Origin of the sequence: Humibacter albus DSM 18994 (assembly GCF_000421825.1) — a bacterium.
Taxonomy (GTDB): domain Bacteria; phylum Actinomycetota; class Actinomycetes; order Actinomycetales; family Microbacteriaceae; genus Humibacter; species Humibacter albus.
On sequence record NZ_ATXT01000011.1, the window covers coordinates 571,130 to 740,445 of the forward strand.

General features: G+C 68.8%; 138 protein-coding genes, 2 tRNA genes and 2 pseudogenes (1 of these 142 cut by a window edge). 42 read left to right on the top strand and 100 right to left on the bottom strand.

Going from position 1 to position 169,316, the window contains the following annotated elements; genetic code table 11:
• The 6 genes from pepN to H623_RS0104095 form a co-directional block, all read left to right on the top strand.
• Positions 1 to 577, top strand: partial view of an aminopeptidase N gene (gene pepN, locus H623_RS0104070; RefSeq protein ID WP_022899672.1) — the end only. It extends 2,000 nt beyond the left edge of the window; only the last 577 of its 2,577 coding nucleotides appear in the window; its start codon lies off the left edge, out of view; it ends in the stop codon at positions 575 to 577.
• Between the two features lie 101 nt (positions 578 to 678).
• Complete coding sequence (locus H623_RS0104075) at positions 679 to 1,590, top strand: ABC transporter ATP-binding protein (protein WP_026939893.1); 912 nt, start codon at positions 679 to 681, stop codon at positions 1,588 to 1,590.
• Positions 1,587 to 2,450: an ABC transporter permease gene (locus H623_RS0104080; RefSeq protein ID WP_022899674.1), complete on the top strand. Its 864-nt coding sequence runs from the start codon at positions 1,587 to 1,589 to the stop codon at positions 2,448 to 2,450. Before H623_RS0104075 ends, H623_RS0104080 begins: the two co-directional genes overlap by 4 nt.
• Before the next feature lie 153 nt (positions 2,451 to 2,603).
• Positions 2,604 to 3,824: a mechanosensitive ion channel family protein gene (locus H623_RS17655; protein ID WP_022899675.1), complete on the top strand. Its 1,221-nt coding sequence runs from the start codon at positions 2,604 to 2,606 to the stop codon at positions 3,822 to 3,824.
• An 80-nt stretch (positions 3,825 to 3,904) separates the two neighbouring features.
• Positions 3,905 to 4,342, top strand: coding sequence for a globin (locus tag H623_RS0104090; protein WP_084485625.1), 438 nt, complete (start codon positions 3,905 to 3,907; stop codon positions 4,340 to 4,342).
• 133 nt (positions 4,343 to 4,475) lie between these two features.
• On the top strand, positions 4,476 to 6,155 hold the full coding sequence (locus H623_RS0104095) for an FAD-binding dehydrogenase (RefSeq protein WP_022899677.1): 1,680 nt from the start codon (positions 4,476 to 4,478) through the stop codon (positions 6,153 to 6,155).
• Between the two features lie 46 nt (positions 6,156 to 6,201).
• Here H623_RS0104095 and H623_RS0104100 read toward each other — a convergent pair whose 3' ends face one another.
• Positions 6,202 to 6,891 carry a DUF8185 domain-containing protein gene (locus H623_RS0104100; RefSeq protein WP_022899678.1) on the bottom strand — a complete coding sequence of 230 codons (690 nt, stop codon included), beginning with the start codon at positions 6,889 to 6,891 and terminating at the stop codon, positions 6,202 to 6,204.
• An 87-nt stretch (positions 6,892 to 6,978) separates the two neighbouring features.
• Here H623_RS0104100 and H623_RS0104105 point away from each other — a divergent pair, with 87 nt between their 5' ends.
• The gene (locus H623_RS0104105; protein WP_022899679.1) at positions 6,979 to 7,848 is read left to right on the top strand and encodes an acyl-CoA thioesterase; all 870 of its coding nucleotides are present in this window, start codon (positions 6,979 to 6,981) and stop codon (positions 7,846 to 7,848) included.
• Positions 7,849 to 7,854: 6 nt separating this feature from the next.
• Here H623_RS0104105 and H623_RS0104110 read toward each other — a convergent pair whose 3' ends face one another.
• The 4 genes from H623_RS0104110 to H623_RS20850 form a co-directional block, all read right to left on the bottom strand.
• Positions 7,855 to 8,352 carry an acyl-CoA thioesterase gene (locus H623_RS0104110; RefSeq protein WP_022899680.1) on the bottom strand — a complete coding sequence of 166 codons (498 nt, stop codon included), beginning with the start codon at positions 8,350 to 8,352 and terminating at the stop codon, positions 7,855 to 7,857.
• Positions 8,353 to 8,436: 84 nt separating this feature from the next.
• On the bottom strand, positions 8,437 to 10,119 hold the full coding sequence (gene ettA / locus H623_RS0104115) for an energy-dependent translational throttle protein EttA (RefSeq protein ID WP_022899681.1): 1,683 nt from the start codon (positions 10,117 to 10,119) through the stop codon (positions 8,437 to 8,439).
• A 66-nt stretch (positions 10,120 to 10,185) separates the two neighbouring features.
• Positions 10,186 to 10,638, bottom strand: a complete 453-nt coding sequence (locus H623_RS0104120; protein ID WP_051143076.1) for a DUF6993 domain-containing protein — start codon at positions 10,636 to 10,638, stop codon at positions 10,186 to 10,188.
• A gap of 176 nt (positions 10,639 to 10,814) precedes the next feature.
• Complete coding sequence (locus H623_RS20850) at positions 10,815 to 11,417, bottom strand: single-stranded DNA-binding protein (protein WP_022899683.1); 603 nt, start codon at positions 11,415 to 11,417, stop codon at positions 10,815 to 10,817.
• A gap of 261 nt (positions 11,418 to 11,678) precedes the next feature.
• On the opposite strand from H623_RS20850, the gene H623_RS0104130 reads away from it, so the two are divergent.
• Both H623_RS0104130 and H623_RS17665 read left to right on the top strand, forming a co-directional pair.
• The gene (locus H623_RS0104130; protein WP_022899684.1) at positions 11,679 to 12,686 is read left to right on the top strand and encodes an aldo/keto reductase; all 1,008 of its coding nucleotides are present in this window, start codon (positions 11,679 to 11,681) and stop codon (positions 12,684 to 12,686) included.
• Positions 12,687 to 12,782: 96 nt separating this feature from the next.
• On the top strand, positions 12,783 to 13,547 hold the full coding sequence (locus tag H623_RS17665) for a hypothetical protein (protein ID WP_022899685.1): 765 nt from the start codon (positions 12,783 to 12,785) through the stop codon (positions 13,545 to 13,547).
• Positions 13,548 to 13,634: 87 nt separating this feature from the next.
• On the opposite strand, the gene nadE is transcribed toward H623_RS17665, so the two are convergent.
• The 3 genes from nadE to H623_RS17670 form a co-directional block, all read right to left on the bottom strand.
• A complete protein-coding gene (gene nadE / locus H623_RS0104140; protein WP_022899686.1) occupies positions 13,635 to 14,456 on the bottom strand; it encodes an ammonia-dependent NAD(+) synthetase in 822 nt (273 codons plus the stop codon).
• 71 nt (positions 14,457 to 14,527) lie between these two features.
• Positions 14,528 to 14,962 (bottom strand): nuclear transport factor 2 family protein, encoded by a 435-nt coding sequence (locus H623_RS0104145; protein WP_022899687.1) that lies wholly within the window; start codon positions 14,960 to 14,962, stop codon positions 14,528 to 14,530.
• Positions 14,959 to 15,558, bottom strand: a complete 600-nt coding sequence (locus tag H623_RS17670; RefSeq protein WP_022899688.1) for a YceI family protein — start codon at positions 15,556 to 15,558, stop codon at positions 14,959 to 14,961. Before H623_RS17670 ends, H623_RS0104145 begins: the two co-directional genes overlap by 4 nt.
• A 75-nt stretch (positions 15,559 to 15,633) precedes the next feature.
• Here H623_RS17670 and H623_RS0104155 point away from each other — a divergent pair, with 75 nt between their 5' ends.
• On the top strand, positions 15,634 to 16,530 hold the full coding sequence (locus H623_RS0104155; protein WP_022899689.1) for a sigma-70 family RNA polymerase sigma factor: 897 nt from the start codon (positions 15,634 to 15,636) through the stop codon (positions 16,528 to 16,530).
• 42 nt (positions 16,531 to 16,572) lie between these two features.
• On the opposite strand, the pseudogene H623_RS21355 reads toward H623_RS0104155, so the two are convergent.
• Positions 16,573 to 16,668, bottom strand: a pseudogene (locus H623_RS21355) (RidA family protein); the annotation flags it as partial.
• A 143-nt stretch (positions 16,669 to 16,811) separates the two neighbouring features.
• On the opposite strand from H623_RS21355, the gene H623_RS17675 reads away from it, so the two are divergent.
• Positions 16,812 to 17,663 carry an ASCH domain-containing protein gene (locus H623_RS17675; protein WP_022899690.1) on the top strand — a complete coding sequence of 284 codons (852 nt, stop codon included), beginning with the start codon at positions 16,812 to 16,814 and terminating at the stop codon, positions 17,661 to 17,663.
• Positions 17,664 to 17,773: 110 nt separating this feature from the next.
• Positions 17,774 to 18,229: a hypothetical protein gene (locus H623_RS0104170; RefSeq protein ID WP_157560867.1), complete on the top strand. Its 456-nt coding sequence runs from the start codon at positions 17,774 to 17,776 to the stop codon at positions 18,227 to 18,229.
• Between the two features lie 67 nt (positions 18,230 to 18,296).
• Here the strand turns inward: H623_RS0104170 and H623_RS0104175 are convergent, their stop codons facing one another.
• The 3 genes from H623_RS0104175 to H623_RS22310 form a co-directional block, all read right to left on the bottom strand.
• Positions 18,297 to 19,151, bottom strand: a complete 855-nt coding sequence (locus tag H623_RS0104175) for a PHP domain-containing protein (protein WP_022899692.1) — start codon at positions 19,149 to 19,151, stop codon at positions 18,297 to 18,299.
• Between the two features lie 803 nt (positions 19,152 to 19,954).
• Positions 19,955 to 20,881 (bottom strand): ketopantoate reductase family protein, encoded by a 927-nt coding sequence (locus H623_RS20855; RefSeq protein ID WP_022899694.1) that lies wholly within the window; start codon positions 20,879 to 20,881, stop codon positions 19,955 to 19,957.
• Positions 20,882 to 20,908: 27 nt separating this feature from the next.
• Positions 20,909 to 21,355 (bottom strand): helix-turn-helix transcriptional regulator, encoded by a 447-nt coding sequence (locus H623_RS22310; protein WP_342664575.1) that lies wholly within the window; start codon positions 21,353 to 21,355, stop codon positions 20,909 to 20,911.
• 134 nt (positions 21,356 to 21,489) lie between these two features.
• Here H623_RS22310 and proS point away from each other — a divergent pair, with 134 nt between their 5' ends.
• Positions 21,490 to 22,875, top strand: coding sequence for a proline--tRNA ligase (gene proS / locus H623_RS0104195; protein WP_022899696.1), 1,386 nt, complete (start codon positions 21,490 to 21,492; stop codon positions 22,873 to 22,875).
• 188 nt (positions 22,876 to 23,063) lie between these two features.
• Here proS and H623_RS0104200 read toward each other — a convergent pair.
• Positions 23,064 to 23,139, bottom strand: a tRNA-Arg gene (locus H623_RS0104200).
• Positions 23,140 to 23,171: 32 nt separating this feature from the next.
• Positions 23,172 to 23,432, bottom strand: coding sequence for a thioredoxin domain-containing protein (locus H623_RS0104205; RefSeq protein WP_022899697.1), 261 nt, complete (start codon positions 23,430 to 23,432; stop codon positions 23,172 to 23,174).
• A 104-nt stretch (positions 23,433 to 23,536) separates the two neighbouring features.
• On the opposite strand from H623_RS0104205, the gene orn reads away from it, so the two are divergent.
• The 3 genes from orn to H623_RS0104220 all read left to right on the top strand — a co-directional run bounded on the left by orn (position 23,537) and on the right by H623_RS0104220 (position 24,727).
• A complete protein-coding gene (gene orn / locus H623_RS0104210; RefSeq protein ID WP_022899698.1) occupies positions 23,537 to 24,157 on the top strand; it encodes an oligoribonuclease in 621 nt (206 codons plus the stop codon).
• A gap of 34 nt (positions 24,158 to 24,191) precedes the next feature.
• Positions 24,192 to 24,267 (top strand) — tRNA-His (locus H623_RS0104215).
• A 112-nt stretch (positions 24,268 to 24,379) separates the two neighbouring features.
• Positions 24,380 to 24,727: a metallopeptidase family protein gene (locus H623_RS0104220; RefSeq protein WP_022899699.1), complete on the top strand. Its 348-nt coding sequence runs from the start codon at positions 24,380 to 24,382 to the stop codon at positions 24,725 to 24,727.
• A 49-nt stretch (positions 24,728 to 24,776) separates the two neighbouring features.
• On the opposite strand, the gene H623_RS0104225 is transcribed toward H623_RS0104220, so the two are convergent.
• Genes H623_RS0104225 through H623_RS17690 form a run of 5 tightly spaced genes read right to left on the bottom strand, consistent with a single transcriptional unit; the run spans position 24,777 to position 28,627 of the window.
• Positions 24,777 to 25,037 (bottom strand): hypothetical protein, encoded by a 261-nt coding sequence (locus tag H623_RS0104225; protein WP_022899700.1) that lies wholly within the window; start codon positions 25,035 to 25,037, stop codon positions 24,777 to 24,779.
• Positions 25,034 to 25,642: a nucleoside/nucleotide kinase family protein gene (locus tag H623_RS0104230; protein WP_245558867.1), complete on the bottom strand. Its 609-nt coding sequence runs from the start codon at positions 25,640 to 25,642 to the stop codon at positions 25,034 to 25,036. Before H623_RS0104230 ends, H623_RS0104225 begins: the two co-directional genes overlap by 4 nt.
• Positions 25,629 to 26,426, bottom strand: coding sequence for an energy-coupling factor transporter transmembrane component T family protein (locus H623_RS0104235; protein WP_022899702.1), 798 nt, complete (start codon positions 26,424 to 26,426; stop codon positions 25,629 to 25,631). Before H623_RS0104235 ends, H623_RS0104230 begins: the two co-directional genes overlap by 14 nt.
• A complete protein-coding gene (locus H623_RS17685) occupies positions 26,423 to 27,940 on the bottom strand; it encodes an ABC transporter ATP-binding protein (protein ID WP_051143054.1) in 1,518 nt (505 codons plus the stop codon). The genes H623_RS0104235 and H623_RS17685 overlap by 4 nt, the downstream gene beginning before the upstream one ends.
• A 3-nt stretch (positions 27,941 to 27,943) precedes the next feature.
• Entirely contained in the window at positions 27,944 to 28,627 is a 684-nt protein-coding gene (locus H623_RS17690; RefSeq protein ID WP_022899704.1) for an ECF transporter S component, read from the bottom strand.
• A 253-nt stretch (positions 28,628 to 28,880) separates the two neighbouring features.
• On the opposite strand from H623_RS17690, the gene H623_RS0104250 reads away from it, so the two are divergent.
• Positions 28,881 to 29,108, top strand: a complete 228-nt coding sequence (locus H623_RS0104250) for a hypothetical protein (protein WP_022899705.1) — start codon at positions 28,881 to 28,883, stop codon at positions 29,106 to 29,108.
• Here the strand turns inward: H623_RS0104250 and H623_RS0104255 are convergent.
• Positions 29,080 to 29,421, bottom strand: a complete 342-nt coding sequence (locus H623_RS0104255) for a hypothetical protein (RefSeq protein WP_022899706.1) — start codon at positions 29,419 to 29,421, stop codon at positions 29,080 to 29,082. The two genes, H623_RS0104250 and H623_RS0104255, sit on opposite strands and share 29 nt — an antisense overlap.
• 110 nt (positions 29,422 to 29,531) lie before the next feature.
• On the opposite strand from H623_RS0104255, the gene H623_RS0104260 reads away from it, so the two are divergent.
• The gene (locus tag H623_RS0104260; RefSeq protein WP_022899707.1) at positions 29,532 to 30,452 is read left to right on the top strand and encodes an endonuclease/exonuclease/phosphatase family protein; all 921 of its coding nucleotides are present in this window, start codon (positions 29,532 to 29,534) and stop codon (positions 30,450 to 30,452) included.
• Positions 30,453 to 30,461: 9 nt separating this feature from the next.
• Here H623_RS0104260 and H623_RS0104265 read toward each other — a convergent pair whose 3' ends face one another.
• Complete coding sequence (locus tag H623_RS0104265; protein WP_022899708.1) at positions 30,462 to 31,739, bottom strand: DNA polymerase IV; 1,278 nt, start codon at positions 31,737 to 31,739, stop codon at positions 30,462 to 30,464.
• Between the two features lie 221 nt (positions 31,740 to 31,960).
• On the opposite strand from H623_RS0104265, the gene H623_RS0104270 reads away from it, so the two are divergent.
• Positions 31,961 to 32,965: an aldo/keto reductase family protein gene (locus tag H623_RS0104270; RefSeq protein ID WP_022899709.1), complete on the top strand. Its 1,005-nt coding sequence runs from the start codon at positions 31,961 to 31,963 to the stop codon at positions 32,963 to 32,965.
• 101 nt (positions 32,966 to 33,066) lie between these two features.
• Here the strand turns inward: H623_RS0104270 and H623_RS0104275 are convergent, their stop codons facing one another.
• The 3 genes from H623_RS0104275 to H623_RS20860 form a co-directional block, all read right to left on the bottom strand.
• Complete coding sequence (locus H623_RS0104275) at positions 33,067 to 33,747, bottom strand: hypothetical protein (protein WP_022899710.1); 681 nt, start codon at positions 33,745 to 33,747, stop codon at positions 33,067 to 33,069.
• Between the two features lie 145 nt (positions 33,748 to 33,892).
• The gene (locus H623_RS0104280) at positions 33,893 to 34,243 is read right to left on the bottom strand and encodes a gamma-glutamylcyclotransferase family protein (RefSeq protein WP_026939901.1); all 351 of its coding nucleotides are present in this window, start codon (positions 34,241 to 34,243) and stop codon (positions 33,893 to 33,895) included.
• Positions 34,240 to 34,584, bottom strand: coding sequence for a hypothetical protein (locus H623_RS20860; RefSeq protein ID WP_051143055.1), 345 nt, complete (start codon positions 34,582 to 34,584; stop codon positions 34,240 to 34,242). The genes H623_RS0104280 and H623_RS20860 overlap by 4 nt, the downstream gene beginning before the upstream one ends.
• 135 nt (positions 34,585 to 34,719) lie before the next feature.
• Between H623_RS20860 and H623_RS0104290 the strand changes: the two genes are divergently transcribed.
• The 3 genes from H623_RS0104290 (at position 34,720) to H623_RS0104300 (ending at position 37,872) form a co-directional block, all read left to right on the top strand.
• Positions 34,720 to 35,394, top strand: a complete 675-nt coding sequence (locus tag H623_RS0104290) for an SDR family oxidoreductase (RefSeq protein ID WP_022899712.1) — start codon at positions 34,720 to 34,722, stop codon at positions 35,392 to 35,394.
• 54 nt (positions 35,395 to 35,448) lie between these two features.
• A complete protein-coding gene (locus tag H623_RS0104295; RefSeq protein WP_022899713.1) occupies positions 35,449 to 36,108 on the top strand; it encodes a TIGR03086 family metal-binding protein in 660 nt (219 codons plus the stop codon).
• Positions 36,109 to 36,171: 63 nt separating this feature from the next.
• Positions 36,172 to 37,872, top strand: coding sequence for a long-chain-fatty-acid--CoA ligase (locus H623_RS0104300; RefSeq protein ID WP_022899714.1), 1,701 nt, complete (start codon positions 36,172 to 36,174; stop codon positions 37,870 to 37,872).
• Between the two features lie 91 nt (positions 37,873 to 37,963).
• On the opposite strand, the gene H623_RS0104305 is transcribed toward H623_RS0104300, so the two are convergent.
• The 9 genes from H623_RS0104305 to H623_RS0104345 form a co-directional block, all read right to left on the bottom strand.
• Positions 37,964 to 38,377, bottom strand: coding sequence for a DUF3054 domain-containing protein (locus tag H623_RS0104305; protein ID WP_022899715.1), 414 nt, complete (start codon positions 38,375 to 38,377; stop codon positions 37,964 to 37,966).
• A 93-nt stretch (positions 38,378 to 38,470) separates the two neighbouring features.
• Entirely contained in the window at positions 38,471 to 40,051 is a 1,581-nt protein-coding gene (locus H623_RS0104310; RefSeq protein WP_022899716.1) for a DUF7059 domain-containing protein, read from the bottom strand.
• Positions 40,052 to 40,103: 52 nt separating this feature from the next.
• A complete protein-coding gene (gatB, locus tag H623_RS0104315; protein ID WP_022899717.1) occupies positions 40,104 to 41,600 on the bottom strand; it encodes an Asp-tRNA(Asn)/Glu-tRNA(Gln) amidotransferase subunit GatB in 1,497 nt (498 codons plus the stop codon).
• Positions 41,600 to 43,153 (bottom strand): Asp-tRNA(Asn)/Glu-tRNA(Gln) amidotransferase subunit GatA, encoded by a 1,554-nt coding sequence (gene gatA, locus H623_RS0104320; protein ID WP_022899718.1) that lies wholly within the window; start codon positions 43,151 to 43,153, stop codon positions 41,600 to 41,602. The genes gatB and gatA overlap by 1 nt, the downstream gene beginning before the upstream one ends.
• Positions 43,153 to 43,452, bottom strand: a complete 300-nt coding sequence (gatC, locus tag H623_RS0104325; RefSeq protein ID WP_022899719.1) for an Asp-tRNA(Asn)/Glu-tRNA(Gln) amidotransferase subunit GatC — start codon at positions 43,450 to 43,452, stop codon at positions 43,153 to 43,155. Before gatC ends, gatA begins: the two co-directional genes overlap by 1 nt.
• Before the next feature lie 151 nt (positions 43,453 to 43,603).
• Positions 43,604 to 45,538, bottom strand: coding sequence for an alkaline phosphatase family protein (locus tag H623_RS17705; RefSeq protein WP_022899720.1), 1,935 nt, complete (start codon positions 45,536 to 45,538; stop codon positions 43,604 to 43,606).
• A 28-nt stretch (positions 45,539 to 45,566) separates the two neighbouring features.
• The gene (gene ligA, locus H623_RS17710; protein WP_022899721.1) at positions 45,567 to 48,035 is read right to left on the bottom strand and encodes an NAD-dependent DNA ligase LigA; all 2,469 of its coding nucleotides are present in this window, start codon (positions 48,033 to 48,035) and stop codon (positions 45,567 to 45,569) included.
• Positions 48,036 to 48,126: 91 nt separating this feature from the next.
• Complete coding sequence (gene mnmA / locus H623_RS0104340; RefSeq protein WP_022899722.1) at positions 48,127 to 49,227, bottom strand: tRNA 2-thiouridine(34) synthase MnmA; 1,101 nt, start codon at positions 49,225 to 49,227, stop codon at positions 48,127 to 48,129.
• A gap of 87 nt (positions 49,228 to 49,314) precedes the next feature.
• Positions 49,315 to 50,565: a cysteine desulfurase family protein gene (locus H623_RS0104345; RefSeq protein WP_022899723.1), complete on the bottom strand. Its 1,251-nt coding sequence runs from the start codon at positions 50,563 to 50,565 to the stop codon at positions 49,315 to 49,317.
• A gap of 19 nt (positions 50,566 to 50,584) precedes the next feature.
• Here H623_RS0104345 and glgX point away from each other — a divergent pair, with 19 nt between their 5' ends.
• Entirely contained in the window at positions 50,585 to 52,651 is a 2,067-nt protein-coding gene (gene glgX, locus H623_RS0104350) for a glycogen debranching protein GlgX (protein ID WP_022899724.1), read from the top strand.
• A 77-nt stretch (positions 52,652 to 52,728) separates the two neighbouring features.
• Positions 52,729 to 53,220: a Cys-tRNA(Pro) deacylase gene (gene ybaK / locus H623_RS0104355; protein WP_157560879.1), complete on the top strand. Its 492-nt coding sequence runs from the start codon at positions 52,729 to 52,731 to the stop codon at positions 53,218 to 53,220.
• A 25-nt stretch (positions 53,221 to 53,245) separates the two neighbouring features.
• On the opposite strand, the gene glgP is transcribed toward ybaK, so the two are convergent.
• Positions 53,246 to 55,756, bottom strand: coding sequence for an alpha-glucan family phosphorylase (gene glgP / locus H623_RS0104360; protein ID WP_022899726.1), 2,511 nt, complete (start codon positions 55,754 to 55,756; stop codon positions 53,246 to 53,248).
• Between the two features lie 191 nt (positions 55,757 to 55,947).
• Here glgP and H623_RS22120 point away from each other — a divergent pair, with 191 nt between their 5' ends.
• Together H623_RS22120 and glgB are read left to right on the top strand one after the other, a co-directional pair.
• Entirely contained in the window at positions 55,948 to 57,999 is a 2,052-nt protein-coding gene (locus H623_RS22120; protein WP_022899727.1) for an alpha-1,4-glucan--maltose-1-phosphate maltosyltransferase, read from the top strand.
• A complete protein-coding gene (glgB, locus tag H623_RS0104370) occupies positions 57,999 to 60,224 on the top strand; it encodes a 1,4-alpha-glucan branching protein GlgB (protein ID WP_022899728.1) in 2,226 nt (741 codons plus the stop codon). The genes H623_RS22120 and glgB overlap by 1 nt, the downstream gene beginning before the upstream one ends.
• Positions 60,225 to 60,335: 111 nt before the next feature.
• Here glgB and H623_RS0104375 read toward each other — a convergent pair whose 3' ends face one another.
• Complete coding sequence (locus H623_RS0104375; RefSeq protein ID WP_022899729.1) at positions 60,336 to 61,289, bottom strand: tetratricopeptide repeat protein; 954 nt, start codon at positions 61,287 to 61,289, stop codon at positions 60,336 to 60,338.
• Complete coding sequence (locus H623_RS0104380) at positions 61,289 to 63,190, bottom strand: hypothetical protein (RefSeq protein WP_026939906.1); 1,902 nt, start codon at positions 63,188 to 63,190, stop codon at positions 61,289 to 61,291. The genes H623_RS0104375 and H623_RS0104380 overlap by 1 nt, the downstream gene beginning before the upstream one ends.
• A gap of 392 nt (positions 63,191 to 63,582) precedes the next feature.
• On the opposite strand from H623_RS0104380, the gene H623_RS0104385 reads away from it, so the two are divergent.
• Both H623_RS0104385 and H623_RS0104390 read left to right on the top strand, forming a co-directional pair.
• Entirely contained in the window at positions 63,583 to 65,031 is a 1,449-nt protein-coding gene (locus H623_RS0104385; protein ID WP_022899731.1) for a DivIVA domain-containing protein, read from the top strand.
• A gap of 21 nt (positions 65,032 to 65,052) precedes the next feature.
• Positions 65,053 to 66,099 (top strand): AI-2E family transporter, encoded by a 1,047-nt coding sequence (locus H623_RS0104390; protein ID WP_022899732.1) that lies wholly within the window; start codon positions 65,053 to 65,055, stop codon positions 66,097 to 66,099.
• Between the two features lie 73 nt (positions 66,100 to 66,172).
• On the opposite strand, the gene H623_RS0104395 is transcribed toward H623_RS0104390, so the two are convergent.
• The 10 genes from H623_RS0104395 to H623_RS17715 all read right to left on the bottom strand — a co-directional run bounded on the left by H623_RS0104395 (position 66,173) and on the right by H623_RS17715 (position 75,926).
• Positions 66,173 to 66,472 (bottom strand): hypothetical protein, encoded by a 300-nt coding sequence (locus tag H623_RS0104395; protein WP_022899733.1) that lies wholly within the window; start codon positions 66,470 to 66,472, stop codon positions 66,173 to 66,175.
• Positions 66,473 to 66,537: 65 nt separating this feature from the next.
• On the bottom strand, positions 66,538 to 68,277 hold the full coding sequence (locus tag H623_RS0104400) for a cation:proton antiporter (RefSeq protein ID WP_022899734.1): 1,740 nt from the start codon (positions 68,275 to 68,277) through the stop codon (positions 66,538 to 66,540).
• Between the two features lie 33 nt (positions 68,278 to 68,310).
• Positions 68,311 to 68,934 (bottom strand): aggregation-promoting factor C-terminal-like domain-containing protein, encoded by a 624-nt coding sequence (locus H623_RS22030; protein ID WP_022899735.1) that lies wholly within the window; start codon positions 68,932 to 68,934, stop codon positions 68,311 to 68,313.
• 189 nt (positions 68,935 to 69,123) lie between these two features.
• Complete coding sequence (locus H623_RS0104410) at positions 69,124 to 69,675, bottom strand: DivIVA domain-containing protein (protein WP_022899736.1); 552 nt, start codon at positions 69,673 to 69,675, stop codon at positions 69,124 to 69,126.
• A 105-nt stretch (positions 69,676 to 69,780) separates the two neighbouring features.
• A complete protein-coding gene (locus tag H623_RS0104415) occupies positions 69,781 to 70,794 on the bottom strand; it encodes a phosphatidate cytidylyltransferase (RefSeq protein ID WP_022899737.1) in 1,014 nt (337 codons plus the stop codon).
• A 7-nt stretch (positions 70,795 to 70,801) separates the two neighbouring features.
• On the bottom strand, positions 70,802 to 71,356 hold the full coding sequence (frr, locus tag H623_RS0104420; RefSeq protein WP_022899738.1) for a ribosome recycling factor: 555 nt from the start codon (positions 71,354 to 71,356) through the stop codon (positions 70,802 to 70,804).
• A 71-nt stretch (positions 71,357 to 71,427) separates the two neighbouring features.
• The gene (gene pyrH, locus H623_RS0104425) at positions 71,428 to 72,141 is read right to left on the bottom strand and encodes a UMP kinase (RefSeq protein ID WP_022899739.1); all 714 of its coding nucleotides are present in this window, start codon (positions 72,139 to 72,141) and stop codon (positions 71,428 to 71,430) included.
• Positions 72,142 to 72,312: 171 nt separating this feature from the next.
• Complete coding sequence (gene tsf / locus H623_RS0104430; protein ID WP_022899740.1) at positions 72,313 to 73,140, bottom strand: translation elongation factor Ts; 828 nt, start codon at positions 73,138 to 73,140, stop codon at positions 72,313 to 72,315.
• Between the two features lie 34 nt (positions 73,141 to 73,174).
• Positions 73,175 to 74,143: a 30S ribosomal protein S2 gene (gene rpsB / locus H623_RS0104435; RefSeq protein WP_022899741.1), complete on the bottom strand. Its 969-nt coding sequence runs from the start codon at positions 74,141 to 74,143 to the stop codon at positions 73,175 to 73,177.
• A 295-nt stretch (positions 74,144 to 74,438) separates the two neighbouring features.
• On the bottom strand, positions 74,439 to 75,926 hold the full coding sequence (locus tag H623_RS17715) for a sugar porter family MFS transporter (protein ID WP_022899742.1): 1,488 nt from the start codon (positions 75,924 to 75,926) through the stop codon (positions 74,439 to 74,441).
• A 160-nt stretch (positions 75,927 to 76,086) separates the two neighbouring features.
• On the opposite strand from H623_RS17715, the gene H623_RS17720 reads away from it, so the two are divergent.
• Complete coding sequence (locus tag H623_RS17720) at positions 76,087 to 76,767, top strand: murein hydrolase activator EnvC family protein (RefSeq protein ID WP_022899743.1); 681 nt, start codon at positions 76,087 to 76,089, stop codon at positions 76,765 to 76,767.
• A 140-nt stretch (positions 76,768 to 76,907) separates the two neighbouring features.
• Here H623_RS17720 and H623_RS0104455 read toward each other — a convergent pair whose 3' ends face one another.
• The 13 genes from H623_RS0104455 to nirD form a co-directional block, all read right to left on the bottom strand.
• A complete protein-coding gene (locus H623_RS0104455) occupies positions 76,908 to 77,855 on the bottom strand; it encodes a tyrosine recombinase XerC (RefSeq protein WP_022899745.1) in 948 nt (315 codons plus the stop codon).
• A 127-nt stretch (positions 77,856 to 77,982) separates the two neighbouring features.
• On the bottom strand, positions 77,983 to 79,386 hold the full coding sequence (dprA, locus tag H623_RS17725) for a DNA-processing protein DprA (protein WP_051143057.1): 1,404 nt from the start codon (positions 79,384 to 79,386) through the stop codon (positions 77,983 to 77,985).
• A gap of 2 nt (positions 79,387 to 79,388) precedes the next feature.
• On the bottom strand, positions 79,389 to 80,915 hold the full coding sequence (locus H623_RS0104465) for a YifB family Mg chelatase-like AAA ATPase (RefSeq protein WP_022899747.1): 1,527 nt from the start codon (positions 80,913 to 80,915) through the stop codon (positions 79,389 to 79,391).
• Positions 80,915 to 81,280, bottom strand: a complete 366-nt coding sequence (locus tag H623_RS0104470; protein WP_022899748.1) for a YraN family protein — start codon at positions 81,278 to 81,280, stop codon at positions 80,915 to 80,917. Before H623_RS0104470 ends, H623_RS0104465 begins: the two co-directional genes overlap by 1 nt.
• Before the next feature lie 173 nt (positions 81,281 to 81,453).
• Positions 81,454 to 82,890 (bottom strand): beta-propeller fold lactonase family protein, encoded by a 1,437-nt coding sequence (locus H623_RS20865; protein WP_169514888.1) that lies wholly within the window; start codon positions 82,888 to 82,890, stop codon positions 81,454 to 81,456.
• 242 nt (positions 82,891 to 83,132) lie between these two features.
• Positions 83,133 to 83,456: a DUF2469 domain-containing protein gene (locus H623_RS0104480; protein ID WP_022899750.1), complete on the bottom strand. Its 324-nt coding sequence runs from the start codon at positions 83,454 to 83,456 to the stop codon at positions 83,133 to 83,135.
• Positions 83,457 to 83,469: 13 nt separating this feature from the next.
• A complete protein-coding gene (locus tag H623_RS17735; RefSeq protein WP_022899751.1) occupies positions 83,470 to 84,282 on the bottom strand; it encodes a ribonuclease HII in 813 nt (270 codons plus the stop codon).
• A gap of 9 nt (positions 84,283 to 84,291) precedes the next feature.
• Positions 84,292 to 85,029: a signal peptidase I gene (gene lepB, locus H623_RS0104490; RefSeq protein WP_022899752.1), complete on the bottom strand. Its 738-nt coding sequence runs from the start codon at positions 85,027 to 85,029 to the stop codon at positions 84,292 to 84,294.
• Between the two features lie 164 nt (positions 85,030 to 85,193).
• Positions 85,194 to 85,541: a 50S ribosomal protein L19 gene (rplS, locus tag H623_RS0104495; protein ID WP_022899753.1), complete on the bottom strand. Its 348-nt coding sequence runs from the start codon at positions 85,539 to 85,541 to the stop codon at positions 85,194 to 85,196.
• A 247-nt stretch (positions 85,542 to 85,788) separates the two neighbouring features.
• Complete coding sequence (locus H623_RS17740) at positions 85,789 to 86,313, bottom strand: hypothetical protein (protein ID WP_022899754.1); 525 nt, start codon at positions 86,311 to 86,313, stop codon at positions 85,789 to 85,791.
• Between the two features lie 141 nt (positions 86,314 to 86,454).
• Positions 86,455 to 87,144 (bottom strand): tRNA (guanosine(37)-N1)-methyltransferase TrmD, encoded by a 690-nt coding sequence (gene trmD, locus H623_RS0104505; protein WP_022899755.1) that lies wholly within the window; start codon positions 87,142 to 87,144, stop codon positions 86,455 to 86,457.
• Between the two features lie 67 nt (positions 87,145 to 87,211).
• Positions 87,212 to 89,683, bottom strand: a complete 2,472-nt coding sequence (locus tag H623_RS21890; RefSeq protein WP_022899756.1) for an acyl-CoA dehydrogenase family protein — start codon at positions 89,681 to 89,683, stop codon at positions 87,212 to 87,214.
• Entirely contained in the window at positions 89,680 to 90,138 is a 459-nt protein-coding gene (gene nirD / locus H623_RS0104515) for a nitrite reductase small subunit NirD (protein WP_022899757.1), read from the bottom strand. The genes H623_RS21890 and nirD overlap by 4 nt, the downstream gene beginning before the upstream one ends.
• A gap of 251 nt (positions 90,139 to 90,389) precedes the next feature.
• On the opposite strand from nirD, the gene nirB reads away from it, so the two are divergent.
• The 6 genes from nirB to H623_RS17755 all read left to right on the top strand — a co-directional run bounded on the left by nirB (position 90,390) and on the right by H623_RS17755 (position 100,496).
• Positions 90,390 to 93,080: a nitrite reductase large subunit NirB gene (nirB, locus tag H623_RS17745; RefSeq protein ID WP_022899758.1), complete on the top strand. Its 2,691-nt coding sequence runs from the start codon at positions 90,390 to 90,392 to the stop codon at positions 93,078 to 93,080.
• Positions 93,077 to 93,847, top strand: a complete 771-nt coding sequence (gene cobA / locus H623_RS17750; protein WP_051143058.1) for a uroporphyrinogen-III C-methyltransferase — start codon at positions 93,077 to 93,079, stop codon at positions 93,845 to 93,847. Before nirB ends, cobA begins: the two co-directional genes overlap by 4 nt.
• Before the next feature lie 3 nt (positions 93,848 to 93,850).
• On the top strand, positions 93,851 to 95,002 hold the full coding sequence (locus H623_RS0104530) for a uroporphyrinogen-III synthase (protein ID WP_022899760.1): 1,152 nt from the start codon (positions 93,851 to 93,853) through the stop codon (positions 95,000 to 95,002).
• 278 nt (positions 95,003 to 95,280) lie between these two features.
• Positions 95,281 to 96,726 (top strand): MFS transporter, encoded by a 1,446-nt coding sequence (locus H623_RS0104535; protein ID WP_022899761.1) that lies wholly within the window; start codon positions 95,281 to 95,283, stop codon positions 96,724 to 96,726.
• A complete protein-coding gene (locus tag H623_RS0104540) occupies positions 96,726 to 98,333 on the top strand; it encodes an FAD-dependent oxidoreductase (protein WP_022899762.1) in 1,608 nt (535 codons plus the stop codon). The genes H623_RS0104535 and H623_RS0104540 overlap by 1 nt, the downstream gene beginning before the upstream one ends.
• An 18-nt stretch (positions 98,334 to 98,351) precedes the next feature.
• Positions 98,352 to 100,496: a molybdopterin oxidoreductase family protein gene (locus tag H623_RS17755; RefSeq protein WP_022899763.1), complete on the top strand. Its 2,145-nt coding sequence runs from the start codon at positions 98,352 to 98,354 to the stop codon at positions 100,494 to 100,496.
• Positions 100,497 to 100,924: 428 nt separating this feature from the next.
• On the opposite strand, the gene H623_RS20690 is transcribed toward H623_RS17755, so the two are convergent.
• The 8 genes and pseudogenes from H623_RS20690 to aroA form a co-directional block, all read right to left on the bottom strand.
• On the bottom strand, positions 100,925 to 101,569 hold the full coding sequence (locus H623_RS20690) for a phosphotransferase (RefSeq protein WP_245558868.1): 645 nt from the start codon (positions 101,567 to 101,569) through the stop codon (positions 100,925 to 100,927).
• A 200-nt stretch (positions 101,570 to 101,769) separates the two neighbouring features.
• A pseudogene (gene rimM, locus H623_RS17765) lies at positions 101,770 to 102,366 on the bottom strand (ribosome maturation factor RimM); the annotation flags it as partial.
• Between the two features lie 6 nt (positions 102,367 to 102,372).
• Positions 102,373 to 102,600 carry an RNA-binding protein gene (locus H623_RS0104560; protein ID WP_022899766.1) on the bottom strand — a complete coding sequence of 76 codons (228 nt, stop codon included), beginning with the start codon at positions 102,598 to 102,600 and terminating at the stop codon, positions 102,373 to 102,375.
• 4 nt (positions 102,601 to 102,604) lie between these two features.
• Positions 102,605 to 103,024: a 30S ribosomal protein S16 gene (gene rpsP / locus H623_RS0104565; protein ID WP_022899767.1), complete on the bottom strand. Its 420-nt coding sequence runs from the start codon at positions 103,022 to 103,024 to the stop codon at positions 102,605 to 102,607.
• A gap of 178 nt (positions 103,025 to 103,202) precedes the next feature.
• A complete protein-coding gene (locus H623_RS0104570; RefSeq protein WP_022899768.1) occupies positions 103,203 to 105,332 on the bottom strand; it encodes an FAD-dependent oxidoreductase in 2,130 nt (709 codons plus the stop codon).
• Positions 105,333 to 105,335: 3 nt separating this feature from the next.
• Positions 105,336 to 106,187, bottom strand: coding sequence for an SDR family oxidoreductase (locus tag H623_RS0104575; protein ID WP_022899769.1), 852 nt, complete (start codon positions 106,185 to 106,187; stop codon positions 105,336 to 105,338).
• A gap of 81 nt (positions 106,188 to 106,268) precedes the next feature.
• The gene (locus tag H623_RS0104580; RefSeq protein WP_022899770.1) at positions 106,269 to 107,435 is read right to left on the bottom strand and encodes an acyl-CoA dehydrogenase family protein; all 1,167 of its coding nucleotides are present in this window, start codon (positions 107,433 to 107,435) and stop codon (positions 106,269 to 106,271) included.
• On the bottom strand, positions 107,432 to 110,542 hold the full coding sequence (aroA, locus tag H623_RS0104585; protein WP_211217964.1) for a 3-phosphoshikimate 1-carboxyvinyltransferase: 3,111 nt from the start codon (positions 110,540 to 110,542) through the stop codon (positions 107,432 to 107,434). The genes H623_RS0104580 and aroA overlap by 4 nt, the downstream gene beginning before the upstream one ends.
• A gap of 263 nt (positions 110,543 to 110,805) precedes the next feature.
• Between aroA and H623_RS0104590 the strand changes: the two genes are divergently transcribed.
• Positions 110,806 to 111,939, top strand: a complete 1,134-nt coding sequence (locus H623_RS0104590; protein WP_026939913.1) for a glutamate--cysteine ligase — start codon at positions 110,806 to 110,808, stop codon at positions 111,937 to 111,939.
• 19 nt (positions 111,940 to 111,958) lie between these two features.
• On the opposite strand, the gene ffh is transcribed toward H623_RS0104590, so the two are convergent.
• Genes ffh through smc form a run of 4 tightly spaced genes read right to left on the bottom strand, consistent with a single transcriptional unit; the run spans position 111,959 to position 118,559 of the window.
• Complete coding sequence (gene ffh / locus H623_RS0104595; protein ID WP_022899773.1) at positions 111,959 to 113,521, bottom strand: signal recognition particle protein; 1,563 nt, start codon at positions 113,519 to 113,521, stop codon at positions 111,959 to 111,961.
• Positions 113,522 to 113,574: 53 nt separating this feature from the next.
• Positions 113,575 to 114,075, bottom strand: a complete 501-nt coding sequence (locus tag H623_RS0104600) for a DUF2004 domain-containing protein (RefSeq protein WP_022899774.1) — start codon at positions 114,073 to 114,075, stop codon at positions 113,575 to 113,577.
• Positions 114,076 to 114,080: 5 nt separating this feature from the next.
• Positions 114,081 to 114,953, bottom strand: coding sequence for a signal recognition particle-docking protein FtsY (ftsY, locus tag H623_RS0104605; RefSeq protein ID WP_022899775.1), 873 nt, complete (start codon positions 114,951 to 114,953; stop codon positions 114,081 to 114,083).
• 27 nt (positions 114,954 to 114,980) lie between these two features.
• Positions 114,981 to 118,559: a chromosome segregation protein SMC gene (smc, locus tag H623_RS17770; protein WP_022899776.1), complete on the bottom strand. Its 3,579-nt coding sequence runs from the start codon at positions 118,557 to 118,559 to the stop codon at positions 114,981 to 114,983.
• A 250-nt stretch (positions 118,560 to 118,809) separates the two neighbouring features.
• Here smc and H623_RS0104615 point away from each other — a divergent pair, with 250 nt between their 5' ends.
• Entirely contained in the window at positions 118,810 to 119,874 is a 1,065-nt protein-coding gene (locus H623_RS0104615) for a GNAT family N-acetyltransferase (protein WP_169514889.1), read from the top strand.
• A gap of 414 nt (positions 119,875 to 120,288) precedes the next feature.
• Positions 120,289 to 121,395 carry an NADPH:quinone reductase gene (locus H623_RS17775; RefSeq protein ID WP_022899778.1) on the top strand — a complete coding sequence of 369 codons (1,107 nt, stop codon included), beginning with the start codon at positions 120,289 to 120,291 and terminating at the stop codon, positions 121,393 to 121,395.
• Here H623_RS17775 and mutM read toward each other — a convergent pair.
• From mutM to H623_RS0104665, 9 genes are all read right to left on the bottom strand, one after another.
• Positions 121,331 to 122,332 (bottom strand): bifunctional DNA-formamidopyrimidine glycosylase/DNA-(apurinic or apyrimidinic site) lyase, encoded by a 1,002-nt coding sequence (gene mutM / locus H623_RS0104625; protein ID WP_022899779.1) that lies wholly within the window; start codon positions 122,330 to 122,332, stop codon positions 121,331 to 121,333. The two genes, H623_RS17775 and mutM, sit on opposite strands and share 65 nt — an antisense overlap.
• 8 nt (positions 122,333 to 122,340) lie before the next feature.
• Positions 122,341 to 123,021, bottom strand: a complete 681-nt coding sequence (gene rnc, locus H623_RS0104630) for a ribonuclease III (protein WP_245558889.1) — start codon at positions 123,019 to 123,021, stop codon at positions 122,341 to 122,343.
• 94 nt (positions 123,022 to 123,115) lie between these two features.
• Positions 123,116 to 123,319, bottom strand: coding sequence for a 50S ribosomal protein L32 (rpmF, locus tag H623_RS0104635; RefSeq protein ID WP_022899781.1), 204 nt, complete (start codon positions 123,317 to 123,319; stop codon positions 123,116 to 123,118).
• A gap of 4 nt (positions 123,320 to 123,323) precedes the next feature.
• Complete coding sequence (locus H623_RS0104640) at positions 123,324 to 123,917, bottom strand: YceD family protein (RefSeq protein ID WP_022899782.1); 594 nt, start codon at positions 123,915 to 123,917, stop codon at positions 123,324 to 123,326.
• Between the two features lie 11 nt (positions 123,918 to 123,928).
• Entirely contained in the window at positions 123,929 to 126,205 is a 2,277-nt protein-coding gene (locus H623_RS17780; protein WP_051143059.1) for a transglutaminase TgpA family protein, read from the bottom strand.
• 94 nt (positions 126,206 to 126,299) lie between these two features.
• Positions 126,300 to 127,622, bottom strand: a complete 1,323-nt coding sequence (locus H623_RS0104650; RefSeq protein WP_026939916.1) for a DUF58 domain-containing protein — start codon at positions 127,620 to 127,622, stop codon at positions 126,300 to 126,302.
• A gap of 9 nt (positions 127,623 to 127,631) precedes the next feature.
• Positions 127,632 to 128,663: an AAA family ATPase gene (locus H623_RS0104655; protein ID WP_022899785.1), complete on the bottom strand. Its 1,032-nt coding sequence runs from the start codon at positions 128,661 to 128,663 to the stop codon at positions 127,632 to 127,634.
• Positions 128,660 to 129,142, bottom strand: a complete 483-nt coding sequence (gene coaD, locus H623_RS0104660; protein WP_022899786.1) for a pantetheine-phosphate adenylyltransferase — start codon at positions 129,140 to 129,142, stop codon at positions 128,660 to 128,662. Before coaD ends, H623_RS0104655 begins: the two co-directional genes overlap by 4 nt.
• 148 nt (positions 129,143 to 129,290) lie before the next feature.
• On the bottom strand, positions 129,291 to 131,564 hold the full coding sequence (locus tag H623_RS0104665) for an ATP-dependent DNA helicase RecG (protein WP_084485585.1): 2,274 nt from the start codon (positions 131,562 to 131,564) through the stop codon (positions 129,291 to 129,293).
• Positions 131,565 to 131,686: 122 nt separating this feature from the next.
• On the opposite strand from H623_RS0104665, the gene H623_RS17785 reads away from it, so the two are divergent.
• Positions 131,687 to 132,349 carry an RsmD family RNA methyltransferase gene (locus tag H623_RS17785; RefSeq protein WP_022899788.1) on the top strand — a complete coding sequence of 221 codons (663 nt, stop codon included), beginning with the start codon at positions 131,687 to 131,689 and terminating at the stop codon, positions 132,347 to 132,349.
• On the opposite strand, the gene thiL is transcribed toward H623_RS17785, so the two are convergent.
• Complete coding sequence (thiL, locus tag H623_RS0104675) at positions 132,334 to 133,458, bottom strand: thiamine-phosphate kinase (RefSeq protein ID WP_084485631.1); 1,125 nt, start codon at positions 133,456 to 133,458, stop codon at positions 132,334 to 132,336. The two genes, H623_RS17785 and thiL, sit on opposite strands and share 16 nt — an antisense overlap.
• 115 nt (positions 133,459 to 133,573) lie before the next feature.
• Here thiL and H623_RS0104680 point away from each other — a divergent pair, with 115 nt between their 5' ends.
• Entirely contained in the window at positions 133,574 to 134,080 is a 507-nt protein-coding gene (locus tag H623_RS0104680) for a DUF3515 family protein (RefSeq protein WP_245558870.1), read from the top strand.
• A gap of 139 nt (positions 134,081 to 134,219) precedes the next feature.
• Here the strand turns inward: H623_RS0104680 and H623_RS0104685 are convergent, their stop codons facing one another.
• From H623_RS0104685 to H623_RS0104775, 19 genes are all read right to left on the bottom strand, one after another.
• Positions 134,220 to 135,305 carry a D-alanine--D-alanine ligase family protein gene (locus tag H623_RS0104685; RefSeq protein ID WP_033371133.1) on the bottom strand — a complete coding sequence of 362 codons (1,086 nt, stop codon included), beginning with the start codon at positions 135,303 to 135,305 and terminating at the stop codon, positions 134,220 to 134,222.
• On the bottom strand, positions 135,208 to 136,332 hold the full coding sequence (locus H623_RS0104690) for an NAD(P)H-dependent glycerol-3-phosphate dehydrogenase (protein WP_022899792.1): 1,125 nt from the start codon (positions 136,330 to 136,332) through the stop codon (positions 135,208 to 135,210). Before H623_RS0104690 ends, H623_RS0104685 begins: the two co-directional genes overlap by 98 nt.
• Positions 136,322 to 137,194 carry a lysophospholipid acyltransferase family protein gene (locus H623_RS0104695; RefSeq protein ID WP_425402085.1) on the bottom strand — a complete coding sequence of 291 codons (873 nt, stop codon included), beginning with the start codon at positions 137,192 to 137,194 and terminating at the stop codon, positions 136,322 to 136,324. Before H623_RS0104695 ends, H623_RS0104690 begins: the two co-directional genes overlap by 11 nt.
• A 293-nt stretch (positions 137,195 to 137,487) precedes the next feature.
• The gene (murA, locus tag H623_RS0104700; RefSeq protein WP_022899794.1) at positions 137,488 to 138,858 is read right to left on the bottom strand and encodes a UDP-N-acetylglucosamine 1-carboxyvinyltransferase; all 1,371 of its coding nucleotides are present in this window, start codon (positions 138,856 to 138,858) and stop codon (positions 137,488 to 137,490) included.
• Entirely contained in the window at positions 138,858 to 139,457 is a 600-nt protein-coding gene (leuD, locus tag H623_RS0104705; RefSeq protein WP_022899795.1) for a 3-isopropylmalate dehydratase small subunit, read from the bottom strand. The genes murA and leuD overlap by 1 nt, the downstream gene beginning before the upstream one ends.
• 2 nt (positions 139,458 to 139,459) lie before the next feature.
• Positions 139,460 to 140,965 (bottom strand): 3-isopropylmalate dehydratase large subunit, encoded by a 1,506-nt coding sequence (leuC, locus tag H623_RS0104710; protein WP_022899796.1) that lies wholly within the window; start codon positions 140,963 to 140,965, stop codon positions 139,460 to 139,462.
• 176 nt (positions 140,966 to 141,141) lie between these two features.
• Positions 141,142 to 141,651 (bottom strand): FHA domain-containing protein, encoded by a 510-nt coding sequence (locus tag H623_RS0104715; RefSeq protein WP_026939921.1) that lies wholly within the window; start codon positions 141,649 to 141,651, stop codon positions 141,142 to 141,144.
• Positions 141,652 to 141,659: 8 nt separating this feature from the next.
• The gene (locus tag H623_RS0104720; protein ID WP_022899798.1) at positions 141,660 to 144,035 is read right to left on the bottom strand and encodes a transglutaminase TgpA family protein; all 2,376 of its coding nucleotides are present in this window, start codon (positions 144,033 to 144,035) and stop codon (positions 141,660 to 141,662) included.
• A complete protein-coding gene (locus H623_RS17790; RefSeq protein WP_022899799.1) occupies positions 144,032 to 145,339 on the bottom strand; it encodes a DUF58 domain-containing protein in 1,308 nt (435 codons plus the stop codon). The genes H623_RS0104720 and H623_RS17790 overlap by 4 nt, the downstream gene beginning before the upstream one ends.
• 10 nt (positions 145,340 to 145,349) lie before the next feature.
• Entirely contained in the window at positions 145,350 to 146,318 is a 969-nt protein-coding gene (locus tag H623_RS0104730) for an AAA family ATPase (RefSeq protein WP_022899800.1), read from the bottom strand.
• A 74-nt stretch (positions 146,319 to 146,392) separates the two neighbouring features.
• Positions 146,393 to 151,840 carry an Ig-like domain-containing protein gene (locus H623_RS0104735; RefSeq protein WP_022899801.1) on the bottom strand — a complete coding sequence of 1,816 codons (5,448 nt, stop codon included), beginning with the start codon at positions 151,838 to 151,840 and terminating at the stop codon, positions 146,393 to 146,395.
• A gap of 169 nt (positions 151,841 to 152,009) precedes the next feature.
• Positions 152,010 to 154,346 carry a transglutaminase-like domain-containing protein gene (locus tag H623_RS17795; protein ID WP_022899802.1) on the bottom strand — a complete coding sequence of 779 codons (2,337 nt, stop codon included), beginning with the start codon at positions 154,344 to 154,346 and terminating at the stop codon, positions 152,010 to 152,012.
• On the bottom strand, positions 154,343 to 155,635 hold the full coding sequence (locus H623_RS17800; protein ID WP_051143060.1) for a DUF58 domain-containing protein: 1,293 nt from the start codon (positions 155,633 to 155,635) through the stop codon (positions 154,343 to 154,345). Before H623_RS17800 ends, H623_RS17795 begins: the two co-directional genes overlap by 4 nt.
• Positions 155,636 to 155,705: 70 nt before the next feature.
• Positions 155,706 to 161,027, bottom strand: coding sequence for an Ig-like domain-containing protein (locus H623_RS0104750; protein WP_022899804.1), 5,322 nt, complete (start codon positions 161,025 to 161,027; stop codon positions 155,706 to 155,708).
• A gap of 232 nt (positions 161,028 to 161,259) precedes the next feature.
• Complete coding sequence (locus tag H623_RS0104755; RefSeq protein ID WP_026939922.1) at positions 161,260 to 161,964, bottom strand: hypothetical protein; 705 nt, start codon at positions 161,962 to 161,964, stop codon at positions 161,260 to 161,262.
• Positions 161,961 to 163,718, bottom strand: coding sequence for a protein kinase domain-containing protein (locus H623_RS0104760; protein WP_022899807.1), 1,758 nt, complete (start codon positions 163,716 to 163,718; stop codon positions 161,961 to 161,963). Before H623_RS0104760 ends, H623_RS0104755 begins: the two co-directional genes overlap by 4 nt.
• The gene (locus H623_RS20870; protein ID WP_157560870.1) at positions 163,715 to 165,352 is read right to left on the bottom strand and encodes an FHA domain-containing protein; all 1,638 of its coding nucleotides are present in this window, start codon (positions 165,350 to 165,352) and stop codon (positions 163,715 to 163,717) included. Before H623_RS20870 ends, H623_RS0104760 begins: the two co-directional genes overlap by 4 nt.
• A gap of 168 nt (positions 165,353 to 165,520) precedes the next feature.
• The gene (locus H623_RS0104770; RefSeq protein WP_245558872.1) at positions 165,521 to 166,318 is read right to left on the bottom strand and encodes a PP2C family protein-serine/threonine phosphatase; all 798 of its coding nucleotides are present in this window, start codon (positions 166,316 to 166,318) and stop codon (positions 165,521 to 165,523) included.
• Complete coding sequence (locus H623_RS0104775; protein ID WP_022899810.1) at positions 166,302 to 167,360, bottom strand: TerC/Alx family metal homeostasis membrane protein; 1,059 nt, start codon at positions 167,358 to 167,360, stop codon at positions 166,302 to 166,304. Before H623_RS0104775 ends, H623_RS0104770 begins: the two co-directional genes overlap by 17 nt.
• A gap of 324 nt (positions 167,361 to 167,684) precedes the next feature.
• Here H623_RS0104775 and H623_RS17810 point away from each other — a divergent pair, with 324 nt between their 5' ends.
• Positions 167,685 to 169,022 carry a lipase maturation factor family protein gene (locus H623_RS17810; RefSeq protein WP_022899811.1) on the top strand — a complete coding sequence of 446 codons (1,338 nt, stop codon included), beginning with the start codon at positions 167,685 to 167,687 and terminating at the stop codon, positions 169,020 to 169,022.
• A 22-nt stretch (positions 169,023 to 169,044) separates the two neighbouring features.
• The coding region (locus H623_RS0104785) for a transposase (RefSeq protein ID WP_026939923.1) at positions 169,045 to 169,316 on the top strand (272 nt) is incomplete at its 3' end.

Here is a 169,316-nt window from a genome sequence, read left to right on the forward strand (position 1 = left end):
GACGCCCGAGCAGCTCGACTCGGTCGCCGCGCTCCGCGCCGGCTCCGTCTCGCTCGACGGGCTCACGATCGACACCGACCTCTCGTGGGAGCTGCTCACCTCGCTGGTGGCCGGCGGTCGCGCCGGAACGTCCGAGATCGACGGCGCCCTGTCCGCCGACAACACGGCCACCGGTGCGCAGGCCGCGGCGCAGGCGCGCGCGGCGATCCCGACGGCGGAGGGGAAGGCATCCGCCTGGGCGAGCGTGTTCGACTCCGACCAGCTCCCGAACACCATCGTGCGGATGACCGGGGTCGGCTTCCAGCGTGCCGCCGATGTGACAGTGCTCGAGCCGTACGTCGCGAAGTACTTCGACGCACTGCAGTCGGTGTGGGCCTCGCGCACCTACAAGATCGCGGAGTACCTCGTGGAGGGAATGTTCCCGTTCCCCCTCGCCGATGCGCGCCTCGCCTCGGCGACCCGGGAATGGCTGGACGCGAATCCCGAGCCCGCCGCTCTGCGCCGCCTCGTCACCGAGAACCTCGCCGCGGTGCAGCGCGCCCTGGCAGCCCAGGAGCGAGATCGCGCCCAGGCCTGACCCGCCGAGGCGGCGAGCCAGAACGAATACTCTCGCGGGTGCATCCGTCTCATCCTCTGGACGGATGCACCCGCACCGTCTTCACCCGTAGCGTGGTGGGCATGATCGAAATAGAAGGCCTCACCAAGAGGTACGGCCCCAAGCTCGCCGTCGACGACGTCAGCTTCACCGTACGTCCCGGGATCGTCACCGGGTTCCTCGGACCGAACGGCGCCGGCAAGTCGACGACCATGCGCATGATCATGGGTCTCGACAAGCCCAACGCCGGAAGCGCGCTCGTGGCCGGCAAGCCGTACGCTGCCCACCGCGCTCCGCTGCACGAGGTCGGCGCGCTGCTCGAGGCCAAGGCGGTGCACACCGGCCGCACCGCGTTCAACCACCTGCTCGCGCTCGCGGCGACCCACGGCATCCCGAAGAGCCGGGTCAGCGAGGTCATCGCGATGACCGGCCTCGAGTCGGTGGCGAAGAAGCGCGTCGGGGGTTTCTCGCTCGGCATGGGGCAACGGCTGGGGATCGCGGCCGCACTGCTCGGCGACCCGCACACGCTCATCCTCGACGAGCCTGTCAACGGCCTCGACCCGGAGGGCGTTCGCTGGGTTCGCGAGTTCTGCCGCTACCTGGCCGCCGAGGGCCGCACCGTCTTCATCTCGTCGCACCTGATGAGCGAGATGGCGCAGACGGCTGACCACCTCATCGTTCTCGGGCGAGGCCGAGTGCTCGCGGATGCCCCGATCGCCGACGTCATCGCCGGTGCCACCCGCCGCACCGTACGGGTCCGCTCCCCACGGGCGCCGGAGCTCGCAGCCGCTCTCGCCGGCCCGGATGTCACCGTCACCTCCTTCGATGACGGCGCCCTCGAGGTCGCCGGACTGCAGGCGGCGCAGATCGGCGACGCCGCGGCACTGGCCGGCATCGCGCTGCACGAACTGACTCCCGTCGACGCCTCCCTCGAGGAGGCCTACCTCGAACTCACGCAGGACGAGGTCGAATACCACTCGGAGGTGGCCCGATGACCACGGCGACCGAAACCCGTCCCGCCACGAGCCCGCTCGACGGCGTCCGACTCAGCTTCGGCGGCATCGTCCGCTCCGAGTGGATCAAGCTGCGCAGCCTGCGCTCCACCTTCTGGTGCCTTGCGCTGGTCGTCGTGTTGTCCGTCGGCTTCTCGACACTCGTCGCCGGCGTCTACCACCTCGAGAACGCCTCCGCGATCCCCGCGGAGGGCGCACGTCAGATGCAGGTACTCGCGGCGACAGTCGGCGTCAGCTTCACACAGTTGGTCGCGGCCGTGCTGGGCGTGCTCGTCATCACCGGTGAGTACAGCACGGGCATGATCCGCTCGACGTTCGCCGCCGCCCCCGGCCGTCTCGGTGCGTACTTCGGAAAGCTCCTGGTGCTCGCCGTCGTGGTGTTCGTCGTCTCCGCAGTGTCGCTGGCGCTCTCCGCGCTCGTCTCCACGGCGATCTTCTCCGGGCGGGGCCTGACCACCGACCTCTTCGCCGGCCAGACGCTGTACCCGCTTCTTGGCGCCGCCTGCTACCTGACACTCATCGCTGCGATGGCGTACACCGCCGGCGTCATCATCCGGAACGCGGGCGGCGGCATCGCCACCGTACTCGGGCTGCTGCTCGTGCTCCCCGTGGTGATCAACCTCGCCGGCGCTCTCACACACGCACAGTGGGTCAGCAACCTCGGCCAGTTCCTGCCGTCTTCGGCCGGCGGCCAGCTCTATGCGTTCCAGCCCGAGCACGCGGCGACGGCGGCCTCCGGTGTGATCTCGCTGGATGCGTGGCAGGGCCTGGGCGTGCTCGCCCTGTGGGTCGTCATCCCGGTGATCGTCGGCGCCGTGCTCATCAAGCGGCGCGACGTGTAACGAAGAACCCCGGCGACCGGCGGCGACACCCGCCGGCTGCCGGTGAGCGGATGCCTGCGGGCGGCGAAGGGGACGCCGGCCGCAGGCATCCATCATGTGCGTCCCTAGGCAGCACCCAGGATCGGTCCAGGCCGCTCACTAAACTCGACCACGATGCATTTCACCGCGTTTCCCACTGATTCCGATCTGACGTCGCCCACGTTCTGGGGCCGGATCCTCGGCGTGCTCGTCGCTTCGGGATGGACGCTGGTCAGGGTCGCGGTGATCATCGCGATCGCCATCCTCGTGGCATGGATCATGCGCTTCGTGATCCGTCGGGTCGTGCGTCGGATCGTCTCCGGCGTGAAGAAGAAGCAGAACGTCGACGACACGCAGGCACTCACGGCTTCTCCCATCGCCGCGGTGCGCGTCGTGCAGCGCACCCGCACGCTCGGCACCGTGCTCAGCAACATCGTGAACGTCATCGTGGTCATCATCGCGATCATCTGGATCGTCTCCACGATCAACCCCACCATCCTCAGCTCGTTCGCGCTGCTCACCGCGGCGCTCGGAGCCGGCCTCGGTTTCGGCGCACAGAACATCGTCAAGGATGTGCTCAACGGGCTCTTCATGGTGATCGAGGACCAACTCGGCGTCGGCGATGTCGTCGACCTCGGTCCCGCGACCGGGATCGTCGAGGTGGTCGGCATTCGCGTCACGCAGATCCGGGACGTGAACGGCACGCTCTGGTTCGTGCGCAACGGCGAGATCCTGCGCGTCGGCAACATGTCGCAGGGCTGGGCCCGGGTGGTCACCGATCTCGCCGTCCCCTATGACGCCGATGTCGAAGCGGTGCAGGAGCGCATGCTCAAGGTCGCGACGGAGCTGGCCACCTCGCCGCGCTGGCGCACCCGTTTCGTCGAGAAGCCGGAACTGTGGGGAATCGAGTCCGTCTCCAGCGACGCCGTCGTGCTGCGTGTGGTGATGAAGACGCACACGACCGCGAAGGACGATGTCGCCCGCGAGTTGCGCAAGCGCCTCAAGGATGCTCTCGACGAGATGAACGTGACCCTCCCCTCACTCGCCAGCGTGGTGCTGACCGGGTTCGACGGTGCCGCCAGCATCACCGGGGCCCACCCACCGCGTACCCGCCCCACCCCGGTGGTGACCACGCAGGATCCCAAGAAGGCCAAGCGCAAACGGTCGAAACGCGAGCCGGCCGCGCCGGCGGGGTCGGCGGGATCGGCGACCGAGAGTTCCGCGCCCGCGACCTTGCGGCATCCTCAAGCCATCACGAAGCCGTCCGCCCCCGACGCGAGCACGGCACCGAAGAACCCGTCGCCCGGTGAGCACGGACTGCAGAGCGACCACCACACCGACGAAGGACGATCGTGAGCGACACCCTCTCTCCCGCGGGCTCGGATGACACCGCGGACGACGCCGCACGGACTGCAACACGCGGCACGAGCGATCGAGTGGTTCCGCGCGTCGCCGCGCCCGTTAAGCTACGAAGCTCCGAGAGCGGCGAGTCCGCTACCGGCAACTTCTACGAGCAGATCGGCGGCCACGAGACGTTCCAGCGGCTCGTCGAGCTGTTTTATCGCGGTGTCGCCAACGATCCGGTGCTGCGCCCGATGTATCCGGAACAAGACCTCGGCCCCGCCTCCGACCGGTTGCGCATGTTCCTGGAGCAGTACTGGGGCGGACCGACCACATACAGCGAACGACGCGGGCATCCCCGACTGCGCTTGCGCCATCAGGCGTTCAAGGTGAATCCGGAAGCCCGCGATCGCTGGCTCTCCCACATGCGTGCGGCAATCGACCAGCTGCAGCTGCCGCCGTTGCAGGATGCCACGCTCTGGTCGTACCTGGAGCGCGCGGCCCACGCGCTCGTCAACACCTTCGAGGAGTAGGCCGCCCGCGTTCGCGGCGTGCTACGTCGGCTACTGGTGCTGCGTCGGCCACGGCGTACCGTTTCACGGCTCGCCTCCCGTAGCGCTGTCGGGCGATACTGGTTCGACGCGATCCGATCGAAGGAGACCCCGGATGCCCCCGACACCCCGGCCTGACGCTTCTGTACGCGATGCCGACGCGATCGTCGTCGGTGCGGGGCTCGCCGGGCTCGTCGCGGCCTCCGAGCTGCTGGAGTCAGGCAAGCGGGTGCTGATCCTCGAGCAGGAGCCGCCGCAGTCCCTGGGCGGGCAGGCGTTCTGGTCGTTCGGCGGGCTGTTCCTGGTGGATTCGCCGGAACAGCGACGCATGGGCATCCATGACTCCCTCGAGCTCGCGCGCCAGGACTGGTTCGGCACCGCGGGGTTCGATCGCGACGAGGACGCGTGGCCGCGCCGTTGGGCCGAGGCGTACCTCGAGTTCGCGGCCGGGGAGAAACGCTCCTGGCTGCGCCAGAGGGGCGTGAAACTCTTTCCGATCGTCGGCTGGGCGGAGCGCGGCAGCGGAACGAGCGGCGGACACGGCAACTCGGTGCCGCGGTTTCACATCACGTGGGGCACCGGGCCCGGCATCCTCGAGCCGTTCATCGGCCGAGTCCGCGCGGGCGTCCACGATGGCCAGGCGACCCTCGCCCACCGCCATCGTGTCGACGGTCTGCTGATGGAGGCAGGCGCCGTGGTCGGCGTGCGGGGCAGCATCCTCGCCCCTGACGAGGTGGAACGCGGTGTAGCCAGCAACCGTGATGTGCTCGGCGACTTCGAGTTCCGTTCTCCCGCGGTGGTGATCACCTCGGGCGGTATCGGCGGAAACCACGAGCTCGTGCGCCAGAACTGGCCGGAGCGCCTCGGCACCCCGCCGACGCGCATGCTCGCGGGCGTTCCCGCCCACGTCGACGGGCGCATGATTCCGATCGCCCAGGATGCCGGTGCCCGTGTCATCAACGCGGACCGCATGTGGCACTACACCGAGGGCATCCAGAACTGGTCTCCGGTCTGGCGCAATCATGGCATCCGCATTCTGCCCGGGCCGTCGTCGCTGTGGTTCGATGCGGAGGGCAACCGGCTGCCCGCTCCTCTGTTTCCCGGCTTCGACACACTCGGCACGCTGGAGCACCTGCAGTCGACAGGCCACGACTACTCGTGGTTCGTTCTCACCCAGAAGATCCTCGAGAAGGAGTTCACGCTCTCGGGCAGCGAGCAGAACCCCGACCTGACGGGCAAGGACCTGAAGCTTCTGCTGCAGCGGGTTCGTCCGGGGGCGCCGGGGCCGGTCGAGGCGTTCAAGCAACGCGGCGCGGACTTCGTCGTCGCTTCCACCCTGCCCGAGCTCTTCGCCGGCATGCAGGCGAAGGCCGACGTGCCGTTCGACGAGAAGGCGATCGAGCGCGCGATCATCGAACACGACCGTGAACTCGACAACGGCTTCTCGAAGGATGCCCAACTGAGCGCCATCACGTCCGCCCGGCGGTACCGCGGGGACAAGCTCATCCGGGTCGCCGCGCCGCACAAGTTCCTCGATCCGAAGTCGGGACCTCTGATAGCGGTCAAACTGCATATCCTCACGCGGAAGACGCTCGGCGGCATCGAGACGGACCTGCAGGGGCGGGCACAGAGCGCCGACGGCACACCGGTACTCGGGCTCTACGCCGCGGGCGAGGTGGCGGGATTCGGTGGCGGCGGCGTTCACGGGTACCGATCCCTCGAGGGAACCTTTCTCGGCGGATGCCTGTTCTCCGGCCGCCAGGCAGCTCGCGGCGTGCTCGCCGACATCGACTGACGGACGATCCGGCCCCACGTCGAGCGTGCGGACCGAACGACGCGCCTCAGCCGCGCAACGACCAGGCGGGACGCTTCAGCAGCACGTGCCCGCGACGCGAGGTCAGCCGCGTCCACGGCCCGGTCTCGAAGACGCCGACGGTCTCCTCCGGGTCGGCGAGAAAGCCGAGAGACTCGGCTGCGAACGCGGCGCCGGCCGCGACATATTCCAGTTCGGGAATGGGCCTGCCCCACACCTCTGCCCGGACCCGCAGCACCACGAGTTCGCCGATCTCCCCCGGGATCGCTTCCGCGACTTCGGCGATGCCGTCGGACGCGACGCGGGAAAGCACCGACGCGCTCGTCTCGCCCACGCGGCGCCACCCACCGCGCGGCGGGGTGATCCCCGCCCAGGTGACGGTGCTGACCTGGAGCGGGAGCCGGATCTGGACAGGCCTCGCCTCGTCTGGAGCCTCGCGGCCGGTCTCGGCGGCCCTGGCGAGCCGATCCAGCAGTGACCGGGTCGGAACGACCACATCGAACGACGCCTGGGAGTCGGTGACGAACGTGCGAAGGCCGAGAACGGTCGGAATCCGATCGAGCAGTCCACGGGGATACAGCACCGCGGTGTAGGCGGCCAACACTCCGGATCCTGCAATGAGACGAACCGAGCCGTCTTCGACGCGGCCGGCACGCGACAGATACACCTGGAGATCGGAAACGGCCAGCCCGTCGACCAGGGAGAAGAAGTCATCCATGTGCTGTCTAAACTACCGAATGCGGCCGTCTCAGTGGTCGCGCTGCGCACGCCGCGGCACCGCGCCGATTGACGATCGTGAGACACCATGACAGACCCGCTCGACGGCCTGCTGGCCGCCCTCGACCTCAGCGACACCGGCGCGCGGACCAACGAAGACATCTTCACCGGACCCAGCCAGTGGATGCCGCACGGTCGCGTCTTCGGAGGCCAGGTTCTCGCGCAGTCTCTTGTGGCGGCGATGCGGACGATGCCGGAGGGAAGAGCCGTGCACTCCATGCACGGATACTTCCTGCGACCGGGCGACGTGACGCAGCAGATCACGTTCTCGGTGGACCGCATCCACGACGGCCGGTCGTTCTCGACCCGGCGCACCCAGGCGTATCAGAACGGGCTGCCCATCCTGTCGATGATCGCCTCGTTCCAGGCTCCCGACACCGGGATAGACCACCAGATCGAGATGCCCTCGGATCTTCCGGATCCCGACGATGTTCCGAGTGACGCCTCCCTCTTGGAGGGCCTCGATCACCCGGCGAGCACGTTCTGGCGCACCGCACGGCCCTTCGACCTCCGGCACATCCCGTCGCCGGTATATCTCACCGTCGAGGGCGCGCACGTGGCGCATCAGGCCGTCTGGTTCAAGACACTCCGCGAGCTTCCGGACGATCCCGACCTGCACCGTGCGGCGCTCGCGTACGCGAGCGACTACTCCATCCTGGAGCCCGTGCTGCGCCGGCACGGTTTCACCTGGTCGACGCCGGGTCTGAAGATGGCGAGCCTGGATCACGCCATGTGGTGGCATCGGTTCAGCCGGGTGGACGACTGGCTGCTGTACGTGCAGGAGTCCCCCAGCGCGACCGGCGGCCGCGGTCTTTCCCTCGGCCGGATCTTCAACCGTCAGGGCCTGCTCGTGGCGAATGTGGCGCAGGAGGGCATGTTCCGCCTGCCCGGAATCTGAGAAGCGCTACCGCCCTCGCCGGTGGAACTGGATCGCGGGTTCGACATAGGGCGACCAAGCGGCACGCTCGCGCTCGTTGATGCGCCGCGGCCGGCCGCTCTCCCGATCGACGAGCACGAGTGTCGTCGCCGCACGGGCGTACACCACCTCCGGCTGCACGCCTGCAGGCGAACGCACCTCGTAGCAGAGGTCCATGCTCGCCCCGCCGAGGCCGGACACCCACAGCTGCACGTTCAGAGGCTGCCGCTGGTACGGGATCGGCACCAGGTACTCGATCTCCTGATGCGCCATCAGGCTCAGGGTGTCCGCCCCGGGCCGGCTGTCGAGCACAGCCGTCGAGGCGCCGATCGCCTCGCCAGAATCCACCCGAGCAGCCGCCTCGTCGGGCGCCCACAGCGCCAGGATGCGAGCCTCTTCGAGCAGGCGCAGCATCTCGGCGTTGTTCACGTGCCCGTAGGCATCCAGATCGCTCCAGCGAAGCCGGATCGGAACGTTCAGTCTCATCGTGTCAGTCCCGGGTGTTCGCGCTTCACCCTCGATCCGACTCCATCGGCTCGGCAATGCGAGCAAGCTCTCATTGCTCTCGCCTCAGTCGCGGGTGAGCTTGCGGTAGGCGGAGCGGTGCGGCTTCGCCGCATCGGGGCCGAGGCGCTCGATCTTGTTCTGCTCGTACGCCTCGAAGTTCCCCTCGAACCAGTACCAGTTCGCAGGTTCCTCGTCGGTGCCCTCATACGCCAGGATGTGCGTGGCGATGCGGTCGAGGAACCACCTGTCGTGCGTGATCACCACTGCACAGCCGGGGAACTCCAGCAGGGCGTTCTCGAGGCTGGAGAGCGTCTCGACGTCGAGGTCGTTGGTCGGCTCGTCGAGCAGAAGCAGGTTTCCGCCCTGCTTGAGCGTGAGCGCGAGGTTCAGACGGTTGCGCTCACCGCCGGAGAGCACGCCGGCCTTCTTCTGCTGGTCAGGTCCCTTGAAACCGAATGTCGAGACGTAGGCGCGGCTCGGCACCTCGGTCTTGCCGACCTGGATGTAGTCGAGTCCGTCGGAGACGACCTCCCAGAGCGACTTGTTGGGATCGATACCGCCGCGCGTCTGGTCGACGTACGAGATCTCGACGGTCTCGCCGACCTTCAGGTCTCCTCCGTCGAGCGGTTCGAGACCGACGATCGTCTTGAAGAGTGTGGTCTTGCCGACGCCGTTCGGCCCGATCACGCCGACGATGCCGTTGCGCGGCAGCGTGAAGCTCAGTCCGTCGATGAGCTTGCGGTCGCCGAAGCCCTTCTCAAGGCTCTTCGCCTCGATCACGACCTGGCCCAGGCGCGGCCCCGGCGGAATCTGGATCTCCTCGAAGTCGAGCTTGCGCGTGCGCTCCGCCTCCGCTGCCATCTCCTCATACCGGGCGAGGCGCGCCTTCGACTTCGCCTGTCGACCCTTGACGCCGCTGCGCACCCAGTCGAGCTCGTCCGCGAGGCGCTTGGCGAGCTTCGCATCCTTCTTGCCCTGCACCTGCAGGCGCTCGCGCTTCTTCTCCAGGTAGGTCGAGTAGTTGCCCTCATACGGGTAGAGGTGGCCGCGGTCGACCTCGGCGATCCACTCCGCGACGTGATCGAGGAAGTACCGGTCGTGGGTCACGGCGAGCACGGCACCGTGGTACTTCTGCAAGTGCTGCTCCAACCACAGAACGCTCTCGGCGTCGAGGTGGTTCGTCGGTTCGTCGAGGAGCAGGAGGTCCGGCTTCTGCAGCAACAGTTTGCACAGAGCGACGCGGCGCTTCTCACCACCGGAGAGCACGGAGACCGGAGTGTCGGACGGCGGGCAACGCAGGGCATCCATCGCCTGCTCCAGCTGCGAGTCGAGGTCCCATGCGTCGGCAGCGTCGATCTCCTCCTGCAGAGTTCCCATCTCAGCCAGGAGGGAGTCGAAGTCGGCGTCCGGCTCGGCCATCGCCGCGGAGATCTCGTTGAAACGATCGACCTTGCCCTTGATCGCGCCGAGACCCTCCTGCACGTTCTCGAGGACCGTCTTCGTCTCATCGAGCTCTGGCTCCTGCATCAGGATGCCGACGCTGTATCCCGGGGTCAGCTTCGCCTCGCCGTTGGACGGCTGGTCGATCCCCGCCATGATCTTCAAGATGGTGGACTTACCGGCGCCGTTCGGGCCGACCACACCGATCTTCGCTCCCGGCAGGAACGCCATCGTGACGTCGTCGAGGATGAGCTTGTCGCCCACCGCCTTTCGGGCGCGGACCATCGAGTAGATATATTCGGCCATGCGATCCAGTCTATGGGCGCCGGCGGAGTGGTCTCGGCCATCGGCGAGCGGCCGGGCCGAAGCGGTTCACTTGATCGGGACAGTGTCGCCGATCAGGCATTTTCCGGTGCTAAGCACGGAGGCCACCATGCTGTGATACCCGCCGATGTCCTGGCCGAACTGGCCGATCAGGCATCCGCCGTTGATGAGCACCGAGAACTGCACCGAGCCCGGCTTGAGGTTCACCGTTGTCGTGTCTGCTGTCATCTGCATCGCAGATTTGTCGAACCCGGCCGCCGCGAGTGCGTTGACGAATTGCTCGGCCGACGGCGACGGGTTGGCCGCGATCGTGCTCTCGTTGATGTGGTCGAAGAAACCGCGATTCTGGCTCGCCGTACCCTTCGGGTCGAACGTGGGAACAGGCGTGGGCGTTGACGTCGACGTCGACGTTCCCGTAGCCGTCGCGGCGGACGATGGGGACGGCGCGGGGCTCGCCCCGCTGCACGCCGTGAGACCGCAGCTGACAGCGAAAGCGAGCATGCCGCATGCGAAGCCTACGACCGCGCGTGAACCACGATGTCGCGCGTGATCGTCCACGGGCCGCCTCTCCCCTCCATCGCCACCCGCGATTCGCGCGCAGCGTGAAGAATTCTAGGGGGTGACCGTGCCAGGACGCCGTACGCGCCCGCCAGCACCGCGAACCATCAGCAGACTGATCAGAACGGCGGTTCCGCTCCCGCGAATTCGAGCTCCGTGACGGCCGCCTCGACTTCGTCGGCATCGTCCGCCAGATCTGAGGCGGTGCCGGTCGCACCGGCGCGGGTCCCGTCATCACTGCCGGCTCCCGGAAGCGTCCAGCCGTCGGAGTCCACCGCGGTCGATTCCATTCCCGCCGATGCGGGGCCGCCGACATCCGCCCCGACCCCCGTCGCGGACGGTTCTGCGTGCGAGGCCGCCGACCCCGACGCCGAGCGAACGAACGTGTCGGTACCGAACATCAGATCGTGGCCGATCGCATCGGCGATCAGCTCGACCGTGTGCGTCCTCTGCCCTTCTCGTTCCCACTCGTCGATCCTGAGCTTTCCCGCCACGACCACACGGTCGCCCTTCGTGATGGACTGCGCCGTGTTCTCGGCGAGCCGTCGGAAGGCGACGACGGTGTACCAGTTGGTCTCGCCATACTCGAAGGCGCCGGCCTCTTTGTTGTACTTGCGCTGGCTCGAGCCGAGCCGGAACTGCAACCGGGTCATACCGTTCCGTGTGGTCGTGGTCACCGGCGGCGTACCGACTACTCCGGTGACGAACATGCTGTCGGGCATTTCGGGTTCTCCTTCGGGTTCGAATAGTGAGGTATTCGCTCGTGTGTCGCGCGCCCCGGCGCGTCTTCTGCTTCGACCCACTGTCGCTCTCGGCCGAGCTCGCCGGGCACGGTAAGGCCAATCTGTTCACAACTCGGGCCGCCGGAGAGCCGGGGACGCAGAGACGAGCCCGGATCAGTCCTGCGCGGAGCGGACACCGCGGATCCGAAACTCGGACGACTCCGCCCGGCGCCGCCGGGGGCGGACCAATACGATGCGGGAATGCCTTACGAAGCCGCCGCAGACCGTTATGACTCCATGAACTACCGCCGCACCGGGGACAGCGGCCTCCTGCTTCCCGAGGTCTCGCTAGGGTTCTGGCACAACTTCGGCGATGGCCGCTCCTACGAAACGCAGCGTGCCATCGTGCGCCGGGCTTTCGACCTCGGAGTCACGCACTTCGACCTCGCCAACAACTACGGTCCGCCGCCCGGATCCGCCGAGGTCACGTTCGGCCGCATCCTGAGCGACGATCTTGCACCGCACCGCGACGAGATCATCGTCTCGACGAAGGCGGGCTATCGCATGCACGCCGGCCCCTACGGCGAATGGGGTTCGCGCAAGTACCTTCGCTCGTCGCTGGACGCCTCGCTGCGGCGTCTCGGTCTCGAGTACGTCGACATCTATTACTCGCATCGGCCCGATCCGGCGACCCCGGTCGAGGAGACGATGGGCGCGCTCGCGGATGCGGTGCGTCAAGGCAAAGCCCTCTACGCCGGCATCTCGAACTACAGCCCTGAGCAGACCCGCGCGGCGGCGGCCGCGCTCGCCGCGGAGGGTGTGCCCCTCCTCATCCATCAACCGAGCTACTCCATGTTCAACCGGCACGTCGAGAACGGCCTCTTGGACACGCTCGGCGACCTCGGCGTCGGAGCGATCGTGTTCTCCCCGCTGCAGCAGGGGCTGCTCACCGATCGATATCTGAAGGGGGATGTCCCGAGCGACTCACGCGCGGCGACCAGCGTCTTCCTGCATCCGGAGAACATCACCGACGAGTATCTGGATCGTGCAAGGGCACTCAACGAGATCGCCGCAGGACGGGGACAATCACTCGCCCAGCTCGCGCTCACCTGGGTGCTGCGGCAGAAGCAGGTCACGAGCGCTCTCATCGGTGCGTCGAGCGTCTCGCAACTGGAGCAGAACATCCAGGCCGTGCACGCACCGGCGCTGACCGCCGAGGAGATCGCTGCGATCGAGCCGCTCGCGGTCGACGGGACGGGCCGGAGCTAGCACTCGCGTCGCCGATGAATCGAGCCGGCAGATCGGTTCGACGTCGCCCGGCACGCCTTCGCGGCGTTCACCACTGCGGCCGGTACTGTCGCCGCTATGCAGTGGTGGAATGATTTCTGGGAGTGGCTCACGTCGCAGGACGCCCAGCCGGTGATCTTCGCCGGCGTCGTTCTGCTCGTGGCCATCATCGTCGCCGGTCTGTTGTCGGCATGGATCGCGCGAGGCGCGATCCGCGGTCTGCTCTCGCGCGCCGAGCGCGAGCAGAAGGCCGCCGCCGTCGCAGCCCTCGTGGATGCCGCCGTCGAGGCATCCGTCTGGAACTCGCTGACCCCGGGTGAGCAGGTCCTCTCCGATCGATCCGTCGGCCAGGCCGACATCATGGTGCGCCTGCTGCCGGTCAAGTCCGCAGCGATCGCCGCCGACTGGGCTTCGCACCAGCTGGCCGACCTGAAGCGCAATTCGGCGACCTACGGGTACAGCCTGGAGCCGGCGATCATCGAGTTCCGCGACCGCCTGGTCGAGTGGCAGAACAAGCCGCGTCGCTCACGCCGTCTGTTCCTCGAAGACCTGGAACGCTGGCGCTTCGAACGCACCACCAAGGCGGAGTCGGCGAGCGAGGAGCAGGATGCCTGGGTCGCCCGCCAGCATCACGACCGCTTCACTGCGCCCAAGGCCGCACCTGGCGCTGACGCGACCACGCCGGCGGCCGACACCGCTCCCACGCGCGCCGTGCCGGCCGCGTCCCGATCGGTGAGCGCCGACACGGTGGCACTCGATGCCAAGGACCTGCCCACGCCGAACGCGGGAGAACCGGTTGCCGCGTTCACGGCGCGTCGGGCGACAGGGCTCGAATCGGACTGATCGCCCGACCGCGATCCGAAAGGGTGAAGGGCCGTCGCTTCGCGCGACGGCCCTTCACCTCTTCTTCAGAACTCCGGTTCCTCCGCGTCAACGCCACCAGTCATCGTGCGGCGTCGCCGGCAGGTGCCGCTTGTGCCGCGTCGCGAGGTACTTCGTCTCGATGGCGTCGGCGACGGCATCCGAGACCTCACCGCCTTCCAGGTACGCATCGATGTCTCGGTACGAGATGCCCAGATTGTCCTCGTCGGTCTGGCCCGGGGCATCGTCGAGCAGATCGGCAGTGGGGACCTTCTCATAGAGCCGCTGCGGGGCATCCAACTGCTCGAGCAGCCGACGGCCCTGCCCCTTGGTCAGGCCGGAAAGCGGAGTGAGGTCGGCTCCGCCGTCGCCGAACTTGGTGAAGAACCCCGTCACGGCCTCGGCGGCGTGGTCGGTGCCGACGACGAGCAGTCCGCTCTGTCCGGCGAGCGCGTACTGGGCAACCATGCGCATCCTGGCCTTCACGTTCCCCTTGACGAAGTCGCGGATCGGCTCTCCCGCTGCCCGCTCGAACTCGGTGGTGATTCCGCCCACGCCGGGCTGCACGTTGAACGTCACGACCCTTTGCGGCCGGATGAAGCTGAGCGCGAGCTGGGCGTCGTCCTCGTCCGCCTGCACCGCATAGGGCAGACGCACGGCGACGAACTCGGCGCTCAGTCCGTCCGTCTGCAAGCGCTCTGTCGCGAGTTGGCACAGCCTGCCCGCGAGGGACGAATCCTGTCCTCCGCTGATGCCGAGCACGAAACCGCGCGCGCCAGATGCCCGCGCATAGTCCACGAGGAACCCGACGCGCGCCTCGATCTCTGCGGCCGGATCGATGACGGGTCTCACGTTGAGGTCGCGGATGATCTCCGCCTGAAGTTCGCGCATAGATGGCACCCTATGCCCGCCGTGTTTCCGGCGTGCAACGTCATCGCTCGCCCCCGCTGCCGCGGCCGTCATCATGGCACAGCGACGCCCGTCAACGCGGTCGTGTCGCGATACCTCACCTCGTAGACGCGCTCCACGAACCTCCACCCCTCGCTCGTGCGCCGATAGCGATCGTGGTAGATGGAGTAGTTCAGTTCGGAACCGCCGTCGATGTCGCCGAACTCCACGACGTAGGCACGCCCGCTCGCCGAGTCTTCGTCCACCCTTACGTACCCGGCATGGGTGTTCTGCACGAAGAACGCCCAGCGCGCCTGAAGCTGCTGGGAGGCCGATCGGATCCGTTCCCGGCCCGCGAGCTCGATTCCGGCATCAGGGATGCTGATGACCGCATCGAATGTGAAGAGGCCCGCGAGTCGGTCGAAGTCACGCATCATCACCGCATCGGTGTACTCGGCCTGAAGCGCGGCAATCTCGACGCGATCGGCGATCTCCTGAAGCGTGCTCATCGCACGAACACCGCGTGCACGTCCAGCTCGAACCGCTCGGGGACCGCCCCGAGCACGTTCCAGCGCATTCCGAAGTCGTCGCGGCGGAGCGTTGCGTGCGCATCGACGATGATCCGTCCATTTTCCGCGATCGGTGCGGTGGCCGCCAACGAGACGACCCGGGCGGCGTCGCGGATCGTCAGCTGTCCGATCACCTCCGCCGGATCGCCGGGGCGTGTCTCGCGCAGCTCGAAGCGTGCGACCGGCTCGTGACGGGCATCCAGGAACGACGCCGACCGCAGATGCGCGTCGCGGCGCCGTGAGCCGGTGTCGACGGATGCCGTCCGCACCCTCACCACGCCCGTCACCTCACCGCTCCCCGCCACGGAACCGCTGCCGTCGAAGTCCGTGAACCGCCCGCGCACTGTTGCGAGACCGCCGAGCACCGCACTGGAGAAGCGGATGCTCGAGGCCGAGGGATCGAGCATCCAGTCGCCCTTGACCTGCTCGAGCGGAATCGCACGGGGAAGGCGCGTGCCGGCTCCGTGGATGCCGGTTGCGCCCTCTGGCGCCGGGGTCGAGGCCGAGGAAGTCGTTACGTTGGAACTAGCCCGCATGGTCGCTCTCCTGTCACATCACCCGCGATTCGGGTGTCATCTGAGACGACACGGCAGAAGCGAGGAGTGTGACCGATGGCTGATCCGGAATGGTTGACGACGGCTTTCGAGCGGGACAGACCGCGGCTGCGTGCGGTCGCGTATCGAGTGCTCGGTTCCATGACGGACGCCGATGACGCGGTGCAAGAGGCATGGCTGCGGCTGAGCCGGGCGGGCGCGGACGATGTGGAGAACCTGTCGGCCTGGCTGACCACGATCGTGGCACGCGTGAGCCTCAACATGCTGCGCGCCCGTCGCAGCCGACGCGAGAACCCGCTCGACACGTACGTGCCCGACCCCATGGTGGGTAGCGTGGGAACGACCGGGCCGGAGGACGAGGCAGTGCTTGCCGATTCCATCGGTCTCGCGCTGCAGGTCGTGCTGGACACGCTCAGCCCGGCCGAACGGATCGCCTTCGTTCTGCACGACATGTTCGATGTGCCGTTCGACGACATCGCGCCGATGGTCGAACGTACCCCGGCGGCTGCACGTCAGCTGGCGAGTCGCGCGAGGCGACGCGTGCAGGGCGCTGATCGCGGAACCGCCGGCGCAGGCTTGCGCCGCCAGCGACAGATCGTGGATGCCTTCTTCGCCGCTTCCCGCGCCGGTCGCTTCAACGACCTGGTCGCCTTGCTCTCCCCCGACGTGGTTCTGCGCTCGGACGGCGGCGATCGCCTGCCCGAGGCATCCGTGAACCTGACGGGACCCGCCGGAGTGATCGCTCACGCGAGACGGTTCCACCAGTCGGGCGCGACGCTCGTACCCGCGGTCGTCAACGACGCCGCCGGTGTGCTCGTCTGGCTCGACGGCCGGCTCGGAGCCGTGATGTCATTCGCTTTCGACGACGAACGCGTTGCGGGAATCGAGATACTCGCCGATCCGGGGAGGCTCGAGCGGCTGGCCGCGCGACTGCCGAATCGACCGCATAAGTGAGACCATGCCCGCGGAAGGATCGCGCTGCGCGCGATTGTGCTGTCACGTGGCGACGGCCGCGACCGCTTCGATCTCGACGAGCTGATTCTCGTAGCCGAGCACGGTGACGCCGAGGAGCGTGCTCGGCACCTCATGATCGGCTAAGGCATGCCTGATCATGGGAGCGTTGCGCGAGAACCGGCACAGGCTCGGCAGGGACGTTACGTGAGCCTGTCGCGCCTCTGTACTCGGCTCGCCGGGGCGAGTACCGGATCCTCTACCGCATCATCGACGAGTGCTTCATGATCGAAGTCGTCTCGGTCACCCACCGCCGCGACGGATACCGCGTTCAATCACATCTCCGAGGTGCCGTGCATGCACGGGTATCGGCCGGCGGACGCTCTGTTCCTTCTCCGATCTGGCAGAGTGACTGCGTGCTGTACCCGCCTGAAAAGCGCGTCCTTGATGCTGCGCTGAGCCAGCTGGAGCTGTTGACCGGCGACCCGAACCATACCGTCGCGGCTGCGGCGATGGACACGACTGGCCGCGTCTTCACGGCCGTCAACGACTACCACTTCACCGGTGGTCCGTGCGCCGAGTTGGTCGTGCTCGGAGTCGCCGCGGCGGCAGGAGCGGGACCATTGACCACGATGGTCGCCGTCGGCGATCGAGGCCGCGGCATCATCCCACCATGCGGCCGGTGCCGCCAAGTGCTCCTCGATCAGCAGCCGGGCTGCCAGATCATTGTTCCGAGCCCATCAGGCGATCCTGATCTGGTACCGGTGCGGCGCCTGCTGCCGTACAGCTACAACTTCCCAGACGCGGATCCCGAGCGGTTCATCCGATTCAACCCCCGCTACTACGACAGCGTTGCCACCGGGCAGAAGACTGCTACCACTCGATTCGACGACCCCTGCACACCAGGGCCGGCGTGGTTGGTGTTCGAGTTCGACGACCAATACAAGCGTCTTCGCGGCGTTGTCGACTTCATCGAGACCAAGCGATTCGATGCGATCACGGACGCCGATGCACAGCGTGAAGGTGGTGCTGTCGCCGGCGATCTCAGAAACGGGCTTCGGGACCACTATCCGGATATCCGGGACGACTCCATCGTGGATGTGGTGCACTTCCACGTCGAACCATTCGCGGTCTGACCCTCGTGCAGAACCGTTCGCCTGCGAAAGGATCGCTCACCGGCCAGGACGACCGTGTCTGGGAGTGGCGGAGCCTGTTCGTGCCACCGGGGCTGCGGCAGACTCTGCGTATGGATATTGAAGGGATGCCGGAGAGTGAGCGGCGCGTAATCCTCGACCAGCTCGAGGCTGGGAATTCCGGGGCAGCGAAGCTCGTGGGCGGCCGGCTAGCCGGCCGCGCTACTCCCGACAGACCTGACGTTCCCATCTGGGAGTACCGAAATTACGTGGCCGGCCATCCGGAGGTTGCACTGGAAGAGCTGAGCACGATTCGCTTCCCAATCGTCTTTTACGGAGGCCACGAGTCAACTGTCGGATCGGCAGCCGACTCGCTGGCTCCGGGGCCTGTTCCGCCAACCGTGCCGATCACGCTGGATGACGTCATCGATCTGTGGACGCAACTCCACGCGGCCGGCGTGGTGCAATGGGACTGCGAGCGACGCGCCGTCGAACACGTCCGTCCCCTTGAGGACTATAGAGCGGTGTTGACTCGATGGGGCGTCACCCTGCGCCACTCCACCTCCTGAGCACATCGAAGTGCGGAAGCGGACCAACGCATGGGCACACGCCGGTTGTGGACGCTTGCCAGAATGGTCAGCGAGTCCAGAAGTCCTCTGGACGCGCTCCTGGGCGGAATCCGAACGACTCCACCATCATCATCGCCTCAGGAAAGTGCGCGGCAAGACCATAGGGTCCATGAGTGTCGCTGCCGAAGGTGACTGCTCGGCCGCCTTCTTCGGCCCACCATTGAGGGATCCACGGCCACAGGCGTCGCGTATTCATCTCCAGCGCGCGGCCGGTGTCAGCGAGTGCCCGCATCGCTGCGCGGAACCCTTCCTCGAAGCGTCGCGGGTCAAAGGGCCCATCGCTCCCGGCGGGCCACGAACGCACGGCGTAGTCGATGTGCGTGAAGACCTCGAAAGAATCCGAACCGGCAATCATGCGAGGAATCTCTTCGAGGTATGCCCACATGACCTCATCCGCGGCGCGGTACTTGTACAGAGTGGTCGGCTCGGTGCGATCACCGTGGTCGAAGGGCAACATATGCAGCGACCCGTTGATCCGTTCGAAGTCGCCACCGGCGAAAAGGGCCGCGGCCTTCGAGTCCCATAGATGTGGTTGGCCGAACTCAACGCCCGTAAGAATGCGCAACTGCTGATACTCGTGTCGCAGACGCTCGATGGCTGCCAGGTATCCGTCCGCATCGAACGGAGGAAGAGTGACGTGGCCGGCTCCGTCCATGTACTTCTGCGCCGTATCGCCGATATCGCCATAGTCGGCGCGCCATGAGTCCTCGAGATCGAGATGCTCCGTGAAGATCACGGCCGGGAGTCCGATCTCGATGGCCCGTTCGCAAATGCGCGCCATGGAGCCAACCGACTCGGGGTCCGACCCATAGTCCCAGGACCACTCACTATGAACGTGCGCATCGGCAGTCAGGCTCAACATTCGGCGAGGCTACTACCGCTTCCGCGTCGATCCTGTCACGAGTGCCTTCCTGCCAAATGGCGCTCGTGTGCCTTGGTCGTCTACTCGACCTGGATGCTGGCGCGAGCGTGGACTGCAGCGAATGTCCGCTGTAGCCGACGATGCGGTGGAGCGCGGAACGCCCGGACGGTTGGCGCGCAGTTTCATCGCGAGGAGCGCTTCTTTGGACGCGACCTCAATGATGATGCGGGCGATCGCCGTCCGTAGGCTGGCCGGATGGGATCGGCTGGCAATGCAAGTCCGCAAGGGCAGCACGTGTTCGTTGTGCTCGGCCTGGCAGTAGTGCTTCTCGGACTGCTCCTCGCCGGAGGGTAATTAGTGGCGGCCAACTACAAGGGGGCAACCTTCAAATGCTTGGTCGAGGGCCCCAGTTCTTCATTGGCAGAAGTCTCCGAACGCTCCGATATCGTCACCGGTCATCCCGCACTCTGGCCTCTCGGTCGAGCGTGCGATTGGAAGCGTTCGGACGGTGCTGGAACGATCACGACGTATTCCGGCAGCTGGCCCGGAACCGTCGAGTCGTTGGTGCTACTGGTCGGTGGAGCCGTCCTCACGCTTACCCCGCGGCGCCAGCAACCGAGAACGGTCTGAGCACCCGGCACAGCCGAGCTCCAGGGTGAAACTAGGCCGCAGCGCCATGCGTGCCTCCAGGACGCACCAATATGGGATCCCTGAGCGGGCGTCGTGATGGATTGGATTGCGATCGTGCGCAGTCCTCCGCGGTACGGCGGAAGCAGGGTGGCCGCCAACCCTACGGGGACACCCTAGGTCGGGGCGACACTCCTCGCGTACGGGGATAGCAGCCCGCGTAGCGTGGGCGCCGACGAGGTGCCCATGCGTTGGATGACGTTCGCGCAGAGCAGGCGGAACTCGTCGTGTTCACTGGCGCGGAAGTGCGGCGCCAGTGCGATCGTGCCCACGGGGCCGCGCAGGGCACGCCGCCAATAAGCTGTAGCGAACCAGCGCGGCGTCCACGAGAACAGTATCCGGAGCGCGCTCGGCGTGACACCGACGCCGTGCGCCTGCAGCGCTCCGAAGCCCTCGCGCACCGCCGACGCCACCGAGCGCAGCCGAGAGGCGTTGCCGGCGAGCGCCGCCGCGTCACCGCCGCAACTGAGGATGCCCGCACCCATGCAGGCGATGAGCACCTCGTGGGTCGCGTACCAGCCGGCCATGTCCCGCTCCATCACGGTAGGCAGGCCCGTCGAGGCGAGCAGCCGGCGAACCAGCGCGCCCCGGGGTGCGCCGGCATCGATCGTGGTCGGCTGAGCTGCGATCCCGACGTACTCGACCGTCCCGTCGTCGTGAATCAGGCCTCCGACACCCGGGAACGCCCGCACGGCGCGCTCGGCACCGACACGATCGACAACCTCCGACGCTTCGCCACCAAGGTGCTGCAGAAAGAGCACCGTGGCGTCCGGCGCGGCCTCGAGGAGTTCGAGCACGGCTCGGAGCTGACCGGCGCGAACCGTGACGATGACAAGGTCCGTCTCGGGAAGAGCGGCCGAAGGAGGCAGCAGGTCGACGCGAGGCATCAGCACGCGCTCGCCTGACCGCACGCGTAGCCCGTTGCTCGCCAACTCGGTAAGCCGCCGGCCGCGCGCCAGAACACCGACGTCTTCGCCGGCCGCGGCAAGCTGAGCGGCGTAGATCGATCCGATCACACCCCCGCCCACCACGACGACCCGCATCTGTCCACGGTAGCGCCGCCGGATCTTCTACAACGGTCGAGCCTTTGGAAGGTCCTCTGAGGGGAAGAACAGTTCTTCGATGGGTCTGTCACAGAGACGGGAGACGCGGAACGCCAATGGAAGGGAGGGGTCGTACTTGCCTGTTTCGAGGGCGACGATCGTTTGTCGAGACACCCCGAGTTGTTCACTGAGTACGGCCTGGGCCCATCCCCGCTCCTCGCGTTCCGAGCGGATCAGGTTTTCCATCAGACGACGGGGGTTGCAGAACCCCGCCGTGACCACACGCCCGGCGACGCTCAGGCGCGGAACGCCCGCGGGCGGGACCACGTCCGCCCCAATCCGCGTGATAAGCCCGTCGCTGATCAGGATCGAGACAGGACCCCTGACCGGCTCATCCGGGGCAGGCCAAACCCGCGCATCCGTCACAAGCAAACTGCCTGCGCCACGAACCGCCCCACTCGACCGCGACCCCATATCAGCGAGCGTACCCACGAGACAGGTCGGACCCAGCCCGTACGCAAGCCGATCCCTCTGCGCGCCGAGCAGGGTTGGCTTCCTTATATCGTGGTGCCGTGGCCGAAAGCGGTGGTTCCGGCGTTCTAGCGTCGATGCGTGATGACTTCCCCCGGTGGTATCAGGATGTGCTGGAGAAGGCTCAGCTCGCAGACAACGGGCCGGTGCGCGGCACCATGGTCATCCGACCGTATGCGTTCTCGATCTGGGAGCGGATGCAAGCCGACGTCGACGCGCGCATCAAGCGCACGGGCGCGGAGAACGTGTATCTTCCGTTGTTCATCCCGCAGTCGTACCTCGAACGGGAGGCCGAGCACGTCGAAGGTTTCAGCCCCGAACTCGCCGTGGTGACGCACGCCGGCGGTAAGGAACTGACGGAGCCGGTTGTGGTGCGGCCTACCAGCGAGACGGTGTTCGGCGAGCTGATGGCCAAGTGGGTACAGTCCCATCGTGATCTGCCGATGCTGCTGAACCAGTGGTCGAACGTAGTGCGATGGGAGCTACGCCCGCGCCTGTTCCTGCGTACCAGCGAATTCCTGTGGCAGGAAGGCCACACCGCGCACGCGACGGCGGAGGACGCGGCGGCGTATGCCCGGCGTATCCACCTCGAGGTCTACCGCGACTTCCTGCAGGACATGCTTGCGATCCCGGTGTACGTGGGAGTGAAAAGCCCCCGTGAGCGTTTCGCCGGCGCGATCAACACGATGACGTGCGAGGCGATGATGGGCGACGGGAAGGCGCTTCAGATGGCCACGAGCCACGAACTGGGCCAGAACTTCGCCCGTGCCTTCGGCATCGGCTACACGGACACCTCCGGAGCGGTCCGAACGTGCTGGACGACATCCTGGGGTTCGAGCACCCGCATGATGGGCGGCTTGATCATGTCCCATGGCGACCAGGCGGGACTGCGGGTCCCGCCCCGTATCGCTCCGATCCAAGCTGTCGTCATCGCAGTGAAGGATGATGAGCGCACCGTCGCGGCGGCAGCCACGCTCGTCGATGAGTTGACGCATGCGGGCGTGCGGGCGCGACTTGACGCGCGCAGCACCCCCGGTTTCGGCCGGCGGATCGTCGAGTGGGAACTCAAGGGAGTGCCGCTGCGCATCGAGGTCGGCCCGCGAGATCTGGACGCGCAGCAGGTCACGGTCGCGCGCCGCGACCTGCCCGGAAAGACAACGCTGGTGCTGGATCACGTGAGTACGTCAGCATCCCTACTCCTCGACGAGATGCAGGCGGCGCTGTTCGCGCAAGCGACCCAGCGCCTGAACGAGAACACTACCGACGTCGACACCGTGGCTGATGCGATCACCGCGGCATCCAGTGGCTTCGCGCGGATTCCCTACGCGAGCCTCGGGGAGAGCGGCGAAGACCGACTCGCGTCAAACGCGATCACGGTCCGTTGCCTCCAGACCCCCGACGGCGAGCTTCCATCCGCCGATGCCACAGAGGAGTTGTACGCGATCGTCGGCCGCAGCTACTAAGCGGGTTCGCGCGAAACTGTTGCATTTGCCGGTCTCTCCGGTCGAGACATCGCGAAGTACCTCGGCCACAAGCGCCCGTCGATGACGCAGAACGTCTACATGTCCCGCACTACGCACTCAGCAAGAGCCGCCGGAGTACTGGATTCAAAGTTCGGGGTCAGGAGCCTAAAACGCCCAAGACCTTGAGTTGGTGCCCCCGGCAGGAATCGAACCTGCGACCAAGAGATTAGAAGGCTCCTGCTCTATCCGCTGAGCTACGGGGGCTGAGGCGGACTCCAGGCTACCGTAGCGCGGGTTCAGACGGCTTTGGCGGCCGCGACGATCACTTGTGCGAGCGTCGGAGCACCGGACGCTCGGAACACCTCGGCACCACCGGCGTCGCGCACGATCACGGTCGGAGTCGCCGTGATGTCCTCGGCGACGGCACGATCTTCGTGGCGTACGACGTCGAATTCTGTCACCGTGGCATCCGGAATCAGACGCTCGGCCTGCGCCAAGACGGCCCGAGCGTGCGCGCACGCTCCGCAGAAGGCCGAGGTGTAGAGCTCCAGTTCCACGCGATGGATTCTAGGCTCGTGACCCCGCTCGAGCCGAGCGGGGCGGGGATGCTTCGAGCAGGCATCAGCACGTCCTGTCGGAGGTGCGCCGATAGACTCGCGTCATGCCGAAAGCGAACGATGCCCTGGTCTGGATCGACTGCGAGATGACGGGGCTCGATCTCGCATCCGACGAGCTCGTGGAAATCGCCGTGGTCATCACCGACTTCGACCTCACTCCCCTCGATCCCGGCATCGACATCGTGATCAAGCCCGACCCCAGCGCGCTCGAGAACATGAACGACTTCGTGCGCAACATGCACACCACGAGCGGACTGATCGAGGAGATCCCGAACGGCAAGAGTCTTGCCGAGGCCGAATACGAGGTCATGGAGTACGTGCTGAAGTACGTGCCGGCCGAGCAGAAGGCGCCGCTCGCGGGCAACTCGATCGGCACCGACCGGATGTTCCTCGCCAAGTACATGCCGCGGCTCGATGCTCACCTGCACTACCGCAACGTCGACGTGTCGTCCATCAAGGAGCTCGCCCGCCGCTGGTTCCCCCGCGTCTACTTCCACGCGCCCGCGAAGGACGGCGGCCACCGGGCGCTCGCGGACATCCGGGAATCGATCCGCGAGCTCGACTACTACCGTCGCGCAGTGTTCACCGCCGAACCGGGGCTGACGTCGGAGGAGGTCCAGAAGGCGGCCGACGACGTGGTGTCTGTCTGGGCCCCTCGTATGTAATAAGATTGCAGGGTTGCCCGCTCGCGGGCACATGGTGGGTATAGCTCAGCTGGTAGAGCGCCTGGTTGTGGTCCAGGAGGTCGCGGGTTCAAGCCCCGTTACTCACCCCAGAGAGTGACGCCGAGAATGCTCGCGTGCTCGATCCGAGCGAACAAGGGTTGACGCGCGGTGCGCGGAACGTCCCACCGCGAATCTCCGTCGCCATGGCACGCTGGAGACGTGATGCGCATGGATGCCGACGCCTTCGAACGCCTCGTGATCGACGAGCTCGATGCGCTGCCCGACGACATGGTCGATGGAATCGAGAACGTCGCCTTCCTCGTCGAGGATCGTCCCGCCGACGGTTCGCTCAGCCTGCTCGGCGAGTACGACGGCATCGCGCTCACGGAACGCGACAGGTACGGGTTCGGAGAGATGCCCGACCGCATCGTCGTCTACCGCGAACCGCTGCTGGCGATCTGCGCCGACGAGAACGAACTGCGCCACGAAGTGCACGTCACACTCGTGCACGAGATCGCGCACTACTACGGCATCGGCGAGGCCGAACTGCACGAGCTCGGCTGGGCATGACCGGATCTGACGGGGCACGCCCGTGCGTTGCACGACATCCGACCGCCCGTCAGCGACCGGGCTCGTCCTCCGGGTCGCTCTCGTACGGGTCGCTGTCGGGCGCATCGAAGGAGTAGCGCACGTGCAGTTCGCCCTGGACCTCGCGGCTGTCTTTCACCTTGTACTCGAACTGCGACTCGATGCCGTCGACAGCGGCATACGCGCTGACGGTCTTGTCGAATTCGCCGTGCACGAGAACGCGGCGTTCCGCGTTGCCGGCCAGCGGTCCGTCGATGTATTCGACGATGTACTCGGTTGCGCTCTCGCTCATGGACTCACGGTACCGCGCGCGGCCGCCCCCGGTGCGGCAAGCACTGCGGTGGTGTCGAACACAAGATCTGCCAGCGACACGGGCGACTCCCGGGCGACCAGGCGCCCCCACTGGCGCTGCCACATGTCCCAGTGCGCATCGAACGCACCCCGGTCGCGGTCGAGGGCGCGGCGTTTGCGCACGTCGTCGGCCGCGTTGAGCCAGACGCGCAGGTCGGCGAGCGATGCGCTGGCTCGGGTGAGGCATCCGCAGCCCTCGATCACCAACGGATGCCCCGCACGTGCCACGCGCCTCTCCCCCGCTCTCGAAGCGGCCCAGTCCCACCGGCGCCAGTGGCCGACTCCCGACGACCGCAGCGGCAGCAGCAGATCGCGCACCACCTGGTGCGACGCGGGCTCCAGGCCCGCCCAGCCCGGGTAGAGGTCGTCCATGCGCACCAGCTGCGGTGCAACCCCGGGCCACGCCGCGACGATCGCGTCGGCGAACGTCGACTTGCCCGCGCCGCTCGGCCCGTCGACGAGCACGACCGGCGCCCGGGACTCCGCGAGCGCAGCGCGCACGACCGCCGACGCATCCAGGCGCACCGACCGGCTACGAGACGACAAGGTTCCAGCTTCCCGCCGCGACCGCGGCGGCCACAGCGCACCCGGCGACTCCGGCTCCGATCAGCACCATGACGACTTCCGCGCGGCCGAAGCGCGATGCTCGCGCCCACGTGCGCCTTTGGGAGCCGCCGAATCCCTTGGCCTCCATCGCTGTCGCCAGCTTGCTGCCGCGGCGCAGCGAGAGAACAAGCAGCGCGAACGCCTGCGAGCCCAGGCGGCGCAGCCAGCCGATCGGTCCGCCGCCGTCGCCGATGCCCCGCGCCCGGCGCGCTCGCGCCAGCGCCCGCCAATCGTCGACGAAGAGGCCGACGAGCCTCAGCGCCGCGAGGGCGCCGAGCACGAACCGGGCCGGAAGGTGGACGAGCTGGGCGAGCCCGTCGGCGAGTTCGGTCGGATCAGACGTCGCGAAGAGCACGACGCCGGGAAGGCCGATCGCCAGCACACGAAGACCGATCGCCGCTGCGAGCATCAGCGATCCCTGGGAGACGGTGACGAACCCGAACGACCACAGCACGAAGCCGGCATCGGCCCCGTAGAGGGCGGTCGCGACCGTCGCGGCGACCGCCGCGACCCACACCGGCGCGGTGCGCAGCCAGAACTGTCGTGCGCCGACGCCCGTGAACGGCAGAATCGCCGCCTCGAGTGCGAGCGCCACCGTGGCGGAGACCCAGTCGATGCTCAGCACGAGAGTAAGCGAGACCAGCAACGCGGCGGCGAGCTTGGCGACCGGGTTGACCCTCGCGATGCGACTGCTGCGCAGCCTGCCGGTCAGTACGAGGCTCATCGTGTCGCCTCTGCGATGGTGAGAGCCCCGGGCCGTCGCACCCGCGAGTCACCGAGCTCGAGCACGTCGTCGGCAAGCACGTGCACAAGGGCATCATCGTGCGTGACGGCCATCACCGAGTGACCGGCGGTGAGCAGTTCGTCGAGCAGAGCGGCGAGCTCGCGCCAAGTGCGGGCATCCTGTCCGAAAGTCGGCTCGTCGAGCACGAGCAGGTCCGGTTCGGTGGCGATCGCCGTGGCGACCGACAACCGGCGTTTCTCACCGCCGGAGAGCGTGAACGGGTTGGCTTCGGCCAGCCGCGACAAGCGCAGTCGGGAGAGCAGCTCATCGACGCGTCGCATCGTCCGCGCGCGGTCGGCGCCCGTCGCCAAAGGTCCCACCGCCAGCTCGTCGCGCACCCGCGTGCGCACGAACTGGTGCTCCGGATCCTGGAACACCGTCCCGACGCGCGACACCAGCTGCCGGGACTTCCAGCGCATCGGCTCAGGCCGCAACCCACGGCGGAAGCCGTCCTCCGCGGTGATCGTTCCCCCCACAGGAGGCAGCAGCCCTGCCACGGTGAGCGCGAGCGTGGACTTGCCCGCACCGTTCGGCCCGGTCACGGCGAGGGCACGCCCCCGCTGCAGTGCGAGTTCGATGTCGGATGCCACCGCCTGCGCCGTCCGCGTCCCGAACGGCGTGCGGCCCACGGCCAACGAACGTGCCGAGAGCAGGCACTCCCCTTCGACAGGGGCGGCTCGTGTGCGCTCCGGCGCCGGTCCCGGCACCCAGATGCCCGCCTCGCTCAGCCTGCCGCTCTCTCGAGCAAGCACGGCGTCGGTTCGGCCGTCGGCGAGGACGCCGCCGCCGGCGTCGAGCACGACCACCCGCTGTACCGTCTCGGTCCAGACCGCCACGCGGTGCTCCACGACCACGATGGTGGCGTCGGTGGCCTCGGCCAGGCGCGCGACGGCATCCCGCACCTCGGCCACGCCGGCCGGGTCGAGATTCGCGGTGGGTTCGTCCAGCAGCAGCAGCCTCGGGCGCATGGCGATCGCCCCGGCCAGTGCGAGTCGCTGCTTCTGCCCGCCGGACAGCGATGCGGTGGGAGTATCGAGCGGCACCTGAAGCCCCACGGCTTCCAGCGCGTCGTGCACCCGTTCCCAGATCTCGACCCGCGGAACGCCGGCGTTCTCGCACCCGAAGGCGACGTCGTCGCCGACCCTCGCCATCACGACCTGAGAGTCCGGATCTTGCAGCACGAGGCCGACGTGATCGCGCGCCGCCGAGGGCGGGAGTGCGTCGACGGTCAGAACGCCGGTGGCCTCACCCTCTTCGTCCCCGCCGAGCACTCCCGCGAGCGCGTGCAGCAGCGTCGACTTGCCGGCACCGCTGGCGCCCAGCAGCAGTACCCGCTCTCCCGGCTCGATCGTGAGCTCGAGGTCTCGCACGGCCCACCGGGAGCGTCCGGCGTGACGCCAGCCCCAGCCGCGCGCGTTCACCTGCGCGCCCCCCGGCATCCGTGACGCGGGCATCGGCTATGCCGCGCTTCCGTGGCCGCCGGAGGCGACGGAGGCGACGGAGTCCGCCTCATCACCATCGTCCACAATGCGGGCCCGTCGTCCCGCAGCGAAGCGGTTCAGGGCACCGGTCGCCGCGAGCCCGCGCACCGCGAGCCAGCTCAGGATGCCTGCGATGACGACCCCGGAGATGATCGAGGTGACGAAATAGAGCGACTTCTGGCCGACATCCAGCGCCGCGAGCGAGGTGAATGTGGTGTCCATGACCCCGGTCGACAGCCCGGCGATCGCACCCGAGAGCAGCGCGGCCCCCAGGTTCCAGACGCGGTAGAGCAGGATCGCGAAGGCGATCTCGGCTCCGAGACCCTCGATCGCCGCCCAGATGAAGTTCGTGAAGCCCCATTCGTTGCCGATCAGCATCTCGACCACTCCGGCCACGATCTCGGTGAACAGTGCCGCGCCGGGCTTGCGGACGATCAGGCCGCCCAGTACGCCGGCGAACAGCCAGCCGCCCGAGAGCAGGCCGGAAGCCCCGGGACCGAGGAACGTGAGCGCCGCCGACAGGGGCGTCCACGCGAGGCCCCAGGCCCAGAAGATGACTCCGGAGGCGACGCCGACGACGGCGGCGATGATGATGTCGACGACCCGCCAGCGGTAGATCCGCGGAGCGGGACGTGCAGTGGTGGCGAGGGTTGCGTGCACGATTCGTGCCCTTTCGTTCGTCTCAAACGTGGGCACGGGTGGATGCCCCGCACGGTGCGAAGCGCCCCAGAGAAAGCCTTCCTGCGCTGGCATGATCCAGATCAGGTTCGACGGTCGAAGGTTGGAGAACCTTCCTCTCAGCCCGGCTCACCGGACTCCCGTGTTCGACTCACGAGTATAGGAGGTCTCGCGCACGACGTCACGAGCGGGTGTCCCCCGGGCTTAGGCTTGCTACGAAGACGAGGAGGCGCCGATGGTGATCATGTGGGTGCTGCTCGTCGTCGCTCTGGTGTTCGTCGTACTTCTTCGCCTCATGATCCTGCGTATGCGCCGTTTCGAGCGCATCGCCGCCGAACGGAGAGTGCAGGCGGCACGCGCCGCGGCCGCTCGCGCCGCACGCGAGACCGCCGCTCGTCGTGCCCGGGAGATCCAGGAGCGCGAGCAGCGCGAACTCAGCGCCGGCGACGCTTCAGAGCTCTGAGAACGGCGGCCAGTCCTCGCGTCGTCACGAAGACGAACGGGATGGCGACGGCGAGCATCGCGATCGGGTTCGGTTCGAAACGCACGCCGGTGCGGTCCTTGATATAGGCGCCGACCGGAATGCTCGCGCCGCCGCCACCGCCTCCCGTGCCGGTCGCCGGTTCCTCGGGTCCTGCCCCACCGCCGAATCCGAACCATGCGAGCGCCACCGGGATCACGGTCACGTCGTCGAGCGCGACCGGCTCGCCGTACGCGGTGCGCACGCCGACGGTGGACTTCACGGAATCAGCGAGCTTGAGCACGAAGTCAGCCATACGGCCACGCTACCCGTGGCATCCGTCTGCGGGAAGACATCCGGCTGCGAGAGGCGTCGTCGCGAGCGACGTACACCGGATACACGGGCATGCCACGCCATAATCGTCGGATGCCGAAGAGCCGACGATCGCGATCCGACAACGGGCCGGTCGTCGGCGTGCTCGGCCTGCTCACGGCGGCGGTCCTGCTCGGGCACACGCTGATCCCGGATGCCGGCGGCTACGTCTCCCTGTTCGAGACGTTCCTGCCCTGGTTGTGGGTCGCGATCGCGATGCTGCTCATCGCGGCCCTGGTGGTGCGACGCTCGGCGTTCGCCTGGATCGGCGTCATCGCGGCCGCGACGGTGTGGGCGGTGCTCTTCGTGCCCGCGCTGCTTCCGCGCCACGAGGCGGGCACGGTGTCGTTGCGTGTGGTCAGCGAGAACATCGACGCCGACAACCATGACCCGGCAAGCACCGTGAACTCGCTCCTGAAGCGGGATGCCGATCTCCTCGCCCTGCAAGAGCTCGACTCGGCGTCCACTCCCGTCGCCGAGAAGTTGCTCGCCCCCGACTACCCGTATCGCTACGTCGTCGGAACGATCGGGCTGTGGAGCAAGACGCCGCTGCACGGAGGAGAGCCGCTCTCGCTGGGCCTCGGCTGGAACCGCGCGCTGAGCGTCGACGTGTCGACCGGTGCCGGCGCCGTTCGGGTCTACGAGGTGCACATGGCCTCTGTGCGACCCGGCGAGTATCAGAAGCGTGACACGATGCTCCGCTCTCTCGCCGACGTGCTCGACCACTCGAGCGCGCCACGCCTGCTCGTCGTCGGCGACTTCAACTCGGCGACCACTGACCGCGAGTTCCGCCAGCTCGAGCGCAGCGTGCACGAGGCGCCCACCTCGACATTCGGCTTCGGATACACCTGGCCGTCGGCCTTCCCCTTCGCCCGCGTCGACCACGTGCTCACCCGCGGACTGACCGCAGTCACGAGCACCGTCCTGCCGGCCAACGGCAGCGATCACCGGGCGATCGACGTCGGCCTGCGCTAGACCGTCGCGTCAGTCCGGGTGACCGTCGCGTTCCTGGATCACGCGCGCATTCGCGGTGTCCCCCACCTTGCGCGGCGTCGTGCCGACGAGCGACGCCGTCGTCACTGTACCCGCGCCGAACCGGGCGGCCACTCGGTCGATGGCGTTCTCCGCGTCGCGCCACTCCTCGTCGGGGTCCCAGAGCACCGGCGCGCCCGAGCCGTCGGGCAGCAACTGCTCCGCCCGCACCCCGATGAGCCGCACGGCGTCGCCGGACCGCAGCGTGGCATCCAGCAGACCGGCCGCCTCCTCGTAGAGGCGCTTACCGACATTCGTCGGCTCCGCCAGCGTGCGCGACCTGGCGATCGTGCGGAAGTCTGCATACCGCAGCTTGAGCGCCACCGTGCGGCCGGCCATCCCGTGCGAACGCAGGCGCGCGCCGACCTGCGTCGACAGCCGCAGCAGCTCGCGGCGCAGCAGTGTGACATCTGTCACGTCTGTCTCGAAGGTCTGCTCGTGTCCGATGCTCTTCTCGTGCGACACCGTCTCAACCGGACGCGGATCGATGCCGTTGGCCAGCTCGTGCAACTTGGTGCCGGACGCTTCGCCCACCCAGCCGCGCAGTACGCCCATCGGCACGTCGGCGAGGTCCCCTACCGTGCGCAGCCCGTAGCGATGCAGCGTCTCCTGCATGGCGGGTCCGACGCCCCAGAGCGCGGCGATCGGCAACGGGTGCAGAAATGCGAGGGTCTGCGCGGGCGGAATGACGAGCATCCCGTCGGGCTTGGACCGCGTAGAGGCGAGTTTGGCCATGAACTTCGTGGCCGCGACGCCCACGGAACAGACCAGCCCTGTCTCGGCGAGCACGCGCTGGCGGATGTCCGTGGCGATTCGCGCCGGAGACCCGAGCAGCCGCACCGCACCGGCCACGTCGAGGAACGCCTCGTCGATGCTCACCTGCTCCACCAGCGGCGTGACGTCGTGCAGGATGCCCACCACACGTTTCGAATAGTGCGCGTACTTGTCGAAGTGCGGCTCCAGCACCACCGCCTCCGGGCACAACCGGAGCGCCTGCGCGACCGGCATCGCGCTGCGCACGCCGCGCCGCCGCGCCTCGTACGTGGCACTGGAGACCACGGCGCGACCGGATGCGTGTCCCACGATCGCCGGACGGCCGCGGAGCTCTGGTCGGTCGAGCAGTTCGACCGACGCGTAGAAGGCGTCCATGTCGACGTGCAGCTTCGTGGCACCCGTATCGTCGACGGGGCCCGTGGTGACCTGTCTGTCCCGTCCGTCGCCGCGTCCCACTCCCCCAGTGTCGCATCCGCCTCCGACACGCGCCCTTCCTTCCCACTTGCCTCTCTTCGCCGCTTCCCTGTCGCTCCTCGCCCGATGCCATCCCTGCGAGACTGCGAGTGCATCCCAATGCCGCCGACGAGACAGGTAGACAGGATCGTTCGGATGCACTCGCCTTGGGGCACAGCGCCCTGCGCGCGCGGGCGCGGGGAACTGCCGATAGCGTTGATGCCATGGACTTCAGGTACCTCGGCAACAGCGGACTCAAGATCTCCGAGATCATCTACGGCAACTGGCTCACCCACGGATCTCAGGTGGAGAACGACGCGGCAACGGCATCGGTGCACGCCGCGCTCGACGCGGGCATCACCACCTTCGACACGGCGGACGCCTATGCGAACACGGCGGCGGAGAAGGTGCTCGGCGACGCGCTGAAGGGTCAGCGCCGGCAGTCGCTCGAGATCTTCACCAAGGTGTACTGGCCGACCGGCCCGGCGGGGCACAACGACACCGGCCTCAGCCGCAAGCACATCATGGAGTCGATCGACGGCTCGCTGAGCCGCCTCGGTACCGACTACGTGGACCTCTACCAGGCGCACCGCTACGACCACGAGACGCCGCTGGAAGAGACCATGCAGGCGTTCGCCGACCTCGTACGCGCCGGCAAGGTGCTGTACGTCGGCGTGAGCGAGTGGACCGCCGACCAACTGCGCGCGGGGCACGCGCTCGCGAAGGACCTCGGCTTCCAGCTCATCTCGAACCAGCCGCAGTACTCGATGCTGTGGCGCGTCATCGAGGATCAGGTGGTGCCGACGTCGAAGGAACTGGGCATCTCGCAGATCGTCTGGTCGCCGGTGGCGCAGGGCGTGCTCACCGGCAAATACAAGCCGGGCGCCGAACTGCCCGCCGGCTCGCGTGCCACCGATGAGAAGGGCGGAGCGAGCGCCATCAAGCGTTTCCTGACCGACGATGTTCTGACGGCGGTGCAGAAGCTGCAGCCGATCGCCGACGAGGCGGGGCTCACGCTCGCGCAGCTCGCCGTCGCGTGGGTGCTGCAGAATCCGAACGTGGCAGGCGCCATCGTCGGTGCATCGAGGCCCGAGCAGGTGAAATCCAACGCCGAGGCCGCGGGCGTGAAGCTCGACGACGAGGCGCTCGCCCGTATCGATGAGGTCATCCTGCCCGTCGCGACGACCGACCCGGCGCTCACCGTCTCGCCCGAGACGCGCGTGGCTTGATCGGCTGCTCCTGACCGCTTCGCCTGACGGGTTCGCACGCTTCGCCTGACGGATTCGCCCCGGCCGGCCCATCTGGCCATTCGCCTGATGGGCGGCCTGGGTCAGACGAGCGCCTCCACGATCGGCGTGAACCACGACCGGAATGCCTCGTGATCGTCGCGCAGGCTCCAGCTGACCACCACCGTGTCCGGCCCGACCACCCAGGCGCCGGGCACGGCGAGCGGCAGCACTTCGATGTCGAGACGGAACGATCCCGCCTGCCGGCGCAGGTCGTGCTCGCGGCTGCGCACCACGTCGACGATGTCGGCGGAGTAGTCGGCACGGTGGGCGTCGTCGTCGGCGAGGTACTCCTCCCGGCGCGCGATCGCCCATTCCAGGGCCTCGTCGAATCGATCGATCACGAGGTCCTGAAGGGCCAACTCGCGATCGAACGCCGCGAAGTGCGGGGGCACGAACGAGGTGCTCCAGGATGCCACGGCGTTGGCCTGCACAACGGCGCGCCGCCACCAGCGCGTCCACTCCTCCGCCAGTGCGTCCGGCTCGCCGAAACCGGCGTCAGCGCACGCCGCACGGGGAACTGCGGAGCGGCGGGTCGCCGTCCCCGATCGCGTCGAGAGCATCCCGGACGGGACCGACCGGCGCGAGACGCCGGGAACGACCTCCGGCAGCGCCGGATCGCCCGCGTCGCCGAGGCCGGCGAGATCGCGCAGGCACAACCCGACGAGCAGGTCCAGCGGAGCGTCCTCTGTGACCCGCCATCGGAGAGTGCCCTCGACGAGCATGACCTCATCTTAGATTTCACGCCCGGCGCCGGAACGGGTTGACGACCGAATCACCCGAGGCGTAGCAGGATGCAGTGGAGAACCCACGAATCCGGTCTCCCGGGTCTCAACGGGCGCGCGCGTCAGCCGATAGCTGCGCGTGGCGTCAATCGGCCACACTCGCGGCATCCACGTAAAGCCACGCCGTCTCTCCCGAGGCGAGCTGCACGGCCACGCGCGTGTAGTCATCCACCTCGTACTCGTCGGCGGCGGCAAGCTCATCATCGCTGAGCTCGAGCACCACGCCCGGAACGCGGTCCGCCGTGTCTCCGGTGCGCCGCGCGAACGGGTGCACCGCGCTGCCGCTGACCTCGAGCACGTGGGTGTCGGTGATCGCGACCGAGTCGAGCACGTAACCGACGAGCTCGGCTCGACGCACGGGCATCCGGCGACCGAACGTCGCGTTCTGCACACTCGGCAGCTGGAGCGTTCCGTATGAGAACAGCAGGTGGCTCACCTGGCATCTCCGTCTTCTGCCTCACCGGCGGCGTCCGTTTGGTCGGCGACGGGCGCCGTCATCAGCAGGTACTCGGGCACGTTCGCCCGCTCGACGGGACCGCTGCCGTCGGCGCGGTACTGCGGCTCGTCGAACGCCACGGTCCACACGCGTCCCGAAAGCCGATGCACCTCGAAGGCGCCGTTCGCCACCGTCGACGCACCCGCCACGATCACTCCGGTCGGATCGCCGACCCAGCCCTTCGGACCCTGCCGCTCGTCGTCGACCACGTGCACCTGCACGCCCACGCCGAACCGTTGATCGGATGCCGCCTCCCGCGGCTTGTCCCGTCGCCACCACACGCTCGACATTCTCCCACCGCGGCAAGCAGCTCCCCCCAGTGACAAGACGGCCGCTCGGGCACGCACCGTCGAACAAGTCCCCGGACGGCGGCTGCCTCTTCTGCACTGCGCCGTCAGGGCGAGCATGATGGAGGCATGGCACGCGTGGCGATCATCGGAGCACATGGCAAGGTGGCGCAGCAGCTCATGCGGCTGCTCTACGACGACGGGGACGATTTCATCGGCGTCGTGCGCAACGAGGATCACGCCGACGACATCTATCGCTTCGGCGGCGAAGGCGTGCTGCTCGATATCGAGCAGGCCGAGCCGGATGCACTGGCGCGCGCCATCCACGGCGCCGACGCGGTCGTGTTCGCGGCCGGTGCCGGCCCGAACTCCGGGCCCGCACGCAAGGCGACCGTCGACTACGGCGGCTCCGTGAAGTCGCAGCAGGCCGCCGTCGCGGCCGGGGTCCGGCGATTCATCCAGGTCTCCGCTCGCGGAACGGATGATCCGGTGGCTCCCGGCTCCGACGAGTCATGGACCGCCTACGTCGCCGCGAAACGCGACGCCGACGCCGAGTTGCGCCGCAGCACGCTGGAGTGGACGATCGTGCGCCCCGGCACCCTCACGCTCGACGACGGGACCGGGTTCGTCGAGGCTGCGCCACGCGTCGAACCTGGGACGATCGCCCGCGAAGACGTCGCCCGCGTCGTGATCGCGACGCTGCGCGAGCCGACGAGCATCCACACGCAGTTCGAGGTGGTGGCCGGTTCGACCCCGATCGAGGAGGCCATCGCCTCCGTGGCGACGACGGCTCGCCTCGGCTGACCGACGACGTGACGACGACGACCACGTGACTGCGCGATGACGACGGGTGGGGGAATGAACGAGCACGCTCCGCGGTTCTGGAACACGCACGATGAGGCACTCACGAACGGTGAGGCCGACGACCGCGATCCGAAAGGCCGCCGCATGTCATTCACCGATTGGTTGAGGGTTCAGGAACGCGCCCACGCCGCCTTCGGTGCCCGGGTCGCCCTCGTCGCTCAGTGGGATGCGCCGACGCCGGACGAGGACTGGGACGTGGCGGCGCTGGTACGGCACGTGATCGAGGAGCAGCAGTGGGTGCCGCTGCTGCTGGCGGGCCGCACCGTCGGCGAGGCCCGATCGCGACTCGAGCCCCTGGGCAGCGATCTGCCCGCCGCCTGGGAGCGGTACTCGGCAGCGGCGACGCGGGCATGGGCATCCGTCGACCCCGATGCTCCGGTCAACCTCTCGTACGACACGGTGCCCGCGGCGGCCTACCTGCGCGAGCAGTCGTCCGACGTGATCGTGCACACCTGGGATCTCGCGCGTGCCATCGGCGCAGACGACGCGCTCGGCGACGACCTCGTCGAGGCCGCCTGGACCGTCTTCGCTCCGCAGAAGGACACGCTCGAGGCGAGCGGCCTGTTCGCCTCGCCTCTCCCCATCCCCGAGGACGCACCGCTGCAGTCCCGGCTGCTCGCGCTCACGGGCCGGGACGACCGCATCGCAGCCTGACCGCTCCTTCGCGCCGGGCCAAGGCCGGGGTGGCCCGCACCGGGACGTCCTAGGGTGGATGCCATGAGCAGCGATGCCGAACGTCCCTGGATTTCGAGCTACGCGGAGGGCGTGCCGGCCGACATCGATCCGCCGACGCATTCTCTGCCGCACCTGATCGAGGAGTCGGTGGCCGCGTATGGCGATCACGTCGCACTCGAGTTCTTCGGTCGCACGACGACGTATCGCGAGCTCGGCGCCGCGATCGACCGGGCGGCGGGCGGTCTGAAGAGACTCGGCGTGCAGGCGGGAGACCGCGTCGCACTCGTGCTGCCGAACTGTCCGCAGCACGTGATCGCGTTCTATGCCGTGCTGAGGCTGGGCGCCGTCGTCGTGGAGCACAACCCGCTGTACACGCCGCGCGAGATGCGGCACCAGTTCGAGGACCACGGAGCCAAGCTGGCGATCGCCTGGACCAAGGTGGTCGCATCGCTGCAGGACATGCCCGCCGACATCGGACTGGAGACGATCGTCGCGGTCGACCTGGTGGACGCCATGCCCGCACGTCTGCGGATCGCCCTTCGGCTGCCCGTGAAGAAGGCGCGCGAGTCCCGCGCGCAGTTGCAGGCGAAGGTGCGCGGAGCGGTGCGCTGGGACGAGGTGGTCTCGTCGAAGCGCGTGAAGGCATCCGTTCCCCGCCCCGAGGTCGAGGATCTCGCGCTCATCCAGTACACGAGCGGCACCACGGGCGTACCCAAAGGCGCCATGCTCACGCACGGCAACCTGGTGGCGAACGCGGCACAGGCCCGTGCCTGGGTGCCCGCCGTGCCGCGCGGCACATCCGTCGTCTACGCGGTGCTGCCGCTCTTCCACGCCCACGGGCTCACCTTGTGCCTGACGTTCGCGATGAGCATGGGCGCTCGGCTCGTGCTCTTCCCCAACTTCGACCCGGATACGGTGCTGAACGTCGTGAAGAAGCGTCCCGCCACCTTCCTGCCGGCCGTGCCGCCCATCTACGAGCGCCTCGTGAAGGCGGCGAAGGCGAAGAAGGTCTCGCTGTCGGGCATCGAGATCGCCATCTCTGGTGCGATGAGCCTGCCCGACACGATCGTGGGGCTCTGGGAGAAGGAGACGGGCGGGTACCTCGTGGAGGGGTACGGGCTCACCGAGGCATCTCCGGTGCTCATGGCCAACCCCGTCGGCTCGACGCGCAAGGCGGGAACCGTCGGCCTGCCCATGCCGAGCACTCTGCTGCGCGTCGTCGACCCCGATGACCGTTCACGCACGATGCCGATCGGCGAGCCGGGTGAGCTCGAGGCCCGAGGGCCGCAGATCTTCCGAGGCTACTGGCGCCGGCCGGAGGAGACGGCGGCGGTTCTGGATGCCGACGGCTGGCTTCGCACCGGCGACGTCGTCACGATGGACGAACAGGGCTTCGTACGCATCGTCGACCGCATCAAGGAACTCATCATCACGGGCGGCTTCAACGTCTCGCCGACCGAGGTCGAGGACGAGCTGCGCGCGTATGAGGGCATCGCCGACCTCTCGGTCGTCGGCCTGCCGCACGCCCGTGGAGGCGAGGATGTCGTCGCCGCGGTGATCATGAAGCCCGGTTCCTCGTTCGACGAGGACGCCATCCGGGCGTTCGCGCGTTCGGCGATGACACCGTACAAGGTGCCGCGGCGGGTGTTCGAGGTGGACGAACTCCCCCGCTCGATCGTGGGCAAGGTGCTGCGTCGGCAGGTCGTCGAACTGCTGACGGCCAGGCTCGCCGACGAGTCGTGAGTCTCGTGTTCGATCCGAGGGCCGGCCGGACCGCCTGACGTTCTGACGTCCGCGGCGAGTAGCTACGGGACCAGCCGGCGCGCACGGCGCCTCAGTGGCGTCGGAGCGCACGCACCGCCAACGCGATCGCCCGCCACCCGATCAGGAAGACGGCGAGCACCACGGCCGCGACGACGACGAACGGCGCCGCGATCCCCTGTCCGCTCACCACGCGCAGCGCCATCCCGAGCACGAGCGTGGCCGCCCACACGACCACTCCGGTCGGCCAGAGCGCCATCGGACGACGCCATGCCAGGCAGGCCACCCACCCGATCACCAGCCCGACGGCGAACGGCCAGAACGTCGTGAGCGCCCCGCCGATCACATTCTCTCCGTGACTGCCACGCCCGATGAGTACGAACGCGAGCACGAGCACGACGTCGAGCACGGCCGAGAGAACGACAGCCGCGGTGCCGGCACTCCGAACGGCAGAAGCGGACGACGAGGACGACGCGGAAGAAGACACGATCGCCAGTCTAGGCAGTGTCCAAGATGCCGCGCCGACGGTGGGGTGCTCGGTGGGTGCGCGGTGGCTGCACGGCAGGCGCACCTGCTGAGGTCAGTCCAGGTCGTCGGGATCGAGCACGCCGGTGAAGATCAGTTCGCGCACACGCGGGAGGAGATCGGCGGTGAGGTCCGTGGCGTCCGCACCGAGAAGGTCGGCAAGCGCACCCACGATGACGCCGACCGGCAGATCGCCATCGCACGCTCCGACGAGCCCGGCGAGCCCGGTGTCCATCGCCAGGCGACGCCCGAAGCCGCCGCCCTGCACGAGCGCGAGCACCGTCGGGTCGTCGTCCCCCGGCCAGTAGTGGCGCTCCTCGGTGACATCGGCGGCGGTGCGCAGGCAGGTGAGCCCGAGCTGTTGATCGGTGACGGATGCCAGCCAGCGACCGACACGCAGCCCTCGCTCCAGGTGCGGTCCGAGTCCGCCCTCCGATGCGCCAGAGGACTCCACCGACTCGAACCGCCGCAGCGTCACGTCTCCGTCGGCGGGGCGTCGTAGTGTCAGATATCCGAAGCCGACCGCGCACACGTTCCTGCCGGCGAAGTCGTCGAGCCAGGCATCCATCAGACGTTCGAATTCGGCGCTGCCCGGCCGGGTCCCACCGTCGCGGATCCACGTCTCCGCATACCGCGGCGCATCCTGCAGCTCGCGCTCGACGACCCAGGCGTCGAGCGCGCCGGGTTCCGTCGCGTCACCGAGCCATCCCCGCACGCGATCGAACGCCTCACCGTCGCCGCGGTACTCCCAGTTGCCGAGGAACTGCGCGACGCCCCCCGGTTCGAGGTGTTCGCGCACGCCGCGCACGACGGCCTCGACGATGGCGTCACCCGTGAGGCCGCCATCGCGGTACTCGTACTCGGGAACGCCGGCGACGCGCGGTGTGATGACGAACGGCGGATTCGAGACGATGCGGTCGAAGCGCTCCCCCGCCACCGGTTCGAACAGGCTTCCGAGCCGGAACTCGATGTTGTGCACGCGGTTCAGTGCAGCGTTGAATCGGGCGAACCTCAGCGCCCGAGCCGAGATGTCGGTGGCCACCACCCGGTCGGCGTGACGCGCCGCATGCATCGCCTGGATGCCGCAGCCGGTGCCGAGATCGAGTGCGGTGCCGACGGCAGCCCGCATCATGATCGCACTCAGCGTGTGAGAGGCCCCTCCCACACCGAGCACATGGTCCTCGCGCAGTTCGCGCCCCAACGCGAGTTCACCGAGGTCGGAGCAGATCCACCAGGATCCGGCACCGAGGTCGTCGTCGAACGAGTAGGGGCGAAGGTCGACCAGTGGACGCAGCATCGCCGCCGAGTCGCCCGGGCCCGTTCCCTCGCTCCCGGCCACCAGTCCGAGGCGAACAGCGCCCTGGATTCCGAGCGTGGGCAACGCGGATGCCACGGCCCGCTCGGGCACCGGCAGCCCCAGTACGAATGCGGTCGCCAGCACCGCCAGCGGCTCTCCGCGAGACGCTCCCGGCTCAGCGGCGCGACGCGCGGCGACGCGATGCCCGCGGAAGAGCGCGGCGGCGGCCTCCTCCCCCCACAGAGCGTCGAGCGCCGGCACCGTGAAGTCCGCGCACTCGAGGTCGCGCCGAAGACGTGCGAGCGGTTCCGGGTCGATCTCGAGAGAGTCTGCGGGCATCCCGTCATTGTTCCACTTGCGTCGACGCAGCGACCGCCGATCGCGCCGCACGCTACTGGGCGGCGCGCTCCAGCACGAGCTCGCGCACGCGGGCGGCGTCCGCCTGACCTCTCATCGCCTTCATCACGGCGCCGATGACGGCTCCGGCCGCCTGCACCTTGCCGTCTCGGATCTTCTGCAGCACGTCCGGCTGAGCTGCCAGCGCCTCGTCGATGGCAGCGATCAACGCACCGTCGTCGGAGACCACCTTGAGCCCGCGCGCTTCCACGACCTGGCTCGGCGACCCTTCACCGTCGATCACACCCTCCAGCACCTGACGCGCGAGTCGGTCTGTCAGATCGCCGTTCTCCACGAGCGCGACCAGCTCCGAAACGTGCTTCGGGGACACCAGCTCGCCGGCGGTCGCCCCGCGCGCGTTGGCGACGCGTGAGATCTCGCCGGTCCACCACTTGCGCGCGGCGGCAGGTGACGCGCCCTCGGCCACCGTCGCCTCGACGGCGTCGAGAAGGTCGCCGTTGGCGACATCCTGGAACTCGAGCGCCGTGAATCCCCACGCCTCGCGCAGACGGGCACGTCGCTCGGCCGGCGGCTCCGGGAGTGTGGCGCGCAGCTCCTCGACCCATTCGCGGCTCGGTGCCACCGGGACGAGGTCGGGCTCCGGGAAGTACCGATAGTCGTCGGCATCGGACTTCGGACGCCCCGCGGAGGTGGTGCCGGTGTCCTCGTGCCAGTGCCGGGTCTCCTGCGTGATCGTGCCACCGGCATCCAGGATCGCCGCCTGGCGCTGGATCTCGTACCGCACCGCGCGCTCCACCGAGCGCAGCGAGTTCACGTTCTTCGTCTCGGTGCGGGTGCCGAGCACGTTCGAGCCGCGCGGACGCAGCGACACGTTCGCATCGCAGCGCACGTTGCCCTCCTCCATGCGCGCGTTGGAGACGCCGAGCGCCTTCACCAGCTCGCGGATGTGCGCGACGTACGCTTTGCCGACCTCGGGGGCGTCGGCTTCCGCACCCTCGATCATGCGCGTCACGATCTCGACGAGCGGCACGCCACCGCGGTTGTAGTCCACCAGGGAGTATTCGGCACCCTGGATGCGGCCGGTGGTGCCCAGGTGCGTGAGCTTGCCGGCGTCTTCTTCCATGTGCGCGCGTTCGATGAGCACCGTCACACGACGGCCGCTCTCCAGCTCGACCGTGACCTCGCCGTCGTGCGCGATCGGCTCGTCGTACTGCGATGTCTGGAAGTTCTTCGAGGTGTCCGGGTAGAAGTAGTTCTTGCGCGCGAACCGGGAGCTCTCCGCGATCCCGCAGCCCAGCGCCAGCCCGAGCCGGATGCTCGACTCAACGGCCTGGTGGTTGACCTGCGGCAGTCCCCCGGGCAGGCCGAGGCAGGTGGGGCAGGTATTGGTGTTGGCGCCGGACCCGAACTCGTTCGCGCAGCCGCAGAACATCTTGGTCTTGGTGTTCAGCTCGACGTGCACCTCGAAGCCGAGCACCGGCTCGAACAGCTCGATGGCCCTCTCGTAGTCCATCAGTTCGGCCTTGGCCATCAGACTGCTCCTTCTTCGCTCGCGAACATCTCCGACTGGGCCAGCGACGGCGCCGACTGGAGCAGCGGATGCCCCCACCCGGCTTCGAGCAGCTGCTCGAGCGCCGCACCGACCGTGTAGAGGCGAGCGTCCTCGTGCGCGGGGGCCATGAGCTGCACTCCGACCGGCAGCCCGTCCTCGGGCGCCAGGCCGACCGGGAGCGCCAAGCCGGGCACGCCGGCGAGGTTCGCAGGGATCGTCGTGATGTCGTTGAGGTACATGGCGAGTGGATCGTTCACCTTCTCGCCGATCTTGAAGGCCGTGGTCGGAGCCGCGGGGCTGATCAGTACATCCGCCTGCTCGAACGCGGCAGCGAAATCGCGCTGGATGAGCGTGCGCACCTTCTGCGCGCTGCCATAGTACGCGTCGTAGTAGCCCGCGCTCAGCGCATACGTACCGAGGATGATGCGGCGCTTCACCTCGGCGCCGAACCCGGCATCGCGCGTGGCGGCCATGACCCGTTCGCTGGTGACGGGACCCGATACCGGGTTCACCCGCATCCCGAAGCGCACGGAGTCGAACCGGGCGAGGTTGCTGGAGGCTTCAGCCGGAAGGATGAGGTAGTACGCGGCGACGGCGTACTCGAAGCTGGGTGCGGAGACCTCGACGACCTCGGCGCCCGCCGCGGTGAGCAGCCGGACCGTCTCGTCGAAACGCTGCTTGACGCCGGCCTGGAAGCCTTCCCCGTCGCCCGCGATCTCCTTCACCACGCCGACGCGCAGGCCCTTCAGCGCGTTATCGCGCAGTCCGGCTCGCGCCGCGTCGGCCATGGACGGCCACTCGTGATCGATCGAGGTGGAGTCGCGCGGATCGTGTCCGCCGATCACGTCGTGCAGCAGGCCCGCATCGAGCACGCTGCGCGTGACCGGGCCCACCTGATCGAGCGAACTCGCCAGTGCGATGGCACCGTAGCGGCTCACGCCGCCGTATGTGGGCTTCACACCCACCGAGCCGGTGACCGCAGCGGGCTGGCGGATGGAGCCGCCGGTGTCGCTTCCGAGAGCCAACGGCGCTTCGAACGCGGCCACGGCCGCCGCCGAGCCGCCGCCAGAACCCCCGGGAATGCGCTCCAGGTCCCACGGGTTGTGCGTGGGACCGAACGCGGAGTGCTCGGTGGACGAGCCCATCGCGAACTCGTCCATGTTCGTCTTGCCGAGCGGAATGAGCTCGGCCTCGCGCAGCTTGCGCACCACGGTCGCGTCGTAGGGCGGCACCCAGCCCTCGAGGATCTTCGATCCGGAGGTCGACGGCATGTCCTGCGTGCACAGCACGTCTTTGATGGCCACCGGCACACCGGCGAGCGGGCCGAGCGTCTCTCCGGAGGCGCGGCGGGCATCCACGGCCTTCGCGGTCTCGATCGCACGTTCTGACGCCACATGCAGGAACGCGTGCACATCGGGATCGACGGAGGCGATGCGCTCGAGGTGTGCTCGGGTGGCCTCCTCACTGGAGACCTCGGAGGCGGAGAGCTTCTGCGCCAGGTCGGCGGCAGTGAGCCGGGTGAGGTCGTCCATCATGCCTCCTCACCCAGGATCGGCGCCACGCGGAAGAAGTCGCCCTCCCGCTCCGGCGCGCCGGAGAGCGCCTGCTCCACGGAGAGCCCGGGGACCACCGCGTCGTCGCGGAACACGTTGGTCATCGGGATGGGATGGCTGGTGGCGGGCACGTCGGGCGTGGCCACCTCGCTCACCTTCGCGACCGAGTCGACGATCTGGGCGAGTTCCGCGGTGAGGCTGGTGAGCTCGTCGTCGCTCAGGTCGATGCGGGCAAGGTCGGCCAGATGGCGCACCTGTTCGGCGCTGATGTCGGGCATGCGTCTCCGTTGTTCAGAACTTCGTACGGGATGCCTTCATTCTATTCGTCCGCGAGCAGCGCTCCCCGGGGCCGGACGCCTGCACTCCCGGAAAGGCCGCCGGCGGTGGGAGGGAGATCGCTGCGCGGTGCGCCGAGGACGGGGCGGGAGATCACTCCCCTGACGGCGTCGGAGGCGGGCTCGACGTGGGGGCAGGCGTATCGCCGGGGGTGAGCGGCGTGATCCGCTTCTCGTGTCCGACTCCGAACAGCCCCTGACCCCGCTCGGCGATCAGGTCGTACGCCTCTCGATAGGTGCGCGGCACCTTGGTCTCGTCTCCGCCGTAGTGCGCGATGAGCAGGCCCAGCAATCCGACCCCGGGCGGAGAGAGCGGGCGATCGCCGTCTTGCTCCGGAGCGCTGGCCTCCGGATTCGGCGGCAGCCACTGCGGATGCGTCTGCGGCCACGTGGCAGGCTGGCGCGCCCTCGTCAGTGACACCGCGTTGTCGATGGTCGGCGCGTTCTTGTCACGGTCGGTCAGATGCGGCAGACCGTACTTCTTCGTCAGCGTCGCGATCACCGACGAGTGATGCATGGTCTCGTTGATGATCTGTCCCTTGGCCGTCCACGCGGAGATGGCCAGTGCCGGCACTCGCACGCCGAGCCGGTCGAAGCCGAAGCCCATCTCGGTCTCGCCCATGTTCTTGGACGGCGGTGTTGCCGCGGGCGGCGGAACGTGATCGTAGAGTCCGCCGTGCTCATCGAACGTCACGAACAGCATGGTGTTCATGGCGTTCGAGCCCTTCAGGCTCGCGCTGGTGCGGACGGCCGTGTAGATCTGGTGGAGCAGAGCGTCGCCGGCCCGCACGTCGGAGATCGCACCGCCCGAGATCACCTTGCCGTCGACATCCGTTCGCGTCATCGGCCCGACGGGCGGGTGCATGTCGTTGTGGTCGTACACCAGCCGCGGTTCGATGAACGAGTAGTCGGGCAGTCTGCCGTTCTTCACGTCGTCGTAGAACCGGGTCATGGTGCGGAAGTGGTCGGTCTTCCAGTATTTCTGCAGTGCGGGCGTGTGGATGAAGCCCGTCATGGAGATGAACTGGCGATCGTCGAAGTAGATCGCCCAGGAACGCCCGCCTGCCTGCAGGCGGTTGAAGATCGTCGGCGCGTAGGCGCTCTTGTCGATCCACTTCTTGTAACTCGGCAGCCCGTTCGTGACGAAGCCGTGCGACGTGGACGCGTGGAAGAACGAACGGTTGCAGAACGTCTGAGACGGCACGGCGCAGTGCCAGTTGTCGTAGACAGCGAACTCTCGGGCCAAAGTGGAGAAGACCGGCAGCATCGTCGGATCGAACGCGCCCATGATGTGTCGATACACGTCGAACGCCGGCGCGGAGCCTTTGCGTTCGGTGCGCAGGTGGTCGATGTAGTCGGCCAAGAAGCCGCTCATGTCTGCTTCCGCATCGACGGGCGGAGCGTTGTACGGAGCCTCCATCTCCCAGATCATCCGGTTCGCGTTCTCGGCGGGGTCAAGGGTGCCGAACAGCTGGTGGTTGACGAACGGGTATTCCTCGCCCGGATCGGGATCCGGCTGGCTCATCACGAAGTCGGTGGTGCCGTTGTAGACGTGCGCCGCGATGTCCTGTCCCGTCAGCGGGTCGTGGTTCGTGTCGCGCGCGACGTCGAGGCCGTGGAACTTCTGGCCGCGGGGCGGCTTCTGATCGGCGTAGAGGAACCCGAGGATGTTGTCGAAGGACCGGTTCTCGAACATGACCACCACGAGGTGCTCGAAGCCGGGCTTCGACGGCTCCGGCAGAAGCCCGAGCTCCTTCTCGATCTTCGGATGCACGCTGTCGCGCCCTGCGACAGCACCGACCACGCCGCCGACGACGCCGCCCACCACTCCGCCCGCCGCAGCCCCGGCCGCAACGAGCCCGGCCCCGCGCAGGAACTTGCGCCGCGACGTCGAATCACGTGCAGACCGTTCCGTCGTCTCCTGACCGCTCGACGACTGCCCCGTCGCGTCCGACGCAGCCGTCTCATCGTTGGCTCCGAGCTCACTCGCGGGCTCCGACTTCTGCGGCCTGTGCTCTCCCTCGGCCATTCAGACCTCCCCCTCTGCGCCGTTGTCCTCATTCGAGCGCAGCGGCATCCCCGTCATTCGCAGGCCCGCCGCGCTCGTCAACGACTTCTTCGACCGAGTTCTCCCCGTCGTTGTCGCCCTGGGCGTCTTCGGCGACGCCGCCTTCGTCACCTCCGACCGCCAAGGCGGCCGGCCCGCCCTTCAGAAGCAGTGCGAATTGCGCGGCATCGATGATCCGCAGCCCCAACTGCTCCGCCTTCGTCAGCTTCGTGCCCGCGCCCGGGCCCGCCGCGACGTAGTCCGTCTTCTTCGAGACGCTGGACGCCGCCTTGCCTCCTGCGGCGATGATGGCCTCGATCGCTCCCTCTCGCGTGAATCCCTCCAGGGCTCCGGTCGCCACCACGGACAGACCCGCAAGCGGCCCCGAAGCGTCGCCCGCGTTGCCCGGTCCGGGATGCCCGGGGATGGCGAACGGAACACCCGCAGCACTCCAGTGCTCCACGATCTCGCGATGCCAGTCCTCCTCGAACCAGTCCAACACCGCATCGGCGATGATGCCGCCCACGCCGTCGACCGCGGCGAGCTCGTCTCGGGAAGCCGCGCGGATGGCATCCAACGACCCGAACCAAGACGCCAGCGCGCGCGCCGCGACGGGTCCGACGTGCCGAATGTTCAGCGCCACCAGAAACCGCCAGAGGTCCTTCTCCTTGGCCCTCTCCAGCTCAGCGAGGAGGGTGCTGGCAGCCTCGGAAGCCGTGACCAGCCGATAGTCCTTGCGAATGCCCGCCTTGCGCCGATCCGCCGCGGACATCCCCTCGGCACCCGGCGGATACGTCAACCTGACTTTCTGGAACGGCGCGCGACGCACCGGCAGACCCGTCTTCTCGTCGACCTTCAGCTCACCGGTCTCCACGTCGCGAACCATCACCTGTACGGGCACGATCTGTTCCTCTGTCAGGTCGAAAAGACCCGCCTCGGTCACGAGCGGTGGTTCGGCAGGATGCATCGGCGAGGTCAGAGCGGCGGCGGTCACTTCGCCGAGCGCGTCGATGTCCAGCGCGCCACGAGACCCGATGTGCTCGACGCGGCCGCGCACCTGAGCCGGACACGATCTCGTGTTCGGGCAGCGCAGGTCGATGTCGCCCTCTTTGGCCGGACGCAGTTCTGTGCCGCACTCGGGGCAGTACTTCGGCATGACGAACTCGCGCTCCGTGCCGTCGCGCAGCTCGAGCACGGGACCGAGGACCTCGGGGATGACGTCGCCCGCCTTGCGCAGCACGACGGTGTCTCCGATGAGGACGCCCTTCGCTTTGACGACGTCTTTGTTGTGCAGCGTCGCCTGGCGCACCGTGGAACCGGCGACCTTGGCCGGCTCCATCACCGCGAACGGTGTGGCGCGGCCGGTGCGACCGATCGAGACGACGATGTCGAGCAGCTTCGTGAAGACCTCTTCAGGAGGGTACTTGTACGCGATCGCCCATCGTGGCGCACGGCTCGTGGCGCCGAGCTCGTCGTGCGTCGCGAGATCGTCCACCTTGATGACGACACCGTCGATCTCGTGCTCGAGCGAGTGCCGTCTCTCGCCCATCTCGCCGATGTACGCGGCGACCTCGTCGACGTCGTCGAGCACACGGTTGTGCGGGGACACCGGAAGACCCCAGCTGCGCAGCAACTCATACCCCTGCGACTGGGTCGTCATGGGCGGGTTCTGCCACGCGCCGAGCGTGTGCAAGTACAGCGAAAGCCTGCCCTGGCGCTCCCGCATGAGCTGGAGCTCGTGCTCGCCCTTGTTCTCCCGTCGTTGTCGCAGGCTCCCTGCCGCGGTGTTGCGCGCGTTCGCGAACTCCGGATAGCGGGTCTTGATCTCGTCATCGCTCTTGCCCCTGGCGCGCTGATCCGCTGCGAACTGCTCCTGCAACTGATGCTGCCGCTCGTTGAGGAACTCGAAGTCGACGGTCTTCAGAAACACTTCGCCGCGCACCTCGAAGAACTGCGGCCATCCGGTGCCCTGCAGCCGCTGAGGGATGGCCGGGATCCAGTCCACGTTCTCGGTGATGTCCTCACCCACCGTGCCGTCGCCGCGCGTGGTGGCGGTCTCCAGCACGCCGTCGCGATAGGCGAGGCTGATAGCCAGACCGTCGATCTTCACCTCGGTGAGCCAACGGACGGCGTGACCGGCGGCATCCGCCGTCGCAGCGCTCTCCGTCTTGGCAGCCCAGTCACGCAGTTCCTCGACGCTGAACACGTTGTCGAGGCTCAGCATGCGCTCGGCGTGTCGATGCGGTGGGAACCCGGCGGACGCGACTGCTGCGCCGACCGTCTGCGTCGGGCTGTCCTGGCCCTGCAGCCGCGGGAACTCGTGCTCGATGGCCTCGAGCCGGTGGATGTCCGCGTCGTAATCCGCGTCGCTCGTCAGGCTGCCACCGGCGTAATAGGCCACACGGTTGCGCTCGATGCGCTCGCGCAGCGCCTCCGACTCGGTGCGGGCGGAATCGAAGTCTGCGGGGATGTCCGTCACGTCGCCATCCTAAGAGCGGCCACCGTCATCGAAGCGGCAGCGACGGCCACCTCACCCGGAAGTCGTCCGGCGCCTCCCGGCGACGCCTCGCTCAGGCGGGGACGGCGCTCACCGTGCGGTCGATCGTGCACTGGCCGAGAACGCGGGTTCCGACATAGACGACAGCGCTCTGCCCGGTCGCTACCCCGTTGATCGGCGTCTCGGGACGGATGACGAGTTCCCCGTCACGCAGGACGGCCGTGGCCGGTACGGGATCGGCGTGAGCCCGGATCTGGACCTCGCAGGAGAACGGCGTGGCGGCATCCTTCGGCGGCTGCCCGGCCCAGGTGAGGCGCGAACCGGCGAGCTCGGCGATGTCCAGCGCCTCTTTGGGGCCCACGACGACGGTGTTGTCTTTGGGCCGCACCTCCAGCACGAATCGCGGCCGGCCATCGGGTGCGGGCACCGTGATGCCGAGTCCGCGGCGCTGCCCAATCGTGTACGCCGTCGCGCCCTCGTGGCTGCCGACGACAGCTCCTTCGCGGTCCACGATCCGACCGGGCGCGGACCCCACGTGCTCGGCCAACCAGCCACGGGTGTCGCCGTCCGGGATGAAGCAGATGTCATGCGAGTCGGGCTTCTGCGCCACGGTGAAACCGCGCTCGGCCGCCTCCGCACGCACCTCGGCCTTGGACGGCGTCGCGCCGAGCGGGAACATCGCGTGCGCAAGCTGGTCGGCGGTGAGAACGCCCAGCACGTAGGACTGGTCCTTCGCCCACGCCGCCGCGCGGTGCAACTGACGGTTGCCGTCGGCGTCCGTCACGATGCTCGCGTAGTGGCCGGTGCAGACCGCGTCGAAGCCGAGCGCGAGCGCCTTCTCGAGCAGCGCCGCGAACTTGATCTTCTCGTTGCAGCGCAGGCACGGGTTCGGGGTGCGTCCCGCGGAGTACTCGGCGATGAAGTCGTCCACCACGTCGAGCTTGAAACGCTCGGAGAAGTCCCACACGTAGTACGGGATGCCGATCATGTTCGCCACGCGCTGCGCATCCATCGAGTCCTCGATCGTGCAGCATCCGCGGCTTCCCGTTCGCAGGGTGCCGGGCATGCGGCTCAACGCCAGGTGCACTCCGACCACGTCGTGGCCGGCTTCGACGGCACGCGCCGCCGCCACCGCCGAGTCGACACCACCGCTCATCGCCGCAAGAACACGCATGAGGGCCAGTCTACGAAACGCGCCCTGGGAGCAGGCCTCGACCGTGGTGAGGCTTCCCGCGCACGCGGGTGATCGCCGTCGTGGCTGTCAGGCGCGAAGCCCGAAGGCCGATTCCTGCGTGGCCAGGCCTGCTTTGGATGCCTGAGCGTACGCCGCAGGCAATGCCGCCAGGAACGCGTCGACGTCGGCCTCGCTCGACGTGCGCCCCAACGTGATGCGGAGCGCTCCGCGTGCTTCGTCCTCGGTGCGCCCCATGGCGCGCAGCACGTGCGACGGCTCGGGGATTCCCGCCTGGCACGCGGATCCGGTGGAGACCTCGACTCCTGCCGCATCGAGCAGGAACAGCAGCGAATCTCCCTCGCAGCCGGAGAACGTGAAGTGCGCGTTGGTGGCGAGACGGGCATCGCCAGGCTCGCCCGGCGCCGCCCTTGGCGGCTCGGGGCCGTTCAACACCGCGTCGGGCACGAGTCGCCGCACGCCATCGATCACGCGGTCCCGCAGCACCGTCAGCCGTGCGGACTCCGCGGCCCGATCCGCCTCGGCCGCCGCAGCGGCCACCGCGAACGCCGCCGCCGCCGCCACGTCCTGGGTGCCGCTACGCACCTGCCGCTGCTGTCCGCCGCCGTGCAGCAGCGGCACGATGACGGCGTCGCGCGACAGCACCAGCGCACCGGCGCCGATCGGCCCGCCTATCTTGTGTGCCGAGACGCTCAGTGCTGCCAGTCCCGCACGACCCGTCGACCCCGTCGCGGCCCGGAGTGCGGCGAAGTCGATCGGCAGATGTCCGTAGGCCGAGACCGCATCCAGGTGAACGGGAACCCCCGCCGCCGCGGCGAGTGCGATGATCCGCTGAGCCGGCTGTATCGTCCCGACCTCGTTGTTCGCCCACAGAAAGGTCAGCAGCGCGATCGAGGCGGGCTCGCGCGTCAGCGCCGCCTCGAGCGCGTCCAGGCGCAGGAAGCCACGATCATCAAGCGGCAGCCATTCCACTTCGGCCTCTTCGGAGGCGGCCAACCACTCGACCGTGTCGAGCGTGGCATGGTGTTCGCCCTCCGGCACGAGCACGCGGGTGGCACCCGCCTTGCGGCGCGCCCAGTACAGTCCCTTCACCGCGGCGTTGATCGCCTCGGTGCCTCCGGAGGTGAACACGACTTCGATCCCCTGGCAGCCGAGGGTCGCGGCGACCTGCTCGCGAGCATCCTCGAGCAGTCGCTTGGCGTCTTGACCCGCCGAGTGGATGCTCGCCGGATTGCCGACGCGTGTCAGGGCGCTCGTGTACGCCTCGATCGCCTCCGGCAGGACGGGAGTGGTGGCGGCGTGGTCAAGGTAGACCGGCATAGGAATTACTGTAGGACGCATGCCTGCAGAGGACCCGTTCGCGCTGCTGGGCGTGCATCCCGGTGTGGACGGCGGAAGCATCGGCGTCTATTCGGCGCACGCCGACGAGGTGGAGCTGCTCGTCTTCGACGGCGCGGATGCCCGTTGGCTGGCCGAGCGCATTCCGCTGAACCGCGGAGACGGAGACGTCTGGACCGCGCAGAGCGAGCAGCTGAGGCCCGGCGTGCGGTACAACATCCGGTGCTCGGGGCCCGAAGGGCCCGGGCATCGCTTCGATGCCCGGCGAGTGCTGATCGATCCGTACGCACGCGGTCTCGAGCGGGTCGGAGACCGGGAGTGGCGCTGCGTCGCCCTCGACGGCGCCTTCGACTGGGGAGGAGTCGCCAAGCCACGTGTTCCCCGAGACCACACGGTGATCTACGAGGCGCACGTGAAGGGGCTGACGGCGCTCAACCCCGACATCCCGGAACAGCTGCGGGGCACATATGCCGGGCTGGCGCACCCCGCCACCATCGAGCACCTGCACCGCCTCGGCGTGACGAGCGTCGAGCTTCTCCCGGTGCACGCGTTCATGACTGAGGACCGGCTGCGCCGCCTCGGGCTGACGAACTACTGGGGCTACAACACCCTGAACTTCTTCACGCCGCACGCGCCGTACGCGACGCAAACGGCGCAGGCGGCCGGTGCGGCCGACGTGCTGCGCGAGTTCAAGGGCATGGTGCGGCTGCTGCACGAGGCCGGGATCGAGGTCATCCTCGACGTCGTGTACAACCACACCGCCGAGGGCGGCCCCGGCGGTCCCACGACGAGCCTGCGCGGCATCGACGACGCGACCTACTACCGGCAGAACGACGACGGCTCGTACATCGATACCACCGGCGTGGGCAACACCCTCGACTTCGGCCGACGCGCACCGCGACGGCTCGTCCTCGACTCGTTGGCGTATTGGGCGAATGAGGTGCAGGTCGACGGATTCCGGTTCGACCTCGCCACCGCTCTGGGCCGCGACGAGAACGGCGACTTCAGCAACGATCACTCCCTGCTCACCGCGATCACCGACGATCCCGCCCTGGAGGGTGTCAAACTCATCGCCGAACCGTGGGACATCGGTTCCGACGGGTGGCACACGGGCGGTTTTCCGGACGGCTGGTCGGAGTGGAACGACCGGTTCCGCAACAATGCGCGATCGTTCTGGCTCAGCGACATCGCGGATGCCCGTGCTCACGGTGCGCCCGGCGCCGGCATCGGTTCGTTCGCCACTCGCCTCGCCGGCTCCTCCAACCTGTTCAGTCCGCAGCGCGGTCCGCTCGCCTCGGTGAACTTCATCACCGCTCACGACGGCTTCACGCTCGAGGACCTGGTCTCGTACGACGAGAAGCACAACCTGGGCAACGGCGAGGACAACCGCGACGGCAGCGATGACAACCGGTCGTTCAACCACGGAGCCGAGGGCCCGGCCGACGACGAGGGAATCCGTGCCGCGCGACGCAAGGCGGCCCGCAACCTGATGGCGACGCTCCTGCTCTCGGCCGGCATCCCGATGATCACCGCCGGTGACGAGTACGGGCGCACGCAGTCGGGCAACAACAACGCGTACTGCCATGACGACGAGCTCACCTGGACCCGCTGGGACTGGGACGAGCGGCAACGCGACCGCGCGGCCATCACGACCGAGCTGATCCGGCTGCGCCGAGAGAACCCCGCGCTGCGCCCGGTGCGCTACGGCGAAAGCGGCCGAGTCGTACCGAGCGCGAGCGAGATCGACTGGTACGACGCCGACGGTCAGGTCATGGATGAGCAGGACTGGGACTCCCCGCAGAACCGCACTCTGCAGTATGTGGCTGCTTCCAGCCCGGAGTTCGAGGGACGCAACCGCATTCTGCTCATCGTGCACGGCCTGGAGACCGACATCTCCGTCTCGCTCCCCGAGCACGACGGCGTTGACTGCTACGAACTGCTGTGGGACTCCGCCGACGAGACCGTCGTCACCGGCGCCAGTGAGCATTCCCCCGGCACGAGCGTGGCGATGGGCCCCACCTCGATGAAATTGTTCCGCGCACACGAGCGAGCGGAACGCGACGACTGAACCGTTCGATCACGACGACCGGTCTGCGCTCGCATGACCGGAGCGCGATGACGGGTCGAGCGACCGAGCGGGGAACGATGATGGCGAAGAAGGCCACGGTGGGAACACCGGCCACGCTCGCACTGGCCCGCGCGGGCATCCCGTTCACACCGCACGCCTACGAACACGACCCGGCGGCCGGCTCGTTCGGGCTCGAGGCCGCGGAGGCGCTCGGTGTTCCTCCGGAACGCGTGTTCAAGACTCTGATCGCGCGCGCCGACGCCGTGGTCGTCGTCGGCATCGTTCCGGTCGTCGGCCGCCTCGATCTCAAGGCCTTGGCCGCGGCGGTGGGCGCCAAGCGCGCAGTCCTGGCGGATGCGGCGGTCGCCGAACGCAGAACCGGTTACGTCGTGGGCGGCATCTCGCCGATCGCGCAGAGATCCCGCCTCCGCACGGTATTGGATGCCTCGGCGTGCGACTTCGAGACCGTCTACGTCTCCGGCGGCAGGCGGGGTCTCGACATCGAACTGACCCCGGAAGACCTGATCACGGCGACCGGCGCCACGCTCGCGCGGATCGGCCGCGACTGAGCGTCGTTCCCGGCCGGCGGCGGGCTCACTCGGGGCCGACGACCAGCCCGAGTTCCGCGGGATCGGCCATGGCGGGATTCCGCGGGACGACGCGCACCGTGTAGCCGAACGTGCCGGCAGCCGTCAGCGGCACCACGCCCTCGAATCGGATCGACGGCGCGGGATCGCCGTCCCGCGGCTCGAGCGCGACATACCTCGCGTTCCGGAGCGCACCGTCATCGCACACTCGGCCCACTATCGCTTCGACGGCCACGTCGCCCGGGCCGAGCTCGCCGAGGAGCACGTGCGCGCGCACGCGCAAACCGTCACCCACGCTGGGCAGATCGTCGGGCATGCTGGCGCCGACGTGCGCCACCGAGACACCGTTCCAGGCACCGTGCACGCGCGCCTTCCACCCCGCGAAGTCGCGGGCCGCGGCGAAGTCGTCGGCCGACATCCGCATCGCCGCCCTGTGCGCCGGAACATAGAGATCGTCGACGTATTGCGTCACCATGCGGTCGGCGCTGAGCTGCGGCGACAGGGCCGCCATCGAGTGCCGAACCCGGCGCATCCACTCCGAAGGGATGCCGGCCTCGTCCCTGTCATAGAACCGGGGCGCGATCTCGTTCTCGATCAGGTCGTAGAGCGCGTTCGCCTCCCGGGCGTCCCGCTCCGCCCCGTCGCCGACGGTATCGGCCGAGGGGATCGCCCAGCCGTTCTCGCCGTCGTAGAACTCGGCCCACCAGCCATCGAGGATCGAGAGGTTCAGCGTGCCGTTGAGCGCCGCCTTCATGCCGCTGGTTCCGCACGCCTCGAGCGGTCGCAGCGGGTTGTTCAGCCAGATGTCGCAGCCCGGGTACAGCGTCTGCGCCATGCCGATGTCGTAATCCGGCAGGAACACGAGCCGGCCGCGCACCTCGGGGTGTTCGGTGAAGTCGATCAGCTCCTGAATGAGCCGCTTCCCCTCGTCGTCGGCGGGATGCGCCTTCCCGGCGACCACCAGCTGCACCGGGTGCTCGGGGTCGTTCAGCATGCGGATGAGCCGTTCCCGGTCGTGCAGCATGAGCGTGAGCCGCTTGTACGTGGCGACGCGCCGGGCGAAGCCGATCGTGAGCACGTCGGGATCGAGCACGTTCGCTTTCACGCGGGCACGGGCATCCTGCACCAGGTTCGCGCGCAGTCGGCCGCGCACCCACCACAGCTGTTCGTCGGTGAGTTCGGGCGAGAGCCAGTCCGCGTGCGCCGTGTCGCCCGTGCCGAGAGCCTCCTGCGCGAGCTGCTGCAGCAGCGGATCCGTCCAGGTCGCCGCGTGCACGCCGTTGGTCACGGAGCCGATCGGCACCTCGTCGGCGTCGAATCCTGGCCACAGACCGGCGAACATGGGCCGCGAAACGGCTCCGTGCAGCTTCGACACCCCGTTGGCGCGCTGTGCGAGTCGCAGCCCCATCACCGCCATGTTGAAGACGCCGGGCGTTCCGCCCTCGTAGTCCTCGGCACCGAGGCGCATCACGTCGTCCACGTCCACGCCCGGCACCAGGTCGTGCGGCTCGAAATACCGGCGAACGAGGGATGCCTCGAATCGGTCGATCCCCGCCGCCACCGGTGTGTGCGTGGTGAAGACCGTGCTCGCCCGTACGGCCTCCAGCGCCTGCCGAAGCGTCAGTCCGCCGCGGATCAGCTCGGCGACGCGCTCCAGCCCCTGGAACCCGGCATGCCCTTCGTTCGTGTGGAACACCGTGGGCGACGCCGTGCCCAGCAGCCGCTGTGCCACTCGCAGCGCACGCACCCCGCCGATGCCGAGCAGCAGCTCCTGCCTCAACCGGTGCTCGCCATCGCCGCCGTACAGGCGATCGGTCACCGAACGCAGGCCGTCGTCGTTCTCGGGCACGTCGGCATCGAGGAGCAACAGGCGCACGCGGCCCACCTGCGCCATGCGGATGCGCGCGGTGAGGGTGCGTCCTTCGGGCAGCGCGAGCGAGACGGTCGCCGGTGTGCCGTCCGGATTGCGCAGTAGCGACAGCGCCAGCCCGTCCGGGTCGAAGACCGGATAGCTCTCCTGTTGCCAGCCGGCCGCCGAAAGGGACTGACGGAAGTATCCCGACCTGTAGTACAGCCCGATGCCGAGCAGCGGGACGCCCAGGTCGGAGGCGGACTTCAGGTGATCGCCCGCAAGGATTCCGAGGCCGCCCGAGTATTGCGGCAGAGCCGCGGTGATGCCGAACTCGGGCGAGAAGTACGCGATCGCCTCCGGAGCCTCGGCGAGGCTCTGGTACCAGCGCGGTTCGTCGAGGTAGCGGCGCAGATCCTGAAGCAACGCGTCGGCCCTCGCCACGTAAGCAGGGTCGGCGGCGAGCGCCTCGAGCCGATCCGTCCCGACGGAGCTGAGCAGCGCGAGCGGATCGTGTCCGCTGCGCGTCCACAGCACATCGGAGATCTCGCGGAAGAGCTCGCTGGTCGGCTCGTGCCACGACCAGCGCAGGTTCGAAGCGAGCTCTTGCAGTGCGCTCAGCGCCGCGGGGAGGGCGGGACGAACCGTGAATCGACGTAAGACCTTCACGAGGCGAAACCCTACCCACCGCTCATGACGAACTCATGCACGCGCATCCGAGTGCATGGCAGCTTTGTCGTGACGGGCATTGTCGTGGCGGGCATTGTGGTGGGGGGCATTGTCGAGCGGCATTCTCGAGTACAGGGACGTGCGGTGTCGACCGCTCGTCTTTTCGTCGCGCGGCGCGCTACGGTCGGAGCATGCCGACCACGCCCCGCTCGCCCCGCCGGGGCACCGCCGCGACATCACCTCCGTCGGCCAGGTACGAGCCGGTTCTCGGACGCCTGCCGATCCTCGACCTCAGCCCGCTCGTCGACGGCGGCGCCTGGCCCGCGAAGGCGTTCCGCGGAGAGGTGGTGCCGTTCGCCTGCACCGCCTTCCGCGAAGGGCACGACCCGATCGGTGTCGACCTGGTGCTCACGTCTCCCGACGGCGAGACGGCCCGTCACCGGATGCGCTCGCTCGGCCCTGGAACGGATCGTTGGGGCGTCAGCGCCCGGCTGGACGAGCAGGGCGCGTGGAGCTTTCGCGTGCAGGCCTGGGCCGATGACGTCGCCGCGTGGTGGCATGCCGCCTGCATCAAGGTGCCTGCTGGCATCGATGTGGAGGTGATGCTGACGCTCGGCGCACAGCTGCTCACGAGGGCGGCGGGCGAGCACGCGAACAGCGCCGACGGTGTCCTGCTGTCCACCGCGGCGACGGCGCTCACCGGCGCAAGCGGCACGGCGGTCGACCGGCTGCGGGCGCTTGCCGACGGCGGCGTCATCGACCTCCTGGCCGAGAGCCCTCTGCGCAGTCTGGTGACGTCGTCGGCTTCACGAGAGATTCTCGTCGAACGGGAACGCGCCGGCGTCGGGGCCTGGTACGAGTTCTTCCCACGCTCGGCAGGCGCCGAACGCCGCCGAGACGGCGCGTGGACCTCTGGCACGTTCCGCACCGCGGAAGCACGGCTGCCCGAGATCGCCGCGATGGGTTTCGATGTGGTCTATCTGCCGCCGATCCACCCGATCGGGCGTGCCTACCGCAAAGGCCCGAACAACTCGTTGGATGCCGACGAGCACGATCCCGGATCCCCCTGGGCGATCGGTTCGACCGAGGGCGGCCACGATGCGATCCATCCCGACCTGGGCACGGAGGCCGACTTCAAGCACTTCATCGCCGCCGCCAGGAAGGTGGGGCTGGAGGTCGCGATCGATCTCGCCCTGCAGGCGTCTCCCGATCATCCCTGGGTGCGCGAGCATCCGGAATGGTTCACGACGCTGCCCGACGGCAGTATCGCCTATGCCGAGAACCCGCCCAAGAAGTACCAGGACATCTATCCGATCAACTTCGACAACGATCCGAAGGGCATCCGCGCCGAGGCACTGCGCATCGTGAGGCGATGGATGCGCCTCGGCATCCGCATCTTCCGCGTCGACAACCCGCACACCAAGCCGCTCGACTTCTGGGAGTGGCTCATCCACACCGTGAACGCGAAGCAGCCCGACGTCGTCTTCCTCGCGGAGGCGTTCACCCGCCCGGCGATCATGCAGACGCTCGCGAAGGCGGGTTTCCAGCAGTCGTACACCTACTTCACCTGGCGCAACACGAAGGAGGAGCTCGAGGAGTTCCTCGACCAGATCTCGCACGTGACGGCAGACTTCCTGCGCCCGAACCTGTTCGTGAACACGCCGGACATCCTCACCGAATACCTGCAGTTCGGAGGCAGAGGCGCGTTCAAGATCCGCGCGGCGATCGCCGCGACCGCGGCGCCCAGCTGGGGCGTGTACTCCGGCTTCGAGCTGTACGAGGCGGTGGCCCGCAGCGGCGCCGAGGAGTACGTCGACAACGAGAAGTACGAGTACCGACCGCGCGACTACGCGGCAGCGGAGGCCGCGGGCGACTCACTCGCCCCGTACCTGCGCATGCTCAATCAGACACGGCGCACCCATCCTTCGCTCGGTCAGCTGCGCAATCTGCACCTGCACTCCAGCGAGGACGACGCCGTGCTGGTCTATTCCAAGCACCTGCCGGCGGAGCTCTCGCCGACGGGCGAGAACGACACGGTGCTCGTCGTCGTCAACGTCGATCCGCACTCGGTGCGCGAGACGCTCGTGCACCTCGACCTGACCGCGCTCGGCGTCGCGCCCGACACCGACATCCGGGTGACGGACGCGATCACGGGCGCCTCGTGGACGTGGTCGAGCGTGAACTACGTGCGATTGGATGCCTTCCACGAGCCCGCGCACATCCTCAGCGTGAAGGCGGCATGATGACCGAGACGCACCCCGTGGCGCACTCCGACGGCTCCGCCGCGATCCAGGCGCCCGCGCTCGACGACGAGCTCCTCCTGGCGGTCGCCGAGGGCCGGCACCACGACCCGCACTCGGTGCTCGGCCAGCACCTCGTGGCCGCGGCGGGCGTGGCCGACCGTGTCACGGTCATCCGCACGTTGCGTCCTCTCGCGTCGGCGGTCACCGCCGTGCTGAGCACCGGGGCGCGCGTCTCGCTCGGCCACCTCGCCCACGGCGTCTGGCAAGGCGTGAATGTGCTCGGGCTCCAGGCGTACCGCATCGAGGCGCGCTACGAGGACGGAACGGTGTGGACCGCCGATGATCCGTACCGCTTCTCCCCCACGGTGGGCGAACTGGATCTGCACCTGATCCGCGAGGGCAGGCACGAGCGGCTCTGGGACGTGCTCGGTGCGCACCACGGCGAGCACGGCGAGGTCGTCGGGACGGCGTTCGCAGTGTGGGCGCCGAACGCGACGGCGGTGCGCGTCGCCGGCGATTTCAACGGCTGGAACGGCGTCGGATCGGCCATGCGGTCCATGGGCTCCAGCGGCGTCTGGGAGTTGTTCCTTCCCGCGGTCTCCCCCGGTGCCGTCTACAAGTTCGAGCTGCGGGGCCGAGACGGCCGGTGGCACCTGAAAGCAGACCCCCTCGCACGCTGTGCGGAGGTCCCACCCGCCACGGGTTCCGTCGTCACGGTGAGCGATCACGCCTGGGGCGACGACGAGTGGATGCGCGCACGCGTCTCCCGAGACCCGCACTCCGGTCCGATGAGCGTCTACGAGCTCCATCTCGGCTCGTGGCGTCCCGGACTCGGCTATCGCGAGGCGGCGGATGCGCTCATCGACTACCTGACGCCCCTCGGATACACGCACGTGGAGTTCCTGCCGCTGGCCGAGCATCCGTTCGGTGGTTCCTGGGGTTACCAGGTGACCGGCTACTACGCGCCCACCAGCCGGTTCGGCCGCCCCGACGACCTGCGCTATCTCATCGACCGGCTGCACGGCGCCGGTATCGGCGTGCTGATGGACTGGGTGCCTGGACACTTTCCGAAGGACGAGTGGGCGCTGGCGCGGTTCGACGGCGAACCGCTGTACGAGCATCCGGATCCCCGTCGCGGCGAGCAGAAGGACTGGGGAACACTCGTCTTCGACTTCGGCCGCGCCGAGGTACGCAACTTTCTGGTGGCCAACGCGCTGTACTGGCTCGAGGAGTTCCACGTCGACGGGCTGCGCGTGGATGCCGTCGCATCCATGCTCTACCTCGACTACTCCCGCGCCGATGGGGAGTGGGCTCCGAACGTCCACGGAGGTCGCGAGAACCTCGAGGCGATCGCGTTCCTGCAGGAGGCGAACGCCACCGCGTACAAGCGCAACCCGGGCATCGTGATGATCGCCGAGGAGTCGACGTCGTTCCCGGGGATCACGGCCCCGACGAGCGCGGGCGGGCTCGGGTTCGGGCTGAAGTGGAACATGGGCTGGATGCACGACTCGCTGCAGTACATGCACGAGGACCCTCTTTACCGCTCCTACCACCACGGCGAGATCACGTTCTCGTTCGTCTACGCGTTCAGCGAGCAGTTCCTGCTGCCGATCAGTCACGACGAGGTCGTGCACGGCAAGGGCTCGCTGGTGAACAAGATGCCGGGCGACCACTGGCAGAAGCTCGCCAATACTCGCGCCTACCTGGCGTTCATGTGGGCGCACCCGGGAAAGCAGCTGCTGTTCATGGGCCAGGAGTTCGGCCAGCTCTCGGAATGGAGCGAGGAACGCGGGCTCGACTGGTGGGTACTCGACCAGCCGACGCACCGGGGGCTCTGGGACCTCGTGGCGCGTCTGAACGCCCTCTATCGCACGGAGCCGGCGCTGTGGCGCCACGACCACGACCCGCGCGGATTCCAATGGCTCGACGGCGGCGACGCACAATCCAATGTCGTGGCGTTCGCCCGGATCGGCGACGGGGACCCACTGGTGTGCATCAGCAACTTCGCGGGCGTCCCGCACACCGACTACCGTCTGCCGATGCCGTTCGCCGGTGAGTGGGAGGAACTGCTGAACACCGACGCGGTCGAGTACGGCGGTTCCGGAGCGGGCAACCTCGGCACCGTCACGGCGACGGATGCTCCGTGGGGCGGTCTGCGCGCCTCCGCCGTTCTCACGCTCCCGCCGCTGGGCACGCTCTGGCTTCGCCCCCGTCGGGCGCGCTGAGAAGGCGCGAAGCCGGGCGCGCTCGCCCACCCGAGCGGGCTCCGCCTCGCTCCGCGACCGAGGAGGCCCCTCATTGGGCGCCGCCGCCTAGTAGAGAACGGGCGCCGCGGCCTAGTAGAGCAGCGACGCGAGCCTGCTTCGCGCCGTGATGACGCGCGGGTCCGTGACGCCGACGATCTCGAAGTAGTCCACCAGGCGCGCGCGTATCGCGTCTTTTCCTGCCTGATCGCTGGCGCTGAAGAGGTCGAGCAGCCGCGTGAACGCGTCGTCGACGTGGCCGCCCGAGAGGTCCAGATCCGCGACCGCGAGTGCCGCGGCAGCGTCGTGCGGCGCGGCTGCTGCGGCCTCGCGCAGCGAAGCGGCATCGGCCCCGGCCAGCCGCTCCAGCAGCGTGACCTGAGCCAGACCGGCGACAGCGAGGTCGTCCCGAGGGTCTTGGGCGATGGCCAGCTTGTACTCGGCGATGGCCGTGGCGTAGTCGCCCTTCTCGATCGCCTCGTAGGCCTCTTGGTGGTGGGGCGGAAGAGGTTCGGGTTCCGGCTCCGACGCTTCAGCCTCGTCGTTCCCGTCGGTTCCGTCGGTCGGCTCCACGCTGACGCTTCCGGTCACACCGTTCTGCGCCGCCACCTCGAGTACCTGCTCGAAGACCTCGCGCACCTGCTGCTCGGGGATGGCTCCCACGAACAACGGCGCCGGCCGGCCGCCGATCAGTGCCGCGACCGTGGGGATCGACTGGGCCTGGAACGCCTGCGCGAGCTGCGGGTTGGCATCCACGTCGACCTTCACGAGCACCAGGCGGCCCGAGTAGTCGGCGACGGCGCGTTCCAGGGCAGGCGAGAGCTGCTTGCACGGCCCGCACCATTCCGCCCACAGGTCGACGATGACGGGCACCGTGTTCGACAACTCCAGGAACTGGGCGAAGTTCGCGTCCGTTCCGTCGTAGATCAGACCAGGGAGCGCCTGCGGGGGTGCGTCGCTCGGCGGTTGCGCCTCCGAGGAGCGGTTCGCCAGTGCGGAGAGATCCACGGCACCGCGCAGTGAGGCGGCATCGGGCGTGTTGGTCATCAGAGCTCCTTAGCGCTGAGAAGTGTCTGGGTGAAACCGAGCATGACTATCTTCTGCTTCGAGCCCGCCGGCGGCACGTAGAACAGCAGCTGATAGCCGTACGTGGTCTGGATGCCCTTGGTGCTGTCGGTCACGCCGGTCAGCGCCTGCACGTTGGCGTTGCTGGTCGACACCGTCGCCCCGGCCTCCACCGGCTTCAGGGTCGAGACCTCGCTGATGTCTGTGGCGACGATCGCGCCCGAGTTGTTCGTCGCCATCGCGACGGGCGCGTCATCTCCCGCGCTCGTGCTGAACGTGAGGCTCGCCGTGCTCGGAAGACTCTTGATCTGCTGCGCCTTGTAGTCCGCGCCGACCTGTGGTGCGAGCTTGTCGCTCTTGGAGTCGAAGAGGTCGTAGTACTTGCTCTTCTTGCCGTTCTGCAACACGTCGCCGTAGTAGTCGCCAAGCTTGTTCGGAGCGGCCAGAAGCAGCTTCGAGTCGGGCGGCACGATCGACGTGCCGATGTTCGCCGGGGGAAGGTCGGGCACGTCGGCGTTGGCTTCCAGCGAGATGGCGTACGCGACCTTGTAGTTGTCACGTGGAGTGTTCTGCACCATGACCAGATCCAACGGCGCGGACTTGCTGTCCTTCGGATCGTGCACGACAGCACTGACGACCCGCGGCCAGTCGGCGGTCGCCTCGGGCAGCGCCAGCGAGACGGTGCTGCTGATGCTCGGAGTCGCGGTGGCGTCGGACTTCTTGGTGCGCAACGCGTAATCCCCCGTGCGCGCCTCCAGCGCCGCGGCAGTGAAGCGAGTCGCCGCAAGAGAGGGGCTCAATGAGGCGTCGGCCTTGCCCGCCGTGACCGAGATCGAGGCCACGATGTTGTCGAGCTGCGGTTCGGTGACAGCAGGTGGCGGGGTGTCCTTCCCCTGGCCGGGCAGATCGGTGGCCAACGGGGTCGAGGATGCCGTCGCCGTCGCCGTGCTGCCGGCACCGAACTGGGGCCAATAGCTCGACGAACAGCCGGCCAGCGCAATCGTGCCGGCGAGAACGACGGGCACCGCGACGAAGGACCGGCCGATGGCGCGGCGGCCGCGGGCTGGCGGTTCGACCTCTTGCGTCGGCTTGTAATTACCCGGCTTCGGCGGCTTCGACCCGCGGGGCAGTTTCGGCGGCTTGCCGCCACCCCGGCGCGGTCCGCGCGATCGACGCAGGTGCCGGATGGCCAGGATGTACATGAAGACTCCGAAGGCCGCCAGGACGAGGCCGCCCACGATCAGCGGGCCCGCCCACGGTGTGCGATTGTCCAAGGGCCAGGTGAGGCTGATCTTGTCGGGAGCCGGCTTGGTGCCGTCGCTGGCGATGATGACGCTCACCGTGTCGGGAACGTTCATCTTGGTGACCGTGGCGTCGGAGCCGGTGAACTCCTCGAGCCAGAGGTCGGAGCCCTGAGGATTCGGCCCCGCCTTCTTCTTCGAGTCGCCACTCGTCGACGTCTGCGTCGAAGTCGTTCCGTCAGCATGGGCGGTGACGGTTGGCGCGGGGGTCGCCGTGCCGGTGGAGGTCGACTTCGAGCCGGCGTCCGCCGACGACGTGCCTCGCACGATCTTCGACGAGAGCGAGTTGGTCGCCGCGTTGTAACTCACCTTCGCGTACTTCTCGTGGCCGAGCCAGGCCAGAACATCCGCCGTACGCCCGTAGGCGACGAGCGGCTTGTCGCTGCCGGCGACGGTGAGCGTCTGCTGGCCGGTGCGAGCCCGCAGCACGGCGCCCGAGATGACGATGAACGCGGGATCGCCCTTCACCACGGTGCCGGCGGCCACGTTCGCCGGCGGAATCCAGATGGTGCGCTGCGCGATGCCGAGCGCGATGGTCACGGCCGCCGCGACGAACGCCAGGATGGCGATCAGGAATCGCACGTACTCTCCTTCGCTGTCTCGTCTCGCCTGCATCAACCACGGCGCTCGGTGCGCTCGGCGCGTGAAGCGCGCGCGGCTTCCGGTATCGGGTGACGGCCGGTTCGACGATATTTCAGACCGGCAGAAGCACCACGATACCGAAACAGCCCTGAGAAGCCGCTCCCAGCGGGCTGGATGCCGCATCGGCACCTGGCGAAACCCCGCCCGTGCATCAGTCCGCGCGGCCGCCCCCGGCGCCGAGGTCACCCTCCATTCGGGGCGCGTGCACGACTACACTCAGAGAACCGCCGCGCCGACGCGACGGCTTTTGCGTCGCCTGCCGGCAGCCCCCATCCGGCAGCGTCGAACGCGACTCACCACGCCCCCGAGACCAGCCGGAGAGAAGAAGCCCCGTGGCTACCGAAGAAACAGAGTTCACTCAAGTCTTCCGCGGTTATGACAAAGACGAAGTCGACAAGGCACTGCAGGATCTGCGCCGCGAGCTGATCCAGGCGAACGCACAGAGCGCCGACGCCGCCAAGGAGATCAAGCGTCTCAGTGCCCGCATCGACGAGCTCAACGCCGAGATCGAGGAGGTCGGGAGTCCGACCTTCTCCGGCCTCGGCACCAAGCTCGAGAACACGCTCCGTGTCGCCGAAGAGCAGTCGACACGCATGATCGCGCAGGCGGACATCGACGCGGAGAAGCTGCGCGCGGCCGTCGCCGGCGAGGTCGAGAAGACTCGGCGCACCGCAGAGGAGCAGGCCCAGCGCATCCTCTCCGAAGCGCACGCCCAGGCGGACACCACGCTGCAGGACGCGAACATCGAGGCCAACGAGCTGGTCACCGAGTCGAGGACGCGCGCGGAGACCATGAACCAGGAGGCCCAGCGCGAAGCCGCAGCCGTGCGCAGCTCCGTCGCGACGGAGGTCGCGGAGTTGCGCGCGACCGCGAAGCGCGAGGCCGCGTCCGTGCGGGCCGAGGCCGAACACCAGGCCGCAGAGGTGAAGGCCGCGGCGACGGCGGAGGCGGCGCAGGCGCGGGCCGACGCGGATGGTCTGGCTCGCGAGGTCGAGGAGACGCGTGCCGCCCTCGCACGTGAGGTGGAACAGCGCAAGGCGGAGGTGGAGGCCGAGCTCGCGGACCGGCGCACGGAATTGGAGGCGGAGATCGCGCAGGCGAAGCGCGACCTGGCGGCCGACACCCAGCAGGCCCGCATCGATCTCGCCAATGAGATCGAGCAGGGGCGGGCGTCGCTCGCCCGTGACCTCGAGCAGCGCAAGGCCGAAGCCGAAGCCGAGGCAGACAAGGAGCGCAAGGCCTTCCAGCGCTCGGCGGACAAGGCGCGCAAGGAGCTCGACGAGGAGCTCGCCGGCGTTCGGTCGCAGGTCGCCGCCGAGTCCGAGCGCCTCGCCCACGAGGCGGAGCGCGCTCGCATGGAGCTCGAGGTCGAGCTCAAGGCCCGCCGCGACGAGTCCGAGAAGGAGCACCTGTCCCGGCATCAGGAAGCCGTGGCACAGACGCAGAAGTACCTCGACGACGCGAACGCCGAGCTCGCAGAAGTCACTCGTCGCACGAACGAGGTGCGGTCAGAGGGCGAGGCGATCGAGAAGGAGATGCGGTCAGAGGTCAAGGCCGCGCGCAAGGAGGCCGAGAACTCCGCCCGCGAGATCGTGCGCGCCTCCGAAGAGCGCGCACGGGTCATCATCGATGACGCGGAAGAGCGCACCCGCGTCCTCGTGGCGGACGCGGAAGAGCGCCTGTCGCAGATTAGGATCGAGCGCGAAACCGTCGCCGGCTACTTCGAGAGCCTCCGCGGCGTCCTGCAGCAGGCCGAAGAGGTCTCGGCAGAGAACAGCTGATCCGACCACGCCGAGGGGCCCATGAAGATCCAGAACGCTTTCCGTGTCGGATTGATCGGGACCCTCGGCGTCGGCCTGGGCATCCTGATCCTGTCGGCGATCGTCTCGCTGTCGACGGTGGTCACCTACATCGGTGCCGCCCTCTTCCTCGCACTGGGACTCGAGCCGATCATCGCGTTCCTCGAGCGCCGCAAGCTGCCCCGCTGGTCATCCATCGTGATCGTGCTGGTCGTCATCCTGTCCCTCCTCGGCCTGTTGCTCTGGGCGATCATCCCGATCATCGTCAAACAGGCCTCGAGCCTCGTGGAGAAGATCACCGAATTCGTACAGAACGGCACGTACGAGGACTGGTACGTGGGGCTGCAGAAGCAGTTCCCCGGCATCGACTTCGACAAGACGCTGCAAGACGTGTGGGGCTCCGTGCAGCACTCCGCCGGCGACATCGGGGCCGGCCTCCTCTCGGTCGGCATCGGGATCGTCTCGGGCTTCTTCGGCGTGCTGATCGTGCTGATCCTCACCATCTACTTCACCGCGTCGTTGCCCAACATGAAGCGCACGGCCTACGAGCTGGTCCCGGCGAGCAAGCGTGCGCGCTTCGCCGACATCGCCGAGCAGATCACCGACTCGGTGGGCAAGTACGTGATGGGCCAGGTCGCGCTCGCGCTCTGCAACGGCATTCTGAGCGCCATCTTCCTGACGATCATCGGCGCGCCGTTTCCCCTGCTGCTCGCGGTCATCGCCTTCCTCTTCTCGCTCATCCCGCTCGTCGGCACGCTGACCGGATCCGTCGTCATCGTGCTGCTCACGCTCGTTCTGCTGCCCTCCTCCCCCATCACCGCCCTGATCGCAGCCATCTGGTACGTGATCTACATGCAGGTCGAGGCGTACGTGCTGTCGCCGCGCATCATGAACAGGGCGGTGTCGGTGCCGGGCGCCCTCGTCGTGATCGCCGCGCTGGCCGGGGGATCGTTGCTCGGCCTCCTCGGCGCCCTCATCGCCATCCCGGTGGCCGCTTCCATGCTGTTGATCATCAAACAGGTCGTCGTGCCCCGGCAGAACGAGCTCTGACCGCCGACGGCGGGAACGCGCACACTTCCGTCGCCTACGCGGCTCGCTTACGCGGTGCACTGCGATGGAGCGCTTACACGACGCGCCAGCACCCGGTGTGCCAGTGCCGTCGCGAGGCCAGGTCGGCCGCGTCTCCGAGCACGCCGTCCGCCCGCCACACCACGAGGTGGGCCGTGCCCGGCGCGACGATCCCGCCGCAACCGGGACAACTGTAGTTCTTCACAGCGGAGGCGGCCGAGACCGGCTGCACGTTCCACTGGTGGCCGCGCCGCGTCTCGGTGCGACGCCAGCCCGACATCATTCTGCTCAGGTCGTCCGGCTCGGACTTCTGCTCGCCGCGGCCGCGTCGGCGGGGTCGATTGGAGCGCGGCACCCGCCCAGTCTACAAATCTCGTATTCGAGGGGTGAGCGCGGCACACGCCCTCGTCGCGGTCGTCGTCAGTCGCGGCCCGCGCCCTGATCCAGCCGAGCCTCCTCCTGATCGAGCAGGCTCTCGGCACGATTCAGCACCCTCGAGGGGTAGACGCCCTTCGAACGCGCCTCCAGCAGCGCCTCGCGCTCTGCGTCGATGGTGACCCTGAGCAGCATGCGGTACTGAGCGTGAGGGCCCACCGGCGCCTCTCCCTCGTGCACCGCGGCCTGCTCCCAGGCGGACTCCGCGAGAGCGTTGATCTCGCGGCGCAGTCGCTCGGTCACGGCCTGATCGATCTCGACGCCCTCCGGCAGATCGATCGACGCGCCGTTCAGCGCTTCTTCCGCGGCATCGGCGATCTCGTCGAGAAGCGACGCGAGTTCCCGCAGGTCTGCCGCGGCATCCGTTCCGCGGATCTTCGTCAGGCGGATGACCCAGGGCAGCGTGCCGCCCTGTGCGAGCAGCGTGACGATGGCCACGATGAAGGCGATCAGCACGAGTTGTGCTCGGTATGGAGTGTTCGCCGGAAGCGACTGCGCCGCCGCCAGCGTCACGACCCCGCGCATGCCGGCCCAGGTGAGGACGGCGCCGTCCCGCCACCCCACGTTGTTCTTCTGCAGGTCGATCATGTCGGCATCACGCCGGGCGATGGTGTGCTCGGCACGACGTACCCGCGCACTGGCCCGATGGCCGTCGCCCAGCCTGTCCCTGATCGAGCGGATGCGATCTTGCATCGACGAGAGGCGCTCGCGGCTGTCGTCGGCTCGACCGGCGGCCCGTCTGATGGAGTACAGGACCGGCATGACCACCAGGGCGCGCACCACCAGCAGGACCGCGACGACCAGCAGTCCCATGGCGATCGTGGCGCCCAGCCCTATCTCCGCATGCTGCACAGACTCCCTCACGAGGCTGGTCAGCTCCGCGCCCATCATCAGGAACACTCCGTTCTCGATGATGAACGCGATGACACGCCAGTTCACACGCTCGCTCATGCGCGAGAGCGCGCTCAGCCGCCGAGCCGACTGATGACCGGCGTAGAGCCCGGCGACCACGACCGAAAGCGCGCCAGACGCGCCCAGCGCCTCCGTCGGGATGAACGCGAGGAACGGCACGACGAACGTGACGACGGTCTCGAGGATCGGGTCGGAGAACTTGGAACGCACCCAAACCGTGACGAAGCCGATGATCAGGCCGACGACGACCGCGACCACGACCGAGCGCACGAAGTCTCCCGCCACGCTCCAGAGGCTGACCGAGGTGGCCGTGGCCGCGATCGCGGACTTCAGCAGGACGAGTGCCGTCGCATCGTTGACGAGGCTCTCGCCCTCGAGCAGGGTGACGTCGCGGGCGGGCAGACCGAGCCGTTTCGCCACGGCCGTGGCCGCCACGGCATCGGTCGGGCTCACCACGGCGCCCAGCGCGATCGCCGCGGCCAAATCGAGCTGCGGAAGCAGCGCGTAGAGGATGAAGCCGACGACCACGGCCGAAACGACCACCAGCACCACGGAGAGCATCGTGATGCCGCGCAGGTTGCGCCGGAAGTCCATGAGCGGTACCTGCACTGCAGCTGCGTAGAGCAGAAGCGGCAGCAGCACTTCGAGCACGAGCTCGGGGTTCAGGCCGATGTGCGGCGCGCCGGGAACGAGCGAGTACCCGATCCCGATCACGACAAGAAGGATCGGCGTGGCCACTCCGAGCTTCTTGGAGAACGCGGCGGTCGCGACGAGCACGATGATTCCCGCGATGATGAGAAGCGCGTACTCCATCCCGTCAGCCTAGAGGCGGACAAGAGCGATCGTTCAGTACCAACCTGTCGACTCGGAGTGCGCCCACGCGCCGCACGGGTTCCCGTAGCGACCGTCCACGTAGCCCAGGCCCCAGTTGACCTGCGTCACGAAGCTCGTCGCCCAGTCCGCGCCCGCGGAGGCCATCTTGCTGCCGGGGAGCGCCTGCGGAATGCCATAGGCGCCCGTACTGGAGTTGTAGGCGTAGACGTTCCAGCTGGACTCGCGGTTCCAGAGCGCGACCAGGCAGTTGTACTGATCGTCGCCCATGCCGGCGGCGGCCAGGGCGCTCTTGGCGTACGCCTGGGCGCTGCCCGGATCAGGCGTTCCGGCGGCCGGTGCCCCCGAAGAACCGCTGTCGTCGTCGTCCGTCGTGACGACGGGCGTGACGACCTTCGGCGCTGCTTTCGACGAGAACGTGTCGGCGCTGACATCGACGAGTGCCGCCCGCGCGGACACGTCGTACTTCTGCACCTTCTGGTGGAGGAAGCGCGCATGAGTCGACGCGTATTCCGGCGATGCGGTCGCACCCGAGTAGGGGTCGACGATGTTCACGAGAAAGAATCCGATCGCCGCCATGAACGCGACGGCGACGACGACGGGCCTCGTGACGCGGCGTCGCCGAACAGACGCCTCCACCGCGCTTCGGGCCGGTGTCGGAGGCTCTGCCAGGTGTCGTACTCGCCTACCCACGATCACACCACGATAACGAAGATCGGCACTGCAACCCAAGCCCGCGCGCGGCTTTTCCCGCTGAATTCTGCATCGGATGCCCACAGCCGGTCTGCAAGACGCGTCGGCCGGCATCCATACCGGTGCACGCCACGGTCATCGAACCGCGAGCATGACGTCGACGACGGCGTCGAGGAGCAGATCGACCTGCGCTTCGCGGTAGCCGTGCCGCTGCTGACGGAAGACGGCCGTTCGCACTTCGTCGACCGACATCGGCATGCCGTCGCGAAAGTAGCGCAGCGCACGCTTGGCGAACCGGTCGACCTCGCGCTTGTTGTACCCGATCGTGAAGATGCTCGTACGATCGAACTTCTTGCCCTCGGGGCGTCCGAGACGGTTGAGGATCACCTGCGCCGTCGCGCGGGCCTCCTCGAGCCAGCGCTTGTCGCCCAGCTCCTGGCGGGCACGGGCGCGTTCTCGTGCAGCGAAGGCATCCTCCAGCCGTTCCAAGGCGCCATCGACGGCATCGGCCCGGTACCCCCCGCGGTGCAGCGTGAATCCCGTGCGGCGAATGTCTTCCGCGGTCAGTGGGACGGCGTCGTCACCCTCGTAGGCCCGTCGGGCGAGCTTCAGAAACCGGTCGACCTCCTCGGGGTCGTATCCGCGTTTGCTGCGCTTGACGGTCGGAAAGGTGGCCACGGCGAACATTCTTCCAGAACCGATCATGTGATCCGCCCGGGAATCGCCCGCGCGCCGCCTCCCGTGCTCGAGCGCGGTCCGCCCGAGTCTCACCGAGCCGGTCGGCCGAGCCTGTCAGCCGAACAACGGGGCGAACACCACGTAGAGCACGTAGCCGATCGCCACCGAGGGCAGGATCGAATCCAGCCGGTCCAGGAAGCCCCCGTGCCCCGGGAGCCATGAGCTCATGTCTTTGATGCCGATGTCCCGCTTGATCAGCGACTCGACCAGATCGCCCGCGGTCGCCGCGATCAGGATGAGCGCCCCCATGATGAGGCCGAACCACCACGGGGCGTTCAACATGAACACCGAGAGCACCACACCCGCGATGAGCGCGGCGGCCGCTGCGCCGGCGAAGCCTTCCCAGGTCTTCTTCGGACTGATCGTCGGGGCCATCGGATGCTTGCCGAACGACAGTCCCGCCGCATACGCCCCGGTGTCCACCGCCACCACGAGGATCAACGTGGCCAGAAGCCACCACTGCCCGCCGGGCTCGGCCGCCATCAGAACCGAGAAGCACGCGAGGAACGGGACGTACAGGATGGCGAGTGCCGAGGCCACAAGGTCTCTCAGCAAGGCGCCCCCGCCGACGCGATGGGCCGGGGAGATCGTCTCTGCGGCACGCCAGATCCAGAGCAGCAGCAGACCGGCGATCGCCACCAGCCACTCCCCCGAGGCATGCAGGTAGTAGGCGGCGGGGACGAGCGCGACGGCCACGACGGCCAGTGCCACGCGCGGCACCCGCAGCCCCGCCCTGCGCAGCGCGGTGGCGAACTCGAACGAGGTGAAGCCCGCGATCGCCGCCGCGAACACCATGAAGATCTCTTTGATGAAGATCAGGCTGAACAGCAGCAGGGCGCCGCCGACCAGGCCGATCAGGATCGCGAAGATGAGATTGCGGCCGGTGCGTTGCCGGATCTTCTCGTTCGTGGCATCCAGCTGCGCTCGGGTGGCCTGCACCTGAGCCTGAACCTGGCGCTCGATGTCGGCACGCGTCTCGTGGACGCGACGCGAGAGGGGCGAACGAGACCGCTCATGACGCACGCCATCGTCCGGCGGACCGGATGAGGCGTCGGGCGTCGCAGGCATCGTCGGATCAGACCTCGAGGAGTTCCGCTTCTTTGCGGCCGAGCGCCTCATCGACCTGATCGGTGTGCTTCTTGGTGATGGACTCGAGCTCCTTCTCGGCGCGCGCCACCTCGTCGTCACCCACCTCCGACTTGAGTGCGTCGAGCTCGTCCTTCGCCTTGCGACGGATGTTGCGGATCGAGACCCGCGCGTCCTCCGCCTTCGAGCGCACGATCTTCACGTACTCCCTGCGGCGTTCCTCATTGAGCTCGGGCATGGTCACGCGGATGATCGTGCCGTCGTTGTTCGGTGTCGCGCCCAGATTCGGGGCGGCCACGATGGCCTTCTCGATGTCCTTCAGCGCCGACTTGTCGTACGGCGTGATGACGAGGGTGCGGGCTTCGGGGTTCTGCAACGAGGCGAGTTGCGCCAGCGGGGTGGGCGTTCCGTAGTAATCCACGAGGATGCGCTGGAAGAGTTGAGGGTTCGCGCGCCCGGTGCGCACGGTCGAGAAGTCGTCCTTGGCCACGTCGACGGCCTTGGTCATGCGCTCCGTGGCTGTGGCCAGTGAGTCGGCGATCACGTGTCGCTCCTTTGTCTCGTGTCGAACAGATCAAGCTTAGAGGCCGCGGCCCATCCGGCAGGACGCGGGACTCACGCGCCGACGATCGTGCCGATCTCCCTGCCGAGAATCGCCTCGGTCACGCTGCCGGCCGGCTCGATGCCGAAGATCTGCATGGGCATGCCGTTGTCGCGGCAGAGACTGAGCGCCGTGGCATCGATCGCCTTGAGGTCGCGCACGAGCGCGTCCTGGTAGGTGATGCGGTCCAGTTTCACGGCGTCCGGGTTCTTGCGCGGGTCGTCGCTGTAGAGACCGTCCACGCCGTTCTTGGCCATCAGCACGGCCTGGGCACCGATCTCGAGGGCACGCTGCACGGCGACGGTGTCGGTGGAGAAGTAGGGCAGCCCGGCTCCAGCGCCGAAGATGACCACCCGTCCCTTCTCGAGGTGTCGCTCGGCGCGTCTCGGAATGTAGGGCTCGGCCACCTGAGTCATGCTGATCGCCGACTGGACGCGGGTGGCGGCGCCGGCCTGCTCGAGGAAGTCTTGCAGGGCGAGTGCGTTCATAACGGTGCCGAGCATGCCCATGTAGTCGGCACGACCGCGGTCCATGCCGCGCTGGCTCAGCTCCGCACCGCGGAAGAAGTTGCCCCCGCCGACCACGATCGCAACCTCGACGTCTTCGGCTGCGCGAGCGATCTCGCGGGCGAGCGAGCCGACGACATCCGGATTCACGCCGAGAGCGCCGCCCCCGAAGGCCTCACCGGAAAGCTTGAGAAGGACCCTCCGTCGGGTGGCTTGTGGCATGGGCGAGTCCCTTTCTGATGATGATCGAATCTAAAGCTACCGGTGACCGGCTGTCGACGCGCCGGGAAAGCATCCGTCGCTGTGGGTCGTGTCGAAAGCGGCGGGCACAGAAAAGGCGGGCACAGAAAAGGAGCCCGGACCGACATGCGGTCCGGACTCCTTTTCGCGGCGCTAGGCCCCGACCTTGAAGCGGGCGAAACCGGTGATGGTGAGACCGGCATCCGCCACGACCTTGCCGACGGACTGCTTGTTGTCCTTGGCGTAGTCCTGGTCGAGCAGGGAGACCTGCTTGAAGTACGCTCCCAGGCGACCCTCGATGATCTTCGGCAGCGCGGCCTCGGGCTTGCCCTCGTTGCGCGAGATCTCCTCGACGATGCGGCGCTCGTTCTCGACCTTGTCGGCCGGAACGTCGTCGCGCGTCAGGTACTCGGGATTGGCGAACGAGATGTGCTGTGCGATGCTGCGAGCCGTTTCGGCATCGTCGCCCGAGTAGGCGACCACGACACCGACCTGCGGCGGCAGGTCTTTCGACGTGCGGTGCAGGTAGATGGAGAAGTGCTCGCCGGTGAGGCTGGCGAAGCGACGCAACTCGACCTTCTCGCCGAGGATCGCCGCCTCGTCGTTGATCAGGTCGGCGACGGTCTTGCCCTCGGCGGGGGCGGCGAGCGCCTCGTCGAGCGACGTGGCGCTCGCGGCGACGACCGCGTCTTCCACGCCCGAGGCGAGCGCGATGAACTTGTCGTTCTTCGCGACGAAGTCCGTCTCGCAGTTGAGCTCGAGCAGGTAGGCGCGGTCGCCGGCCTCACGGGCGGCGACCAGACCCTCGCTCGTGGAACGGTCGGCACGCTTCGCGTTGCCCTTCGCACCCTTCAGGCGCAGGATCTCCGTGGCCTTGGCGATGTCGCCGCCGGCCTCTTCGAGCGCCTTCTTGGTGTCGACCATGCCCGTACCGAGCTGCTCGCGCAGCGCCTTGATGTCGGCAATGCTGACATTTGCCATGGTGGTGTGAACTCCTCGATCGAAAAGTGTGGGATTACTCGGCCTCGACGGCGGCGCCCTCGGCGACCTTGTCCGCCTCGACCACCTCGGCTGCCTCGGCGGACGCACCCTCGGCGTCAGCGGCGGACTCGGTGGCCTCGACCTGCTCTGCCGACTCGTCGACGATCTCGGCGGCTTCGGCCTTGCCTTCGGCGAGGTCGGCATCGGCGACCTTGGCGGTCTCCGCGTTGGACTGCACCCCGTCGCCGGCCTCGAGCAACTCGCGCTCCCACTCAGCCAGCGGCTCCGCGCCCTCCGCACCCTCTTCGGGCTTCTGGTGACGCTGGATCAGGCCCTCGGCCGCGGCGTCGGCGACGATGCGCGTGAGAAGGCTCACGGAGCGGATGGCGTCGTCGTTGCCCGGGATCGGGTACTGCACCTCGTCGGGGTCGCAGTTGGTGTCGAGGATGGCGATCACCGGGATGCCCAGCTTGGTCGCCTCGTCGATGGCGAGGTGCTCCTTCTTGGTGTCGACCACCCAGAGCGCGCTCGGGGTCTTGCTGAGGTTGCGGATGCCGCCCAGCGACTTGTGCAGCTTGTCGAGCTCGCGCTTCTTGATCAGCAGTTCCTTCTTGGTGAATCCGCTGGTCGTGCCTTCGAAGTCGAGCTCCTCGAGCTCCTTCATGCGAGCGAGGCGCTTGGAGACGGTCTGGAAGTTGGTCAGAAGACCGCCGAGCCAGCGCTGGTTCACGTAGGGCTGGCCCACGCGGGTCGCCTGCTCGGCGATGGCCTGCTGAGCCTGCTTCTTGGTGCCGACGAACAGGATCGTGCCGCCGTGGGCGACGGTCTCCTTGACGAAGTCGTACGCCTTGTCGATGTACGCGAGCGACTGCTGAAGGTCGATGATGTAGCTGCCGGAGCGCTCCGTGAGGATGAAGCGCTTCATCTTCGGGTTCCAGCGACGCGTCTGGTGTCCGAAGTGCACGCCGCTGTCGAGCAGCTGGCGCATGGTGACGACGGCCATGGCCGTTCTCCTTTTCTGGGCATCGCGCGCACGCACGGTACGACGGATGCCTGGGTCGGTTTTCTCGCGAGAGCCGAATGGCTCCGCGCCTGGCGCTCGACGGGCATCCGCTCCGAACAGGTCGGAGACCAAAGGATGCCCGTGCCGCTGATCTCCGCCGGATCACTCAGACGGAGCCACCGATCCCGTCCGATCACTCGGACTGATCTGCGGCGAACGGGCGCGCGTAGTCATCCCGACAAGCGGGATGCCTGCCCATCATAACAGCCGCGAGCATCCGCCTCGTGTCGTCGCGTCACGCCTCGGCACGTTGACGATGCAGGTGCTCTAGCTTCGACTTGTCTTCCAGCTCGAGGCCTGTCACCTCCGGCAGTGCCGAGAAGACGAACCAGAACGACAGCGCGGCGAAGAGCGCGAATCCGGCGTACACCCAGCCGAGTCCGACCGCCTGGCTCAGAACAGGGAACAGCAGGGTGACCAGGAAGTTGAAGACCCAGTTGAAAGCGGCGGCGATGCCGAGCCCGAGGCCGCGGATCTTGTTCGGGAACACCTCGCCCAGCACGACCCACATCACCGGGCCCCAGGTGGCTGCGAAGAAGATCACGAAGAGGTTGGCGCCGATCAGCGCGATAACACCCCACGGCTGCGGCAGCGTCACGTTCGAGCCCGACACGTGCGCCTGCGAGAACGAGACGGCAGCGAGCACGAGACCGACGAACATGCCGGCCGAGCCCCAGAGCAGCAACGCCTTGCGCCCGACCTTGTCGACGAAGAAGATCGCCACGAACGTGAGCACCACGTTGATCACCGACGTGATCACCGACGTGATGAAGGAGTCGCCCGCGCTGAAGCCGACCGACTTCCACAGCGTCGTCGAATAGTAGAAGATCGCGTTGATGCCGACCAGCTGCTGGAACGCGGCCATGCCGATGCCGACCCACAGGATCGGCTGCAGGCCGAGCGCCTTGCCGCGCAGATCGCGATACCGGGCGCGGCGTTCGCTCTCCAGGCTGTCTTGGATCTCGTCGAGGCGACGGTCGATGTCGATCGCGCCCGTGACGTCGCGCACCACGGCACGCGCATCGTTCTTGCGGCCCTTGCGCAACAGATACTGCGGTGACTCCGGGATCGACAGCGACAGGATGCCGTAGACGACGGCCGGGATGACGCCGACCAGCAGCATCCAACGCCAGGCCGGCAGCCCGAACCAGAGTTCGCGCAGCGCGTTGCCTTCGGATCCGGCGAGCGCCGCATCCGAGAGCAGTGCCAGAAAGATTCCCAGGGTGATGGCGAGCTGCTGCAGAGAGCTCAGCGAACCGCGCAGCTTCGCGGGCGCGATCTCGCCGATGTAGGCCGGCGCGATCACGGACGCGATGCCGATGGCCAGGCCCCCGATGAACCGCCACAGCATGAGGAACCAGTCGGCGAATGCGACTCCGGAAGCGATCGAACTGGCGATGAACAGGATCGCGGCCAGCAGCATGACCGACTTGCGTCCCCAGGCGTCGGCGAGCTGACCGGCGAACCAGGCGCCGACGGCGCACCCGATCAGCGTGATCGCGACGGTGAACCCGATGGCGGCCGAGCCGAGATCGAACGTGTGCTGGATCGAGTCGACAGCGCCGTTGATCACGGAGGTGTCGAACCCGAAGAGGAGTCCGCCGAGAGCCGCCGAGATGGTGACGCCGAGAACCTTCCCCCTGTGCGCCGTGCCCATCGCGGAACCGCGTGCGCCCCCTCCGCCGCTGGTGTCGTTCTGCTCGTCAGATCGCGCGTTCGACATCGACCTCGCCCCCTCAGTCTCACTGCACGCTAACACCGCGGCATCGCACCTGCACCGAGTGCACGCCAACTCGTCCTCCCCAGGCGAGGGAAGGTGACGAGTTATCCACGGCTGTCCGCGACCGGGGCGCCGGGCCGCCGCCGGTCGGCACGATCGACACATGCCGTCACCGCGTCGCCGTCTCATTACCCGAATCCGATCGGCCGTCGCGGTGGCGGCGCTCCTGCTCGCGCTCGCCGGAACCCCCGACCCGGCGAGCGCGAGCCCCTCCGAGTGGTCGAGCGCGAGTTCCGCAGGCATCGCAGACTCGAATGCGAGTTCCGCGGGCTTTGCAGTCCCGAATGCGAGTTCCGCAGGCATCGCAGACGCGAGCGCAAGCGCCTCACCCGACGCACGCCCGCCCGACGACGAGAGCCAGGCCCGCAACGCCACGGCTTCCTGGCCCTGGCCGGTCTCTGGTGCTCGCAGCGTGATCCGCGGTTTCGAGGCGCCCGCCACCCGGTACTCGGCCGGGCACCGGGGTATCGACATCCGGGCCGGCACGGCCGAACGCGTGGCCGCTCCGATAGACGGAACGGTGCGATTCGCAGGTGTCGTCGTCGATCGGGCGACTGTCACCGTCGAGACGGCGGACGGCGTCCTGGTGAGCCTGGAACCCGTGACCACCGAGCTGGTCACGGGCGACGCCGTGACACGGGGTGCGCCGATCGGCACGATATCGACGGGTGGGCACTGCTCGCTGCGGTGTCTCCATCTCGGCGTGCGCGTGCGCGGCGATTACGTCTCGCCGATGCTCTTCTTCGGTGGTGTGCCGCGTGCGGTGCTTCTTCCGATCGAATGATCCCGACCGATCGAATGATCCGTTTCGCCCGAGCGGTCCGTGCCGCCTGGACGATCCGCGCCGCCCGATCGGCATCGCTCGAACGATCCGCGCCGCTGATCCGCGTCGCTCGCGTGGTCGCCCCCGTCTTCTTCGAGGGTTCAGGCGCGCGGATGCGCCCGCTGGTAGCTCTCCTTGAGTCGCTCCGCTGACACGTGCGTGTAGATCTGTGTCGTGCCGAGACTCGCATGGCCGAGCAGTTCCTGCACGGCGCGGAGGTCCGCTCCCCCGTCGAGGAGATGCGTCGCCGCCGTGTGCCGGAGCGTGTGCGGCCCCGAGGGACCAGAGCCGGGAAGGTTCTCGAGCAGACCGGACACGAGACGGTACACGGTTCGCGTGTTGAGTCGGCCTCCGTGTGCGCCGAGGAAGAGGGCGGCATCATCGTCTGAGGATCGCGCTACCACGTTCCCGCGACGGGCGAACAGCGCCGGGCGCGCCATGCGCAGGTAGTCGACCATCGCGTTCAGTGCGGGCACGCCGAACGGCACGACCCGCTCCTTCGCCCCCTTGCCGAGCACACGAGCGGTCAGCCGATCGAGATCGACGTCGTCCACGTCGATGCCGACGAGTTCGGAGACGCGCAGCCCCGACGCGTAGAGCAGCTCGACGACGGCGGCGTCGCGCACCGCGATGGGGTCGCCGGTCGCTGCCCGTTCGGCAAGACCGTCGAGTAGATCGGATGCCTGTTGCACGGTGACCACGCGCGGAAGTCTGCGGTCGGCCTTGGGGGCGCGCAACCGACGACCGGCATCCGTCACCGCCGCCCCGGTGCGCTCGAGCCACGCGGTGAATCCGCGAGCAGCGGCGGCGCGGCGGGCGATGGACGCCTTCGAGAGGTCCGCCTGCTGGGCTGCCCACAGCCAGTCCCGCAGCAGGCCGAGGTCGACAGCAGCGGGATCGGAGACGGCGTGTTCCGCAGCGAAGCTCGCGAGCGCTCGCAGATCGCTGCCGTACGAGCGCAGAGTGGCCACCGAGTAGCCCCGTTCAGACCTCAGGTGCGTCTCGTAGTCGGCGATCGCCCGTTCCCACTGCACGACTCCAGCTTGCATGCCTCCACCGTCGCGGAGCAGGGGCGACACCCGGCGAGTACGGAACCGCAGCCCTCACGATCACCACATGACACCGCGCCCCGACCGCCGTCGACGACGGCCGCGCGGCGCCTCCACGCAGTCATCATCAGCGTCGCCGTGGCACGGCCACCCAGCCTTCGCCGGCTTCGCGCACTCTCCCGTCGATTTCCAGCTCGCCCAGGCCCGCGAGCACGGCGCCGAGGCCGAGTCCGGATAGGGCGGCGACCTCTCCCGGCGTGCGCGCCGTGCGGGTGGTCAGCGCGTCCAACAGCCTCACGGTCTGAGCAGAGTCGCGTGCGGCGACATCCCGATCGTCCCGGAGCTCCGGCACCAGCTGAGGCGCGACGAGCTCTGCGGCCTCTGCCGCATTTGTCACGCAGACGGCGTCGTACTCACGCAGAAGCCGATGGCAGCCCGCCGAGGCGGGAGACGTGATGGGTCCGGGCACGGCGCCGAGCGGTCGCCCCAGCGATGCCGCGTGCCCGGCGGTGTTCAGGGAACCCGACCGGGCGCCCGCCTCCACGACCACCGTCGCGGAGCTGCAGGCCGCGATGAGCCGGTTCCGCTCCAGAAACCTCCATTTCGTGGGTGCCGCACCACAGGGTGGCTCGGAGAGCACGAGGCCTCGATCGACGATCCGGCGCAGCAGTTCGTCGTGCCCGGCCGGGTAGAAACGGTCAACGCCTCCCGCGAGGAACGCGATCGTCACACCGCTCGAAGCGAGCGCCGCCCGATGCGCCATGCCGTCGATGCCGTAGGCGGCGCCCGAGACGACGGCGAGTCCGCGCTCGACGAGGCCGGCCGACAACTCCCCGGCGACGTGTTCGCCGTAGCCGGAGGCCGCGCGTGCCCCCACGAGCGCGACGGAGCGGGAGAGAACTTCGAGCAGATGCGGCGCACCCCGCGCCCACAGCACCACGGGCGCGTGCACACCGAGATCGGCCACGCCGGCGGGCCACGGGTCGCGGAGCCGGCCGCCCGCGTCAGTGCCCTGCCCTGCATCGACGGGCAGGCGTTCTGTTCCGGATGGCGTGCGTTCCGCACCGTGCGATACGCCGGTCGTGCTGGACGTCTGGCCCTCCGTACCGGGCGGCACGAGCATCCGGACCCCGGCCCTGGCGGCCAGCGTCAGCGCTCGTTCGACGTCTCCGGCGCGGAGCCGAGGCTTCCATCGGGAGAAAGCCGTCCGCAGGTCGCCGTCAGCAAGCCCGTCTCCCGGATGGCCGGCGTCGCCTTCACGAGCATCGACGACAGATACCACGTCGGTGCTCTCGCCGCTCGCGGCGCCCGGGGCATCGATCCCGGCTTCACGCAGCACGCGTCGCAGGGCCTCAGCCGCGCCGAACCGCGCGATGAGCGCGCCGGCGTCGCCATCGCCCGGCTCCGTGATCACGGACCAAGCGGCACGGGCGAAGCGGTAAGCGACCTCGCCATCCTCGAGTTCGGTGGTTCCGCTGACCGGTGTGATCAGTGAGCGCAGGTGCGCGGGATCGAGGCCGAAGACATACATGCTCACAGTCCCTTCCGCAGGAAGAGCGCGGCGGACACGTCCTCCGCCGCCGGCCTGTCCCTGCCCGCGAGATCGGCTATCGACCAGGCGACTCGCAACGAGCGGTCGTAGCCGCGCATGGTGATCGCGCCGCGTTCCAGCGCGCGATCCAGAACGGCCGTGGTGCCGGGTGGGAAGGCTCGAGCCTTTTCGCGCAGCCAACTGCCGGGAACCTGCGCATTGATCATCCAAGGCGTACCGGCAAGTCGTGCCGCAGCGGACTCGCGTGCGCCCTGAACACGAGCCCGCGCTTCGGCCGTCGTGAGTCGTTTCGACGTCGAGGCCAAAGCGAGCTGAGCTGCCGTGGTGCGGCGTACACGCAGACGGATGTCGACCCGATCGAGCAGTGGGCCCGAGATCTTGGCCAGGTATCGCATGCGCGACCGCGGGGCGCAGGTGCAGTCCGCGTCGCCCGACTCGTACTGGCCGCACGGGCACGGATTCGCCGCCATCACGAGCTGGAACCGGCCCGGAAACGTCGCGACGGCATTGGCGCGATGAATTCGGATCTCGCCCGACTCGAGCGGCTGTCGAAGCACGTCGAGCACCGACGATGCGAACTCCGGAGCCTCATCGAGGAAGAGCACGCCGTGCGACGCACGCACCGCGGCGCCCGGCCGGATTCGACCGCTGCCCCCGCCCACGATGGCAGCCGCCGTGGCGGTGTGGTGCGGCGCCTCGAACGGTGGACGCGTCACGAGGCCGGCCACCGGGTCGCCGGCGAGCGATCGCACCGACGTCGCCTCGAGCGAGGCGGCGGTGCCGAGATCGGGCAGCAATCCCGGCAATCGCTCGGCCAGCATGGTCTTGCCGGCGCCGGGAGGCCCGACGAAGAAGACGTGGTGTCCACCCGCGGCCGCCACCGTCAGCGCCTCGATGGCTTCCTCGTTGCCTACCACGTCGGCCAGCTCGGCGGCTTCGACGTCGTCGTCCTCTGCGGGCGGAGCCGGCCACGCCTCCACCGGCTCGGGGTCGAGCTCGGCACCGTGCCGGATCGCCGCCTCGCGGAGCGACGACACGGCGAGCACCTCGGCGCCCGGAACGAGCCTCGCCTCATCGGCATTGGCCGAGGGCACCATGACCCGTGGGCTGCCGGCGCGCACCGCACCGATGACGGCGGGCAGAACGCCGGGAGTCGGCCGCAGCCGCCCGTCGAGTCCGAGCTCGCCGATGTGCACCGTCTCGGAGACGGGGCCCGCGGGAACGTCGCCGGCCGCTGCCAGTGCCGACAGGGCGATGGCGAGATCGAAGCCGCTGCCGTGCTTCGGCAAGGCGGCCGGCGAGAGGCTCACGGTGAGCTTGCGCGAGGTGATCGGCAGCCCGGAATTGGACGCCGCGGCACGCACCCGACCGCGGGACTCACCGAGAGCGGCATCCGGCAACCCGATCACCCAGAAGCCGGGTAGCCCAGGCGAGATGTCCGCCTCCACGTCGACCACGCTCGGCGATAGCCCGACGAGGGCGATGGACCTCGTGTGCGCGACAGCCATCAGCAGATCCCGGTCAGGTGCTCGATGACGACGTCGCGGTCCAATGCTCCTGCGGGAGCCAGCACGGCGATCGCGTCGATGCGCAGCTCGCGCACAGCCTCGCCCGTCTCCTGGCACCACTGCGCGGCGAGCCTGCGCAGCCGCGCCGCCTTCTGCGCAGTGATGGCGTCGAACGGATGCCCGTACGCCAACGACGAGCGCGTCTTCACCTCCACGATGGCGACCAGCCCGCTCCGTTCGGCGATCACATCGATCTCACCAAGCGAACATCGCCAATTGCGGGACAGGACCCGATATCCGTGCGCTGTCAGGTAACGCGTCGCGAGTTCTTCGCCCCGGCGTCCCAGTTCGTCTTTGCGTGCCATCCGTTGCCTCCCCCGCCAGCATGGCGAGGAAGCGAGCCGGGCTTGCCCGCGGTGATCCGGAATCGGGGATCGTCAGTGGAAGGCACTCCTGGGGACGGCAAGATGAGGCATTGCTGGCGAAAGACTCGTTCGGCGAGCGGGCCAGCCGCTGAGAGCTCGCCTGCAGCCGCCCTTCAGGAGCGGGAGCACTGTCGAACGCGACGCGAGCGGCGCACCATCGCCAGGCATCCGAGGCCGAGCGCGAGCAGCACCGCGGCAGCAGTCAGAGGCCACGCCGCATCGCTTCCGCTCTCGGCCAGCTCCGCAGCGCCGGTGGACGTCGAGGTTCCCGCGGGCGTCGTACCGCTTGCCGCCGGAGCCGTCACGGTGAGCGTCCCCGCTCCCGACACCGCGTCGCCCCACAGTGTGCTTCTCGCAACGGCGCGCACGAGCATCCCGTTATCGGAACTCCGGGCGACGAACGAATACGTGGTGCTCGTCGCGCCAGCCACGTCGTTCCAGGTCGCGCCCCCGTCGGTGCTGCGCTGCCAGGCGACGGAGTCGGGCGATCCGCTGACGGTCGTGCTGAACGCGGCCGTCGTTCCCGCCTGCACGCTCATCGAGGCCGGAGCGGATGCCGTCGGCAGCATGTAGAGGCCGAGGACGTTGTTCGACTGTCCCGCGACGGCCAGGATCGTTCCATCCGGCGTGACGGCCGAGCCCATCGGTCCGGCAGAATCGACGCTCGGTGTGGCTAGGACGGCGCCGTCGGCCGCATCGATCACGGAGATGCTGCTCGCTCCGGCGTTCGAGACGAAGACGCGGGATCCGTCCGGAGAGAAGGACGCGGTCACCGGGCTCATTCCGACGTCGGCCGACGACACCGCGGTGCATGTCGCCAGGTCGACGAGCGTCACCACCCTCGTCGACAGCTGCACTACGGCGGCCACTGTGCCGGCCGGGTTCACCGCCACGCCCTGCGGCATGCCGCCGACAGTCAGCATTCCCGTCACGGTGCCATCGGCGGAGAGGCAGCCCACGGAGCCGCCGTTCAGGTTCATATTCGTGAACGCCCCGCCATGTCCCCCCATGGCCACGGCGCTGGGTCCCGTGAGCGGCTGCGATCCGGTCGCGGACCACATCGTCTGCGGCGCACCCGATGCGCCGGTGTGGGGATCGATCTCGAGCCGGGTCAGTGTTCCCGTATCGCCCGGGGCACCGAACGTCGTCACCAGCAGATACTTTCCGTCCGATGAGAACGCGACGCCGTTCGGGCTCGAGGAGAACACGGTCTGCGGCCCGACCGCCGTGTTCGTGGTGGCATCGATGAGGGAGATCGTCTTGCTGCCGTAGTCAGCGACGTAGACCCACTTGCCGTCGGGCGAGACGGCGATCGCATAGGGCGTCTGCCTGTCAGGCAAGGTCGCGACAACGCTGTGCGTCGCCAGATCCACCACTGTCACGTTGGCCGAGTCCTCGTTCGCCACGTACGCGGTGCTTCCATCGGGCGAGATCGCGACCGCGACCGGTCCGGTTCCGACCGGGACCTGCGTCGAGGTGGCGGTCGCCGCTTGCGCGGGCATCTCGGCGCCGAGGGCGAGGCCCGTCGACAACGCGACGGCAGCAGACACGGTGAGGGAGACTCGGGAGAGACGGCGCATCTCCCCCACGATGGTGCACTCCGCAGTGTCGAGCGATGCCCCGATCAGGGGGCGACAGATCGGTGCACCGAGCGCCCGTCCGTCCATCTCCCGTTTGGCGGTCGCACCGTCGAACGGGACACGAGCGACGCGCCGTCGTGAGGCATCCGAGGCCGGGCGCGAGAAGCACTGTGGCGGCGTTACGCTTCGGCGACACCGCCCACGGGCATCCGCTACTCGTCGAGTGCGAGCTCCTTGGGGAGCTCGAACTCCTTGCTCGAGAGCTCCTCGATGTTCACGTCTTTGAACGTCAACACGCGCACGGACTTGACGAACCGGTCGGAACGGTAGACGTCCCAGACCCAGACGTCGTGCATCGTGATCTCGAAGTAGAAGTCGTTCGCCGTGTCGCGGCGCACGAACTCCACCTCATTCGCCAGGTAGAACCGGCGCTCGGTCTCGATCACATACTTGAACTGCGAGACGATGTCGCGGTATTCGCGGTACAGCGCCAGCTCGACCTCGCGGTCATAGTCGTCGAATTCGTCTTCGTCCATCGTGCCGAAAAGTCTACGCTGACGCCGCGGCGACGCCGTCCACCGCGACCCCGCCCGTGATCGTCTCGATGTGCGAGTCGGGCTCGTCGAACGCGAACTGCAGAGTCTGCTGCTCCGAGGACGTCTCCGCCTTCAGCCAGGTTCGACGATGCAACGGGCTCGGGCCCAGCCGGCGGATCGCCTCCAGGTGCGCGGCGCTCGCGTAGCCCTTGTTGCTGCTCCAGGAGTATCCGGGGTGTACCGCATCCTGCTGGATCATCAGCGCGTCACGATGGACCTTCGCGATGACGGATGCCGCCGCCACCGACGCGCAGGACATGTCGGCCTTGACCCGGGGCACCACCGGTACGGGCACCGGGAGCGACCGCGTGAGGTAGTCGTGGTTGCCGTCGAGGACGATGGTGCAGGCATCCCAGCCGGCGCCGGATGCCTGCAAAGCGGAGAACGCGCGGGCGCCCGCCATGCTCAGGCAGGCCATGATGCCGTACGCGTCGACCTCCTCGGCCGAGGCGAGTCCGACCGCGTGGTGCCTGACCCAGGTCATGCAGAGCGGAGCGAGCTCCTCGCGCTTCGGCTCCGGGAGGAGCTTCGAGTCGCGCAGGCCCTTCGGCCAGCGTCCGACCCGCGCGTCCACGACGACCATGCCGACGGCCACCGGTCCCGCGAGCGCGCCACGGCCCACCTCGTCGCACCCGATGACGGTGAGACTGCCGGCGGACAACAGCTCGGACTCGAACCGGTAGCTCGGCGTGTTGCGCGCGCGACGCGCGCCCGCCGAGCCCGCGCGGGTCCCGGTCGTGCGTGTGGAAGTGCTTCGTGCTGCCACGAGGGAAGGCTACTTGCTTTCCTCTTCGGCGCCGCGGAACACGTCGGGATAGTTGGAGAGCCAGGTCCAGTGACTGATCGGCCAGCTGATCACGATGGCCCGGCCGACGACATCCTTCTCGGGCACGAAGCCCTTGCCCGGCAGATTCTGGTTCAGAGAGGAGTCCTGCGAGTTGTGGCGGTTGTCGCCCATCACCCACAGCTTGCCCTTGGGCACCGTGACGCTGAAGTGCACCGCAGCGGCCTCGGAGTCGCCAGGAGGAAGCTTGACGTAGGGCTCGTTGAGCGGTGATCCGTTCACGCTCAGCTGGCCTAGGGCGTTGCAGCACGACACCTTGTCGCCGGGGAGCCCGATGACGCGCTTGACCAGGTGGTCGTCGCTGTCCGGCGCGGCAAGGCCGACCAGTGAGAGCGCCCACTCGATGGGGTTCGTATCGGACTTCTCCATGTTCGCTGGCAGCCATCCGCCCGGGTCCGTGAACACGACGACGTCGCCGTGGTGGATCGGCATGAGCTTCGGCTCGAGCTCGTTCACGATGATCAGATCGTTGATCTGCAACGTGTTCTCCATGGAACCCGAGGGAATGTAGAACGACCGGACGACGAACGTCTTGATCAGGAACGAGACGAGAATCGCGACCAGGAAGATGATCACCAGGTCACGGAGGAAGAGTTTGAGGCTGCGCTGCTTGTTCTTCTTCGCGGCCGCCGAACGGTCGGACCTGGTGGGCAGTGATTCGTCTGTCATGTGCCTGCTGTGTTGCGCCAATCGATGAGCCGCCGGGCGTGGAATTTCCCAGGAGGCCGACCGGCGCGCAACGCCCGTTAAACGCCTGAGCTCCCGTCCTGAAGTGTAGAGGATCGGGAGCCCAGAGAATGCCGCGAACACGCGGCGAGGAAGCGGGTGGAGGCCTACGCCTCGCGCTTCTCCTTGATCTTGGCCTTCTTGCCGCGCAGCTCGCGCAGGTAGTAGAGCTTGGCGCGACGCACGTCACCGCGGGTGACGATCTCGATGTGGTCGATGACCGGCGAGTGCACCGGGAAGGTGCGCTCCACGCCGACCTGGAAACTCACCTTGCGCACCGTGAACGTCTCGCGGACGCCCTCACCGCTGCGGGCGATGACCACGCCCTGGAAGACCTGGATACGGGAGCGGTTGCCCTCCGTGATGTTGACGTGCACCTTGACGGTGTCGCCGGGGCGGAAGTCCGGAATGTCGCTGCGCAGTGAGGCAGCATCGACGGCGTCGAGGATATGCATGATGTTTCGCTCTCTGTGCCCGCCACCGGTCGAGCACGGATCAAATGGATGAAAGTTGGGGTGAATGCGTGCCGCTCGCGCGTCCACTCAGCAGAGCGGCGCACCGTGCGTGGCTCCCCGGAGGCAGAGCACGTGCCGCGACACAGCGTTCTATTCTGCCACGAGGCGGGGCGTGCCTCCAAAACGGTGGCGGTCCTCAGGGCGGCGGCCGAGGGCATCCGTTCGCTGCAGCATCAATGGGGCAGCGTCATTGCCCGTTCTCGTGCACGATGATCACGTCGCCGTCGTCGAAGCCAGGCCCCTGCATCCGCTTGGGCGTTCGCGGCGCTGTGTGGTCGGGGTTCTCGCCGGAACCGGCGCCCGCGCGAGGCGCACGACCGGATGCCCGCGCCACCGCACCCGAGACCCGCTCGCGCCACTCCCGCACCAGCTCCAGCGCCGTGAGCCAGAACGTGGCGAGCCCGAGCAGCACGGCCGCCAGGCCGAACCAGATCGCGCCGGGCCCGAAGAACCCGAGTCCGACCACGGCGAGGTGGAAGGCGACGGTGGCCGCGGCATCCGCCCGGTTCATCGCGCCGTGCTCGCGCACGAAGGGACGCGCCCGCGTGAGCCCGGCGAGTACCGCCAGAAGGACGAACAGCACGCCAGAACCGAGGAACGTGAGGAAGAAGCCGCCACCGGAACCGAACACGCCGAAGCCGACCAGCAGCCACAGCGGCAACACGGGGATGGCGAACAACTGCCATCTCGTCAACGCCCTGCGCAGCACCATGCCTGAAGGCTACGCGCGCAGCCGGGACGGCGGCTGGGAAGCGCCGCCGGGTTCGCCAGCGGCGCAGCCGCACACGACAACAAGCAGCGGCGCAGCCGCACGTGACAACGGGCCAGCGGGGGTCGGCGCGAGCGAGTCGCGTCAGTCCTCGTCGAGCAGATCGGGACGCACGCGCCGCGTGCGCTCGACCTGCTGCTGCCGGCGCCAGCGCGCGATCTCGCCGTGGTTGCCGCTGAGCAGCACCGGCGGCACTTCACGTCCCCGCCACACCGGCGGCTTGGTGTAGGTCGGATACTCCAGCAGGCCGTCCTCGTGAGACTCCTCGACCAGGCTCCGCGGGTTGCCGACCACGCCGGGGATGAGCCGCACGATGGCCTCGAGCATGGCCATCACGGCCACCTCTCCCCCGTTGAGCACGTAGTCGCCGAGGCTCACCAGACGCACCCGGGCACGGACGGCGGTGTCGTCGAAGACGCGCTGATCGATGCCCTCATAGCGGCCGCATCCGAATACCAGGTGCCGCTCCTCGCTGAGCTGTCGTGCCAGTGACTGGGTGAAGACCTCGCCGGCCGGAGACGGGAAGATGACGACGGGGTCGTCCGTGCGCTCGAGCGCGGCGTCCAGCGCCTCGCCCCAGGGTTCCGGCTTCATCACCATGCCGGCGCCACCGCCGTACGGCGTGTCGTCGACGGTGCGGTGGCGGTCGTGCGTGTGGTCGCGCAGGTCGCGGACCCGCACGTCGACGATGCCGTTCTGCTTCGCCCTTCCGAGCAGTGAGACATCGAGGGCGTCGAAGATCGCCGGGAAGATCGTCACGATGTCGATGCGCACCCCGCAAGTCTAGGGAGCGCCGCGGCGCCGACCCCCGACGCATCGTGCCACGCCGACGCCCACGCGCTCACACCCGGTCGAGGATGCCCGTCACGTTCGTTCCCGTCGGAAGCGTCCCGTAGAGCGCACCGCGGTCCTCGCCCAGGCGTGCCGAGCAGAAGGCTCCGGAGACGGCGCTTGGTGCGCGCCGCAGAAGCACGCTCGCCTGCAGCGCGAGTGCCAGGTCTTCGGCGAGACGACGCGCGTCGAACGCGATCTCGTCGGGCTCACGCCCCGTTGCCGATGCCAGCCGCGCATCGATCGATCGCAGGAGGGCCGCAAGCCGCCGATCGGCGCCCGCTGCCGACGCGAGCTCGTCCCGCACGGCGGCGACGGAATCCGGCTCCCGCGCGAGGACGCGCAGGATGTCCAGCGCGATCACGTTGCCGCTGCCCTCCCACACCGCCATCACGGGCTGCTCGCGGTAGCGACGGGCGAGCGGGAAGTCCTCGATGTAGCCGTTGCCGCCCAGGCACTCCAGCGCCTCGGAGGCGTGACCGGGTCCGCGCTTGCAGATCCAGTACTTGGCGGCGGCGGTCGCGAGGCGGCGGAACGCGATCTCCGACTCCGAGGCATCCTCGTCGTGCGCGCGGGCGAGGCGCAGGCCGAGTGCCACGGCCGCCTCGGACTCCAGGGCAAGGTCGGCCACGACGTTGCGCATCAGTGGCTGATCGATCAGCGTGCGCCCGAACGCTGCGCGATGGCGAACGTGCCACGCGGCCTCGGCCACGGACTGCCGCATCCCGGCGGCGGTGCCGAGTATGCAGTCCAGCCGCGTGCGGGCGACCATCTCGATGATGGTGCGCACGCCGCGTCCCTCCGCGCCGACGGCGAACCCGACGGTTCCTTCGAACTCGACCTCGCTGGAGGCGTTCGACCGGTTGCCGAGCTTGTTCTTCAACCGCTGGATCCGGAACACGTTGCGCGTCCCGTCGTCGAGAACGCGAGGCACGAGGAAGCAGCCGAGCCCGGCATCCGTCTGCGCGAGCACGAGGAAGGCATCGCTCATCGGGGCTGAGCAGAACCACTTGTGGCCGGTCAGCAGCCAGGCGTCTCCCGCGGGCACGGCGCGTGTCGTGTTCGCGCGCACATCGGAGCCGCCCTGCTTCTCGGTCATCGCCATACCGAACAGAGCGCTGCGCTTTCCTGGCACGAGGCGGCCGTCGTAGTCGCGGCTGAGCAGTCGCGGCATCCATTTCTGCGCCAGTTCGCTCTGCTGCCGCAGCGCGGGGACCACGGCGTGCGTCATGGAGACCGGACACGCGTGCCCAGCCTCGACCTGCGCGAAGAGCATGAACGTCGCCGCACGCGCGACGTTCGCACCCGGCCTCGGCTGCGCCCACGCCGCGGTGTGGGCGCCGTGCGACACGGCCGAGGCGATGATCCGGTGGTACGACTCGTCGTACTCGACCTCGTCGATGCGGATGCCGTGTCTGTCGAACGCGCGCAGCACGGGCTCGTGCGTGTTGGCCAGCTCGGCATCGTGCCGGAACGCCGCGGTGCCGACCAGGTCGCCGACGGCGGTGAGCTCATCGATCGCCCAGGCCGCATCGTTCGCGGCGACCGACTCGACGAGCGCTGGATGCGCGGTGAACTCGTTCAGGTCGACGCGTTCCGGCGCCTGGTTCGTCACCCCGTGCGTGAGGTGCGGTTGCGGCTTCGCCATCGAAACCCGTCCCTTCGTGAACCGCGCCCGGCAGCCACGAGCGGTCTCAGGCGAGCACGGCGGCTCCATCTTCGCGCATGCGCGCGAACTCCGGAACACCCCGCAGCACCCCGGCGGGGCTGCCGTCGCAGGCGGCGGTTTCCGCGCGATCCAGACGATCCAGCACGATGTCGACGAGTTCGTCGGACACCGGTGCGTCGGCACGCACGAGCGGCGCGCTGACGACGGCGGCACCGGCGGCAAGCGCGAGCTCGGCGCCAGATCAGCGAAGTAGCCGGGCGCCAGCAGGTAGGTCGCGACGACCACGCGGCGGCCGGGACGGGCCGCACCGACCGCGCGCACGGCATCCTGCAGGCGCGGGATGGCGGCGGAGATGAAACCGCAGGCCACGTCGCATCCCAACTCGCGTTCGAGGCGGGATGCCATGTCGCGGCAGTCCGTGACGGCGCGCGGATCACTGCTGCCGGCCGCCGCCAGCACGATCGCGTCGCCCGGTGCCCAGCCGGCCTCGCGCAGCCGGTGAGCCAGAAGCTCGCAGAGCCGGGCGTCGGGGCCGAGAGCCGCCGCGAGCACCCAGCGGCCGGTCTCCGCACGCACTGCGTCTCGCATGTCGACGTGCACGTGATAGCCCGCCGAGAGCAGGAGCGGAACGACGATGCCGCCGTTGGCGCGGGCCAGCATGGCCCGCAGGTCGGGCTGCTGCACGTCGACGAAGCCGGAGATGATGCGTCTCGACGGCGCGCGTACGGTGACTGCATCGATGAGGGCGGCGACCGCCCGCCGACCGGCCGGTGATGACGTGCCGTGCGAAACGAGCGCGACGGCGGACGTCACGCGGCGAGCTCGATCTCGACGTATCCGGCGACCACGCGCGTGCGGTAGGTGGTGATAGCCGGGCCCGGACCGCTCAGACACTCCCCTGTGGCGAGGTCGTAGACCTGCTTCAGAAGCGGGGAGGCGACGGTGGGACGTTCGTTCGCGTCGACGACCATGGAACCGACGATGCCGCGCGCCATGACCGGCGCCGACGTCGTCGGATCGACGTGGTCGACCGCATACAGCTCTGTGTCGCCGAGGCGGAACAGGGCGACCCGGCGGTCGGCGAGCAGCGCGACCTCGCCCCAGCCGGGCTCGAGCTCGGCGACGGGGCACACCCGCTGCCACGCGTCGGCGTGCGTGGGGACGGCAGCGCGGTGGGAGGCCGTCGAAGCCGTGTGCACGAACGGGCGGGACGCGCTCCGGCGCGACGCGCTGAGGCCGGATTGGTGACGGTCGATGGACAGTGTCATGGCGCGCTCCTCGCGGTGGTGGCTGGTTCGGCGGTGGCCGATTCAGCGGTGGCTGCTGATCTGTTCGTTCGAGCGTAGGAAGGTCGTGTTACGGCCCGTCGCCGCCGTGTTTCGAGCGCGTGAAGTCCTTCTCACCGCCTGCCCGACCGGCGTGAGGTGCGATGCGTCTGCCGTTCACGATCGGGAAAAGAGACGGAAACAACCCGTTCCTACGCTCGGCACATCGCCGGAGACCACGGAGAGGAACGAGCATGACGCCCGCCCAGGAACACTCGGACGCCGGAGCAAACGGAACGACCGGAACCGGCACGTCGGCAGAGTCGGGCCGCTCGGCCGCAGCCGACAGAGCGACCGCGGCGGACGCCTCACGCCACGTCGTGGTGATCGGCGGCGGCCCTGCAGCCCACCGTCTCGTGGACGCGCTCGTGTCGCGCGAAGAGAAGCACGGCATCCGTCTGACCGTGATCGGCGAGGAGTCGCACCTGCCGTACGACCGCGTGTCGCTCAGCCGCCGGCTCGACGGGCCCGAGGATCTCACGCTGTCGCCGTCGACGGTCTGGGACGACGAGCGCGTACGGCTGCGCTCTGGTGTGCGTGCCGTGTCCGTCGACCGCGAAGCGCGCGTGGTGCGCACCGACGACGGAGATGCCATCGCCTACGACGAGCTGGTGCTCGCGACCGGTTCGAGCGCTCCCGTGCCGGAGATCCGCGGCAGCGAGCACGCTCGCGTCTATCGCACGATCGACGACGTGGATGCCCTCGTGGCCGAGTGTGCCCAGCTACGGGAGAGCCTGGGCCGGCCGGCCCGCGTCATGGTCGCCGGCGGCGGCCTGCTCGGGCTCGAGGCGGCCGGAGGCCTCGCCCGGCTCGGTGTCGAAGCGTCGGTCGTGCACTCCGGCAGCTGGCTCATGTCGGCGCAGCTCGACGAGGGCGCCGGGCAGGCGCTTTCGCGGTTGATCGCACAGCGCGGCATCGCGCTGCACCTCGGCACCAGGCCACAGGAGTTGCTGCTCGACGACGGCCACCTGCACGCCGTGAAGTTCACCAACGGGCAGACCGTGCCGACCGATGTCCTCGTCTTCGCCATCGGCATCCGTGCTCGCGACGAGCTGGCCCGCACGTCGGGGCTTCGGCTCGGCGAGCACGGCGGCGTCGCGATCACGCCGGACTGCCGCACGAGCGACCCGCGCATCTTCGCGATCGGCGAGACGGCCAGCGTGAACGGCCGCTGCATCGGGCTCGTCGCACCGGCGAATGCGATGGCGGAGACGGTCGCCGACCGTCTGCTGGGCGGCCACGCGGAGTTCACCACGATCGACGACGCGACCGCACTCAAGCTCTCCGGCGTCGATGTGGCCAGCTTCGGCGACACGCTCGGGGAAGCCGAGGGCGCCCTGGAGATCGTGTACGCGGATCCGGCGCGCGGTCTGTACCAGAAGGTGGTCGTCACGCAGGATGCGAAGACGCTTCTCGGCGGCGTCTTCGTCGGGGATGCCGCGCCGTACTCTGCGCTGCGCCCCCTGCTGGGTCGCGAGTTGTCCGCCGAACCGTCGGCCTACCTCTCCGTCGGCGGCGAAACACCCGAGAGCGATCTGCCCGACGATGCCATCCTGTGCTCGTGCAACAACGTCACGGCGGGCACCGTGCGCGAGGCCGTGCACACCGGTGGCGACGACGGTGCGGGATGCCACGACCTCGCGTCGCTGAAAGCGTGCACCCGCGCGGGGACGCAGTGCGGCTCCTGTGTGCCGCTCGTGAAGAAGCTGCTCGAGAAGGAACTCAGGGCCGCCGGCGTCGCCGTGTCGAACGCGATGTGCGAGCACTTCCCGATGAGCCGTCAGGAGTTGTTCGACGGCGTGCGCGTGCTCGCCCTGACCTCGTTCGATGAGATCATCGCCCGGTTCGGCACCGGCCGCGGGTGCGACGTGTGCAAGCCGGCCGTGGCCTCCATGCTCGCCAGTCAGCACGGCGACTACATTCTCGACGGTGGCCGCGGCGGGCTGCAGGACACGAACGACCGCGCCCTGGCGAACCTGCAGAAGGACGGTAGCTACTCCGTGGTCCCGCGCATTCCGGGCGGGGAGATCACGCCGCAGAAGCTCGCGGTGATCGCCGCGGTGGCAGAAGAGTTCGGCCTGTACACGAAGATCACCGGCGGACAGCGCATCGACCTGTTCGGCGCACAACTGGACCAGCTGCCCGACATCTGGCGTCGGCTCGTGGACGCCGGCTTCGAGTCGGGCCACGCGTACGGCAAGGCGCTGCGCAACGTGAAGAGCTGCGTCGGCTCCACGTGGTGCCGGTACGGCGTGCAGGACTCTGTCGGCATGGCCATCCGTCTCGAGCTGCGCTACCGCGGACTGCGGGCGCCGCACAAGCTGAAGATCGGCGTCTCCGGATGCGCGCGCGAGTGCGCGGAGGCCCGCGGCAAGGACGTCGGAGTCATCGCCACCTCAGAGGGCTGGAACCTGTACGTCGGCGGCAACGGCGGCCTCCAGCCGGCCCACGCGCAACTGCTGGCGACCGACCTGGACGACGAGACGCTCATCCGCTACATCGACCGGTATCTCGTGTACTACATCCGCACGGCCGACCGCCTTCAGCGCACCGCACGCTGGATCGAGGACATCGACGGCGGTCTCGAGCACGTGCGCGGCGTCGTCGTGGACGACTCGCTCGGCCTGGCCGACGAGCTCGAGGCGACGATGCACCGGCACGTCGACGACTACCAGGACGAGTGGGCCGCGACGCTCGCCGACCCCGACCGGCTGCGCCGTTTCCGCTCGTTCGTCAATGCGCCGGATGCGCCGGACACCGGACTGCCCCGAGTCGTCGAGCGGGGTCAGCTGCGCCCCGCACGCCAGGACGAGTCGGACGGCGTGGTCGGGCTCGGGATGCCGTCCGTGCGACGTTCCGACATCGAGAACGGAGTCGAAGCATGAACGCGATCGGAACGGTGACGCTCGTCGGCGGCGGACCCGGCGACCTCGACCTGATGACGGTAGGAGGCCTGAAGGCGCTCCAGACCGCGGATGTCGTGCTGTACGATCGCCTCGCACCGCACGAGCGTCTGGCCGAGCTCGCTCCGGATGCAGTCCTGATCGACGTGGGTAAGCGTCCTGGCCACCACGCCGTCGAGCAGCGCGAGATCGAGCGGATGCTCGTCGAACACGCCCGCGCCGGATCCCGCGTCGTGCGCCTCAAGGGAGGCGACAGCTACGTGCTCGGTCGCGGCGGCGAGGAGGTGGCCGCGTGCCGAGCGACCGGGATTCCTGTGCGGGTCATCCCCGGCGTGACGAGCGCGACGTCCGTGCCCGCTGCGGCCGGCATCCCGCTCACGCACCGCGGCGTGAGCCGCCTCTTCACGGTCGTCTCCGGTCACGCGCCGCTCACGGACGACGAGCTGCGGCACCTCGCGGGCCTCGGAGGCACCATCGTCGTGCTCATGGGCGTCGGCACCCTGCCGTCGCTCGTCGCAGGGCTCGCGCGCCACGGCATGGCCGGCACGACGCCCGTTGCTGCCGTCGAACGCGGCTTCACGGTTGCACAGCGCACCACCGTCTCCGACCTGCACGGTATCGTGACGGCCGCGGGCGTCGCGGGCGTCACCTCACCCGCCGTCATCGTGATCGGAGAGGTCGTGCGGCTCGCCGTCGACGGGGACGACGCTGACGACCGGCAGCTCGCACGTGCGCAGGAGTTCGCGTAAACCATGACCGAAGACCGGGTCGAGACGACGGAGACCGTTCCGGGCTTCCGCCCCGATCAGCTGCAGGGCTTCCGCATCGGCGTCACGAGCGACCGGCGCAGCGGCGACCTGATCGACGCGTTCGAGCGGCGCGGGGCCCAGGTGATCCATGCACCGACCATCCGCATGGTAAATGCGGATGCCGACGACCCGGTCATCGCGGACACCCGCGCGATGATCGCGGCGTGGCCCGACATCCTGCTGGCGACGACGGCGTACGGCATCCGTCGCTGGTTCGAGGTGTCGGATGCCGCCGGGCTCGGCGAGGACCTCGTGGCCGCTCTGTCGCGGGCCGAGATCCTGGTGCGCGGCCCCAAGGCACGGGGCGGCATCCGCGCGGCCGGACTCGACGACGCGGGCATGAGCGACGAGGAGACCACGGCATCCCTCGTTGATCGCGTGCTCGCGTCGTATCCGCCAGGACTGACGGTGGCGGTGCAGGTGCACGGCCGCATCGACGAGCCGCAGCTGGAACGCCTGCGCATAGCTGGCCACCGCGTGCTCACCGTCGCCCCGTACAGCTGGCGCACGACCGACGGCTCCGACCTCCGCGTGCAGCGGCTGATCGAGGTGGCCTGCTCCGACCAGCTCGACTGCATCACCTTCACCAGTGCCCCGGCCGTCGAAGCGCTGTTCGATGCCGCGGATGCCATGGGCCGCCGCAACGACCTCCTCGACGCGATGACGGACCGCGTGGTGCCCGCCGTCGTCGGTCCTGTCACGGCCGCTCCGCTCCTCGCCGCCGGGCTGAGTCCGCTCCAGCCCGAGCGGTTCCGGATGGGCGCCCTCATCCGACTCGTCTGCGAGCACCTGGAGCGCACGGCGTCCGACGGCCTCCGCACACAGCATGGTCGCGTGCAGCTGCGCGGGGCGGTCGTGCGGATCGGGGATCGCCACGTACCTCTCACGCCGGCTCAGGTGGCCGTGTTCGGGCCGATCTTCCGCGCAAGAGGAGCCGTCGTGTCTCGCGATCAGCTGTCGCGCATCCTCGTCGGCACGGTCGACGACCACGTGCTGGACATGGCGCTCAGCCGGCTGCGCACCGCTCTGGACGCGCCGGGCCTCATCACGACCGTCGTCAAGCGCGGCTACCGCATCGACGTGCTCGACGGCTGAGAGTGGAGATTCCGGATCCTCTGCAATGGTGTGTCGTCGGGCAGCAGCGCCCGCGGGCATCCGGCACGCAGAGATAGCCGATTCCGAGGCGGCATCCGTCTTCCTGGCGCAGACGGCCGGGGTCTGAATCGAGCCGGGTGCCACCACCTCACCGCGTCTCGACGTGGTGGTGGGGACAACGTTCCACCGCGGTTACGAGCGGCGCGATCCTCCGAAACAGCCCCTTCGTACCGTCGAGGCATCCCATTCGATGCGACAGCGCACAGCTGGAGGATGACATGACGGAAACCGTCGACGCCGCACCATCCGCGCACCCGGCGCAGCCCCGATCCGGGTCCGCCGACATCCCGTCGCCGGCCACCGCCGCCGGCGCACCGCTCGCTTTCCGCCCCGGCAGCTGGATCGAGGGCTGGAACCCCGAGGATGCCGCACAGTGGGCCCTTCAGGGCCGCTCGATCGCGCGCCGCAACCTCGGCTGGTCCGTCTTCGCGGAGTTCCTCGGATTCGTGGTCTGGCAGCTCTGGTCGATCGTCGTGGTGCCGCTGCCAGGAGCCGGATTCCACCTCACGACCAGCGAGAGCTTCTGGCTCATCTCCCTGCCCAGCCTGGTCGGCGCGACCCTGCGCATCCCGTACTCGTTCATGGTCCCGCTGATCGGTGGGCGCAACTGGACCATCGTGTCCGCCGCTCTGCTGCTCGTGCCGACCGTCGGACTCGCCCTCGCCGTCGGCAACCCGGCGACGCCGTTCTGGGTGCTGCTCACGGTCGCCGGGCTCGCCGGATTCGGCGGCGGCAACTTCGCCAGCTCCATGTCGAACATCACGTTCTTCTTCCCGCAGCGCGAGAAGGGATGGGCGCTCGGCCTGAACGCCGCAGGCGGCAATCTCGGCGCTGCCGTCGCGCAGCTCGCGGTTCCGGTCGTCGTCGCGCTGACCGCGAGCGCAGGGCTCGGCCTCGGGATCGCCGGATGGATGTGGGTGCCGCTGATCGTCGTGGCGATGGTCGGCACATGGAAGGGCCTGAACAACCTGGCGAACGCGAAGACCGACTTCGCGGCATCCGCCTCCGCTGTCAAGGAGCCGCATCTGTGGCTGCTCGCTCTGCTCTACATCGGAACGTTCGGATCGTTCATCGGCTTCGCCGGCGTCTTCCCGAAGCTCATCGCCGACCAGTTCCCGGCGTTCGCGACGATCCCGATCGGACCCGCAGCGCTCTCGCTGGCGTTCCTCGGCGCTCTGGTCGGATCGCTCGCACGGCCATACGGCGGACGACTCGCGGACCGATTCGGCGGCACGGTGGTCGCTGCGCTCTCCTTCGCCGTGATGGGTGTGATCGCCCTGGCCGTCGTGCTCACCCTGCCGGCCGGATCGTTCTGGCTGTTCCTCGCCTTCTTCCTGGTGCTGTTCGTGGCAAGCGGCATCGGGAACGGTGCGACGTATCGCATGATCCCGACGGTCTTCCTCGTCGCCAGCGGCGCGACGGGACCCGACGACCCGGCCGCCCAGGACGCCCAGCGACGCTCCGCCGCGGCGCTCGGAATCATCTCCGCGATCGGCGCGTACGGAGGGTTCCTCATCCCGCAGGTGCTGAACCTCTCGTTCACCACGACCGGCGGCTACGAGTCCGCCTTCCTCTGGTTCGTCGCCGGGTACGCGGTGCTTCTCGTGCTGACGCTCGCGGTGTACTTCACGCCGCGCGGACGCCTCGCCGGACACCGCATCTGATGCACGTTCTCATCGTGGGGGCCGGACCGGTCGGCGCACGGCTGGCCGAGGGCCTGCTGCCCGCGCTGCGGTCCGGCGCCGTCGAGGTCACCATCGTCGGCGCCGAGCCCGTCCCTGCGTACAACAGGGTCTTAGTGGCCGAACATGCCGTCGGCGGCATGGGTTTCGACGAGATCCTCGTGCACGACGCCGACGAGCTCGCGGATGCCGGTGCCCGCGTCTTCCTCGGAGCGCGGGTGACCGCCGTCGATGCTGCGCGACACGTGGCCTCCGTCGACGACGGCTCGGGGACGGACTCCGAGATCGGCTACGACCGCATCGTGTTCGCGACCGGTGCGCGCGCGAACATCCCCACGCTCGACGGGGTGCCACGCACCGCACGGGACGCGGGATCGCTGCGCCGAACCGACGCCGCGACGATCGGACTCGACGACCGCCTCCCTCGCGGCGTCACAGCCCTCCGGGACCTCGACGACGCCGCCCGCGTCGCCACCGCCGTTCAGGCCCGGCAACGCGTGGTCGTCCTCGGCGCCGGCGTGCTCGGTCTGGAGCTCGCCCTCCTGCTCGCCGCGGCCGGCTGCGAGGTCGTCGTCGTGCACCACGGACCGACCCCGATGCCGAGGAATCTCGACCGCGGCGCCGGACTCACGCTGGCCGCCGCGCTGCGGGCGGCGGGCGTCGGCATCGTGGCGCACTCCAGGGCCGAAGCCGTCGCCGTGCGCCACGATCCGGACACGCGCGAGGCGCACTTCGACGCTCTCGTGACGGCCGACGGCAAGCACGTGCACGGCGGGCTGCTCGTGCTCTCCTGCGGCGTGGGCGCGCGGAGTGAGCTGGCCACGCTCGCGGGGCTGCCGGTGGAGGCGGGCATCCTCGTGGACCGCACGCTCACGTCGTGGACGGATCCGTCGGTGCACGCCATCGGAGACTGCGCGCACGTGGCCGATCCACCCGCCGACGTCCGTGCCTGGGCCCAGGCCGGCGGACGCGTGGGAGGCGGGCCGAGCGGACTCATCGGGCCGGGCTGGCAGCAGGCGGACTGGCTCGCGGCGAGGCTGGCGGCCGAGGCATCCGGGGTCCCGTTCGACCTCGAACCGCCGGACGAGCGCCCGGCGATCGTCATGCTGAAGGGTGAGAGCGTGGACTGCGTCGCCGCCGGCGACGTCACCCCGGAGCCGTGGGACGTGCTCGACGACGGACGACGAGTGGCGCAATGGGCGGATCCCGAGCACGGCGGGTATGTCAAGACGGTGACCAGAGCGGGCGTCCTGACAGGATTCGCGACCGTCGGGATGCCCCGCACCGCCTCCGAGCTGACACTTCTGTTCGAGCGCGGCGCCGAGCTGCCTGCTGATCGCTCGGTCGTGCTGCGCTTCGACGGCGTCGACCACGATCCGTCGGCGGAGTCCTCCGCAATCACGCCGGAGACCACCATCTGCTGGTGCAACGGCGTGAGCGCCGGCCGCATCGGCGAGGCGATCGCGTGCGGCGCGACCACCGTCGTCGATGTCGGCGGGGCGACCCGCGCGGGCACCGGCTGCGGCGGCTGCCGGGAACGCATCCAGGGAATGCTCGACGATCGCTCCCCCGCGGTCATCGGGGTGTGACGCGAGGAGAGGACGACCATGAACATCGCTGACGCGGATCCCGAGGCGTCTGCCCGAGCGGATCCGTCCCGTGCCGAGACGCAGGGCACTCCGACGCACTGTCCGTACTGCGCGCTGCAGTGCGCGATGACCCTCACGCGTCCGAAGGAGCGCGCCGACGGTGCTCCTCTGCTCGACGTCGCCGGCCGCGCGTTCCCGACCAACCGCGGCGGCCTCTGCAAGAAGGGCTGGACCTCAACCGTCGTGCTCGATGCTCCGGGACGACTCACTGCACCGCTGATCCGGGATGCCGACGACGAGTTCGTGGAGACCTCGTGGAACGACGCGCTCGATCTGGTCGCCCTGCGCATCCGGGAGGCGGAGGCGGCGCGCGGGCCGGATGCCGTCGGCGTGTTCGGCGGCGGTGGTCTCACGAACGAGAAGGCCTACCAGCTCGGCAAGTTCGCCCGAGCGGCGCTGCGCACCTCGCGCATCGACTACAACGGACGGTTCTGCATGTCGTCCGCCGCTGCAGCTGCGAACCGGGCCTTCGGGCTCGACCGCGGGCTGCCGTTCCCCGTGACGGATCTCGACACGGCGCGCACCATTCTCATCCTCGGGTCGAACATGGCGGACACGATGCCGCCGTTTCTCGGACATCTGGAGGGTGCCCGTGCCGCGGGCGGGCTCATCGTGGTGGATCCGCGCCGCTCCTCGACAGCACGGCTGACCGACGACGGCGCGGGGACGCACCTCGCACCGGCACCCGGATCCGATCTTGCGCTCCTCCTCGGGCTCGCCCACCTCGCGATCGCCGAACACCTCGTGCACGACGACTACGTCGAAGCGCGCACGACAGGCTTCGCATCTTTCCGCCGCAGTCTCGCCGAGTGGTGGCCGGAGCGCACCCAGGCGGCGACGGGCGTGCCGGCCGAACGCCTGAGGCAGGTGGTGCGGCGGCTCGCGGAGGGCGACGCGTACATCCTCACCGGTCGCGGCGTGGAGCAGCACGCGGACGGCACGGACACGGCGACAGCAGCAATCAACCTCGCCCTGCTGCTCGGGCTTCCCGGCACGACGGGATCGGGATACGGCACCATGACCGGCCAGGGCAACGGTCAGGGTGGGCGCGAGCACGGGCAGAAGGCCGACCAACTGCCCGGATACCGGTCGATCACCGATCCTGCAGCGCGCGACCACGTCGCACGCATCTGGGGCATCGAGCCGGAGGCGATCCCTGGGCCGGGCATCCCGGCCGTCCGGCTGCTGGAGAGCGCGGGATCGGCGGACGGCGTGCGGTGCCTGCTCATCCACGGCTCGAATCCCGTGGTCTCCGCGCCGAACGTCGACGCGGTGCGCACAGCGATCGACCGGCTCGACACGCTCGTGGTCTGCGACGTCGTGATGAGCGAGACCGCGGAGCGAGCGGATGTCGTGCTCCCCGTGACCCAGTGGGCGGAGGAGGACGGAACCATGACGAATCTCGAGGGTCGGGTTCTGCGCCGGCGTCGGACCGTCGATCCTCCGGGCGAGGCGCGGAGCGAACTCTGGATCCTCGCCGAACTCGCCGGACGGCTCGCACCGCAGGTGCACTTCGACGTCGAGGCCGAGAGGGTGTTCACGGAGCTGGGACGCGCATCCGCGGGCGGGAGATCCGACTATTCGGGCATCGACTACGGGATGCTCGACGGCGACGAATCCGTGCACTGGCCGTGTCCTGCCGGCGGCAGCTCCACGCCGAGGCCGTTCGACGTGCGTTTCGCGCATCCCGACGGCCGCGCACGATTCGTGTCGGTGAGGCGCCGCCCGAACCCCGAGACGCCGCGCGGATCCGATCAGCTCTGGCTCGTCACCGGACGACTCCTCGAGCAGTACCAGTCGGGAGCACAGACCCGCCGCGTGCCCGAGCTGGTCGCAGCGCGTCCGCGTGTGGAGCTCGTGCTGCATCCGGCGGCGGCGCATGCGCGTGGCCTCGCCGACGGCGACCTCGCGGTCATCGCGAACGACCGCGGACACCTCACCGCTCCGGTCAAGCTAGACGCCGGCATCCGCATGGACACGGTCTTCCTGCCGTTCCATTTCCCGGAGGCGGACAGCGCCAACCTGCTCACGAGCGATGCCGTCGATCCGGTCTCCGCGATGCCCGAGTTCAAGACGGCGGTCGTCACGGTCGCCCGCGCCTGACGTTCCGCACGCGAGGCTACGTGCCGCCGAGTGCCTGGCCCAGCCGAAAATTCAGCCGGTGTTCCCGACGACGCGTTTCCACGGCGCCCGGTCGACCAGTAGTCTGACGCCCGTGGCTCTCGGCGACGGCGCAGCGATCAAGGCCCGTCGCGGCGAAGGGCGTCGCCTCCTCCCTGGCCGTGCTGATGCTGTGCCAGCCGATGGCGGACGCCCAAGGATACTGGACGGTCCCCGGCACATCCCTCGACGCTGTGGTGTCCTTCCTCACGACTCACGCGCCGCCGGGTCTGCCGCTCGAGGAGTCCACAGGGACGAACGCCGTCGACCGCGCGGCTCTCAGACCAGCGACCTGAGCACGTCGACCTCGGCTCCCGGCATGAACGCGTCGAAACCGTTGTCGACGAGCCACCGGATGGCGAGCAGGCATCTCACCGCCCACCACGCACGGATCGCATCGAGGTCGACGTCGGCGCCGTAGCCCGCCACGACGTCGCCCAGGTGCTCCTCGTGGCCGAGCGTGAGGGTGGCAAGATCGAAGAGAGCGTCGCCGCGACCGCCTCCGACCAGTCGATCACGCCCGTGACCTCGTCCCCCACGACGAAGACGTGCTCGACCTGGAAGTCGCCGTGCATGAAGGCCGGTCTTGATGACCGGAGAGCCTGTTCGGCCAAGCGTCGACTGTCCGCGATCAACTCGGCGGGCAGCATGCCGCGCGCAATGAGCACCGCGCATTCGCCATCGAGCCGCGACGAGACGTCGATCAGGCTCCGTCCCTGCCATGGCGGCAGCGGTGCGTCGTGGAGTGTGCGGGCGGCAGCACCCGCCGCGGCCCATGCTGCAGGGGACGCCGTCGACGGTGCTCCGAGATGGGCGAGCGGCTCACCCCGGAGTGCTGCCATGGCGAGCACGGGCGGGGTGCGCCACAGGATGGTCGGCGTCGGGATCGGTGCGAGACGCATCGCCTCGACTTCGCGGTCCGTCATGCTCCGGTCGGAGTCGACCTTGAGGAACGTGTCACCTACGCGCAGGGTCGCACGTTCGGAGTGCGCGACGACCACAGAGACTGCATCCACGACCGCCATCCTCGCAGGACGGCTGCCGTGGCGTCTCCTCAGTCGGCCGATTCCTCCGTGCCAGCCTGTTTGTCGGGCTCGCCAGGGTTCTCGGATTCGCCAGGGTTCTCGGATTCGCCAGGGTTCTCGGATTCGCCAGGGTTCTTGGATCCGCCAGAATTCTCGGATGCCGTCGCCGTCCTGGATGCCGTCGCCGTCTCGGACGACTCGGCCGCGGAATCCGCCGCGTCGTCGTCGCCCTCCGTCTCGGGGATCTCCTCGAACAGGCCGATCGGAGGCGTCACGGTGACGGTGCCGGCCGCGACGTCCACCTCCGGCACGATCGCGGACACGAACGGCACGAGCACCTCGCCGCTCGCCGTCTTCACCGCGAGCAGGTCCTGCGCCGGCAAGTGGTCGACGCGGGCGATGGTGCCCACCACCGCGCCCTCGCGCAGCACTCGCAGCCCGACGAGCTGATGGTCGTACCAGGCATCGTCCTCGACCGAGTCGTCCTGGTCGACCCAGAGGATCGCCTTGATGAGCGTCTCCGCCTCCGTGCGGTCGTTGACGCCCTCGAAGAATCCCACCGGATGCCCGTTGTACCAACGCAGCTCGGCCAGCGTGAGCGTCTTGCCGTGCCACGGGGAACCGGTGGGCACCTGCAGTGAGAACTCGGCGCCGGGCACGAAGCGGTGCTCGGGATCGTCCGTGTAGAGCTCGAGCTTGATGGCCCCCTTGAGACCGTGGGCCTTGGTCAGTCTGCCGACGCGAAGCTGCTGCTTCGGCGGTTTCGGCTCGTCCTTCTTTCCGCTCACCGCGTGTCAGTCGAGGAGATCGACGCGAACACGGCGGCCGTCGGCGAGCGCACCGACGACGGTGCGCAGGGCCTTCGCCGTGCGACCGGAGCGACCGATCACGCGACCGAGGTCCTCGGGGTTCACGCGAACCTCGAGGACCTCGCCGCGCGGGGACTCCTTCGCCACGACGTGGACGTCGTCGGGGTGGTCGACGATGCCTTCGACCAGGTGCTGCAGAGCGGAGGAGAGCAAGGTGTTACGCCTCGGTGGTCTCGTCGGCGGACTCGGATGCCTCGTCCTTCGGCGCGGCCTTCTCGGCCGGCTTCTCGGTCTTCGGCTTGAGCACCGGCTTCTTCTTCTCGTCGGCGACGAACGCGACCTTCGCCTCGGCCGTCTGGACGGTGCTCACGGCGTTCTTGTCGCCCTTGAACTTGCCCCAGTCGCCGGTCAGCTTGAGGATGGCCAGCACCTGCTCGGTCGGCTGAGCGCCGACGCCGAGCCAGTACTGGGCGCGGTCGGAGTCGACCTCGATGAACGAGGGGTTCTCAGTGGGGTGGTACTTGCCGATCTCCTCGATCACTCGACCGTCGCGCTTGGTGCGCGAGTCGGCGACGACGATGCGGTAGTAGGGGGCGCGGATCTTTCCGAGCCGCTTAAGGCGGATCTTGACAGCCACAATTCTCCGTAGTGTGTTGAATGTTTCGCGCGAACTGACTGCCGGAGGCGTGGGGCACACCCGGCAGGAGGTCTGATGGAGAGTCGCATCACGGTCTGATAGAGGGTCGTCCCGAGTGAACTCGACTGGTCATTCTTGCAGATTCCGCTGGGAGATCGGTAATCGACGCCCTCACCGCTCAGGGCGCGAGACGGCGCGCGGCGACCAGGCCCTCGCTCGTCGCGCGCACGGCATCCACCCGACTCGCGTCGCGCGCTCCGCCGACCACCTCGAAGCGGATGCCCCGCTCGGCCAACTCGCGTCCGAGCGGGTCATGCGCTTCCTGCCCCGCGCACACCACGACGGCATCCGCCGGCAGGAGCTCCACCTGGCCCCCCACGCGCGCGATCTCCACACCCTCCGGCGTGATGCGTCGGTACGTCAGCTCGTTGATCATGCGCACGCCCGCGTCCCGCAGCGCGCCGAGCACGACCCAGCGCGCCGTGATGCCGACTCCCTGGCCGAACTTGCCGGACCGGCGAAGGATCGTGACGTCCGATCCCGGGCGCGCGAGTCGGGACGCGGCCGCCGTCGCATCGCCCGGAGCCGTCGGGTCGCCCGGACGATTCGCCCAGTTGCCGCGCTTCGCCTCGAGCACGTCGGCGGGCCACGGAAGGCCGAAGCGCGGGGCGAACCCCGAGGCCCGCACCCGGGCATCCGCCGGCTCGACGAGCATGGTGGCGACATCGACGCCGATGCCTCCGCCGCCGACGATCACGACCTTGCCGGCCGGCACACCGTGCTGGATGGCGCGCTCGTAGTCGAGCACGTGCGGCAGCTCGGCTCCGGGGATGTCGACGACACGCGGTCGCACGCCCGTGGCGAGCACGACCCCGTCGAAGCCCGCCAGATCGTCGGCGGTCGCCGCCGCACCGAGCTCGAGCCTCGCACCGAGCCGGCTCAGCTCTTCGGATGCCGCGCGCGGCGTGGCCGCGTAGTCCTCCTTGCCCGGGATGCGCGCGGCGAGGGCGAACTGCCCGCCGAGGGCGTCGGCCGCCTCGAACAGTGTGACGTCGTGCCCGCGCCGCGCGAGGTCCAGGGCGGATGCCATTCCCGCCGGTCCACCTCCGACGACCGCGATGCGCGCACGCGATCGAGCCGCGACCAGTGGGAACTGCGACTCGCGTCCGGCGCGCGGGTTCACCAGGCACGAGACGGGCTCGAAGACGAGTGAGCGGTCGATGCACGCCTGATCGCAGCCGATGCACGTGTTCACCAGGGAGAAGGCACCACCCCGCGATCGTTGGATGAGCTGCGGGTCGGCGAGGAACGGCCGTGCCAGTGCGATCGCGTCCACCGTACCGCGTTGCAACACCGTCTCCGCGTCGCGCAGGTCTGTGAAGCGGTTGCTCGCGATCACGGCGGCGTGTTCGCCGGCCTCGCGCAGCGCCGACACGATGCCCTCGGCCGCGGAGAGCCAGGCGCCGTGCGGAACGGCTGCCTGCACCGTCGGCACCCGGGATTCGTGCCACCCGATGCCCACGCTGATGGCGTCGGCACCGATGGTGGCCAGGCGCACCGCGAGCCGCGCGTAGTCGTGCGGCGCCGGAGCTTGGGGCATGAGGTCATCGCCCGAGATGCGCACCGTGACGGGGAGGTCGCCCACGGCGACGCGCACGGCACGCAGCGTCTCGATCGCGAAGCGCGAGCGGCGATCGCCGTCGCCGCCCCACTCGTCTTCGCGCAGGTTCGTCACCGGGGAACAGAACTGGTTGATCAGGTAGCCCTCGGATGCCATCACTTCGACGGCGTCGAAGCCCAGACGCTTCGCCGTCGCGGCCGCGGTGGCGAACTGCTCGATGACCTCCCACGCCTCGTCGCTTCCGAGCGCACGCGGCACCTCGCCGTGCGCAGCACGCCACGGCAGCGCCGAGGGCGCCACGGACCGCGCCGGGGCACCCACGTCGTCCACGAGCCCGTCGAGTACGGCGTAACGACCTGCATGGAAGAGCTGCGCGGCCACCGCACCCCCGGCCTCGTGTGCAGCGCCCACGGCGTACGCGAGGCGCTCCTGCGCTTGAGGATCGCTCAGCACCGCATAGTCGGGCCCGCCTCGCCCCTCCGGCGACACCGCCAGGCCTCCGGTGACGATCAGCGCGGCCCCGCCCTCGATGCGCTCGCGGTAGAACGCGGCGAGGCCCTCTCCCCCGTCGTCGCGCATCTCCAGGCCGGTGTGCATGCTGCCCACCACCACGCGGTGCGGCAGTCGCAGCGTGCCCAGCGACCACGGGGTGAAGGTGCGGGTCAGCGCGGAGGGATCGGCGGGCATCCGTCAGTCGCCGAAGACCGCGGCGCGCAACTCGCCGGAGGTGTCCGCCCAGTACGGCGGGGCCACGACGGTCAGCCCGCCGTCGACGGTGATGGTCTGACCGGTGATGTACCCGGCGTGGGCACCGAGCAGGAACTCGACGGCGGATGCCATGTCGTCCGCCGTTCCCGGACGTCCGAGCGGCACCTTCTCGATCACGGACTGCATGGGCGCCATTCCCGGCACCCGCTCGTAGAAGTACTCGAGCGAGTCGGTGTCGATCAGGCCGCCGTTCACCGCGTTCACGGTGATGTTGCGCGGACCGAATTCCGTCGCCATGAACTTGACGTACGACTCCACCGCCGCCTTCGCCGCACCCAGCGAAGCGTAGGTCGGGAACGCGCGCAGCGATCCGTAGCTCGTGACGGCGACGATGCGCCCACCATTCGTCATCAGGGCGGATGCCCGCTGTGCGCCGAGCACGAACGAGCGCACGTTCATGGCCCAGCTGCGGTCCAGGTGGTGCAGCTTGAGCGCCGAGACCGGCTTGAAGGCGCTCGCCGCCGCGTTGGCGACGAAACCGTCGAGTCGGCCGTACTCGGCCCGCACCTTCTCGAAGAGCGCGTCGATGTCGTCGGGCTCCTCGATGTCGGCCTGCACGGCCAGGCCGCCGCCACCCAGTTCGCGCGCCTCGCGCACCACGTCGTCGGCCAGCTCGGCGTTCTTCTTGTAGTTGACGACCACGTGCTCACCGCGCGATGCCAGCTTCAACGCCAGCACGCGGCCGATGCCGCGTGAGCTGCCGGTGATGAGCGTGACGCGCGGCCTCGCGGCCGTCTCGGCGGAGGCGGCGGATGTCGTCTCGGGTTCCGTCATGAGCGGATGTGCTCCTGTTCTCGTTCGTTCTTCGTTCGTGTTCGGCATGCGGTCCGGCATGCGGCTCCGGGCGGGGCTGTCTCAGACCTGGCCTGTCAGCACGGCGCGGCCGACGACCAGCTTCTGGATCTCGTTCGTGCCCTCCTCGAAGCGCTGCGCACGGGCATCCCGGTACACGCGTTCGATGGGGTTGCGCTTCCAGTAGCCCTGGCCGCCGTGAATCTGCAGCGCCTTGTCGGTCACCCGGGTGAGCATGTCGACGGCGACCATCTTGCTCGCGCTGGAGAGCACGCCCGCCTCCGGGTCGTCGTTCTCATACGCGCGCGCCGCCTCGAGCACGAGGGCCCTGGCGGCCCGGATGTCGGCGTAGTTCTCCGCGAGCAGGAACTGCACGGCCTGGCGCTGGGCGAGCTTCTTGCCGAACGTCTCGCGACGCTGCGCGTACTGCACGGCGAGCTCCTGCGCCCGCTCGGCGAGGCCCACGCAACTCATCGCCACCGAGACACGACTGGGCAGCAAGAAACCGCCCAGCATGACTTCGAGGCCCTGACCCTCTTCGCCGACACGGTTCGCCACCGGCACGGGCGTGTCGTGAAAACGCAGGATGGCGTGGTCGGTGCCGTGCACGCCCATCGTCTGCGAGTCGTCGACCACCTCGGCGCCGTCGAGGCCGGTGTTCGGCACCATCATGGCGACGATGCCGTCCTTGCCGGTCGAGCCCTCGAGGCGGGCGGCGAGCAGCCACCAGTCGCACTTCACGCCGAACGTGATGAGGTGCTTCTCGCCGTTCAGCAGGTACCTGTCGCCCTCGCGGCGCACGGTGGAGTGGATGTCCGCGCCGGTTCCGCCCGTCGCCTCCGTGAGCGTGAACGCGACCAGCTTCTCGCCCTTCACCGATGGCACGACGAACTTCTCGCGCTGCTCATCGGTCATGTACGGGTCCATCGCGCGCCACGTGCCGTTGATGACGTGCACGAGCATGCGGATGGACGCGTGCGAGCGGGAGACGATCTCCATCAGCTCCAGGTACTGCGCGAATGGGATGCCGCGCCCGCCGAGCCGCTGCGGCGCCGCCAGCGAGAGATAGCCGCGGTCGCGGAGCTCGGCGAACAGTTCCGGCGGAACCTCGCCGGTCGCCTCGATGCGCTCGGCGTACTGCTCGCCGGGGCCCGTGACCCACTGCGTGATCTCGCGCTTCAGTGCGGCGTACTCGTCGGCGTCCTCACGGGTGCCGGCATCCTGGCTCATGCGTTCTCCTTCCGCTGCGCGTTCTCCGTGGCCACCAGCACGGCGGCCCGCTCGCGCAGCACGTTCTTCTGGATCTTGCCCACCGCGTTGCGCGGCAGCTCGTCGATCAGTTCGACCCGCTCCGGCCAGTAGTACTTCGAGGTGCCGTGGCGTCGCAGATAATCCTGCACCTCCGCCAGTGCCAGGGGCGAACCCTGCGCCGCCGGCACCACGAAAGCGCACGCGCGTTCGCCGAGCCGAGGGTCGGGCATCGCGACGATCGCGACGTCGGTGACCTTCGGGTGCTGGTAGAGCAGATTCTCGATCTCGACGACCGGGATCTTCTCGCCGCCACGATTGATCACGTCCTTCACCCGTCCGGTGATGTGCAGGTAACCCGCCTCGTCGAGACGGGCGAGGTCGCCGGTGCGATACCAGCCGTCGTCGGTGAACACGTCTGCGGTGAGGTCGGGGCGCTGCAGGTAGCCGTCGAAGACGGTCGGCGAGCGCAGCTCGTAGTTGCCCTCCACGCCGGCGGCCACGCGCTCGCCGTTGTCGTCGACGATACGGATGTCCACGCCGAACAACGCGCGCCCGTCGCTGCCCCAGGCATCCTCGGGCTTGTCGTCCGTTCCCGCGAGCGTGCCGAGGCACGTCTCCGTGGTGCCGAACGCGCCGAGTACCCGCGTGCCCAGCACCTCGGTGGCACGCTGCGAGAGCGCGCGCGGCACGGCGGCGCCGGTGGCCACGAAGATGCGCAGGCTCTCCGGTTTCGCCTCACCTCCCTCGACCAGGGAGAGCAAGTCGGAGAGGAACGGGGTCGCCGCCTGCACGAACGTGGCCCTGCCCTCGCCGAACGCCCGCTCGAGCGCCACGCGCCCGTCCCAGATCGGCTGGATGACCACGGCGACGCCGAGCCGCCAGGCGAGCAGCATGCCGTAGAGGAATCCGGTCTGGTGAGCGAGCGGCGACGGCACGTAGATGCGATCGTCGTGCGTGAGGCCGAGGTGGCGCACCTCCATGGCAGTGGCCAGCCCCAGGCTGCGATAGGTGTGACGCACACCCTTCGGCTCCCCTGTGGTGCCGGAGGTGAACAGCAGCTGGCAGTAGTCGTCGAGCGTGGGGGCGGCCTGCGCGATGGCATCCGTGTCCACGTCCACGGCAGCGAGCGCGGCGTCGTAGTAGCGCCAGTTCCAGTCCGTGGTGCGGGCGTCCGCCACCGCGTCGGAGGGGATGGGCGGGATCTCCACCGACGAGTCCGCACCACGCCGATTCTCGCTGCGCAGAACGATCACGTGCTCGACCGCGAGCTCTCGGCCCTGCGACTCCGCTTCGCCGATGGCGGCGAGCAGTTCGACGACGGGCTGCCGACCGCGGAAGTAGTTCGGCAGGAACAGCACCCGGGCGCGGGACCGCGCCAGCGTCATCGCCGTCTCGCGGGGACCGAACACCGGCATGATCGGCGTCACGACACCGCCGACGCGCATGATGCCGAGCGCGATGGCGACGAATTCGCTCCAGTTCGGCAGCTGCACCGCCACCGCCTCTCCGCGCCGCACGCCGGCCTCCAGCAGCAGCGCGGCGACTCGATCGGCCTCCTCGTCGAGCTCGCGCCAGGTGAGCGAACTCAGCGCGTGGCCGTCGGCCTCCAGCACCGCCGGCGCGTCGGGTTCCGCCGCCGCGGTCTGCGCGACGGCCTCGGTCAGCTGCAGCGGCTCGGCGGTCCCGGCGAGCGACGATGCGACATCTTCGGCCGAGGTCGCGACGGCCTCGTCCTCGTGGTCGTCGCGCTCGTCGTCGGCGGGCGGAGTGCCGATGTCCATGTGAAGTCCGATGCCGTTCATCTCGTCGAGGAAGGTGGGATAGGAGATGCGATAGGCGCGCGGATATGTCAGCGTCGACTCGCCGTCGGCCCGGGACGCCGCGACCGCCAGCGCCATCAGGACGCGATGGTCGTTGAACGACGACATGGCCGCCCCGCTCAACGAACGCACACCCGTGATGCGCAGCTCGTCAGGACTCTGCTCGAGTCGCCCGCCCATGCGGTTCAGCTGCAGCATGGCCGCCACGCGGTCGGACTCTTTGAGCCGGATGTGGCGCACGTTGTGCAGCCGCGACGTTCCGTCGGCGAACGCCGCCATGGAGGAGAGCACGGGTAGCAGGTCGGGGATCGGGCCGCAGTCGACGTCGATCGGACGCAGGTCGAGACCGTCGTGGGCGATGCGCACGAAGCCGGTGTCGGCATCCAGGGTCATCGGCACGCCCATCTCGGCGGCCAGGTCGAGGAACTCGGCCTCGGGATGATCCGTCTCGGCCGCGCGCGTCGCCGAGAGTCCCCGAAGCAGCACATCGCCCGGATGCAGCGCCGCGGCCGCGATGCCGAAGGCGGCGGAGCCGATGTCGGGCGGGATGCGGTAGTCGCACGGCGTCGCCGTCTGCTGCGCCGGGATGCGGTACGTGAGCCAGTCGTCGGAGACCTCGACGCGCAGGCCGAACATGCGCATCATGCGCACCGTCAGATCGACGTACGGCTGCTCGTTGAGACGCCCGCCCGTGACATGAATCGTGGTGTCGTTCTCGGCGAACGGAGCGAGGAGGAGCAGACCGCTCAGCCACTGCGAGAGGGTACCGGCGATCGACACATCGCCACCGGTCGGCGCGTGCGGCTGCACCGTGATCGGCGGGCAGTCGTGCGTGCTCTGCAACCGCACGCCCATCTGGGTCAGCGAGTCGAGCAGCGCCTTGATCGGCCGGCGCTGGAAGTACTTCATGCCGGTCAGTGTCATCGGCTTGTCGGCCAGCGAGGCGAGTCCGACCATGAAATAGAGGGTGGTGCCGCTGGATCCGACGTTGAGCACGCCGTCGGGCCCGCTCGAGCCGCGCTCGACGACGTCCGAAGCCCGGTAACGGCCACCGTGCACGACGTAGGCGTCACCGTCCACGTCGATGCGCGTGCCCAGGGCACGCAGCACGCCCACCGTCCACTCGACCTGCCGAGTGGACGACAGCCCCCGGATCACGCTCGTGCCCTCCGCCAGCGATGCCAGCACGAGGGCGCGGTGCGCGTGATACTTCGAGACCGGGATGTCGAGCTCGTTGACGAGCCGATCACGGGTTCCTTGGACCATCAGTCGCATATATGCCTCTTCGCGTTCCTTCTCCGCCACGTCCGTCCCGACGGGACGCACACGAGACGTCGCCGGAAACAGCCATGGCACCTGTGCCTTGCCAAGGGGTCGCGACACGGAACACGTCGTCGACGAGCACCGTTTCCCGACCTCGGCGAACGTTAGGCTAGCCCCCGAGTCCCGAGTCGGGAAACCGTTCGCGTCGGCCAGGCGTGGAATGCCCCGGAGGTATGGGCTCGCCGACCACGCGAGAGGGGCGGCGCATGCGGATCGAGTTCACCCGGTCGGAGCGTTCCACCGTGGGCATCGAGTGGGAGATCGCACTCGTCGACCGCGACACCGGCGACCTGGTGCAGAGCGCCGACGAGGTTCTGCACGCGCTGGAACCGGCTGACGGCGGCGAGCAGTCGCAGATCACCCACGAGCTGCTGCGCAACACCATCGAGTTGATCAGCAGCGTGCACCACAGCGTTCCCCATGCCGTCGCCGAGTTGCAGGGACTGATCGAGTCCGTGCGCGAGGTCACCGACGACCTGGGCATCGAACTGATGTGCGCCGGAACGCATCCGTTCGCGCAGTGGTTCGACCAGAAGCCGACCCCGTCGGAACGCTACGAGCATCTGCTCGAGCGCACGCAGTGGTGGGGGCGCCAGATGCTGATCTGGGGCGTGCACGTGCACGTCGGCATCGAGCAGCGCGACAAGGTGCTGCCCATCGTGAACGGGCTGCTCACGTACCTTCCGCACCTGCAGGCGCTGAGCGCCTCGAGCCCGTTCTGGGGCGGTGTCGCCACGGGGTACGCGTCGAATCGCGCGCTGATGTTCCAGCAGCTTCCGACAGCCGGCCTGCCGTGGCAACTGGAGCACTGGAGCGACTACGAGCGCTACGTCGACGATCTCGTGAAGACGCAGGTAATCCGCGACTACACGGAGGTCCGCTGGGACATCCGCCCGTCAGCCCACTGGGGAACCGTGGAGATGCGCGCATGCGACGGCGTCTCCACCGTGACGGAACTCGGGGCGCTGGCCGCGATCATCCATTGCCTGACGGAACGGATGTCCGCCCAGCTCGACGGTGGAGAGCCGCCTCTCGTGCTCCCGCCGTGGTTCGTGCGCGAGAACAAGTGGCGTGCGGCCCGGTACGGCATCGACGCGGACATCATTCTCGACCCCGGCGGCGCACAGGGACCGGTGGCCGACGGACTGCGCTCACTCGTGACGGAACTCGCACCGACGGCCGAGCGCCTCGGATGCTCCGCCGAGCTCGCCGATGTCGAGCGCATTCTGCGCACGGGCGTCAGCTACCAGCGGCAGCTCGCGGTGGCCGAGGCCAACGGTGGCAGTCTTCCCGCCGTGGTGTCGTCGCTGACGACGGAACTGCGAACCGGATTGAAGTAGAGGCCGCTCGAGCAGGGCCTCAGCCGCGGCCGAACAGCTTCTGCACCGCCGCGAGCTCATCGCCGCTCGGAGCATTCTGGCCGCCGATGCCGAAACCGGAACCTCCCGCGTCGCCGCCGGCGGACGCGGCATTGGTTCCCGCCGCGATGGCGGCATTCTCCGCGGCGCGCTTCGCCGGGTTGCCCGAGCGCGACGACTTGCCCTTCTTCTTCTGCTGCTTGCGACCGCCATAGCTCGCACCCGGCACCGGACCCATCCCAGGAACGTTCGGCACGCCGCCCTTGGCGACGGTCTTCATCACCTTGGACGCCTGCTCGAACCGCTGCACGAGCTGGTTCACATCGGTCACGGTCATGCCGGAGCCCTTGGCGATGCGCAGTCGCCGCGAGCCGTTCAGCAGCTTCGGGTTGTGCCGTTCCGACGGCGTCATCGACTGGATGATCGCCTCGGTGCGCACGATCTCCTTCTCGTCGAACTGGTCGAGCTGCTGCCGCATCTGCCCCGCGCCGGGCAGCATGCCGATCATCTTCTTGATCGAGCCCATGTTGCGCAGCTGCTGCATCTGCTTGAGAAAGTCGTCGAGCGTGAAGCTGTCGGTCGCGAACTTCTCCGCGACCTTGCGCGCCTCCTCCTCGTCGAAGGCCTGCTGCGCCTGCTCGATGAGGGTGAGAACGTCGCCGAGGTCCAGGATGCGGCTGGCCATGCGGTCGGGGTGGAACGGCTCGAAGTCGTCGAGGCCCTCGCCGGTGGACGCGAAGATGATGGGGCGTCCGGTGATCGACGCGATCGAGAGCGCGGCGCCGCCGCGCGCGTCGCCGTCCAGCTTGGTGAGCACGACGCCGGTGAAATCGACGCCCTCCTGGAAGGCCTTGGCCGTGTTGACGGCGTCCTGACCGATCATCGCGTCGATGACGAACAACACCTCGTCGGGGTTCGTCGCCTTGCGGATGTCGGATGCCTGCTTCATCAGTTCCGCGTCGATGCCCAGACGTCCCGCGGTGTCGATGACCACGACGTCGTGCTGCTGACGTTCGGCCTGTTTGACGGCATCCTTCGCCACACGGACGGGGTCGCCGACGCCGTTGCCCGGCTCGGGCGCGAAGACCGGGACTCCGGCCTGCTCGCCCACGACCTGCAGCTGCGTGACGGCGTTCGGGCGCTGGAGGTCGGCGGCTACCAGCATGGGCGTGTGGCCGTCCTTCTTCAGCCACTTCGCGAGCTTGCCCGCGAGCGTCGTCTTACCGGCGCCCTGGAGGCCGGCGAGCATGATCACCGTCGGCGGGTTCTTCGCGAACTCGAGGCGGCGCTGCTGGCCGCCGAGAATGCCGATGAGCTCCTCGTTGACGATCTGCACGACCTGCTGGGCGGGATTGAGCGCCTGATTGACCTCGTCGCTGAGGGCTCGCTCGCGCACTGTCGCAGTGAACTGCTTGACGACGTCGAGTGAGACGTCGGCGTCGAGCAGGGCGCGACGGATCTCGCGCACGGTGCCGTCGACATCCGATGCCGAAAGCTTGCCCTTGGTGCGGAGGTTCTTGAAGGTCTCGGTGAGCCGATCGGAGAGTGTGCCGAAGGTAGCCATGGTGGTGTCAATGGTACTGGAGCGCACCGACCGCTCCCCGACCGGCGAGGAGGCTACTCGCCGTCGTCGACCGCCATCACGTCTCCGCGATCGTCGAAGCTCACCTGCAGCACCGCATCCGACTCGTCGGGATCGATCGAATAGGTGAACACGGCGAACGCTTCGTCGTCACCCGTGTTGTCGGGACGCAACGTGACGCGCAGAAGCTGCAGCGAGCGCAGCACGTCCATGGCGATGTCGCCGGAGTTGTGCACGAGCAGATCGATCAGCGACTCGCCCATGTCGTCGACACGCTGGTCGATGTAAGACGTCGTGACCGACTCGCGCTGGCTCAGGTCGGCGATCAGAGCGTCGCGGGCGCGGGCATCCAGGCCTTCCAGCGCATGGATGACCGCAGCAGCCGAGTCCAAGCCCGTCGCCGAGACGCCGCCCGCGTCGGGCGCGGTCAGCACCACCTCGACGGGCTGCTCGGCCACCTCGATCGTCTCGGACCAGTACAGACCGCCGGCCGAATCCTCCTCGACGACGCCGAAGTAGTCGTGCTCGATCGACATCGCGCTCAGCCCACCAGCTGCTGGGCGAACACGTGCGGCGTGAATCCGGTGAGGTCGCCGATCCCCTCGCCCTGGCCCACGAGCTTGATCGGCAGGCCGGTGCGCTCCTGCACGGCCAGCACGAAGCCGCCCTTCGCGGAGCCGTCGAGCTTGGTCAACACGAGCCCGGTGACGCCGGCGTGCTCGATGAACGCCTGCGCCTGCGCGAGACCGTTCTGACCCGTCGTCGCGTCGAGCACGAGCAACACCTCGGCGATCGGCGCCTGCTTCTCGACGACGCGCTTGATCTTCGACAGCTCGTCCATCAGGCCGCCCTTGGTGTGCAGCCGGCCGGCGGTGTCGACGATCACGATCTCGGTCCCATGGCTCTTCGCGAACTCGATGGTCTGGAACGCGACGGATGCCGGATCTTGCCGCTCCTGCTGCGGCCGCACGATCTGCGCATCGGCGCGCTGCGCCCACGTGGCCAGCTGCTCGACGGCGGCGGCACGGAACGTGTCGGCGGCGCCGACGACGACGGAGCGGTCGTAGTTGCGCAGGAACTTCGCGAACTTGCCGATGGTGGTGGTCTTTCCCACGCCGTTCACCCCGACGACGAGCACCACGGCAGGGCGCTCGGAAAGGTGCAGGGTGGGATCGAAGCGGGCGAGACGTTCTTCGAGGGTCTCGCGAAGCATCCGCTGCAGGTCGGCTGGATCGGTCGTGCGGTAGCGGTCGACCTTCTCGTGCAGCTCCTCGACGATCTCGTCGGTGACCGCCGGGCCGAAGTCGGCGGTGATGAGCGCCGTCTCGAGGTCGTCCCACGTCTCGTCGTCGATCGTCGGCTTCGCGAACATGCCGCGGAGGGCGCCCTTCAGCGACCAGGAGCGTTCTGCCATGCCTTCAGGCTAGCGGGCGCTGCACTCTCAGGACGCGAGCTCCGCGTGCTGTGCCGTGTCACGCTGCGCGTCGGTCCGGCGGCTGGACCCGCGCTCCTCGACCCGCTGGCCGACGACCGCCGAGACGCCGTCCTGCCGCATCGAGACGCCGTACAACGCGTCGGCGATCTCCATGGTGCGCTTCTGGTGCGTGATCACGATGAGCTGACTGTCGGCGCGCAGCTCCTCGAACGTGGTCAGCAGGCGGCCGAGGTTGGCGTCGTCGAGCGCGGCTTCCACCTCATCCATGATGTAGAACGGGCTCGGTCGCGCCTTGAAGATCGCCATCAGGAACGCGACCGCCGCCAGCGACCGCTCGCCGCCGGAGAGCAGCGAGAGTCGCTCGATCTTCTTGCCCGCCGGGCGGACGGACACCTCGACGCCGGTGCCGAGCAGGTCATCCGGGTCGGTGAGACGGATGCTGCCGCTCCCGCCCGGGAAGAGCACCGGGAAGACGTCGGCGAACGCCTGCTTGGTGTCTTCGAACGCCTCCGAGAAGATGCCCTGCATGCGCTCGTCGATGTCGGCGATGATCGTCAGCAGGTCCTTGCGCGTGTTGGTCAGATCGCTCAGCTGCTCCGTGAGGAACTTGTGCCGCTGCTCGAGCGCCGCGAACTCCTCCAACGCGAGCGGGTTCACGCGGCCGAGGCGCGCGAGCTTGCGCTCCGCGTCCTGCAACCGCTTCTCCTGCTCGGCCCTCACGAACGGCCTCTCCTCACCGTCCTCGGACTCCGCGGAACCGTCCACCGGAATGCCCACCCCGGGACCGTACTCGGCGACCAGCACGTCTTCGACCAGGCCGAGTTCGCTTCCGGCGCGCTCCAAGAGGGAGGAGAGGTGCAGCTTCTTCTCGTAGATCTGCAGCTCGAGGCCGTGCACGCTCTCGCTCACCGCCTGCAGCCGGTCGCGCAGGGCTGCCTCGTCCCGGCGCAGCGCGAGGAGCTCTTCGTTCTGCCCCGCTCGTGCCGCCTCCGCCGCGGCGAGTTCCGTGCGCGCCTGACTCACCGACCTGTCGACGGAGTCGAGCACGCGGGGAAGCAGGCCGATCACGCCCTCCGCCGCGGCCACCTGGTGCCGGCGCACGACCTCCCGCCGCGCCGACTCGGCCGCCGCCGCACGCTCCTGTTCGAGGCGCCTGCTGAGGGATGCGGTGCGCGCCTCCTCCGCACGCACGCGCTCGCGCGCCGTCTCGGCGGCAAGCCGGGCCTGCACTTCGGCCTCGCGACAGGCCTCGAGCTCGGCCGAGACGACGTCCCGTTCGCTCACATCGAGGATGGGCCGTGGCCTCGATGCGTGGGTCTCATGTGCGCGCTTGGCCGCCGTGGCGACCTTCTCCGCTTCGGCGGCCTTCGCTTCCGACTCGGCGATACCGCGCGCGATGCGCTCCGCCTCCGCGTTCGCGCCCTCCAGCTGCGCCGTCAGGCGGCTCGACTTCTCGGCCTGCTCGGCCAGCTGGGCGTCGTACGCGCGCAGCTGCGTCAGAGCCGCGGAGGATGCCTGTTTCGCCGCCTGCAGCGCCTCACGCTGACCGTCGTGCTCGTCTTTCGCCGTCGCGATGGCGGACTCGAGCTCCGTCAGCCGCGACGCGGCTGCGTCGCGTTCCGCGAGCAGTTCGATGCGACCGGCGCCCTGGCCCGACCCGCCCTTCAGCGTGTGAGCGGAGAGCACCTCACCGGTGCGGGTGACGAGCACGGTGGCCGCGTCGGAGACGTCGTCCCACGCGGTGCGCGCGTCGTCCAGGCTCTCGACGACGATCACGTGGCGCAGCAGGGCCCGGATGCTCGCGGTGCCGGCCAGCAGCAGGTCCGTCGCGGCGCGGGCGCCCGCCGGCACGACGGCAGCGGGCGACGAGTCGTGCGGCGCCGCGTCGTCGTCGACCACCAACTCGATGGAGCCGAGGTCCTCGGCGGAGGCGAATCGCGCCGCGTCGACCGCCGCGTCACGGCTTGCCACCATGACCGCGTCGGCGAGCGACCCGAGGGCGGCGGCGATAGCGGCCTCGTAGCCGGGCTCCACCTTGACGGTGTCGGCGACGCGGCCCTTGACGCCGGCGCGGTCGGCCGTGATGAGCGCGGCGGATCCGTCCCGGGCCCCCAGCGCGCGGCCGAGGGCCTTCACCTGGCCGGAGAGCGCGTCGCGCTCGCGCTCGAGTGTGCGCAACTCGTCGCGCAGCCGTTCGATCTCGGCCTCGGCCTCGAAGACGGCGGCCTGTGCCAGTTCGTAGGCCTCGGCGAGCTCGCCTTGGGCATCCGGTCCGAGCGGCGAGTCGCCTTCGCTGTCGGTCAGCGCCTCCTCGGCGGCCGCACGGCGCTGCTCGGCGGCCTCGAGCTGGTTGCGCTGGCGCAGCACCTCACCGCGCAGGGCGGCGAGTCGCTGCGCGGCGGCGTCCGCCTGTCCGGCGAGCTTCGTCAGTTCGAGGTCGTGCTGCGACACGAGCGCGCTCTGGGCGGCGATCTGCTCGTCGATGGAGTCCAGGTGCGCGCGGGCGGCACGCGTGGCGGTCTGCGCGGCCGTCACCGCGGCATCCGCCTCGCCAACACCGTCCCGCAGCAGCGCCGCTTCGGCCTTCGACGCCTCGATCATGTCGGGCGTCACCGTGCGGGCGGACTCGCCGAGTTCGGCCTGCGAACCGAGCAACGCGAGGCGCTGATTCGCCAGGGTGAAAAGCGAGCGCAGCCGTTCCTGCACCGACTCGAGCCCGAACGCGGTGCGGCGCGCGGCATCCACCGCGTCGCCCACCTGTTCCTGTTCGATGCGGGCGATGCGCAGCTGCTTCTGCTCCAGTTGCTCCTGCAGCACGATGCGCTCGCTGTGCCGCTGGGACTCGTCACGGGAGTAGTCGTCGAGGCTTGCGCGCAGGCCGACGACCTCGTCGGCGAGGAGGCGGGCACGCGCATCCCGCACGACCGCCGCGATGGTCTGCGCCTCGCGTGCGACCTCGGCCTGGGCGCCGAGCGGCTTCAACTGGCGCCGGATCTCGCCGGCCAGATCGCTCAGGCGCGTGAGGTTCGTCTGCATCGCTTCGAGCTTGCGGAGCGTCTTCTCCTTGCGGCGGCGATGCTTGAGGATGCCCGCGGCCTCCTCGATGAACCCGCGGCGGTCATCCGGGCTCGCGTGCAGGACGGCGTCCAGCTGCCCTTGCCCGACGATGACGTGCATCTCCCGGCCGAGGCCGGAGTCGCTGAGCAGCTCCTGCACGTCGAGCAGACGGCACTGTTTGCCGTTGATGGCATACTCGCTGCCACCGTTGCGGAACAGCGTGCGACTGATCGTGACCTCGGAGTATTCGATCGGCAGGGCGCCGTCGGAGTTGTCGATCGTGAGCGTCACCTCGGCGCGGCCGAGCGGTCCGCGGGTGGACGTGCCGGCGAAGATGACGTCCTCCATCTTGCCGCCGCGCAGCGTCTTGACGCCCTGCTCCCCCATCACCCAGGCCAGCGCGTCGACGACATTGGACTTGCCTGACCCGTTCGGACCGACGATGCAGGTCACGCCGGGTTCGAAGGCGAACGTGGTCGGCTGAGCGAAGGACTTGAATCCCTTGAGCGTCAAGCTCTTCAGATGCAAGCGGCGCCCCCTCGTTCCATGCCGTCCTCGTCGTACCGTCTTCGTTGCGGTCGGCGCCGGGTCGACGGCGCCTGAGACGGTCTCTACGGTACCCGAGAGCGGACGGGCTTCCCGGCAGCCTCCCGAGCGTTCCGCGATACCGGTCGGCTGCCGATTGCGTGTCCCGGCAAGACGGGCATGCGCTCGCGAGGATGCTCTGCCTAGGCTGATCACGACGTGGCCGATCTCGACGAGAGGGGTTCTCGTGCGCGTGACGATCGAGCGCGTCGTCGTTCCGGAGACGATGGATGCCGACACCTCGGGTGACTTCGCCGGTTTCGTCGACGTCGGCAACGACTGCGCGCTGCACCTGTGGGGCGACGACGACTTCGTCTCCGCCCCGGAGGACGAGCTCGCGTGGTTCCGTTCCAGCCCGTTCCGGCTTCGCCTGCTCTATCTCGCCCGGCTCGAGGGCGAACCGGCGGGCCGACTGCTCGTCACGGTGCCGCTGGAGGAGGACGCGACGACGGCCGAGGTGGAGGTGCACGTGATCCCGGCCGCGCGCCGACACGGCATCGGGGCGGCCCTGCTGCGGCAGGGCGAGGAGCTGGTGGCCGACGCCGGACGCGTCGACATCGCGACGTTCACGCAGCACGTGCTCTCGGGCATCCCGAGCGGCACGGCCGATTCTGTGCCGCCGAGCGCTCAGCATCTGCCGGACGATGCGGATGCGCGCTTCGCTCGGGCGCACGGGTTCCGGCTGGCGCAGGTCGAAGCGATGAGCCGTGCAGACATTCCGCTCTCCTCGGTCGTGCGCGAACGTCTGCACGCCGAGGTGGATGCTCATGCCTGCGGATACCGTCTCGTCACCTGGCAGCGGTGCCCCGACGACCTGATCGACTCGTTCGCCGCTGCCAGAGCACGCATGCTGGTGGATGCGCCGCACAAGGGCGTCCCGGTGGACACCGTGCGCTGGGACGCGGATCGCGTGCGCCGTGAGGAGCAGCGCTGGCGCGACGCAGGCCGGCCGCCCCTGGTCGCGGCGGCAGTGCAGGAGACCACGCGCGAGGTTGCGGCGTACACGATCGTGCTCGTGGCGCAGGGGTCGGCCACCGCCGAGCAGCGCGACACGTTGGTGCTCGCCGCGCACCGAGGGCATCGGCTCGGCCTGGCGGTGAAGCTCGCCAACGTGGAGGCGCTCGCCCGCATCGCTCCCCACACGCAGCACGTGCTCACCTGGAACGCCGTCGAGAACGAACCGATGCTCGCCATCAACCGCGAGCTCGGGTTCCGTCAGCGCGCGCTCAACGGGATCTGGCAGAAGAGCCTGGCCTGAGGACCGATCGACGCCGCGGGGCGGATGAGCCCTTCGTCGATGCACGTGTCTCGAGGGAACGGCGCTGGTCGGCGATCGTCGGTTTGTGGGCAGTGGTCGGCAGTCGGCGGTCGGTGGTCGTCGGACGGCGCCGGTGCGGCACCCGCCTTTGCACCCGGATCCCGTCACTATTTCAGGCCATCTCGGCTCAGACGGCAGATATATCGATCTGACCCGAGATGGCCTGAAATAGTGCACCGAAGACGTCGATGGACCGTGAGGGTGGGAGGATCCCGGCCCTGACCGGTTCGCGATCAGTCCTCACCGGTTCGCGATCAATCCTGACCGGGTCGCGATCAGCCCTGACCTGCCGCTGCAGGATTCGCAAGACTTTCGCGACCCACTGACGACCGGCGACCTCGCTATCGTGACGACATGGGGGCAACGACGATGCGTGCGGCGGTGATCGACGCACTCGGGCCGGCCGAGAGCATCCACATGGCGTCTCTGCCGGTTCCCGAGCCCGCCGCCGGCGAGGTGCGCGTGCGCGTCACGGCGACCACGGTGAACCACGTCGACACCTTCGTGCGCAGCGGCGCGTACCGCACGCCGATGACGTTCCCGTTCGTGGTGGGGCGTGACCTCGTCGGCACCGTGGATGCCATGGGCGACGACGTCAGCGCATTCCGCGTCGGCGAGAGCGTGTGGTGCAACAGCCTCGGCCACGGCGGACGTCAGGGCGCGGCGGCGGAGTTCGCGATCGTGCCGCAGGACCGGCTCTATCGGGTGCCGGACGGCGTCGACCCGATCGAGCTGGTCGCGCTCGTGCATCCGGCCGCGACCGCGTGGCTCGCGCTCGTGCGACACGGCGGCCTCGAAACGGGCGGCACCGCATTCGTCGGAGGCGGCGGCGGGAACGTCGGCTCCTGCGCCGTCGCGATAGCCCGCTCCCTCGGCGCCCGGGTGGTGACGAGCGCCGGCGCCCGCGACGTCGCCAGACTGCGCAGCCTCGGCGTGGAAGCGCTCGACTACCGGGACCCCGATCTCGATGAGGCGCTGGCCATGGCGCTGGCTCCCGCCGAACGAGCTCGGCCCGGCGAGGCATCCGTCGTGGCGCCCTCAGACGGTGCGGATGTCTGGCTCGACACGTCCGGAACGTTCCGCCTCGCGCAGGCGGTCCCGCTGCTGGCACAGGGCGGCCGCATCGTGCTCATCGCCGGGATGACGCGACACGACGAGTTCACGTTCGGCGATCTCTACACGCACGACCGCAGCATCACGGGCTTCGCGATCAGCAACGCGTCGGTCGACGACCTCGCTCGGGCGGCGACCGTGATCAACGGCCTCGTCGTCTCGCGCGCAGTGCCCGCACTGCCGATCGATCGACTCCCCCTCAGCGCCGCGAGCGCGGTGCACGCCGAGCTGGAGGCCGGCACCCGGCGTCGCCGTGCGGTGCTTCTCCCGTCTCTGGACGGCGTCAAGACCGCCGTGGCCTCCGCACCCGCTGACACCGCGGGCAGTAATGACTCGAGCGGTTCATGAACGTGGCGCGCACCATCGCAGTGCCGCAACGCGGACACGGCAGCCCCTGCCTGCCGTAGGCGTTCAGCGAGTGTGCGAAGTAGCCTCCCTGGCCGTTCACGTTGACGTACTGCGCGTCGAAGCTCGTGCCGCCCTCGACGAGCGCCTTCTGCAGCACCGCTCGCGCCTCGGCCAGCAGCTCGCGAGCCTTGCGGGCCGAGAGGGATGACGTGGGCTGGTCGAAGTGCACCCGCGCCGCCCACAGCGCTTCATCCGCGTAGATGTTCCCCACGCCGCTGATCAGCGTCTGATCCAGGAGGGCCCGCTTCACCGTGGTACGCCGGGCACGCAGCGACGCGAAGAAACGGTCGTCGTCGAATGCCGGATCGAGCGGATCCCGCGCGATGTGCGCCACCTGGCTCGGCACGCTCGCCAGGTCGACGCCGAATCCGCCGGCCGCGCCGTCCGGTGTCGTGACGAGCGCATCCACGGCGAGCGATCCGAAGGTGCGCTGGTCGACGAAGTGCACGGCGAGCTCTCCGTGCTCCGGATGCTCCACGGTCAACCGCACGCGCGCGTGAGGTTCCAGGGGTGCCCCCGGCTCCCGCAGGAGCACCTGACCGCTCATGCCGAGGTGCAGCAGGATCGCATCGCTCGACGCGCTCTCCGCCGGCCGAGACAGCACATCAGACGCCGCGCCCGGTACTGGCCCGGGGAGTGCACCGGCCGCCTTCTCGCGAGCACGGTCGGATGCCTCGAGCGGCACCCAGAGGAACTTTCCTCGGCGAGCCGCTCCGAGCATCCGTCTGCCTGTCAGGAGCGCCGCGAAGTCGCCGCGTGCCCTCTCGTGCCGGGTGAGCGCACGCTCGTCGAGCACCTCGACGCCGGTCAGCGTCGCGCCGGTGATGGCCGGAGCCAGTCCGGCACGCACCACCTCGACCTCGGGGAGCTCGGGCACGGCGGCGGTCAGCGGGAGGCCGCGCCGTCGCCGGCGGTGACCTCGGTCCAGGCGCGCAGCGCGGCCGCCATCTCGGCGTTCTTCTTGCTCGTGCCGTCGCCGGTGGCGGTGACGAGTCCCTGCACCGTGACCGTCGCGTGGAATGTCTTATTGTGGTCCGGCCCGCTGTCGGTCACCAGATACTGCGGAGCGGGGGCGCCGTGGTGCGCCGCCGCCTCCTGCAGGCTCGTCTTGGGGTCCAAGGCCGCGCCGAACCGGTGCGGGTCGTCGAGCAGCGGCTCGATCAGACGCAGCACGAGCGCGGTCGCGACGTCACCACCGGCATCCAGGTAGACGGCCCCGATGATCGCCTCGACGGTGTCGGCCAGAATGGACGACTTGTCGGCGCCGCCGCTCAGCGACTCTCCGCGGCCGAGCAGCACGAACTCGCCCAGTCCGATGCCCCGAGCCACCTCTGCAAGCGCCACGCTGCTGACGAGCGAGGCGCGCCGCTTGGCGAGGTCGCCCTCGTCGAGCAGGGGATGGTCCCGGTAGAGCTTCACCGTCACGGCCTGCCCGAGGATGGAGTCCCCCAGGAACTCGAGGCGTTCGTTGTGCGGGATGCCGCCGTGCTCGTAGGCGTAGGAGCGGTGCGTCAACGCCAGGGTGAGCAGATCGTCGTGCACGTGCACGCCGATGCGACGCTGCAGCTCGGCGACATCCGTGCCGGCAGCAGCACTCAGGCGCGCACCGTTCTCGATGCGCGCCTGTGACTCCGCCCGCTCATCCGCGTGCGGCACGTGACTAGACGTCGGCGACCTTGCGGCCCTTGTACTCCAGGAACAGCGGGGTACCGGCCGAATCCTCGACGACCTTCGCGTGGTGCGGGAGGCTGTAGGTCACCTTGCCGTTCTCGACGGTCTTGACCAGGTTCGGAACCTGCGCCTTCCACTGCGAACGGCGGGCGTGCGTGTTGGCGCGCGACTTCTTCCGCTTGGGAACAGCCATGTCTCTACTCTTCTCTGTCTCGGGAGCCGGTGTGATCGGCAGGGCTCGACTCGTCAGCTCTGCCGCTCTGACCGGCGGCGTCATCGGAAGCGGGGAAGTCCGCGAGCGCGGCCCATCGAGGGTCGATGGTTCTGCTGGGTTCGCGATCCGGCATATCGGCCAGCCGTTTGCTGGTCTCGGGATCGAGACCAGGACAATCCGGCCGGCAGACCGGCTGGAACGGCAGTGACAGCACTACCGCATCCCTGACCAGAGGTTCAAGATCCACGTGGTCGTCGTGAACCTCGAAGTCAAAAGCTTCCCCAGAAGAATACGCGAAAAGCTCCTGGAAGTCGATTTGAACGCCCTGCTCGATGTCGATCAGGCAACGACCGCAGACGCCCGTCGCCGTCGCCGAGACATCCCCGGAGACGAGGACGCCCTCGTGCACCGACTCGAGCCGCAGATCAAGATCGAGTCGCGTGCCGGCATCCACGTGCAGCAGCCCCTCACCGAGCTTCTCGGGGACGTCGATCGTCAGGGTCTCTTCGCGCATCTCGCCCGGGCGGTTCAGGAGATCGCGCACGTTGACCGAATACGGGTTGCGAACGGCAGGCATGACCGTCGATTCTACGCGACCGGCCCCGCCGACGCCGCCGTCGCCGTCCGCCCTTCGAACAGGGACACCGGCATCAGTGCGGCACGTGTTCTGCGCGCGAATCCCGCGGTCGCGCCGAGCGTGCCCACGACGGCGATCAGGTCGTCGGCGAGCGCCGGATCGGCCGCGGAACGATCGGGTGGACCGAACCGCTCGTGCTCGAGGGCATCCTGCAGCCGACGGATCGCGAGGGATGCCGCCTCGCGCGTCGCCGCGTCCGGCCTGCTTCCCGGCGCCTCGTTCCACGTGCGACTCAATCGATCGGCGAATGCCCGTGGCGTCTCGGTCATGGGCGCGGCGAGCCCGAGATCGAGTGCCGTGGCTCGCACTTCGCTCCAGGCGGTCGTGGCCGTCCCTCCCCCGCCGCGCACCGCGCCGACGCGCCGGGCTCGTAGCCGACGTCGCACGATGGCCGGCGTGAGCATGAGCGCGACCAGAAGGAGCACCACGGCGGCGACCGTGCCGGAGGAGGAGATCGCGGCCACCGAGTCGGGCGACGATGTGCCGTCGCCGGCGATCGGGGCATCCGTGGGCACCAGCCGGCGAGGGTCGGCGGTCGCCGACGCGCTCGGCTCGTCGGTCGGCGACACGGCCGTCGACTTCGCGGGCTCGTAGTTCGGCACCGTTCCCCGGCCGACGGTCGGCTCGAACTGCACCCAGCCGACGCCCGGGAAGTACAGCTCGGGCCAGGCGTGCAGGTCATCGGAGCTGACCTGGTAAGAGGTGCTGTGGCCGCTGCTGCCCGTCACATCGCCGGGCAGATATCCGACACCGATGCGCGCCGGAATGCCGAGCTCCCTCGCCATCAGCGTCATGGCAGCCGCGAAATGCACGCAGTACCCGGCCTTCTTCACGAGGAACTTCGCGATAGTTCCCGGCGTGTCGTCGTCGTACCCGCCGCTGCGGGGAGCGTCCAGCGAATAGCGGAAATCACCGTCGTGGAAATAAGCCTGCAACGCGATCGCCTTGTCGTACGCGGTCGTCGCCCCTGCCATGACCTGCTCGGCCGTGGTGCGGATGATCGGTGGCATGTCCGGCGGCAGCGTGAGGTCGCGCTGCACCGAGCGGGGATAATCGTCGCCGGACTCGCGCATGCGGGCCGCTGTCGGCTCGACCGTGCGGGTGACGACGCGGTAGCTCTGATCGGCGGTGCTCGCCGTGTACCCGGCGATGGTGAGGTCGTCGCGTTCAACGCCCCAGCTTCCGTTCAGTCCGCTCAGCCTGGAGACCGGGTACGGCGCCGGCAGCCACTGGCTGGTCAGGTCATGCACCTGAATCTTCGTGACCGCCGTGCCGGTCTTCACACCGGGCTTGAGCCCCGGCACTCTCGTGACCGTCGTCTCGGAGGTGAAGAAGTCCGACGCTGTGCGCGTGTGCCGCCACACGGTTCCGGAGAACACGTCGAGTGTGGTCATCTGCAGATAACCGGGCGCGGCTGCCGTTGTCGTGTAGTCCATGACCGGCACGGCGGCCGGTCGCCGGAGGTCCGCACCGAGGTCGACGAGCGGGGCGCCGCCTTCCCCGAACATCACGCCGGCGGCGGGTATCGACTGCCGGCCCACTTGCTGGAAGCCGGGCGCCGTCGTCCCGATCACGAGCGCCACGACGATCGCCCCGGCCGCGATCGTGAACGAGCTGGCGATCTCGGGCACTGTCCCGCGCTTCACTCGCATGTCGGCCCGCAGCAGGAGCAGATAGGCGACGAGGCACGCGGCGAGGGCGACCGGAGAGATGCCACTGTTCAGCAGCGCGGCGGGCGCGATGAGCGCACCGGCCATGAGTAAGCCCACAGCAGAGGGGATGCGCACCACGAGCGCCAACAAGTCGCAGACGAACGCGATCAGACCACCCACGCCGACGAGCAGGAAGAGAAACTCGGGCACCGGATCGGCGGGCACGCCCTGCGTGTACAGCGACGTCCGCGAGCGCACGACCAGTTCGCCGAACTGCGCGATCGTCGATGGCGTCGGAATCACGCCGAACAGCGCCGTCTGCGGGGCGAACAGCGCCGTGACGACCATCACGAGGGCGACGAACGCCGCGACGGGGGCCAGCGCGTGGGGCAGGCCGGGATGACGCGCGGACGGAATGGCGCGGCATCCGGCGGCCACACCGAGCACGACGACGCTCACCAGCAGGAGCTCGAGCCACCATGCCGCTCCTGTGACGAGTCCTGCCAGAGCGAGCGTCAGCGCGGCCATCACCGCCAGCAGCGCCGCGCTCAGCCGCAGCTCCGACGTCGTCGTCATGCCGCGACCGCTCACCCCGGGGTCCACGCCCGTTCGTGATGCCGCCGTCGGCGCACGGCCCGAAGCCGATCCTCCCGCGCGTCCGGTCGCCGTGTCAGCCATGCTGCACCGCAGCGGAACGGATGCCCGCCCGCCGCCAGATCTCATGCGGGGCCTCCCCCGCGCTCGCGTCGACGCAGATCCAGCCCCGTTGTTCGAAGAGATCCCGCAGCTCGGGGCGGGCGCCGACGAAGAAGGCCACCGCCGGGTCTCCCATCGATCCCCGCGCCGATACCGCGGCGAGCTCATCGTGATCACCGTCCACGATGATGACGAAGGTGGGCACCGCCTGCTGATTGCGTCCCAGCGCCGCGGCGAGCACGGCCGCCGGGTCCGTGTTCTCCCGCTCCCGCTGCTGCAGGCCGGCGAGCCCCGTGAGAAGTGTCTGCGCACCACCCGGAGGGTCGTACGCCGCCACCGGGAGCCCGGTGAGCCCCGCTCGCCCCGATCCCGATCGCCCTTGGAGCTGCAGTGGCGCCGTCTCTGCCACCCCCAGCACGAACCCCTGGTCGATCAGGTGCGATCCGATGGACGCCGCCAGGGCGACCGCTGTCTCGAAACGCGGACTCGAGGCATCCGACCTTCGTTCCGTCGATCCGGCGTCGGTGTCGATCAGAAGCCACGACTCCGGGTTGCTGCGCGGCTCCTCCTGGCGCACCATCAGCTTGTCGTGCCGAGCCGTGGCCCGCCAGTGCACGCGACGCATCGGGTCTCCCGGACGGTAGTCGCGCGCGATCAGCTCGTCCGCGTTCGGGATGCTGTGCTTGACCAGTTCGTGCTCATAGCCTTCGCTACGGGAGACGTCGAGGTCGGCGTCGCCGAGGTCGTCAACGCGGGGCACCACGACGAGAGGCTTGCCCGAGCCGACGGGATACCTGGCGCGCATCAGACCGAACGGATCCGTGCGCTCCACCAGCAGCGGACCCAGCGTGAAGATTCCGCGCACGGTGGTGCCGATGCTGTAGTGCACGACGGCCGTGTCGGTGTGATCTCGGCTGGCCCTCGCGTGCTCGCCGACCGATGGGAGCGGAGCGAAGCCGGGGGTCTGCAACTCGGCGGGGCAGGCATCCCGCCACCGGAGCGCCGCGGAGCGCCGACTCGACTCATTGCGCACGGTGAGCGTGGCGCGCGCGGTCTCACCGGCGGTGACGACGTCGGACTCGAACACCCGCGCGACGCTGAACCAGGGCTTCTCGACGGTGATCGCGATGGCCGCCGCGAGCGGCAGCAACACCAGCACCAGGCCGAGCACGAGCAGATCGACTCGGCCGAGCTGCGCTGCACCCGCCATCGAGAGCACACCGGCAACTGCCAGCCCAGCGCCTCGCCAGGTCGGTCTCTGCCGCTGCGCTGCGGACCGGGCTCGGGTGCCCTTCATGGTCCAACGCTACTTCTGTTGTCCCACCGGCACCGGAGTGGCCGCGACGATGCGGGTCACGGCATCGGCGAGCACGGCGGCCCGCTCGTGATGCTGCCCCATGGCCCGGCTCGTCGGCAGCAGGCGGTGCGCCAGCACGGGCACGGCGAGGGCATCGACGTCGTCGGGGAGAACGAAGTCCCGGCCGGCGAGCGCGGCCCGCGCCTTCGCCGCCCGTACGAGCTGCAGGGTCGCGCGCGGGCTCGCCCCCAGGCGCAGGTCCGGATCGTCACGCGTGCCATGGGCGATGGCGACGGCGTACTGCTTGAGCGCCTCGGAGGCGAACACCCGGCGGGCGAGAGCCATCATCTGCCGCAACCGATCGCTCGTGACGACGGCGCCGATGCGCGAGAGCGGGCTGGAGGTGTCGCGTCCGGTGAGCATCTCGATTTCGGCCTGCTCGTCGGGGTAGCCCATGGCGATGCGCGCCATGAAGCGGTCGCGCTGCGCTTCGGGAAGCTCGTACGTCCCCTCCATCTCGACCGGGTTCTGGGTCGCGATCACGATGAACGGATCCGGAAGCGGGTAGGTCGAACCGTCGACGGTGACCTGCCGCTCCTCCATGCACTCCAGCAGTGCGGACTGCGTCTTCGGGCTCGCCCGGTTGATCTCGTCGCCGATCACGATGTTCGCGAACACCGCCCCGGGCTTGAACTCGAAACGTCGTTCCGGCTGGTTGTAGACGGAGACGCCGGTCACGTCGGAGGGCAGCAGATCGGGCGTGAACTGCACGCGGCTGACGCTGCAGTCCACCGACTTCGCCAGCGCCTTCGCCAGCATCGTCTTGCCCACGCCCGGCACATCCTCGATGAGCAGGTGGCCCTCCGCCAGCAGCACCGTGAGCGCGACCTGCACCGCGTCGTGCTTGCCGTCGATCACCGCCTCGATGTTGGATGCCACGCGCTCGGCCTCCGCACGCAACTCCTCGTGTGTCATCCCGGGCTCGGCGTCGGTGCCGGAGGCCGCGGCATCCGTTGGCTGTTTCGTCGGCAGTGTGTTCATTGCTCCTGCAGATAGTCGTAGACGGCACGCGGCACGTAGGGACTGACGTCGCCACCCAGCGACGCGACCTGCCGCACCAGCGATGACGACACGTGCGCGTTCGCGGGATTCGGCAGCATGAAGACGGTCTCCACACCCGCCAGGTCTCGGTTCACGATCGCCATCGGCGTCTCGTAGGCCACGTCCACCTGCGAGCGGATGCCCTTGACCAGCGCGTTCGCGCCGACGTCGGTGCAGTAGTCCACGAGCAGGCCGACGCTCCAGGCCGCCACGACGATGTTCCCGGGCAGCCGCTCGTCGGCGATCGAGCGCTCGATCAAAGCGACTCTCTGTGCGATCGGCAGCATGGCGGTCTTGGAGGGGTTGTGCACCACCAGCACATGGATCTCATCGAACAGGCGCGCGGCTCGCGCGATCACGTCGAGGTGGCCCAACGTGACCGGGTCGAACGAACCAGGGACAACGGCGATCCTGCTCATAGACCTCCAGGATAGCCGGACACGTTTACCTGATCGTTATGCAGCGAGGACAGTTCACGGCGAGTTCTCGTTCACGGCGTGTTCTCGTCCACGACCGGTTCTCGTCCACGACCACGCAGTCAGATCCCGCAGGGCACGCCGCAGGGGTTCAGGCCCGCGCGAGGAAGTCGCGCGACGCGTCCGTCAGTCGGTCGGCGATCGCGGCAGCCAGTGCTGGGTGCTCGGTGAGGCGAGGGTCGTCGGCGAGCAGGGACGCGGCATCCGCCCTGGCCTGCTCGATGACCTCGCCGTCGCGCGCCACACGCAGCAGGCGCAGAGAGGACCGACCCCCTGACTGGTCACTGCCGAGCACGTCGCCCTCCCGGCGCAGCTCCAGGTCGGCCTCCGCGAGGGCGAATCCGTCGAGCGTCGCGGCGACGGCGTCCACGCGCTCGCGTGCGAGCGATCCCGCCTCGGCAGCGGTGACGAACAGGCACAGGCCCGGCACGCCGCCTCGGCCGACGCGACCGCGCAGCTGATGCAGCTGCGAGACGCCGAATCTGTCGGCGTCGAGCACGATCATCGCGGAGGCATTCGGCACGTCCACGCCGACCTCGATCACTGTGGTCGCGACCACCAGGTCGAGGGCACCGGCTGCGAAAGCCCGCATGACGGCATCCTTCTCATCGGCGCTCATACGGCCGTGCAGTGCGGCGATGCGCGCACCGGAGAGCGCCGGATTCCGCTGTACCGCGGCGAGAGTCTGCTCCACGGTGGCGATCGGGCGCTCCGCTTCGAGCGCTTCCAGCTCCTCGGCGGAGAGTCCGTCGGCGGCGGCGTCTTCACGCTCCTTCGGCGTGATCGCCGGGCACACGACGAAGACCTGATGACCCGCCGCGATCTCCTCCGCCGCACGCGTCCAGATGCGGTCCTCCCAGCGGGGATGCTCGGCCAGCGGCACGACGAAGCTCTCGATCTTCTGCCGGCCGGCCGGAAGCTCCGCGATGGTCGACACGTCGAGGTCGCCGAACACGGTCATCGCCACGGTGCGCGGGATGGGTGTGGCCGTGAGCACGAGCTGGTGCGGCGGTGACGCCGCCTTGCCGCGCAGCACGTCGCGTTGCTCCACTCCGAAGCGGTGCTGTTCGTCGACGACGACGAGTCCCAGGTCGTAGAACGACACCTTGTCGTTCAGCAGCGCGTGCGTTCCCACCACGATCTGCGCCTGCCCGCTCACGGCGCGCAGCAGCGCCTTCTTGCGCTCGGATGCCGTCAGCCGCCCGGTGATCAGCGTGGGCATGAGCTCCGCGGCGAGGTCGGGGCCGAGTGCCGCCGCGATCGAGCGCAGGTGCTGCGACGCGAGCACCTCGGTGGGCGCGAGGAACACCGACTGCCCGCCGTTGTCGGCCACCTGGAGCATGGCGCGCAATGCGACCACGGTCTTCCCGCTGCCGACCTCGCCCTGCACGAGCCTGTTCATCGGCACAGCCTGAGCGAGGTCGTGCCTGATCTGCTCCCCCACCGCCTGCTGGTCATCGGTCAGCTCGAACGGCAGTGCCGTATCGAAGCGGGCGGCGTAGCCGTCGGGAACGGGCATGCGTGCCGTCGCCGCGGTCTCGCGCAGGCGCTCTCGCTCCTGCAGAAGCGCGGCCTGCAGTACGAACGCCTCATGGAAGCGCAGCGTGTCGCGGGCACGACGCCAGTCGGCGTCATCTTCAGGCAGATGGATGTCGTACAGCGCCACCGAGAGCGGCTCGAGCCCGTGCTCGACGGCGACCGGCCGCGGCACCGGATCGTCGATCGGACCGAATCCCGGCAACACCTCCTCACGGATGACCTTGGCGATCTTCCAGCTCGCGAGCGTGGAGGTCGCCGGGTAGATCGGGATGGGCCTGCTCTGCCAGGCCGCGGCCTCCGACTCGGTCGTCACCGGCGAGCCGCTGCCTGAGGTGCCGGCACTCGATGCGCCGATTCCCGAATCGTCGTCGAAGAGCTCGTAGTCCGGATGCGTGAACTGCAGCGTGTTCTTGTACCTGTTGACCTTGCCTGCGAAGATGCCGCGCCGACCCGGATAGAGCTCGTTCTTGCGCCACGCCTGATTGAAGAACGTGAGCGTGACCACGCCCGTGCCGTCGGAGATGGTGACCTCGAGGATGGATCCGCGACGCTGCCGCATCGCCCGCGACTCCACGTGCCTCACCTCGGCGACGATCGTGACCTCCTCGCCCGGCGGCAGGTCGGCCATGTTCGTCAGCTCGCCGCGGTGTGCGTAGCGACGCGGGTAGTGAGCGAGCAGGTCGCCCACCGTGCGATGCCCGAACGCGCGGTGGAACACGGCGGCCTGCCGATCGCCCAGCACGGAGGTCAGCGGCGTGTGCAAGTCCGCTCGGGTAGCCGCCCTCGCCCCTGTTGCGTTCGAGAGCTCCGACCGAGGCTGCGCCATGCCCCCAGGCTAGAGGCATCCGCCGACAGTCTGCGAGCACCCCCGCCGTCCGTGAGCACCGACCGAAAGCGCGCTGGCCCTCGCCGACGGGCGGCGGCATCCGTGCCGATACTCTGGCACGCATGACACGCATCGTCTCCGGGTTCGCCGGCTCCCTCGGCCTTGCCGTGCCGAAGTCCGGCACCCGGCCGACAAGCGACCGCGTGCGCGAGGCGATGTTCTCCTCGCTCGAGTCGATGGATGCCATCAGCGGCATACGAGTGCTCGATCTGTATGCAGGCTCGGGCGCGCTCGCCCTGGAGGCGGTGAGCCGCGGGGCATCGTCGGCCGTGCTGGTGGAGCAGAACGCGCAGGCGGCGAGCGTGTGCCGGAGGAACGCCTCGGCCGTGCTCAAGGCCGCGACGCAGGCTCGCTCCGCGGATGGGGCGGGAAGCGGACTCGCTCGCGTCGACGTGCGCCAGTCGACGGTGCGCGGCTACCTCGCGCAGTCGGGCGGCGCAGACTTCGGCCTCGCTTTCCTCGATCCGCCCTACGACGTGACGGAGGCTGAGCTGGCCGACGTTCTGGCGGCGCTCGTCGCGCACCTCCGCGAGGACGCCGTCGTCGTCGTCGAGCGCAGTGCCCGCTCTCCCGAGCCGCGCTGGCCGGCGCCGCTCGATCCGTTCCGTACGAAGGCCTACGGCGAGACCGCCGTCTGGTTCGCCGGGCTCGCTGAGTCTGACTCGGCCGATGCCTCACCCGGTGTGCCCGGTGACGTTCCGCCCCATCCTCAGCCCGCGGCGTAGGGGTCCCATCCGGCGGCGCCCGCGTACGGATGTCCGTCCACGCTGATCCGCGCCACCCCGTCTCCCAGGCCCGTGCCCGCAGCGTCGGACGAATCCGCATCCGCCGCGAGCACGCGGCCGATCGCGCGGAACGGCTCGGGCAGAGCGACCGACGGCGGGAAGCAGGCAAGCAACGCGTGGTCCTCGCCGCCGGCGAGCGCCGCGGCAGGATCCGATCCGAGCGCCGCTGAGGAGAAGTCGATGCGCACGCCGGACGCCTCGGCGATGCGGCCCGCGTCGAGTGCCAGGCCGTCGCTGACGTCGAGCATGGCGGTCGAGCCGGCCTCAGCTGCGGTGGGCCCCGCAGCGATGGGAGGCATCGGGCGGCGCTGCACGGCCACCTCTGCAACGCGCGCGGCGAGGTCGGCGGCACGCTCGGCATCCGGTTCGCCGTCGTCGTCCACGCCTTCGGTGAAGAGCGCGCGCAGTCCGGTTGCCGCGAGCCCCATCGTGCCGGCGAGTGCGACCACGTCGCCCGGACGAGCCCCCGAGCGCAGCACCGGAGGCCTGCCCTCCAGATCGCCGAACGCCGTCACGGCGAGCGTGAACGCGCTCGAGACCGAGAGGTCGCCGCCGACCACACCGCAGCCGGGAGCGAGCGCTTCGCAGGCCAGCCGGAACCCGTCGGCGACGGACTCGAGCACGGCGACGGGAGTGCGCGCGGGCGCCGCGATCGCGACGACGAGCGCCGTCGGGCGGGCGCCCATCGCGGCGACGTCCGAGAGATTGGTGGCGGCTGCCTTCCAGCCCAGGTCCTCGGGGCTCGACCATGCCCAGCGGAAGTCGGGACCCTCGATCATCATGTCCGTCGTCACGACATAACGCCCGTCCGGGGCGGCGAGCACGGCCGCGTCGTCCCCGGGGCCCACGACGGCGGCCGCAGACTGCGGGAGCCGGGGAAAGACACGGCGCAGGGTCGCAACCTCGCCCACGCCGGCGAGAGTGTCGGCATCCTCTGCACGACCTTGTTCCGCCGCGCCCGTGGCAGCCGGCCGGCGCGGTTCTCGACCCTGTGCAGACCCGGGGTCGGTCGCCCGATCGTCATGCGTCCGGTGCCCAGAATGCGTCATGACTCCCACGCTAGCCTGAGAGGTGATGCCCCCTCGTGTTCGCCCTCTCGTCCGCCATTCGTCGCGCCAGGCCTCCCCTACCCACAGCCCAGCGCGTCGCTGGGCGCTTGCGCTGGTGGCGACCGGAGCAGCGCTGTTGCTCACCGGATGCACCCCCACCGTGTCGATGGAGCCAGCGGCGGACGCGAACAATCCGAGGTGCGCCGATGTCATCGTGCACCTGCCCGACACAGTGGCCGGCAAGGCGCAGCGCGAGACGAACGCGCAGGCGACCTCCGCCTGGGGCGATCCGACAGTCGTGCTGCTGCGCTGCGGAGTCGTCCCCATCGGGCCGACGACGAAGCCGTGCATCACGGTGAACGGCATCGACTGGGTTCTCGAGAACGACCCGGCGGCGAAGTCGTTGCGCTACATCACGTTCGGGCGCACGCCGGCGACCGAGATCGTGATCGCGCACGGCGAGGGCGGCGTGACGGACGCCTCGGTGCTGCCCGATCTGGCCGATGCGATAGGTCAGATCCCGCAGAGCAAGAAGGAGAAGTGCCTCGCCACCTCCGACGTGACATCGCCGACCGAGACGCCGACGCCCACCCCGACGAGCACGTCGACGCAGTCGGGCTGAGCCGACGCGGCGCCACGAACACGCGGTGAGCCGTCCAGCCTCAGTGGTGAGACATACCCATTCGAATGAGACCGCCCGTTTCGACGTCTGTCTCGTTCGGATTGGTATGTCTCACGCCGGGGATGACACGAGTGCCGGGCTACCGCGCGAGCGCCAGCTCGATCAGCTCGTCGATCAGTTCCGGGTAGCTGAAGCCGCTGGCCTGCCACACCTTGGGGAACATCGAGATCGGCGTGAACCCCGGCATGGTGTTCACCTCGTTGATCACCCAGCCGTGGTCGGTGAGGAAGAAGTCGGCACGCGCGAGCCCTGCGCAGTCGATCGCCTCGAATGCGGTCACCGCCAGCCTCTGCATCTCCGCGAGCTCATCCGCCGTCAGGTCGGCAGGGCACACGAGATCGACGCCCGGGGCATCCAGGTACTTGGCGTCGAAGTCGTAAAATCCGCGACCGGTGACCACGATCTCTCCGGCGACGGATGCCCGTGGCCGCTCCCCCGGACGCGCCCCGAGCACCCCGATCTCGATCTCGCGGCCGGCGACCGCGGATTCGATGATGGCCTTGCCGTCCTCGGCGAACGCCGTCTCCAGGGCGTCGCCGAGCCCCTCGGCGGACGTGATCTTCGTCACCCCGACGCTGGATCCGGCGCGCGCGGGTTTGACGAAGAGCGGGGAGCCGAGGTCGCGCACCCGGCCGGCGACGGCATCCTGGTCGCGCTCCCACTGATCATGGGTCACCGTGACCCAGGGGGCGACCTGGAGTCCGGCCGCCTGCAGAACGGTCTTCGTGAAGTGTTTGTCCATGCCGAGGGCGCTTCCGAGCACGCCGGAGCCCACGTACGGGATACCGGCGAGCTCGAGCAGTCCCTGGATGGTCCCGTCCTCGCCCCAGAGTCCATGCAGGATCGGGAAGACGACGTCGACTTCGCCGAGGGACGACACCTCGCCGTCCCGCTCCACGGTGAGCTCGCGGGAGAGCGCCGAGTCGGGCCAGCGCACGCGGCTTCCGTCGTCGCGCACCTCGGGCAGCTCGTCGGGATCCAGCGCGAACGCGGAGGGGTCGTCCCGCTCGAGCACGAACGCGCCGTCGCGGGTGATGCCGACGGGGATGACGTCGTAACGCTCGCGGTCAAGCGCCCCGAGCACTCCGCCCGCCGTGGCGCAACTGATCGAATGCTCGCTCGAACGCCCGCCGAAAAGAAGCACGAGGACGCGCTTGTGAGTCATCCGTTGTCCTTTCACCGCGAGGGGTGTCATCCGTGGTCAGATGAGGTGCCAGATCGGCCGGTGCCAGCGTACCCGCAAGCACCTGTCCGACCTGGTCGACGATCGGCATCTCGACGCCCTTGGCTCGGGCGAGCGCCAGAATGGGTGCGACGGATGCCAGTCCTTCCGCGGTCTGGTTCATCTGCTTGACCACTTCGGCGAACGCGTATCCCTGGCCGAGCAGGCGTCCCGCGGTGTTGTTGCGCGACAGCGGCGACTGGCAGGTGGCGATCAGGTCGCCGAGTCCGGCCAGCCCGGCGAGCGTCTCGCGCTCGGCGCCGTGCGCGACGGCGAAATCCGTCATCTCCACGAGCCCGCGCGTGATGATCGACGCTTTGGTGTTCTCTCCGTAGCCGACGCCGTCGACGATCCCGATCGCGACGGCGATGAGGTTCTTCAGCACGCCGCCGAACTCGGTGCCGATCACGTCGGTGTTGATGAACGACTTGAAGTAGGGGTTTCGGGCGGCCAGCGCCACCTGCTGCGCGGTCTCCAGGCTCCGCGACGAGACCACGGCGGCGGTCGGCTGCTCCTTCGCCAGCTCGAGGGCGAGGTTCGGACCGGATGCCACCGCGATGCGATCCGGATCAATGGGCAGCACCTCGGCGATCACCTCGCTCATGCGCAGGCCAGTGCCCTTCTCCACGCCCTTCATCAGGCTGACGACCGGGATGTCGGCGGGCAGGAGTCCCTCGATGGCGACCAGGTTCTCGCGCAGGCTCTGACTCGGCACTGACAGATACAGCTGGTCGGCGTCGCTCAGCGCCTCGCCCAGATCGGACGTGGCCGTGAGGCTCTTCGGCAGGTTGATGCCGGGCAGGTACTGGCTGTTTCGTCGCGCCTCACGGATCTCGCGCGCCGCTTCCGGACGCCGGGCCCACAGGGTGACCTGTGAGCCCCCGTCGGCGAGGATCTTCGCGAACGTGGTGCCCCAACTGCCGGCGCCCAGAACGGTGACGCGCCGCGCCGGTGCCGGCTTAGCCCTCAAAACGCCCCGTCTCACTCTGCGCGTGCGCGGCCGGGTCCCAGCGTTCCGCCGGCCCCTTCTCGCCGCGGAGCTTCTCCAGTTCGCGCGTGACGCCCTGCATGATGCGTTCCGTCGCCTCCGCCAGCACGCTGGCCGTGAGCGGCTTGCCGCGGAACTCGTCGAGATCGACGGGCTCACCGATCGAGAAGGTGATGGTCTTGCGGGGGAAGAGGCTGATCTTCTTCGAGTAGCGCGCCATGATCTGCTGCGTGCCCCAGTGCGCCAGGGGGATGACAGGGATGCCGTAGTTCAGTGCGAGACGCGCGGCCCCCGTCTTGCCGCGCATCGGCCACAGATCGGGATCGCGGGTGAGTGTCCCCTCGGGGTAGACGATGACGACGCTGCCGTCGTCGACGATGTGCTGCGCCTGCGCGATGGGCGCGCCGCGTCCGCCGTGACTGCGGCTGACCGGCACCTGTCCCGACTTGGTGAGGAACCAGCCGACGACGGGCACCGCGAACAGGCTCTCCTTCGCGAGGAACCGCGGCGCACGCCCCCGCCGCCAGATCATGGAGCCGACGACGAGCGGGTCGATCTCGCTGTAGTGGTTCGGCGCAATGATGTACGCCCCGGTCTTCGGCAGGTTCTCCCGGCCGTGCACCTTGAACCGGGCGAACGTCCCGATCAGCGGCACGACGATGCCCGCCATCGGCCAGAACACACTGGGCCGGGTCGTCTCTCGGCCCGATCGGCGCTTCTTCACAGGTGCAACCGACCGATCGGGCGCGGGCTTCACCTCCTCGAGCGGGGCCGAGGCGTCGGTTCCCGCAGGCGGCGTCGGCGGCGATGCGGAGGCATCCGGATCATCGGGTGTTTTCGGCACCCGCCCATTATCCGCCACACCCGTCGGCGCCACGCCCGAGGCTCGTCGCGAGTGCGCCCGAGACTCGTCGCGAGTGCGCCCGAACGACTCGGTCACCGTCTGCTCCGACGGCATTTCGGCGCATTCGCCGCCAGGGGGTCAGGGGTCGTCGGCGATCAGGGGCCGTCGGCGATCAGGGGCCGTCGGCGATCAGGGGCCGCTAGCGGATCAGAGGTGGGGGCGGCGCGGGCCGGCGGGCAGGACAGGGCGACGAGAAGGCGCCGGGAGTGCTGACGTCTGAGGCGAACGCTTCGTCAGCGCTCGATCACGAAGTCGGCGCCGAGCTGCTCGAGCTTGCCGATGAAGTTCTCGTAGCCGCGGCTGATGATGCCGACGTTGCTCACGGTCGACGTGCCGTTCGCGGTGAGGGCGGCGATCAGGTGGCTGAAGCCGCCGCGCAGATCCGGAACCTCGATGTCGGCCCCGTGCAGTTCCGTCGGCCCCGCGATGACCGCCGAGTGGTTGAAGTTGCGCTGACCGAAGCGGCACGGATGCCCGCCGAGGCACTCCTTGTGGATCTCGATCGTCGCACCCATCTCGATCAAGGCATCCACGAAGCCGAAGCGCTGCTCGTACACGGTCTCGTGCACGATGGAAATGCCCTTCGCCTTGGTCAGGGCGACCACGAGCGGCTGCTGCCAGTCCGTCATGAAGCCGGGGTGCACATCCGTCTCGATCACGACGGGCTTCAGCTCGCCACCGGGGTGGTAGAACCGGATGCCGTCGTCGTCGATGTCGAAGGCTCCGCCGACCTTGCGGAACACGTTGAGGAACGTGAGCATCTCGGCCTGCCGTGCGCCGCCGACGAAGATGTCGCCCTGCGTGGCCAGCGCGGCGGCGGCCCAGCTGGCGGCCTCGTTGCGGTCGAACAGGGCGGTGTGGCTGTACCCGGTCAGCCGGGAAACACCCTCGATGCGGATCACGCGGTCGGTGTCGACCGTGATGATGGCGCCCATCTTCTGCAGGATGTTGATGAGATCCATGATCTCGGGCTCGATGGCGGCGCCGCGCAGCTCGGTGATGCCGTCGGCCTTCACCGCCGTGAGCAGCACCTGCTCGGTCGCGCCGACGCTCGGGTACGGCAGCTCCACCTTGGAGCCGTGCAGGCCGTTCGGCGCGGTCATGCGGATGCCGCTGGGCAGCTTCTCCACGACGGCGCCGAACCGACGCAGCACCTCGAGGTGGTAGTCGATCGGACGGTCGCCGATGCGGCATCCGCCGAGGTCCGGGATGAACGCCTCGCCGAGCGCGTGCAGCAACGGTCCGCAGAACAGGATCGGGATGCGACTGGACCCGGCGTGCGCGTCGATGTCGGCCATGTGGGCGCTCTCGACGTTGCTCGGGTCGAGCAGCAGAACGCCCTCGTCCGGGCCGTCGGTCACCTTGACGCCGTGGATCTCGAGAAGGCCCCTCACGACTCGGACGTCGCTGATGTCGGGAACGTCGCGCAGCTCGCTCGGCCCTTCGCCGAGAAGGGCGGCGACCATCGCCTTCGTGACGAGGTTCTTGGCTCCCTTCAACCGGATGCGCCCCTCGAGCGGTCGGCCACCGTTGATGGTGATCTTTTCGGCGGTCAGTCCGACCCGCGCCCCTGCGGCTTGCGCATCCTGAAGAAGTGAGTTCACTAGATTTTCACCGGCAATGTCTTGGGCCGCCACGGTTCGCGGCGGGCTTCGAATTCTGTGATCTGCGCCTCATCACGCATGGTGAGGCCGATGTCATCCAGCCCCTCGAGCAATCGCCACCTAGTGTAATCGTCGATATCGAAATCAACTGTCAGGTCGGCCAGCGTCGCCTTACGCGCAACCAGATCGACACTCGCCTCTATTCCCGGGTTCGCCTCGATGGCGGCCCAGAGCCGCTCCACGTCTTGCTCCGAGACAGTGCCGGTGAGCAGGCCCTGCTTGCCGGAGTTGCCCCGGAAGATGTCGCCGAACCGAGGGCTCAGCACTGCCGTGAAGCCGTAGTCGCGCAAGGCCCAGACTGCGTGCTCGCGGGACGAGCCCGTGCCGAAGTCGGGGCCGGCGATCAGGATCTTGCCGCTCTTGTACGGTTCCTGGTTCAGCACGAACTCCGGGTCCTGCCGCCATGCGGAGAACAGGGCGTCGTCGAAGCCGGTCTTCGTGACCCGCTTGAGGAACACCGCCGGAATGATCTGGTCGGTGTCGACGTTGGAGCGCTTCAGCGGAACGGCCACACCCGTCAGTGTCGAGATCTTCTCCATGATCAGGCCTGCGCCTTCTGCTCGTCGTGTGCTTGGTCGTTGTCGAGGTCCCACGGGCTCGAGAGCGTGCCGCGGATGGCCGTGGCCGCCGCTACCACGGGCGACACGAGGTGCGTTCGCCCGCCCTTGCCCTGCCTTCCCTCGAAGTTGCGGTTGCTGGTGGAAGCGCAGCGCTCCCCCGGTGCCAGCTGGTCGGGGTTCATGCCCAGGCACATCGAGCATCCGGCGAACCGCCACTCGGCGCCGAACGCCTCGACGATCTTGTCGATGCCCTCGGCCTCGGCTTCCAGGCGCACGCGCGCGGATCCCGGGACGACCATGACGCGCACGCCGTCGGCTTTCTGCTTGCCCTTGATGATCGAGGCGAAGGCGCGCAGGTCTTCGATGCGCGAGTTGGTGCACGATCCCATGAACACGGCATCCACGTGGATGTCCTTGAGCGGCGTGCCGGCCCGCAGGTCCATGTACTCCAGCGCCCGTGTCGCCGCAGCCTGTGCGTTCGGGTCCGTGAAGCTCTGCGGCTCGGGCACGACGTCGCTCAGCGAGACACCCTGACCGGGATTGGTGCCCCAGGTGACGAACGGCTCCAGCGCGTCGGCGTCGACGAACACCTCCGCATCGAACTGCGCGCCCTCGTCGGTGCCGAGCGTCTTCCAGTACTCGACAGCGGCATCCCAGTCGGCACCCTCCGGCGCGTGCGGGCGGCCCTTGAGGTAGGCGAACGTCGTCTCGTCCGGCGCCACCATGCCGGCGCGAGCCCCGGCCTCGATCGACATGTTGCAGATGGTCATGCGGCCCTCCATGGAGAGCGCGCGGATGGCGCTGCCACGGTACTCGAGCACGTAACCCTGGCCGCCGCCGGTGCCGATCTTCGCGATGACCGCGAGGATGATGTCCTTCGCCGTGACGCCGGGCCGCAGCGTGCCCTCGACGTTGATGGCCATGGTCTTGAACGGCTTCAGCGGCAGCGTCTGAGTCGCCAGCACGTGCTCGACCTCACTGGTGCCGATGCCGAACGCCATGGCGCCGAACGCGCCGTGCGTCGAGGTGTGCGAGTCGCCGCAGACGACGGTGATGCCCGGCATGGTCAGCCCCAGCTGCGGGCCCACGACGTGCACGATGCCCTGCTCGACGTCACCCAACGAGTGCAGGCGGACCCCGAACTCCGCGCAGTTGCGACGCAGCGTCTCGATCTGGGTGCGACTGGTCGGATCGGCGATCGGCTTGTCGATGCCGATCGTCGGCGTGTTGTGGTCCTCGGTCGCAATGGTCAGGTCGGGCCGGCGCACCTGCCGGCCCTCGGCGCGCAGGCCGTCGAAGGCCTGGGGGCTCGTGACCTCGTGCACCAGGTGCAGGTCGATGTAGATCAGATCGGGGCTGCCGTTCTCGCCCTTGACGACCAGGTGGTCGTCCCAGACCTTCTCGGCCAGGGTGCGGGGGCGAGCGGGGGCGGCGGGCGCGATGTCTTCTGTGACATCGGCGCGCACCGCATCGGATGCTGTGCTCATGCTGTCGAACTCTCCTTGCGTGTATGTCCGGGCCGTGGGCCCGGCGAGGTCAGCCACGAAGAAACTCCGCGACGGTCTGGCTGGAAACTAGGACCCGTCGCGGCGGCTAAGCAGAAGGATGACGGCTGGCACCCGTTCAGTGTACCACTGTGGGATACCAACTCCGCCCGTCGCGCTCATGCCGGAACGAGCTGCACCCGGTACGTTCCGAGCAGCACTGCCGTGCCGGTCGGGACGGGTGTCGGCACACCGGGAGCGACGCCGGAGACCGAGCCGGCGGCATCCACCAGGCTGACGCCGTTCGTGGAATGCAGGTCGGTCACGCGGATGCCCGCGCCCGCGCTCTCGAGCACGGCGTGCGTCTTCGAGACGCTCCGCGCCGGATCGTCGATCGGGAGCAGTCCGGCGCGCTGCCACGCGTCGAACCGCACCGGGTTTCGTCCGATGAGCAGGGCATCCCCGATCGGGACGCGCTCGCCCGTCGGCAGCACCGCGAGCCATGCGGCGGCGAGAGCGGCGAAGGCGGCCGTCGTCGGCGCCGGGGCCGGCGACGGATTCGCGGGGGGCGGCGGGTTGAAGGCCGGCAGCGGCGAGCGCTGGGGCGTTACACGCTCGGTCTGCGTTCCGGTGTCGTGGCGCGGCGGCACGAGGCCCGGAGGCGGCGTGATGAAACCCGGCGTGTCCACCTGCGTCACTATACCGACGACGTGCGACCGGGCCGCGCGAGGCGGTAATCCGAGAAGCGGCGCCGCAACCAGCCCGCGCCGTTCGCGGCCACCGCCGCGGCGGAATCGGCGCGGCGCCACAGCGAACCGGCGCGATCGTCCGCGACGATGGTGCCGTCGAACACCGCGGCGTCGATCTCACCGGCCAGCGAGGAGAGTCCGCCTTCGGGCACTGGTAGCTGTTGCGCCGCGCACTGCCGCTCGAGCTCGGCCGCGATCTGCCGCCTCGTCGCCTTCGTCGGCGGGGCGAGTCCGAGCTCGGCGTACCGATCGAGAAGCTCATCCCAGGCTCCGGCTGCGGCGCTGTCGCCCGTGCCGCCTCTGCGCCGGCGTCGCCGAGCGCGTTTGCGCGCCGCCACGATGAGGAACGGCACGACGAAGACGAGCACCAGGAGCAGGACGCCGCCCGCCGCGTAATACGCCCAGACCGGGATCACGAACGCGTGGTCGGCGTCTTTCTTCTTCTTCTGCGCCTCGTCCTGCGTCTTCACCGGGGTGAGCAGATCATCTGTCTTGTGCTTCGTCTCCGGCGGCTGCCGCACCTGCGGTTGCGGCTCGATCTTGGGCTTCGTGGTCTGCTCGTTCGGGGCATCCGTCTTGTCGGGGGTCGGGAAGAACGGCACCCAACCCACGCCGTCGAACGGCACCTCCACCCACGCCGTCATGTCGCCACCGGTGACGCTCGTCGTGCTCGATGAATCACCGACGCTCGGCGCGAAGCCCATGACGACCCGGGCCGCGAAGCCGAGGTGACGAGCCATCAGCGCGAACACTGTCGCGTACTGTTCCTCGTCTCCCACCATCGGCGATCGTGTGAGCAGATCGGTGATGCGATCGGCGCCCTCGCCTGCCCGAGACGGCACGGAATCCGAGGCGCGGCCGTGGCTGAGGTAGCCCAGCTTCTTCAGCGAGCGCTCGACGCTGCGGAGTCTGCCGATGGCGCTGTCGCCGTTCCCGGCGTACTCGTCCGCTTTCTGGCCGACGATGTCGGGGATGCCGGTCACCTGCGACGTCGAGACGTTCGCCACGGCCACGTCCTTCAGCGCCGTGTCGCTGGGCACCTTCTGCGCGGTGGCCTCGATCGTGTACCGCATCCCGGATGAGACGCCCGTCATCACAGCAGCGGAGCCGGACTGCACGTTCACGCGCATACCGCGGGCGTCGCCGCCTGCACCCGCTCCCTGAAACGACAGTGCCTGCGCGTAACCGAGAGTCGGGAGCCAGACGTCGTCGTACCCGTCTATCGTCACCGTGGCGCGCGTGGTCGTCGAGCCGGTGAACAGTCGTGGAGCAGGTATCTCGCGTCCGTACAGCTCGAAGGCTCCACTCGCCCCGCCCTGCCCCCGGGGGCTGGTCACACTCCAGACGACTCCGTCGTAGCTGTCCATCGCGGCCAGCCGCACGCGTTGACCATCGTGCAGACCAGTGATTGTGAAGAGCTTCGTCTTCTCCAGCTGCTTGGTGTACTTGCGGAAGCCGGCGAGCGGCGCGGGGTAGTCCAGCGGATCGAAGGGCGGCTGCACCTCGTCGCGCACGACGATGCGCGACGACGAGGAGGGGTGTGCCAGCACCCCGGTGAGCGTCCCCACCGCCACGGCGGCCACGACCACGATCGCGCCGCCCGTGATCGCCGTGCGCGTCAGCCCGGCGTCGCGCGCCGCGGACGGGTGCGCGGTGCGCGCACACCAGCCCAGCCAGATCAGGGCGATCGCCCCGAACGCCACACCGCGCGTGCCGGCGAAGAAGGGCTCCCGGGTGCCGAGCAGGATCGTGGCGAGGAACACGGCCGCGGGTCCCGCCAGGCCGAGGACGACACGAAGGACCCAGGTGCGGCCGGTCGGGCCGAGGCGGACGAGCGCCGTCACCGAGAACGCGGACCCGAACCAAGCTGCGACATAAGGCAGCACACTCACAGCCGGAGGCGCCTCGAGCGGAGTGTGCAGCGTCACGGCATCACGCCAGCCGAAGACCGTACCGCTCGCCAGATCGGAGAGACTGTCGAGCGTGGGAACCGCGCCGGCGATGCTCTCGCCGGGAAGAGCGCAGGCGGTGCCGAACACGAAGTAGGCGGCGATCGCGAGGGCGACGGCCGCGACGAGCGGAAGCTTCAGCAGACGTGCGAGAACCGCCGCACCACCACCGACGAGGAGGCCGCCGCCGGCCGCGACGAGAGATGTCGCGCCGAACGCCGGCACGAAGCCCGCGGCCGCGATCGCGACGAGCACCAGCACGACGAGGACGTCGCCCCAGACCGGCCGTGCGGCAATCCCGATCCCGTCGGACGCCGGCGCGGGCGGGGAACGCCGCACGGTTCTGCGCGGCAGACCCGCATCGAGTCCCGTCATCGCCCGGCCCTCCCCAGGAGCGAGACGAGCTCCTCGAGGCGCCCCAGTTCCACGACAGTGACCGAGCCGGTACGCCGCAGTGCGGCATCGCCGTTCGCGACGCATCGCACGGCGATCACCTTCGTTTCTGCACCGTACAGCGCACCGAGAGCGCCGATCTCGGCAGACGTCGCCGCGGATCCGACGAAGAGCACCACCAGGCTCGGTGCGGGGCCGAACGTGCCGACGGTGCGGGCGAACTCGCGCAGGCCGGCGTGCCGGGCATCCGTTCGCTCGACGCGACAGGCGTCGTCGAGGAGCGTCACGGCGGTGCGATCACGCAGTCGGCCGCCCTGCCACCACGCTTGCATCGGCGTCTCCTCGCGCACAATGGCGACACCGACCGACGCGAACGCCGACACGGCGAGTTCGAACTCCTCCTCCGAGGCGAAGTGAGATCGTTCGGTCGCCATCAGGAGAAGGGCCTGCGCCCGTCGCGTCTCTTGGTACTGGCGCACCATGAGGCGCCCCGTGCGCGCGGACGTGCGCCAGTGCACGTTCCGGATGTCGTCGCCCGGCTCGTACGCACGCAGCGCGTGGAACGCCAGGTCGTTGTCGGTGAGCGTCGCGGTCGTGCGGCCCTCCAGGTCGTGCACGAGCCCGTCGCTGCTGGAGCCGATGCGCACGGTGCGGGGATGCACGTACAGTTCGATCCGTTCGGTCCAAGCGGTCGCGTGTCGCACCATTCCCAATTGGTCGCCGCGCACCGAGGTGGCGGGTCCGGTGACGATGACCGCGCGCCGCTGTGTCGGCACGGCGAACAGATACTCGTCGTCGCTGCCGGGAGCGAGCCTGGGCACGATGAACTCGGCTCGGCCGGCGCCCACCGGCAGCTCGATGCGAGTGGGGAGCACGGGCCTGGCGCCCGTATTGCGCACCGACATCGTGCCCATCGCCCGCCCTCCCGCTGTCACCCGGCGCGGCTCGAGACCGATGCCCACGTCATAGGACGTGCGCCCGATCAACGCGAACAGTGCGACCAGAAAAGCTGCTCCGGCCGTGGCTCCCAGAAAGACGAGTTCCGCCCAGCCGAAGACGACGCCCAGCACGAGCCCGACGAGAGCGGTGACCACGATCACGCAGCCGATGGGTGTCACGACGCGCGCCGCGGTCACGGCGCCCCGCGCGGCACCGTCGAGCGTGCGGCGCACCGAGGCGGTGGCCGCCGACGCGGCGCTCTCAGTCGCCGTGCCCAGCTCGCGCAGGACATACGCGCTCTGCGACCGGGTGTCTGTGGTCGTCTCGGACTCTGTGGTCGTGCTCACGCCTCGGCGCTCACGCGGCGCGATACGCCGGCGGGTTGACCGTCGCGACGGCGCGATCGACGATGTCGTCGGCGCTGACCCCGGAGAACTCCGCCTCGGGGTCCACTATCACGCGGTGGGCCAGAACCGGAACTGCCAGCTCCCGCACGTCGTCGGGCGTCACGTACGTGCGCCCTGCGGCGATCGCCCACGTCTTCGCGGCGCGCGCCAGAGCGAGCGCGCCACGAATGCTCACGCCGAGCGCGGCATCCTTGTCGGAGCGCGTTGCGCTCACCAACTCGCTCAGGTAGCCCATCACCGCGCCGTCGGCGTGCACGTCGGCCGCCAGCTGCGCCATCGTCGTCACCGAGTCAGCGGCGATGATCGCCGACACCGAGGCGGCTCGTGCGCGGTTCGACGACTCCATCAGGAGCCGGACCGTGGTGTCGTGATCGGGGTATCCCAACGACGTCTTGATCAGGAAACGGTCGAGCTGCGCCTCCGGCAGCGTGTAGGTGCCCGCCTGCTCGATGGGGTTCTGCGTGGCGATGACCATGAAGGGACTGCCCACCGGGTGGCTCGTGCCGTCGACGGTGACGATGCCCTCCTCCATCACCTCGAGCAGCGCGGACTGCGTCTTCGGCGAGGCGCGGTTGATCTCGTCGGCGAGCACGACCGACGCGAAGATGGGCCCGGGGTGGAACTCGAACCGCCCGTTCGACTGGTCGTAGATGGTCACGCCGGTGACATCGGAAGGCAGTAGATCCGGAGTGAACTGAATACGCGACTGAGTGCCCTGAATGGTGTTCGCCAGAGCCTTCGCCAGCACCGTCTTGCCCGTGCCAGGCACGTCTTCCAGCAGCACGTGGCCGCCGGAGAGCATCGCCGTCACGACGAGACGGATCGCGTGTTCCTTGCCCAGGATCGCCTTGTCGACGTTCCCGACCAACTGCCCGAAGGCGCCCGCGAACCAGGTCGCCTGTTCCTGTGTCACTGCCATGGTCTGTCTCCTTTGTGAATTGACGTGTTCGTCGCGTTCCGCCGGCGGTGCGCGACTCGCGCGACCCGTCGGTCTCAGTTGTTCAGCCCGACGCCCCAGCCGGTGGACGACATCGAGTTCCACGTGGCACCCGACACCGACGGCGTCTTCGTGAGCGCGCCGGTGATCTTCACGGCGATGTCCCAGCCGCTCACGGCGTTGTTGACGGTACCCGTCAAGCAGTAGTGCCCGGCGCCGGAGAGATGTACCGACACCGTGCCCTGGCTGCTGAACGCGTTCCCGTTGTAGAGGGCGGTGAGCTTGTACGTGCCGCTCGCGAAGTCGCTGAACTTGATGCAGATGATGTGCCCGGCCACGTACGCACTCGTGCCGCCCTTGGCGACCGACACCGTGGGCGGCGGATTCGTCACGGTGATGGTGTTGGATGCCCGTGCCGAGCTGTACGAGTTGCTTCCGGCGTTGTAGGTGCGCACCTGGAACGAGTAGTTGCCGGCGGCCTTGTTCTTGACCGCAACGCTCAGCTTCGTGCCCGCCGAGGTCCAGCCGCCGCTGTTGAGCTTGTACTCGTACCGGTAGGAGCCGCCGCCGGTGCTCGACGACTTGCCCCAGCTGAGCGTGAGGGTCGCCGGCGCGTGCCCGCTCGAGGAGATCTGCGCGCTAGAGGGCGTCGACGGCTTGCCGTACGGCGTACGCGAGGCGCTGGCGGCCGAGTATGCGCTCCAGCCGTCCGCGTTGTAGGCCTGCACCTTGAACGTATACGCCGTGCCGTTGGTGAGACCGTCGATCTTGGCGGAGAGATTGGTGCCCGTGGTCATCGTCTTCGCCGCGCTGCCGCCCTTGAGCGCCTCCACGCGGTACTGCGTGATGTTCTTACCGTTGTCGGCCGGCGCCTTGAACGTGACGCTCACGTAGCCGTCGCCCGAGCCCGAGATCGCCGGCGTACCGGGCGTGCTCGGCTTGTCGTGGATGACGACCGTCGCCGTTCCGGTGACGTTGCGGGTGGAGTCCTTGGTGGCATCCTGCACCGTGTACGTGATGGTGGCCGTGCCGGTTGCCGAGCCCGAAGGCACGCTCAGCGACAGGGTGGACGTGGTGAACGTGGGCTGGGGCACGCTCTTGGGCGCGCTGGAGAGCTTGGCGCCCACGATCTTGAGGGATGTCGAGAACGGGTTGTCCCAATACTTCGCGGCGACGGCATCGAGCGTGACCGTCTTGCCGCGCATCGTGTTCGTGCTCGGTGATGCCTTCTGCACGGCCTTCGGTTTCGTCGAGCTGACCACGTTGACCAGCACGGTTCCCGGAACGGTGATCGATCCCGAATCCAGCGTGAAGGTGAGCTTGATCGCCGACTTGGTCGGTTTGGCGGTGGTGCCCGCCGAAACCGTCAGCTTCGAGCCCGAGAGCGCGGCCTTGATGTCGGAGGACGGGTTCTTCAGCCCGGTGTACGTGATCTTCTTCAGCACCGCGTCGTTCGGATGGTAGGTCGAGGATCGCAGGTCGATGGTCTGCGCCGCATCGCTCGCCCCGACCGTCATCGTGTAGGTCGTGAACGTGGGCGCGACGTCGGACTGGTCCTCGCGCCCGACGGTGAGCTGGAACGTGAGCTTCGTCAGGCGATCGCTCTTCGCGCCCTCTTCTTTGCCATCGTCGACGGTGAACGTCACGGTGGCAGGGCCGCGGAAGTCTTTCTTCGCCGTGAACGAGATGGACTTCTCGTTCGTGCCGCTCGCGCTGCCGCCGGTGGCGGTCGCCCCGCTCACGATGGTCGCGGCGCGCCCCGACGGCACTGTCACGATGTCTGACAGGCTCCAACTGCGCGAGCCGTTCATGTCGACGAACTGCGGCGCCAGCCCCGACTTGAGGTGCGGCGGCGGCGTGGTCTTGGGCTCCTTCGTCGGCTTCGGGGTGCTTGTCTGACGAGGTGTGGCTGACGGCTTCGGCGTGTTCTTCGTGGGCTCGGGTGTCGGGCTCGCCTTCGGAGTGCGGTTCTGCACGTTCGCCGGATCGTCGGCCTTGGCGGCTTTCGCCGGTCGCGGTGGAACGATGATGAACGCGCCGCCGCTCAGTCCCGTCTGCTGGTCGGTCACCCGGTAGGCGACGGTCGTGCGCTTGTCGCTCAGCGCGACGATGACGTCGCCGTCTTGCACGTGGGCCTGCTTCGCCCCCTGACCGGTCACGGAGACCTTGAGCTGCGAGGCGAGCCCGGAGGGGTTGTACGCCCCAGCGAGCGCGTCGACGCTGAGTGTGCTGCGCCCCTTGGCCTTGTCGATCACGTGGTCGACCGCCGTGGGCGGCTGCTCCTTCGCCTTGTCGGTGACGACCACCTGGATGACCGCGCTCGCCTGTCCGCCCTGACCGTTCGTGATGGTGTAGCGGGCGAGGTAGGTGCCCTGCTTCTGCGGGGCCCGCACGACCACCAGCGAGCGGTGCACGGATGCCGTCAGTCCGGCATCCACGCTCCCCAGCTTCTTGAGAACCGAGATGACGAACCCGTTCGGATCGGAATCGTTCGCGAGCGCCTGCACCGACGCCGTCTTTCCCGGCTTGACCTCCACCCGATCGTTCACGGCGATGGGCGGCGACGCCGTGGCGGGGCGCGGGATCACTCCGACCCGCACGGCACCGACGGCCTTCGCGCCGAGCGCGTCGGTGACCTTGTAGGTGAACTCGTCAGTGCCGGACGAACCGGGATACGCCTCGTACGTGAAAGTGGTGCTCGTGGTCTTCACGATGCGGCCGAGCCGCGGGTCGGAACCGATGCCGGTGAACTGGACGGAGTCGCCGTCAGGGTCGATCTGAGACAGCGGAACCGTGACCGGAATAGCGGAGCCGGCAAAGGCGCGCACGGTGATCTGCTGCGGCCCCGGTACGCGGTTGTGCGCCTTGTCGAGAGCCGTCACGTGGAACGTGAGGGTTCCGACGGCATGCTGACCGAACTCGTCACTGAGGCGGTAGTCCACGCTGTACTGTCCGGGCTTCACCGGTGCCTGATATCTCACCATCGAACCGCTGACGAACGCCGTCGCGTCCGGTCCTGCCTGCGATGCGTCCGCGAGCGCGGAATCGAGCTGGAACGGCTCGTCGTCCGGCGAATAATCGTTGTCGAGCACCGGAACGCTGACGATGTCGCCGACGCGCACGATGGCGCTGTCGTCGACGGCAATCGGTGGCTGGTGCGTGACGACGGGGGCTGCGGGGACGACGACGACACCGGCCTGTGCCGTGTGGCGGCCGTCGGAGATCGTGTAGGTCAACTGCACCTGCGAGGTCAGGGTCGACGGCGCGGTGATCTTCACGATGGAGTTGTCGAGCACCTCGACGTTGAGGCTCTGCGACTCGGAGTCGAGCGCCTTCGCGACGGACTGCACGACTAGCACCCGCTCGGCGGGCGAGATGTCATTGTCGAGCACCTGCACCGCCGTCGGCTGGCCCGCGCGCACATAGGCGACGTCGGCGACCGCGATCGGCGGCGCGTCCTTGCTCGGTGCCGCGACATCCACTCTGATCAGTCCGGCGACGGTCTTCGATCCTGCGCCGAGCGTGTACCGCAGGTAGTACTCTCCGGCGGTCTGCGCCGTGAACGAGATCGTTCCCGTCTCGTTGTCCGCTTCGACGACGCCCGACGACCCTTCATCGAGGGCCGCGCCGACGAGGCCGAGCGGCTGGCCGGACGGAGAGCGGTCGTTGGCGATCGGATCGATCACGATCGCCTCGCCGGGTTCGGCCGTGGCGAAGTCCGGCGTCGCGACGGGCGGGAGAGATCCCGCCGGCTTGACCGTGATGTCCAGCTCACCCTTCGCACTCTTTCGGCCATCGGAGACCGTCACCTCGACGGTCTTCGACCCGGTCTGCGAGGTGGTGTTCTCGTAGGTCACCGTGCCGTCCGGGGTGAGGCTCACCGTGTCGCCGCTCGAGGTCGCCGCAGACACCACCGTGAGGTCGTCGCCATCCGGGTCGATCCAGTCGTCGAGCACGTTGTACGACACGGTCTGGCCGGCCTCGATGGTCGCGGTGCTCGCGCGAGTCGGCACGGGGGCGTTCTCCGTGCTCGGCAGGTGCACCGTGGCGACGACCTGCGCGCTGGAACGTCCGCCGCGTCCGTCGTCGACGGTGTAACGGAAAGAGACGCCGCCCGTCGTGTCGGCCGTGGTCGTGAGCTGCAGGGCGCGTCCGCCGTCGATGACATCCAGGATGCCCTGCGCATCGGGAATGGGCGTCACATCGGCGATCGTCAGCACGTCACCATCGGGATCGGTGTCGTTGTCGAGCACCGGAAGAATCGTGGAGCGCCCCGGCCGCACGCCGAAGCCGTCGGCCGCTGCTGTGGGCTCGCGGTTCTGCGCCGAGCGCTGCGCGAGGGTGTCCTCGTACGACTGCACGACCGGCTTCTCCTGACCGTCGTCGCTCTCGGTCGTCGTGTCGTCGGGCCTCAGCGTTTCCCAGTTGCGTACGAGCTGCATGTCGGACGACACCGTCCAGACGTCGCCGTTGCGCACGCTGTTCAAGGCGATGACCCCGTGATTCACCCGGAATCGGAGGTCGTCGCCCCGCACGGACTGTTCGATGTGCTGACTCTGGGCGCGGTCGTCGTCGCACGCGTAGAGATAGCGCGCGGTTCCCGCCCAGGCCGCGTAGGAGCATCCGTTCAGCCACACGGGCGCCGAGACCGCGGTCGGATCGCTGAGCGTCGCACCACCGCCGCTGGAGATCGACTCGACGGCGCCGCCGTTCAGCGGCACCGTCATCAAAACGCCGCCTGCCGCCACCAGCACCCGATCGTTCGACGCCGAGGGCTGCTGCAAGCGCAGACCCTTGTGCGGCAGAGAGACGGCGGTGCCGTGCGCCGTGCGCACCCGGTGACCGTTCTCATCCAGCACCACTGCCGTGTCACCCACTGCCGTCACCTGATACGGCTTCGAGACCGTGAACGGCGACGACGAGGGAGCGGAGCCGGGGTGCGACACGGTGATCAGCTGCTTGCGCGTCGGTGCCACGATGAACGCCGTACCGGCATCGCTCACGGTGACGTCCGCATGCGCCCCGACGGATGCTGTCGGCTTCGTCTTCGACGGATCGAACGCCAGGCGGGCCGACGCGTCGAGCACCCAGACCTTGCCGCTCGGAGCGACGATGGCGATCGTGTCGCCGCCGTACGCCACCTTCGCGCCAGCGGGGATCATGACGCGGTCTGTCAGCGTGGCGTACTGCTGATCGATGCGCTCCAGCGTGCCGTTGGTGCTGTCGACGAGGAAGTAGGCGCCCCCGTTCTGCAGCACATCGATGTCTTTCGACGCCGAGGAGGCCGCGGCGTCCAATTCGTCGATCTGGTGGTTGAGCCGGCCGACGAGGAGCCCGTCGCCGTTCGTGACCCATACGTCGCGCGACTGCAGACTGACGTCTTCGGCGGGAAAGCCCTGGTGCACCGTGGCCACGACGGCGGGAACGCCGATCACGAGAGCGATGCAGACGGCCGAGGCGAGCGTCTTGTGCCGACGCAGCCATGCACCGAGTCGCTTGAGCACGCTGCGTCTCACTCCTTATGAACGTCACACGTTGAACCGCGACCCGACCGATGAGGATGATGGTGCCTGCTCCCCCGAGCCCGTTCACGCTAGCACGGCCCGGCGGCCCAGACGAATCTGTCTATTGGTCGACGCGGTCTTCCCTCCGACAGGGCGCGAGCCCTCGGTCTCAGTCGGAGGACGATGCCGGTCCGGCGCGCCGGAACCGGTACGACGCGATACGACGGCGCAGCCAGCCGGCCGAGGCCGCCACCGTCGCCACCGTCTCGTCGATGTGCTGCCACAGGGTCGAGCTGCGGTCGTCGCTCACGATGCTGCCGTCGAACACAGCGGCGTCGGCGGCGGAGGCCAGTTCGCCCAGCGCCTCGGGCGCAAGTGCGATGCCCTGTTGCGCGGACTGAGCCTCGAGCGACGACGCGGTCACCCTGCGCGTGGCGACAACGGGGACGCGATATCCCAGCTCGCCGAAGCTGTCGACGAGTTCGTCCCAGGCGCCGGCCGCTCGCCGGTCCCCCGGCCCGCGTGCGCGACGGCGACGACGACGCTTCTTGAGCAGGAACACGACGAGCATGGGGACGAAGATCACCAACGCCAGCGCCACGAGACCGCCGCCGGCGTAGTAGGCCCACACCGGGAGAGCGAATGCGCTCTTGTCCTTCGGCGGCTTGCTGTCTTTGGTCTTCACGGGGGTCAGCAGCTCGTCCGCCTTCGGCGGCGTGTTCGGCGGCTGTCGCACCTGAGGCTGCGGCTGCAGCTTCGGCTTCACCGTCTGGTCCTTCGGCGCGTCGGTCTTGGTGGGCGTCGGGAAGAACGGCACCCAGCCCACGCCCGCGAACGCCACCTCGACCCAGGCCGTGATGTCGTTGCCCGTGAACGTCACCGTGCCCTTCGCATTCGAGTGGTCCTTGAAGCCCATCACCACGCGCGCCGGATATCCCAGGTGCCGGGCCATCAGCGCGAACGCGGTCGTGTACTGCTCCTGGTCGCCGACCATGGGCGTCTTCTGCAGGAGGTCGTTCATGCGATCGGCGCCCTCGCCGGCCCGTGACGGAACCGGGTCGGATGCCCGCCCGTGGCTGAGGTAGCCCAGCTTCTTCAGCGACCGCTCGATGTTGCGAAGCTTCTGGATGGCACTGGCCGAGCCGCCTGCGTACTGCTCGGCCTTGGTGGCGATCACGTCGGGCACATTCGTGATGCTCGGCATGTCGAGCTTCGCCGTGGGCACACGCTTCAGCGATTTGTCGTTCGGGATCTTCTGCGCCGTCGCCTGCACGGTGTAGGTCAGTCCCCTGGACACGCCGCTCGTGACGGCCGTGGTGCCGGTCGCCGCGTTCACGCGCACCGTCGTCGTCGGGTCCGTGCCCGTGTATCTGTCGAAGGCGAGGTGGCTCGTGTACCCGAGGGTCGGCATCCACACGTTGTCGTACTTGAGAATGCTGAACTTCGAGGTGGTCGTGGCGCCGGGGGTGAACAGTGGCGGGTTCGGGATGGTGCTGCCCAGAAGCTCGAAGCTGCCGGAACCGTCGGCTTGCTCGCCGGGCCCGGTGACGCTCCACACCACGCCGTTGTAGCTGTCCATCGTGGCGAGCCGTACGAGCGTGCCCTTGCCGAGGTTCGTGGCGCTGAACAGCTTCGTCTTGCGCAGGTCGTTCGTGTACTTGCGGAAGGATGCCAGCGGCGCCGGATAGTCGAGCGGATCGAACGGCGGCTGCACGGCGTCGCGCACCACGAGCCGGGACGCCGGTGCGGGCGAGGCGACGTAGCCGCCGATGCCGCCCACCACGACGGCGACCGCGACGACGATCGCCGAACCGGCGATCGCCTTGCGCGTGAGGCCAGGGTCAGCCGAGATGGACCGCTTCGAGGCGCGGATGCGCCACCCGAGCCACGCCAGCGCGATCGCCGTGAAGGCCAGACCGCGCACGCCGGCGTAGTACGGGTCCCGTGTGCCGAGCAGTACAGCCGTGAGGAACACGACGGCCGGACCGAGCACGAGAAGTGCGGCCCGCCACGTCGCTCCTCGGCCTGTGGGCGGACGGCGGAGCGCGATCATCACGCAGGCGAGCGAGACGATGAGAGTCGTCGCGAAGGGCACGACGGCCACCGACGGCGGTGCCTCGAGCGGAGCGCGCAGGGTGACGGCATCCGACCACCCGAACACCGCCCCGGTAGCCAGGTCGAGCAGCGAGGTCGGCGTCGGCACGACGGCGAACACTCCTTCGCCGGGCAGGGCGAATGCGGTGCCGAACACGAAATACGCGCCGACTCCGATCAGCACGGTCAGCACGGCGGAGAGCCGCAGCAGCGTGCCCGTGATGGCGACGGCCGCGCCGACGATGAGGCCGCCGATGCCGGCGACCAGGTATCCGAGGGGGCCGAAGGCCGGTGCGAAGCCGAGAACGGCGATCACCGTGAGCGCGGCGAAGACCGCGATGTCGGTCCACGTCGACGCGTTCACGCGCGAACTCCGTCGAGCGGCGCCCAGCGGCGCTGTCGTCGCGGTCATCGTCCCGCCCTCTGCAGCAGGCCGGCGAGCTCGGGAAGCCGCGTGACCGTGGCCACGACGGCGTTCCCGACCTTGCGCAGGCCCGGCTCGGCGTCGACGGCCGTGCGCACGATGATCACCGGCGTGTCGCCGGGGTAGAGCGAGGACAGCCCGTGGAGCTCTCTGTTGGAGGCGATGCTGCCGACGACGGCGATCACCAGGCTGGGGTCGGCCAGGCGCGCGCCCGCGATGCGGGCGAACTCGCGCAGCGTCTCGTAGCGGCTGTCGACGGGCTGGATGCGGCACGTGTCGTCGAGCAGGGTCATCGGCGTACGCTCCCGGAGCTTCGCCTCTTCCCAGATCACGTCGAGCTCGGACTCCTCGGAGATGACCTCGACGCCGATCGACGCGAGCGACGACACGGCCAGCTCGAACTCCTCGTCCGAGGCGTAGTGACGTCGATCGGCGCTCATCATCAGCAGCAGCTGCGAGCGCCGGGTCTCTTGGTACTGCCGCACCATGAGCTGCCCGGTGCGCGCCGAGCTGCGCCAGTGCACGTTGCGGATGTCGTCGCCCGGTTCGTACGACCGCAGCGCGTGGAAGGCGAGATCGCTGTCCGTGATCGCCTTCGTCGTCTGGCCCTCGAGGTCGCGCACGAGCCCCCGTGCCGTGGCCGCGATCCTGGCCGTCTTCGGGTGAACGAAGAGCTCGACCTGGTCGGTCCACCGGGTCGTGCGACGCAGGAGCCCGAGCTGGTCGCCACGTACGCTGATGGCCGGTCCCGCCACGATGAGCGCGCGACGCTGCGTGGGAATGGCGAACAGGTTCTCGTCGTCGGCGCCGGCGGCCAGCCGCGGCACGATGAACTCTGCAAGTCCCTCGCCGACCGGAAGTTCCATGCGGGTCGGCAGCACGGTCTTCTCGCCCGTGTTCTGCACGGCCATGCTGCCCATCGCCCGGTCGCCCGCGGTGACCCGTCGCGGGTTGAGCTCGACGGTGACGCGGTAGGTCGCGCGGCCGAACAGGAACGCGCACGCGGCGAGCATTGCTGCGCTCAGCGCGATGGCGATGAACGCGAACTCCGCCCACCCGAATCCGAAGGCAAAGACGTACGACACGACCGCCGCGCCGATGACGATCCAGCCGAGCGCGGTCACCGCCTCGGTGGCCCGCGCCAGAGCCGCGACCGGACGCGCCGTGACGCGGCGGATGCCGCGCATGAGCGCGCGGAGGCCGTCTCCCAGGGCGCCCCACAGCTCTCGCAGGGCGAAGGATGCCTGCGAGCGCGGTGGGCGTTCAGCGGTCGTCATTCTGCGGGTCCTGTGTTCTCTGTTTCTCTGTTTCTCTGTGTTCTCTGCGAGTCCGGTGTTCGATGTCGGATCAGTTGTTGAGTCCGGGCTGCCAGTTGTGGGCGGCCAGGCCGTCCCAGTTATTGGTCGACGGTGTTCCGCTCCAGGGGCCCTGGAACTTCACCGCGATGGTGTCCGAGTTGCGTATGCCGAGATACGACGTGAAGCAGTAGTGCCCGGAGCCGCTCAGCGAGACGGTACGCACGTTGTATCCCGCCCAGGACGAGCTGCCGTTCAGGAGACCGGTGAGCGTATAGGTGCCACTCGGGAGGTTCTCGAACGAGGCGCAGAGATAGCGATCCACGCCGACGCCGCTCGATGCGCCCTTCGCCACGGAGGCCGACTTCGGTGGGTCGGGCTTCTTCTCGATCTTGACGTTCGACGACGTCTGCGGCGGTCCGGTCCTGCCGCTGCCGTTGTTCGTGGCGCGAACCTGGAAGTTGTACGTGCCCGCGTTGTGCTGCCCGACGGACGCCGACGTGCTCGCTCCCACACTCTTCCAGCCCTCGCCGTTGAAGTTGTACTCGTAGGTCACAGCCCCGCCGCCGGTGTCGTTCGGCTTGCTCCAGGAGAGGTTGAAGCCCGAGGGAGCGTAGTCACTCTTCGCAGACAGATTCAGGTTCGTCGGGGCGGACGGTGTGCCATACGGTGTCACCCCGCTCGAGTCCGCCGACCATTCGCCCCATCCGTCGGCGTTGTACGCGCGGGCCTGCAGCGTGTAGGTGGTGCCGTTCGTCAGGCCACCCACGGAGTCGTCACCGAGCGAGATCCCCTTGGAGCCCTTGGCGCTGCCGCCGGCAAGCCAGCGGATCTCGTACTTCTCGATCGTCTTGCCGTTCGCCTGCGGTGCCACCGTGTGGAAGCTGACAGTGCTGTCGCCTCCCTTGACGTTGCTCGGCGGCTCCATCCTGTCTGGAACGTCGTGGATCGTCACCTGATACTGGCCGATCGTCGACTTGGTGCGCGCCGGATCCTTCGTCGCGTCCTCGACGGTGAACTGGATGTTGACGGTGCCGATCGCCGCCCCGGAGCCGACGCTGACCGTGATGGACGAGTGGGTGAACGTCACGTCGACGCCCTTGGGCGCGCTCACGGCCTTCGCGCTCGCGATGGTCAGCGGATGCCCGGGGAACGGGTTCACCCAGTAGTCGTCACTCGTGGCGTTCGACCAGCTCACGGTCTTGCCGCGCTTCACGTCCTGCGTGTACGGGGCGTCCTTCTGTTGCGCCAGCGGTCGCGTCGAGCTGACCACTTTGACGTTCACCGAGCCCGCGATGGATGTCGTCGGCGAATTGACCTTGAACGTGATCGTCGTCGAGGCACCGGGCTGCACACCGAACGGCGCCGAGATCGACAGTGTCGATCCGCTCGGGGAGGCCTGGATGCCGTTCGTCGCCGCCGAGAAGTCGGTGTACGCGAGCTTGTTCAGAATCGCCGGGTTCGGATGGAAGCTCGAAGCCCGCAAGTCCACCTTCGTGGCCGCCTCGCCCGCCTCGATCGTGACGGTGGGCGGGGTGAACGTCGGCGGCACGTCGGACTGGTCCGGATTACCGACAGTGATCGGCAGCACGAGCGACGTCACGCGGTCTTTGGACGCACCGGGGTCGCGTCCGTCGTTCACCTTGAACGTGATCGCGGCCGGTCCTCGGTAGTCCTTGTCGGCGCTGAACGTGAGAGTCTGATCGTCGATGTAGGCGGACTTGCCGGAGTGCGTGACGGTGACGCCGTCGCCCCCGGTGATCTTCGCGGGGCGCCCCGAGGGGACGCTGACGATGTCGGAGAGCTTCCACGTCTTCGTGCCGTTCATGGCCACGATCTGCTGCGGGACCTTGATCTTCGGCGGCGCTGTGCCGTCGGATGCCGGCGGCACGACGATGAACGCCTCCCCCGCCAGTCCGGTGGTCGGGTCGGTCAGCGTGAACGCGACGGCCATGCGCCGCTTGCCGGGTTCGACGGCGACCTCGCCGTTGTCGCCGACGGTGGCGGACTTCGCGTTCGGGCCGGTGACCGCCACCTCGAGCTTGTTCACCAGATCCGACGGGTTGACCGCGCCGTCGTACACGTCGACCTTGACGGACTTCTTTCCCGCAGCCTTCGCGGGCTCCACGACCTGGTCGACCGCCGTCGGGTAGACCGGCTTCGCCTTCGTCGTGACGATTACCTGCACGTAGGCGCTGTCCTGGCCGCCCTGCCCGTTGGTGATGGTGTACCGCGCCACGTAGACGCCCTGCTTCTGCGGTGCCTTGACGAGCACGATCTTGCCGTGCACGGATGCCTTCAGCGCGTCATCCACATCGGACAGCTTCTTCTCGACCGAAATCGTGTAACCGTTCGGATCCGAGTCGTTGTTCAGCACCGGCACCGCGGCGGTGCGTCCCGGCTTGACCTCCACAGTGTCGTTCACGGCAACGGGTGGCTCGAGGGAGGACGGTCGCGGGACGACGCCGATCCGCACGGTACCGGTCGCCGTCTTGCCGTACGTGTCGGTGACCTTGTACGTGAACGTGTCGGTGCCGCCGGATGCGGCGTAGGCCTGGTAGGTGAACGAGTTCGACGTCGACCCGGCGATCCTGCCCAGCGTCGGCTGGCTCACGATGCCGCTGAGCGTGACGGAATCGCCATCGGGGTCGATGCCGTTCAACGGCACGGTGATGGGGATCGCCGATCCGGCGAAGGTGCGCGCCGTGAGCGACGACGGGTTCGGCGACCGGTCCTTTCCGGTCTTCGCGGTGACGACGAACGTGACAGTCGCGATGGCGGTCTGCTTCCACTTGTCGCTGATGCTGTACGAGACCGAGTACTGCCCGGCTTTCGTCGGCGCCTGATAGCGCACATCGCTTCCGCTGACGAAGGCCGTCGCACCGTCGCCCTCGTTGGAGACGTCCTTCAGTTTCGCATCGAGCGCGAATGCCTCATCGTCGGGCGAATAGTCGTTCTCGAGCACGGGGACCGTCGTGATGTCGCCCACCCGCACCGTCACCGTGTCATCCACGGCGACCGGAGGCTGGTGCGAGACCAACGGCGGGATCGGCACCACCGTGATGGTCGACGTCGCCTGTTTGGTGCCATCGGAGACGACGTACGTGAGCTGCACCTGGCGCGGCAGGACCGTGGGCGAGGTGACCTTGACCACCTGGTTGTCGAGCAGTTCCACGTTCAGATCGCTCGCGGCATCCGTCTTCGTCACCGAGCGGACCGCGAGCACTTGGCCCGAGGGCGAGGAGTCATTCGCGAGCGGGTTGACAGTCGTCGTCTCGCCCGGTCGCACGTAGGCATCGTCTGCCACGGCGATCGGTCCGCTCTCGCCACCGCCGGCCGCCACGTCGATGCGGATCAGGCCCGTCGTTGTCTTCGATCCCGAACCGAGGGAGTACTTCAGGTAGTACTCGCCGACGCTCGACGCCGTGACCGTGACCGAGCCCTTCTGCGAGTCCGTCACGACCGCTGGCGTGGACGGCCCGCTGTCGGCGTTCGCACCCACGAGGTCCAGTTCGTCGCCCGAGGGCGAAAGATCGTTCTGCAGCGGGAAGATCGTGATCGGCTGCGTCACGAACCCGCTGCCGAAGTCGGGCGTCGCGACCGGTGCGAGCGAGCCCTGCGGCTTCACCGTGACCATGAGCGTGCCGGTCGCGCTCGCGTGGCCGTCCGACACCGTGTACCGGACCTCTTTGACGCCCGTCTGTCCGTTCTTGCTCTGGAACGTGATGTTCCCGTTCGGCTGGAACTGCACGTCGTCTTCGGTCGTCGACTGCGCGGAAGCCAGCGAGATGTCGTCGCCGTCCGGGTCGATCCAGTCGTTGAGCACGTCGTACTTCACAGACTGTCCGACCTCGACGGTCGCGGCGCTCGCCCGTGTCGAGGTCGGTGCCAGGTTCTGCGAGTCCGGATGCACTGTCGCGTTCACCTGCGCGCTCGCCTGGCCGCCGCGCCCGTCGTCGATCGTGTATCGGAACGACACGCCGCCCGTGACGCCCGCGGGCACGGTCAGCTGCACCGCACGGCCGCCCTCGATGACGTCGAGGTGGCCTTCGGCCGAAGGCACCGGGGAGACCTTCGTCACGGTCAGAACGTCGCCGTCCTGATCGGTGTCGTTGTCGAGCACGGGGAGCACCGTGGAGCGCCCGGCGCGCACGCCGAAGTTGTCGTCGACGGCGGTCGGAGCATGGTTCGTGGCGGTGCGGTGCGCCAGGGTGTCCTCGAACGACTGCAACACCGGCTTCTCCTTGCCGGTGTTGCCGTTGACCTCCGTGTCGTTCGGCTTCAGCGTCGCCCAGTTCTGCACGAGACGCATGTGGTTCGACACCACCCACGCGTCGCCGTTCTCGAGATTGTTCAGGGCGATGACGCTGTGGTTGACGCGGAAGCGCAGGTCTGCGCCCGAGACCTGCTGGTCGATGTCGACGCCGACGGATGCTTGTCCATCGCACGCGTAGAGATAGCGTGCGGCGCCCGCCCAGGCCCCGTAGGCGCATCCGTTCAGCCACACCGGCGCGGACACCTGGTCGGTCTTCGTCACGGCCTTCTTCACGCCGGCGCCGATGATGCGCACGTCACCACCGGAGAGCGGAACCTCCATCAGGGCGCTTCCGGAGGCCACCAGGACATAGTCGTTGTCGGCACCCGCCTGCTGCAGCTGCAGTGCTTTCGACGGCAGGTTCACCTTCGTGCCGGACCCGATCAGAACGCGGTTGAGCGTGGTGTCGAGAATGACCGGCTGGTCGCCGACGGCCGAGAGCTGGAACCGGTCGGGGACGTCGAGGTCCGACGACGATGCTGACGCGCCCGGATGCTCGACCCGCACCAGCGAGTGGTGGGCCGGCGACGCGCTGTAGGTGATGCCGCTCTTCGTGACCACGGTCTTCGTGCCGCTGCCGAGCTGGGCCGCGGGTCTCGTCTTGGTGGGGTCGAAGGCGAGGCGTGACGAGGCATCCAGCACCCAGACCTTTCCCTGGGGAGAGGTGATCGCGACCGTGCTTCCGCCGTAGGCGACGGCCGATCCGGCGGGGATGCTTACGCGGTCGACGAGCGAGACGAATGCCGGGTCGATGCGCTCGAGCGTGCCGTTCTTGCTGTCGACGAGAAAGTAGGCTGTGCCGTCCTGCAGAACGTCGATGTCGCTGGATGCCCCGGTCACGGCCGCGTCGAGCTGATCGATCTGGTGGTTCAGACGGCCGGCCATGAGCGTGTCGCCGTTGGTCACCCAGACGTCGCGGGTGTCGAGGTTCACATCGTCGGTCGGGAATCCCCTGTGCAGCACGGCGAAAGTCGCAGGAACGGCGGCGACGAGCGCGATGACGACGGCCGACGCCAGCGCTTTGTGCGCCCGCGTCCACGCAGCGAGGGACTTCAGCACGGTCGTCCCTCCCCTGGCTGTGTCCCTGCACCCGCGAAGCGGGGCTGCGTCCTGCCCCCGAGCCCGTACAAGCTAGCACACCTCCGAATGGGTGACGAACCGGGCCGCCTCGCAACGGACGCCGCCGGGGCGGACTTCGACGCCGGGACGAACTGCTCCACCGGGATGAACCGCTCTACGGGGACGAACCGCTCCTCTGCGCCCGAGCGCGCGAGCTGGTACCCGGCAGGGATCACGATTCCTTGTCTGCGGGCGGCTGCTCCAGCAGAGCGAGGTCCTCGCGTCCGACCAGGTGCGTGGCGACCGCGTACTCGACGAGACGCGTTCGCCGGCTCGTGGCCAGCTTGCCCGCACCGCCGCGCAGACCCGCCACGCCGAGTTTGTCGAGCTTGTCGCACACGTTGTCGAGCTTGCGATTGAAGGTCGTGAGGGACCAGCCGAGGCGAGCCGCGGCATCCGCGGACGTCGGCACTTCGGCCCGCCCGGGGATCTGCTGGCTGAGAACACCCTCCGCGAGAGCGACGATGAGCTGACGCTGACTCGTGGTCAGCGTGACCGGCAGAATCGTCGTCGACCCGCCCGTCTCCTGCAGGATGCGCGACGTGCTGAAGAGGTCGCCGGTGTTATGGATCGTGAAGTCGTAGGTGGTGGGCCCGGCGCTGAACATCACGTGCATCGTCTCGAACACGATGGGCAACCGCGCACCAGGCGCGAGCCACGCCTGTACTCCCCCGGTGCCGTCGGTCACGGTGGCGGTGAGAAGCGTGCCTACGTTCGCGATCCACCACATGCCGAACTCGTCGAAGATGCGCAAGAAGCGGCGGTGCAGATACGGGTTGTCGTCGAGCGAGAGATCGGACTCCCGGCCGACGGTGAAGTCGCCGGGTGACTCGATGCGGTGCTCCTCCCCGCAGAACTCGAGCGTCAGCGGCGTCATGATGAGCACGCCTTCAGCGGGTTCGGCGACGAACGGCCGTCACGGATGATCGCGATGTCGATGCACACAGCCGAGCCAGGCTGCAGGCCCGTCACGGTGGCGTGCGCATCGTCGGTGCGCGTCGGCCCGTTCGTCGTGCCCTCCTGCTGCCACTGGTAGGAGTCGGCGGGCTTCGGCTTCGGGTTCTTCCAGGTGAACGTCACGCTCGTGCCGTCCGTGCTTCGCACGGCCGACTTGAGCACCGGATCGGGGACGCCGGAGACCGTGATCTCCCCATCGTGGTTGCCCGGAGCCGACGTGTGCGTCTGCTTCGAGTCCCCGTGGGGCGCGAGCGCGACCGCGGCGGCGACTCCCCCTCCGATCACCACGAGACAGCCGACGAGGATGCCCGCCACGAGCCCGGCGCGTCCCCTGCGCTTCGCAGGTGCGGCAGCTCCATCAGCTGCCGTCGCGTCGTCGACTGCGCCATCGGCGTCGACCACTGGGCTCACGGATCCGCGCCGGATGATCGTGTGTTCGGCCACGGGCTCGGCGGCCGACCTCGGCTCGGTTCCGGCTGGATGGGCAGCGGTCTGCCCGCCGACCGGGTGCCCGGCAACCGGCTGGGCCGCGATCGGCTGCACGCCACGCAGCCGGGTTGCGTCTGCTCCCGCTGCTGCGGCCGACGGCGCACCGGAGGGCGCGCGGGGCGCCGGTGGTGCAGGAGGCGCCTGCGGAGCGGGCCTCGGTGGCGCGGGCTGCGCGACCACGGTGGCCACGGGACGCAACCGGGTCTCGTCGGCGGAATCGCCGGCATCCTGCGTGGACTGCGGGGCCGCGACTGCGAGATTCGGGACCTCGATGCCGGTCGGCGAGTATCCGAGCTCGAGCTCGATGCGCTGCAGCGCGCGGGCGAAGTCGACGGCGGAGGCGAAACGGTCGTCGGGGCGCGAGGCCATGCCCTTGGCGAGCACCGCGATCAGCGTGCGCGGAACATCCGGTCGGTCGAGCGGCGTGATGGCGCCGCGCTCGATGCGCCCGATCAGGTCGAGCGTGCCGTTGGAGCGCCCGGGGATCTCGAACGGCGTGTGACCCGCAAGCAGCGTATAGAGCGTGGCCGCGAGCGAGAAGACATCGCTGCGCACGTCGGGCCGCGGATCGTCCTCGAACATCTCCGGGGGTGACCACGGCACCGAGAGTCCGACCGACTGCTTGCTCGTCGTCTCATGCGCTTCGGAACGGGAGAGCTCGGAGAGCGTCGTGGTGTGCAGCGGCATCTCGTCTTCGAGCGTCGAGGAGATGCCGAAGTCGGTCAGGGCAGGCCAGCCGAAGTCATTCGTGAGCACGTTGGCCGGCTTGATGTCACGGTGCAGGATGCCCGCGGCGTGCGCCGTCGCCACCGCGCTCGCCACCCGCACTCCGATGCGCAGGGCGTCGTCGACGGCGAAGCGCTCGCGCTTGTACCGCTCGCCGAGCGACGGACCCGAGCAGTACTCCATGACGAAGTACGGCCGGTCGTCGGCGGACACGTCAGCGTGGTAGATCGTGACGATATAGGGATGCGCAGACAGTTGCGCCATCACGTTCGCCTCATCGACGAAGTGCGCACGCGACTGTTGGTCGAGCTGATCCGTCAGCAGCACCTTGACCGCGACGTTGCGTCGCGGGAGCTGCTGCTGATAGAGGAAGACGTCCGAGAACCCGCCGGAGCCGAGCAGTCGCTCGTACCGGTACCCCGGCAGATCGGGAGCGGGTGACGCGGCGCGCCTGCTCATGCCTGCACGACGCCCAGGTTCACTCCGCTGCCGAGGTCGATCACCGTCCCGGCGATGACGGACGTGGGCTCGCCCGCCCGCAGCTTCTGCGGCGCCTTGCCCGGCAGCGCGATCAGCGTGCCGTTGCGCGAGTGCAGGTCGGTGACCACCACGGTCCCGCCCTCCAGAGTGAGCTGCACGTGGTTGCGGGAGATGTCGTGCTCAATGCTGTCGACGGTGACCAGCCGCGGCACCCGGCCGCCGCCCATCTTGCTCACGCTGGGCGCACGACCCACCACGACCATGCCGTCGATCGGCTCCGTGCCGCCGTCGGGCAACTGCAGCACGAACCCCGGTTCCGCAACGGGCCGAGCCGGAGGCGACGGCTGCGGCAGCGGCGCAGAGGCGGCGGATGCTCCGGCTGACTCCCGCAGAGCACGGATGTCGCCGCTCATCACGGTGAGTCCGTCGTGATCCCCGAGCTTGCCTTCGTCGGACGGCAGCGGCGGCACGCTTCCGGCGGGCGGAGCGGCCGGCGGAGTGAACGCGGAGGGTGCGGGTGCGGACGCGGGCTGTCCGGACGCGGGCTGTGCGACCGGCGACGGCGCTGCAGCCGGCCCCGAGTCGGCCGCGCTGCGCGATGCGACCACCTGCTCGTCGGCGTCGTCGGCGACAGGCCGGGCCGCGGCATCCTCCACGCTGCGCATGAGCGTCGCACCGAACAGGTGGTCGTAACCGGTGGTCTCCTGGGGCGCCTCGGCGACCGGCGGGGCGGTCGTGGAAGCGCTACCCGGCTCCGGCGCAGCCGGCGTGCGGTCGTGCTCGGAGGCATCCTCCCCGGCGACGGTCACCTCGAGGTCGGCGATCGTGCGGTCCAGGTCGATGTCCTCGGATGCGGCCCCGGACGCTCCTGGGATTTGCTCCCCTCCGGGCGTCTGCTCCGCTCCGGGCGTCTGCTCCGCTCCGGGCGTCTGCTCCCCGCCGAGGGTCCGCTCCCCGCCGAGCGTCCGCTCCGCTCCGGAGCCCTGCGCCTCGACGGTTCCGCTCGCTTCCGCGTCCTGTGCCGTCTCGGACGCACGGTGAGCGCCTGTCGCCGAAGCGGCGCTGGGTACTCCGGCGGGCGCGGCCTCCGCGCTTCCGATGACCGGCGGCACCCACTCGCTGGCGGAGATGCGCTTCGGTCCGGCCGTGAACTCGCTCGCAAGCGAACCGAACGCGAGAGCGCTGACCCAGCCCGTGCCCACGGAGAGCGGAAGCGGCATGCCGACGGCCGGCTCGGACGGGATGCACTCGATACGAAAGCCGCGCACGCCTTCGACGGGGCGCTCCACCCAGGTGGCGACGCCGCGAGCTGTGATGTCTTCGTCGGTCTCGCCGGCGTTGACGAGCACCCCTGCCTGGCCGCGCACGATGAAGCGCGCGCGATACGCGCCGGGCTCGCCGTCCCACTCGGCGAGCACGAAACCGGGGGCGTTCGTGAGCCCTTTTCGCGCCAGTTCGTCGATGACCCGCTGAATGCCGTCGTCGTCGCAGAGCGCGGCCCAGAGCCGTGCCGCGAATCCGTCATCGGTGTCGGGCCGGTGCACGACCGCCAGCCGGCCCGGGATCACGGCGGCCAGCCAGCCGCCGGGAGCGGTGTGTTCGACTGTGAGCACGGTGGTCATCCTTCGCTGTTCGGGTGAGAAGCCTTGTTTTCGGGTTTCGTTCTTCGTCATCTGGTGCGGATCCGATCTCGGAGCTTCAGCTCTGCAGTGTTCGGATCCGCCGTGCTGCCTCGTGTCCCTGATCGGCGCCGCACGTTGTGCGGCGCCGCCGTCTCGCCGTCAGACGCGTGGTCTGGTGTCTTCGAGATACGGGCGGTGATCAGGCCGTTCCACCGTATCGCGCTCCGCCTCGCCGACGACCGGCCACGACGAGACGACGACGGCCGTGATGTTGTCCCTGCCGCCGGCGGCGATCGCCGCGTCGGTGAGCACGTCGGCCAGCCGCTCGTCGTGCGGCGTCTGGCGCAACAGCTCCGCGATCTCGGAGTCCGCGAGCTCCTTGCTGAGGCCGTCGGAGCAGATCAGGAACGTCTGCTCTCCGCCGGCCGGCAGCATCCAGACGTCCACGTCGACGTCGTCGGCCGCTCCGAGCGCCCGCGTGATGACGTTGCGCTCCGGATGTCCGCCCGCTTCGTGCGCGCTGATCACGCCCGCATCGATCAGCTCCTGCACGGCCGAGTGGTCGACGCTGAGCTGGGTGAGCCGCGCGCCATCCCAGCTGTAGACGCGGGAATCGCCGATGTTCACGATCATCCAGTAGCGCGTGCCCGCGTCGCTGCCGTTCACGGCGACGATGCCGGAGAGCGTGGTCCCGGCAACGGCGATGCCCGCGGCATCCGCCGTCGACAGTCCGCGCACCGCATCGTTCGCGGCGGCGATGGCGTCGAGAACATCGTTCGGCGTCACGCCGGCACCGGCCGGGATGCGTTCGGCGAGCACCGAGACGGCCGTGCTGCTGGCAAGGTCGCCGCGCGCGTGACCGCCCATGCCGTCGGCCACGACGAACACGGGGTCGCGGGCCAGCACCGCGTCTTCGTTCACGGCGCGCACGGCGCCCGCGTCAGTGCGGGCGCTCACCGCCAGCGTCAGATTCACCGACCGAGTACTCCTGCCGTCTTTCCTGCTCGTCGGGCAGCCGTCCGGCCCGGCGGTCCACCCACATCTTGGTCAGACTTGCCATGGTAGCGACAACCATGGCCGCCGCGATGAATCCGAGTGACGCCCAGGTGCCGATCTCCGGCGCCCAGTGCACGGAACGGCCTCCGTTGATGAACGGCACTTCGTTCGTGTGCAGCGCGTGCAGAACGAGCTTCACGCCGATGAACACCAGGATCGCCGCGATGCCGTACTTGAGGTATTCGAGACGCTCCAACAGGTGGCCGAGCAGGAAGTACAGCTGCCGAAGCCCCATCAGCGCGAACACGTTGGCCGCGAAGACGAGGAACGGGCTCGTGGTGATGCCGAAGATCGCCGGAATGGAGTCGAGAGCGAACAAGAGGTCGGTCGTTCCCAACGCGACGATCACGAGGATCATCGGTGTGAAGAACCGCTTTCCGTTGATCGTGACGCGCAGCTTGCCCTTGTCGAAGCGGTCGGAGATCTTGAGATGCTTTCGGGCGAACCGCGTGAGCGCGTTGTCCTTCTGTCCCTCTTCTTCCTGCTTGCCGAATGCCTGCGTGTACGCGGTGTACAGAAGGAAGGCGCCGAAGAGGTAGAAGATCCAGCTGAAGTTCTCGATCAGCTGCGCGCCGATCACGATGAAGATCGCGCGCAGGATGAGCGCGATGATGATGCCCGCGAACAGCGCCTCCTGCTGATACCGCACGGGCACCGCGAACCGCGTCATGATCACGATGAAGACGAAGAGGTTGTCGATGCTGAGGCTGTATTCGGTGAGCCAGCCCGCGAGGAACTGGCCTGCGTGCTCGGCGTCGCCCATCCAGAACAGGACGAGCGCGAAGACGACGGCGAGCAGTGAGTAGAACCCGACCCACACTGCCGCCTCGAGCGGTTTGGGCACGTGCGGTCGTTTGACGGCGAGCACGAGGTCGCCGACCAGAAGGAGGCACAGGATCACCAGAGACGTGATCTCGAACCAGAGCGGAAGGGCTGTGAGCATCGAGGCGACTTTCGCAGGGTCTCGTCAGCCCGGCGGGTGCGCCGGGTGACGAGAGTCTCTCCCGCGCCTGAAGCGCCGCACGCCCGGGGCCGAACGGCCCGTGATGACGAACGTGACGATGGCCGCCGAGACGACCACTGGGATACTCCCCCTCGCGTCACCGAGTCTACCGGAACGAACTGCTCGCAGTCCGGTGACAATGCACAGGCACGGCGCGCTCCGTGCATGCGCGGGTGCGAGCGGGAGGGCGACACGATACACGCGAAAGGCGAGGTGCGCGGATGCCTTGAGCCGGGCATCCCACGCTCGTAGCGTTGGCATCGTATGGAGTGGTTCGACGCGACCGGGTACGAGTTGGCGCGACAGGTCCTCGTGCGGGGTGTCGCGGCGCTGTACCTGATCGCGTTCTGTTCGACGATGGCGCAGTTCCGAGTGCTGCTCGGCGAACGCGGACTCCTGCCCACGCCGTCGTTCGTGCGCAGGATGGGACCCCGGCTGGGCCCCACACTTTTTCGATGGCGGTACTCGGATCGTCTGCTCATGACGGTGGCCGGTCTCGGCGCGCTGGTGGCGGCATCCCTCGTTCTCGGCCTGCCTCAGCTCGCGCCCTCGTGGCTGACGATGGCCGCGTTCCTGGCCGTCTGGTTGGGCTACCTCTCGATCGTGGATGTCGGTCAGACGTTCTACGCGTTCGGATGGGAGAGTCTGCTGCTCGAGGCCGGATTCGCGGCGGCGTTCCTCGGTTCGAACGATCAGGCGCCGCCGTGGGTGATGATCGTGTTCTTCCGCTGGCTGGTGTTCCGGCTCGAGTTCGGCGCCGGCATGATCAAGCTGCGCGGCGACCGTTCGTGGCGGGACCTCACGGCGCTCTATTACCACCACGAGACGCAGCCGATGCCGGGACCGCTGAGCTGGTTCTTCCACCATCTTCCGCGCTGGTTCCACCGAATCGAGGTTCTGGGAAACCATTTCGCGCAGGTGGTTGTGCCGTTCTTCCTGTTCGCACCGCAGCCGGTGGCATCCATCGCGGCGGGGATCGTGATCCTCACACAGCTCTGGCTCGTGGCGTCGGGAAACTTCGCGTGGCTCAACGTGATCACCATCGTCTTGGCGTTCAGCGCCATCTCCGATCCGGTCGTCCACGCCGTGATCCCCGCCATGCCGGCGCACACCGACCACACCGTGACCCCGCTCTGGTTCTTCGTGGTGATCTGCGTGGTGGGAATCCTGTTGCTCGGGCTGAGCTGGGCGCCCCTGAAGAACCTGTTCGCCCGGCGCCAGCTGATGAACGCGAGCTTCAACCGCTGGCACCTCGTGAACGCCTACGGCGCGTTCGGCTCCGTGACGAAGGAGCGTTACGAGGTGATCGTCGAAGCGACCGATTCGACGGATGGGGCTACCGCGCAGTGGCGCGAATACGAGTTCAAGGGCAAGCCCGGCGACCCTCACCGGTGGCCGCGCCAGTTCGCGCCGTATCACTTGAGGCTGGACTGGCTGATGTGGTTCCTCGCGCTCGGCGCGCGCGGCGAGAACTGGTTCTACCCGCTGCTGCAGAAGCTGCTCGAGGCCGATCCGGCGACTCTGCGGATGCTCCGGCGCGCGCCGTTCGGAACGGGAGTGTCCGATAAACGGTGTATCTGGTCTGGCCTGACTGAGAGGTAAGGCGATGACGGATGTCGTCGAGATGATTGATCCCGTGACGGGCGAGATCATCGATCAGCAGCAGATCGCCGAGCAGTTGCTCGCGGAAGCGAAGAAGAAGGGCGTGAGCCTGGTCGGACCGGACGGCCTGCTGGCCGGGTTGACGAAACGGGTGCTGGAGACCGCGCTCGAGGCGGAGATGACCGAACACCTCGGCTATGACAAGCATCAGCCCCGCACGAGGGAGAACGCCCGCAACGGGTCCCGGTCGAAGACGGTGCTCACCGAGGTCGGGGCCGTGCAGATCGATGTCCC

Coding starts and splice junctions, on each gene's coding strand:
- H623_RS0104130 (WP_022899684.1), top strand. CDS start 11,679: ATGCCTTACGAAGCCGCCGCAGACCGTTATGACTCCATGAACTACCGC.
- dprA (WP_051143057.1), bottom strand. CDS start 79,386: ATGTATGTCTTCGGCCTCGATCCCGCGCACCTGCGCTCACTGATCACA.
- ftsY (WP_022899775.1), bottom strand. CDS start 114,953: ATGGCAGAACGCTCCTGGTCGCTGAAGGGCGCCCTCCGCGGCATGTTC.
- H623_RS17780 (WP_051143059.1), bottom strand. CDS start 126,205: ATGACGACGACGTCGGAGCTGCGGCTGAGCGCGGCGCTGCTGGCGGTG.
- H623_RS0104300 (WP_022899714.1), top strand. CDS start 36,172: ATGAGCAGCGATGCCGAACGTCCCTGGATTTCGAGCTACGCGGAGGGC.
- rpsB (WP_022899741.1), bottom strand. CDS start 74,143: ATGGCCGTCGTCACCATGCGCCAGCTGCTCGACAGCGGCGTGCACTTC.
- H623_RS17715 (WP_022899742.1), bottom strand. CDS start 75,926: ATGTCGAACGCGCGATCTGACGAGCAGAACGACACCAGCGGCGGAGGG.
- H623_RS0104760 (WP_022899807.1), bottom strand. CDS start 163,718: ATGAGCAGGCGCGCCGCGTCACCCGCTCCCGATCTGCCGGGGTACCGG.
- H623_RS17800 (WP_051143060.1), bottom strand. CDS start 155,635: ATGACGACCGCTGAACGCCCACCGCGCTCGCAGGCATCCTTCGCCCTG.
- H623_RS0104530 (WP_022899760.1), top strand. CDS start 93,851: ATGACCGAAGACCGGGTCGAGACGACGGAGACCGTTCCGGGCTTCCGC.
- H623_RS0104415 (WP_022899737.1), bottom strand. CDS start 70,794: ATGCCTGCGACGCCCGACGCCTCATCCGGTCCGCCGGACGATGGCGTG.
- leuD (WP_022899795.1), bottom strand. CDS start 139,457: ATGGAGAAGATCTCGACACTGACGGGTGTGGCCGTTCCGCTGAAGCGC.
- H623_RS0104400 (WP_022899734.1), bottom strand. CDS start 68,277: ATGGAGTACGCGCTTCTCATCATCGCGGGAATCATCGTGCTCGTCGCG.
- gatB (WP_022899717.1), bottom strand. CDS start 41,600: ATGGCCAAGGCCGAACTGATGGACTACGAGAGGGCCATCGAGCTGTTC.
- H623_RS0104540 (WP_022899762.1), top strand. CDS start 96,726: ATGCACGTTCTCATCGTGGGGGCCGGACCGGTCGGCGCACGGCTGGCC.
- aroA (WP_211217964.1), bottom strand. CDS start 110,542: ATGGTCCAAGGAACCCGTGATCGGCTCGTCAACGAGCTCGACATCCCG.
- H623_RS17785 (WP_022899788.1), top strand. CDS start 131,687: ATGACACGCATCGTCTCCGGGTTCGCCGGCTCCCTCGGCCTTGCCGTG.
- H623_RS0104310 (WP_022899716.1), bottom strand. CDS start 40,051: ATGCCCGCAGACTCTCTCGAGATCGACCCGGAACCGCTCGCACGTCTT.
- H623_RS17720 (WP_022899743.1), top strand. CDS start 76,087: ATGCCGTCACCGCGTCGCCGTCTCATTACCCGAATCCGATCGGCCGTC.
- lepB (WP_022899752.1), bottom strand. CDS start 85,029: ATGACAGACGAATCACTGCCCACCAGGTCCGACCGTTCGGCGGCCGCG.
- thiL (WP_084485631.1), bottom strand. CDS start 133,458: ATGACGCATTCTGGGCACCGGACGCATGACGATCGGGCGACCGACCCC.
- H623_RS0104685 (WP_033371133.1), bottom strand. CDS start 135,305: ATGACTCACAAGCGCGTCCTCGTGCTTCTTTTCGGCGGGCGTTCGAGC.
- ettA (WP_022899681.1), bottom strand. CDS start 10,119: ATGGCCGAATATATCTACTCGATGGTCCGCGCCCGAAAGGCGGTGGGC.
- H623_RS0104410 (WP_022899736.1), bottom strand. CDS start 69,675: ATGTTCGCCGTGGCCACCTTTCCGACCGTCAAGCGCAGCAAACGCGGA.
- rpmF (WP_022899781.1), bottom strand. CDS start 123,319: ATGGCTGTTCCCAAGCGGAAGAAGTCGCGCGCCAACACGCACGCCCGC.
- H623_RS0104665 (WP_084485585.1), bottom strand. CDS start 131,564: ATGGCGCAGCCTCGGTCGGAGCTCTCGAACGCAACAGGGGCGAGGGCG.
- H623_RS0104640 (WP_022899782.1), bottom strand. CDS start 123,917: ATGCCTGCCGTTCGCAACCCGTATTCGGTCAACGTGCGCGATCTCCTG.
- gatA (WP_022899718.1), bottom strand. CDS start 43,153: ATGGACGACCTCACCCGGCTCACTGCCGCCGACCTGGCGCAGAAGCTC.
- gatC (WP_022899719.1), bottom strand. CDS start 43,452: ATGCCCGACATCAGCGCCGAACAGGTGCGCCATCTGGCCGACCTTGCC.
- H623_RS0104110 (WP_022899680.1), bottom strand. CDS start 8,352: ATGAGACTGAACGTTCCGATCCGGCTTCGCTGGAGCGATCTGGATGCC.
- H623_RS22310 (WP_342664575.1), bottom strand. CDS start 21,355: ATGGGGTCGCGGTCGAGTGGGGCGGTTCGTGGCGCAGGCAGTTTGCTT.
- H623_RS0104255 (WP_022899706.1), bottom strand. CDS start 29,421: ATGGCTGACTTCGTGCTCAAGCTCGCTGATTCCGTGAAGTCCACCGTC.
- H623_RS0104275 (WP_022899710.1), bottom strand. CDS start 33,747: ATGCTCGTCGAGGGCACTCTCCGATGGCGGGTCACAGAGGACGCTCCG.
- H623_RS0104730 (WP_022899800.1), bottom strand. CDS start 146,318: ATGGCAGTGACACAGGAACAGGCGACCTGGTTCGCGGGCGCCTTCGGG.
- nadE (WP_022899686.1), bottom strand. CDS start 14,456: ATGCGCGAACTTCAGGCGGAGATCATCCGCGACCTCAACGTGAGACCC.
- H623_RS0104465 (WP_022899747.1), bottom strand. CDS start 80,915: ATGGCTGTCGCGCACACGAGGTCCATCGCCCTCGTCGGGCTATCGCCG.
- tsf (WP_022899740.1), bottom strand. CDS start 73,140: ATGGCAAATGTCAGCATTGCCGACATCAAGGCGCTGCGCGAGCAGCTC.
- nirB (WP_022899758.1), top strand. CDS start 90,390: ATGACGCCCGCCCAGGAACACTCGGACGCCGGAGCAAACGGAACGACC.
- H623_RS17755 (WP_022899763.1), top strand. CDS start 98,352: ATGAACATCGCTGACGCGGATCCCGAGGCGTCTGCCCGAGCGGATCCG.
- H623_RS0104390 (WP_022899732.1), top strand. CDS start 65,053: ATGAAGATCCAGAACGCTTTCCGTGTCGGATTGATCGGGACCCTCGGC.
- H623_RS0104100 (WP_022899678.1), bottom strand. CDS start 6,891: ATGGATGACTTCTTCTCCCTGGTCGACGGGCTGGCCGTTTCCGATCTC.
- H623_RS17675 (WP_022899690.1), top strand. CDS start 16,812: ATGATCGAAGTCGTCTCGGTCACCCACCGCCGCGACGGATACCGCGTT.
- H623_RS0104375 (WP_022899729.1), bottom strand. CDS start 61,289: ATGACCAACACGCCCGATGCCGCCTCACTGCGCGGTGCCGTGGATCTC.
- H623_RS20850 (WP_022899683.1), bottom strand. CDS start 11,417: ATGCCCGACAGCATGTTCGTCACCGGAGTAGTCGGTACGCCGCCGGTG.
- ybaK (WP_157560879.1), top strand. CDS start 52,729: ATGATGGCGAAGAAGGCCACGGTGGGAACACCGGCCACGCTCGCACTG.
- H623_RS0104080 (WP_022899674.1), top strand. CDS start 1,587: ATGACCACGGCGACCGAAACCCGTCCCGCCACGAGCCCGCTCGACGGC.
- H623_RS0104775 (WP_022899810.1), bottom strand. CDS start 167,360: ATGCTCACAGCCCTTCCGCTCTGGTTCGAGATCACGTCTCTGGTGATC.
- H623_RS0104225 (WP_022899700.1), bottom strand. CDS start 25,037: ATGAGCGAGAGCGCAACCGAGTACATCGTCGAATACATCGACGGACCG.
- rplS (WP_022899753.1), bottom strand. CDS start 85,541: ATGCATATCCTCGACGCCGTCGATGCTGCCTCACTGCGCAGCGACATT.
- H623_RS0104220 (WP_022899699.1), top strand. CDS start 24,380: ATGCGCATGGATGCCGACGCCTTCGAACGCCTCGTGATCGACGAGCTC.
- proS (WP_022899696.1), top strand. CDS start 21,490: ATGCGTGATGACTTCCCCCGGTGGTATCAGGATGTGCTGGAGAAGGCT.
- H623_RS17775 (WP_022899778.1), top strand. CDS start 120,289: ATGGGGGCAACGACGATGCGTGCGGCGGTGATCGACGCACTCGGGCCG.
- H623_RS0104720 (WP_022899798.1), bottom strand. CDS start 144,035: ATGACGGGACTCGATGCGGGTCTGCCGCGCAGAACCGTGCGGCGTTCC.
- H623_RS0104145 (WP_022899687.1), bottom strand. CDS start 14,962: ATGAGCACGCTTCAGGAGATCGCCGATCGCGTCGAGATTGCCGCGCTT.
- H623_RS17795 (WP_022899802.1), bottom strand. CDS start 154,346: ATGACCGCGACGACAGCGCCGCTGGGCGCCGCTCGACGGAGTTCGCGC.
- H623_RS0104480 (WP_022899750.1), bottom strand. CDS start 83,456: ATGGACGAAGACGAATTCGACGACTATGACCGCGAGGTCGAGCTGGCG.
- H623_RS17740 (WP_022899754.1), bottom strand. CDS start 86,313: ATGGTGCTGCGCAGGGCGTTGACGAGATGGCAGTTGTTCGCCATCCCC.
- H623_RS0104120 (WP_051143076.1), bottom strand. CDS start 10,638: ATGCTCGCTTTCGCTGTCAGCTGCGGTCTCACGGCGTGCAGCGGGGCG.
- H623_RS0104345 (WP_022899723.1), bottom strand. CDS start 50,565: ATGCCGGTCTACCTTGACCACGCCGCCACCACTCCCGTCCTGCCGGAG.
- H623_RS0104535 (WP_022899761.1), top strand. CDS start 95,281: ATGACGGAAACCGTCGACGCCGCACCATCCGCGCACCCGGCGCAGCCC.
- H623_RS17685 (WP_051143054.1), bottom strand. CDS start 27,940: ATGCCCGCGTCACGGATGCCGGGGGGCGCGCAGGTGAACGCGCGCGGC.
- leuC (WP_022899796.1), bottom strand. CDS start 140,965: ATGAGCACAGCATCCGATGCGGTGCGCGCCGATGTCACAGAAGACATC.
- pyrH (WP_022899739.1), bottom strand. CDS start 72,141: ATGCCACAAGCCACCCGACGGAGGGTCCTTCTCAAGCTTTCCGGTGAG.
- H623_RS0104575 (WP_022899769.1), bottom strand. CDS start 106,187: ATGACGGAACCCGAGACGACATCCGCCGCCTCCGCCGAGACGGCCGCG.
- H623_RS0104590 (WP_026939913.1), top strand. CDS start 110,806: ATGCGGATCGAGTTCACCCGGTCGGAGCGTTCCACCGTGGGCATCGAG.
- H623_RS0104105 (WP_022899679.1), top strand. CDS start 6,979: ATGACAGACCCGCTCGACGGCCTGCTGGCCGCCCTCGACCTCAGCGAC.
- H623_RS0104260 (WP_022899707.1), top strand. CDS start 29,532: ATGCCGAAGAGCCGACGATCGCGATCCGACAACGGGCCGGTCGTCGGC.
- cobA (WP_051143058.1), top strand. CDS start 93,077: ATGAACGCGATCGGAACGGTGACGCTCGTCGGCGGCGGACCCGGCGAC.
- H623_RS0104235 (WP_022899702.1), bottom strand. CDS start 26,426: ATGAGCCTCGTACTGACCGGCAGGCTGCGCAGCAGTCGCATCGCGAGG.
- H623_RS17655 (WP_022899675.1), top strand. CDS start 2,604: ATGCATTTCACCGCGTTTCCCACTGATTCCGATCTGACGTCGCCCACG.
- H623_RS0104600 (WP_022899774.1), bottom strand. CDS start 114,075: ATGTCGATCGAGCACGACTACTTCGGCGTCGTCGAGGAGGATTCGGCC.
- H623_RS0104455 (WP_022899745.1), bottom strand. CDS start 77,855: ATGCAAGCTGGAGTCGTGCAGTGGGAACGGGCGATCGCCGACTACGAG.
- H623_RS17810 (WP_022899811.1), top strand. CDS start 167,685: ATGGAGTGGTTCGACGCGACCGGGTACGAGTTGGCGCGACAGGTCCTC.
- H623_RS0104580 (WP_022899770.1), bottom strand. CDS start 107,435: ATGAGCCAGGATGCCGGCACCCGTGAGGACGCCGACGAGTACGCCGCA.
- H623_RS0104175 (WP_022899692.1), bottom strand. CDS start 19,151: ATGTTGAGCCTGACTGCCGATGCGCACGTTCATAGTGAGTGGTCCTGG.
- H623_RS0104290 (WP_022899712.1), top strand. CDS start 34,720: ATGGCACGCGTGGCGATCATCGGAGCACATGGCAAGGTGGCGCAGCAG.
- H623_RS0104650 (WP_026939916.1), bottom strand. CDS start 127,622: ATGAAGGGCACCCGAGCCCGGTCCGCAGCGCAGCGGCAGAGACCGACC.
- H623_RS0104755 (WP_026939922.1), bottom strand. CDS start 161,964: ATGACGCCGCTGACGCTCGAGTTCTGCGGGGAGGAGCACCGCATCGAG.
- H623_RS0104095 (WP_022899677.1), top strand. CDS start 4,476: ATGCCCCCGACACCCCGGCCTGACGCTTCTGTACGCGATGCCGACGCG.
- H623_RS0104655 (WP_022899785.1), bottom strand. CDS start 128,663: ATGAACACACTGCCGACGAAACAGCCAACGGATGCCGCGGCCTCCGGC.
- glgB (WP_022899728.1), top strand. CDS start 57,999: ATGACCGAGACGCACCCCGTGGCGCACTCCGACGGCTCCGCCGCGATC.
- orn (WP_022899698.1), top strand. CDS start 23,537: ATGCCGAAAGCGAACGATGCCCTGGTCTGGATCGACTGCGAGATGACG.
- H623_RS0104470 (WP_022899748.1), bottom strand. CDS start 81,280: ATGGCACGCAAAGACGAACTGGGACGCCGGGGCGAAGAACTCGCGACG.
- H623_RS22120 (WP_022899727.1), top strand. CDS start 55,948: ATGCCGACCACGCCCCGCTCGCCCCGCCGGGGCACCGCCGCGACATCA.
- glgX (WP_022899724.1), top strand. CDS start 50,585: ATGCCTGCAGAGGACCCGTTCGCGCTGCTGGGCGTGCATCCCGGTGTG.
- H623_RS17665 (WP_022899685.1), top strand. CDS start 12,783: ATGCAGTGGTGGAATGATTTCTGGGAGTGGCTCACGTCGCAGGACGCC.
- coaD (WP_022899786.1), bottom strand. CDS start 129,142: ATGAGCAGGATCGCCGTTGTCCCTGGTTCGTTCGACCCGGTCACGTTG.
- H623_RS0104250 (WP_022899705.1), top strand. CDS start 28,881: ATGGTGATCATGTGGGTGCTGCTCGTCGTCGCTCTGGTGTTCGTCGTA.
- H623_RS0104270 (WP_022899709.1), top strand. CDS start 31,961: ATGGACTTCAGGTACCTCGGCAACAGCGGACTCAAGATCTCCGAGATC.
- H623_RS0104570 (WP_022899768.1), bottom strand. CDS start 105,332: ATGCCCGCCGATCCCTCCGCGCTGACCCGCACCTTCACCCCGTGGTCG.
- nirD (WP_022899757.1), bottom strand. CDS start 90,138: ATGACACTGTCCATCGACCGTCACCAATCCGGCCTCAGCGCGTCGCGC.
- H623_RS17670 (WP_022899688.1), bottom strand. CDS start 15,558: ATGCGGGCTAGTTCCAACGTAACGACTTCCTCGGCCTCGACCCCGGCG.
- H623_RS0104295 (WP_022899713.1), top strand. CDS start 35,449: ATGAACGAGCACGCTCCGCGGTTCTGGAACACGCACGATGAGGCACTC.
- H623_RS0104075 (WP_026939893.1), top strand. CDS start 679: ATGATCGAAATAGAAGGCCTCACCAAGAGGTACGGCCCCAAGCTCGCC.
- H623_RS20855 (WP_022899694.1), bottom strand. CDS start 20,881: ATGCGGGTCGTCGTGGTGGGCGGGGGTGTGATCGGATCGATCTACGCC.
- ffh (WP_022899773.1), bottom strand. CDS start 113,521: ATGGCTACCTTCGGCACACTCTCCGATCGGCTCACCGAGACCTTCAAG.
- H623_RS17705 (WP_022899720.1), bottom strand. CDS start 45,538: ATGGCCGAGGGAGAGCACAGGCCGCAGAAGTCGGAGCCCGCGAGTGAG.
- H623_RS0104170 (WP_157560867.1), top strand. CDS start 17,774: ATGGATATTGAAGGGATGCCGGAGAGTGAGCGGCGCGTAATCCTCGAC.
- mnmA (WP_022899722.1), bottom strand. CDS start 49,227: ATGCGTGTTCTTGCGGCGATGAGCGGTGGTGTCGACTCGGCGGTGGCG.
- H623_RS0104155 (WP_022899689.1), top strand. CDS start 15,634: ATGGCTGATCCGGAATGGTTGACGACGGCTTTCGAGCGGGACAGACCG.